General features: G+C 69.2%; 204 protein-coding genes and 1 other RNA gene (2 of these 205 running past the window's edge). 126 read left to right on the plus strand and 79 right to left on the minus strand.

Translation table 11 applies throughout. The features are described 5' to 3' along the window. The 4 genes from JRI60_RS12135 to JRI60_RS12150 all read left to right on the plus strand — a co-directional run. A protein-coding gene (locus tag JRI60_RS12135) for a translocation/assembly module TamB domain-containing protein (protein WP_204226012.1) crosses the window boundary here: on the plus strand, positions 1 to 928 show its 3' portion. The gene continues 2993 nt to the left of window position 1, outside the view; 928 of the gene's 3921 nt are visible here — the last part of the coding sequence; its start codon lies beyond the left edge, outside the window; its stop codon occupies positions 926 to 928. Positions 929 to 945: 17 nt separating this feature from the next. Continuing rightward, positions 946 to 4056, plus strand: a complete 3111-nt coding sequence (locus JRI60_RS12140) for a POTRA domain-containing protein (protein ID WP_239470470.1) — start codon at positions 946 to 948, stop codon at positions 4054 to 4056. A 21-nt stretch (positions 4057 to 4077) separates the two neighbouring features. Then, the gene (locus JRI60_RS12145) at positions 4078 to 4677 is read left to right on the plus strand and encodes an MBL fold metallo-hydrolase (RefSeq protein WP_204226013.1); all 600 of its coding nucleotides are present in this window, start codon (positions 4078 to 4080) and stop codon (positions 4675 to 4677) included. Between the two features lie 156 nt (positions 4678 to 4833). Then, a complete protein-coding gene (locus tag JRI60_RS12150) occupies positions 4834 to 6057 on the plus strand; it encodes a sialidase family protein (protein WP_204226014.1) in 1224 nt (407 codons plus the stop codon). Positions 6058 to 6073: 16 nt separating this feature from the next. Here JRI60_RS12150 and JRI60_RS12155 read toward each other — a convergent pair whose 3' ends face one another. After that, on the minus strand, positions 6074 to 6415 hold the full coding sequence (locus JRI60_RS12155; RefSeq protein ID WP_204226015.1) for a hypothetical protein: 342 nt from the start codon (positions 6413 to 6415) through the stop codon (positions 6074 to 6076). Between the two features lie 325 nt (positions 6416 to 6740). Between JRI60_RS12155 and JRI60_RS53250 the strand changes: the two genes are divergently transcribed. Then, a complete protein-coding gene (locus tag JRI60_RS53250) occupies positions 6741 to 7340 on the plus strand; it encodes a LysM peptidoglycan-binding domain-containing protein (protein ID WP_239470471.1) in 600 nt (199 codons plus the stop codon). A gap of 78 nt (positions 7341 to 7418) precedes the next feature. Here JRI60_RS53250 and JRI60_RS12170 read toward each other — a convergent pair whose 3' ends face one another. Next, positions 7419 to 8525, minus strand: a complete 1107-nt coding sequence (locus tag JRI60_RS12170; RefSeq protein ID WP_239470472.1) for a glycerophosphodiester phosphodiesterase — start codon at positions 8523 to 8525, stop codon at positions 7419 to 7421. 282 nt (positions 8526 to 8807) lie between these two features. Between JRI60_RS12170 and JRI60_RS12175 the strand changes: the two genes are divergently transcribed. After that, on the plus strand, positions 8808 to 10181 hold the full coding sequence (locus JRI60_RS12175) for an alpha-amylase family glycosyl hydrolase (protein ID WP_204226016.1): 1374 nt from the start codon (positions 8808 to 8810) through the stop codon (positions 10179 to 10181). 253 nt (positions 10182 to 10434) lie between these two features. Beyond that, a complete protein-coding gene (locus JRI60_RS12180) occupies positions 10435 to 11496 on the plus strand; it encodes a glycoside hydrolase family 5 protein (protein ID WP_239470473.1) in 1062 nt (353 codons plus the stop codon). 21 nt (positions 11497 to 11517) lie between these two features. Here the strand turns inward: JRI60_RS12180 and JRI60_RS12185 are convergent, their stop codons facing one another. After that, positions 11518 to 12918, minus strand: coding sequence for an amidohydrolase family protein (locus JRI60_RS12185; protein WP_204226017.1), 1401 nt, complete (start codon positions 12916 to 12918; stop codon positions 11518 to 11520). Positions 12919 to 12986: 68 nt separating this feature from the next. On the opposite strand from JRI60_RS12185, the gene JRI60_RS12190 reads away from it, so the two are divergent. The 3 genes from JRI60_RS12190 to JRI60_RS12200 are packed head-to-tail and all read left to right on the plus strand — an operon-like array spanning position 12987 to position 17425. Beyond that, positions 12987 to 14324 (plus strand): lysophospholipid acyltransferase family protein, encoded by a 1338-nt coding sequence (locus JRI60_RS12190; RefSeq protein WP_204226018.1) that lies wholly within the window; start codon positions 12987 to 12989, stop codon positions 14322 to 14324. 30 nt (positions 14325 to 14354) lie between these two features. After that, positions 14355 to 16613 carry a hypothetical protein gene (locus JRI60_RS12195; RefSeq protein WP_204226019.1) on the plus strand — a complete coding sequence of 753 codons (2259 nt, stop codon included), beginning with the start codon at positions 14355 to 14357 and terminating at the stop codon, positions 16611 to 16613. Beyond that, a complete protein-coding gene (locus tag JRI60_RS12200; RefSeq protein ID WP_204226020.1) occupies positions 16613 to 17425 on the plus strand; it encodes an arylamine N-acetyltransferase family protein in 813 nt (270 codons plus the stop codon). The genes JRI60_RS12195 and JRI60_RS12200 overlap by 1 nt, the downstream gene beginning before the upstream one ends. A 26-nt stretch (positions 17426 to 17451) precedes the next feature. On the opposite strand, the gene JRI60_RS12205 is transcribed toward JRI60_RS12200, so the two are convergent. The 11 genes from JRI60_RS12205 to JRI60_RS12255 all read right to left on the minus strand — a co-directional run bounded on the left by JRI60_RS12205 (position 17452) and on the right by JRI60_RS12255 (position 28379). Then, positions 17452 to 18522 (minus strand): NADH:flavin oxidoreductase/NADH oxidase, encoded by a 1071-nt coding sequence (locus JRI60_RS12205; protein WP_204226021.1) that lies wholly within the window; start codon positions 18520 to 18522, stop codon positions 17452 to 17454. Between the two features lie 125 nt (positions 18523 to 18647). After that, a complete protein-coding gene (locus tag JRI60_RS12210; RefSeq protein WP_204226022.1) occupies positions 18648 to 19907 on the minus strand; it encodes a spinster family MFS transporter in 1260 nt (419 codons plus the stop codon). Next, positions 19904 to 20833, minus strand: a complete 930-nt coding sequence (locus tag JRI60_RS12215; RefSeq protein ID WP_204226023.1) for a Ppx/GppA phosphatase family protein — start codon at positions 20831 to 20833, stop codon at positions 19904 to 19906. The genes JRI60_RS12210 and JRI60_RS12215 overlap by 4 nt, the downstream gene beginning before the upstream one ends. 68 nt (positions 20834 to 20901) lie before the next feature. Continuing rightward, a complete protein-coding gene (locus JRI60_RS12220; RefSeq protein WP_239470474.1) occupies positions 20902 to 22665 on the minus strand; it encodes an ATP-binding protein in 1764 nt (587 codons plus the stop codon). Between the two features lie 261 nt (positions 22666 to 22926). Then, complete coding sequence (locus JRI60_RS12225; protein ID WP_204226025.1) at positions 22927 to 24111, minus strand: aminotransferase class V-fold PLP-dependent enzyme; 1185 nt, start codon at positions 24109 to 24111, stop codon at positions 22927 to 22929. Between the two features lie 69 nt (positions 24112 to 24180). Next, positions 24181 to 24522, minus strand: a complete 342-nt coding sequence (locus JRI60_RS12230) for a hypothetical protein (RefSeq protein ID WP_204226026.1) — start codon at positions 24520 to 24522, stop codon at positions 24181 to 24183. A 141-nt stretch (positions 24523 to 24663) separates the two neighbouring features. Continuing rightward, positions 24664 to 25005, minus strand: coding sequence for a hypothetical protein (locus JRI60_RS12235; protein ID WP_204226027.1), 342 nt, complete (start codon positions 25003 to 25005; stop codon positions 24664 to 24666). Positions 25006 to 25140: 135 nt separating this feature from the next. Then, complete coding sequence (gene tolB / locus JRI60_RS12240) at positions 25141 to 26427, minus strand: Tol-Pal system beta propeller repeat protein TolB (protein ID WP_204226028.1); 1287 nt, start codon at positions 26425 to 26427, stop codon at positions 25141 to 25143. Then, positions 26424 to 27200 (minus strand): energy transducer TonB, encoded by a 777-nt coding sequence (locus tag JRI60_RS12245; RefSeq protein ID WP_204226029.1) that lies wholly within the window; start codon positions 27198 to 27200, stop codon positions 26424 to 26426. Before JRI60_RS12245 ends, tolB begins: the two co-directional genes overlap by 4 nt. A 3-nt stretch (positions 27201 to 27203) precedes the next feature. Beyond that, entirely contained in the window at positions 27204 to 27659 is a 456-nt protein-coding gene (gene tolR, locus JRI60_RS12250) for a protein TolR (RefSeq protein ID WP_204226030.1), read from the minus strand. Between the two features lie 12 nt (positions 27660 to 27671). Then, positions 27672 to 28379 carry a MotA/TolQ/ExbB proton channel family protein gene (locus JRI60_RS12255; RefSeq protein WP_204228912.1) on the minus strand — a complete coding sequence of 236 codons (708 nt, stop codon included), beginning with the start codon at positions 28377 to 28379 and terminating at the stop codon, positions 27672 to 27674. Between the two features lie 183 nt (positions 28380 to 28562). Between JRI60_RS12255 and JRI60_RS12260 the strand changes: the two genes are divergently transcribed. After that, a complete protein-coding gene (locus JRI60_RS12260; RefSeq protein WP_204226031.1) occupies positions 28563 to 29615 on the plus strand; it encodes a hypothetical protein in 1053 nt (350 codons plus the stop codon). Positions 29616 to 29725: 110 nt separating this feature from the next. Beyond that, positions 29726 to 30544, plus strand: coding sequence for a glutamate racemase (murI, locus tag JRI60_RS12265; protein WP_204226032.1), 819 nt, complete (start codon positions 29726 to 29728; stop codon positions 30542 to 30544). A 43-nt stretch (positions 30545 to 30587) separates the two neighbouring features. Here the strand turns inward: murI and carF are convergent, their stop codons facing one another. After that, positions 30588 to 31439 carry a plasmanylethanolamine desaturase gene (gene carF, locus JRI60_RS12270; protein ID WP_204226033.1) on the minus strand — a complete coding sequence of 284 codons (852 nt, stop codon included), beginning with the start codon at positions 31437 to 31439 and terminating at the stop codon, positions 30588 to 30590. A gap of 215 nt (positions 31440 to 31654) precedes the next feature. Between carF and JRI60_RS12275 the strand changes: the two genes are divergently transcribed. The 10 genes from JRI60_RS12275 to JRI60_RS12320 all read left to right on the plus strand — a co-directional run bounded on the left by JRI60_RS12275 (position 31655) and on the right by JRI60_RS12320 (position 41551). Further along, positions 31655 to 32218 (plus strand): hypothetical protein, encoded by a 564-nt coding sequence (locus JRI60_RS12275; protein WP_204226034.1) that lies wholly within the window; start codon positions 31655 to 31657, stop codon positions 32216 to 32218. A gap of 63 nt (positions 32219 to 32281) precedes the next feature. Beyond that, entirely contained in the window at positions 32282 to 32977 is a 696-nt protein-coding gene (ftsE, locus tag JRI60_RS12280; protein ID WP_204228913.1) for a cell division ATP-binding protein FtsE, read from the plus strand. Continuing rightward, entirely contained in the window at positions 32974 to 33876 is a 903-nt protein-coding gene (locus tag JRI60_RS12285; protein ID WP_204226035.1) for a cell division protein FtsX, read from the plus strand. The genes ftsE and JRI60_RS12285 overlap by 4 nt, the downstream gene beginning before the upstream one ends. Further along, entirely contained in the window at positions 33873 to 35009 is a 1137-nt protein-coding gene (locus tag JRI60_RS12290; RefSeq protein ID WP_204226036.1) for a murein hydrolase activator EnvC family protein, read from the plus strand. Before JRI60_RS12285 ends, JRI60_RS12290 begins: the two co-directional genes overlap by 4 nt. 243 nt (positions 35010 to 35252) lie before the next feature. After that, entirely contained in the window at positions 35253 to 36302 is a 1050-nt protein-coding gene (locus JRI60_RS12295) for an oxidoreductase (RefSeq protein WP_204226037.1), read from the plus strand. A 112-nt stretch (positions 36303 to 36414) separates the two neighbouring features. Then, on the plus strand, positions 36415 to 37275 hold the full coding sequence (locus JRI60_RS12300; protein WP_204226038.1) for an alpha/beta fold hydrolase: 861 nt from the start codon (positions 36415 to 36417) through the stop codon (positions 37273 to 37275). A gap of 38 nt (positions 37276 to 37313) precedes the next feature. Beyond that, positions 37314 to 38669, plus strand: coding sequence for a S41 family peptidase (locus JRI60_RS12305; RefSeq protein ID WP_204226039.1), 1356 nt, complete (start codon positions 37314 to 37316; stop codon positions 38667 to 38669). A 95-nt stretch (positions 38670 to 38764) separates the two neighbouring features. After that, positions 38765 to 39721, plus strand: coding sequence for a LysR family transcriptional regulator (locus JRI60_RS12310; protein WP_239470475.1), 957 nt, complete (start codon positions 38765 to 38767; stop codon positions 39719 to 39721). A gap of 138 nt (positions 39722 to 39859) precedes the next feature. Beyond that, positions 39860 to 40186 carry a thioredoxin gene (trxA, locus tag JRI60_RS12315; protein ID WP_204226040.1) on the plus strand — a complete coding sequence of 109 codons (327 nt, stop codon included), beginning with the start codon at positions 39860 to 39862 and terminating at the stop codon, positions 40184 to 40186. Positions 40187 to 40234: 48 nt separating this feature from the next. Beyond that, a complete protein-coding gene (locus JRI60_RS12320) occupies positions 40235 to 41551 on the plus strand; it encodes a M24 family metallopeptidase (RefSeq protein ID WP_204226041.1) in 1317 nt (438 codons plus the stop codon). An 18-nt stretch (positions 41552 to 41569) separates the two neighbouring features. On the opposite strand, the gene JRI60_RS12325 is transcribed toward JRI60_RS12320, so the two are convergent. Continuing rightward, positions 41570 to 42358 (minus strand): glutaminyl-peptide cyclotransferase, encoded by a 789-nt coding sequence (locus JRI60_RS12325; RefSeq protein ID WP_239470476.1) that lies wholly within the window; start codon positions 42356 to 42358, stop codon positions 41570 to 41572. A gap of 119 nt (positions 42359 to 42477) precedes the next feature. Here JRI60_RS12325 and JRI60_RS12330 point away from each other — a divergent pair, with 119 nt between their 5' ends. Next, a complete protein-coding gene (locus JRI60_RS12330) occupies positions 42478 to 43197 on the plus strand; it encodes a hypothetical protein (RefSeq protein ID WP_204226042.1) in 720 nt (239 codons plus the stop codon). A 3-nt stretch (positions 43198 to 43200) separates the two neighbouring features. Here the strand turns inward: JRI60_RS12330 and JRI60_RS12335 are convergent, their stop codons facing one another. The 4 genes from JRI60_RS12335 to JRI60_RS12350 all read right to left on the minus strand — a co-directional run bounded on the left by JRI60_RS12335 (position 43201) and on the right by JRI60_RS12350 (position 47857). Next, a complete protein-coding gene (locus tag JRI60_RS12335) occupies positions 43201 to 44139 on the minus strand; it encodes an L-lactate dehydrogenase (protein WP_239470477.1) in 939 nt (312 codons plus the stop codon). A gap of 168 nt (positions 44140 to 44307) precedes the next feature. Next, positions 44308 to 45513: a threonine--tRNA ligase gene (gene thrS / locus JRI60_RS12340; protein ID WP_204226044.1), complete on the minus strand. Its 1206-nt coding sequence runs from the start codon at positions 45511 to 45513 to the stop codon at positions 44308 to 44310. Between the two features lie 284 nt (positions 45514 to 45797). Continuing rightward, on the minus strand, positions 45798 to 46349 hold the full coding sequence (locus JRI60_RS12345) for an ankyrin repeat domain-containing protein (RefSeq protein ID WP_204226045.1): 552 nt from the start codon (positions 46347 to 46349) through the stop codon (positions 45798 to 45800). A 35-nt stretch (positions 46350 to 46384) separates the two neighbouring features. After that, on the minus strand, positions 46385 to 47857 hold the full coding sequence (locus JRI60_RS12350; RefSeq protein WP_204226046.1) for a catalase: 1473 nt from the start codon (positions 47855 to 47857) through the stop codon (positions 46385 to 46387). Between the two features lie 127 nt (positions 47858 to 47984). On the opposite strand from JRI60_RS12350, the gene JRI60_RS12355 reads away from it, so the two are divergent. Further along, positions 47985 to 48914, plus strand: a complete 930-nt coding sequence (locus JRI60_RS12355; RefSeq protein WP_204226047.1) for a LysR substrate-binding domain-containing protein — start codon at positions 47985 to 47987, stop codon at positions 48912 to 48914. Between the two features lie 2 nt (positions 48915 to 48916). On the opposite strand, the gene gspC is transcribed toward JRI60_RS12355, so the two are convergent. Further along, positions 48917 to 49798, minus strand: a complete 882-nt coding sequence (gene gspC / locus JRI60_RS12360) for a type II secretion system protein GspC (protein ID WP_204226048.1) — start codon at positions 49796 to 49798, stop codon at positions 48917 to 48919. A 190-nt stretch (positions 49799 to 49988) separates the two neighbouring features. On the opposite strand from gspC, the gene JRI60_RS12365 reads away from it, so the two are divergent. The 3 genes from JRI60_RS12365 (at position 49989) to JRI60_RS12375 (ending at position 53874) form a co-directional block, all read left to right on the plus strand. Further along, positions 49989 to 50837 (plus strand): MBL fold metallo-hydrolase, encoded by an 849-nt coding sequence (locus JRI60_RS12365; protein WP_204226049.1) that lies wholly within the window; start codon positions 49989 to 49991, stop codon positions 50835 to 50837. A gap of 262 nt (positions 50838 to 51099) precedes the next feature. After that, positions 51100 to 52074: a D-alanine--D-alanine ligase gene (locus JRI60_RS12370; protein WP_204226050.1), complete on the plus strand. Its 975-nt coding sequence runs from the start codon at positions 51100 to 51102 to the stop codon at positions 52072 to 52074. A 282-nt stretch (positions 52075 to 52356) separates the two neighbouring features. After that, positions 52357 to 53874 (plus strand): cellulose synthase family protein, encoded by a 1518-nt coding sequence (locus JRI60_RS12375; protein ID WP_204226051.1) that lies wholly within the window; start codon positions 52357 to 52359, stop codon positions 53872 to 53874. Positions 53875 to 53878: 4 nt separating this feature from the next. On the opposite strand, the gene JRI60_RS12380 is transcribed toward JRI60_RS12375, so the two are convergent. Further along, positions 53879 to 54403, minus strand: coding sequence for a hypothetical protein (locus JRI60_RS12380; RefSeq protein WP_204226052.1), 525 nt, complete (start codon positions 54401 to 54403; stop codon positions 53879 to 53881). Between the two features lie 83 nt (positions 54404 to 54486). Between JRI60_RS12380 and JRI60_RS12385 the strand changes: the two genes are divergently transcribed. Then, positions 54487 to 55452, plus strand: a complete 966-nt coding sequence (locus tag JRI60_RS12385; RefSeq protein ID WP_204226053.1) for a PEGA domain-containing protein — start codon at positions 54487 to 54489, stop codon at positions 55450 to 55452. Positions 55453 to 55462: 10 nt separating this feature from the next. On the opposite strand, the gene JRI60_RS12390 is transcribed toward JRI60_RS12385, so the two are convergent. Next, entirely contained in the window at positions 55463 to 56047 is a 585-nt protein-coding gene (locus JRI60_RS12390; protein ID WP_204226054.1) for a hypothetical protein, read from the minus strand. An 18-nt stretch (positions 56048 to 56065) separates the two neighbouring features. Here JRI60_RS12390 and JRI60_RS12395 point away from each other — a divergent pair, with 18 nt between their 5' ends. Continuing rightward, complete coding sequence (locus JRI60_RS12395) at positions 56066 to 57832, plus strand: M1 family aminopeptidase (protein WP_204226055.1); 1767 nt, start codon at positions 56066 to 56068, stop codon at positions 57830 to 57832. Positions 57833 to 57838: 6 nt separating this feature from the next. Here JRI60_RS12395 and ftsY read toward each other — a convergent pair whose 3' ends face one another. Next, positions 57839 to 59419 carry a signal recognition particle-docking protein FtsY gene (gene ftsY / locus JRI60_RS12400; protein WP_204226056.1) on the minus strand — a complete coding sequence of 527 codons (1581 nt, stop codon included), beginning with the start codon at positions 59417 to 59419 and terminating at the stop codon, positions 57839 to 57841. A gap of 165 nt (positions 59420 to 59584) precedes the next feature. Here ftsY and JRI60_RS12405 point away from each other — a divergent pair, with 165 nt between their 5' ends. Further along, a complete protein-coding gene (locus tag JRI60_RS12405; RefSeq protein WP_204226057.1) occupies positions 59585 to 60142 on the plus strand; it encodes a hypothetical protein in 558 nt (185 codons plus the stop codon). Positions 60143 to 60156: 14 nt separating this feature from the next. Here the strand turns inward: JRI60_RS12405 and rnpB are convergent. The 3 genes from rnpB to JRI60_RS12420 form a co-directional block, all read right to left on the minus strand. Next, positions 60157 to 60548, minus strand: an RNA gene (gene rnpB / locus JRI60_RS12410) — RNase P RNA component class A. 59 nt (positions 60549 to 60607) lie between these two features. Continuing rightward, a complete protein-coding gene (locus tag JRI60_RS12415; protein ID WP_204226058.1) occupies positions 60608 to 61216 on the minus strand; it encodes a ribonuclease HI family protein in 609 nt (202 codons plus the stop codon). An 11-nt stretch (positions 61217 to 61227) separates the two neighbouring features. Next, positions 61228 to 61953, minus strand: a complete 726-nt coding sequence (locus JRI60_RS12420; RefSeq protein ID WP_204226059.1) for a zinc ribbon domain-containing protein — start codon at positions 61951 to 61953, stop codon at positions 61228 to 61230. Between the two features lie 160 nt (positions 61954 to 62113). On the opposite strand from JRI60_RS12420, the gene JRI60_RS12425 reads away from it, so the two are divergent. Together JRI60_RS12425 and JRI60_RS12430 are read left to right on the plus strand one after the other, a co-directional pair. Then, positions 62114 to 62938, plus strand: coding sequence for a carboxypeptidase regulatory-like domain-containing protein (locus JRI60_RS12425; RefSeq protein ID WP_204226060.1), 825 nt, complete (start codon positions 62114 to 62116; stop codon positions 62936 to 62938). 107 nt (positions 62939 to 63045) lie between these two features. After that, positions 63046 to 63210 (plus strand): hypothetical protein, encoded by a 165-nt coding sequence (locus JRI60_RS12430; RefSeq protein ID WP_204226061.1) that lies wholly within the window; start codon positions 63046 to 63048, stop codon positions 63208 to 63210. Positions 63211 to 63259: 49 nt separating this feature from the next. Here the strand turns inward: JRI60_RS12430 and JRI60_RS12435 are convergent, their stop codons facing one another. Further along, on the minus strand, positions 63260 to 63550 hold the full coding sequence (locus JRI60_RS12435; protein ID WP_204226062.1) for an FYDLN acid domain-containing protein: 291 nt from the start codon (positions 63548 to 63550) through the stop codon (positions 63260 to 63262). Positions 63551 to 63694: 144 nt separating this feature from the next. Here JRI60_RS12435 and JRI60_RS12440 point away from each other — a divergent pair, with 144 nt between their 5' ends. Both JRI60_RS12440 and JRI60_RS12445 read left to right on the plus strand, forming a co-directional pair. Beyond that, complete coding sequence (locus tag JRI60_RS12440) at positions 63695 to 65374, plus strand: AgmX/PglI C-terminal domain-containing protein (protein WP_204226063.1); 1680 nt, start codon at positions 63695 to 63697, stop codon at positions 65372 to 65374. Positions 65375 to 65393: 19 nt separating this feature from the next. Then, positions 65394 to 66587 (plus strand): MFS transporter, encoded by a 1194-nt coding sequence (locus JRI60_RS12445; protein ID WP_204226064.1) that lies wholly within the window; start codon positions 65394 to 65396, stop codon positions 66585 to 66587. 19 nt (positions 66588 to 66606) lie between these two features. Here the strand turns inward: JRI60_RS12445 and JRI60_RS12450 are convergent, their stop codons facing one another. After that, the gene (locus tag JRI60_RS12450; protein ID WP_204226065.1) at positions 66607 to 67455 is read right to left on the minus strand and encodes an AraC family transcriptional regulator; all 849 of its coding nucleotides are present in this window, start codon (positions 67453 to 67455) and stop codon (positions 66607 to 66609) included. 167 nt (positions 67456 to 67622) lie between these two features. Here JRI60_RS12450 and JRI60_RS12455 point away from each other — a divergent pair, with 167 nt between their 5' ends. Both JRI60_RS12455 and JRI60_RS12460 read left to right on the plus strand, forming a co-directional pair. Next, positions 67623 to 68384 carry an SDR family oxidoreductase gene (locus tag JRI60_RS12455; RefSeq protein WP_204226066.1) on the plus strand — a complete coding sequence of 254 codons (762 nt, stop codon included), beginning with the start codon at positions 67623 to 67625 and terminating at the stop codon, positions 68382 to 68384. Positions 68385 to 68410: 26 nt separating this feature from the next. After that, the gene (locus JRI60_RS12460; RefSeq protein ID WP_204226067.1) at positions 68411 to 69289 is read left to right on the plus strand and encodes an NAD(P)-dependent oxidoreductase; all 879 of its coding nucleotides are present in this window, start codon (positions 68411 to 68413) and stop codon (positions 69287 to 69289) included. A 196-nt stretch (positions 69290 to 69485) separates the two neighbouring features. On the opposite strand, the gene JRI60_RS12465 is transcribed toward JRI60_RS12460, so the two are convergent. Genes JRI60_RS12465 through JRI60_RS12475 form a run of 3 tightly spaced genes read right to left on the minus strand, consistent with a single transcriptional unit; the run spans position 69486 to position 72310 of the window. Further along, complete coding sequence (locus JRI60_RS12465; protein ID WP_204226068.1) at positions 69486 to 69725, minus strand: DUF3006 domain-containing protein; 240 nt, start codon at positions 69723 to 69725, stop codon at positions 69486 to 69488. Between the two features lie 18 nt (positions 69726 to 69743). Then, the gene (locus JRI60_RS12470) at positions 69744 to 71102 is read right to left on the minus strand and encodes a ComEC/Rec2 family competence protein (RefSeq protein ID WP_204226069.1); all 1359 of its coding nucleotides are present in this window, start codon (positions 71100 to 71102) and stop codon (positions 69744 to 69746) included. Next, positions 71099 to 72310, minus strand: a complete 1212-nt coding sequence (locus tag JRI60_RS12475; RefSeq protein WP_204226070.1) for a ComEC/Rec2 family competence protein — start codon at positions 72308 to 72310, stop codon at positions 71099 to 71101. Before JRI60_RS12475 ends, JRI60_RS12470 begins: the two co-directional genes overlap by 4 nt. Before the next feature lie 103 nt (positions 72311 to 72413). On the opposite strand from JRI60_RS12475, the gene deoC reads away from it, so the two are divergent. The 4 genes from deoC to JRI60_RS12495 all read left to right on the plus strand — a co-directional run bounded on the left by deoC (position 72414) and on the right by JRI60_RS12495 (position 76129). Continuing rightward, positions 72414 to 73226 (plus strand): deoxyribose-phosphate aldolase, encoded by an 813-nt coding sequence (gene deoC / locus JRI60_RS12480; protein WP_204226071.1) that lies wholly within the window; start codon positions 72414 to 72416, stop codon positions 73224 to 73226. Between the two features lie 20 nt (positions 73227 to 73246). Further along, positions 73247 to 73639, plus strand: a complete 393-nt coding sequence (locus tag JRI60_RS12485; RefSeq protein ID WP_204226072.1) for a TraR/DksA family transcriptional regulator — start codon at positions 73247 to 73249, stop codon at positions 73637 to 73639. 85 nt (positions 73640 to 73724) lie between these two features. Further along, complete coding sequence (locus JRI60_RS12490; protein WP_204226073.1) at positions 73725 to 75461, plus strand: phospho-sugar mutase; 1737 nt, start codon at positions 73725 to 73727, stop codon at positions 75459 to 75461. Next, positions 75458 to 76129: a hypothetical protein gene (locus JRI60_RS12495; protein ID WP_204226074.1), complete on the plus strand. Its 672-nt coding sequence runs from the start codon at positions 75458 to 75460 to the stop codon at positions 76127 to 76129. Before JRI60_RS12490 ends, JRI60_RS12495 begins: the two co-directional genes overlap by 4 nt. A gap of 24 nt (positions 76130 to 76153) precedes the next feature. On the opposite strand, the gene JRI60_RS12500 is transcribed toward JRI60_RS12495, so the two are convergent. The 4 genes from JRI60_RS12500 to JRI60_RS12515 form a co-directional block, all read right to left on the minus strand. After that, a complete protein-coding gene (locus tag JRI60_RS12500; protein ID WP_204226075.1) occupies positions 76154 to 76750 on the minus strand; it encodes a sensor histidine kinase in 597 nt (198 codons plus the stop codon). 373 nt (positions 76751 to 77123) lie between these two features. Further along, positions 77124 to 78053 carry an ABC transporter permease gene (locus JRI60_RS12505; protein ID WP_204226076.1) on the minus strand — a complete coding sequence of 310 codons (930 nt, stop codon included), beginning with the start codon at positions 78051 to 78053 and terminating at the stop codon, positions 77124 to 77126. Further along, positions 78046 to 79179 carry an ABC transporter permease gene (locus JRI60_RS12510; RefSeq protein WP_204226077.1) on the minus strand — a complete coding sequence of 378 codons (1134 nt, stop codon included), beginning with the start codon at positions 79177 to 79179 and terminating at the stop codon, positions 78046 to 78048. The genes JRI60_RS12505 and JRI60_RS12510 overlap by 8 nt, the downstream gene beginning before the upstream one ends. Next, positions 79172 to 80626: an ABC transporter ATP-binding protein gene (locus JRI60_RS12515; protein ID WP_239470781.1), complete on the minus strand. Its 1455-nt coding sequence runs from the start codon at positions 80624 to 80626 to the stop codon at positions 79172 to 79174. Before JRI60_RS12515 ends, JRI60_RS12510 begins: the two co-directional genes overlap by 8 nt. Before the next feature lie 159 nt (positions 80627 to 80785). Here JRI60_RS12515 and JRI60_RS12520 point away from each other — a divergent pair, with 159 nt between their 5' ends. The 4 genes from JRI60_RS12520 to JRI60_RS12535 are packed head-to-tail and all read left to right on the plus strand — an operon-like array spanning position 80786 to position 83728. Further along, positions 80786 to 82090, plus strand: a complete 1305-nt coding sequence (locus tag JRI60_RS12520; RefSeq protein WP_204226078.1) for a thymidine phosphorylase — start codon at positions 80786 to 80788, stop codon at positions 82088 to 82090. A 14-nt stretch (positions 82091 to 82104) separates the two neighbouring features. Beyond that, complete coding sequence (locus tag JRI60_RS12525; RefSeq protein WP_204226079.1) at positions 82105 to 82950, plus strand: purine-nucleoside phosphorylase; 846 nt, start codon at positions 82105 to 82107, stop codon at positions 82948 to 82950. After that, positions 82947 to 83327, plus strand: coding sequence for a PilZ domain-containing protein (locus JRI60_RS12530; protein ID WP_204226080.1), 381 nt, complete (start codon positions 82947 to 82949; stop codon positions 83325 to 83327). Before JRI60_RS12525 ends, JRI60_RS12530 begins: the two co-directional genes overlap by 4 nt. After that, on the plus strand, positions 83324 to 83728 hold the full coding sequence (locus JRI60_RS12535; protein ID WP_204226081.1) for a cytidine deaminase: 405 nt from the start codon (positions 83324 to 83326) through the stop codon (positions 83726 to 83728). Before JRI60_RS12530 ends, JRI60_RS12535 begins: the two co-directional genes overlap by 4 nt. Positions 83729 to 83768: 40 nt before the next feature. Here JRI60_RS12535 and JRI60_RS12540 read toward each other — a convergent pair whose 3' ends face one another. Both JRI60_RS12540 and JRI60_RS12545 read right to left on the minus strand, forming a co-directional pair. Continuing rightward, entirely contained in the window at positions 83769 to 84803 is a 1035-nt protein-coding gene (locus tag JRI60_RS12540) for an aldo/keto reductase (protein WP_204226082.1), read from the minus strand. Positions 84804 to 84925: 122 nt separating this feature from the next. Then, positions 84926 to 86533 carry a carbohydrate-binding module family 20 domain-containing protein gene (locus tag JRI60_RS12545; RefSeq protein ID WP_204226083.1) on the minus strand — a complete coding sequence of 536 codons (1608 nt, stop codon included), beginning with the start codon at positions 86531 to 86533 and terminating at the stop codon, positions 84926 to 84928. Between the two features lie 187 nt (positions 86534 to 86720). Between JRI60_RS12545 and JRI60_RS12550 the strand changes: the two genes are divergently transcribed. The 7 genes from JRI60_RS12550 to JRI60_RS12580 all read left to right on the plus strand — a co-directional run bounded on the left by JRI60_RS12550 (position 86721) and on the right by JRI60_RS12580 (position 93315). Then, positions 86721 to 88052: a 5'-deoxyadenosine deaminase gene (locus JRI60_RS12550; protein WP_204226084.1), complete on the plus strand. Its 1332-nt coding sequence runs from the start codon at positions 86721 to 86723 to the stop codon at positions 88050 to 88052. Positions 88053 to 88238: 186 nt separating this feature from the next. Next, positions 88239 to 88973 carry a PspA/IM30 family protein gene (locus tag JRI60_RS12555; RefSeq protein WP_204226085.1) on the plus strand — a complete coding sequence of 245 codons (735 nt, stop codon included), beginning with the start codon at positions 88239 to 88241 and terminating at the stop codon, positions 88971 to 88973. A 27-nt stretch (positions 88974 to 89000) separates the two neighbouring features. Beyond that, on the plus strand, positions 89001 to 90188 hold the full coding sequence (locus JRI60_RS12560) for an ABC transporter substrate-binding protein (protein ID WP_204226086.1): 1188 nt from the start codon (positions 89001 to 89003) through the stop codon (positions 90186 to 90188). Positions 90189 to 90227: 39 nt separating this feature from the next. Next, on the plus strand, positions 90228 to 91037 hold the full coding sequence (locus tag JRI60_RS12565) for a hypothetical protein (RefSeq protein WP_204226087.1): 810 nt from the start codon (positions 90228 to 90230) through the stop codon (positions 91035 to 91037). 135 nt (positions 91038 to 91172) lie between these two features. Further along, a complete protein-coding gene (locus tag JRI60_RS12570; RefSeq protein WP_204226088.1) occupies positions 91173 to 91601 on the plus strand; it encodes a hypothetical protein in 429 nt (142 codons plus the stop codon). A 1-nt stretch (position 91602) separates the two neighbouring features. After that, positions 91603 to 92193 (plus strand): hypothetical protein, encoded by a 591-nt coding sequence (locus JRI60_RS12575; protein ID WP_204226089.1) that lies wholly within the window; start codon positions 91603 to 91605, stop codon positions 92191 to 92193. A 63-nt stretch (positions 92194 to 92256) separates the two neighbouring features. Next, positions 92257 to 93315 carry a YkgJ family cysteine cluster protein gene (locus JRI60_RS12580; protein ID WP_204226090.1) on the plus strand — a complete coding sequence of 353 codons (1059 nt, stop codon included), beginning with the start codon at positions 92257 to 92259 and terminating at the stop codon, positions 93313 to 93315. Positions 93316 to 93434: 119 nt separating this feature from the next. Here JRI60_RS12580 and JRI60_RS12585 read toward each other — a convergent pair whose 3' ends face one another. After that, on the minus strand, positions 93435 to 94538 hold the full coding sequence (locus JRI60_RS12585; RefSeq protein ID WP_239470478.1) for an alpha/beta hydrolase: 1104 nt from the start codon (positions 94536 to 94538) through the stop codon (positions 93435 to 93437). Positions 94539 to 94718: 180 nt separating this feature from the next. On the opposite strand from JRI60_RS12585, the gene JRI60_RS12590 reads away from it, so the two are divergent. The 8 genes from JRI60_RS12590 to JRI60_RS12625 all read left to right on the plus strand — a co-directional run bounded on the left by JRI60_RS12590 (position 94719) and on the right by JRI60_RS12625 (position 106287). Then, on the plus strand, positions 94719 to 96329 hold the full coding sequence (locus JRI60_RS12590) for a hypothetical protein (RefSeq protein ID WP_204226091.1): 1611 nt from the start codon (positions 94719 to 94721) through the stop codon (positions 96327 to 96329). Continuing rightward, positions 96326 to 97021: an ABC transporter ATP-binding protein gene (locus JRI60_RS12595; RefSeq protein ID WP_204226092.1), complete on the plus strand. Its 696-nt coding sequence runs from the start codon at positions 96326 to 96328 to the stop codon at positions 97019 to 97021. Before JRI60_RS12590 ends, JRI60_RS12595 begins: the two co-directional genes overlap by 4 nt. Then, complete coding sequence (locus JRI60_RS12600) at positions 97018 to 98301, plus strand: ABC transporter permease (RefSeq protein WP_204226093.1); 1284 nt, start codon at positions 97018 to 97020, stop codon at positions 98299 to 98301. The genes JRI60_RS12595 and JRI60_RS12600 overlap by 4 nt, the downstream gene beginning before the upstream one ends. Further along, a complete protein-coding gene (locus tag JRI60_RS12605) occupies positions 98298 to 99089 on the plus strand; it encodes a hypothetical protein (RefSeq protein WP_204226094.1) in 792 nt (263 codons plus the stop codon). The genes JRI60_RS12600 and JRI60_RS12605 overlap by 4 nt, the downstream gene beginning before the upstream one ends. Positions 99090 to 99202: 113 nt before the next feature. Next, positions 99203 to 101692 (plus strand): serine/threonine protein kinase, encoded by a 2490-nt coding sequence (locus tag JRI60_RS12610; protein WP_204226095.1) that lies wholly within the window; start codon positions 99203 to 99205, stop codon positions 101690 to 101692. Between the two features lie 75 nt (positions 101693 to 101767). Beyond that, entirely contained in the window at positions 101768 to 103522 is a 1755-nt protein-coding gene (locus JRI60_RS12615; RefSeq protein WP_204226096.1) for an ATP-binding protein, read from the plus strand. 210 nt (positions 103523 to 103732) lie between these two features. Next, positions 103733 to 105208: an ATPase domain-containing protein gene (locus JRI60_RS12620; protein ID WP_204226097.1), complete on the plus strand. Its 1476-nt coding sequence runs from the start codon at positions 103733 to 103735 to the stop codon at positions 105206 to 105208. Continuing rightward, the gene (locus JRI60_RS12625) at positions 105205 to 106287 is read left to right on the plus strand and encodes an ATP-binding response regulator (protein ID WP_204226098.1); all 1083 of its coding nucleotides are present in this window, start codon (positions 105205 to 105207) and stop codon (positions 106285 to 106287) included. Before JRI60_RS12620 ends, JRI60_RS12625 begins: the two co-directional genes overlap by 4 nt. Positions 106288 to 106297: 10 nt before the next feature. Here the strand turns inward: JRI60_RS12625 and JRI60_RS12630 are convergent, their stop codons facing one another. Continuing rightward, on the minus strand, positions 106298 to 107395 hold the full coding sequence (locus tag JRI60_RS12630; protein WP_204226099.1) for a sterol desaturase family protein: 1098 nt from the start codon (positions 107393 to 107395) through the stop codon (positions 106298 to 106300). A gap of 165 nt (positions 107396 to 107560) precedes the next feature. On the opposite strand from JRI60_RS12630, the gene JRI60_RS12635 reads away from it, so the two are divergent. The 3 genes from JRI60_RS12635 to JRI60_RS12645 all read left to right on the plus strand — a co-directional run bounded on the left by JRI60_RS12635 (position 107561) and on the right by JRI60_RS12645 (position 112001). Next, positions 107561 to 108622, plus strand: a complete 1062-nt coding sequence (locus JRI60_RS12635; RefSeq protein WP_204226100.1) for a Kelch repeat-containing protein — start codon at positions 107561 to 107563, stop codon at positions 108620 to 108622. A gap of 131 nt (positions 108623 to 108753) precedes the next feature. After that, positions 108754 to 110646, plus strand: coding sequence for an ATP-binding protein (locus JRI60_RS12640; protein ID WP_204226101.1), 1893 nt, complete (start codon positions 108754 to 108756; stop codon positions 110644 to 110646). Continuing rightward, positions 110643 to 112001 (plus strand): TAXI family TRAP transporter solute-binding subunit, encoded by a 1359-nt coding sequence (locus tag JRI60_RS12645; protein ID WP_204226102.1) that lies wholly within the window; start codon positions 110643 to 110645, stop codon positions 111999 to 112001. Before JRI60_RS12640 ends, JRI60_RS12645 begins: the two co-directional genes overlap by 4 nt. Before the next feature lie 18 nt (positions 112002 to 112019). On the opposite strand, the gene JRI60_RS12650 is transcribed toward JRI60_RS12645, so the two are convergent. The 3 genes from JRI60_RS12650 to JRI60_RS12660 form a co-directional block, all read right to left on the minus strand. Beyond that, complete coding sequence (locus JRI60_RS12650; protein WP_204226103.1) at positions 112020 to 113954, minus strand: LysM peptidoglycan-binding domain-containing protein; 1935 nt, start codon at positions 113952 to 113954, stop codon at positions 112020 to 112022. 152 nt (positions 113955 to 114106) lie between these two features. Continuing rightward, positions 114107 to 115621: a multiheme c-type cytochrome gene (locus tag JRI60_RS12655; protein ID WP_204226104.1), complete on the minus strand. Its 1515-nt coding sequence runs from the start codon at positions 115619 to 115621 to the stop codon at positions 114107 to 114109. 4 nt (positions 115622 to 115625) lie between these two features. After that, positions 115626 to 116009 carry a response regulator gene (locus JRI60_RS12660; protein ID WP_203402501.1) on the minus strand — a complete coding sequence of 128 codons (384 nt, stop codon included), beginning with the start codon at positions 116007 to 116009 and terminating at the stop codon, positions 115626 to 115628. 180 nt (positions 116010 to 116189) lie between these two features. Between JRI60_RS12660 and JRI60_RS12665 the strand changes: the two genes are divergently transcribed. The 6 genes from JRI60_RS12665 to JRI60_RS12690 all read left to right on the plus strand — a co-directional run bounded on the left by JRI60_RS12665 (position 116190) and on the right by JRI60_RS12690 (position 121700). Then, positions 116190 to 117821 carry a mechanosensitive ion channel family protein gene (locus JRI60_RS12665; protein WP_204226105.1) on the plus strand — a complete coding sequence of 544 codons (1632 nt, stop codon included), beginning with the start codon at positions 116190 to 116192 and terminating at the stop codon, positions 117819 to 117821. Positions 117822 to 117992: 171 nt separating this feature from the next. Beyond that, on the plus strand, positions 117993 to 118748 hold the full coding sequence (locus JRI60_RS12670) for a ZIP family metal transporter (RefSeq protein WP_204226106.1): 756 nt from the start codon (positions 117993 to 117995) through the stop codon (positions 118746 to 118748). Positions 118749 to 118890: 142 nt separating this feature from the next. After that, positions 118891 to 119295: a CBS domain-containing protein gene (locus JRI60_RS12675; protein ID WP_204226107.1), complete on the plus strand. Its 405-nt coding sequence runs from the start codon at positions 118891 to 118893 to the stop codon at positions 119293 to 119295. Between the two features lie 99 nt (positions 119296 to 119394). Next, positions 119395 to 120177, plus strand: coding sequence for a class I SAM-dependent methyltransferase (locus JRI60_RS12680; RefSeq protein ID WP_204226108.1), 783 nt, complete (start codon positions 119395 to 119397; stop codon positions 120175 to 120177). Between the two features lie 5 nt (positions 120178 to 120182). Further along, positions 120183 to 120908 (plus strand): DNA alkylation repair protein, encoded by a 726-nt coding sequence (locus tag JRI60_RS12685; RefSeq protein ID WP_204226109.1) that lies wholly within the window; start codon positions 120183 to 120185, stop codon positions 120906 to 120908. A gap of 57 nt (positions 120909 to 120965) precedes the next feature. After that, positions 120966 to 121700, plus strand: coding sequence for an alpha/beta fold hydrolase (locus JRI60_RS12690; RefSeq protein WP_204226110.1), 735 nt, complete (start codon positions 120966 to 120968; stop codon positions 121698 to 121700). Positions 121701 to 121783: 83 nt separating this feature from the next. Here JRI60_RS12690 and JRI60_RS12695 read toward each other — a convergent pair whose 3' ends face one another. From JRI60_RS12695 to JRI60_RS12710, 4 genes are all read right to left on the minus strand, one after another. Further along, positions 121784 to 122566 carry a nucleotidyltransferase domain-containing protein gene (locus JRI60_RS12695; RefSeq protein ID WP_204226111.1) on the minus strand — a complete coding sequence of 261 codons (783 nt, stop codon included), beginning with the start codon at positions 122564 to 122566 and terminating at the stop codon, positions 121784 to 121786. Further along, complete coding sequence (locus JRI60_RS12700) at positions 122563 to 123867, minus strand: DNA polymerase beta superfamily protein (protein ID WP_204226112.1); 1305 nt, start codon at positions 123865 to 123867, stop codon at positions 122563 to 122565. The genes JRI60_RS12695 and JRI60_RS12700 overlap by 4 nt, the downstream gene beginning before the upstream one ends. Before the next feature lie 69 nt (positions 123868 to 123936). Continuing rightward, positions 123937 to 124368, minus strand: coding sequence for a hypothetical protein (locus tag JRI60_RS12705; protein WP_204226113.1), 432 nt, complete (start codon positions 124366 to 124368; stop codon positions 123937 to 123939). Positions 124369 to 124666: 298 nt separating this feature from the next. Beyond that, a protein-coding gene (locus JRI60_RS12710) for an IS5 family transposase (RefSeq protein ID WP_430384330.1) occupies positions 124667 to 125484 on the minus strand; the annotation gives its coding sequence in 2 pieces (ribosomal slippage) (positions 124667 to 125142 and positions 125142 to 125484; 819 coding nt in all). 142 nt (positions 125485 to 125626) lie between these two features. Here JRI60_RS12710 and JRI60_RS12715 point away from each other — a divergent pair. From JRI60_RS12715 to JRI60_RS12730, 4 genes are all read left to right on the plus strand, one after another. Next, positions 125627 to 126562, plus strand: coding sequence for a DUF2381 family protein (locus tag JRI60_RS12715; RefSeq protein WP_239470479.1), 936 nt, complete (start codon positions 125627 to 125629; stop codon positions 126560 to 126562). A gap of 11 nt (positions 126563 to 126573) precedes the next feature. After that, positions 126574 to 127065, plus strand: coding sequence for a serine/threonine protein kinase (locus JRI60_RS12720; protein WP_204226115.1), 492 nt, complete (start codon positions 126574 to 126576; stop codon positions 127063 to 127065). Between the two features lie 397 nt (positions 127066 to 127462). Then, positions 127463 to 129115: a SitA5 family polymorphic toxin gene (gene sitA5, locus JRI60_RS53255; RefSeq protein WP_430384379.1), complete on the plus strand. Its 1653-nt coding sequence runs from the start codon at positions 127463 to 127465 to the stop codon at positions 129113 to 129115. Between the two features lie 11 nt (positions 129116 to 129126). Beyond that, the gene (locus JRI60_RS12730; protein WP_204226116.1) at positions 129127 to 129780 is read left to right on the plus strand and encodes a pentapeptide repeat-containing protein; all 654 of its coding nucleotides are present in this window, start codon (positions 129127 to 129129) and stop codon (positions 129778 to 129780) included. A 34-nt stretch (positions 129781 to 129814) separates the two neighbouring features. On the opposite strand, the gene JRI60_RS12735 is transcribed toward JRI60_RS12730, so the two are convergent. Continuing rightward, positions 129815 to 130516: an alpha/beta fold hydrolase gene (locus tag JRI60_RS12735; protein WP_343213403.1), complete on the minus strand. Its 702-nt coding sequence runs from the start codon at positions 130514 to 130516 to the stop codon at positions 129815 to 129817. Between the two features lie 386 nt (positions 130517 to 130902). On the opposite strand from JRI60_RS12735, the gene JRI60_RS12740 reads away from it, so the two are divergent. The 10 genes from JRI60_RS12740 to JRI60_RS12785 all read left to right on the plus strand — a co-directional run bounded on the left by JRI60_RS12740 (position 130903) and on the right by JRI60_RS12785 (position 143806). Continuing rightward, positions 130903 to 131892 carry an AAA family ATPase gene (locus JRI60_RS12740; protein WP_204226118.1) on the plus strand — a complete coding sequence of 330 codons (990 nt, stop codon included), beginning with the start codon at positions 130903 to 130905 and terminating at the stop codon, positions 131890 to 131892. A gap of 33 nt (positions 131893 to 131925) precedes the next feature. Further along, positions 131926 to 132807 (plus strand): DUF58 domain-containing protein, encoded by an 882-nt coding sequence (locus JRI60_RS12745; RefSeq protein WP_204226119.1) that lies wholly within the window; start codon positions 131926 to 131928, stop codon positions 132805 to 132807. Continuing rightward, positions 132804 to 133814, plus strand: coding sequence for a hypothetical protein (locus JRI60_RS12750; RefSeq protein WP_204226120.1), 1011 nt, complete (start codon positions 132804 to 132806; stop codon positions 133812 to 133814). The genes JRI60_RS12745 and JRI60_RS12750 overlap by 4 nt, the downstream gene beginning before the upstream one ends. After that, a complete protein-coding gene (locus JRI60_RS12755; protein ID WP_204226121.1) occupies positions 133789 to 134799 on the plus strand; it encodes a vWA domain-containing protein in 1011 nt (336 codons plus the stop codon). Before JRI60_RS12750 ends, JRI60_RS12755 begins: the two co-directional genes overlap by 26 nt. Further along, complete coding sequence (locus JRI60_RS12760; protein ID WP_430384380.1) at positions 134796 to 135854, plus strand: VWA domain-containing protein; 1059 nt, start codon at positions 134796 to 134798, stop codon at positions 135852 to 135854. The genes JRI60_RS12755 and JRI60_RS12760 overlap by 4 nt, the downstream gene beginning before the upstream one ends. An 11-nt stretch (positions 135855 to 135865) precedes the next feature. Continuing rightward, positions 135866 to 136876 carry a tetratricopeptide repeat protein gene (locus JRI60_RS12765; RefSeq protein WP_204228920.1) on the plus strand — a complete coding sequence of 337 codons (1011 nt, stop codon included), beginning with the start codon at positions 135866 to 135868 and terminating at the stop codon, positions 136874 to 136876. Further along, a complete protein-coding gene (locus JRI60_RS12770; protein WP_204226122.1) occupies positions 136860 to 138755 on the plus strand; it encodes a BatD family protein in 1896 nt (631 codons plus the stop codon). Before JRI60_RS12765 ends, JRI60_RS12770 begins: the two co-directional genes overlap by 17 nt. Continuing rightward, positions 138752 to 139501 (plus strand): SH3 domain-containing protein, encoded by a 750-nt coding sequence (locus tag JRI60_RS12775; protein WP_204226123.1) that lies wholly within the window; start codon positions 138752 to 138754, stop codon positions 139499 to 139501. The genes JRI60_RS12770 and JRI60_RS12775 overlap by 4 nt, the downstream gene beginning before the upstream one ends. Further along, on the plus strand, positions 139498 to 140190 hold the full coding sequence (locus JRI60_RS12780) for an ABC transporter ATP-binding protein (RefSeq protein WP_239470481.1): 693 nt from the start codon (positions 139498 to 139500) through the stop codon (positions 140188 to 140190). Before JRI60_RS12775 ends, JRI60_RS12780 begins: the two co-directional genes overlap by 4 nt. 547 nt (positions 140191 to 140737) lie before the next feature. After that, positions 140738 to 143806 (plus strand): poly(A) polymerase, encoded by a 3069-nt coding sequence (locus JRI60_RS12785; protein WP_204226124.1) that lies wholly within the window; start codon positions 140738 to 140740, stop codon positions 143804 to 143806. Here the strand turns inward: JRI60_RS12785 and JRI60_RS12790 are convergent, their stop codons facing one another. Further along, complete coding sequence (locus JRI60_RS12790) at positions 143807 to 144640, minus strand: hypothetical protein (protein ID WP_204226125.1); 834 nt, start codon at positions 144638 to 144640, stop codon at positions 143807 to 143809. 244 nt (positions 144641 to 144884) lie between these two features. Continuing rightward, complete coding sequence (gene fliB / locus JRI60_RS12795) at positions 144885 to 146186, minus strand: flagellin lysine-N-methylase (RefSeq protein WP_204226126.1); 1302 nt, start codon at positions 146184 to 146186, stop codon at positions 144885 to 144887. 79 nt (positions 146187 to 146265) lie between these two features. Here fliB and JRI60_RS12800 point away from each other — a divergent pair, with 79 nt between their 5' ends. Together JRI60_RS12800 and JRI60_RS12805 are read left to right on the plus strand one after the other, a co-directional pair. Beyond that, positions 146266 to 147504, plus strand: coding sequence for an amylo-alpha-1,6-glucosidase (locus JRI60_RS12800; protein WP_204226127.1), 1239 nt, complete (start codon positions 146266 to 146268; stop codon positions 147502 to 147504). Beyond that, positions 147501 to 148448, plus strand: coding sequence for a carbohydrate kinase family protein (locus JRI60_RS12805; protein ID WP_204226128.1), 948 nt, complete (start codon positions 147501 to 147503; stop codon positions 148446 to 148448). The genes JRI60_RS12800 and JRI60_RS12805 overlap by 4 nt, the downstream gene beginning before the upstream one ends. Positions 148449 to 148452: 4 nt before the next feature. Here the strand turns inward: JRI60_RS12805 and JRI60_RS12810 are convergent, their stop codons facing one another. Next, complete coding sequence (locus tag JRI60_RS12810; protein WP_204226129.1) at positions 148453 to 150165, minus strand: S8 family serine peptidase; 1713 nt, start codon at positions 150163 to 150165, stop codon at positions 148453 to 148455. A gap of 252 nt (positions 150166 to 150417) precedes the next feature. Here JRI60_RS12810 and JRI60_RS12815 point away from each other — a divergent pair, with 252 nt between their 5' ends. Continuing rightward, entirely contained in the window at positions 150418 to 150867 is a 450-nt protein-coding gene (locus JRI60_RS12815; protein WP_204226130.1) for an inorganic diphosphatase, read from the plus strand. Here the strand turns inward: JRI60_RS12815 and JRI60_RS12820 are convergent. Further along, entirely contained in the window at positions 150848 to 152527 is a 1680-nt protein-coding gene (locus tag JRI60_RS12820; RefSeq protein WP_204226131.1) for a DUF885 domain-containing protein, read from the minus strand. The two genes, JRI60_RS12815 and JRI60_RS12820, sit on opposite strands and share 20 nt — an antisense overlap. 214 nt (positions 152528 to 152741) lie before the next feature. On the opposite strand from JRI60_RS12820, the gene JRI60_RS12825 reads away from it, so the two are divergent. Genes JRI60_RS12825 through JRI60_RS12840 form a run of 4 tightly spaced genes read left to right on the plus strand, consistent with a single transcriptional unit; the run spans position 152742 to position 157249 of the window. Then, entirely contained in the window at positions 152742 to 154613 is a 1872-nt protein-coding gene (locus tag JRI60_RS12825) for a serine/threonine protein kinase (RefSeq protein ID WP_239470482.1), read from the plus strand. 2 nt (positions 154614 to 154615) lie between these two features. Further along, positions 154616 to 155617 (plus strand): tetratricopeptide repeat protein, encoded by a 1002-nt coding sequence (locus JRI60_RS12830; RefSeq protein WP_204226132.1) that lies wholly within the window; start codon positions 154616 to 154618, stop codon positions 155615 to 155617. A gap of 55 nt (positions 155618 to 155672) precedes the next feature. Next, positions 155673 to 155993: a hypothetical protein gene (locus JRI60_RS12835; protein ID WP_204226133.1), complete on the plus strand. Its 321-nt coding sequence runs from the start codon at positions 155673 to 155675 to the stop codon at positions 155991 to 155993. 17 nt (positions 155994 to 156010) lie between these two features. Then, complete coding sequence (locus JRI60_RS12840; RefSeq protein WP_204226134.1) at positions 156011 to 157249, plus strand: substrate-binding domain-containing protein; 1239 nt, start codon at positions 156011 to 156013, stop codon at positions 157247 to 157249. Between the two features lie 55 nt (positions 157250 to 157304). Here the strand turns inward: JRI60_RS12840 and JRI60_RS12845 are convergent, their stop codons facing one another. From JRI60_RS12845 to JRI60_RS12860, 4 genes are read right to left on the minus strand one after another with little or no spacing between them, the layout of a single operon-like run. Beyond that, positions 157305 to 157811, minus strand: a complete 507-nt coding sequence (locus JRI60_RS12845) for a cupin domain-containing protein (RefSeq protein WP_204226135.1) — start codon at positions 157809 to 157811, stop codon at positions 157305 to 157307. 25 nt (positions 157812 to 157836) lie between these two features. Then, positions 157837 to 158568, minus strand: a complete 732-nt coding sequence (locus JRI60_RS12850; RefSeq protein ID WP_204226136.1) for a hypothetical protein — start codon at positions 158566 to 158568, stop codon at positions 157837 to 157839. Then, entirely contained in the window at positions 158565 to 159095 is a 531-nt protein-coding gene (locus JRI60_RS12855) for a hypothetical protein (protein ID WP_204226137.1), read from the minus strand. Before JRI60_RS12855 ends, JRI60_RS12850 begins: the two co-directional genes overlap by 4 nt. Then, the gene (locus JRI60_RS12860) at positions 159092 to 160213 is read right to left on the minus strand and encodes a hypothetical protein (RefSeq protein WP_204226138.1); all 1122 of its coding nucleotides are present in this window, start codon (positions 160211 to 160213) and stop codon (positions 159092 to 159094) included. Before JRI60_RS12860 ends, JRI60_RS12855 begins: the two co-directional genes overlap by 4 nt. A 120-nt stretch (positions 160214 to 160333) precedes the next feature. On the opposite strand from JRI60_RS12860, the gene JRI60_RS12865 reads away from it, so the two are divergent. Beyond that, positions 160334 to 162898, plus strand: coding sequence for an ABC transporter permease (locus JRI60_RS12865; protein ID WP_204226139.1), 2565 nt, complete (start codon positions 160334 to 160336; stop codon positions 162896 to 162898). 5 nt (positions 162899 to 162903) lie between these two features. Then, entirely contained in the window at positions 162904 to 163293 is a 390-nt protein-coding gene (locus JRI60_RS12870; RefSeq protein WP_204226140.1) for a response regulator, read from the plus strand. A gap of 36 nt (positions 163294 to 163329) precedes the next feature. Here the strand turns inward: JRI60_RS12870 and JRI60_RS12875 are convergent, their stop codons facing one another. Further along, positions 163330 to 163656, minus strand: a complete 327-nt coding sequence (locus tag JRI60_RS12875; RefSeq protein WP_204226141.1) for a PilZ domain-containing protein — start codon at positions 163654 to 163656, stop codon at positions 163330 to 163332. A 237-nt stretch (positions 163657 to 163893) separates the two neighbouring features. Here JRI60_RS12875 and JRI60_RS12880 point away from each other — a divergent pair, with 237 nt between their 5' ends. From JRI60_RS12880 to sctV, 11 genes are all read left to right on the plus strand, one after another. Beyond that, entirely contained in the window at positions 163894 to 164370 is a 477-nt protein-coding gene (locus JRI60_RS12880; protein WP_204226142.1) for a hypothetical protein, read from the plus strand. A 9-nt stretch (positions 164371 to 164379) separates the two neighbouring features. Next, a complete protein-coding gene (locus tag JRI60_RS12885; RefSeq protein ID WP_204226143.1) occupies positions 164380 to 164877 on the plus strand; it encodes an ATP-dependent helicase HrpB in 498 nt (165 codons plus the stop codon). A 10-nt stretch (positions 164878 to 164887) separates the two neighbouring features. Beyond that, positions 164888 to 165682, plus strand: a complete 795-nt coding sequence (locus JRI60_RS12890; protein WP_204226144.1) for a flagellar M-ring protein FliF — start codon at positions 164888 to 164890, stop codon at positions 165680 to 165682. A gap of 19 nt (positions 165683 to 165701) precedes the next feature. After that, entirely contained in the window at positions 165702 to 166226 is a 525-nt protein-coding gene (locus JRI60_RS12895) for a hypothetical protein (RefSeq protein WP_204226145.1), read from the plus strand. A 114-nt stretch (positions 166227 to 166340) separates the two neighbouring features. After that, positions 166341 to 167495 carry a FliM/FliN family flagellar motor switch protein gene (locus JRI60_RS12900; protein ID WP_239470483.1) on the plus strand — a complete coding sequence of 385 codons (1155 nt, stop codon included), beginning with the start codon at positions 166341 to 166343 and terminating at the stop codon, positions 167493 to 167495. Between the two features lie 8 nt (positions 167496 to 167503). Further along, positions 167504 to 167908, plus strand: a complete 405-nt coding sequence (locus JRI60_RS12905) for a flagellar biosynthetic protein FliO (protein ID WP_204226146.1) — start codon at positions 167504 to 167506, stop codon at positions 167906 to 167908. Continuing rightward, positions 167905 to 168630, plus strand: a complete 726-nt coding sequence (gene sctR, locus JRI60_RS12910) for a type III secretion system export apparatus subunit SctR (protein WP_204226147.1) — start codon at positions 167905 to 167907, stop codon at positions 168628 to 168630. Before JRI60_RS12905 ends, sctR begins: the two co-directional genes overlap by 4 nt. 4 nt (positions 168631 to 168634) lie before the next feature. Beyond that, a complete protein-coding gene (locus tag JRI60_RS12915; RefSeq protein ID WP_204226148.1) occupies positions 168635 to 168904 on the plus strand; it encodes a flagellar biosynthetic protein FliQ in 270 nt (89 codons plus the stop codon). Further along, positions 168901 to 169695 (plus strand): EscT/YscT/HrcT family type III secretion system export apparatus protein, encoded by a 795-nt coding sequence (locus tag JRI60_RS12920; protein WP_204226149.1) that lies wholly within the window; start codon positions 168901 to 168903, stop codon positions 169693 to 169695. Before JRI60_RS12915 ends, JRI60_RS12920 begins: the two co-directional genes overlap by 4 nt. Then, positions 169692 to 170738 carry an EscU/YscU/HrcU family type III secretion system export apparatus switch protein gene (locus tag JRI60_RS12925; protein ID WP_204226150.1) on the plus strand — a complete coding sequence of 349 codons (1047 nt, stop codon included), beginning with the start codon at positions 169692 to 169694 and terminating at the stop codon, positions 170736 to 170738. Before JRI60_RS12920 ends, JRI60_RS12925 begins: the two co-directional genes overlap by 4 nt. Next, a complete protein-coding gene (gene sctV / locus JRI60_RS12930; protein ID WP_204226151.1) occupies positions 170735 to 172822 on the plus strand; it encodes a type III secretion system export apparatus subunit SctV in 2088 nt (695 codons plus the stop codon). The genes JRI60_RS12925 and sctV overlap by 4 nt, the downstream gene beginning before the upstream one ends. A 7-nt stretch (positions 172823 to 172829) precedes the next feature. Here the strand turns inward: sctV and JRI60_RS12935 are convergent, their stop codons facing one another. From JRI60_RS12935 to ligA, 6 genes are all read right to left on the minus strand, one after another. Continuing rightward, a complete protein-coding gene (locus JRI60_RS12935) occupies positions 172830 to 173171 on the minus strand; it encodes an HU family DNA-binding protein (protein ID WP_204226152.1) in 342 nt (113 codons plus the stop codon). Positions 173172 to 173295: 124 nt separating this feature from the next. Then, positions 173296 to 174708, minus strand: coding sequence for a YhjD/YihY/BrkB family envelope integrity protein (locus tag JRI60_RS12940; RefSeq protein WP_204226153.1), 1413 nt, complete (start codon positions 174706 to 174708; stop codon positions 173296 to 173298). Between the two features lie 126 nt (positions 174709 to 174834). Beyond that, entirely contained in the window at positions 174835 to 177483 is a 2649-nt protein-coding gene (locus JRI60_RS12945; RefSeq protein ID WP_204226154.1) for an Rne/Rng family ribonuclease, read from the minus strand. 581 nt (positions 177484 to 178064) lie between these two features. After that, positions 178065 to 178511, minus strand: coding sequence for a DUF3052 family protein (locus JRI60_RS12950; protein ID WP_204226155.1), 447 nt, complete (start codon positions 178509 to 178511; stop codon positions 178065 to 178067). Beyond that, positions 178508 to 178792, minus strand: a complete 285-nt coding sequence (locus JRI60_RS12955; RefSeq protein WP_204226156.1) for an acylphosphatase — start codon at positions 178790 to 178792, stop codon at positions 178508 to 178510. The genes JRI60_RS12950 and JRI60_RS12955 overlap by 4 nt, the downstream gene beginning before the upstream one ends. Positions 178793 to 178803: 11 nt before the next feature. Further along, positions 178804 to 180831, minus strand: coding sequence for an NAD-dependent DNA ligase LigA (ligA, locus tag JRI60_RS12960; RefSeq protein ID WP_204226157.1), 2028 nt, complete (start codon positions 180829 to 180831; stop codon positions 178804 to 178806). Between the two features lie 311 nt (positions 180832 to 181142). Between ligA and rho the strand changes: the two genes are divergently transcribed. Further along, the gene (gene rho, locus JRI60_RS12965) at positions 181143 to 182768 is read left to right on the plus strand and encodes a transcription termination factor Rho (protein WP_204226158.1); all 1626 of its coding nucleotides are present in this window, start codon (positions 181143 to 181145) and stop codon (positions 182766 to 182768) included. Between the two features lie 11 nt (positions 182769 to 182779). Beyond that, a complete protein-coding gene (locus tag JRI60_RS12970) occupies positions 182780 to 183094 on the plus strand; it encodes a hypothetical protein (protein ID WP_204226159.1) in 315 nt (104 codons plus the stop codon). 100 nt (positions 183095 to 183194) lie between these two features. Here JRI60_RS12970 and JRI60_RS12975 read toward each other — a convergent pair whose 3' ends face one another. The 3 genes from JRI60_RS12975 to JRI60_RS12985 are packed head-to-tail and all read right to left on the minus strand — an operon-like array spanning position 183195 to position 185638. Further along, positions 183195 to 184385 (minus strand): AI-2E family transporter, encoded by a 1191-nt coding sequence (locus tag JRI60_RS12975; protein WP_204226160.1) that lies wholly within the window; start codon positions 184383 to 184385, stop codon positions 183195 to 183197. Between the two features lie 31 nt (positions 184386 to 184416). Next, positions 184417 to 184875 carry a hypothetical protein gene (locus JRI60_RS12980; RefSeq protein WP_204226161.1) on the minus strand — a complete coding sequence of 153 codons (459 nt, stop codon included), beginning with the start codon at positions 184873 to 184875 and terminating at the stop codon, positions 184417 to 184419. Between the two features lie 25 nt (positions 184876 to 184900). Further along, positions 184901 to 185638, minus strand: coding sequence for a glutamine amidotransferase (locus JRI60_RS12985; RefSeq protein ID WP_204226162.1), 738 nt, complete (start codon positions 185636 to 185638; stop codon positions 184901 to 184903). A gap of 81 nt (positions 185639 to 185719) precedes the next feature. Here JRI60_RS12985 and JRI60_RS12990 point away from each other — a divergent pair, with 81 nt between their 5' ends. The 3 genes from JRI60_RS12990 to JRI60_RS13000 all read left to right on the plus strand — a co-directional run bounded on the left by JRI60_RS12990 (position 185720) and on the right by JRI60_RS13000 (position 188670). After that, on the plus strand, positions 185720 to 185905 hold the full coding sequence (locus JRI60_RS12990) for a hypothetical protein (protein WP_204226163.1): 186 nt from the start codon (positions 185720 to 185722) through the stop codon (positions 185903 to 185905). A 55-nt stretch (positions 185906 to 185960) separates the two neighbouring features. Further along, complete coding sequence (locus JRI60_RS12995; RefSeq protein ID WP_204226164.1) at positions 185961 to 187418, plus strand: glutamine synthetase family protein; 1458 nt, start codon at positions 185961 to 185963, stop codon at positions 187416 to 187418. A 67-nt stretch (positions 187419 to 187485) separates the two neighbouring features. Further along, positions 187486 to 188670, plus strand: a complete 1185-nt coding sequence (locus tag JRI60_RS13000) for an iron-containing alcohol dehydrogenase (RefSeq protein WP_204226165.1) — start codon at positions 187486 to 187488, stop codon at positions 188668 to 188670. A 62-nt stretch (positions 188671 to 188732) separates the two neighbouring features. Here JRI60_RS13000 and JRI60_RS13005 read toward each other — a convergent pair whose 3' ends face one another. The 5 genes from JRI60_RS13005 to JRI60_RS13025 all read right to left on the minus strand — a co-directional run bounded on the left by JRI60_RS13005 (position 188733) and on the right by JRI60_RS13025 (position 193898). Next, complete coding sequence (locus JRI60_RS13005) at positions 188733 to 189386, minus strand: hypothetical protein (protein ID WP_204226166.1); 654 nt, start codon at positions 189384 to 189386, stop codon at positions 188733 to 188735. Between the two features lie 131 nt (positions 189387 to 189517). Continuing rightward, positions 189518 to 191353 carry an ArnT family glycosyltransferase gene (locus tag JRI60_RS13010; RefSeq protein ID WP_204226167.1) on the minus strand — a complete coding sequence of 612 codons (1836 nt, stop codon included), beginning with the start codon at positions 191351 to 191353 and terminating at the stop codon, positions 189518 to 189520. Then, a complete protein-coding gene (locus JRI60_RS13015) occupies positions 191350 to 192312 on the minus strand; it encodes a hypothetical protein (RefSeq protein ID WP_204226168.1) in 963 nt (320 codons plus the stop codon). Before JRI60_RS13015 ends, JRI60_RS13010 begins: the two co-directional genes overlap by 4 nt. Continuing rightward, positions 192299 to 192811: a hypothetical protein gene (locus tag JRI60_RS13020; RefSeq protein WP_204226169.1), complete on the minus strand. Its 513-nt coding sequence runs from the start codon at positions 192809 to 192811 to the stop codon at positions 192299 to 192301. Before JRI60_RS13020 ends, JRI60_RS13015 begins: the two co-directional genes overlap by 14 nt. A gap of 43 nt (positions 192812 to 192854) precedes the next feature. After that, on the minus strand, positions 192855 to 193898 hold the full coding sequence (locus JRI60_RS13025; protein ID WP_204226170.1) for a CarD family transcriptional regulator: 1044 nt from the start codon (positions 193896 to 193898) through the stop codon (positions 192855 to 192857). A gap of 250 nt (positions 193899 to 194148) precedes the next feature. On the opposite strand from JRI60_RS13025, the gene JRI60_RS13030 reads away from it, so the two are divergent. Next, on the plus strand, positions 194149 to 194964 hold the full coding sequence (locus JRI60_RS13030) for a hypothetical protein (protein ID WP_204226171.1): 816 nt from the start codon (positions 194149 to 194151) through the stop codon (positions 194962 to 194964). 2 nt (positions 194965 to 194966) lie between these two features. On the opposite strand, the gene JRI60_RS13035 is transcribed toward JRI60_RS13030, so the two are convergent. Both JRI60_RS13035 and JRI60_RS13040 read right to left on the minus strand, forming a co-directional pair. After that, the gene (locus JRI60_RS13035; protein ID WP_204226172.1) at positions 194967 to 195698 is read right to left on the minus strand and encodes a hypothetical protein; all 732 of its coding nucleotides are present in this window, start codon (positions 195696 to 195698) and stop codon (positions 194967 to 194969) included. Positions 195699 to 195843: 145 nt separating this feature from the next. Further along, a complete protein-coding gene (locus JRI60_RS13040) occupies positions 195844 to 196188 on the minus strand; it encodes a hypothetical protein (RefSeq protein WP_204226173.1) in 345 nt (114 codons plus the stop codon). 150 nt (positions 196189 to 196338) lie between these two features. Here JRI60_RS13040 and JRI60_RS13045 point away from each other — a divergent pair, with 150 nt between their 5' ends. Then, on the plus strand, positions 196339 to 198144 hold the full coding sequence (locus JRI60_RS13045; protein WP_204226174.1) for an acyl-CoA dehydrogenase family protein: 1806 nt from the start codon (positions 196339 to 196341) through the stop codon (positions 198142 to 198144). Between the two features lie 69 nt (positions 198145 to 198213). On the opposite strand, the gene JRI60_RS13050 is transcribed toward JRI60_RS13045, so the two are convergent. Together JRI60_RS13050 and JRI60_RS13055 are read right to left on the minus strand one after the other, a co-directional pair. Next, positions 198214 to 198936: a PilZ domain-containing protein gene (locus tag JRI60_RS13050; protein WP_204226175.1), complete on the minus strand. Its 723-nt coding sequence runs from the start codon at positions 198934 to 198936 to the stop codon at positions 198214 to 198216. Positions 198937 to 199044: 108 nt separating this feature from the next. Further along, entirely contained in the window at positions 199045 to 199656 is a 612-nt protein-coding gene (locus JRI60_RS13055; RefSeq protein WP_204226176.1) for a hypothetical protein, read from the minus strand. Positions 199657 to 200003: 347 nt separating this feature from the next. On the opposite strand from JRI60_RS13055, the gene mraZ reads away from it, so the two are divergent. The 17 genes from mraZ to JRI60_RS13140 all read left to right on the plus strand — a co-directional run bounded on the left by mraZ (position 200004) and on the right by JRI60_RS13140 (position 220212). Beyond that, entirely contained in the window at positions 200004 to 200456 is a 453-nt protein-coding gene (mraZ, locus tag JRI60_RS13060; RefSeq protein WP_204226177.1) for a division/cell wall cluster transcriptional repressor MraZ, read from the plus strand. A gap of 63 nt (positions 200457 to 200519) precedes the next feature. Then, positions 200520 to 200897 (plus strand): STAS domain-containing protein, encoded by a 378-nt coding sequence (locus JRI60_RS13065; RefSeq protein WP_204226178.1) that lies wholly within the window; start codon positions 200520 to 200522, stop codon positions 200895 to 200897. Positions 200898 to 200909: 12 nt separating this feature from the next. Then, positions 200910 to 201818: a 16S rRNA (cytosine(1402)-N(4))-methyltransferase RsmH gene (gene rsmH / locus JRI60_RS13070; RefSeq protein WP_204226179.1), complete on the plus strand. Its 909-nt coding sequence runs from the start codon at positions 200910 to 200912 to the stop codon at positions 201816 to 201818. Beyond that, positions 201815 to 202225, plus strand: coding sequence for a cell division protein FtsL (ftsL, locus tag JRI60_RS13075; RefSeq protein WP_204226180.1), 411 nt, complete (start codon positions 201815 to 201817; stop codon positions 202223 to 202225). Before rsmH ends, ftsL begins: the two co-directional genes overlap by 4 nt. Before the next feature lie 11 nt (positions 202226 to 202236). Further along, the gene (locus tag JRI60_RS13080) at positions 202237 to 204249 is read left to right on the plus strand and encodes a penicillin-binding protein (RefSeq protein ID WP_204226181.1); all 2013 of its coding nucleotides are present in this window, start codon (positions 202237 to 202239) and stop codon (positions 204247 to 204249) included. 52 nt (positions 204250 to 204301) lie between these two features. After that, a complete protein-coding gene (locus tag JRI60_RS13085) occupies positions 204302 to 205819 on the plus strand; it encodes a UDP-N-acetylmuramoyl-L-alanyl-D-glutamate--2,6-diaminopimelate ligase (RefSeq protein WP_204226182.1) in 1518 nt (505 codons plus the stop codon). Positions 205820 to 205842: 23 nt separating this feature from the next. Then, a complete protein-coding gene (locus tag JRI60_RS13090; RefSeq protein WP_204226183.1) occupies positions 205843 to 207243 on the plus strand; it encodes a UDP-N-acetylmuramoyl-tripeptide--D-alanyl-D-alanine ligase in 1401 nt (466 codons plus the stop codon). Continuing rightward, positions 207244 to 208425, plus strand: coding sequence for a phospho-N-acetylmuramoyl-pentapeptide-transferase (mraY, locus tag JRI60_RS13095; protein ID WP_204226184.1), 1182 nt, complete (start codon positions 207244 to 207246; stop codon positions 208423 to 208425). A gap of 20 nt (positions 208426 to 208445) precedes the next feature. Continuing rightward, positions 208446 to 209822 carry a UDP-N-acetylmuramoyl-L-alanine--D-glutamate ligase gene (gene murD / locus JRI60_RS13100; RefSeq protein ID WP_204226185.1) on the plus strand — a complete coding sequence of 459 codons (1377 nt, stop codon included), beginning with the start codon at positions 208446 to 208448 and terminating at the stop codon, positions 209820 to 209822. 4 nt (positions 209823 to 209826) lie between these two features. Then, positions 209827 to 210996, plus strand: coding sequence for a putative lipid II flippase FtsW (gene ftsW / locus JRI60_RS13105; protein WP_204226186.1), 1170 nt, complete (start codon positions 209827 to 209829; stop codon positions 210994 to 210996). Then, on the plus strand, positions 210993 to 212213 hold the full coding sequence (murG, locus tag JRI60_RS13110) for an undecaprenyldiphospho-muramoylpentapeptide beta-N-acetylglucosaminyltransferase (RefSeq protein ID WP_204226187.1): 1221 nt from the start codon (positions 210993 to 210995) through the stop codon (positions 212211 to 212213). The genes ftsW and murG overlap by 4 nt, the downstream gene beginning before the upstream one ends. 15 nt (positions 212214 to 212228) lie before the next feature. Further along, positions 212229 to 213659, plus strand: a complete 1431-nt coding sequence (murC, locus tag JRI60_RS13115) for a UDP-N-acetylmuramate--L-alanine ligase (protein ID WP_204226188.1) — start codon at positions 212229 to 212231, stop codon at positions 213657 to 213659. A gap of 3 nt (positions 213660 to 213662) precedes the next feature. Next, entirely contained in the window at positions 213663 to 214595 is a 933-nt protein-coding gene (gene murB / locus JRI60_RS13120) for a UDP-N-acetylmuramate dehydrogenase (RefSeq protein ID WP_204226189.1), read from the plus strand. Beyond that, positions 214592 to 215536, plus strand: a complete 945-nt coding sequence (locus JRI60_RS13125; RefSeq protein WP_204226190.1) for a D-alanine--D-alanine ligase — start codon at positions 214592 to 214594, stop codon at positions 215534 to 215536. Before murB ends, JRI60_RS13125 begins: the two co-directional genes overlap by 4 nt. A gap of 131 nt (positions 215537 to 215667) precedes the next feature. Continuing rightward, positions 215668 to 216522, plus strand: coding sequence for a cell division protein FtsQ/DivIB (locus JRI60_RS13130; RefSeq protein ID WP_204226191.1), 855 nt, complete (start codon positions 215668 to 215670; stop codon positions 216520 to 216522). A 45-nt stretch (positions 216523 to 216567) separates the two neighbouring features. After that, positions 216568 to 217800 carry a cell division protein FtsA gene (gene ftsA, locus JRI60_RS13135; RefSeq protein WP_204226192.1) on the plus strand — a complete coding sequence of 411 codons (1233 nt, stop codon included), beginning with the start codon at positions 216568 to 216570 and terminating at the stop codon, positions 217798 to 217800. 153 nt (positions 217801 to 217953) lie between these two features. After that, entirely contained in the window at positions 217954 to 220212 is a 2259-nt protein-coding gene (locus tag JRI60_RS13140) for a hypothetical protein (RefSeq protein WP_204226193.1), read from the plus strand. Positions 220213 to 220450: 238 nt separating this feature from the next. Here JRI60_RS13140 and JRI60_RS13145 read toward each other — a convergent pair whose 3' ends face one another. The 4 genes from JRI60_RS13145 to sitA5 (JRI60_RS13160) form a co-directional block, all read right to left on the minus strand. Further along, positions 220451 to 221392 (minus strand): DUF2381 family protein, encoded by a 942-nt coding sequence (locus tag JRI60_RS13145; RefSeq protein WP_204226194.1) that lies wholly within the window; start codon positions 221390 to 221392, stop codon positions 220451 to 220453. Between the two features lie 108 nt (positions 221393 to 221500). Continuing rightward, the gene (locus JRI60_RS13150) at positions 221501 to 223273 is read right to left on the minus strand and encodes a serine/threonine protein kinase (protein ID WP_204226195.1); all 1773 of its coding nucleotides are present in this window, start codon (positions 223271 to 223273) and stop codon (positions 221501 to 221503) included. A 143-nt stretch (positions 223274 to 223416) separates the two neighbouring features. Beyond that, a complete protein-coding gene (locus JRI60_RS13155; RefSeq protein ID WP_204226196.1) occupies positions 223417 to 224043 on the minus strand; it encodes a hypothetical protein in 627 nt (208 codons plus the stop codon). 11 nt (positions 224044 to 224054) lie between these two features. After that, positions 224055 to 225463 carry the 3' portion of a SitA5 family polymorphic toxin gene (sitA5, locus tag JRI60_RS13160; protein ID WP_204226197.1) on the minus strand. The gene runs 265 nt beyond the window's last position, so the window shows 1409 of its 1674 coding nt (coding positions 266-1674); its start codon lies beyond the right edge, outside the window — the gene reads right to left on this strand; the stop codon is at positions 224055 to 224057.

A 225463-nucleotide genomic window follows, 5' to 3' on the forward strand; every position in this document is an offset into this window, starting at 1 on the left:
CTTCAACACCACCGGGCAGCTGTGGCTCACCGGCCACCCGGACGCGTTGCGGCTGGGCGGCGCGCTGGACATCCGCAACCTGCGCTACCGCCGGGGCCTGGAGCTGGACGACATCCTCAAGCGCCTCTCCCGGCGCACCGTGCTGCCCACGCCCGCGGAGAAGCCCCGCGAGTACCTCACCCTCGACATCGGCGTGCACCTGGGCGACGTGCGCGTGGACAACAACCTGGCCCGCGCGCGGCTCATCGGCTCTCTACGGGTCACCGGGACCAACGCGCGCCTGGGGGTGCTCGGCACGGTGGAGACGGCCGAGAGCAGCCAGGCCTTCTTCCGCAACAACCAGTTCACCGTCACCCGCGGGCAGATCGAGTTCCAGGACCGCTACGGCATCGACCCCGTCTTCGACCTGCGCGCCCAGTCCCAGGTGCGCGAGTACCAGGTCAAACTGCATGCCTTCGGACGCCCGGCCGCTCCCCAGGTGCTCCTCACCTCGGAGCCGGCGCTGCCCGAGGGCGACCTGGTGTCGCTCCTCACGCTGGGTCTGACGAGCACGGACAAGGAGACCGCGGCCTCTGCCAGCGCGGGTCTGGCCGCCGAGGCCTTCTTCAACATGTCCGGGTTGGACCGGCAGGTCCAGCGCTTCATCCCCAACAATCCGGTCCTCAAGGACCTGTCCCTGCAGATCTCCACCACCTACAACGACGCCACGCAACAAGCGGAGCCGACCGCTCGGTTGGAGTCGAAGTTCCTCACGGAGCGGCTTAAGATTGGATTGACGCAACCCGTCAGCGGACGCGGGACTCGGGCGCGTGCCGAGTACCATTTCGACAACCGCCTCTCCTTGCAGGGCCAGTGGGACAACGAGCACAGCGAGACCGCATTGGGCAATCCTGGGATCGAGCTCAAACTGAGCTGGGAGTCCCAGTAGCGCTCGCGCTCGCCCTGTTGCTGGCGGGTGCGGCCCTGGCCCAGCCTCCGGACAAGCGGGTGGAGCCGGCCAGGGCCGTCGAGGCGCCGGAGCTCGCGGTGCGGCCGGAGGCCTCGCCGCCGGTGGCCCCCACGGTGGAAGCGGTGGAGCTGCACCTGCCCGCGGGAGTGGATCCGGCGGGGCTGGTCGAGCTGGTGGCGGTCCGCAAGGGGCAGGCGCTGTCGGCCCGTGCCGTGCGGCGCTCGGTGGAGCGGCTGTGGATCAGCGGGCGCTTCGCCGACATCGTGGTGCGCGCGGTGGACGTGCCCGGCGGGGTGCGCGTGGTGTTCGAGCTCACGCCCATGCAGCCCATCCTCCAGCTCGCGGTGGAGGGCAACGTCGTCCTGAGCGATCAGGCGCTGCTGGGGGTGCTGCGGACGAAGGGCATCGAGAAGGGCCGGCGGCTCGACGAGGACGCGCTCCGGGAGGCCCTCAAGGGCCTGGAGGAGGAGTACCAGAGCCAGGGCTACAACAAGGCGCGCATCCAGCTCACGCGCGAGGCGGTGCCCGGAGGCGTGTCGCTGGTGTTCACCCTCTTCGAGGGGACGCCCACGCGGGTGGCCTCCGTCACGGTGACGGGGAGCCCCGGGCTGCCGCTGTCCGAGCTGCTCTCCACGCTGGGGCTGCGGGTGGGCGGCGTGCTGGACAGCGGAGGCCTGAGGTCCGGACTGGAGCGGCTGCGGACGCTGCTGCGCGAGCGGGGCTACTGGCGCGCCAGCGTGGGAGTGCCCGTGCTCCAGGAGGAGGGCGAGGTGGCGACGGTGCTGGTGCCCATCTCCGCGGGGCCTCGCTTCCGCTTCCACTTCCACGGCAACCACCGCTTCCCGGACACGGTGCTGGCGCGCATGCTCGCCTATGACGGCTCGGAGCCGCTGGACGCGGCGACGGTGGCCCGGCTGGCGCGGCAGCTCGAGTCCTTCTACCGCTACCGGGGCTTCAACGACGTGCACGTGGAGACGCGCGAGGTGCACCGCCCGGACGGCGAGCGGGCCGTGCTCTCCTTCGACATCGAGGAGGGCCACCCGCTGCGCGTGCGGCAGGTGCGGTTCCGCGGCAACACGGTGCTCTCCAGCGAGACGCTGCGCGAGATGCTGGCCGAGCGCATCCGCGCCAACACGCCCCAGCCCGAGGGGCAGCCGCTCCAGGTGGAGGAGCCGGGGCCACCGGGGTTGCGCGGCCGTCCCCCGAAGCCGCCCGAGTGGGTGAGCAATCCCGCCACCGTCTTCGTCGAGGAGGCCTGGCGGGACGCCGCGGAGTCGATGACGGAGGCGTACCGCGAGCGGGGCTTCCTGGCGGCGCGGGTGAGCTTCACCCGGCTGCGGGTGAACGTGGAGCGGCGCACGGCGGTGGCCGTGTTCGACGTGGACGAGGGCACGCAGCGGCGCGTGGCCGAGGTGCGCATCGAGGGAGGGCCCCAGGGCTTCGACGGCCAGCGGCTGGTGCCGGTGAAGCGGGGCGAGCCGCTGAGCCTGGAGGCGGTGGAGCGCGGGCGGCAGGCGCTCGCCACGGAGCTGGGACGCGAGGGGTACCTCTTCGCCCGGGTGGACGCGGATCCAAAACCCGCGGGCGAGGGCATGGACATCGTCTACAAGCTGGAGCCGGGGCCTCGGGTGACGGTGGGCCGCATCCTCATCCGAGGAGCGGAGCGCACCAACGAGGAGGTGGTGCGGGCCACGGTGCGCCTCGAGGAGGACGAGGTGCTCAATCCGGAGAAGCTCTTCGAGAGCCAGCGCCGGCTCGCGCTCCTCAACATCTTCCGGCAGGTGACGGTGCGGCTGGAGAAGCCGGACGTGCCGGAGGCCAGCAAGGACGTGGTGGTGGAGGTGCGCGAGCGCCCGCGCCTGGAGGGCGAGGTCGCGGGTGGGTACTTCCTGTCGGAAGGTCCGCGCCTGGTGCTGGACCTGGCTCGGCCCAACGTGGACGGACGAGGCCTCAACCTGTCGGCCCGGTTGAAGCTCAACTACACGGGGTGGAGCGCCCAGGGGGTGGACAAGGCCAGCCTGGATCGGGCCCGGTGCACGGCGGCGCCGGAGGAGTGCCGGACGCCCGGTGTCTACGATTGGGTGAGCGACTTCGGCGGGCGCGCCGTGCTGTCGGCGGTGCAGCCTCGGCTCTACGGCCTGCAACCCCTGGAGGTGGGCGCGCGGTTGGATCTGATCGGCGAGCGCGTGCACCGGCCCTCGTACCTGTCCACCCGAGCCGCGGCGGTGACGGGCCTGGACTGGACGGTGACGCGCTGGCTGAGCTTCGGACTGCAGTACGAGCTGGAGGGCAACCTGCTGGAGGCGGGAGATCGGCCCCTCACGGCACCGAGCCGCGCGGACCAGGAGCGGCTGCGTTTCCCCTACGGCTTCTTCATCCTGAACACGGTGCGCTCGTCGGCCGCGGTGGACCTGCGGGATGATCCGGCCAATCCGCACAAGGGCCTGCTGGTGTCCACCAGCGCCGAGTGGATGCGGGCGCTGAGCGCGAAGCCGACCACCATCACGGGCGAGCCGCAGACACCCCTGCCCATCAACGGGCTGAAGATCTCTGGGAACGTGAGCGTGTACGCGCCGCTGACGTCGAGGGCGGTGCTGGCGCTGTCGGTGAGGGGCGGCACGGTGGTACCGCTGGAGGACAACGCACAGGTCATCGGCTCCAAGCGCTTCTTCCTGGGAGGCTCCTCGAGCCTGAGAGGCTTCCGGGAGGACGGAATCCTCGGGGAGGATCGCCGCACGGAGTTGAGGAATCAGGTGGCGGACTGCCGCTCGCTCGTCCATCCGGCGGGGTGCAACACGGATCTGCTGACCATCCTCGCGGGCCAGGCGCCCACGAGCGAGGGAGGAGAGCTGTTCACGCTGGCGAAGGGGGAGCTGAGGATTCCGGTGGTGTCCTCGTTCGACGTGGGCTTCTTCCTGGAGGCGGGTAATCTCTGGCTGGACCGGAAGAAGTACGAATTCCTGTCGTTGCGCTACTCGACGGGGGCGGGGATGCGCTACCAGACGCCGGTGGGCCCGTTGGCGTTCGACGTGGGCGTCAACCTGGATCCGGACGAAACGCTCAACGAGCCGGTGGTGCAGTTCCATTTCAGCATCGGAGCTTTCTAGAAGTGGGGCAGGCTCGGGCCCATGAAAGCCCTGCACCGGAAAGATCTCCACAGCTGGTCCCAGTTCAACGAGGCGCGCAACCTGGACTTCCACAGCGTGGCCTGGGTGCGCCCGGAGGGGAACGTGGTCTTCGACCCGCTCCCGCTGTCCGCGCACGATGCCGAGCACCTGCGTTCGCTGGGCGGAGTGGCCTGGGTGGTGATCACCAACTCGGAGCACGTGAGGGCCACGCGCGAGCTGGTGGCCGCCTTCGGTGCGAAGGTAGCGGGTCCTCGAGCGGAGGCGGACACCTTTCCCCTGAGGTGCGAGCGGTGGCTCGCGGAGGGCGAGCAGCTGGTCCCCGGGTTGGTGACGCTGGAGCTGCACGGCTCCAAGACCCCCGGTGAGCTGGCCTTCATCCTGGAGGACACGACGCTGGTGACGGGGGATCTCATCCGGGGCCACCAGGGAGGCCGGCTCAACCTCCTTCCGGAGGCGAAGCTGAAGGACGCGGCCCAGGCGCGTGCGTCGGTTCGAGGCCTGCTCGCCTGGCCGCGTATCGACGCGGTCCTGGTGGGGGATGGCTGGCCGGTCTTCCGGGGAGGGCGAGCGGCCCTGGAGGAACTGCTGGAGGGACGCTGACGCCGGGTGTCCAGTCGAAGTCAGAGGGCATGGTCCTCCGTTCAATTCAGCCTGACGGCGCGAGTAGCGAAGTTGACGCTTGTCGGAAGCGCGCGGGCGGGGGGATGGGCAATGGGGGCTTTCGGGTGGCTTCGAGGCGCGGTGGCGGGAGCATGGGTGCTGCTCTCACCCCAGGCCGGGCTTGCTCGCGATGGGTTCGGCGCCGCCGGGAACATGAGCGAGCACCGGGCCCACTCGCGTGAACCCGCGGTGGAGATATCGGGGGAGCACGTCTTCGCCGCCTGGATCGACATGCGGACGGGGTACGGGGACGTCTATTTCCGGAAGAGCGCGGATCGGGGTCTCACCTACGGTCAGGCCCAGAACCTGAGCAACAGTCACGCACGCGCCTCGGAGGTGCATGTGACCAAGGCCCAGGCGAACGTCTACGTCGTCTGGGTCGAGGACGGCATCCGCCTCCGGACGAGCCACGACTTCGGGGTGACCTTCGGCCCCATCCAGGTGCTGAGCGAGAGCGGGAGGTCGCCCCGCATCGTCGCGGCGGGCGGGAACGTCTACGTGGCCTGGAGCCGCTCCGAGAAGGAGGGGGAGCTGCTCTTCCGGGCCAGCCACGATTTCGGGGACTCCTTCGATGCGGCCCTGGTGCTCAGCGAGCAATCGAGCGGCGGTGACCTGGATCTCGGAGCGCAGGGAGCCAACGTCCATGCCGTCTGGGACGATGGCTCGCATGTGTACTTCCGCCGGAGCACGGATGAGGGGCGCTCGTTCGTGCCCGTGCAGGTGCTCGATGAGGGGGCGGAGGCCTCCGAGGACTCGCGGCTCGTGACGGACGCGCGTGGCGTGTACGTCGTCTGGCGGGAAGGCAGCGGTTGCGGCAGCGAGATCGTCTTCCGCCGGAGCATCACGGGCGGCGCCAGCTTCGAGCCGATCCTGAACCTCAGTCGGAGTCCCGTGGCCTCATTGGATCCGCTGATCGACGTGCACGACGAAGCCGTCTTCATCCTCTGGAAGGAGGAGCGGGCGGGTCAGTCGGACATCTTCCTCGCGCGGAGCTCGGATGGAGGCGTCACCTTCGGCGTTCCGTGGAACGTGAGCGAGACCCCGGGCAAGTCGTCGCAGTACGCGATCTCCTCCTCTGGCGACTTCATCCGCATCGTCTGGCGCGAGAAGACCGGGAGCGGGGGGGAGATCTTCTACCGCTCCAGCGCCAACCGGGGGGCGAGCTTCGGAGAGGTCCTGAACCTGAGTCAGTCCCCCGGAAAATCCACCTCGCCCGTCATCATCGCCTCGGGCCGGGGTGCCGAGGTGCAGATCCTCTGGGAGGAGGACTTCCCCGGCAACCGGGAGATCTTCCACCGCCGAGGAGTGCCGGAGCCCTGAGCGTCCAGCGCGGGCACTACCCCGCGAGCCACTGGGTGCCGAGCAGGAGCGAGCAGATGAGGGCGATGCCGACGGTGACGGGCGGCATCAGCCCGAAGCACCCGCCCAGGAGCGTGGTGAGGGCGAGGCCGCGCAGGGCCTGGCTGTTACCGCTCTCGGACCAGTCGCCCACCGAGACGAAGAGCGCGGCGAAGACGATACAGGCGTGCACCAGCCCGAACAGTCCGAGCCGTACGGGGTCACCGGCGCGATCGGTCATGAGCGCGATGAGGAAGGCCGCCGATGCCACGGTCGCGGCGCAGAAGACGAGGACGTACACCCAGGGGTTACGGACCACTCGGCTCGGGTTCGGAGACATGGCTCCGCGGGATGCAATCGCGCGTCCAGCGCGCCAACCGGGGGAGATTCCAAGGACCGTGAGGGAAGGCTGTGCACGCCATTGCACGAGTGCCGCGAAGCGGATGTTGCACCACCCCGGGGTGGTGACAGCAGTCACCAGGGGGGAACAGCAGTCACCAGCGGCAACTGGCGCGAAGTGATGACGGCGGTCATCGGGAAGAGGCTGGAGCCGGGACGGAGACGAGTGGAATCAAGGACTTCCGGATGCAGGTGGGAGGGGGCGGTGTCTGGCACACCTTCTGCTCTATCCCCGTGCACGGCACTTACATCCGAGGGAACCGCACATGGGCAGCTACAGCATCAAGTCCGGGGACACGTTGAGCAAGATCGCGCAGCGCTACAACACCAACGTCGACTCGTTGATGAAGGCGAACTCGCAGATCAAGGATGCCAACGTCATCCTCGCTGGAGCGAAGCTCAACATCCCGGGCAGCAAGGACGAGTTCATTCCGTCGCCCACCGGGAGCAAGAACGCCGCGTCGACGAAGGGCACCCAGGGCAGCGCGTCCGTGGGCGATGTGCCCCCGGGGCAGGTGGGTGACTGGATCAAGCAGGCCACGGAGAAGCTGCGCGCGGCGGGCGTGCCGGCGGACAAGATGAACGCGAAGGACATCGCCACCATCATCCAGCGCGAGTCCAGCGGTGACCCGAACGCCATCAACCTCTGGGACGACAACGCCAAGAAGGGCACGCCGTCCATTGGCCTGATGCAGACCATCCAGCCGACGTTCGACGCCTACAAGCTGCCCGGCCACGACAACATCCGCAACCCGGTGGACAACATCATCGCGGCCGTGCGGTACGCGGTGGATCGCTACGGCTCGGTGTCCAACGTGCCCGGCGTCAAGTCGCTCAACGAGGGCGCGGCCTACGTCGGCTACTGACCGGCCGATGCCGCGGACCCTTCGGAGCAGGGGCTCCCACGCGAGCGGCGCGTGGGAGCCCAGCCCGGCCGTGACGGCTCAGCGCTTGTACGTGTCCACCGCCTGACGGCCCACCGCGGGATCGTCGGTGAAGAAGCCATCGATGCCGGCATCGAGATACGCCTGGATCTCCTTGATGGAGCCGGCCGGATTGCGCGTGCTGTCCGGACCCTCCGTCTTGAGCGGCGAGGGCAGGAAGGCATTCTCCGGGCGGAAGGTGTACGGGAACACCACCAGGCCCGCCGCGTGCGCGTTGCTCACGAGCGTGCTCGGCTGCTGGAAGGCGCCGGTGCTGTCCACGTTGATGATGCTCAGCTTGTAGGGCCCGACGCCGTTGGCGTAGGTGGCGATCTCCTTCATGCCGGCCTCGGTCATCAGATCGGCGTAGGTGCGCGGGTCGCCCGCCTTGACGAAGTCGTAGGGCTTCCTCGTCGCCTCCTCCATCAGCTGCACCAGCTTCCAGTTCGGCTGCGAGCCGCCGAGCTTCTCGCGGAGGTACTTCAGGTTCGCCACCTCGAAGGACTGGATGTAGACGGTGGCCTTGCTCGTGGTGAACTCGTCCGCCTTCAGCGCGGTGACCAGTCGATCCTCCAGCGCAAGACCAATGGACTGGAAGTAGGTCGGGTGCTTGGTCTCCGGGTAGATGTGGATCGTGCGACCGGTCTGGGCCGACAGCTCCTTGGCCAGGGCGATCACCTCGGCCAGCGTGGGGATCTCGTACTGATCGTTGTACTGCGTGTTACCGGGACGGGACGCGGGGATCCGCTCACGCGCACGCAGCTCCTTGAGCTCGGCCAGCGTGAAGTCCTCGGTGAACCAGCCGGTGAGCTGCACGCCGTCGATCGTCTTGGTGACCTTGCGGTCCGCGTACTTCGCGAGCGTCGACACGTTGGTGGTGCCGGAGATCTCGTTCTCGTGACGGGCCACGAGCACGCCGTCCTTCGTGGACACGAGATCCGGCTCGATGATGTCCGCACCGTCCTCGACCGCCTTGCGGTAGGCCGCCAGCGTGTGCTCGGGCCGCAGCGCGCTGGCGCCGCGATGACCGACCACGAGCGCCTTGGTGGCGGGGTTGGGGGTGGGGGTGGGCTCTTCCTCCTCACAGCCCGTCATGGCGAGGGCGCAGGCCGCCGCGAGCGGCAGCACGGAGGACAGACGAAGGGCTCGGCGGAAGGAGGAGCGAGGCGAACGGGAAGAGGTCGGGTACAGGAGAGTCTCCTTGTGGGGGGACGCATGCGTCCTGGGGCGCGGCAGGTAGCACTTAGCAGATGGCGGAACGGTGAAAGTTGGGGAAACACGGCGTCAACCGGCGCTGGAGGCGACTTGACACCTTGTCTGGCGTTCGCCTTCTCGCCCGCCCCTGTCCCGGGCATGGGGCACATCGGGCAAGCTTGAGACCCGGACCCGGAGTGCACATCCGTTCGGACCATGCACGGTCCTCTCGAGTCTTCTCCGCCCGCCTGGGTGCGCGACGCGATCTTCTACCACGTGTACCCGATGGGGGCCTGTGGCGCGCCCGCCACCAATGACTTCCGGAGCGCGCCCGTGGCCCGGCTCGATCGGCTCCTGCCGTGGCTCGACTCCTGGAAGGCCCTGGGCGTCACCGCCGTCTACCTGGGCCCCGTCTTCGAGTCCTCCTCGCATGGCTACGACACCGCGGACTACTTCCGGGTGGACCGGCGCCTGGGGGAGGAGGGCACCCTCGTCCACCTGGTGGACGAGCTGCATGCCCGGGGAATGCGGGTGGTGCTCGATGCCGTCTTCAACCACGTGGGCCGGGCCTTCTGGGCGTTCCAGGACCTGCGGGAGAAGGGACCGTCCTCGGCATACAAGGCGTGGTTCTCGGGCCTGCGCTTCGACGCACGCAACCGCTTCGGGGACCCCTTCGTGTACGAGGGCTGGCACGGGGTGGAGGACCTGGTGAAGCTGAACCTGCGCGAGGAGGCGGTCCGCCGACACCTCTTCGACGCCGTGGCCTTCTGGGTGGAGCGCTTTGAGATCGACGGTCTCCGCCTCGATGCCGCGGACGCCATGGACCCTGTGTTCTTCGATGCCCTCGCCACCTTCTGCGGGGGGCTGCCTCGGGAGCTCTGGCTGATGGGCGAGGTCATCCATGGCGACTACCGCGAGTGGGCCCGGCCCGGGAGGCTGCACTCCACCACGGACTACTCGCTGTGGAAGGCGCTGTGGTCGAGTCACAACGACAAGAACTACTTCGAGCTGGCCCACGCCTTGAAACGGCAGGTCGGTCCGAGCGGGATGTACGAACACCTGACGCTCTACACCTTCGCGGACAACCACGACGTGAACCGGGCGGCGAGCCTGCTGAAGGAGTCCCACCACCTCCCGCTGCTCTACCTGCTGCTCTTCACGCTCCCCGGCGTGCCGTCCCTCTACTACGGCGGTGAATGGGGGCAGACCGGACGCAAGGAGGGAGGCGATGACCGGCCGCTCCGGCCGGCCCTGCCCGAACCGCCAGGCCCGGCGAGCCCCCTGCGCGAGACGCTCACCCGTCTCATCACGCTGCGGCACCAGCAGGAGCTGCTGCGTCGCGGGAGCTACCGCGAGCTGGTGGTCCGCTCCGAGCAACTGGCCTTCGCGCGGGTGGACGCGCGCGAGTCTCTCGTGGTGGCGGTGAACGCCGCTTCGGCACCCGCGGAGATGGATGTGCCCATGACCGGGGCACCGGATGGCGAGTGGACCGACCTGCTGGAACCCGGGCGCCGGTTCCCGCTGCGCGGCGGGCGCCTCCTGCTCGGGGCATTGCCCCCGGCGTGGGGCCGGGTGTTGCGCCGGGCGTGAGCCCACCGGGAGCGGCAGTCGGCTTCATCTCCAGACAGTGGCCCCTACAGGAGTCCCGCTCGCACATCCCGGAGCGGGACTCCTGTCTTCTCGCACTCAAAGAAAGACATTCCATGGACAGGCGTTGATGGTTCTGGCTGCCCATGTTAGGGATCAGGACATCCCCAGGGGGGCGTGGGTCTTCCGTAACGATTCGGTGGACGTGTCTGTCATTCCGCTGGAGGACAAAGTGAAAAGGAATTCGTTTCTGGGTTTGTCGACGGAGCTGGCGTGGCTGCGGGGGCTGTGCGTGGCGGCGCTGCTGAGTGGGTGTGGTGCCCCGGAGGTCAACGTCGAGCCGGATGGGCACACGGAGACGGACAACCAGGGGCCCCAGACCCCGGGGAACGAGGAGCGGCCATCGGGGAACGACGAGGTCGATGTGGCTTCGCCCGTGGGTCTACACGGTCAGCTCAAGATCGTGGGCAACCAGCTCCAGGATCAATACGGAGCACAGGTCCAGCTCAAGGGCATGAGCCTCTTCTGGAGCCAGTGGGGCGGCGCCTTCTACAACGCGTCCGCCGTCAACTCACTGGCGGATGGCTGGAAGGTCTCCGTCGTCCGCGCCGCCATGGGGGTGGAGAACGGGGGTTATCTCACCAACCCGGCGGCGGAGAAGGCAAGGGTAAAGACTGTCGTCGACGCGGCCATCGCCAAGGGCATCTATGTGATCATCGACTGGCATGATCACAACGCCACCCAGCACACCCAGCAGTCCAAGGCTTTCTTCACGGAGATGGCCAGGCTCTACGGGAACAAGCCCAACGTCATCTTCGAGATCTTCAACGAGCCGGACGGCGAGTCCTGGAGCGAGGTGAAGACCTACGCCCTGGAGATCATCGGCGCCATCCGCGCCACGGGTGCGAACAACGTGGTGGTGGTGGGCACGCCGACCTGGTCGCAGGACGTGAACGTGGCCGCCGATAGCCCGATCACCCAGTATTCCAACGTGGCCTACACCCTTCACTTCTACGCGGGCACGCACAAGCAGTCCCTGCGCGACAAGGCCACGTATGCCCTGTCCAAGGGCATTGCCCTGTTCGTGACCGAGTTCGGCACCTGCGATGCGTCTGGGAATGGAGGGCTCGACCTCGCCGAGTCCCAGCGCTGGATGGATTTCCTGAACAACAACAAGCTGAGCTGGGCCAACTGGTCGCTCTTCGACAAGCCCGAGACCGCCTCGGCGCTCGTCCCGGGGTCGAGCACCACGGGCCCCTGGCCGGACTCGGCGTTGACCCAGTCGGGCGCCTTCGTGAAGCAGAAGCTGCTTCAGTAGCGTGGCACTCCCGAGGAGGCTCTACTCGGGAGTCACCCGCCCGCGCACCTGGACGCCTCGCCGCCAGACGGCGTGGATGCTCCGGGTGTTGCGGATGTCCTGGAGCGGATCGGAATCCAGCACCACCAGGTCCGCCACCATCCCCGGTGAGATTGCTCCCTGGTCCTTCAATCCCAACAGCGCGGCCGAGTCGCGCGTCGCCACGCGCAGGGCCTGGGCCGGTGTCAGGCCGGCCTGGGTCATCAGCTCGAGCTCGCGGTGCTCGGCGAAGCCGGGAATGCGCTGGGGCAGGGCGCCCGAGTCGGTGCCGAAGCCGAGCTTCACGCCCGCCTGGTGCAGGGCGCGCAGGTTCTCCAGATTGAGCGCCACCGCCTTCCGCGCGTTCGCCGCGCCCGGGCTGGCGAGTGTCTCGCGCCGCCACTGGGGTGAATCGAAACGCTGTTGCAGGGCCGGACTCACCGCGGCGCGGAAGAAGGGCTCGTCCATCCAGGCGGGGTGCTCGGCGTAGATGTAGTTCGCCTCGTCCAGGTTGATGGTGGGGATGTACCAGACACCCCGCGCCTTCATGGCCTGGATGAAGGCGTCGTCCACCGGCCGATCTCGCACCCCGTGGGCGATCACATCGATTCCCGCCTCGACCAATGCCTTGGCGTCTTCCAGGTCGTGGATGTGTGCGGCGGCCCGCAGGCCGTGGCGATGGGCCTCGTCGATCGCCGCGCGGTAGACCTCGGGGCTCAGCTTGGGCAGCCCGCCACTCATGCTGTCGACCCAGAGCTTCACCATGTCGACGCCTCGCGCGGCCATGTCACGCACCGCCTCGCGCGCGGCCTCGGCCGTTTCGGGACGCGCGACCTGGTCGTCCTCGAGGCCCATGCCTCGCGCCGGTGGCGCGCCCATCGGAGCGCCAATGCCGGGTCCGGCTCCATGGAGATCCGCGCCGCCGGTGTTGCGGATCATCTCCCGCCGCAGCGTGTAGAACAGGGGCGGGTTCAGGCCCAGCGAGTTGATGGTCGTCACCCCGTACTCGGCATACCGGGCCAACTGCCGGGAGATGTTCTCTCGGGTGTAGAAGCTCCGTCCCGTCTCCACGCCCGAGACGTTGCCGACGTGGGAGTGAGCGGAGATCAGCCCCGGGATGATCGTCCTGCCGGAGTAGTCGATCACCTGCGCGTTGGCTGGAACCTGAAGCGAGCCACGAGGCCCCACGGCACGAATGCGCTCGCCTTCGAGCACCACCGTTGCCGGGCCACTCAGGGCCTCGCCGTCGAAGACACGGGCACCCTCCAGGACGACCACGGGGGGAGGCGTGGCCGGGGCCGGGGCATGGGCACAGCCAACGACCGTGTGGAGGACGAGCACCGCGAGGGCACCCACCCGGATGGAGAGGCGAAGGGGTAGCGAAGAGGCGTCCGGTCGAACCATGCGGCCAGGATGTCCGCCTCGCACTCCTCGTGCAATGCGGGAGTCCTCGTCCGGTGTACACTGCGCGCGTGTTCTACAGCATCGTGCGTGCGGTCGTGGCCCTGGCGCTTCGGCTCTTCTACCGGGTGAAGGTGAACGCCCCTTCGGCCGAGCCCGAGGGCCCGGTCATGTTCGTGGGCAACCACCCCAATGGCCTCATCGACCCGGCGCTGGTCTTCATCCTCACGCGCCGTCACGTGACGTTCCTGGCCAAGGAGCCGCTCTTCCGGCTGCCCGTCATCGGCTGGCTGCTGAAGGGCCTGGGCGCACTGCCGGTGTATCGCAAGCAGGATGACCCCTCGCAGATGGGGAAGAACGAGGGGACGTTGGATGCCGCGCGCGGGGCGCTGGTGCAGGGGCGGGCCATCACCCTGTTCCCCGAGGGGAAGAGTCACTCGGAGCCCTCGCTGGCGGAGCTGAAGACGGGGGCGGCGCGCATCGCGCTCGGGGCGGCGAAGCAGGGGGCGCCGGTGCGCATCGTGCCGGTGGGCCTCACGTACGCGGACAAGCACGTGTTCCACAGTGAGGTGCTCATCGAGATGGGCACGCCCATCGAGGTGCGGGACTTCCTCCCGGCGGACGCGGCGGGAGAGGTGGAGTCGGTGCGCAAGCTCACCGAGCGCATCGCCGGGGGGCTGAAGTCCGTCACGCTCAACCTGGAGCGGTGGGAGGATCTGCCGCTCATCCAGCTGTCCGAGCAGCTCTATGCGTTCCGGCAGAAGGAGAAGGTGGACCCCGAGCGGCTGAAGCACTGGGCGCGGGGGCTTCAGATCTTCCGCGCCGAGCAACCCGAGCGCTTCGAGTGGATGCGCGGGGTGCTGATGTCCTTCCAGAGGCGGTTGGCCCTGGTGCGGGGAGACCCCACGGACCTGACGCTGGAGTACCGGACGGGACCGGTGGCGCGTTTCGCGCTGAAGAACCTGGCGCTGCTCGTGTTCGGGCTGCCGCTGTTCCTCACGGGGCTCGTGCTGTTCTACGTGCCGTACCTGCTGCCGAGGTGGGCGAGCCGGAAGGCAGAGTTGGACGTGCAGGCCACGGCGAAGTTCCTCACGGCGCTGGTGACGTCGCTGACGTGGTGGGCGGTGCTGACGGTGGGGGCGTGGCTGTGGCGCGGGCCGGCGCTGGGCGTGCCGGTGCTGCTGGGGGTGCCGCCGCTGGCGCTCTTCACCCTGTACTTCTCCGAGCGGTGGCAGGTGGTGCTGCGGGACGTGTCCGTGTTCTTCACGCTGGGGAGCCGGGTGCGGTTGAAGGCCCTGCTGCTCAACGAGGGGGAGCGCCTGGCGACCGAGGTGGAGCAACTGGCCGGGGAGTACCGGCCGCGTCTGGAGCAGCCCGTTGCGCCATTAGCTATGGTAGCAGGGCGGTGAGCCCTCGCCCTGGCGGGCACCGACCGCGACATGGACCCCGGCAACGACAAGTGGCCTGACTCGCTCCAGGCGCTCTACGAGCAGGTGGCTGGCGCCCTCCCCGAGGCGGTGCTGACCTCGCGTCCCCAGTGGGCGGAGCGGCTCGCCGAGTGGGTGCGCGCGGCCTCGCTGGACGAGCGCGAGACGGCGCAGGCGGCCGCCTGGTCCCGGTTGGACTCGGGCTCCCGGTCCCCCGGCGAGCTGCTGTTCCTGCTGGCCCACTGTGGCGAGCTGCTGTGGCCCTACTCGGAGCCGCCGAAGGAGCTGCTCCAGCGGTTGATCTCCCGGCAGGAGCAGCTCGTCCAGGCGCTCAAGGGCGGGGGCCAGGAAGAGGCCGTCGAGCCGCTCGTGCGCGAGGTGGATGCCGAGCTGTCCAAGGTCCTGACGCGCTATTTGAAGCGTCACCCCGAGGGGCTGGTGGACCTCGTGAGGGGCGTGCGCTGCACGTTCGACGGCAGGGTGCTGCGGTTCAACGAGACGGTGGAGCTGGACCTGAAGGTCCTCCTCGGCTCGGAGAGGCGCGCCATCGGGAGGCTCGACCAGCTGCGGGCGCTGCTGCCGCACCTGCGCGAGGGCCGCGACAAGCTGGTGGGGTTCATCCGGGAGCGGGCGGCGAAGATGCCCTGGCGCGAGTGCCGCGACCTGCTGGAGGAGAAGCTCTTCCAGCTGGTGGCCTCGCCCGAGGGGCGGAGTGAGCTGCGCGGCTTCCTGGGGTGCTACGCGAACGGGCGGCGCGAGACGCGCTGGTGCACGAGGGCGAGCCTGCTGCTCGCGGGGAATCTGGAAGGGGAAGGACCGCTGGCGGTGACCGAGAGCCTCTGTGAGCTGCTGGCGTACTTCGAGGCCCCCGTGGACGGCGTGCGAGGCGCGCTGCAGGCGCTGGTCGCCAGCATGCACGAGGACAAGGACCTGGAGCGGCACCGGCTGGTGGCGGACAAGTGCTGGGAGCGCGTGGAGCCCAAGGGCGAGCCGGGCCTGGCGCTCGTGCTGCTGTGGTTGGAGGAGAGCTTCTTCCGGGTGGCGCTGCGGCAGGGGGCGGCGGATGCCTTCGAGCGGCGGAACCGGGCCCGCGAGCGGGTGGGCGTGCTGCCGGTGGCGGAGACGCTGTACTGGCTGGCGGAGGAGTGCGCGGACCTGTGGCCGCGCGTGGGGTCGGAGCGCCGGCCTGGAGCGGACGAGCTGGCGGCCTGGCGGCAGGAGGTGACCCGGCGGCTCGCGAGGAAGCCGGTGCTGCGCAAGGCGGCGATCGAGTTCTTCCTGTGGTGCGCGCCGGACACGGCGGCCGCCGAGGCGGAGCTGGTGACGCTGTCGCTGGTGAAGACCTCCACGGATCGGCGGGTGCTGCGCCGTCTGGGCGAGCACCCTTCCACGCGCGTGCGGTTCCGTGTGCGAGCCATCAACGCCTGGCTCGCGGCCGGGCCTGAGGCGGCACCCGACCCGGAGACGCCCGCGACGCTGACGGGAGCCCTGCGGCACCTGAGGGCGGCGGGGACGGTGGGTCTTGGCGGGGGCCGGACGTGGCTGCGGGACAGGGACCTGGAGGAGCTGCTGCTGGGCGCGTTCAGCCGGGTGGAGCGGGACTTCTCCGCGCGCTACCCGGAGCACTTCCGGGAGGACGAAGCGCAGCTGGTCACGAGGCTGCTCGAGGACCTGAAGCGCGAGTTGGAGAGCATCCGCTCGGACCTGTCGATCCTGCTCTCGCAGGGGCAGCCGGTGCCTCTGGAGCTGGACCTCCAGTACCGGAGGACGCGGGAGCCCGTGGAGGGAGAGCCGGCACCGGAGAACCCGAGACCGGCTGGAGTGGAGCTGGCCTTCGTGCTGAAGGTGGAGGTCGACTCCTTCCTCACGACGAAGCGGGCAGTGCTGGTGCACACGAGGAAGCTGGAGCAGCGAGGGGCGGGGCAGTGGGCGCCGAACATCCGGCTCGCGCGGGAGCAGGTGGACGAGCTGCTCGGACAGAGCGAGTCCTCGTTCTGCCTGTTCCTGGTGCCGCCCTCGCTGCGAGCCGAGTGCTGGATGGTGCCCGCGCGGCTGGTGCGGGGCCTGATGGAAGCGCAGGACTCGCTCTCGACCGTGTCACGGGAAGGTGTCCAGCGGGTGGCGCGCTCCCTGGCGCAGTGGATGACCTACGATCTGCTGGGACTGTGGACCGGAGACGACCGGCCCGCCATGATGGAGCGCGCGGAGGGGCGCTCGGAGCGAGGCCCGGACTTCGTCGTGGAGGTCTCCATCCGCAAAGGGGGGCGGTAATGGACATCGGTCTGTATCTTCAGCGGTTGGGGTACGAGGGGCCTCTGACGCCCACGCGGGAGACCTTGCGCGGGCTGCAGGTCAGGCACCTCGAGTCCGTTCCTTTCGAGAACCTCGATATATGGAGCCAACGTCCCATCGTCCTCGACGAAGCGGCCTTCTTCGACAAGGTCGTCCGGGGCCGTCGCGGCGGGTTCTGCTTCGAGCTGAATGGCCTGTTCGCGGTTCTCCTGCGCGCGCTCGGCTTCCAGGTGACGTACCTGTCCGGGCGGGTGTCTCAGGACGGGCGCCAGTGCTCCGGTCCCGAGTTCGATCACCTCGTCCTGGAGATCGCCCTGGACGATGGGCCGTGGCTCGTGGACGTGGGCTTCGGTGATGGCTTCGCGGAGCCGCTGCCCATCGCGCCCGGGCAGTGGACTTCGGGTGGACGGATATTCCGTCTGGAACTGAGCGGGGGCCTTTGGACGCTCTCCAGGGAAGAGCCGGACGGGACGTGGAAGCTCCTCTATGCGTTCTCACGCGTGCCGAGGCGGTTGGAGCAGTTCTCGGAGATGTGCCGGTACCACCAGACCTCGCCCGACTCGTTCTTCCTCAAGAACCGCATCTGCTCGCGCATGACCCCCACGGGGCGGGTGACCCTGATCGGAGATCGGCTCCTCTTCACGGAGGCGGGACAGCGCGTGGATCGGACACTCGACACGCACGAGCAAGTCGAGCAGGTCCTGCTCGAACATTTCGGAATTCCTCGCGGGTCCCTTGCTTCACCCAACGGGCCGCCAGGTCTCCCAGGTGGTCTTCAGTCCGCCCGTTGAGTCCCGTGCTCGCCGATGCGCGCGCCTCAATCCTGGGCGCGCTCGTACTGCGGCGGCCAGGGCACCTTCGCGTGGAGCTCGCGCGCCGCATGCAGGGGCCAGTACGGGTCGCGCAGCAGCTCGCGCGCGAGGATGACCAGGTCCGCCTGCTCCGTGCGCACGATGTGGTCCGCCTGGAGCGCGGCGCGGATGAAGCCCACGGCGCCCGTGGCGATGCCGGCCTCCTTGCGGATGCGCTCGGCGAAGGGCGTCTGATAGCCCGGCCCGGCGGGAATCTTCACCCCGGGCACCAGGGCTCCCGAGGAGCAGTCGATGAGATCCGCGCCGTCCTGCTTCAGCAGCTTCGCGAGCGCCACGGACTCATCGAGGTTCCACCCACCTTCGGCCCAGTCCGTGGCGGAGATGCGCACGAAGAGGGGCAGATCCTCGGGCCAGCGCTTGCGCACCGCCTGTACCACCTCGCGGGTGAGCCGCACGCGGTTCTCGAACGAGCCGCCGTAGCGGTCGGTGCGCTGATTGGACAGGGGCGAGAGGAACTCGTGCAGCAGGTAGCCGTGCGCGGCGTGGATCTCCACCTGGCGGAAGCCCGCGGCCCGCGCGCGCTCGGCGGAGTCGACGAAGGCGCGGACCACGCGCTGGATGCCCGCTTCGTCGAGCGCCTCCGGCACCGTGTGCTCCGGGTCGAACGGGATGGGGCTCGGCCCGACGGGCTTCCATCCGTTCTTCTCGGTGGGGGCGATGGGCGCACCGCCCTCCCAGGGAGGTGCCGTGGACGCCTTGCGCCCCGCGTGCGCCAGCTGGATGCCGGCCACGGACCCGTGCTGGTGGATGAACCGGGTGATCCGCGCGAGCGGCGCGATGTGCTCGTCCTTCCAGAGCCCCAGGTCCTGCGGCGAGATGCGGCCGATGGCCTCGACCGCCGTGGCCTCGAAGATGATCAGCCCGGCGCCTCCGACGGCCCGGGTGCCCAGGTGGACGAAGTGCCAGTCGTTGGCGAAGCCGTCTTCGCTCGAGTACTGGCACATTGGTGAGACGACGATGCGGTTCTTCAGGGTCAACCCGCGCAGTTTCAGCGGGGTGAACAGCACACTGGCCATGGAGTCTCCAGCAGGTCGATGTCGGGCCGGGATGACCCGGCTCGGGCCTCGACATACCGGGATGCCCGGTCCATGTCCTGGTCTCTCTCTCGTTCCGTATCGCCGGAGACACCCGGCGCGGAGGCTCACGCCGTGACGTGCTTGAACAGCTTGCCCGCCATCAGGAGGGCGAGTCCGCCCAGCAGCACCGGGATGGCATTGAGCTCGATGGCGAAGCCCAGGCTGGACAGGTCGGCCAGCTTGCCGATGGCGGTGGGCGAGATGGCGTCACCCAGCATGTGGATGAACAGCACGTTCAGCCCCATGGCGAAGGCGCGGAAGGCCGGCGGCACGCCGTTGACGATGGCCGCGTTGATGGGGCCGCTGTTGAGGAAGATGAGGAACTGCGCCAGGAAGATGATGGCGAACATCGGCCCGAGCGCGTGCACCTTCACCGCCAGGAACATGAGCGGCGCGGCGAGCAGCAGCCCCACCCCCGACATGCGCAGGCCACCGCCGTGCATCCGCCGGTCCATCTTGTCGCCCAGCCAGCCGCCCGCGATCGTCCCGAGCAGGCCCGCCAGGGCGGTGACGGCGCCGGAGAGGAAGCCCGCCTTGTCCGCGGCCAGCCCGCGCTCGTTGACGAGGAAGGAGGGCAGCCAGAACGCGAGCCCTCCAATGGCGAACGTCATCAGCGTGTAGCCCGTCGTGGTCCACCAGAAGGGGGCGTTGCGCGCCAGCCCCTGGAGCCCCACGAGGAAGGGCAGCTTCGCCTGGGCCTCGGGCCCATCCATGGCCCCGCGCTCGGGCTCGGGCATGAAGAACGCCATCGCGCCCAGCACCAGTCCCGGCGCGCCGCCCACGAAGAAGGCCATGTGCCACGAGTAGGCCTCGCTCAGCCACCCGCCCAGCCCGTAGCCCGCGGCGGCTCCCACGGGGATGGCGATGTAGAAGAGGGACAGCACCCGCGTGCGCTGCTCGCGCGGGAAGAGGTCGGAGATGATGGACGGGGCCACCGCGCCGTACCCCGCCTCGCCGATGCCCACGCAGGCCCGCGCCACCATCAGCATGCCGAAGGTGGTCGCCAGCCCCGAGGCCCCCGTCGCCAGGCTCCACAGCACCACGCCCGCGGCCACCAGCCACCGCCGCTGGATGCGGTCTCCCAGGAACCCGCCCAGCGGAGAGGCCAGCATGAACACGATGATGAAGAAGCTGCCCAGCATTCCCGACTGCGTGTTGTTGAGCTGGAAGTCCTTCTGGATGTACGGCAGGGCCACCGTGACGATGTACCGGTCGAGGTAGTTGACCAGGTTGATGAGCGAGAGGATGAGCAGCGCGTAGTAACCCGAGCGCGCGGCGGTGGGGGCGGAGGAGTTGGGCGTGGCCACGGCGGAGGAGGTGCTCATGAACGGGTGGCTCCGAAGCGGTGCGCCAGCAGGCCCCAGCGCAGGCCTCGATCGCTCACGAGGCAGCGCTCGAGCCCGAGCGCACGCACGCCCTCGAGCAGGATGAGGGCTCCGGCGGGAATCACGTCCGCGCGCTTGGGCTGGAGGCCGGGCAGGGCCTGGCGCTCGGCCAGGGGCATCCGGCACAGCTTGTCCGCGAGGGCCTCCAGCTCGGCGCGCGAAAGGGTGCCGCCGTGCACGCGCGCGGAGTCATACGGGTCGATGGCGTGCTGGAGGGTGAAGAGCGTCGTCACCGTGCCGGCGATGCCCACCATTTGTGCGCCCGGAGGGCAGGGGGGCAGCGCGGAGAACGTCTCGCGCAGGTGCGACTCCACGCGGGCCCGGTCCTCGGCGGACAGCGGGTCCGTGCGCACGTAGCGCTCGGTCATGCGCACCGAGCCCACGTCGAAGCTGTGCCGGAAGGCCACGCGGCCCTGCGCGTCACCGTAGATGAACTCGGTGGAGCCTCCGCCGATGTCCACCACCACCAGCGGCCCGGCCGCGTCGCGCCCGAAGTCCGCGTACGCCGAGGTGAAGGACAGCTGCGCCTCCAGCTCGCCGGAGATGATGTCCACCGTCACCCCGGCGCGGTCCCTGGCCGCCGAGAGGAACTCGGCGCCGTTCTCCGCGTCGCGCGCCGCGCTGGTGGCGGACACGGCGATGGCCTCCGCGCCCAGGCGCCGCGCCTGGCTGGCGAAGTCGGACAGCACCTGGAGTGTGGTCTCCATGCCCTCGGGCGACAGGCGGCGGCTCTTGTCCACGCCGCGGCCCAGACGGGTGATCTCCGCGCGCTCCTCCACCGCTTGGAAGCGGCCATCGGGCAGGCGGTCGGCGACGAGCAGGAGGACCGAGTTGGTCCCCACGTCGATGGTGGCGTAACGAGGCATCCGCCGAGTCTACCCAGCGCGGCGGCGCCTCCAAAGCTTCCGCCAGCCGCTGGGACTCCGGGTACGGGTCACGGCCCCTTCATGGGCAACTCCAGGGTGAACGTGGCCCCCTGGCCCGGACCCGGGCTGGTGCAGGTGAGCCGGCCCTTCATCTCCGTGGCGGTCAGGGCGCTCATGTGCAGCCCGAAGCCGTGGCCGGTCTTCTTGGTGGTGAAGCCCAGGGTGAACATGCGCGGGAGGTGCTCCGGAGCGATGCCCTGGCCGTTGTCCGCCACCTGGATGAGCAGGTTCTTGCCCTCGGGCGAGGGCTGGACGCGGATGGTGAGTCGCTTGTCCCGCTGCTCGCTCTCGAGCAGCGCGTGGCGGGCGTTGCTCAGCAGGTTGACGAGGATCTGCAGCAGCTTGTGCCGGTCGACGAGGATGGGAGCGAGCTGGGCATAGTCGCGCTCGATGGCGATGCCCAGCCGCTCGAAGGAGATGGCGTGCAGGCGCAGCGCCTCGTCGATGAGCTGGGGAATGGAGAGCTGCTCCTGGCTCCCGGCGACGCGCGCGTGCTTCTGCTGCATGCCGATGATGGACTTGATGTGCTCGACGCTCTGGCTCAAGGCGCGCACTTCCTGGCTCATGGCGTCGCGCTCCTCCTGCAACTGCTGGGACAGGGCGAAGAGGTAGGCGGGCAGCTTCTGCCCCTGGGGATCGGTGGTGAGGAAAGTGCCCAGCTCCGTGGTGTGCTCGCGCATCAGGCTGGTGGCCCTGGCCAGGCCGGCGACGTGCGACTTGCGCAACGTGTCGGCCAGCACTCCGGTGGAGACGTTGATGCTGTTGAGGGTGTTGCCCACGTTGTGGAGCACCCCGGTGGCGATCTCCGCCATGCCCGCCTGACGGGAGACATCCATCAGGGTGCGGTGCATCTCGCCCATGCGCGACTCGGCTTCCTTCCGGGCGGTGATGTCGCGGGAGACGATCGTCACGCCGGTGATCCGTCCACCCGCGCCGCGGATGGGGCTGAGGCGGATGTCCAATACGTAGTGCCCGGCGCCCGCCTCGTACTCCTCTTCGAACCTCATGCGCTGACCGGAAAAGGCCTGGACGATGCGCTGCTCCCAGAGCCGGATGTTCTCCGGCGTCATGGGGATGGGCAGGGGCTGTCCCAGGACGAGCTCCTGGCCGTAGCGCTTGCGGTACATCTCCCGCAGGGCCGGGTTGGCGGTGAGCAGCCGCCCCTGCAGATCGATCGAGGACAGCATGTCGTCGGTGCTCTCGAAGACGCTGGACAGCTTGCCTTCATTGTCGCGCAGCTCATCGAGCGTGCGCTCGAGCCTCTCCTGGGCCTCGTCCCTCTCGGTGCCGTTGAACGAGCTCAGCGCCCAGGCGCCCAGCAGGGCGAAGGAAGCGAAGAGGTGCATCGGCCAGTAGAACGGGTCCGGTGGCGAGACGCCCCCGCGGCTGACTTCCACATGGTGGAGCGGACGGAGGATCCCCAGTCCCAGGATGAGGAGGAGGGTGATGAACAGCCCTCGGCGAGGCCCGAGCAGGTACACCGAGAGCGCGGCCAGCATCATGTGCACGGCGTGCGTGCTGGCATAGGTCGTGCCGTCGAGGCTGAAGGCGCCGGCGATGAACGCCACCGACATGCCCAGGCACAGGAGCGTCGCGGGTGTTGTCAGAGAGGTGGCCCTGCGTGTCAGCGCCAGTGTTCCCAGATAGAGCAGCAGCGCCACCGAGCCAACGGAGGCGCTGGTCACCGAATGGGGGGCCGCCAGCAGGAACAGCAGGGTGAACGGGGCCATGATGCAGGCCGCTGCCATCATCACCCGGGAACGGGCGTGCACCAGGGGGGAGGTCCGCAGTTCCTCCGAGAGGAACGAGTCCAGTCGTGCCGCCAGCCACGAGGACAGCCCGCTGCGTACCCCACCACGCTTCTCGGGAGCGGCTCCTCCGGGAGCGCCCCGCGTTGCATCAGGGATGGGGTCTCTCGCCATGTGGGGTGACCGCGCTCGCCAGGGGACGTTTGAGTGACAATCTTATCCCCCTGGGACCCTTGTGTTCCAATGGCACCCGGGCGCGGATGTGCGGCCCGAATCAGTGTCCGGTCAGCGCAGCAGCGTCACCAGGGCTTCGGCCAGCCGCTGGTACTCCGCCCGCGAGTTGTAGAGCTGGGCGGACACGCGCACGTGACGGTGGGGGGGCCGGGGCCAGGGGGTGATGGGCACCTCGATGCCGTGCTCGAAGAGGAGCCGGTCCTGGAGCGGATCCAACCCGAGCGCCGAGGGCTTTTCCGGGAAGCCGTCGGGCAGGGCCACGGTGGCCATGGCGCCGACCAGCTCCTCGGGGCAGTGGGGGGCCACCCCGAGCCGCTGGCACAAGAAGGCGCGTGCCTCCAGCACCTTGGCCCGGTTGAAGGCCATCACCTCGGGCCAGCCGCCGGGTAGCATGCCGCCCATTACCTCCAGTGCCTTGGGTACGCAGAGGAAGGGGGTGGGGTCGTCCGTGCCGAGCCAGTCGAAGTCGAGGCGGAACCGCGAGCGGTCCTCGCGCCGCGAGTTGTACCCGTGGCTGATGACGACGGGGCGGATGCCCGGCTGGAGATCTCTCCGCACGTAGAGGAAGGCGGCCCCCTTGGGCGCGCACAGCCACTTGTGGCAGTTGCCCGTGTAGTACGCGACGCCCAGCTGGCGCAGGGAGAGGGGCACCTGCCCGGGCCCGTGGGCTCCGTCCACGAGCGTCTCCACGCCCCGCTCGCGCAGCGCGCGGATGAGCTCGGCGATGGGGAGCACCAGGGCCGTCTGGCTGGTGATGTGGTCGATGAGCAGCAGCCGGGTGCGCGCGGTGACGTGGGAGAGCACCGTGTCCACCACCGCCTGGGCCGAGCGCACGGGCCAGGGCAGCTTCGCCACCACCACCTTCACGCCCCAGCGGCTGGCCACGAAGTCGAGCGCGTTCCTGGAGGCGTTGTACTCGTGGTCCGTGGTGAGCAGCTCGTCACCCGGGTCGAAGCGCAGCGACTTCAGCACGGTGTTGACGCCCGTGGTGGCGTTGTTGACGAAGGCCAGGTCGTCCGGGTCCGCGTCCAGGAAGCTCCCGAGCGCCGCGCGCGCCGCGTCGGACAGCGCCTCGAGCTCCCGGTGGAGGAAGCGCACCGGCTCGGCCTCCATGCGGGCTCGCAGCCGGGACTGCTCCTCCAGCACCGCCGTGGGGCAGGCACCGAAGGAGCCGTGGTTGAGGAAGGTCACCTCGGGATCGAGCGACCAGTGGGTGCGGAAGGGGGACGCGTCCATGGTGGGCGCAATGTAGACCCTCACCCCAGCCCTCTCCCAGAGGGAGAGGGAGGGGCTTCCGCGTCCTTGCTACTTCAGGGTGGCCAGTGGCTCGGACTGGACGCAGGCCGGAATGCTGGTGCAATTCCCGGCTCCGCGGCTCCAGCAGTCCTTACTTGTCGAACACTGCGAGCAGTCCACGGTGCAGAAGCCAGATACCGGGCCGATTCCGCTTCCCTGCTCCGACTTCTGCTCCGCGGAGGACTCCCGCGCTTCGTTCTGGGGTTCCTCCGCGACGCTGGCGGCGCGGCAGACGTTGGCCGGGGTTGCCTCGCGCTCACCGTCCGCCGCGGATGCGGCGGCCGGGAGCCACGCGGCAACCAATGCCATGGCGGACATACAGGAGACCACGAGCCTCGACGTCATCTTCATGCCGACTCCTTCGCTGATGTGAAAGGGGGCGCAGCATGTTCGACGTTAGTTCAGGGCAAACCGCCGGAGCCAGCACGGTTTCCCCGATACCCTCACCCCAGCCCTCTCCCAGAGGGAGAGGGAGGGACTTCCGCGTCCTCGCTACTTCAGGGTGGCCAGCGGCTCGGACTGGACGCAGAGCGGAATGCTGGTGCAATTCCCGGCTCCGCGGCTCCAGCAGTCCTGGTTCGTCGAGCAACGCGAACAGTCCAGGTAGCAGTAGCCGGCCAGCAGGCCACTTCCGCTTCCCTGCTCCGTGCTTTGCTCGGCACGGGACTCCCGCGCTTCGTTCTGGGTGCCTTCCTCGACGTTGGCGACGCTGCAGACGTTGGCCGGGGTTGCATCGCGCTCACCGTCCGCCGCGGATGCGGCGGCCGGGAGCCACGCGGCAACGAATGCCATGGCGGACACGCAGGAGACCACGATCCTCGACGTCATCTTCATGCCGACTCCTTCGCTGACTGGTGAAAGGGGGCGCAGCATGTTCGACGTTAGTGCAGGGTAAACCGTCGGAGCCAGCACGGTTTCCGAATACCCTCACCCCAGCCCTCTCCCAGGGGGAGAGGGTGGGTGTTTGGCTCAGCGGCCCCAGTCGGGCGTGGTGAGCACCGACTTGTCCTGTCCGGGCAGCGCCACCTGGTTGTTGCCGTCCAGCGTCATCACGAACAGCCTCGACCCTCCGTTTCGCGTGGAGGTGAAGAGGACGAGGCGCCCGTTCGGCGAGAAGCTCGGCTCCTCGTTGTTCGCCTGGTCCTGCGTGAGGCGGGTGATCTTCCCGTTCTCCACGTTGACCGTGAAGAGATCGAACGCGTTGCGCTCGTCGCGCGCCGTGAAGGCGATCAGATCTCCCCGCGGCGACCAGTCCGGCGTCTGGTTGTAGTTGCCTTGGAAGGTGAGCCGCCTCACGCCCGAGCCGTCCGCGTTCATCACGTACACCTGCGGCGAGCCGCCCCGGTTGGACACGAAGGCCAGCCGCTTGCCGTCCGGTGACCACGCCGGGCTGGTGTTGATGCCGAAGCGCGTGTCGGTGAGCTGCTTCGCGTTGTCCCCATCCGCCTCGGCCACCCAGATCTGCGCGCTCTCCCCATCCGCCAGCGCGTAGGCGATGCGCTTGCCGTCCGGCGAGAAGGCGATGCCCGTGGCCATCTGCCCCTCGGACGTCTTGATGCGCACCGTGTCGCCGTCCGGCTTCTGGATGTACAGGTCCGGCTTGCCCTGCTGGTACGAGGTGTAGCCCACCGACCCATCTGGCCCGAGCGTCGGCAGCAGGTTGATGCCTCCGCGCGTCACCTGCTTCGCGTTGCGGCCATCCCAGTCCGCCACCCAGACGTCCCGGTTCGCTCCGCTCTTGCGCACGTAGGTGATGCGCGAGAGGAATGGGCTCGGCTCGCGCGTGTAGTGGCGGTAGATGGCGTCCGCGACCTTGTGGGCCAGCAGACTCGGCTGCGCGGCGGGCGCGCTCTGGGCCGTCTTGAACTCCTCGCGGCCGCTGCCCACGTTGAACACGCGCGCCTCGGCCTTCAGCTCGCCGCCGTCCTGGGCCAGCGAGTACTTCACCAGCGACTCGGCGCCCACGTCCGCCCAGCGCGAGAAGTTGATGCTGCCCGCCACCATGCCCTCCTTCGGGTCCGCCAGGAAGCTGGCCCGGTCCAGTACCTGGAAGAGGCCGGAGGCGCGCAGGTCGTACATGAGCGCCTCGTCCACGTCCTGGGCGGGCCCCTTGCCCGTCTCGCCCTGCACCAGCGGCTGGGTGACGGCCAGGGGCAGGGGCCGGAAGTTGGCGCCGGAGATCTGAATGACGGGCGCCTGGGCAAGGGCCGCGAGCGGCAGGAGGACGAGCGAGAGGAGAAGGGCTTTCGCGTTCACGGGCTGAACTCCAGGTTGATGCCGTTCTTCTGCAGCGAGTCCCGCAGATGGTCGGGAGGAGGGGAGAAGGGAGAGGCCTTCTTCACCGCGGCCACCACGGCCGAGTCGAAGAGGCTGTTGCCACTGGCCTTGGCCAGCCGGACCTCGATGACCTCGCCGGTGCGGCTCAGGCGCATGAAGACCGCGGCCCTCAGGCGCATGCGCTCGTCCTCGGGGATGGTGTCCGCCACGTTGTAGTTGCGGGTCACCTGCGAGGAGAGCAGGCCGTAATAGCGCTCGCCCTCGGCGGTGGCGGAGTCGCCGTTCGGGTCGCCATCCTCGGCGCCCTCCGGATCCTCTTCCTGCTTCGAGGGCTTGGCGAGCTTGTCGAAGGCGCCGAAGAGCCGGTTGCGTCGGTCCTCGCCCTGGGTCTCGCCCTTCTGGGGCGCGGGCTTGGGGGCGGGCTCCGGCTTCATCCCGGGTACGGGCACGGCCACCTTGGCCGGCTCGGGCGCGGCGGGCGTGGGCGGGGCGGGGGACTCCACCTTCTTGGGTGGGGGCGGACGCGGCTGCTCCTTGCGGGGCAGCAGCTTCTCGTCACGCGGCTTGCCCAGGCGCACCAGCGTGGCGCGGATGGGCTTCTGGTCCAGCTGCACCCGGGGGCCCGAGAAGAAGGTGGCGTACAGCCCCACGGCCAGCAGCACCAACCCATGGGCCACGAGCGACACGACGATGAAGTGTCCCAGGCGAGAGCGCCTCGGGACGAGCAGGCTGTACTGATTGGCCGGGTGCATGGGCTAGCGCCGCGCCTCCTTCTTGCCCTTGTTGGACGTCCGTCCCCCGGCCGCGGGGTCCGTGATCATCCCCACGTTGGTGATGCCGGCGCGCTGCGCGGCGGCCATGACGTCCACCACCACGCCGTAGGGCACGTCCCGGTCCGCGTGCAGGTACAGCTCCTTGTCCGCCTGCGCCTTGGCGTTGCTGGCCAGCTTCTTCTCCAGCTCGTCCACCGGCACCTCGGCCTCGCCGATGTAGATGCGCCGCTGGGCGTCGATGGACAGCACCAGCTTCTTCTCGGCGGCCTCCACCGGGGCGGCCTTGGCCTCCGGCAGGTTCACCTTGACGCCCTGCTGGATGAGGGGCGCCGTCACCATGAAGATGATGAGCAGCACCAGCATCACGTCCACCATGGGCGTGACGTTGATCTCGCTCATGGTGACGCGGCCACCTCCGCGATTGGAGCCCATGCCCATGGCGTGCGTCTCCTAGCGGAAGAAGTGCCGCTTGATGATGTTGAGGAAGTCCGCGGAGAAGTTGGCCATCTCCGTGTCGAACACCTTGATGCGGCTGATGAACGAGTTGTAGGCGACCACCGCGGGGATGGCCGCGAACAGGCCCGCCGCCGTGGCGAAGAGCGCGTTGCCCACCGGCGCCGCCACCGTCGCCAGCGTGGCGTTGCCCTGCTCGGCGATGGAGTTGAAGGCGTTCAGGATGCCGATGACCGTGCCGAACAGGCCCACGAACGGGGACGCCGCGCCCACCGTGCCCAGGAAGGACACCCGGGCCTCCAGGTCGGTGAGCTGGGTGGTGGACGCCCGGTTGAGCGCCCGCTCCACGTTCTCGATACCGCCGAGCCGCTCGGCCATCGCTCCCTCGGCGCCTTCCTTGGTCTGGGCCAGCTTGCTCAGCTCCTCGTAGCCGGCGCAGAACACCTTGGAGAGGGGCGAGCCATCCAGCTTCTGGGCGTCCTGGTAGATGGCCTCCAGCCGGGAGGACTTCCAGAAGGTGTCCAGGAAGGCGAGGGACTGGGTCCGGGCGCGCGACAGCTGGGTGTGCTTGAGTGCGATGAGCGCCCAGGACGCCACCGAGACGACCATCAGCAGGCCCAGCACGCCCAGCTCCAGGAAGGAGGCGTCACGGAGGATCTGCAGGTAGTTCATGGCGCCGAGCGCCAGGGGGAAACGGGGCATCAACATGGGGGTCTGGCCGTAACACCTGGGTGGGGGGTGGTCAAACAAACCCGGAGGGGGCGGGGGGGTTGTCTGGCTGCTGACGCAGAGGATTGAATAATTCCCGAGAGAGGGCGTCCGAGGGTCTGTGTGACGGGCCGCATGCCTGTCCCCCCTACCCCGAACCCACCCTCTCGAGGGCTTCCCATGAACGCCAGACTCCTCGCGGCATTCCTCTGTCTCACCATGGCCAGCACGGGCTGCATCATCGTCGACCATGACGATGACACCTGCTGCAACGTCCCCAACGGCCAGCCGGGTGACGTCACCTTCCTGTGGACCTTCGCCAGCGAGGGCGCGGGCCGGTGCGCGGATACGCCGGACGTCAGGAGGATCCGCATCTCCATCCCCGGCGAGACGCTCCTCAACGGCGGCATCTACGCCTGCAACACCGCGGGAGTGGACGGCATCGTCCTGCACGACTTCGTGCCCGGCAACTACAGCTACACCCTCGAGGCCCTCAGCTACACCGACCAGGTCCTCTACCGGTCCGGTGGCACCTTCTCGGTGAACGGGGACGTGCGGGTGAGCACCACCCTCACGCCGAACGGCAGCCCGGGCTCCTTCGCGTACATCTCCTGGTCCTTCGAGGGCAACACCTCCAGCCCGAACCCCTCCTGCTACCAGGCCGGCGTGACGCACGTGGATGCGCGCATCGACAACGGCGAGTGGGCGCGCTTCTCGTGCGCCGAAGGGACGGGCAGCGCGCAGGTCCAGTCGCCCTTCCTGGCGCCCGGCCAGCACACCATCGAGCTCGTCGGCGTGCGTGTCACCAGCGCGGGTGAGGAGCCCTTCTACCACCGCACGAGCACGCTGACGACGCAGGCCGGCAGCCCCATCTCGGTCTCGTACGGCCTCAACGCGGTGGGTGGCCTGTCGCTGCGCTGGGAGCTCATCGACGGCTCCATCTCCAAGACCTGCGCCCAGTCGGGCGTCACGCAGGTGACGATCCACCTCTACGACGAGACGCGGAAGCAGTACGTCTACGGTGACGCCGGTGACGTGCACCCCTGCAACGGCGCCCCCATCATCTACAACTTCCTGCGGCCCGGGTACTACACGGTCATCATGGATGGCACGGGTCCGGGGGGCGTCTTCTACACCAACCGGTACAACAGCCCTCCCTCGCGCCCGGTGACGGCCTTCGTGCAGGAGACGGAAGGCGACGCCTACACCCTCTTCCTGCCGCGTCGGAACTAGTCTTCGGGCAGCTCGCCTGCCTTCCGGAGGGCCGGGGCATCCGCCTCGGCCCTCCTTGCTTTTCGGGCGGGCACCTGGCGTTGGCATCAAACGTGATAGGGAGGCCGGGTATGCGGCAGAACAGCCACGGTCCCATCGGGGTCTTCGATTCGGGCGTCGGAGGGCTCACCGTCCTCAAGGCGCTGATGTCCCACCTCCCACATGAGAGCACGTTGTATCTGGGTGACACCGCGCGGGTGCCCTACGGCACGAAGTCCGGCGAGGTGGTGACGCGCTACTCGCTGAAGAACGCGGGTTTCCTGCTGGAGCGCGGCATCAAGCTGCTGGTGGTGGCGTGCAACACGGCCTCGGCGGTGGCGCTGCCGGCGCTGTCGGCGGCGCTGCCGGTACCGGTGGTGGGGGTGATTGCCCCGGGTGCGAGGGCGGCGCTGCGGCGCACGCGCGGGGGCGGGGTGGGCGTCATCGGGACGCCGGGCACCATCCGCTCCGGGGCCTACCAGCGCGAGCTGGAGGCAGCGGCGGGGTCCGAGGGGGTGAGGGTGAAGGCCAGGGCCTGCCCGCTCTTCGTGCCGCTGGCGGAGGAGGGGTGGCTGGGGGGCGACGTGCCCCGGCTGGTGGCGCGCGAGTACCTGGCGGACTTCGCCCGGAGCGGGGTGGACACCCTGGTGCTGGGCTGCACCCACTACCCGCTGCTCAAGGACGTCATCGCCGAGGCCGTGGGGCCACAGGTGTCGCTGGTGGACTCGGCCGAGGCCACCGCCGAGATGGTGGCGGCGCTGCTCGAGGAGCAGGGGCTGCTGGCGGCGGCGGGGGATCCGCCCGTGCACCATTACTTCGTCACGGACGTGCCGGAGCGCTTCGTGGAGGTAGGGGCGCGCTTCCTGGGACGTCCCATCCACTCCGCAGAGCAGGTGGACCTGTCCTTCTGAAGAAGGGGGGCTCGACAGGCGGGCCCCCCGAATCCGCCGCGCGTCAGGACGGCCGCGCGGAAGACACCGGCTTGGGCTCCTCGGCCGTGGTGGCCTCGAGGAGCTCCTTGGCGGCCTGGACGACCGGGGGCTCGGCGCTGGCGGTGGCCTCGAAGAGCTCCAGGGCCGCCTCCGTGCCGATGTCGTCCTTGCGGGGGATGAGACCCGTGGCCCAGGTGATGAGGCGCTCCATGGCGGGGAAGAAGCCGATCATCGCCAGCGGCTTGTTCATCCAGCCCACGGTGATGCAGTAGTACTTGTTGTAGGGCGCCGTGTGGTGGATCTGGTGGTGGGCCGGCGGCAGGATGAGGTGCACGCGCTGCAGGAAGCCGATGAGCGCGGGCGGCTCGTCCATGTGCGACCACTTGTGGAACTGGTTGGTCGCCATCACCCAGAAGATCATCGCCCCGAGGAAGGTGGAGACGAACACCCAGCCCGGGCTGGAGTGGGGGAGCACCACCGCGAGGATGGCCACGGGGATGGAGACCAGGCAGTTGTTGCCGTTGGTCTCCGCGAAGTCGTGGCGGGTGATGGCCTTCTCGTCCACGTGGTGCTCACGGAAGGGCCGGATGAAGGCCTTGCCCAGCACCGGCATCTCGGTGGAGCCCCAGGTGTCGCCCATCCAATGGACGACGCCCGAGACGAAGTCGGCCGCCAGGTAGCCCAGCAGCACGGCGCAGAGCACCAGCCAGGGGCCCGTGTGGGCGCCGCTCCACAGCCGCCAGACGAGAGCGGACTCCAGGCCCACGAAGGTGACGATGCTGGCGATGTCCATGGCTCGGATGGCGGGCGAGTAGCCCTGGGCCAACGCCTTGGCGTCCTGCTGGCGCAGCTGGTTCTTGAGCTCGTTCTTCATCGTCGATTCCCGTCGCGGTTGGTTGGCTCCGGCGGCTGCCTTTCCCCCCGGTGGCGCGCGCAGTGTACCCGCAGTGGGATTTTCGACGAAGTCATCTGGTGGACCATCCAGGTGCCCGGCCTTCCAGCTGGGCGGCCAGCAGGCATTCAGTCAGGTCCGGCTGACGCGTTCCTTGTCTCGCCCATCCCCCGCTGGTACGTTCCGCGCACTCGGGCATGGCGAAAACCTTCGAAAAAGCCGTCACAGGCTTCAACCACAACATCAAGTACAAGGGGAAGGTCTACCACGTCCAGACCGAGGACTCGGGCGTCAACAACCCCCACATCATCACCCATTTGTTCGTGGGCGGTAACATCCTCGCGTCGAAGAAGACGTCGTACGCCGACATCCTCAACGCGGAGAACCTCGCCGAGGTCGTGCGTGAGTTGATGGAGGAGCAGCACAAGGAGATGCTGCGCAATCTCATCAACGGCGTGTACGACGGCTTCGACACGACGGGGGTACGCCACTACCAGCCGGGCCAGCTCGGCTCGGCCGAGGACGCCGCCGCCACGCGGATGCAGCCGGGCCAGGTGCCGCCGGTCAGCAAGCCCGCCGCCCCCGTCGTGCCTCCCGCCGCCTACGTCCCTCCGGAGATCGCCGCCGCGCGCGCCCTGAAGGTCGCGCCGAAGATCAACGAGGTGGGGGTGGAGACGCTCTTCGGAGAGGATCTCATCTCCGAGAAGAGCCTGGACGAGGTCATCCTCAGCTACCTGGCGGGCGAGGACAACAACCAGTAGTCCCGGACTTCGGTGGCCGTGCGTTTGCCCTCCGTGAGTCCGGGGGACATGATCGCCCCGCCGATGATCCAGATGTTCCACGTCTACAAGGCGTATCCCGGGGACCCACCGGTCCTCTCGGACATCAACCTCCACGTGCAGAAGGGCGAGTTCGTCTTCCTCACCGGGCCCTCGGGCGCGGGGAAGACGACGCTGATGAAGCTCATCTTCTGCGCGGAGAAAGCCACCAAGGGGCAGGTGCTCGTGGGCGGGCGCAACATCGCGCGCATCCGCGAGTCCGCCATCCCCTACCTGCGGCGCAACATCGGCGTGGTGTTCCAGGACTTCAAGCTCCTGCCGCACCGGACGGTGGCCGACAACGTGGCCTTCGCCCTGGACGTGCTGGGCGTGCCCCGGGCCCAGGCGCGCGAGCGCGTGGAGCGGATGCTCAAGCTGGTGGGCCTGCGGCACAAGGCGGACTCCATGCCGCTGAAGCTCTCCGGTGGTGAGCAGCAGCGCGTGGTCATCGCCCGGGCGCTCGTGAACGATCCCACCATCCTCCTGGCCGACGAGCCCACGGGCAACCTGGATCCGGCGCTCACGCTGGAGATCATGGACCTGCTGATGGACGTGAACGTGCGGGGCACCACGGTGATGGTGGCCACGCACGACACGAGCCTCATCACCCGCTACCAGAAGCGCACGCTGCGGCTGGAGGGGGGCTTCATCGTGTCGGACGAGGACGGTGTGAAGGCCGCCCGGAGGATGGCGGCGGGATGAGCGCGCTGGCGAAGGCGGCCTACTTCTGGCGCTCGGCGGCCTCGGGCCTGCGGCACGCGCCGTTCGTCCACTTCATCGCGGTCATCACCATCGCCATCGCCCTCTTCTCCGCGGGGCTGGCCCAGGCCCTGGGGCGGATGGTGGAGGGGCTCATCGGCTCGCTGGGTGGCGAGGTGCAGGTGACGGTGTACCTGTCCCCCGAGCTGGACGAGGAGGGGGCCACGGTGCTGCGCGAGCGCATGGAGGCCACCAGTGGAGGCCGGGCCACGCTGGTTCCGCCCCAGGCCGCGCTCGAGCGGCTGAGCCGTGAGCTGGGCGACCTGGGCGAGGCGCTGGCGCAGATGCCGGAGAACCCGCTGCCGCCCTCGCTGGAGCTGGAGGTTCCCCAGGAGCGGCGCACCCCTGGGGCGCTGAAGGCGCTGGCGCAGGAGCTGCGCACGCTGCCCGGCGTCACCGGCGTGGACTACGGCGAGGAGGCGGTGGAGCGGCTCTCGGCCATCTCGAAGGCGCTGCGCTATGGCGGGTGGGTGGCCTTCGCGGTGGTGCTGCTGGCCACGGTGGTCATCGTGTCCGCGACGCTGCAGCTCGCCATCTACGCGCGGCGCGGGGAGATCGAAATCCAGAAGCTGGTGGGCGCGACGGATCGCTTCGTCAAGGCGCCCTTCCTCATCGAGGGCCTGCTGCAGGGGCTGCTCGGGGCCATGGTGGCGCTGGCGGGACTGCTCACCTTCGACCGGCTGGTGGGACCGGGGCTGGCCTCGCTCTTCTCCTTCCTGGTGGGGTCCGGCGGCATGGTGGCGCTGCTGGAGCCGCGCACGGCGCTGGAGCTGCTGGCGGCCGGCTGTGGACTGGGACTGGGTGGCAGCTTCATCGCGGTGGGGCGCTTCCTGCGCGTATGAGCCGGCTCGTCCTCCTCTCGCTGCTGCTGTGGGGTGCGGCGGCCCTCGCGCAGGACGAGTCGGCCGCGGCGGACGAGGAGTCCCAGAGGGGAGCGGTGCGCGAGAAGCTGGCCACGCAGCGGGCGGCGCTCGCGCTCATCGAGTCCCGCAAGGTGTCCGCGCTGGACGTGTTGGAGATGGTGGAGCAGCGGGCGGCCACCAGCTCGCAGCGGGTGAAGACGCTGGAGCGGGACGTGGCCGTCTTCCGCAGGCGGCTGGCCGTGGCCGAGCACGAGGACGCGGTGACGCAGGAGATGCTGCGCGCGCAGATGCGCCGGCTCTCTCCCCGGCTGTGGGGGATGTACCGGCTGATGCGGCGCCGGCCGCTGGAGGTGCTGCTGAGCGCGAAGGACTTCTCCGCCATGGTGTGGCGCTCGCGCGCGCTGCGGGCGACGCTGGAGGAGGACCTGAAGCTGCTGCGCACGGTGCAGCGGGTGGCGCGGTTGAGGCGGCAGGCGGCGGCCGAGCTGCGCCGGTTGCAGGGCTCGCTGGACGTGCGGCTGGGCTTCCTCCGGGAGCAGGCGGCGCTGGCGAGGGCGCAGCAGGAGGCGCTGGAGGAGGTGGTGGGCGCCATCAAGGGCGAGGCCGAGCTGGCGCGGCGCATGGTGCGCGAGCTGGAGCTGGCGGACGCGGACCTGACCCGCGTCATCCAGGAGATGAACGAGGGGCCGGCCGCCTCCGGCTTCGGGGCACTCAAGGGCAAGCTGCCGTTTCCCACTCCGGGCACCATCGAGGTGGGCTTCGGCAAGGTGGTGAACCCGCGCTTCAACACCGTCACCGTGCAGAAGGGCGTGGACATCCGCGCCGCCTCGGGGACGCCCGTGAAGGCGGTGGCCGAGGGCACTGTGGCCTACGCGGGGTGGATGCGTGGCTATGGCAACCTGCTCATCCTGGACCATGGCGGTGGCTACCACTCGCTGATGGCGCACCTGGGCACGGTGGTCCCGCAGGTGGGGGCCCGGGTGGTCGCGGGCGACGTGGTGGGCGAGGTGGGGGATACGGGCTCCCTCAAGGGCGCCTACCTCTATTTCGAGATCCGCCGGGCCGGACAGGCCGTGGATCCCGCCCCCTGGCTGTCCTCGGCGCGCCAGTGAAGTGACCACGAAGTCATTGGACGGATTCCGAGGACCCGTGTGTGTCCCCTCTCCCTCTGGGAGAGGGCTAGGGTGAGGGTCTTCCGCCTGGATCGTGTGGCTGCGTGGATGCCACGATGTAAGTCGGGGCGAGGAAAACGCGGGTGAAGACCCTCACCCCCCGCCCTCTCCCAGAGGGAGAGGGAGCATGCGCAACACGACTATCTCCACGAACTTCGTGGACTCTCCACTAGAACGAGGCGCATGACCGCGACTTCCACTCGTTCCCCCATCCGGGCGGGGCTGATCGGCTACGGCCTGTCCGGTGCGCAGTTCCACGCGCCGCTGCTCGCCGCGGAGCCCGCCTTCACCCTGGCCGCCGTCGCCTCCCGCCGAGTCCAGGAGGTGACTCGCGACTGGCCCGGCGTGCGCGTGCTCTCCCAGGACGAGCTGCTGGCGGACCCGGCGCTGGAGCTGATCATCATCGCCTCGCCCAACGACACGCACGGGGCGCTGGCGGAGCGGGCACTCCTGGCGGGCAAGCACGTGGTGGTGGAGAAGCCCTTCACGTTGGACTCGGCCGAGGCCCTGCGCCTGGACGCGCTGGCCCGCGAGCGCGGCCTGTGTCTGACCGTCTTCCACAACCGGCGTTGGGATGGCGACTTCCTGACCGTGCGCCAGTTGATGGAGCAGGGACGCCTCGGCCGGTTGTTCAGCTTCGAGAGCCACTTCGATCGTTTCCGGCCCCAGGTGAAGCAGCGCTGGAAGGAGGATGACGTCCCCGGTGGCGGCACGCTGTGGGACCTGGGTGCCCACCTGATCGATCAGACCCTGCAGCTGTTCGGCCTGCCCGAGTCCGTCAGCGCCGACCTCGGCCGGCAGCGCTCGGGAGCGCGGGCCACGGACTGGTTCCACCTGGTGCTGCGCTATGGCGAGCTGCGCGTCCTGCTGCACTCGGGCTCGGTGGTGCACGACCCCTGGCCGCGCTTCGTGTTGCAGGGCGAGGCGGACGCCTGGAGCAAGTACGGGCTCGACCCGCAGGAGGAGCAGCTCAAGGCGGGGCTGAGGCCGGGCTCGGCGGGGTGGGGCCTCGAACCGGCGGAGCGGTACGGCCGGCTGGGTCGCGGGGGAACCGTGCCCACCCTCCCGGGCGATTACGGACACTTCTACCGTCAGCTGGCCCGGGCCATCGCTGGCGAGGGGCCGGTGCCGGTCACGGCGGAGAGCGCGGGCCAGGTCATTCGGGTCATCGAGGCGGCGGTGCGCAGCGACGTGGAGGGGCGGCGCATCACGCTCGGGGGCTCGCCGGGGTAGGGGGCGCCCTCCGTTCACGATTCGCCAGGGGAGCTGTCCTGGACCCGGCGCCCTGGCGGGTGGGCGAGCATTGGATGATGCGGTGCGGCATGAGGGCGGTTAGTTTCCGCCCGTGGATCTCATCTCAGGACTACAGGAAGTCACCCGGCGCATGCTGGTGGCGCGCGGAGTTCGGTCGGACATGGTGGAAGTGGGCGGACAGCGCCTCCACCACTACGAGCTGAAGGGGAGCGGCAAGGGGCCGACGATCGTCCTGGTGCACGGGCTGGGCGGGACGGCCAACGGCTTCGCGCGCGTCTTCTTCGGACTGGCGAAGCGCTTCGAGCGGGTGCTGGCGGTGGACCTGCCGGGGCACGGCTTCTCGCCGGAGTACTGCCTGGGGCCCACGTGCGTGCGAGGACAGTACGGCATGCTGGTGGAGTACCTCCGGAAGGTGGTGGGGGGGCCGTCGTTCGTGGTGGGCAACTCGCTGGGCGGGGCCATGTCGGTGCAGCTGGCGGCGGAGCACCCGGAGCTGGTGCGCGCGCTGGGGCTGGTGGCGCCAGCGGGAGCGGACGTGGGCCACGAGCTCATCCGCGAGGTGCTGGAGTCCATGGACGTGCGCACCGCCGAGCAGTCGCGCGCGCTCACCAAGCGGCTCTTCCACCGCCCGCCGTGGGTGATGATGCTGTTCGCGGACATGCTGCGCGGCATCTACTCCACACCCGCGGTGCGGGCCCTGAGCGCGGACGCGCTGGCCACGGGCGAGTACCTCAAACCCGAGGTGCTCAAGGGGCTCCCCATGCCCGTGCTGTTCGTGTGGGGTGGGAGTGAGAAATTGCTGCCCCACCAAAGCCTGGATTTCTTCCGCTCGCACCTGCCGGCGCACGCGAGGGTCCGGGTGGTGGAGCGTTTCGGCCACATTCCGCAAGTGGAGCGGCCAGACGAGCTGGTGTCGGAGCTGATCCAGTTCGCCGACGCCACGGGGCTGTAGAGGGTCCGAGCGCGGGCCGGGTGCTAGAGTCCTGGCCCATGCGCTCCCTGCACTCCTGGCGCGCGGCGCTCGCCGCGGGCCTGCTGTTCCTGGCTCCCGCGGCGCGGGCCGAAGGACGCGAGTCCTCCACCGACTCCACCAATACCGCCACGTACGAGCAGCTCGAGGTGTTCGCCCGGGTGCTCTCGTACGTGGAGAACAACTACGTGGAGCCGGTGGACGGCAAGAAGCTGATGCACGGGGCCATCCGGGGGATGCTGGAGACGTTGGATCCGCACACCCTGTACATGCCGCCCGAGGTCTTCAAGGAGATGAAGATCGACACCTCGGGCGAGTTCGGAGGGTTGGGCATCGACGTGGCGCGCAAGGGAGACGCCATCGTGGTGGTGGCGCCGATCGACGACGCGCCGGCGGCGCGCGCGGGAATCCGGGCGGGGGATGAGCTCGTCGCGATCGACGGCGAGAGCACGCAGGGGATGGACCTGGCGGACGTGCTGCAGCGGATGAGGGGCCCGGCGGGGAAGCGGGTGTTGATGACGATCATGCGCGAGGGCTTCAGCGCGCCGCGCGAGCTGGCCATCATCCGGGACCACGTGCGCATCATCTCGGTGGAGGGGGCGCTGTACGGGGGCATCGCGCACCTGAAGGTGAAGAACTTCCAGGACCGCACGGCGCAGTACCTGCGCAAGGAGCTGGAGCGGCTGCGAGGGCTGAACGGGGGCAAGCCGTTGCGTGGGGTGGTGTTGGACCTGCGCAACAACCCGGGAGGGCTGCTGGACCAGGCGGTGGCGGTGAGCGACCTGTGGCTGCCGGGGAACCTGACGATCGTGAGCACGCGGGGGCGCAACGGGGCGGGAGGGAGCGAGGAGCGGAGCAAGGATCGGGACACGGAGCCGAACTATCCGCTGGTGGTGCTGGTGAACGCGGGGAGCGCGTCGGCGTCGGAGATCGTGGCGGGGGCGTTGCAGGACCACGGACGCGCGACGATCCTGGGCACGCAGACCTTCGGGAAGGGGAGCGTGCAGACGGTGATCGAGCTGGAGGATGGCTCGGGGCTGAAGCTGACGATCGCGCGCTACTACACGCCGAAGGGGCGGAGCATCCAGGAGAAGGGAATCACCCCGGACTACCAGGTGCCGGAGAAGCCGGGAGGGAAGGGGGAGAAGGACCAGCCGAGGGAAAAGGACCTGGAGAGGCACTTCAAGGCGGAGCCGGCGGTGGTGAGCGAGCCCGTGGGGACACCGAAGCCGAAGGGGCTGCCCGAGATGAAGGAGTGGGACGTGGCGACGAAACTGGCGGACCACCAGTTGAAGATGGCGCTGACGTACCTGAACGGGTTGGCGAACAGCGGAGCACAGGCACCCGCGAAGGCGAGCAGCACCGAGACCCGCTGATTCCCCCATCTCCCCTCTCCCTCTGGGAGAGGGACGGGGTGAGGGTATGCACATCCCAGGTTGAACCCGTGAAGAACCCATAGGTCCCGCTCTCCGTGTCCCCAACGCCCCCACTACTCGATGACATGCTCGTGTTCGCCGAGGTGGTGAGTGCGGGAGGCATCACCGCGGCAGCCACGAGACTGGGGCTGCGCAAGTCCACGGTGAGCCGGCGCCTCTCAGCGCTGGAGGAGCGCCTGGGCACGAGGCTGCTGGAGCGCAACACGAGACGACTGAGACTCACCGAATCAGGGCGCGAGTACCACGCGCACTGTGCGCGGCTCGTGGCCGAGGCGCGCGAGGTGAACCGGGCGTTGAGCGACTCACGAGGCACGCCGAGGGGCACGCTGCGAGTGGCCACGTTCTCGCTGTTGGGCGAGCTGCTCGCGCCGGTCATCGCGGAGTTCCTGCTGCGGCATCCACAGGTTCGCGTGGAAGTCTCACTGGCGCAGGCGCACGTGGACCTGGTGGCCGAGGAGTACGACCTGTCGCTGCGCACCGGGCCGCTCACGGACTCATCCCTGGTGGCGCGTCGGCTGGGTCACGTGCGTACCGGCTACTACGCGAGCCCGGCCTACCTCAGCCGGAGGGGCACCCCCCGGTCGCCGGACGAGCTCGCGGAGCACGAGTGCGTGCTGGTGGCGGAGCCGGGCACGGACGAGGTGTGGTTCTTCTCGGGCCCGCGCGGAGCGAGGACGGTGCCAGTGCACGGCCGGTTGCAGGTGCCCAGCGTGCGCGCGGGCCACGCGGCGGCACGTGCGGGGCTCGGCCTGGTGCGCCTGCCCACCGTGCTCGTCGCGGACGACGTGCGTGCCGGCGTACTCATCCCCGTGCTGGAGGAGGTGTCTCCGCCGGGCCTGCCCATCTTCGCGGTCTTTCCCAGCAGCAGGCAGCTTCCCCCCAAGGTGCGAGCCTTCCTGGAGATGCTCGCCCAGCGCAGCGCCGCGCTGCCCTGGGAGGAGAACGCGGTGCCTCCAGCGGCGCCAGGGCGCACCGAGCGGCGCAGCCGCTGAATGGGGCTCTTCGCGGAACAATCCATTGCGTCCCGGGCTCTCGTCCGCCCGAGGTGCCGCCGTTAAGTCTTGCCATGTGAGGTCGGGCGGCGGCCATGGAGGCCGCTCCCCCGCGCTCCAGGAGACGAGGAGAACACCATGGCAAAGGACATCATCCACTTGAATGACTCGGACTTCCGCCGCGAGGTGCTGGAGGCGGAGGAGCCGGTGCTGGTCGACTTCACGGCGGGCTGGTGCGCACCGTGCCGGGCCATCTCACCGACGGTGGATGCGCTCGCCTCCGAGTACAAGGGGCGCGTGAAGGTGGCGAAGCTCGACATCGATGACAACCAGGCGACGGCGCAGCAGTACGGCATCCGCTCGGTGCCCACCCTGCTCTTCTTCAAGCAGGGCAAGGTGGTGGGGCAGATTGTCGGGGCGGTGCCGCGAGCGCGCCTGGAGAACGCGTTCCAACAGGTGCTCTGAGCTGTGGGAGGATGGGGGCCTCTTTCTTCCACTGAGGCCCCCATCCTGATGCGCCGTGCCCTGCTGTCGGCCCTCCTTCTTCTGACGACCCTTCCCGCGAACGCCGCCGAGCCACCGCCGCAACGGGCCTGGCCACGAATCCGCAAGGCCCGCATCCAGCAGTTGCTCCCGGCCGCGATGGAGCGGGCGCAGGTGGACGCCTGGGTGGTGCTGTGCCGGGAGAACGCCAATGATCCACTGGCCGCGCACATCGGCTGTGAGAACGCGGGCTCCCCGGCCGCGTTCCTCTTCCTGAAGCAGAAGGAGGGGGTGCGCTCCATCGCGCTGTCTCCCTCGGGAGAGGCCCGGGCGCTCCAGGACGTGGGCACCCACGACGAGGTGATCTCCCTGGAGCGGGGCGTGGAACTCTACACCCGGGTCGCGGCGCGGCTGTCCGAGGCGAAGCCGCGGCGCATCGCGGTGAACTCCTCGCGCAAGTTGGCGGTGGCGGACGGGCTGTCGGCCACGCAGCGTGAGCGGCTGGTGGAGGCACTGCCCGCCGCGCTGCGCGGCCGCCTCATTTCGTCCGAGGAGCTCGTCTTCGAGTGGCTGTCGGTGAAGCTGCCCGAGGAGGTGGAGATCATGCGCCGGGCCGCCGCGCTGACGGCCTCGCTCCAGGATGAGGCCTACCGCACGGTGGTGCCGGGGAAGACGCGGGACTCGGACGTGGCGCGCTTCCTCAAGAAGCGCATGGCGGAGCTGGGCGTGGGGGACGGCTGGCAGCCGGACCAGAACCCCAACGTGAACTCCGGCCCGGACCGGGGCCACTCGCACGCCACGGACCGGGTCATCCAACCGGGCGACTTCATCCAGACGGACTTCGGCATCCAGGTGGAGGGCATGTGGGTGACGGACATCCAGCGCTTCGCCTACGTGCTCGCTCCGGGCGAGACGCGGCCTCCGAAGGAGGCCCTGGAGAAGTGGGAGAAGTCCAAGAAGGGGAGCCGGGTAGCGCTCGCGGCGCTGAAGCCGGGAGTGCGTGGCTACGACGTGGACAAGGCCCAGCGGGACTGGATGCGCGAGGTGGGCTCGGAGCCGGTGCCCTGGGGGACGGGACACCCGGTGGGCTACTGGGCGCACGACGTGGGCCCGGCGCTCTCGGGGGCGCAGACGGGCAAGCCGCCCGAGGGGTGGGCCACGAGGACCATCCGTCCCGGGCAGGTCTTCGCCTTCGATGGCTTCTTCGCCTGGAAGCTCGCGACTCCCGGCGAGACGAAGACGCTCTCCGTCGAGGAGATGGCGGTGGTGACGGAGAAGGGCGCGGAGTACCTCATCCCGCCGCAGGAGGAGCTCCTCCTCATCGCCTCGCCGGCCCCGGCCAGGTAGGCCGAGCGCCGAGGCGGACTACCGGGGCACGACGCGAATCTGGAACAACTTCGGCCAGCGCTTCCCGGTGACGAGGAGCCGGTCGTTGGCCGCGTCGTAGGCGATGCCGTTCAGCACGTCCTCGTTTCCGCTCTGGTCCTCCGGCCGGAGGAGCCCCGTGAGGTCGATCCACCCGGTCACGTGTCCCGTGGCCGGGTCGATCCGGGCGATGACGTCGCGCTTCCACACGTTCGCGTAGACCTCGCCGTTCACGTATTCCAGCTCATTGAGTTGCCAGACCTCGGCACTCCCGTCGGTGACCGTGACGGTGCGCCGCACCTGGAACGTGGCGGGGTCGAGGAAGCGCAGTGTGCTGGTGCCGTCGCTCAGGATGAGGGAGCTGCCGTCGTCGGTGAGCCCCCAGCCATCGGTGGAGTAGCTGAACCGCCCCACCTCCTGGAACGTCTCGGCGTCGTAGATGAAGCCCACGTGCGACTGCCAGGTGAGCTGGTAGAGCCTGCCGCCGAGGAGCGCGAGCCCCTCACCGAAATGCTCCCACGCCAGCGCGTGGCCCCGCAGGACGCGCCCCGTCTCGAGCTCCACCTCGCGGACCTCGGACTCTCCATGGATGCCCGTGCTCTCGTACAGTCGGCCCTCCCGGTAGACGAGCCCCTGTGTGAAGGCCTCGGGGTCGTGTGGCCAGCTGTGAACGACCTGGAACCCGGAGGTCGGCGCGTGCCTCGAGGTGATGCGCTCGCCACTGCAGGCCAGAGCGGTGAGCGGGAGGAGAAAGCAGAGTCGCGCGAGCACGGTGGGTCGGGTCGTCACGAGGAGGGGCTCCTGGAGGAGGAGGGTTGATTAACACCCGCTCGCGCCCGGTCGCGAGGGGGCGCTGTCAGGTCCAGGCCGCTCGTTCGTCCCTCGCGGCGGACCAGCGGGGAGCCTGCATGCGTGAGGACATGTTCAAGGTCATCGTCGAGCGGCCTCGGATGCGAATTCCGAAGCGGAATGGGAGCCACTACCCGCGAGGCCGTTTGAAGAGGACCCGGGGCGATCTCGAGGAAGCCCCGAAGCGCGAGGCGATGGGGCGTGGCTACGCCTACAAGTGCTTCAACGAGAACCTGGCTCCGCTCCGGCGTTTCCTTCACTCGCGCGTTGGCCGTCCGTGGAATGACGTGTATTCGGAGATCTGCGCGCACGTCTCCCTCGACAGCGCCATCAAGAAGCACATCCTCGAGCATCTCGAGGACTTCGTGGTGCGGCAGGTCCAGGAGATCGACGGCAGGATCTACAAGGTGGGACCCTACGGCAGACCGATCGAGCTCGAGTCGGGCTCCAGATGGGACCGCCTGTACGTCTGCCCGCGTACGGGGCTGCTCCGGGCCTACGAGCGCGAGCCCTGGGAAGCGAAGTTCCCGGGCCGTGCGCTCGACGAGTGGCACGACGTCCGGAAGATCGACGGCGGCTGGTGCCTCGTGCGGTTCGCCCCCGTGCCGTCCTCCTTCGAGGAGCGGCAATCCGCGTATGACGTCGTCCTGAGGAAACACGTCTACCGCGCGACTGGCCGGAATGGGGCGCTCAAGACCACCTGGGGGCGACAGGATCGCTACGCCTGCATGATGCGCCGGCTCGGTGAGCGGGAGTACCAGCGCCTGCTGGGCGGGTGAGCTTCAGAACCCCAGGGTGCGGATGGCGTTGCGGATGGTATCCGCGCTCCGGCGCAGGCTCTCCCGCTCCGACTCGTTCATGGGGATCTCCAGCGTCGTCTCCACGCCCGAGCGGTTGACGATGCTCGGCACGCTCATGCACACGTCGCTGATGCCGAGGTACCCGTCCAACCGGGAGCTCACGGAGAGCACCCGCTGCTCGTCGTACAGCACCGCCTCCAATATCTGCGCGGTGGCCAGCCCGATGGCGTAGTTGGTGGCGCCCTTGCCTCGGATGATCTGGTACGCGGCATTGCGCACGTTGTCGAAGATGTGGGTGCGGTCCTGCTCCGTCAGCTTCGCGTGTCCCGGGGCCGTCCACTGGAGCAGCGGCACGCCGCCCACCGTGGCCGAGCTCCACAGCGGAAGCTCGGAATCCCCGTGCTCGCCGGCGATGAAGGCATGCACGTTCTGCACCGCCACGTTCAGGTGGCGCGCGAGCAGGAAGCGGAAGCGCGAGGAGTCCAGCACGGTGCCGCTGCCGAAGACCCGCTTCGACGGCAGGCCGCTCAGCTTCTGCACCACGTACGTCAGCACATCCACCGGGTTGGTCACCACGAGCAGCAGCGCGTTGGGGGCCACGGTCAGCAGCTTCGGCACGAGCGTGCGGCACAGCTCCACGTTCGCGCCCGCCAGCTCCATCCGGGTCTGACCGGGCTTCTGCTTGGCCCCCGCGGTGATGACCACCACGTCGGCTCCCGCGCACACGCCGATGTCGTCCGACCCCTCCAGCGTGGCCATGGGCACGAATTGGAGCCCATGGTTCAGGTCCAGCACCTCCGCGTTCACCTTGTCCCGGCTGATGTCGTAGAGGGCGATCTGCTTGGCCACGCCCCGGATCATGCTGGCATAGGCGATGGTGGCCCCCACCGCGCCGGCCCCGACGATTGCGATCTTGCTCACACGCTCAGGCATAGGCGGCGCAGCCAACCACACCCGCACGTCGGGGCTCCAGACTCATTCGCGTTCCCGTCAAGCCGCGAACGTGGTGGACGAGGAGGGGGACCACGGTGGAGGCGCCGTGACACGCCCGACACGACACGGGCGCCTGGGCGCCTCCACCGTTTCCACTCACGCAGCGGCCGCCGGCCGGCACTCGGCGACGAGCGCCGCCACCGCCTCGTCCCAGGGCAGATCGCGCTGCTCCCCGTCCCGCCGCCGCAGCCGGACGGCGTTCTTCTCCACCTCGCGGTTGCCCACCACCACCAGCCACGGCGCACCGGCCTGGTGCGAGTCGACGATCTTCCGTGACAGCGACTCCCCGCGGGCATCCACGCTCGCGCGGCAGCCCACCTCGCGCAGCTTCGCGGCGAAGCGCTCGGCGTAGCCCGCGGCCGCTTCACCCACGGACGCCACGATGACCTGCTCCGGCGCGAGCCACGCGGGCAGGGCGCCCCCGTGGTGCTCCAGCAGCATGCCCATGAAGCGCTCCAGGCTCCCGAGGATCGCGCGGTGGAGCATCATCGGCCGGCGCTTCTGTCCCGAGGCGTCCACGTAGTGGAGGTCGAACCGCTCCGGCAGCACCAGGTCCAGCTGGATCGTCCCGCACTGCCAGCTGCGGCCGAGCCGGTCCTTCAGGACGAACTCCAGCTTGGGCGCGTAGAAGGCTCCCTGGCCGGGCTGCATGACGCACTCGAGCCCCGCCTGTTTCGCGGACTCGAGCAGGAGCGACTCCGCGACGTCCCACATCTCGTCGCTTCCGGCGCGCTGGGCGGGACGGCTGGAGAAGGCCACCTCCACGTCCTCGAAGCCGAAGTCGGCGTAGAAGGCGTGGAGCGAGCGGCAGAAGCGGGAGACCTCCTCGCGCATCTGCTCCTCGGCACAGAAGACGTGGCCATCATCCTGCGTGAACTGGCGCAGGCGGAACAGGCCGTGGAGCGCTCCTCCGGGCTCGTTGCGGTGCACGAGCCCGAACTCGCCCAGCTTCACGGGCAGGTCGCGGTAGCTGGGGGACATGCGTTGGACGAGCTGGATGTGGCCCGGGCAGTTCACCGGCTTGACCGCCGAGTGCCGCCCTCCGTCCTCGACGAGCAGGAACATGTTCTCGCGGAAGTTGTCCCAGTGGCCGCTGCGCTCCCAGATGGGCTGGGCGAGGATTTGCGGCGTCCTCACCTCGAGGAAGCCATCGCGTTGCATCTGCTGCCGGACGCGGTTCTCGATGAGGCGGTACAGCAGGTAGCCGCGCGGGTGCCAGAAGACCATGCCGGGCGCCTCCTCCTGCAGGTGGAAGAGGTCCAGGCGCTGGCCGAGGGAACGATGATCGTGTGCTTCGAGCATTTCAGACTCCGAATCGGGAAAAGAGGCCTTCCGGTCGGAGCACTGAGCGCTTGCACGGACGCCCCGGCCGGACAGGCGGGGCAGGGAACCGTGCGTTCGTCAGCTCATCACGCGCGCACGAATCCACTCCCGCCGAAGAGAGTGGCGGTGGTGGTCGTGGTGGTGATGGCGGAAACGAAGCTCACGTCAAGCAAGGTGCGTGCGCGCGCATTTTTTGTCAAGCCGGGTTCCGGCGACTGTCCGGCCGCCGTGCGGTGTGCGCGGCGGCCGGTGTGAGGCTTTTGTCAGGAGGCCCGCTGCTCGCGCGTCCCTCGCAACTTCTCGAGCCGTTCCGCGGTGCCACGGGCCCCCATGGCCCGGGCGTAATCGAGCGCCGTGCGCCCGTCGGTATCCTTGCGCTCCGGCTCCGCGCCATACGCGACCAGCAGCTCGAGCACGTCCTTGCGGTCGAACATCGCCGCGAACATGAGGGCCGTCTTGCCGTCCGGCCCCGTGCCGTCGACGCGAGTGCCATGGTCCAGCAGGAGCCGCGCGATGGCGAGGTTGCCCTTGAAGGCGGCACCGGCCAGCGGCGTCTGCCCGCGATCGTTGAGCCGCTCCGAGTCGGCCCCGTGCTTCAGGAGCACACGGGTGGTCTCCTCGTGGCCGAGGTAGCTCGAGAGCATCAGCAGGGTGTCGCCCCGCTCGTTGGTGAGGTTGGCGGGCAGCCCCGCTTCGAGGAGCCTCCCCAGGTGGGCCGTCTCCCCGGCCCTCGCGTGCTGGAAGGCCGTGCGCGCCAGCTCCAACACCTCGTTGTCCGTCACCATCGGTTGCGAATCAGGGGTCTGTGCCTTCATGGGAAAGTCCTCGAGAGTGGGGAAGGGGAGTGGACTCAGCGCGAGCGGCGGCGCTCGTGGACGGCCTTCGCGATGCGCGAGCCGTACTCCTCGTCGGCGTTGCGGAAGTGGGCGATGCTGCGCGCGATGATGTCCTCGCGGCTCACCTGCGAGAGGCTGCCCGCGATGTTCGTCACCAGCCGCTCGCGCTCCGCCTCGCTCATCACCCGGTACAGGGCACCGGCCTGCACGAAGTCGTTGTCCTCGGCGTGCCGCACGGAGACGTAGGTGCCGGTGGCTCCACTGAGGGACACACCGAGGCCCGTGTCCTCGTTCGTCTGCGCGGGGCCGTCGAAGCTGTTCGGCTCGTAGTTCCTGCTGCGCCCGCCGTTGCCGTCGAAGCTCATGGCGCCGTCACGGCCGTAGTTGCGCGCGCCGCCCGCCACGCCCCTGGGCGAGTTCACCGGCAGCCGGGTGTGGTTGATGCCGAGCCGGTAACGGTGCGCGTCGCCGTAGGCGAAGAGGCGCGCCTGGAGCATGCGGTCCGGCGAGGGGCCGATGCCCGGCACGAAGTTGGACGGGTCGAGCGCCGCCTGCTCCACGTCGGCGAAGTAGTTGTCCGGGGCCCGGTTGAGCACCAGCTGGCCCACCTCGATGAGGGGGTAGTCCTTGTAGGGCCACACCTTGGTGAGGTCGAAGGGGTTGAAGCGGTAGGTGGGGGCGTCGGCCTCCGGCATGACCTGCACCTTGAGCGTCCACGAGGGGAAGTCGCCGCGCTCGAGCGCCGCGTAGAGGTCGCGCTGGTGGTACTGCGGATCCCTCCCGCCGATGGTCGCGGCCTCCTCGGAGGAGAGCGTGCGGATGCCCTGGTTCGTCTTGAAGTGGAACTTCACCCAGAAGCGCTCGCCCTGGGCGTTCACCCACTGGAAGGTGTGCGAGCCGAAGCCATCCATGTGCCGCAGCGTCGCGGGGATGCCGCGGTCACCGAAGAGCCAGGTGAACTGGTGCGTGGCCTCGGGCGAGTGCGAGAAGAAGTCCCACTGGTTGTCGGGCTCCTGGCAGTTGGTGAACGGGTCGTACTTCTGCGAGTGGATGAAGTCCGGGAACTTGATGCCGTCGCGCAGGAAGAAGACGGGGGTGTTGTTGCCCACCAGGTCCCAGTTGCCGTCCTCGGTGTAGAAGCGGACCGCGAAGCCGCGCGGGTCGCGAGCGGTGTCGGGGGCACCCTTGGAGCCGGCCACGGTGGAGAAGCGCAGGAAGGCCTCGGTGCGCTTGCCCTTGGCGTTGAAGAGCTTCATGCGCGTGAAGCGCGAGATGTCGGGGTTGGTCACCTCGAAGTAGCCGTAGGCGCCCGAGCCCACCGCGTGCACCACGCGCTCCGGGATGCGCTCGCGGTTGAAGCGGGCGAGCTTCTCCAGCAGGTGGTGGTCCTGCAGCAGCACCGGCCCCGTGGCTCCGGCGGTCTGCGAGTGCTGGTTGTTGGCGACGGGGGCGCCGGCCTCGGTGGTCAGATGGGGACGGTTGGACACGCGAGCTCTCTCCTGGGGTGGCGTCACTGCGTTCGTGACAGGGAGAAAAGTAGAGAGCTCGCGCTGAGTTGCCCAAGACATCGTTCCGATGGGATTGATAGGCTGGGGCTATCGGTTCTCCAGACCCATGCCCTCCATCAACGACATCTCCCTGAGGCAGTTGGAGTATGTGGTCGCCGTCGCCGACCTGCTCGGTTTCCGGCGGGCGGCCGAGCACTGTCACGTCTCCCAGCCCGCCTTGAGTGCGCAGATCCAGCAGCTCGAGGACGTGTTGGGGGTGAAGCTCTTCGAGCGGGACAAGCGCCGGGTGATGCTGACCGCGGCCGGGGAGGACCTGGTGGCGAGAGCGCGCCGGGTGCTCACCGAGGCCGGAGACATCCTGTCCGCGGCGGCCCGTTTGTCCGACCCCTTCGCGGGCAGTCTGCACCTGGGCGTCATTCCCACCATCGCGCCCTATGTGTTGCCCGAGGTGGTGCCCGCCCTGACGAAGCAGTACCCCCGGCTCCAGCTCCGGCTGCGCGAGGAGAAGACGGAGCTGCTCGTGAAGGCGCTGGGAGAGGGGCGGCTGGACGCGGCGTTGCTGGCGCTCGAAGCCGACCTGGGTGACCTGGAGCACGCCGTCATCGCGGAGGATCCGTTCGTCGTCGCCGCACCCCCGGGGCACGCGCTGGCGAAGAAGAAGCAGGTGCAGCTCCGGGACCTGGACGAGGAGGATGTGCTCCTGCTGGAGGACGGCCACTGCTTCCGGGGACAGGCGCTCGCCCTGTGCACGCGGGTGGGGGCTCGCGAGGTGGACTTCCGCGCCACCAGCCTCACCACGCTGGCGCAGATGGTGATGTCGGGGGACAGCGGCATCACGCTGCTGCCCTCGCTCTCGGTGCCCATCGAGAACCGGCTGGGCCAGCTCGTGGTGCGTCCCTTCTCGGACCCGGTGCCGAGCCGCACCCTCGTCCTCGTCTGGAGGCCGGGCTACCCCCGGGCCGATGCGCTCCGGGAGCTCGCGGGCACGCTCCGTTCCGTGTGGCCCGGGCTCAAGAGTCCGGCGAAGCGCTCCTGACCCTAACGCATCGAGTAGGTGTAGCGGATGGGTTGTCCGTTGCGTTCCACTTCCAGCTCGATGCGCGAGGCATCGCGCAGTTGGTTGAAGGCCTCGAGTCCCTGCTCCACGCCCTCGAGTGAGAGCCCGTTGATGCGCCGCAGCGTGTCCCCGTTCTGGAGGCCCAGCCGGACGTAGAGCGAGCCGGGCCGGATGGAGAACATCTTGAATCCTTGCGGCTTGCCGTCCCTGAATACGGGGGCGATGCGCGCTTGCATCAGCACGTCGCTGGGGTTGGCGAGCAGGGTGTCCACCTCCTGGCGTGACAGCTCGTAGACCTGTGGGCCCACCTGCCGGATGTCAATGCCGGACGCCGCGTCCGCCTGGGCCGGAGGACTGGAGACACGCGGTTCCTTGCTCTCGGCGCCCTTTCCGGAGCCGGCGCCGATGTACTCCAGCCGCCCCGCGTTCAGGATGAGCACCCGCGTGCGCTCGATGGCGATCACCTCCGCTCCGAGGACCTCCCCGCCCGTCCACACCGAGCGCGTGCGGCGCGCGGGTCCCTCGTACACGGACGCGAGCGAGATGGCCGGAGGGGATGCCGTCATCGTTCCCAGCAGCTTCAGCTCCAGCACGGTCGGCACGGGCTCGTCTCCCGGGCCCGCGGAGATGACCTGCTCGCGCAGCTTGTCTGGCAGGCCTGTGTACCGGGCGAGCGACGCCAGGGCGAGCGGGGTGGGCATCTCCTCCTTCTTCGGCGGGGCTGGTGCCTTCTGCTCGAAGGAGGGGAATGGCAGGAGCCATGCCTCCACCACCGTGTTCACGGCGTGCGCGGCCGTCAGGCCCAGGCAGGCCGCGCAGAGCAGGGTGAGTGCGCGGAACGAGGGGCGGACGAGGGTGGACATCGGATGCCTCCTGTGAGGTGTCGTGGATGTCCGCTTCCCTGAGCAAGGCCGGGACCAACGGCCGCTCCATGGGTCTCTTCAGAGGGAAGGCGGGCTCTGTCCACCGCTTGGACCGCGCCCATGGCACGACAAGCTGTCAGATGTGTCTCGCGAGGCGTGACAGCGCGTCCCCATCCGCTAGCCTCTCCGGATGCTCACCGAGGTCAGCGCGGGTCCCTATACGGTTCGAGGCATTTCGGTCGGAGGCGTCTACACCTCGCTCCAGGTGCCGGAGCTCGGCGTGGTGCTCGATGCCGGTGTCCCCATCCGCTCCTTCGCCGGGACGGATCGCATCTTCTTGAGCCATGGTCACTCCGACCACGCCAGCGCGCTCGGCTCGTTGCTCGGCATCCGCACCCTCATCGGCAAGGCGCCTCCTCAGGTGTTCCTGCCCGCGGAGATCGAAGCCCCCGTTCGCGAGGCCCTCGCCGTCCAGGGCCGGCTTCATCGCACCGAGACCCACGTCGAGACGGTCCCGATGCGCCCGGGTGATACGCACCACCTGGGTCATGGGCTGTGGGTGCGCGCTTTTCGCACGCACCACACCGTGCCCTCCCTCTGCTACCAGTTCCTCCGCCGCGTCTCGAAGCTCAGGCCCGAGCACCAGTCCCTTCCTCCCCAGGAGATCGCTCGCAGGCGCAAGGCGGGTGAGGACCTCTTCGATGAGGTCGATCATCTTGAGCTGGCCTATGCCACCGATACGCTCTCGCGTGTGCTGGAGACCGCTCCCTCCCTGCTCGACAGCCGCGTGCTGATTCTCGAGTGCACCTTCATCGACTCGAAGCGCACCGTCCAGGATGCTCAGGAGCGCTCTCACATCCATCTCGATGAGATCTTCGCGCGGGCAGAGCTCTTCCAGAACGAGGCCCTGGTGTTGATGCACTTCAGTCAGGCCTATTCCCCCGAGGAGGTGCACTCCACCCTCCAGGCCCGTGTCCCCGAGCGGCTTCGCGACCGGCTCCGTGTCTTCGCTCCTGCTTCGGGTCGCTGGTTCGGGTGACGGGGTGGGGAATACCGGCGTGAATACCCTCACCCCGTCCCTCTCCCAGAGGGAGAGGGGTTGGGGGCGCGGCGCGGCCACAGGGCCACGGCGTGGTTTGGTGGACACGCTCGCTCCGTGTGGGCCCACACGCTCCTTGTCTCGATGTGCTGGAATGACGGGGCTCTGGCGTCGGCCGGTGGGCAGGATTCCACCTCGACTGCATCTCCCCGGGTTGGCATCGCGTGTGCTCTAGCCCCCTGACAAGGAGGAATCCAAAGTCATGGGCAAGCGCGTCGGTGTTCTGATGGGCGGTTGGGGTGAGGAGCGGGAGATTTCGTTGAAGACCGGTGAGGCCGTGGTGGCGGCCCTCGAGTCCCGGGGCCACTCGGTCAGCCGCATCTTCGCCGGCCCCGGCCTGGACCGCGCCCTTCGTTCCGCCGAGCTCGATGTCGCCTTCCTCGCCCTCCACGGCCGCATGGGTGAGGACGGCAAGGTGCAGGGTCTGCTGGAGCTGATGGGCCTGCCCTATACGGGCTCGGGCGTGCTCGCCTCCGCGCTCGCCATGAACAAGCCCATGGCCAAGAAGCTCTTCCGGCTCCACAACCTCCCCACGCCCCAGGGCTACCGCGTGGGCCGCGCCGATGCCTCGCGCGCCCTCGAGCTCCACGGCGACCTGGGTTTTCCCTGCGTGGTGAAGCCCGCTTGCGGCGGCTCGTCGGTGGGCCTCTCCGTGGTGCGTCAGCCCGAGGCGCTCGCCTCCGCCGTGGCCCTGGCCTGCCGCTTCGGTGGCGAGGCCCTCGTGGAGCGCATGGCTCGCGGCCGCGAGGTGACGGTCGGCATCCTCGATGAGGAGGTGCTCGGCACCTGCGAGATCGCCACCCCGCGCGAGGGCTTCGATTACGACGCCAAGTACAAGGGCGGCTCGCGCTACTTCCTCCCCGCGCGCCTGTCTCCCACTCGCCTGGCCAACGTGGAGTCCCTCGCGCTCGCCGCCTACCGCGCCCTGGGCTGCCGCGGCTACGGCCGGGTGGATCTCATCTGCTCGGAGGATGAGAACGACGTCATCCTCGAGGTGAACACCCTCCCGGGTCTCACCCCCGTCAGCCTGCTGCCGAAAATCGCCGCCGAGCGCGGACTCGACTTCCCCGCGCTGGTGGAGCGCATCCTCGTTCTCGCTTCCCGAGACGAGGTGGACGTGGCCGAGGCTCCCCTCCAGGTCCCCGCGCCCGCCGTGGTCCAGCGCGTGGCCGGCTGAGGCGCGAAGGCGTGAAAGGCGTTGAGAGGTCGCGGGGTTGCGTGCCCCGCCAGGCTCCACTGCACGTCCCGGTCCGGGTATCTATTTGACAGTCACTTGACGCGTCCCTATTGTCCGGCGCTCGTTACTGCCCGGAATAGACAAAACCTTGTTATTCCGGGCACATACGAGGCGGGGGGGCTCCGCTGAACCGGATGCGGCGGTCGGCGAGGGTCGGTCTTTCATCTCCGCCGAGCAGGGTAAAGACCGCGGCGACTTCATCCGCGGTAGGGGCCAGGTCAGATGACCACCGTCGAAATCCTTTTCTTGGGCGTGTATTTCAGCGTCCTCTGTGTGCTGGCGGTCTACGGATCGCACCGCTACCGGATGGCGTTCCTGTACTACCGCCACAAGTTCAAGCTGCCCACGCCCAAGGGCGTGCTGCCGGCGCTGCCGCGGGTCACCATCCAGCTGCCCATCTTCAACGAGATGTACGTGGTCGAGCGCCTGGTGGAGTCGGTGTGCCGCATCGACTACCCGCGCGAGCTGCTGGAGATCCAGGTCCTGGATGACTCCACGGACGAGACGTGCGGAATCGCCCGCGCGTGCGTGGAGCGCCACCGGCAGCAGGGCCACGACATCGTCTACATCCACCGCCAGAACCGCCAGGGCTTCAAGGCGGGCGCGCTGGAGAACGGCCTGCTGACGGCCAAGGGCGAGTTCGTCGCGGTGTTCGACGCGGACTTCGTGCCCAGCCCCGACTTCCTGCTGCGCACGGTGCCCTTCTTCGCCGACTCCAAGGTGGGCATGGTGCAGGTGCGCTGGGGCCACCTCAACCGCGAGTTCTCCATCCTCACCCAGGCCCAGAGCATCTTCCTCGACGGCCACTTCATCATCGAGCACACCGCGCGCAACCGCTCGGGCTGCTTCTTCAACTTCAACGGCACGGCCGGCATCTGGCGGCGCGTCACCATCTCCGACGCGGGCGGCTGGCAGCACGACACGCTCACCGAGGACCTGGACCTGAGCTACCGCGCCCAGGTGAAGGGCTGGCAGTTCATCTTCCTGCCCGAGGTCATCTCCCCGGCCGAGGTGCCCGTGGAGATGAACGCCTTCAAGAGCCAGCAGCACCGCTGGGCCAAGGGCTCCATCCAGACGGCGCGCAAGCTGCTGCCGATGATTCTCAAGAGCGACCTGCCCTTCGCCGTCAAGCGCGAGGCCTTCTTCCACCTCACCAACAACATGGCCTACCTGTTGATGGTGGTGCTCAGCGCCCTCATGCCGCTGTCCATGGTGGTGCGCTTCCAGCACGGCCTCTACGGCACGCTCTTCCTGGACCTGCCCTTCTTCCTGAGCGCCACCGCCAGCGTCTGCGCCTTCTACGTGGCCGCCCAGCGCGAGCGCGGTGCCAAGGGCTGGGAGCGCTTCAAGTACCTGCCCTTCCTGATGAGCCTGGGCATCGGTCTGGCCATCAACAACGCCCGCGCGGTGCTCGAGGCCCTGCTGGGCCAGCAGTCCGGCTTCACCCGCACCCCGAAGACCGGCGCCGAGGGCAAGAAGGTCGCCGCCGTGAAGAAGAGCTACCGCGGTGACAAGACGCTCATGCCCATCATCGAGCTGTCCTTCGCGCTCTACTTCGCCGGCGCCCTGTGGTTCGCCATCGAGAAGCGCATCTACACCTCGGTGCCCTTCATCATGCTGTTCCTGGGGGGCTTCCTGTACGTGGGCATGTCCAGCCTCCTGCAGGGCCGTCTGAAGTTCAGCGAGTCCGCTCCCGCCCCCGTGAAGGTGGCCGAGGAGCAGACCCGCCGCGCCGCCTAGGCGCTCAGCCCGCGTCGGACGCGCCCGCGTCCGGCGCTCCCCTCACCAGCCGTTGTTCCTTCCACTGGGGATTGGGGCCCGTGGGCGCCGGGCGGCAGTTCTCGTCGATCGACGTCGCCGCCACCGAGCGCAGGGTCAGGCCTTTGTCGTCGCAGGCCGTCGCCTCGGTGGGGAAGCGCACCGGGCACGCTGTGCCCGAGGGGGTGAACGTCGTCGACCGGGTCTCCCCCACGAAGCCGTCCGGCGTGCGTTGCAGCACGATGTTCACCGTCGTCCCCGCGTCCCCCGGCCCCTCCAGGCCCTCGCGTGCGCGCGCCACCCCCAGCGTCAGCGTGCCGCCGTCGTCCTCGCCGAAGTAGAGGAACGCGGGGTTCTCCGCGTGGTGGTACTCGCCCGTCTGGTTCTTCTCGCACCCTGGGGGCACATGTATGGGCGCGGGGGTGTTGGGGAGGGAGGGGGTCCGGGCCGGACAGGCCGTGAGGGTGGCGGCGAGGCCACCGGCTGCGATCCAGGCAATCTTTCGTGACATGGGAGGCGATCTTCCCCCAATGGGCTCCCCGGGTGGACTCCTGTTTGACCCATCCCCCGCGACTCTTTAACCTTTGGACCCTCATGGTCCTGCGTCGCGCCTTCCTGATCGCGTTGGTCCTCAGCTTCGCCGCCCCTCCTGCCTTCGCGCAGGACTTGAGCGATGATCTCGCTCCATTGGCGCCCCTCCAGCCCTCGAAGGGCAAGGGCAAGGCCAAGAAGACCCGGCCGCCCAAGGCCACGAAGGCCCCGAAGAAGGGCGCGAAGTCGCAGCCGGTCGCGGAACCGGCGCCGGCTCCCGTCCAGGACTCGGAGATCCTCGCGCCCCTCATCCGCAAGACCGAGCTGGCCGTGAAGATGACCGGCGTCGTCCGGGGCGCGCGCCTGTTCATCGACGACAAGGAGATTGGCTCCATTCCCAAGGGTCCCATCGAGGTGACCCCCGGCGAGCACACCGTCGCCGTGCGCCGCGGCGGCTACCGCGACTTCTCCCGCCGTGTCACCGCCAAGGAGGGCGAGCTCACCGAGGTGAGCGTGATGCTCGAGGCCGTGACGGGCTTCGTCTCCGTGAAGGCGGACGTCGAGGGCGCCCGCGTCCTCATCGACGGCGAGGACAAGGGCGCGGCGCCGCTCGAGGGCGTCATGCTCTCGGCGGGCTCGCATGAGATCGTCGTCCAGCGCGACGGCTACCGCCCCGAGACGCAGCGCATCGCCGTGCGCGCCGGCAAGGAGTACAACGTCGACGTCAACCTGCGTCCGCTCGTCGCCGCCGACGAGCCGCGCAACCCGGTCCTCACGCCGGGCCCCACCGAGACCTCGCCGCTCACCCAGGAGGTGCCGGAGGTCTCCACCGACACGCCGCTCACCAAGCGCTGGTACTTCTGGGCCGGCGTGGGCGCCGTGGTCATCGGCGCCACCGTGGGCACCCTGGTCGCCACTCAGCCCAAGCCGCTGGATCCGAACACGGTCTGCCTCCCCGCGGCCTCTTGCGACGCCGTCATCAACGGTCCCTCCGGTGCCAGTGCCGGCGGAGGCCTGGTGCGGTTCTGAGCCGCCGGGGTCACTGGCCCCGCAGGTCGTCTTCCTGGCGCGCGCCTCCGGGTTCGAGCACCAGGAAGACATCCGTCACCCGGCCCACGCCCGAGTAGTCCAGCACCGTCGCGCGCACCTGGAAGGGCCCGCTCTCCGGCAGCTGGGTGGTGAGGTCCACCTGGCCCGGCTCGAAGTGGAAGGAGCGGGGGCCCACGCTGTCCACCACCTCGCGGCCCATGTGCACGTTCTCGGTGAAGCCCACCGCGCTCCGGTTGAGCACCTTGCCCGAGGCATCCACCACCTCGAGGAGGATGAAGTTGTCCACCTCGAAGCCCTTGGTGCCCTCCGCGTCGCCGTAGAGCCGGGCCCGCGCCCCGGACAGTTGCAGCACGGGGGTCTCCCCGGTGGCCACGACCCGAGGCGTCCGCTCGAAGTCGCGCGTGTCGATCTCCACGTCCTCGCGCTTCACAGTGAGCGCGGAAGTTTCCCGCTCCTCCGTCTCCTTCAGCAGCGGGTAGGGCCGGGACGGCCCCGAGGGTGGGGGCGCGAGCTGCTTCACGCAGGACAGCGAGGCGGCGGCCACGGTGGCAAGGGCGAGCGTTCGAAGGGTCATCGCCAGTAACATACCCCCATGCTCGCTTCCCTGCGCCGCTGGCCGCTGCTCGCCCTGCTGCTCGTTCCCGGGGTCGCTCCCGCCGGAGACTTCGTCCCCCCCGAGGTGCAGTTCTCCCTGCAGCACCTCCGGTCCGAGGAGAAGGCCCGCGCCGCGCAGGCGCTCGGGCCCCTGGAGGAGTTGCCGCGCTACCAGGTGCAGCTGGAGTTGGATCCGCTGAAGCGGCGGGTGACGGGCCACCTGCGGGTGGAGCTGCGCGTGCGCAACCGCCCCATGGAGGGCGTCTACCTGCGCGTCACGCCCAACGCCTTCGACCCCCGGGTGACGCTCTCGGAGGTGAAGGCGAACGGGCAGCCCGCGAAGCCCCGGCACCTCGAGGACAACAGCCTCTACCACGTGCCGCTGGCCACTCCCGTCGCCCCGGGCGGCTCGGTGGTGGTGGAGCTCGACCTGGAGGCCCAGGTGCCTCGCGCGAGCCCCAGCGCCAACTCGCTGCTGGGCGCGCTCGGCGCCTCGGGTGGGGAAGGGGACTATGGCGCCTTCTCCGCGGCGGATGACTTCATGAGCCTGGTGGGCGTGGTGCCGCTGGTGCCCCCCCAGGACGCGAGTGGTGAGCCCTGGACCGGGCCCTCGGGCGTCGGCGACCTGGCGCTGTACGACCCCTCGAACGTGCTCGCCAACGTCATCGTCCCGGCGGGCTGGAAGGTGCACGTCACGGGCGTCCCCATGGGCGAGGTGCCCCAGCGCGACGGCCGCGTGCGCTTCAGCTTCGCCGCGGGCGCGGTGCGCGACTTCCCCGTGTTCGCCTCGCGCGGCTACCAGAGCCTCACCACGACGGTGAAGGGCGTCACCGTGGAGAGCCACTTCGCCACCCGCGACGCCGCGGTGGGCAAGCGCGTGCTGCAGTACGCCACGGACTCCCTCACGGAGATGGAGCGGCGCCTGGGGCCCCTGCCGTTCAAGTACTTCCGCGTGGTGGAGGCCCCGCTGTCGGGCGGCGCCGGAGGCATGGAGTTCCCCGGCCTCGTCACCGTGGGCACGTCGCTCTACCGCGGCGTGGCGGATCCCAACAGCGCCCTCGAGGGCATGCCGGGCATGGAGCAGATGCAGCAGCTCCTCCAGGCCATGGGCGGGGACACCGCGCCGCTCGCGCAGCTCGGCAAGACGCTGGAGCGCACGCTCGAGTTCACCGTGGCCCACGAGGTGGCGCACCAGTACTTCGCGGGGCTGGTGGGCTCGGACCCCATCCACTCGCCGGTGGTGGACGAGTCGCTCGCCCAGTACACGGCGCTGCTCTACATGGAGTGGAAGTACGGGCGCGAGCTGGCCGAGCAGATGCGGCAGGAGGCGCTCGTCTCGGCCTACCACATGCTCCGGCTCTCGGGCGGCAAGGACGCCCCGGCGGACCGGCCCACCTTCGACTTCCAGGACTCGCTGCAGTACGGAGCGATCGTGTACGGCAAGGCGCCACTGCTGCACCACGCCTCGCGCAAGCTCATCGGGGACGAGGCCTTCTTCAAGGGCCTGCGCTCCTACGTGGACACCTACCGCTTCAAGTGGACGTGCACCGACTGCCTCACCCGGGAGCTGGCCAAGGCGAGCCCTCCGCACGCCAAGGAGCTCGAGCGCCTGCGCGTGCGCTGGTGGAAGGAGACCCACGGCGACGAGGATCTCGGCAAGCCCAACATGGGCGCCCTGCTGGGCGCCGGGGCGGATGGCAAGGCGTTGGATCCGGAGACGCAGAAGCTCATGGAGGAGCTGCTGCCGGGCCTGCTGGGCGAGTAGGCCCGCCTAGTCGAACAGCGCCTGGACGAACTCGCGGGGCTCGAAGCGGCGCAGGTCGGCGACCTTCTCGCCGACGCCCACCCACACCACGGGGAGCTTCAGCTCGTCGCAGATGCCGATGATGACGCCGCCCTTGGCGGTGCCATCCAGCTTCGTGAGCGCGATGGCGGTGACGCCCACCGCCTCGTGGAACTGCTTGGCCTGCTGGATGGCGTTCTGCCCGTTGGTGGAGTCCAGCACCAGCAGCACCTCGTGGGGAGCCCCGGGAAGCGCTTTGTCGATGACGCGCTTCACCTTCTTGAGCTCGTCCATCAGGTTCACCTTGGTGTGGAGCCGGCCCGCCGTGTCCGCGATGACCACGTCGGCGCCCGAGTCCTTCGCCTTCTTGATGGCCTCGAAGATGACCGAGCTGGGGTCGGCGCCCTCGGCGCCCTTCACCAGCTCCGCCTTGGCGCGGTCCGCCCAGACGTCGAGCTGCTCGGTGGCGGCGGCGCGGAAGGTGTCGCCCGCGGCCAGCACCACCTTCTTGCCCTGGCTGGTGAGTTTCGCCGCCAGCTTGCCGATGGTGGTCGTCTTGCCCGCGCCGTTGACGCCCACCACCATCACCACGTGCGGCGGGCCTCCGCCCTCCAGCGTGCGCGGCACCGGCAGGTCCACGATGCGCGTCACCTCCTCGCGGATGAGTCCCTTGATGCGGTCGGCGTCGCTCAGCTCGTTGCGCTTGAGCTTGTCGCGCGCCACCTCCACCAGGCTGGACGCGGTGCGCACGCCGATGTCCGCGGTGAAGAGGATCTCCTCCATCTCCGCCAGGATGGACTCGTCCACCTTGCGGTTCGAGCCGAAGAGGCCGTTGAGCCGCGCCATGAAGCCCTGGCTGCGCGTCTTGTCCAGGCCCTGCGCCAGCGTCCGGCCGGCCTCGGCTTCGACCTTGGCGCGCGCCGCCGCCTCCTCGGCGCGACGGGCCTCCTCGGCGGCCGCCGCCTCGCGGGCTTTCTGCTCGGCCACGAGGCGCTCGGCCTCCTCGCGCTCGCGCTTGCGCCGCTCCCTCGCCTCGTCCTCGGCGGCCTTCTTCGCGCGGTACTCGGCGCGCTTCTCCTCCTCCTCGCGCTCCTTGAGGGCTCGGGCCTCGGCCTCCAGCCGGGCGCGCTCGGTGGCGTCCGTGGCCGTCTTCGCGGCGCGGGTGGCCTCCTCGCGCTGGCGGGCGAGCGACTCGGCGCGGGCGTGGATCTCCTCCGCCTCACGGCGCCTGGCGAGCTCCGCCTCGGTGGGCGGCAGCTCCACGCGCAGCTCGGGCCGTTCCTCGGGGAGGGCGGGCTTCTCCTTCGTGGGAGGGACGGCCGGCGGCTTGCCGGGCAGCTCGGGGCGGCGCTTGAAGAAGAGCTTGCGCGCCGCGGCCACCATCAACGCCGCGAGCAGCACCAGCGCGGTGACGCCGATGATCTGCCCATAGGGGCCACCGGCCTCGGGGGCCGACGGAGGCGTGCCCGTCTCCGGTACCCCGGGCTGCGTCGGCTGCTGGGGCGGAGGCGTGGGCTGCGGCGAGGGCGCCTGCGCGAGGACGAAGGGGAGGGCGGTGGGCGTCTTCATGGCGCGCACCGCATACATCAAGATGCCTCCGGGCGTCCCACCCATCTTCAGAGCGACGCCACGCCGCGAACACGTCGCGGCGGGAGCAGGATGGCGGCCTGGCGTCCCCGAGGGGCCACGGGCCGGTGGATGCCGTGCCAGGAAGCCGGTAGAACCGGGGACGCCATGCGCCGGTCCACGCTCCTCGCCCTCCTCGTCCCCGCGTCCCTCCTCAGCGCCTGCATCGTCGAGGCGCCCGGTGGTTCCAATCCCAATGAGCGGCGCCAGGCCGTCGTGACCCAGGTGCCTCCGCTCTCGGTCAAGAACGGCGCCAACTTCGAGGACAAGGTGGAACTGGTGGGCGCCACCGTGCAGCCGGGCCGCATCGCTCCCGGCGATGCCGCCCGCGTCACCGTCTACTTCAAGGTGCTCAAGCCCCTGGAGGAGGACTACCTGATCTTCGTCCACGTCGAGGACGCCGAGGGCCGTATGGAGCGCCTCAACGCCGACCACAAGCCGGCCGGGGGTCTCTACCCCACCACGCAATGGAAGCCCGGCGAGACGGTGAAGGACGAGTTCAGCATCCTGCTCCCGTCCGGAGCCTCCTCCCGCGCCCTCAACCTGTGGATGGGCTTCTGGCACCCGGAGACGGACGCGCGCCTGCAGCTCAAGAACCCGGACGCGGTGCGCAATGACGGGCGCAGCCGCATCCTGCTCGTGCAGGTGCCCGTGGAGCAGCGGTAGGCACAGGGAAAAAAAACCGGAGTGGCCCTGTAAGCCGAGTCCTGTCCCCACCCCTTTCGGGATGAGCGGTGAACATTCATCTAGGGCCCTGGTTGCCCAGGGGCCTCATCAGCGAGCAACCCGAACGCATGGGGCGGGCAACCCCTGTCCCCTTTCGGGGACGCGCTCCTATTGGCTCTTGCTCCAGGTGGGGTTTGCCGTGCCGCCCGAGTCACCCCGGGCGCGGTGCGCTCTTACCGCACCGTTTCACCCTTACCGGCCCCTCGCGGAACCGGCGGTTTGTTTTCTGTGGCACTTTCCTGCGAGTCGCCTCGACTGGCCGTTAGCCAGCACCCTGCCCTGTGGAGCTCGGACTTTCCTCCCGTCACCCGTTCCTGCAGTGACCAGCGTTCACCCGGACCACTCCGGCCCATGCCTCATACAACGGACGGGGGGCCGAGGTCACTCCGGACGAAGCGCCGGGGTTCACATCCGCTCATCGATGGCCCGGTTGCTCATCTCGTCGGCCGCCTTGTTCTTCTCGCGCGGCACATGGACGAGCTTCACCCGGGGGAATTCCTTGAGCAGCCCGGCCGCTTCCTCGTAGAGCGGGCGGAGGGTGGGGCTCTTCACCTGGTAGCGCCCCTGGAGCTGGCGGATGAGCAGCTCGCTGTCGGCCAGGACCTCGAGCTCCTGCACGCCCAGGCTCCGGGCATGCTTCAGGCCCAGCAGCAGCCCCATGTACTCGGCGTAGTTGTTCGTCTGGATGCCGAGGAACTTGCCGAGCCGGGCCACCACCCGTCCCTCGGCGTCCATCAGCACCGCGCCGGCACCCGCGGGTCCAGGGTTGCCCCGAGCCGCCCCGTCCGAGAAGAGCCGCATGCGCGCGGGCGTCTCCGCGTGTCTCGCGGGTTCTTCGGCGGGAGGGGGCGCGGGGACCGGCTTGGGCGTGGCGGGGGCGAGCCGCTCGGCGGCGCTCTCCAGCAGACGCCCCACGTCCTCACGGGTGAGGCCCGGGAAGGCCCGCACCGTCCCCGTGAGCGGCTCCTCACGCGCGATGTGGCGGAGGATGTCGACGAGGTTCGGCGGGGCCATGTCTCGCGGGACTACTTCGCCGCCGGTGTTTCGAGCGCCTCGACGGCGTAGATGATGCGGTTGCAGGACGGGCACACGTCCGTCCCCAACGACACGCGCAGCTGGTTGTAGAGCTGCGGCGGCACGTTCATGTTGCAGCCCTGGCAGGTGCCGGCCACCACGCCCACCATCGCCGGCAGCTTCTTCTTGCGCACCGTCTCGTAGCGGCGCAGCAGGGTGGCGTCCACGGCGGCGGCCACCTGGGTGCGCTTGCCCTCCAGTGCCTTCACCTGGCCCTCGGCCTGGCTCTGCTTGCCCCTCAGCTCCGTCATCCGGCTGGTGAGCTGCTCCTGGCGCGTGGCGAACTCCGCCTCCTTCGCCTTCACCGCCTCGCGCGCCGCCGCGAGCGTCTTGGACATCTCCACCAGCTCGTCGGACATCGTCTGGTTGGCCTTCTTGGCGATGTCGATCTCCCGGGCCAGGGCGGAGTACTCGCGGGTGGAGCGCTGCTCGGCCAGCCGCGCCTCCCACTTCTTCACCTTGTCCTTCTCGTCCGCCATGTTCTGCTCGAGCGCCGTCTTCTGCCGCTCGATGTCGGCCACCCGGTTGCGTTCCGCCTCGATGGCGCTGCGCGCGGCACCCAGGTCCCGCTCCAGTTCCGCCAACTGCCGGGGATGCACGTCCGCGGCCTTCCGGAGCGAGGCGACCTCGAGGTCCACCTTCTGCAGCTCCGCCAGCGCCTTCAGTTTCTCCCGCAAATTCGCTGCCTCCAATGGGGGCCCTACCGCGGAGCCCGCGCCCTTCTACCAACAAGGATTTGCACGGTCCAACGTCCAAATGGGCCCAGTGTCATCCCTCGCAATGCGGACGGGCAGGCGAAGTTTGAAATACCGCCACGGTCCAAGTTAGACGGGCACCGTGCGCCGTACCGTCCTCCTCCCGCTCGTCCTCTCGCTCCTCGCCCTGCCTCCGGGCTGCCAGCAGGTCGCCTGTACGCCCACCACCTCCCAGGTACCCAGCGGCGCCTCGAGCGCCCGCCCGTCCCCCGCTCCTCCTGGCATCATCGAGGGGCGCATCCTCCTGTCCGGCCCCCTGCCGGCACTCGCACCCCTGCCCACCAGCCCGTCCGTCGCCGCCCTCTGTGGGACGACGATGCCAGACCGATCCCTCGTCGTGGACCCGCACGGCGCCCTGTCCTACGTCGTGGTGGCGCTCGCCGATGGCACCGTGGGGCCGGAGCCGGACCCCGACGCCCCGCCAGCCCTCCTGGACCAGAGACGGTGCGCCTTCGAGCCGCCGGTGCTCGCCGCCCGCGCGGGCACCTCGCTGGAGGTGCGCAACCGGGATGCCCTCCTGCACAACGTCAACGTCCTGGCCGGCTCGCAGCAGCCCATCCTCAACGTGGCCCTGCCCCTCGAGGGCTCCCGTGTGCGCCGGCCGTTGCCCACCGCGCCCGGCATCCTCCAGGTGCGGTGCGACCTCCACCCGTGGATGAGCGCCGCCGTGCGCACCTTCGAGCACCCCTGGTTCACCACCACCGACGCCTCCGGCCACTTCCGCCTGGAGGTGCCCGCGGGGACCCACTCCGTCATCCTCTGGCACCCCCGCCTGCCGGGGGTCTCCCGCACCGTGTCCGTGCGCGCCGGGCAGGCCGTCCGCCTGGATTACACCTGGGCCGTGGGGGAGGTGCGCGGCCTGTCCGCCCCAGACGCCTCTTCCCTCCTGGAGGCCCGTCAGCCCTGAGGCCGGGTCTCGTTCTCTCACCCCGAAAGTGGGAGCCTGGATGAAAAGTTGCGGTCTGGGTGGAAAATTTGCTACAGGTTGTGCCCATGGAAAGAGGGGGACGACCCATGCAGCCGAAGAAGCGACCCAGCACGCGGGGAGGGATGAGCCCCCCGGCGTTGGACAAGGGCCAGGGCCCCCGGCGTCCGGTGGGCATGCAGGCCATGGGCACGCTGGGCTACGAGCAACTGCGCCGCGCGCTCCTGCTGCTGGGCGGAGCGGCGGGTCGCTGAAAGCGCCGAGGGGGCGCCGCCGTCCGGCGGAGCCCCCTGGGTTCGGGGTTCAGATCTCCTCGTCCTCCTCGCCGGGGATCTCGGCCTCCTCCTCGCTGAACTCGCCCAGCTCCTCGTCGGCTTCCTCGGCCTCGGCCTCGGCTTCGGGCTCGATGGGCTCGATGACCTTGGGAATGGAGGACAGGCGGCTGCGCCGTCCCTCGGAGGGTGGCTTGAGCGCCGGGCTCTCCCGCTGATCCGCGCCGCACTTCGGGCACAGGGGGTCCGGCTTCTTCATATCGTAGAACTTCGTGGAGCACTTGAAGCAGACGTACTTTGTCCCGAGGTCCTTCGCGGGCATGCGCCACCTTCTGTGTCAAGAGGGTAGGGGGAGGCGGCTCTTAGTTGGGCCGGCAGGCGGAGTCAACCCGATGGTTTGCACTCCATCGCCAGGGCGCTAGCATTCCGGCCGCTCGCCTTGTGTGCGCGCGCGGGAACAGCCCCCTTGAACTTCTCCTGCAACAAGTGTCAGCGGCGGTACTCCATCACGGACGACAAGGTCCGAGGAAAGACCGTCAAGGTCCGCTGTAAGAACTGCCAGAACGTCATCTCGGTGGAGGGCCCGCCCGCGGAGGCGGAGGAGAGCACGCGCGTCGTGTCCCTGGCGGACGTGGAGCGTCTGCGGGAGCAGGATCGCTCGCTCGCCCAGGAGGAGGCCGCGGCCTCCTCGGCCGTCGTGTCCTCCGCGCCCGCCGGGGTGTCCTGGGAGGACGAGCCCACGCGGACCATGCCCCTGCGCGACACCCGCTCGCCCTGGTTCGTGATGGTGAAGAGCAAGCAGGAGGGTCCGCTCGACGAGGGGGCCCTGCACGAGCTGGTGGCCGCGGGCTCCATCTCCGCGCGCAGCTACTTCTGGCAGCAGGGCATGCCGGACTGGAAGCGGGGCCAGGACATCCCCGAGCTGGCCGACCTCTTCGCGCCCGCGGCCCCGCCGCCCGCGCCTCCGCCCGCTCCGGCGCGCCCCCTGCCGCCCCCGGTGATGGTGGCGGAGCCCGAGGCGATACCGGAGCAATCCGCCACCTCGTGGCAGCCCGAGCCGCCCGCGCCCTCGCAGACGACGTGGCAGCCCAAGCCCGAGCCCCGCTCGGCGCGCAAGGCCGCCCCCGCGCCCCAGGAGGAGGACTCCACCCCGTGGATGCCCGAGCCCGAGCCCGGTGCCGAGCCGGCCTCCGCGGGTGGCAACGACGCCAACGCGGCGCCCCTGGGTGAGCTGTTCTCCGACCTGGACCTGCCCCAGTCCGAGCAGCAGGACGAGGCGGGCCTGGAGGGGATGGGCGGGTTCGAGGGAGGGCGGCAGGAGGATCCGCTCGCCTCGCTGGGCAAGGAGCCGGAGAAGCCGCGCGCGAAGGCGGAGAACACCCAGTACTTCGTGAAGAAGGCGGGGGTGGACCGGCGCAACCCGCCCTGGAAGATCGCCCTCTTCGTCTTCCTGCTGCTGGCGGTGCCGGTGGGCCTGCTGTACGCGCTGACCGAGCTGCAGGTGGTGCCCCTGCGCGTCACCCGCGTGGACGCGCGGGGCAACGCGGTGGAGCAGCCCGTGTCCGTCTTCTCGGCCGAGGGCATGGGCGAGCTGAGGGACCTCATGCTCGGCCGCACCAAACCGCCTCCGCCGCCTCCTCCGGCGCCCGCGCCCGCGCAGAAGCCCGAGCCCAAGGCGGCGCGTCCCAGCGAGCCGAAGCCGGAGGAGCCCCAGGAAGAGGCCGCCGTCCAGCCCGACGGTGAGGAGCTGAAGGACGTGGCCGCCCTCTACGCCGAGGGTGAGAAGAAGGACGTGGCCCCCGAGGTGCGCGAGGACACCGAGGTGGCCGCCGCGGACTCGTCCGAGCAGGGCGGCCCGCCCCAGGAGGAGATCGCCCGCGTGGTGGCGCAGTCGCAGTCCGCCTTCAAGTCCTGCATCGAGCAGGCGCTGCGCAAGAACCCGCGGCTGCGCGACGGCAAGCTGCTGCTCACCGCCACGGTGAGCAAGTCCGGCACGGTGAAGAAGGTGTCGTTCGACCGCAAGGACATCGACGGCTCGCCCATGGGCGACTGCATCAAGGTCCGGGCCAGGCGCATGGTGTTCCCCGCCTTCGCGGGAGATGACGTCGAGGTCGAGATTCCGCTCGTCCTCACGAAGTCCATGTAGCCGCGCGAGGAGGCTGGACGTGGACGCCGCGCCTCCTCGTCCGGGCCGCCTGCCGCGCACCGTGGTGGTGCTCGGCGTGGTGAGCCTGCTCACGGACGTCAGCAGCGACATGATCTTCCCGCTGCTGCCGGCCTTCCTCGCCGCGAGGTTGCCGGCGGCGCCCCTGCTGCTCGGGACGATGGAGGGGCTGGCGGACCTGGTCTCCTCCCTCCTCAAGTACCAGTCCGGGGTGTGGGCGGACCGGGCCCGGCGCCTCAAGCCCCTGGTGTTGTTCGGCTATGGCCTGTCCAGCCTGATGCGCCCGTTGATGGCCTTCGTCACCGCACCCTGGCACCCCATCGCCATTCGCGCGTTGGACCGGGTGGGCAAGGGCGTGCGCTCCAGCCCGCGTGACGCGCTCATCGCCAACTCCGTGGACGTGGGCTCGCGCGGCCGGGCCTTTGGTTTCCACCGGGGCATGGACCACGCGGGCGCCGCCGTGGGTTCACTCGCCGCCCTGTTGCTGGTGGCCGTGGGCCTGCGCGTGGAGCAGGTGTTCTTCGTCGCGGCGGTGCCGGGGCTGCTCGGGGTGCTGGCCCTGCTGCTCGTGCGCGAGCCCGAGCGCCCGGTCCTCCACGCATCGGCCCCGGGCGCCACCCGCGCGCTCGCCCCGGTGCCCCGGCGGCTCGCGTACTACCTCGTGCCCGTCACCCTCTTCGGCGTGGCCAACTCGACGGATGCCTTCCTCCTGCTGAAGCTGACCGAGGAGGGCGCGAAGCCCGAGTTCCTGCCCCTGGCGTGGCTGCTGCTTCAGGCGGTGAAGTCGGCCGTGTCCTTCCCAGCGGGCCGGCTCGCGGATCGGCTCGGGGCCTCGAGGCTCGTGCTCACGGGCTGGTCCCTCTATGCGCTGAGCTACCTGGCGCTGGCATGGGCCCGGGGGGTGACGCTCACGATGAGCGTCATTGCCATCTACGGGCTGTACCACGCGATGGCGGAGGGGGCGGAGAAGTCGCTGCTCACCGCGCTGGTTCCGGCGGAGGCCCGGGGGCGCGCCTTCGGCCTGTACAACGGCCTGTCCGGGGGCGCATCGCTCGCCGCGGGGCTGCTCTTCGGCGCGCTGTGGACGAAGCTGGGGAGCACCACCGCCTTCGTCACCGCGGGGGCGCTCGCCGGGCTGAGCGCGGTGCTGCTCGTGGTGCTGCTGCCGCGCGCGCGTCCTCCCGAGATGGCCTGAGCACACGCACCGCTGAGGCTCACCGTGAGCCGCGCACGACCTCCGTGGGCGTCACCCCGAGCACGCGCCGCATGCACCGCGCCAGGTGGCTCTGGTGCGAGAAGCCTGCTTCGAGCGCTACCTCCCCCACGGACAGCCCGCCCCGTTGCAGCAGCGTCCTGGCGCGCTCCACCCGGCGCTGCACGACGTACTCGTGCACCGGCAGCCCCGTCGAGCGCTTGAACAGCGTCTTCAGGTGCGACGCGCTGACACCGGCGACCACGGCCAGCCGGGCCAGGGAGAGGTTCTGGTCCAGGTGGTCCTCGATGTACTCCGTCACGCGGCGCAGCTGCGGCTTCGACAGCCCGCGCCCGTGCCCGAGCGGCGCCGGGTAGTGGCCCAGCAGGTGGACCGACAGCGCCAGGCCCAGGCTCTCCGCGTAGAGCAGCCCGCCCGGATGGCCGGCTCGGCGGTCCGCTTCGAGCGCCCAGGCGATGTGCTCGATCTGCGGGTCCCTGAACTGGTGCCGAGGCTCCAGCCCCGCGCGGTCGGGGTCCAGCCCCATGTCCTCCGCGGCGCGCCTCAGGAGTGACGGGGAGAGCCGCACGACGACCGCGGCGCTCGCATCCTCGTGCTCCCATGAGTCCGAGGCGCCGGCCGGGATGAGGTCCACGTCCCCATGCGTGTAGACGAAGCGGTGCAAGTGGCACGCTCCCCGGACGGGCGGACCGGCGTGGACCTTGAGGCGGTGGTCGGGCAGCGACTCCAGCGTCATCAACCCGGGCGCGGCCGTCTGGAGGTCCACCCGCAGACCGATCCGGGGACGTGGCACGCCGCCGGGTGATGTGAAGGTGCCGCTGAAGTCCACCGCCTGCTTCTGCCTGTCCATGCCTGCTCCTCCACACCCGTGGCCACCCCCGCCACGCCGCCCGCCCGGAACATAGCGCCGGGAGCCCGTCTTCGCCGCCGTCCGAACGTGCTCTCCGCGCGTCCGAACGTGTGCGACCGCGAGGGGTCCTCCTCCCTATTCATTGCCGCGTCACCAAGGAGAAGTCCATGGGCAGGTACGCAGGCAAGAAGGCAGTCGTCACTGGCGGGACGATGGGAATGGGACTGGCCACCGTGAAGGCGCTCCTCGACGGCGGCGCCGAGGTGCTCCTCACGGGAAGGAATGAGAAGAACCTCGAGGTGGCGCGGCGCGAGCTCGGGCCCCGGGCGCACGTGGTGCGCTCGGACACGGCGAGCCTGGCCGACATCGACGCGCTGGCCCGGACGGTGGAGGAGAAGCTGGGCCGAGTGGATTTCGTGTTCATCAACGCCGGCTTCGCGCGGCTGGACCTGTTCGAGCACGTCACCGAGGCCGTGTACGACCAGACGTTCGACATCAACACCAAGGGCGCCTATTTCACGGCGCAGCGGCTGGCTCCGCTCGTCCGGGAGGGCGGCTCGTTCGTCTTCACCACCTCCGTCGCCAACGTGACGGGTGTGCCCGGCATGAGCGTCTACTCGGGCTCCAAGGCGGCGCTCCGGTCGTTCGCCCAGGGGCTCGCCGCGGAGTTGCTGCCAAAGGGCATCCGGGTGAACGCGGTGAGCCCCGGCTTCATCAAGACGCCGACGATGGGCGTGGATGGCGCGTCCCCGGAGGCGCTGGCGGCCTTCGAGAAGGAGGGGAATGAGACCACGCCCATGCGGCGCATCGGCACGCCCGAGGAGGTGGCCCGCGCGGCGCTGTTCCTCGCCTTCGAGGCGACCTTCACCACGGGGGCGGAGTTGCCCGTGGATGGAGGGCTCACCCAGGTCGCCCGGCCGCATCCGTAGGACTTCACATCATGAGGAGCGACAAAATGAAGAAGCCAGCCATCGCGGTGCTGGGCGTGGGGCGCATGGGCGCCGCGCTCGTGAGTGCCTTTCTGAAGCAGGGGTACGGTGTCGACATCTGGAATCGCACGCGGGCGAAGTGCGAGCCCCTGGCCGCCCAGGGGGCCCGTATCGCGGCGACGGTGCGGGACGCGGTGGCGGCCGCGGACATCGTCGTGGTGAACGTGAATGACTACGGCACGAGCGACGGGCTGCTCCGGCCGGACGAGGTGACGCGGGCGCTGCGCGGGAAGCTGCTGGTGCAACTGACGTCCGGCTCACCGGACCAGGCGCGGGAGCAGGCCGCGTGGGCCCGGCAGCACGACGTCCGGTACCTGGATGGGGCCATCATGGCGACGCCGAACCTCATCGGGCAGCCGGGGTGCACCGTGTTGTACTCGGGCCCCGCCGAACTGTTCGAGCTGTGCAAGCCCGTGCTCCTCGCGCTCGGAGGCAATGCTCAGTACGTGGGCAGCGACGTGGGGCGGGCCTCCGCGCTGGACAGCGCGCTGCTCGTCTACATGTGGGGCGCGCTGTTCGGTACGCTCCAGGGCGTGGCCGTCTGTGAGGCGGAGCAGGTGCCGCTGGAGACCTTCGTGGGGTACGTGAAGGCCCTCACCCCCGTGGTGGAAGGCGCGGTGACGGATGTGCTGACGCGTGTGCAGCAGGGTCGCTTCGGCAGCGATGCGACGACGCTCGCGACGCTCGAAATCCACCACGGGGCGTTGCGGCACCTGCTGGAGCTGTGCAGGGAGCGCGGCCTGCACCGCGAGGTGCCGGAGGCCTTCGACCGGCTCTTCCAGAAGGCCGTCCAGGCGGGACACGGGCAGGACGACTTCGCCGTGCTGACCCGGTTCATGCGCTGAGCGGGCACGGCGTGGGTAGGTCGCTGGCGCGGTGAGAGCCTCCGTGGGGCAGAGCGCCGTGTTGCGTGACACGGCGCCCTGCCAGGGACATCAATGGCTCAGGATGAGGGGTTCATCCGGCAGCGGAGGGGGCGTCCCAGCGGGCAAGGTGGGGATGTAGGCCCAGTCGTCCCGCAGCACCCACCGAGGCCCCGGGCTACAGGTCGAAATTCCCGGGCGGTGGCGTCTTCTTCTTCATGGCGCGCTCGCGGGCCCGGCGCACCTGGGCGCGCAGGCGCTCGGTGGCGGCCGGGTCCACCTTCAGCGTGTCCAGGTCCAACACATCGCCCTCACGGGCCTCGGGCGGCAGCTCCTCGCGCGGGCGCGTCACCTCTCGCCCGTCCACGATGAGCACGGCGAGCTCGTCCTCGAATCGGTCCACGGTGGCCTTGGGCATGGCGCGGGGAGTCCCTCCTCAGGGCTTGCAGTCCCTGGCTGGCTCGTAGTGCTGGGCGATGGCCTCGTCCCGGTTGGGGAAGGAGATGAGATTCTTCTCCTTGATGCGTTTGGCGGAGCGGCATTCCGGCAGGTGGAAGAGCTTGCTGTTGCGGCTGGCGACGTACTGGGTCTTCCCGCTCCTCTTCATCGGGGCGGGGCGCTCGTTCCGGACCACCTTCGGGGCCGGCGTGGGCCCATCGTCCAGGCTGATGTCCACGTTGCCCTGGCTCCTGGCGGGCGCCACGGCCGTGCGCGACGCCTCGGCCTCCTTGCCCTTCGTCACCGCCGCGGGAAGGGCGACCTGCCCCGACGTGGGCTTCAGGGCCGCCAGTGCGGGCTGCGTGGCCGGCGCGGAGTCGCCGAGCCCCGCGAAGACCTCGCTGGTGCCCGCCGGCGTGCCCGCGGGATGCCGTTGCGTGGTGAGGGTGAAGCGCTGGCCGTCGCTGATGGCGTGCACCTCTCCATCCCGGTCGGTGCGGAAGACGCGGATCTTCTGCACCACCATGCGATCCAACACCGCCTTCGCCGGATTGCCCCGTGGGTTCACCCCCGAGGAGATGATGGCCGCTCCGGGGTGCACCGCGTCGAGGAAGGGCGCGCTGGAGGCCGCGCCGTCGCCATGGGCCCCCACCTTCAGCAGCGTGGCGCGCAGCGGGGCCTTGCGCTCGAGCAGGTGGCTCTCGGTCCGCTCCCGTGCATCGCCGGTCAGCAGCACGGCGGTGTCCTTGTAGGTGAGCCGCAGGACGATGGAGTTGAGCTCCTGGGCGGAGTCCCCCACGAGCAGCGGCTCGGTGGGCGCGCGCGGCCAGAGGACGGTCAGCTCCGTGTCACCCCCGAGTGGCAGGCGCAGGGGCTCGTCGGCCGAGGACGGGGAGGGCGAGAAGACCTCCACCCCGTTGCCCGCGAGCGAGGTGAGCAGTGCGTCGTAGTTCGAGAGGGTGTTGGGCAACTGGGGCTCGAGCAGCTTGCGCGCCCCCACCGCGCCCACGGCCGCCGCCAGCCCGCTGTAGTGGTCCGGGTGCGGATGGGTGAGGACGACCAGGTCCAGCTTGTCGGTGAGCAGCTCGGGCAGCCGGTTGGCCAGGTGCGTGCCGGCGGTGGCGGGGCCGGCGTCGACGAGCACCGTGCGCCCGGTGGGCGAGACGATGAGGGTGGCGTCTCCCTGGCCCACGTCGAAAAAGTAGACGTGCAGCTTCCCGTCGGCGGGCCTGCCGAAGTAGCGCCGGGCCAGGGTGGGCGAGGGCTTCTGTCCGTCGGCGGGGGCGGGCTGCTGCTCGCAGGCGCTCGCGAGCAGCACTCCGAGCAGGACGGCCAGGGTACGGACGTGTCGGCTCATGGGTCGCAATCCTCGGCGGCGCGGCGCTCACGCAGGGCTTCTTCCCGGGTCGGGTACACCGTGCGCTCCTTCGTCTTCGCGCGTTTGAGCGTGGAGCAGTCCTCGCGGTGGAACACCTTGCTGCCCTTGAGGCTCACGTAGCCCGGTCCCGAGCCCCGGGCCGAGGCCGCGACCGTGGTCGTGCCGCCCTCCGGGAGCGTGCCCCGGGCGGGGACCACCTTGGGGGCCACCCTGTTCGCGCGCGAGGCACCCGTGGGCATGGGGCCGGTGGCGACGGGGCCCTCCACCCGGCCGGTGACGACGGTGGGCGAGGCCTTCCCCTTGCTCGGGGTGAGGGTGACGGTGGCGCCGTTGCTCACCGCGACCACCTCGCCCTGGAGGTCCGTGCGGAAGATGTGCGCGCCCACGGCGCCGAGCCGCTGGAGGGCCTCGTCCGTGGGATGCCCGTAGTCGTTGCCCGCGCCGCAGGAGATGATGGCCGCCTGGGGCTTCACCGCCGCGAGGAAGGGCGCGGTGGACGAGTAGCGTCCTCCGTGGTGCGCCACCTTCATCACCGTGGAGGTGAAGTCGATGGGCTTGCCCAGCAGGTGCTCCTCCGTCTCCGGCTCCGCGTCTCCCACGAAGAGGAACGCCGTCTTCCCGTACGTCAGCTTGGCGACGATGGAGTTGGCGTTGACGTCCGAGCGCGTGCGGGTGAGGAACGCCTCCTGCGGCATGCGCGGCGAGAGGATGGTGAGCGTCACGCCCTCGCCCAGGCCGATGGTGAGGAGCGTCTCGGGCGCGCTGGGGTTGGGCGTGGGCGTCATCACCTGGCCCACCTTCCTGCCCACCACGTCCAGCAGCTTGCGGTAGGCCTCGCTCGGGTGGTCGAAGCCCGGGTCCATGTAGCGCCTGGCGCCCACCGCCTGGATGACCTTGGCCAGGCCTCCCAGGTGGTCCAGGTGGGGGTGGGTGAGGATGACCATGTCCAGCGGCCCCGGGACGAGCTCGCGCACGCGGGCCACCAGCCTGTCGTCGGACTCGGGCGTGCCGCCGTCGATGAGGACCGTCTTTCCGGTGGGCGAGACGATGAGCGTCGAGTCCCCCTGGCCCACGTCGAAGAAGTAGACGGTGAGGGACCCGGGTCGAGGCGCGGAGGTGGTGGCCGCCAGGCCCGGCAGGGCGCCGAGCAGGACGACGAGAGCGAGGAGGAGCCTCACGAAGGCCATGGTGGGCGGGACTCTACCCCATGGGGAGGACATCCGTTGCGTGACCTGCACGTGGCCGTCTCGGTGCTTCCCGAGCGGCTCGGACTGGGTTAGACCGCGCCCCATGGCCGAGGCTCAAGACATCCAGCGTCTCGTCGAGGAGATCGCCGACCACGTCCGCCGCAACCCGCCAGCTTCCCAGGCGGGCAGGCAGGGGCAGGGGGCTCCATCCGTCCGCACCGCCCGCGTCGCGCCCGAGTCCATCCGGAGCAACGCCGACCTGGCGCCGTACATCGACCACACGCTCCTCAAGCCCGAGGCCACCCGCGAGGACGTGGCCCGGGTGGCGCGCGAGGCGGCGGAGCACGGCTTCGCCACGGTGTGCGTGAACTCGTCCCACGTGGCCACGGTGGCGGGCATCCTGGCCGGCTCGCGCTCGGTGCCCATCGCCGTGGTGGGCTTCCCCCTGGGCGCGGCCCTCTCGAGCGCCAAGGCCTTCGAGGCCCGCGAGGCCATCGCCGCCGGGGCCCGGGAAATCGACATGGTCGTCCACGTCGGCGCGCTCAAGGCCCGCGACTACACGCTCGTGCTGGAGGACATCTCCCAGGTGGTGGAGGCCAGCCGGCCCTATCCGGTGAAGGTCATCCTCGAGACGAGCCTGCTCTCACGGGACGAGAAGATCGCCGCCTGTGTGTTGTCCAAGGCGGCGGGCGCGGCGTTCGTGAAGACGTCCACGGGCTTTGGCTCCGGTGGGGCCACCGTGGAGGACGTGGCGCTCATGCGCCAGGTGGTGGGCGAGGACGTGGGGGTGAAGGCCTCCGGCGGCATCCGTTCGGCGGAGGACGCCCTGAAGATGATTCAGGCGGGGGCCAACCGCCTGGGAGCCTCGGCGTCCGTGGCCATCGTGTCGGGCGAGAGGTCCACCGCGAAGTACTAGCCACCGGGTGGAGAGGGCTCGTGACCGAGGCACAGCGCGAGAAGTTCAAGCAGAAGCTGCTGGCGCTCCACGCGGAGCTGACGGGCAAGGCGCCAGCGAAGATCGAACCCAACCGCACGGACGAGTCGCGCGTGGGCGGGGACGAGGACGAGCAGCCGCTCAACGAGATGATGCAGGCCATCGCCTCCAGCCGGAACCGGAACATGGACGGCGTGCTGCAGCGCGTGGTGAAGGCGCTGGGCAAGCTGCGCGATGAGCCGGACTCCTTCGGCGAGTGCGAGGAGTGCGGCGACGCGATTCTCCCCGGCCGCCTGGAGGCCATGCCCTACGCGGAGTTCTGCGTGAACTGCCAGGGTCAGAAGGATGCTCCCAAGGGGGGTCCTACCCGACGCAAGCTCACCGATTACACCTGAGACCACGCCGGGTCTGACCATCGCTGAACAGACGGGGAAGGCGGCACACGGCACCACGCGTGACCGGCCTTATGGAGGGGTGCACATGGACGTGACGGGATTGAAGGAGAAGGCGGAGGCGTGGCTGCGGGCGGACCCGGACCCGGCCACCGTGGAGGAGCTGCGGGGCGTGCTCGCGCGCGGCGACTGGGCGGACATGGCGGACCGCTTCGCGGGCGACCTGGAGTTCGGCACCGCGGGCCTGCGCGGCGTGATGGGCGCGGGGCCCAACCGGATGAACCGCGCGGTGGTGCGGCGCACCACGGCGGGCTTGGCGCGCTACCTCAAGGCCACCGTCCCGGACGTCACCACCCGGGGCGTGGTGGTGGGCCGCGATGGCCGCCGGCTGAGCGCCGAGCTCGCCGAGGACACCGCCTGCGTGCTCGCCGCCGAGGGCATCCCCGCGCACGTCTTCCCCCAGCTGGCGCCCACGCCCCTCACCGCCTTCGCCTGCCTGCACCTCAACGCCGCGGCGGCGGTGATGGTGACGGCCAGCCACAACCCGCCCGAGTACAACGGCTACAAGGTGTACTGGGGCAACGGCGCTCAAATCATCCCGCCCCATGACAGGGGCATCGCCTCGTTCATCTCGAAGGTGGAGCCCGCCAACCAGGTGGAGCTGCTGTCCCCCGCGGAGGCGCACGCGCGCGGGCTGTGGAGCGACGTGCCGGACTCGCTGGGCGACGCGTACCTGGACGCCATCCTCAAGCTGCGCGTGCATGGGCGCGGCTCGGACTCGCTCTCCATCGTCTACACCGCCATGCATGGCGTGGGCGGCGTGTGGATGGAGCGGGCCATGAAGCGGGCGGGCTTCTCCCACTTCCACGTGGTGGCCGAGCAGCAGCAGCCGGACGGGGCCTTCCCCACCGTGCGCTTCCCCAACCCCGAGGAGCCTGGGGCCATGGACCTGTCCACGGCCACCGCCGAGCGGGTGAAGGCGCAGCTGGTGCTGGCCAACGACCCGGACGCGGACCGGCTGGCGGCGATGGTGCGCGACGGGGCGGGGAAGCTGCGCATGCTCACCGGCAACGAGGTGGGCGTGCTGCTGGGCCACTACGTGCTGGTGCAGGGGCCCACGCGGCGGGGCAAGCCCCACGTCATCACCACCATCGTGTCCTCGACGCAGCTCGGGGCCATCGCCCAGGAGCTGGGCGTCGCGTACGACGAGGTGCTCACCGGCTTCAAGTGGATCGCCAACCGGGCCCTGGAGCGCGAGAAGGCCGAGGGCACGCAGTTCGTCTTCGGCTACGAGGAGGCGCTCGGCTACACGGTGGGCACCGTGACGCGGGACAAGGACGGCATCGGCGCGGCGCTGGTGTTCGCGGACCTGGCCGCCTGGTGCGAGTCGCGCGGGACGACGGTGCTCGGCTACCTGGAGGAGATTCAACGCCGCTTCGGCCTGTACGTGAGCGCGCAGCGCAACTTCACCTTCCCGGGCGCCGAGGGTGCGCAGGTCATCTCGCGCATCATGGAGGGCTTCCGCCGCTCGCCGCCCACGCGCGTGGGGGAACTGCCGGTGAGGAGCGTGCTGGACTACAAGAAGGGCGAGAAGCTGCCTCCGTCCAATGTGCTCGCCTTCGAGCTGGAGGGCGGCGGCCGGGTGACGGCGCGTCCGTCCGGGACGGAGCCGAAGATCAAATACTACTTCGAGCTGAAGGAGACCTTGGGCTCCGGCGAGCCGGTGGAAGCCGCGCGCGCCCGGGGAGAGGCCCGGCTCCGACAGTTCATCGACGCCTTCATCGCGCTGGCGCGCGAGCGGGGGCAGCCGGAGGTGGGTGCGTGAAACGCGGTATTTCGATGGGTGTGTTGTTGGGCCTGCTGTGCGTCTCGAGCGTCGCGATGGCGCAGGAGGGCGTGTCGTACGGCCGGGGCCAGGGCTGGTCCGTGCTGTCGGGCCAGACGTTGGGCAATGGCACCGCGCTGGTGGGCCAGGTGGGCTGGCCGGGCCTGTCTCTGGGCCTGCTGCACGGGGCCACGAACAAGTTCGACATCGGCGGCAAGCTCAGCTTCAACTACGGCCGCGAGGGCATCGTCACCAGCGTGGTGCCGGGGCTGAAGCTGCAGGCCTGGCTGCGGCTGATGCTGCTGGAGTCGTCGCGGGTGAACCTGGGCCTGAGCTTCGCCCCCGGGCCCTTCTTCTACTTCTACGAGCGCTACACCGACGTGGGGCTGTCGCTGCCCATCGCCCTCACCGTGGGCATCCCCGTGGGCAGCGCGCTCATGCTCAACGTGGGCCTGGATGTTCCCTTCTACGTCATCTTCGGCTCGGGGGGCGGCCCCGTCTTCCCCATCCTCGTGGGCGGCGGGTTGGAGTACTTCGTCGACCGCAACCTCGCCGTTACCTTCAACGTGCGGATGGGACCGTCCATCTTCCCCTACGACGACTTCCGCTACCGGGGCCGGGCGCGCTTCACCATGGAGGCGATGTTCGGCATCGCCTACCGGCTGTAGCCGCCACCACGGGGCCCGCGAGCGCTACCAGCTCGCGGTGCCCTGGTCCGGCAGCTCCACCGTGACGGTGGTGCTCGTCAGCCCCACGCTCTTCACCTTGAAGCCTCCGCCCAGGGTCTCCACCAGCTCGCGCGCCATCTTCAGGCCCGCCTGGGGTGCCTCCCGCGCGAGGGCGGTCGCCTCGGCCTCCGGCAGCTCGCGTGCCGGGTAGTGCACGCGGAAGGTGGGGCCGTAGTCCCCGAAGTCGTCCTGCGGCTCCACCGTCAGCCGGACGGCGCGGATGCTGTCCCCTCCGCTCCGGCGCGCATCCACCGCGTCGGCGATGAGGTGGAGCAGCACCTGCTCCAGCCGCTGCCGGCTCACCCGCGCGAACACCGGCTCCGCCGGCAGCTCCAACTGCACCTCGCGGGTCTCCACGTGCCCGGTGGCCTGGAGCAGCGCCACCGCGTGCCGCGTCAGCGCGCAGACATCCAGGTGCTGCACGTCGGTGCCGTCCAGGGCGCCCGCCGCGCTGAGATGACCGCGGCCCTCGCCGTTCGTCGCCATCATCCGCCGCGGCCCATAGGCCATCGCCACCGCGCTCATCGCGTCACCTCGTGTCTCGTGTGTGTCTGATTTCACGTCGGGCCCCCCTCCCTCGTCCCAGGACGCCGACCTCTCTCCTCCGTCCCCCGTCCCCACCACCCTCGCGTCCAGCGCCAGTCGCTGAGCCGAGGACCCTTCACGAGCCCCTCGGCTTCGCCGCGTACCCACCCCCCTGGCGTGCCACATAGTTCATGCGATGCGCATGCCGTCTGGGTGGCCTTCACGCCTCGTATGTCCGGCGGGAGACGGTGGGCTCCTTTTTGCTGGAAATTCACGAACTTGGGGCGTCACCCGTTGAAACGCCCGCCGCACCCGTCCTCTGCCTCGGACGCGAGGGTGGGTCGGAGGCAACTCGCAGTCTCGGGTGACCCGGGTCCAGGGAGACCCGGGCCGTGGCTGGGCGCACCGGTCAGCGGGATTCCTGCTCGTAGGGGGTGCCGAGGGCGGCGGGGGCGTGGGTGCGCTGGCCCTGGAAGGCGAGCAGCACCAGCGTGAGCAGGTAGGGCAGGGCGAGGAGGAAGCCCTGGGGCACCACCTCGGCGAGGCCCGGGGCGCTGGAGGCCAGGCCGATGCGCAGCGCGTTGCCGGCGGCGAAGAAGAGCGAGGCGAAGAAGGCGCCCAGGGGCGTCCACCGGCCGAACACCGTGGCGGCCAGGGCCATGAAGCCGAGGCCGGCCGGGGTGTGCTGCTCGAAGCGGTCCAGCACGGCGGTGGAGAGGGCGGCCCCGCCCAGCCCGGCGAGCATGCCGCCGCCCACCACGGCCAACCAGCGCAGCCCCGGCACGGACAGGCCGAGGGTGGCCACCGCGTGGGGCTTGTCGCCCACGGCGCGCAGCCGCAGGCCTAGCGGCGTGCGGTACAGCATCAGGTGGAAGGCGAAGGGCAGCGTCAGGGCGATCCACGTGAGGGCCGAGTGGCCGGAGAAGGCGCGCAGCAGGGGCACGTGGGACAGGAAGGACAGGTGCCAGCGGGTGAGCTGTTGGATGGGGGGCGTGCCGTTGGGCCCGTAGAGGGCCTCGAGGAGGTAGGTGCCGCCCGCGAGCGCCACGAGGTTGAGGGCCATGCCGGACACCACCTGGTCCGAGCGCCAGCGGATGCTCAGGTAGCCGTGCACGGCGGCCATGGCGCCACCAGCGAGCATGCCCACCAGCACGCCCAGGGGGGTGGGGACGGTGATGGCCGCCACGGCCGCGCAGAAGGCGCCCGCGCGCATCATCCCCTCCACGCCCACGTTCACCACGCCGGAGCGCTCGGAGAGCGTGGCTCCCAGGGCGCCGAAGAGGAGCGCGGGGAAGTACTCCAGCGTGGAGGCCAGAAGGGCTTCCAGGATTTCAAGCACGGGGCACCTCCGGGCTCGGCTCCGGCTGTTTGTTGGGAGCCGTGGGCACCACCCGTCGGCGTAGCAGGGCGAGCCACACCATCCGGCCCGCGACGAAGAGCAGGGCCAGGCCCTGGATGAGCTCGGGGTAGCTCTTGTGCACGCCCAGCAGCTGCATGCGCGTGCCGCCCGCGCGCAGCACTCCGAAGAAGAGGGCGGACAGCGCCACGCCCAGCGGGTGGTTGCCGCCGATGAGCGAGATGGCGATGCCGTCGAAGCCGTACGGGGCGCCCAGGGAGCCCGGGTAGCGGAACTCGGTGCCCAGCACCAGCACCGCGCCGGCCAGGCCCGCGAGCGCTCCCGCCAGGCCCATGGCCTCGAGGGTGCGGCGGGCCACGGGAATCCCCGCGGCCCGGGCCGCCTCGGGGCCCAGGCCCACCGCGCGTGTCTCGAAACCCTGGCGCAGCCGCGCGAGCCACACCCAGATGGCCAGCGCCACCGCCAGCGCCAGCGGGAAGCCCAGGTGCAGGCGCGACATCTCCCCCATCAGCCGGGGCAGCTGCGCGCTGGTGGCGATCTCCGCGGTGCCCGTGGTGGAGAGGTTGGTGCCGGCTCCGGCCCGGAGGGGACCCACCGCCAGCCAGTTGTCCACCAGGCTCACCGCCACCCAGTTGAGCATGATGGTGGAGATGACCTCGTGGACGCCGCGGGTGAGCTTGAGCACCGCGGCGATGAGCGCCCACAGGCCGCCGGCCACGCCGGCCGCGAGCAGCGCCGCCAGGATGTGCAGCGCGGAAGGCAGCGCCAGCTGGGCGCCCACCACCGCCGCCGCGAGCGCGCCCACCAGCATCTGCCCCTGGGCGCCGATGTTGAAGAGGCCCACCTTGAAGGCCACCGCCACGGACAGCCCGGTGAAGAGGAGCAGGGCGGCCTTGATGGTGGCCTCGCCGAGAGGCCGGGTCAGCAGGGTGACGCGGCCCCCGTCGAGGTACGCCGCCCAGTCGCCCAGGCCTCCGCGCAGCATGTGCAGGTAGGCCCCGGTGGCCGTCTCCGCGTCGCGCGTGAGGGCGATGAACACCCAGCACACCGCCAGGGCCAGGAACACGGAGAGGACGGAGGGGAGCACCGCGCGCAGCCGGTCACCCATGGACCACCTCCTGGCCGTTGCCGCCGAGCATGCGCCGGCCGATCTCCCGCTCGTCGAACTCGGGGCGGGTGAAGGTGCCGGTGACGCGCCCCTCGAAGAAGACATAGATGCGGTCGGACAGGGCCAGGACCTCCTCCAGATCCAACGAAACGAGCAGGACACCCGCGCCCCGGTCGCGCGCCTCGCGCAGCTTCGCCTGCACCTGCGCCACCGCGCCGATGTCCAGGCCGCGCGTGGGCTGCACCACCACGAGCAGCTTCGGCGCCGCGTCCAGCTCGCGCGCCACCACCACCTTCTGCTGGTTGCCGCCCGAGAGCGCCTGCAGCGGCACCATCGGGTCCGGCGGCCGCACGTCATAGGCCTTCAGCAGCCCCTGGGTCCGCTCGCGCCGGCCCTCGAAGTCCACCCGGAGCCCCTTGGCGAAGGGCGCCTGGTCCTGTCTCCCCAGGGCCACGTTCTCCTCCACCGTCATGGCCTTCACCACCGCGCGCCACAGCCGGTCCTCGGGCACGTGCCCCACGCCTCGGTGCCGGGCCTCGGCGGGCGTCAGCCCCGTGAGCGGCGCGCCCAACAGGTGGCCTCCGCCCTCGTCCAGGGGGCGCAGGCCCGTGAGCACCTCGGCGAGCTCGCGCTGGCCGTTGCCGTCCACCCCGGCGATGCCCACGATTTCTCCCGCGTGCACCTCCAGGGACACCCCGCGCACCGCCGGCCGCCCGTCGGCCCCTCGCGCCCGGAGGCCCCTGGCCTCCAGCAACTTCTCTCCCTGGGGCGGGTGGTACGTCTGGGCCTCGGCCTGGGGGACGCGCGACTCACCCACCATCAACGCGGCCAGCTCCGCGCAGCTGGTGTTGGCGGCGCGTACCTCGGCCACCAGCTTGCCGCGCCGCATCACGGCGACCCGATCGGCCACGCTCAACACCTCGCGCAGCTTGTGGCTGATGAAGACCACCGTGCGCCCGCCCGCCGCCAGGCCGCGCGCCACCCGGAAGAGGTCGTCCGACTCCTGGGGGGTGAGCACGGCGGTGGGCTCGTCGAGGATGAGCACCTGGGCGCCCCGGTGGAGCGCCTTGACGATCTCCACCTTCTGCTGCGAGCCGACCGTGAGGGTGTCCACCCGGGCGCGGGGATCCAGCTTGAAGCCGAAGCGCTCGCAGGTGGCGGCCACCTCCGCGCAGGCGCGGTCCAGGTCCAACCGTCCCCAGCGCGAGGGCTCGCGGCCGAGCACCACGTTCTCGGCCACCGTCAGGGTGGGGACGAGCATGAAGTGCTGGTGCACCATGCCGATGCCCCGGGCGATGGCGTCCCTGGGGCTGCGCAGACGCACCGGCTGACCATTGGCGAGGATGTCACCGGAGTCGGCCTGATAGAGCCCATAGAGGACGTTCATCAGGGTGGACTTGCCGGCGCCGTTCTCGCCAACCAGGGCGAGCACCTCCCCGGCGGCGATGTCCAGCGACACGTCGTCCAGGGCTGTCACGGCGCCGAAGCGCTTGTGGATGTGCTGGAGGGAGATCAACACAGTCCACCTTTATCAGATGGGAGGTGGGTGACGGCGGGCCTTTCTCCCGGTGCATGTCTGGCCGCCTTCCTGCTATGGCCTGTAGCCGTGAGACCCTACGAGCTCATCAAGGCGAAGCGGGATGGGAAGAAGCTGGCGCCCGAGGACATCCGGGCGTTCATCGAGGCGTACACCTCGGGGGCGGTGCCGGACTACCAGATGTCCGCCCTGTGCATGGCGGTGTTCTTCCGGGGGCTGGACGCGGTGGAGCTGGGCGCCTGGGCGAGGGCGATGCTCGAGTCCGGCGAGGTGGTGGACCTGTCGGACACACCGGGCGTGAAGGTGGACAAGCACTCCACGGGCGGGGTGGGGGACAAGGTGTCCCTGAGCCTGGCGCCGCTGGCGGCGGCCTGCGGGGTGCCGGTGCCGATGATCTCGGGCCGGGGCCTGGGGCACACCGGAGGGACGGTGGACAAGCTGGAGTCCATCCCTGGCTTCCGGATGGACGTGCCGGTGTCCGAGTACCGCCGGTTGGTGCGCGAGGTGGGGTGCTGCCTCATCAGCCAGACGGCCTCCATCGCCCCGGCGGACAAGAAGCTCTACGCGCTGCGGGACGTGACGGCCACGGTGGACTGCATTCCGCTCATCGCCAGCTCCATCATGAGCAAGAAGCTGGCGGAGGGCATCGACGCGCTGGTGCTGGACGTGAAGGTGGGCAGCGGGGCCTTCATGAAGAAGGTGGAGGACGCGCGCACGCTGGCCCGGACGATGATTGGCATTGGCGCGGAGATGGGCCGCAAGGTGACGGCGCTGCTCACGGACATGGATCAGCCGCTGGGCCGCGCGGTGGGCAACGCGCTGGAGGTGGTGGAGGCCGTGGAGATGCTGCGCGGCCGGGCGCCGGAGGACTACACGGAGGTGACGCTGGCGCTCACCGCGGAGATGCTGGTGCTGGGGCGCAAGGCGGCCTCCGTCGACGAGGCGCGTCAAAAGCTGGCGCGGGCCATCCAGGACGGGAGCGCGGTGCGCAAGTTCAAGGAGATCGTCCAGGCGCAGGGGGGAGACCCTCGGGCCATCGACGACTACGGACTCTTGCCGCGGGCGCGCTCCACGGTGGATGTGCTGGCGTCGCAGGGGGGCTTCGTCACGGCCATCGACACGGAGGCGGTGGGCATGGCGGCGGTGGTGCTCGGCGCGGGGCGCCAGCGGGTGGACAGCATCATCGACCCGGCCGTGGGCTTCACCCTGCTGCGCAAGGTGGGCGAGCCCGTGAAGGCGGGGGAGCCGATCGTCCGCATCCACTTCAGCGAGGAGGGACCGGTGAAGGAGGTGAAGGAGCGACTGCTCGCGGCCTATCACTTCGGGCCCCAGGCCCCCGCGTCCCGGCCGCTGGTGGTGGAGCGGTTGGAGTAGGATTCGGAGCGACGATGGGGCTCTACGAACAGGTGCAGGAGACGGTAGGGGCCATCCGAGCGCGGGCCGGGAGCATCGCGCCCAAGGTGGGCATCATCCTCGGCAGCGGGCTGGGCGGCTTCGCCGACGGTCTCGAGGACAAGGTGGTCCTCCCCTACGCGGACCTGCCGCACTTCCCCCACTCGTCGGTGCCGGGCCACGCGGGCCGGCTCGTGCTGGGCCGCGTGCGCGGTGAGCCGGTGGTCGCCATGCAGGGCCGCGTGCACGCCTACGAGGGCTACACCCCGGCCCAGGTCGCCTTCCCCGCGCGGGTGCTGTGCGCGCTCGGCATCCACACGCTGGTGGTGACCAACGCCGCGGGTGGGGTGAACCTGGACTTCAGGCCGGGTGACCTGATGGTCATCACCGACCACCTCAACCTGTCGGGATACAACCCGCTGACCGGGCCCAATGACGATCGGCTCGGGCCCCGCTTCCCGGATATGACCACGGCCTACCCGGCGGTCCTCCAGGCCCAGCTGAGGGAGTCGGGGCGGCGCGTGGGCGTGGAGCTCAAGCGGGGGGTCTACGCCATCCTCGCCGGCCCGGCCTACGAGACGCCGGCCGAGATCCGCATGCTGCGCCACCTGGGCGCGGACGCGGTGGGCATGAGTACCGTGCCCGAGGTCATCGCCGCCAACCACATGGGAGTGCGCGTGGCGGGCGTGAGCTGCATCACCAACCTGGCGGCGGGCATCGGCGGGAAGCCCCTGACGCACGAGGAAGTGGCCGAGACGGCCCACCGGGTGAAGGATCTCTTCACCCGACTCCTCGAGGATTTCCTTCCCACGGTGGCCCGAGCGGGAGCGAGCAAGGCATGAACGAGCAGTCCAATGACAGAATCCGGGTGTCGGATGACGAGCGGCGGGAATCTCCCCGTGTGTCGATGCGCTTCCTCGTGAGGCGGGCGGACACCGCGGACATGTTCGAGTCCCGGGAGGGCAACCTGTCGCTCGGGGGCTTCGCCTGGTTCGGAGCGGCCCTGCCGGTGGGCTCGAAGGTGGAGGTCCGCTTCACGCTGCCCGGCTCCATCGACGAGTTCCTCCTCCGGGGCGAGGTGCTGAACGTGGGGCATGGCTCGAAGGGCTCGTCCGCGCACGCGCGCTTCCTGGAGCTGCCGGTGGAGGCGGAGATGCGCATTGCCCGCTATCTCGATGACCTCGAGCTGGCGGAGTCCAATCCACGAGGTGGCGCATGAGCGCGGAGATTCCCTGGGAGCAGCTGTTCGAGGCGGCGACGAAGGTTCGCGAGCGCGCGCACGCGCCGTACTCCCGGTTTCCGGTGGGGGCGGCGGTTCTCTACGCGGACGGCTCGGTGGTGACGGGCTGCAACGTGGAGAACTCTTCCTATGGGCTCTCCGTGTGCGCCGAGCGTGGCGCGTTGGCGGCCGGAGTGGCGCAGGGGCGCAGCCGGCCGGTGGCGATAGCCATCGTGGTGGACACGCCCACCCCGTGCCCCCCGTGTGGCATGTGCCGGCAGGTGATGCTGGAGTTCGCCCCGAAGGAGCTGCCGGTGCGCAGCCGCAACCTCAAGGGAGACGAGGCGCGCTACTCGCTGGGCGAGCTGCTGCCGCACGCCTTCACGAGCGACTTCCTCTGACGGAGGGGCACCGTGACGTGCGCCCCCCGGCCGGGTCGAGCTACCCCAGCTGACCCTGGGGCGGGAAGCCGTGCTGCTCCCGCCCCTCGTTCCCGTCGAACTGCATCGACGTCTTGAACAGCTCGAAGCGCCCGTCGGCGGCCAGTGGCGCCACCCGGTTGCGCAGGGCCGCCATCTCCTCCTTCGTCATCGGCTTGAAGCCGCGCGCGATGGCCAGGTTCTGCTGGAGCACCTCGGGCGAGTCGATTCCGCTGATGGTGACGGCCACCGGCAGGCTCATCGCGTAGCGGATGGCCTCCTGGGGGGTCACCACGCCCTTCTTCACCGGCTCGGCGTTGCCGCTCAGGCTCTTCATTCCGAGAGGGGCCATCTTCCGCCGGAGGACCTCGGGGAGGACGCGCTGCTCGAAGCTGCGGAAGGTGCCGTCGAACACGTTGAGCGGCATCTGCACCGCGTCGAACGGGAAGCCGTGCCGGAGCATCTCGAGGTGCAGATCCGGGTGCTTGTGCCCGGTGAAGCCCACGAAGCGGACCTTGCCCTGCTTCTTCGCCAGCTCCAGCGCCTCCACCACTCCGCCCTTCTTGAAGTGGAGCTCCGGGTCGTTGGCGTAGACGACCTCGTGGATCTGCCAGAGGTCCAGGTGGTCCGTCTGGAGCCGCCGCAGCGAGTCCTCCAGCTGCTTCATGGCCACGTCCTTGCCACGGCCATGCGTGCAGACCTTGGTCATCAGGAACGCCTTGTCACGCCGGCCTCCCTGGAGGGCCTTGCCCATGATCTCCTCGGAGCGGCCCTTGTTGTAGTCCCAGGCGTTGTCCAGGAAGTTGATGCCCGCGTCGAGCGCCTCCTGGATGATGCGGATGCCGACCTGCTCATCCTTCGGTGCGCCGATGTGAAAGCCGCCGATGCCGAGCGCCGAGACCTTCACGCCCGTCTTTCCGAACGGCCGCATGGGGATGGCATCCGGCGCCGGGGCGGCGCTGCCCTGGTCGGCCTCGGCCTCTCCCGCGACTCCGGCTCCCGCGGCGAGCGCCGCGATACCGGCCAGCTGCAAGAACTCCCTGCGCGACGAATCCATTCTCTCCTCCGGTGATGGGCCGCGGCTCATGCTGGTGCGGCGTGGCGCGGTGCGGCACCCCCTCGAATGCGCCTGTGTCGGGTGGCGTATAGGAGGGGGTGCGCGGAGGAGGCGACGGGGGCTCAGAGCTTGAAGTTGCCGTCGTTGCGCGTGGCGGTGCTGCCACAGGCCGGAGTGGTGAACTCGCGGTTGCCACTGGTGGTGGTCTGGTTGCTCTCCCAGGCCGCCGTGGAACCATTCCACTTCACGTACTTGTACTGGGTGGCGGTGGAGGGCGGCAGCTGCGCCGTGCCGCTCCAGGTGGCGTTGGCGCCGGTGCCCTGGATGGTCAGCTTGAAGCCACTGGCCGGGGTCCAGTTGCCCAGCACGGTCTGGTTGCCCACCACGTAGAGATCCTGCCCGAAGGTGGTGTTGGCGTTGGCGATGCTGAAGGACACCGACACCGTGGTGCACGTCCCACCGCCGGTGCCCCCCTTCGTCCACACCGCGTAGCCGCTTCCGGACGCGGCGAGCGTCCAGCCGGTGCCCGGATTCCAGTCCGTGCCGCCGATCTTCATCGCCGTGTTGCCATTGATGATGGCCGCGTACAGGCCGTTCTCGGCCCGCTGGATGGCCACCGTCGACGTCGAGGTGATGCCCTGCGCCTTGCGCACGTCCATCAGCGCCTTGATGGCCGCCTTGAGGTTCCAGTCATAGATGTGCGGGTAGTACACTGCGGGGATGCCGGGGTGGGTGAGCACGTAGGCATAGCCCTGCATCACCTTGTCGCAGGGCACGGGCCAGTGGCGCTGCCCGACGTTGCAGTTCTCGCTCGGGCCCGTGTCGTGGTTGTCCACGAACGTCACCATCTTCTGCGCCCACCAGCCGATGCCACCCGCCGGCTTGCTCGTGCCGTCCTTCAGCCGTCCGTACTCGTTGTAGGTCAGCGCCTGGTTGAGCAGGCCCTTCGTCGTGAAGTCGAACACGCCGCACGTCCCGCCCGTCCCGTCGATGTAGTTGATCAACAGCTGCCGGTGAGCATCCACGTTGCTGTAGTTGAGGTCGGTCCACACCTCGCCCACGCAGAAGTCCGGCGCCATGGCGTCGTGGTAGAGCTTCGCGTAGCCCGGGGCGTAGCCCTTGGAATAGTCGTAGCGGATGCCGCTGAAGCCCACACCCTTGAGCCGGCTGCTCAGCCAGTTCTTGAGGTCTCCCTGCACCACCGAGTTGCTGTGGTCCAGGTCGCGCGCGGCGCCGTAGCCATCGCCCGAGTCCACGGCCCCCGTGCCCTGGCCCCACTCATCGTTGGACGTCACCGCGTAGCTGCCCCAGCTGGGGTTGGTGAAGTCGGCCCAGTTGGCGGTGCCTACCCGGTGGTTGATGACGACGTCCGCCACGACCTTCACCCCGCTGTTGTTGAAGGCGGTGATGGCGTTCTTCAGGTCGGTCTCGCTGCCATAGCTCGAATTGAGGACGTTGAGCTGCCGGGGCAGATAGCCTTCCTTGGCCGCCGAGTCGCTCGGCGGCGGGAACCACACGTGCGTGAACCCCATGGCTCCCAGGTCCGACGCCTTGCTGGAAAGGACGCCGTACCAGTTCGGGCTCGTGGCGCTGGCGGAGTTCCAGTGGAAGCCCTGCACGAGGATGGCGCTGCTGGCCTGGGCTTGCTGCGTGGCGGCCTGGACCGGCGCCGCCTCCGTGAGCACCGCGGTACACGCCACCGTGACAAGACAGGGTATCAGTCTCTTCATGGGCTCTTCTCCCGGGGTAAAGATTTACTACTGGGTGCGCGTTTTGCTGGGAGAGAACCGGTCTGTCAATTTTTTCAGAAAGTAATTTATTTACAAATATTACGCGCCTGGGGGGAGTGTCGTGTCGGATTCAGGACGAAGCCCCGGGCCGGTGGGGGCGGCGGTCCGTGATAAGACCCGGCGGACCGTGGACCTGCTCCTGACCAACGGCCTGATCGTCACCATGAACCGTGAGCGCGAGGTGCTCGCGGAAGCCGATGTCCTCATCCAGGATGGGCGCATCGCCCGGTTGGGGCGGAACATCCGCACGCGAGGCGCGGGCCTGCGCGTGCTGGACGTCACCGGCAAGGTGGTACTGCCCGGCTTCATCCATGGGCACCTGCACGCCTGCCAGACGCTCTTTCGCAACCGCGCGGACGGGCTGGAACTGCTGGACTGGCTGCGCGAGCGCATCTGGCCCTTCGAGGCCGGGCACGACGCGGACTCGCTGAGGGCCTCGGCGGACCTCACCTTCGCCGAGCTCATCCGCTCGGGGGCCACGGCCGCGCTCGACATGGGCACGGTGCGCCACTACGACACCGTCTTCGAGTCCGCCCGGGACTGCGGCTTCCGGCTCACCGGCGGCAAGGCGATGATGGACGCCTCCGACGTGCCCACCGGCCTGCACGAGTCCACGGAGGCCTCACTGGCGGAGAGCCTGGCGCTGCTGGAGCGCTGGCACGGCACCCACGGAGGCCGGCTGCGCTACGCCTTCGCGCCGCGCTTCGTGCTCTCCTGCACGGAGAAGCTGCTGAAGGAAGTGGCGCGCCTGGCCCGGGAGAAGGGCGTGCGCATCCACACCCACGCCAGCGAGAACCGCACCGAGTGCGACGTGGTGCGCGAGCGGGTGGGCCGCGACAACATCGCGTATTTCCACGAGCTGGGCCTCACGGGCCCGCACGTGACGCTGGCCCACTGCGTGTGGCCCACCGAGGAGGAGCGGGGCCTGCTGCGGGACTCGCGCACGGTGGTGTGTCACTGCCCCGGCTCCAACCTCAAGCTGGCCTCGGGCATCGCCCCGGTGCCCGAGCTGCTGGACGCGGGAGTGACGGTGTGCCTCGGCGCGGACGGCGCGCCCTGCAACAACAACCTGGACATGTTCGTGGAGATGCGGCTGGCGGCGCTGCTGCACAAGCCACGGGTGGGGCCCCGGGGCATGCCTCCGGAGCGCGTGCTGGAGATGGCCACGCTCGGCGGCGCTCGCGCGCTGGGCCTGGAGGCGGAGGTGGGCTCGCTGGAGGAGGGCAAGCGCGCGGACATCACCGTGGTGGACCTCTCCGACCTGCACTCCACTCCGTCCGACCCCCGGGACGTGCTCTCGCCGCTCGTCTACTCCGCCCAGTCCCGCGACGTGGTGCACGTGCTCATCGACGGGAAGCTCGTCCTCAAGGACCGCGTCCTGCTCACCCTGGATGCGGCCTCCGTGGCCTCCAGTGCCCGCCAGCACGCCGGGCGTATCGCCTCCCGGACCCGCCGGTGAGGCCGCGCCCGCCTCGCGGGTAGGGGTCGCTCGCACTCCGAGCGAGCCTGGGAGGGCCCCCCGGGCGTCGGCTGGCAATCACCACCGTTCGCCGAGCGTAGATCCGTGGCATACGCCATACGTGGAAAGACGGTGGGTTGGTGTAAGGTCGTGGGACTCGATTTTGGGAGGAGGTAGTCAGCCGCCATGTGGCATCGATTCAGAAGGGCAATGCGGAGCTTCTTCGGTTTCTTCGTCTCCTCCATCGAGGATCCTGAGCTCATCCTCGAGCAGAACGTGCGTGACCTGAACGATCAGGTCCCGAAGATGAACGAGTCCATCGCCATGGTGCGGGCGAACGTGACGCTGCTGGAGAAGGAGAACGCGAAGTACAACCAGGACATCCGGGAGCTGACGGCCAAGGTGAAGGCGGCCATCCAGGCGGGCCGGGATGACCTGGCGGCGCAGTACGCCACCAAGCTGCAGACGGAGAAGGGGGCGCTGGAGCGCAACGAGCTGCAGCTGGCCACGGCGAAGCAGGCGTACGAGAAGGCGCTGAACCTGAAGAAGGTCTTCATGCGCGAGAAGGAGAAGAAGACGCAGGAGGCGATGAACGCCATCCGCGACGCGCGCCGCGCCCAGTGGCAGTCCAAGGTGGCCGACGCGATGGAGTCCTTCACCGTCGCCGGCATCGACCAGACGCACGACGAGATGCTGCGCAAGGTCCAGGAGAAGGCCGCCGTCAACGAGGCGCGCATGCAGATGGCGCTCGAGTCGGTGGACCACCAGGCCGTGCAGATCGAGGAGGACGCCGAGCGCCTCCAGGCCATGGACCTGGTCAAGCAGATGAAGATGGAGATGGGCCTGGACAGCCCCGCGCCGGTCTCCGAGGTCGGTGGTGGCACCGAGAAGACCATCGGCAAGAAGGTGGAGATCAAGTAGTCCCGTGGGACGGAGGAGGCCGCTCTGATGGCAGTGCAACGCGGACCCGGCCTCACCCCGTTCGTCGGCCTGTGTGTCCTGGCGGTGGGGTACCTGCTGGCCTCGCGGCTGGGGTACCTGGATCGGCTGCAGGCGCGCTTCTTCCCGGCGGCGAAGGAGGCCGTGCGCCTGTCTCCGGGAGACTTCCCCGCGGGAGTGGCGGCACCGGTGGCGGACGTGGCCTCGGTGCCGCTGCGGCCCACGCTCATCGGCTTCACCGCGCGTGGCTCGGCGGCGGCGCTGCTGCTGGCCACCGGAGGGGCCTCGACGCTGGACAACCCCGGGCCTCCGCCGGGCGCGGCGCAGGGCGTGCTGAAGACGGCGTACGCCATGGACGCGCGCGCCGTCGTCTTCCCCACCGAGGAGGAGCTGCGGCAGGCGCTGTCGGTGGGGGCCGAGCACGGTGGCGTGGACATGGCGGCCATCTCGGTGGACCGGCTGGCGGCGTGGATGCCGTCGCTGCGGGACGCGGCGCCACGCACGGTGATGTTGCTGGGGCGCAGCCGGGGGCAGGAGGCGCTGGCGGCGGTGGGAGTGCCGGACCTGGCCTCGCTGCGAGGCAAGCGGCTGGGGGTGTACCCCACGAGCTCCTCGTACTACTTCACGCTGTGGGTGCTGTCGCGCGCGGGCCTGCGCATGGCGGACGTGCGGTGGGTGGACCTGCCCTCCACGCTGGACGCGGGCCGGGCGTTGCGCGAGGGCCGGGCGGACGCGGTGGCGGGGCTGTGGGGCGACGTGGAGCTGGCCGCGCGGGACAGGGGCGGCGCGGTGCTGGCCACCACGGCGGATGCGCCGCACCTGCTGGCCACGGTGCTGGTGACGCGGGGGGACTACGCCGCGCGCTATCCGGACGCGGTGCGCCGGCTGATTCGTGGGCTGCTGGACGCGAGCGGCGCCGTCCTGAAGGACCCGGGGCCCGGCGCGCGGCTGTTGGGCGAGGTGGCGCCCTACCTGGGTGACCCCACCGAGGCCATCCGCAGCGCGCCTCCGGCGACACTGGCGGACAATCGGGCCTTCTTCGGGCTTTCCGGCGAGGCGCCCGTCACCTATGACGAGCTTTTCCAGAGCGCCTCGGCGCTCTATCGAAAGATCAAGCGCACGGCGGCGGTTGTGCCGGCCGAGGACACCCGCGACCTCGGAGCGCTGAAATACGTGTCGGAGGCGCGAGGGCCCTGAGCCCTCTGTCCGCGAGGCGCCTCCCTGGCGAGGACTTCCGTGGCCCGCACTCCGAACTTCCTGAAGGCCGCCTTCCTGATGCCCGCCAACCTGGTGGGACTGCTGACCGCCGGAGCGTCCTCCGCCATGACGGGAGAGCTGCTGCCGTCGCTGGTGGCGCTCGGGGTGGAGGGCGTGTACCTGGGGGTGGCGATCTCCTCGAAGCGCTTCCAGCGCGCGGTGCGCGCGAGCCAGCCGGGAGCGAAGGACGAGGAGGCGGCACGGCAGCAGATGGAGTCGCTGCTGGCGGATCTGGCGCCCTCGCAGCGCGAGCACTACCAGGTGCTGGTGGGGCTGAAGGAGAAGATCCTCGCCAACTACGCGAAGCTGCCCGGCGGGCGGGTGCTGTCGGCGAGCAGCGAGCAGCGGCTGGACACGCTGCTGACGTCATTCCTGCGGCTCATCTCCACGCTGAACCAGTACCGCACGTACCTCAACTCGGCGGAGCGGCAGTCGCTGGAGAAGGAGGTGCGCCTGCTGGAGGCGGAGGTGGCGCAGGAGGCGAATCCACGGCTGAAGGACGTGAAGGAGAAGCGGCTGGACATCCTGAAGCGGAGGCTGGCGCGCTTCGAGCAGGCGAGTGAGAGCCGCGAGGTGGTGAGCCACCAACTGGCGAGCATCGAGGACCTGATGCGGCTGACGCACGAGCAGTCCATCGCCATCCGAGACCCGGAGACCGTCAACCGGCAGCTGGATGCGCTCAGCGCCGAGGCGCACGCCACGGACGAGACGGTGCGCGAGATGGAGCGCTTCCTCGACTTCACCGAGGAGACCTCGGGCCCGCTGCCGCACGGCACGCGCGTGCGGTAGGGGACACCGCGCGACATGGGCCGTTTCAGGGCCTCGGTGACTCTCCGCATACTGGCTTTCGAGGGTTCCGGCTCACGGAGTCACGGAGGCACCATGCATGGGAGGGTCCTGGGGCGATTGCTTCTCGCCGGGGCGATGGCGCTCCTCTTGGATGCGTGCGCGACCGCATCCGGCGGACACATTCCTCCGTCTGCTTTCGAGTTCCACGAGATTGTGTCCAACGAGGGGCCACTGCCAGGTGGGTGGAAGGTGGCTCAGGTCAACATCCTGTTGGCCCGGGTCTCGCGGTACAAACCATTGCAGGCCTGGTGTGATCTCGAAATTGGAATCCCCCTTGAGAACTGGAAGCGCTCCCTGACGGATTCGCTCGCGCAGCGTAAGTCAGCGCAGGCCTCGGATGCGGCGGCTCAACTTGTGCTGCGTGGGAATGAGACGGTTTCCGTTCTTGCCTGCAATCAGTTCAGGGATGAGACGAGGCGTCTGCTGGAGCGGAGCCTCTTTGGTGTCAGGGTGACGAAGTTCCTCACGCTGGGTATCGAACCCAAATCCTTTCCTGAGGATTGAGATGCAAGACGTCATGGATGCGCGGTTCTCAGCAGGTGCACTCGTCGACCTCGTGCACCGGTACTACCCAGCGGGGATTCATGGCGATGATCCGCGACATAGGGAGAGCGAGGAATACCGACGATTGACCGCTGCGCGCCTGTCGGCCCAGACAGATGACTCGGCTTGGAAGGGATTCCGGCAGCGCATTCGCGAGCAACTCCCTGGATGTGTGCAGTGGGAGTTGCCTGGCCTGCTCTACGACCCGAGCCGTCGCGTCCGGGTTTATTTGCCGGACACGCAGAAGTCCGATCGCACGAGGAATGCCATCGTGGTGTTTACGAGCATCCTGGCTCCAGTACATATCCTCCATGCTTCCCAAGAGATGGATTTGGGCGAAGAGGAGACAACTTCCCAGGTGTGGTTCCCTCCGTTTCCACCTGAGTTCCAATCTCTCGAAGCGAAGCTGGATGCGCTCGTGCGTGACTCGTTCGGGACCGTCCGGTTGCCCAATGAGATTCTCTTCACCCCCGTGCCGGACCTCCAGGTCGGCAACACCGACTTCGGAAAGGTGCAACTCCTCCACTGCCTCTTTACCGATAACATCTGGTGACCCTCCTTCCGGCGGTCACTCCTGATAGGCTGCGGGCCTTTCCGTCTCGTCGAAGGGGTCCCGATGCTGCGCCGCTACATGGGAGACAAGCCGAAGCGCGAGTACACCAACTCGTGCACGCCGTGCATGGCCCTCAAGCAGCAGGTGGCCTGCAACGAGCTGTGTTGCCGCCACTTCCTCGTGATGATGGCCCAGGAGGACCTCGACGAGGGACTCCTTCCCCAGCCTCCCTTCCTCGATGTCCTCAAGAAGGCTCCTTCGGGTCACTGCTTCTACTTCGACGAGAAGACCACCGCCTGTGGTGCCTGGGACAAGCGCCCCCTCGTCTGCCGCTCCTATGACTGCCGCGATGATGGTTTTCGCGCGGCCATGGTCCGCGACCATGTCAACCCGCCCGAGGCCCACTTCGTCTCGGAAGAGCCTCGCACCTGCGAGGGCTGCGGGGCCGGGCTCTCGCTGTTGATGGGGTGCGCGGCCTCGTGTGATGGGCGCGCCGTGTGCATCGCGTGCGGCGCGGGTTACTCCGTCGCCTTTCACTATGCGGAGCGGCGCTTCGACATCCGCTATGTCTCGGACCTGGAACCCCGCAGGCAGCGCGAGTACCTCCTTCAATCGTTCCTCTACCGTGCGCGCTGGGCGGAGGCCCTCGCCGTCCTCGACGAGCTGCTCGACCAGACTCCCGACCGGGAGGATCTGCGCCTGGAGCGCGCCGTCGTCCTCGCCGAGCTGGGCAGGCGGGATGAGGCCCGCGGGCTTTTGGAGGCCAGTCCGGTCCTGGAGTCCGCGCTCGAGCTCGCCTGGCTCGATCGCCTCGATGGCCGTCTGGATGAGGCTCGGAGTCGGCTCGAGGCCGTCTTCCCCCGCCTCCCCGAGGGCTCACAGGTTCGCGCCATGACGCAGCTCGGTAAGGTTGCTCGTCAGCAGGGGGACGTCGGCACCGCGGCCCTCTGGTTCGTCAAGGGGTTCTCCCTCCATCGCAAGCACTCCCGGCCGAACGCCGCGCTCAAGGAACTCGTCATGGAACTGTCCCGGGGTGCTCCGCACGAGCGCGCCGCCGTCCAGAGCGCCCTGGCCGGACAGGACGTGGCTCCGGACCTGCGACGGGATGTCCAGGGCGAGTAGGGTTCAACCCTGGGATTCGCCAGACCCTCACCCCGTCCCTCTCCCAGAGGGAGAGGGTTGAACCCCAGGGCTTCGCTACCCTCACCCTTTCCCTCTCCCGAAGGGAGAGGGGTGGGGACTCAGTAGACCGTGCTCTGCCACGGGAACAGGTAGGTCAGCGGGATGTTGAGTCGCGCCGCCCATGAGGCCTCGTTGTGCCCCGCTCCCTGCGCCACGTAGGAGTACAGATCCTTTCCCTGTACGTACCCGTCCGCTACCAGCGCGTCCCTCATCCGCGTCGTCTCCGTCAGGCCGTCGCCGTTCGTCCCCGCGTCGATGTAGATGTTCACCGCTACCTTCGTGGTGGTCGCCTCCACCTGCTGCGTCAGCGCCTGGTTGTTCCACCAGAATGAGCTCGACATCGCCGCCAGCTTCCCGAAGACCGCCGGGTTGCGCCTCCCGATGTAGAACGACACCAGCCCTCCCAGTGACGAGCCGATGAGCGCCGTGTTCGTCTTCGTCGTCAGCGTCCGGTAGTTCTGGTCGATGTACGGCTTCACCGTGTCGAGGATGAAGCGCTCGTACTTGTCCGCGCCCCCTCCGCCATACTGCGGATCGCAGCAGGGCGTGTACTCATAGATGCGGTTCGAGCCACCATTGTAGATGCCCACGATGATGACCTCGTCCATCGAGCCGTTGCCGATGAGCGCGTTGGTCGTCTCGTCCATGCGCCACTCGACGCCGCCAAAGGCGGTGGAGGGATCGAAGAGGTTCTGACCGTCGTGCGCGTACAGCACCGGGTAGCGCTTGAGCGGGTTCTCCGAGTAGCTCGGGGGAAGGTAGATGGCGAGGTGGCGCGTGTTGCCGAGTTGCGGCGAGGAGATGTTGTAGACGTACTGCAGCCGCCCCGAGGCCGCGCCGAAGAAGGGGTAGAGGTCCACCGTGGCACCGGCCTTGATGAGGTAGTTGGCGCCGGTGGACCAGGTCACGTCGTTGACGAGAGGTTTGAGCTCCACGTCGCCCACGGTGTTCGCCCAGGTCAGCGTCCAGATGTTGCCCGTGGTCCAGGTGGCGTTGGTGCCAGTGGTCCAGGACAGGGGGGTCTTGCTGCCTCGTATCGTGATGCGGTTGCCGTAGCCGACGTCGTAGTGGACCCGGACTGTGGTGGCCTCCGCCGCCGTGCCCAGGAGCAACAGCACGAGTGCCGCCAGCAGGCCAGCCCCGCGCGTCATGGATTCGTACATGGTGTGTCGTGCCTCCCTGTGAGAGTCGCCGCCTCCTTGGACTTGCCCGGGCATGGGTCGATCACCCATGCTCCCAGTGCGAATCCCGGTGGGGCAAGGTCAGCCCCTGGACGGGTGGCCGGTGCCCGCCGTACGAATGAATTTGACTCCGGGCCCTGGGCCGTCTGCACTCCCGTTCCTATGCTCCGCCGCGCCTCACCCTGGCTCCTGCTCCTGTTGCTCGTGTTCGCCGGCTGTTCCCGCTGCGGCGAGAAGCAGGGCGCGCTCGGGACGAAGACGAGAGACCCCGCCCGCTTCCTTCCTCGCGGCGCCCAGGCCGCCCTCGTCGTTCCAGATCTCGGCGCTCTCGGCGAAAAGCTCGCCCGCTTCCAGAACCTCAAGCTGGCCAACTTCGTCGCCCAGCTCCAGAACGCCCAGTCCGCCGAGGCCTATGTCTCCAGTGTCATGCGCCAGGTGGGCGTGGACCTGCGTAACCGTCAGGCAATAGAGGCCGCTGGCATCGACCCCGCCCGGGGCGCCGGTGTGGCCCTGCTCAGCGGCGGCCAGGCCTTCTCCGTGCTCGGCGTGAAGGACGAGAAGACCCTCACGGAGACCTTCGCCAAACTCGCTCGCGACCGTCTCGGGGCCTCTCAGCGCGCCGAGCAGAAGAGCCCCGGTGGCACCCTCGTCAGCTTCAGCCGGCCCGGCGCGCAGCAGCCCTCGCTCGGCCTCCTCTTCACCGACGGCTACGCCCTGCTGGGCGCCGGCCCCATGGTGGCCCAGCTCTCCGGCTACGCCACGCTGCCCGCCGACAAGTCGCTCGCGGAGGAGCCCCTCCTCTCCGCCTCCCTCAAGCGGCTCCCCGCCGAGCGCGACTTCTATGCCTTCCTCCCCGGCGGCGTCGGCTTCCTCGTCCCGGCCGGCACCACCCAGTCCGTCACCGTGACGGGCTCGCTCGGCGAGCGCGCGGTGACGCTGCGCATGGACTCGCCCTGGCCGGACACCCAGGCCTCCCTCTCCGCGCTCGTCCCGCAGCAGGCCCCGGAGCTGCTCGGCTATTTGCCGGAGGACAGCTTCCTCGTGGCGCGCTACCGGGGAGACCCCTCGCAGCTCAACGGCATCTGGCCCTACCTCGCCGGCTCCTACGTCACCCGCGCCGTGCAGGAGAGCGGCTTCGACGTCAAGGGCGAGGTGCTCGACAAGTTGAAGCCGGGCCTCGTCGCGGGCGTGGCCCTGGCTCCCACCGTGCAACTCACCGGGGGCATGCCCTCGCTGGACCCTCGGCGCACCAACCCCTTCCGCTACGTGCACCTCGTGGTGGTGGGCGAGGCGAAGGACACCACCAGCTTCCCCGCCACCCTCGAGAAGCTGCCCGCCATCGCCCCTCGCTTCGGCGCCGAGGTGAAGCCCTCGGACCTCGCCGGCCAGCGCGTCTACCTGACCTCCTACCGCCAGGGCGAGGGCGCTCACTTCGCAGCGGTGGGGGACAAGCTGACGCTCGCCGCGCCCCAGTCCCGTCTCGAGGCGGCGCTCACGAAGCTCCAGGGCCCCGCCGGCAACATCCCCGTGGCCGAGGACCTGCGTGGGGTGCTCCAGGGTCCCGTGCTGGGCGCGGTGGTGGACCTGCGGCGCCTCTCCGACGCCGTGAAGGCGCTCCCCTCCGAGGCCTGGGGCATCGGCGGCTTCGCCATCAAGGCGACCACCGTTCGCTGGCTGGACGCCACGGATGACCTACGCGCGGTGACGCTGGGCCTCTCCGAGAAGGAGAAGGCCCTGCAAGCCGAGCTCACCCTCTGGTTGGCACCCCATTGATACGCGCTCGCGACATCGTCAAGCAGTACAGGGATGGGGACGGCACCGAGGTGCGTGTCCTCGATGGCCTCTCACTCGACGTGGCGGACGGTGACTTCGTCGCCGTGGTCGGCCCTTCCGGCAGTGGCAAGTCCACGCTGCTGCACCTGCTGGGCGGCCTGGACGTGCACTACCAGGGCGAGGCGGAGGTGGCCGGTGTGAAGCTGTCCGGCCTGAAGGACAAGGAGCTCGCGCGCTTCCGCAACCAGCACGTGGGCTTCGTCTTCCAGTCCTTCCACCTCATCCCCAACCTGTCCGCGGTGGAGAACGTGCTGATGCCCTCGCACTTCGGCCCGGTGAGCCTCGAGGCCCGCAAGCGCGCCGAGTCCCTGCTCGACCGGGTGGGGCTGCTGGCCAAGAAGGACCGCGCTCCGATACGGCTCTCCGGCGGCGAGCGCCAGCGCGTGGCCATCGCCCGCGCCCTCTTCACCGGGCCCAGGCTCCTCCTCTGTGACGAGCCCACCGGCAACCTCGATGCCGCCACCGGCGCTGGGGTCATCTCGCTCTTCCAGGAGCTGCACCGCGAGGGCCTCACCCTGCTCACCGTCACCCACGAGGAGCGGATGAGTTCGGCGGCCAGGCGCGTGCTGCGCCTCAAGGAGGGCCGGCTCGTCGAGGAGTCCCAGCCGGCGCTCGCGGGAGGTGCGTCATGAGGCTGGCGGCGCTGTCCCAGCTGGTGCGCCAGAGCCTCGTGCGCGAGCGGCGGGGGGCGTTCTTCTCCGCCTTCGGCGTGGCCATGGGCGTGGGGGCGCTCGTCTTCTTCCTGGGTCTGGGTCTGGGGGTGGGCCGCGTCATCCGCGAGCGCGTCTTCCCCGCGGACGCGCGGCTGGTGGACGTGGTGCCTCCGGCCGTGTCGCTCGGCTCGTTCCTCGGGGGCGGCAAGCTGGACACCGTCATGGTGGAGCGCCTCCAGGCGCTGCCCGAAGTGGAGACGCTGTACCGGAAGATGAACGTGCGCGCCCCCGCGGCGAGCCGCTACGACGGTGACTTCTTCGGCCGCAAGCTGCGCATGGGCGTGGATGTCCTCGCTGTGGGGGTGGACCCCGGCCTCGTCGAGGGCGACGTGCGGATGAACAAGTTCGTGGACCCGGGGCCGGGTCAGCCCCTCCCGGGTCTCATCTCCACGCGGCTGTTGGAGATCTACAACAACACCTTCGCCCCGGCCCGCAAGCTGCCGAGGCTCGCGCCGGAGATGCTCGTCGGCTTCACCTTCCCGGTGGACTTCAACCGCTCCTACGTGTCCGCCCCGCTGCCGGGAGCCCCCGTCATCTCCTCCCAGGTGCAGGTGGTGGGCGCCTCCGACCGGGCGCTGCTCGCGGGCGTCACCATTCCCCTGGACGCGGCCATCCGCCTCAATCGCGAGATGGGCCAGGACACGGAGACGTACTCCGGCGTCACCCTGGTGGCCTCCAGCCCCGGTGCCGTGCCGGGCCTCGTGGAGGCGGTGAAGGAGATGGGTCTGGAGATCGACGACCAGGAGCGGCGGCTCGCGGAGAACGTGGGCGCGGCGGTGGCCCTCACCACGTCCGCGCTGGCGCTGCTCTCCATCCTCATCTGCGTGCTCGCGGCGGTGAACATCGCCCACGCCCTGAGCGCCTCGGTGCGCGCACGCGCCAAGGAGATTGGTGTCATGCAGGCGGTGGGCGCCTCGCGCTCGGACGTGCGCAACATCGTCCTCGCCGAGGCTGGCGTGGTGGGGCTGGCCGGGGGGCTCCTGGGCACGCTCGCCGCGATCGTCCTTGCACTGGTCGTGGACAGGCTCGCGTCCTCCTACCTCCCACAGTTCCCCTTCAAGCCCGAGAGCTTCTTCTCCTTCCCCTGGCCCGTGGTGGTGGGCGGGGTGGTGCTCGGACTGCTCGCCGCGGTGGCCGGCGCCTGGTTCCCCAGTCACCGCGCCGCCGCCACCGACCCCGCACGCACGCTCGCCGGATGACGCTGCCCAAGACCAAGACGCTCCTCGCCAACGTCGTCTGCCTGCTGGTCCTCGCCTGGCTCTACGGGGGAGACCTGAGCGACGCCCTGCGCGCCCGGAGCGCCGAGGTATCCGCCTTCCTCGCGCTTCCTCCGCTGGTGTGGCCCGCCGTGGTGCTGGCCGTCACGACGGGGGCGCTCGGGGTGGTCGTCTGGGGCGTCCTGCGCGGGCGGGGCGAGGACTTCAAGGGCTACCGGCTGCTGCCCATCGTCCTGGTGGGCGCGCTCTTCCTCGACCTGGTGCTCGTGGAGAGCCAGGTCCCGCTGCGCTCCGAGGACGTGGCCGTCCTGTCGCTGCGCCACCTCCAGGAGCAGGCCCAGGCCCTGAGCAACGGCCGCACCGTGCCCTCGAACCCGGAGGTGCTGCGGCGCCTGGTGGCGGACATGGGCCAGCCGCCCTACCTCGTGCGAGGGGCGCGCGCTCCCTCCTGGTCGCTCCAGGTCCGGTCGAACTGCCAGGGGCCCGTCCGGGAGGCCCCTGGTCTGACCGTGGGGACGTTCATCTACTGCGTGGCGCCCGGGGACGCACATGCCTGGATCACCCTGGTCGGCCTGCCGGCGGGCGAGCGCTTCGGCCTGCCCGCGGTGGTGTCCGAGGACGGTGAGCCGCACGTGGGGATCGTCCAACCCACACCCCCAGAGGAAGGGGAGGAGTCGGAGCCTTTCCGGGAGCCACCGGGGACTCCGGCCGCCGATGTTGCCCCGGAGTCCACAGACGCCGGGGAAGTGGCTCCGGCCCCCAACCCCTGAGAACCACGGGGGGAGCGCCTGGGCGAGGTCCGCCTCCGGAGACGACCCCATGGTTGACCCTATGGAGGGGCGGTCGATAGGCTCGGCCTCCAAACACCGAGCCACGTACGCCCGTGACGACCACTCAACCGAAGCGGCAGCCCATTCCGTTTGGGAAATACCTCCTTCTCGACCGCATCAACATCGGCGGCATGGCGGAGGTGTGGCGCGGAAAGATGTTCGGCGCGGGAGGTTTCGAGCGCCTCGTCGCCATCAAGCGCATCCTCCCGAACATCGCCGAGGACGACGAGTTCATCTCGATGTTCATCGACGAGGCGAAGATCAGCGTCCAGCTGAACCACGCCAACGTCGCGCAGATCTACGAGCTGGGGCAGATCTCCAACAGCTACTTCATCGCGATGGAGTACATCCCCGGCAAGGACATGCGGGCCATCTTCGACCGGTGCCGGAAGAAGGGTGAGCCCGCTCCCGTGCCGCTGGTGGCCTTCGTGGTGGCCAAGATGTGCGAGGGCCTCGACTACGCCCACCGCAAGAAGGACAACCTGGGTCGCGATCTCAACATCGTCCACCGCGACATCTCGCCCCAGAACGTCCTCCTCTCCTTCGAGGGCGAGGTCAAGGTCATCGACTTCGGTATCGCCAAGGCGGCGGGCAAGGCCACCAAGACGCAGGCCGGCATCCTCAAGGGCAAGTTCGGCTACATGAGCCCGGAGCAGATCCGCGGCATGCCGCTGGACCGCCGCTCCGACATCTTCGCCATCGGCGTGTGTCTCTACGAGATGCTCACCGGCGAGCGGCTCTTCGTGGGCGACAGCGACTTCAGCGTGCTGGAGAAGGTGCGCAAGGCCGAGGTGCCGCCGCCCTCCACCTACAACCGGCGCATCCCCGAGGCGCTGGAGAAGATCGTCCTCAAGGCGCTCGCGCGCGACGTGGACGAGCGCTACCAGTACGCCAACGAGCTGGGCGACGACCTGCAGCGCTTCCTCATCACCTCGGAGTCCATCTTCGGCCGCAAGGACCTCATGCAGTACATGAAGTCCACCTTCGCCGAGGACGTGGAGCGCGAGAAGCTGCGGTTGCAGGAGTACGCGGACATCAAGCCCCCCGAGGGGATGATGGCCGCCATCGAGATGGGTTTCAGTGGTGCGTCCTCGGCCCCGCCGCCACAGCCGGTCAGCGCGCCGGTGCCGAGCCAGCCGCCCATGGAGCCGCCCGCGCCCCCCGTTGGCGCCGGAGGCGTGCGCCGCTCTCCCACGCTCGGCGCCCTGCCCAAGCTGACGGCCGCCCCTCCCGCACCGAAGCCCCCGGCACCGGAGGAGGAGTCCGGGGCGACGATGGTGGTGAACAGCTCCGAGTACTTCGAGGACGAGCCGACCACCCAGCCGGGGATGGTGGGTCCCGGACGCACGGTGACGCCGGTGGAGGTGCCTCGCCCGCTCGTCATCGACGAGCAGCCGGCGCAGCGTGTCCCCGGCGCGCGGATGTCGCAGCCGGTGACCGTGACTCCGGCCCCGGCGCGTGCCCCGACGCTCGCGTCCGCCTCCGCGGAGAGCACCACCGTGGCCCGTCAGGGCCGCAACACGATGGATGGGCTGCCGCGCATCGTCCGGCCGGATCCGTCGGCCGACTCCCCGGGCGTGGCCCGGCCCTCGCAGCCGGTTCCCACCGTGCCGGGCCGCCCCTCGTTCGCGCCGCTGCCCGTGCCGCCCGTGGCTCCCAGGGTGGAGCCGCAAGAGGAAGAGGAGGTGGAGGCACCGACCTCTCCGGCCGTCGCGGCCAGACCGCCCCCCGGCTCTCCACGGCCGGCGGATCGGGCCCCGGCTCCCGTCGCGGCCGCGCCCAACCGCCTGCCGCTCATCGCGGGGCTCGGCGCCCTGGTGGTGCTGTTGCTGATCGTGGTGGGCTTCCTCGCGATGAAGCCCGAGCCCAAGAAGGGCTACATCCTGGTGAACCTGCCCGCCGATGCGCGGGACGTCCGGGTGAATGTCAGCGGGCAGGACCTGAACGTGCCCAAGTCCGGGCCCATCCTCCAGGAGGTGCCGGCTGGCCCCGCCCTGGTGTTGGTGAGCGCCGCGGGCTACAAGCCCTTCACCCAGCAGATGGAGATCGCCCCCGGCATGACGCCCACGTCGCTGGAGGTGAAGCTCCAGCGCGAGGTGCAACAGGCGCGCGTGGTGGTCGTCACCCAGCCCTCGGATGCCGAGCTGAAGGTGGACGGCAAGGTGGTGCGTGAGAAGGGCAGCAGCTCGACCTACATCGGCGAGGTGCCGGCGGAGACCGAGGTGGTGGTGTCGGCCAGTGCCCCGGGCTTCAAGTCGATGGACAAGCGCATCAACCTGCCCGCGGGCGACAAGCCCATGGACGTGCAGCTCAAGCTCGAGCCGGAGGGCTACGAGGTGGAGGTGCAGTCCGTGCCCGCCGGGGCCGCCATCTTCGTGGAGGGTCAGGACCTGGGCCGCACGACGCCGGCCAGGGTGCGGCTGCCGACCAGCGTGAAGCAGGTGAGCCTCAAGCTGCGCTGCCACGAGGATGCGAACGTGGCCGTGGCTCCCGCCGTGGGTTCGGTGAAGGAGCGGTTGAAGAAGCAGCGCGGCTGCCGCTGAAGAGGATTCAGACAGGCGCCCGTCCGGTTGGGGCGGGCGCGAGTGCCCCCCCGAGGGGGCTGGAGGGGTGTGTCCGTGACCAAGTCACGCAAGGCCGACCCGGCGGATCCGCTCGCGGAGCTGCCCGGCTGGGCCCGCAAGCTGGCCCAGAAGTACTACACGAAGACCGTCAGCACCTTCCTCCTCTATGGAGCGGTGAGGGACCTGCAGCCCACCACCCAGGAGGACGGCAGCCGGGGCTTCGGCACCCTGCGCACGTTCCTCTCCGATGAGCTGTTCGGCGGGCGCGACCACGTCCTCTTCTATGACCGCTCGTCGGGCATCCGCTCCTCGTCTCCGGAGACGCAGAAGGAGCTGCAGCGGACGATGGCCGGCTACGACGCGCTCTACGGCACGGACTACGCCAAGAGCCTGCCGAGGGATCCGGCCCGGGCGCTGCAGATTCTGGAGAACTTCCTGCGGATGCGCGTGAGCGAGGGCAAGTCGCTGGCGCTCATCATCGACTTCGCCGAGACGCTGGTGCCGGGCGGGGAGATGAGCCACCTGTCCGCCGAGGACCGCTTCGTGCTGGCCACGCTGGATAAGTGGGCGCACGACCCGCAATTCCTCGCGGGGGACATGTCCGTGGTGCTGCTGGCGGAGAACCTGGCGGACATGTCGCAGCGCCTGACGCGCAACCCGTACGTGGCGCCCATCGAGCTGCCCCTGCCCACCGAGGAGGAGCGGCTGGAGTACGTGCGCTACAAGCTGGAGGGCAAGAAGCTGGCGGCGGTGTCGGACGTGCCGCTGGCCGGCCTGGCGAAGATGACGGCGGGCCTGTCGCGCATCAACCTGGACCGCGTCCTCACCGAGGCCCTCGAGCACGGCGTGCGGATCACCTCCGACCTGCTCAAGGAGAAGAAGAAGGAGCTCATCCAGGCCGAGTGCCACGGGCTGCTCGAGTTCATCGAGCCGTCCAACACGCTCGACGCGGTGGCGGGCCACGGCAAGGCCAAGGAGATGCTGCGCAACGCCGCCAACGCGCTGAAGAAGGGCCGCATCGAGGTGATGCCCATGGGCTACCTCGTGAGCGGTCCGGTGGGCACGGGCAAGACGTTCCTGGTGTCCTGCTTCGCCGGGGAGATTGGCATCCCGGTGGTGAAGTTCCTCAACTTCCGCAGCCAGTGGCAGGGCGTCACCGAGGCCAACCTGGAGAAGATCTTCAATCTCCTCAAGGCGCTCTGGCCCGTGGCGGTGATGGTGGACGAGGCGGACACCTTCCTGGGCAACCGGGACTCGGGCGGGGACTCGGGGACGAGCAGCCGCGTGTTCGGCTCCATCGCCTCGTTCATGGGCAACACGGTGTACCGCGGCAAGATTGTCTGGTTCCTGATGACGGCGCGGCCGGACCTGCTGCCCATCGACCTCAAGCGCCAGGGACGCGCCGAGGAGCACCTCGCGCTCTTCTACCCGGAGACGGAAGCGGAGCGGGAGGAGCTCTTCCGGGTGATGCAGAAGAAGACGGGCCTGAAGCTGGACGTACCCTCGGTGAGCGAGCTGATTCCGACGGGGACGCGCCAGCTGAGCGGCGCGGACATGGAGGCGGTGCTGGTGCGCACCCGCTTCCGCGCGCTGGCCCAGGGGCGCGAGCAGGCCACGGTGGAGGATCTCAAGGCCGTCTTCGAGGACTTCGTGCCGCCCAGCTACCCGCTGGAGATCGAGCTGCAGAACCTGGTGGCGGTGCAGGAGTGCACCAGCCGCGAGCTGCTGCCCGAGAGCTTCCGCCGGTTGGACCGCGACCACATCACCCGCCGCGTCCGCGAGCTGAAGCTGCTGCTGGAGCAGGGGTGAGGGGGTTGAAGGGTGGGGGAGCCGCTCCCCCACCTGTTGCTTGGTTGTCCAGGTGACCTTCGGGCTGGTGCTCCTTCGAGTGCTCGCGGAAAGACGCTTTTCCCGTGTTACGGGAGGAGTGCGCGCCACCCATCCAAGGATTTCTTCTCCCCATGAAGGCACGTCTCTGGCAGGGCTCGCGTGGTCACTTCTCAACCGTAGCGAGCACTCATGATGGACGACAGCAACCGGCGGCAGTGCCTGGAGACCGGTATCCCGAGCTTCGATGTGCTGCTGGGCGGCGGTATTCCCCGTCGGCAGACACTCATCGTCGCGGGCAACCCTGGCTGCGGCAAGACGATCCTCTGCAGCCAGGTGGCCTTCCTCGCCGCCGCACGTGGGTTGCCCGTGGTGATCTCCACCGTCACCTCCGAGCCCCACGACAAGCTGGTGGATGCGCTCTCCGGCTTCTCCTTCTTCCGCCGCGAGCTGCTGGGCGAGAAGCTCTTCCTCATGAGCACCTACGCCTCGCTGAAGAAGGGGGCCAAGGAGGCGCGTGACCTGCTGGTGCACACCGTCCGCGAGCGCGGCGCGAAGCTGCTCTTCATCGACGGGCTGCGCGCCATCCGCGACCTGTGGCAGGACGAGGCGAAGCTGCGCGAGTTCCTGTACGAGCTGGGCATCGGGCTGTCCGCGACGGACTGCGTCGGGCTCTTCACCACCGAGTACCCCCTCGAGAAGCTGATGGCGCTGCCGGAAGCGACGACGGTGGATGGCATCGTCTCGCTGTCGGTGAACACGCGGGGCGCGCGCCGCCAGCGCCGGGTGGAGGTGGTCAAGCTGCGCGGCCGGCCCCACCTGCCCGGCGAGCACCTCATGCGCATCGGTACCGAGGGCGTGGAGATCTTCCCTCGCATCGAGACCCAGGTCCCCTCCGAACAGGACTTCGTCCCGAAGCGCCACCGGGCCGGCTTCGGTCTGCCCGAGCTCGACGGGCTGATGGACGGCGGGCTGCCCGTCCAGAGCACCACCCTGCTCGCGGGCAGCATGGGCATTGGCAAGACGCTGCTCGCCGCGCACTTCGCGGCGGAGGGGGCCCGCCGGGGGGAGAAGACGCTCTTCGTCTCCTTCTTCGAGCCTCCCGCCGCATTGCTCGCCCGGGCGAAGCGGATCGGGTTGGACGTGCAGGAGGAGTTGACGAGTGGAGCACTGACATTGGTCCACCAGCCTCCGGCCGAGGTGGAAGCGGATGTCCTCGTCGATCGCATCCTGCGGGAGGTGACGCGTCAGGGAATCCAGCGGCTCGTCATCGACGGACTGACGGAGCTCGAGCTCTCCATCGCGGACCCGGAGCGGCGGCGTACCTTCCTGGCCGCCTTGAGCGTGCATCTCCGGACCGCGGGAGTGACGTCCCTCTTCACCAAGGAGGTGTCGAAGATCGCTGGCACCGAGCTGGATTTCAGCGACACGCCCATCGCGATCCTCGGTGAGAACCTGCTGCTGTTGCGCTACGTGGAGCTGCGCGGGCGCATCCACCGCATCATGTCCATCCTCAAGATGCGCGACAGCAAGTACGACGGGAACCTGCGCGAGTTCGAGATCAACGACGCGGGCATCCGGGTCCTGGCGCCGATGCGCTCGGTCGAGGGTCTGCTGACGGGCCAGGCCCGGCCTGTTGGAGGAAGCGCCGCTGGGGAGTCGAGATGAGCCTCATCCTCATCGCGGAGGATGAAGAGGCCATGCTCGAGATCTTCGCCCAGGTGGTGGAGGACCTGGGTCATCGCGCCCTGCGGGCACACAATGGGGAAGAGGCCCTCCTGCTGGCCCGGACGGAACGGCCGGACCTGGTGGTGAGTGACCACATGATGCCCCGGCGCACGGGCGTGGAGCTGCTCCGGGCGCTGCGTGCCGATGCCCGGCTCGAGACGGTCCCCTTCCTGTTGCTGAGTGCCGCGAACCCCAAGGGCCTGGAAGAGGCCGATGTCTTCCTCTCCAAGCCGGTGGAGCTCGAGACCTTCGAGGAGACCGTGCGGAAGGTGTTGGGCTCGCGTCCCGCCGCCGAGCCTCGCAATGAGGTCGTGCCCGGGGGGTCCCGCGTGGACCGCTCCAGCGGAACCGTGCGCGAGGAGATGCTCAACTGGGTCGCCCATGAGATCAAGACGCCCTTGAGCTCGGCGCGGCTCAACGCCCAACTGCTGCTGCGCAAGCAGGGGAAGAAGAGCACTTCCGATGAGAAGCGGTTCACGGAGACCATCCTCCGCCAGCTGGACCGGATGAATACCCTCGTCACCTCCATCCTCGATGCGGCGCGCCTGTCCGAGGGCAAGCTGGCGCTGCGGCTGGAGCCCGGGGATGTCGCGGCGTTCCTCCAGGAGGTGGTCCAGGAATGGCGCGAGCTCCAACCGCAGGTGGACTTCCTCCTGAAGGGGCCGGAGCAGCGGGTCGAGCTCTCCTTCGATGCCGAGCGCGTGCGCTACATCCTCAACAACCTGATCTCCAACGCGGTGAAGTACGGGGGAGAGGCACGGCGTGTCGAGGTGACGCTCTCCCTCTCACCCGGGCTGGCCATCGTCCAGGTGCGCGATTGGGGCGTCGGCATCGCGGCCTCGGAGTTGCCCAACGTCTTCGACCGGTTCCACCGCGCGGAGGTCGCCGGGGGGCAGGGCCATGGACTGGGCCTGTACATCGCCGGGGCGCTCGCGCGGCTCCACGGGGGCTCGCTCACCGCGCAGTCGACATTGGGTGAGGGTTCCACCTTCAGCCTCCGGCTTCCCCTCTCGCGTTGAGCCCTCGGGGCTACAGCAGCGCCACCACGAATGGCGCCGCCGCGAGCCGCACCGCCTCGACCCACCGCCCCCAGCGCCTGCCCTCCAGCACGCCTCCCAGTCCTCCCATGGAAGCCAGGAACCAGGCCGCGAACGCGAGCCGCGAGGGCAGGGGCAACGACGCGCCCCGGCCCAGGAACAGCACGGTGAGCAGCAGCGTCAGCACGCCCACGATGCCGACGTAGAGCGCCACCCGGCGCGGGATGGGCACGTCGAACCGGGCCCTCCCCGCCACGGGCTCCGAGGCCGGAGCGTCCACGCCCGCCGGGCGCCACTCGGGCGGCATGAACCAGACCTTCAGCTTGTCCAGCGGCCGGGGCGCCTTCCAGGACAGGGCCGCGAGCTCCCGGAAGGGGGTGATGGCGGCCAGCAGCGGGTTGAAGGTGCGGACCTGCTTCACCGTGCCGTAGGTGACCGGCTCCACCTCGGGCTCGAAGGTGCCGAACAGCCTGTCCCAGATGATGAGAATGCCGCCGTGGTTCTTGTCCAGGTAGCGGCCGTTGCAGGCGTGGTGCACGCGGTGGTGCGAGGGCGTGCTGAGCACCCATTCGAGGGGCCCGAGCTTGCCGATGAGCTCGGTGTGCACCCAGAACTGGTAGAGCGTGTTGAGCCCCGCCGCGGTGGCGAACATGACCGGTGAGAAGCCGAGCCACGCCAGCGGCAGGTAGAAGACGCGCGAGAAGAGCGGCTGGATGGGTCCCTGCCGCAGGGCCACGGCCAGGTTGTAGTCCTCGCTCTGGTGGTGGGGGGCATGCGCCGCCCAGGCCAGGTTCATGCGGTGCGAGGCGCGGTGGAACCAGTAGTAGGCGAAGTCGACGCCGAGCATCAGCCCCGTCCAGGCCAGCGCGGAGGAGGGGATGTCGAAGAGCCGGTGCTCGTAGAGGGCCACGTAGGCACCGGCCAGCAGTCCCACGGCCACGACGTTGAAGACCGTCTGGGCGGACCCCAGCGAGAGGTTCGCGAAGACATCCGGGCCTCGGAACACGCGCCGGTTCCGGAGACGCCCGGCCAGCCACTCGATGCCCATCAGGACGAAGAAGAGGGGGATGGAGAGTGTGATGAGGCGCATGGCGGGGTGAACTCTATATGGTGCGGGGGCTGCACTCTTCCAAGCGGAGACATCATGCGCAGAACGAGCCGATTGTCATGGGTGATGGCTGGAGTGGTATCCCTCGTGGGTGGCTGCCAGCCTGGGGAGGAGCCCTCCACCCCTGGAGTCTCATCGTCACTGGCGATGCGGGCGGACGCGGTCCCGGCCTGGGTGGGCAAGTGGACCTCCGACGCGCCCATGAGCACCGCGCGCAAGAGCCACACCGCGACGCTCCTCAACTCCACCGGCTCGGTGCTGGTGGCGGGCGGCAGCGCCACTTCCGGCCTCACCGCGAGCGCGGAGGTGTATGACCCGTACGTGAACAGCTGGTCTCCCACGGGCTCCCTGAATCTGGCACGCGCGAGCCACACGGCGACGCCGCTCGGCTCGGGTCAGGTGCTGGTGGTGGGCGGCCATGCCTCCGGTCTGCCCACGAACGCCACCACGGAGCTGTATGACCCGGCCACCGGCACCTGGAGCTTCACGGGGAGCCTGAACACGCCTCGTGCCTGGCACACCGCGACCCTGCTCGACTCGGGCAAGGTGCTGGTCACGGGCGGCTTCACCTTCACCTCCAACCCTGGCTCCACGAGCGCGGAGCTGTACGACCCGGCCACTGGCACCTGGAGCCCCACGGGCTCCATGATCAAGGCGCGCATGTGGCACACCGCGACGAAGCTCTACTCGGGCGAGGTGCTGGTGATTGCCGGCTTCAACGGCAACGAGGGCGCGCTCGCGAGCGCGGAGCTGTACGACCCGGCCACCGGCACCTGGAGGCTGGTGAGCCCCATGCCGTCGCTTCACTACAAGCACACCGCGACGCGGCTCTACTCGGGCTCGGTGCTGGTGACGGGCGGCACCTCGGGTCCGAGCCCCACCCATCTGGCCGCCATCTACGATCCCTTCAACGACCGGTGGACCAATGCCGTCCCCCTGGGATTTGCCCGCGAGGGCCACCACGCGACCCTGCTCTACTCGGGCCAGGTGCTCATCTCGGGTGGTGACAACGGCGAGGGTCTCACCGTGCCGGAAGCCGAGTTGTATGAGCCGGGCTCGAACTGGTGGCTCTTCGCGGGCTGGCTGCCGGGGAACGGCCCGGGTTCCGCCGAGACGCTGCTGCACACCGGGCAGGTGCTGCTGACGGGAGGCTCGCTCGGCGATGCGCCCCGCGCGTCCGTCTCCCGGTATACGCCACCCTCCTACTGAGACGCGCTGGCGGAGCAGGGGAGACCTGGCTCTCCCTTGCCTGCCCGACCTTTTCTGGAGAGGCTGGAACCCGTTCAGAATGTGACATGGGGTGATCGGGGGCTTCTCCACCGCCGGCCGCTCCTCCCGACATGGCGATTCATTCATCTCCCGCGACAAGCCAGGACATTCCCAGGCCCATCGTGAAGCCCCCGGGGCTCCTGCGCTGGCTGGACTTCTTCCTCTCGGAGTCCCTGCGCGATGTGCCGCCCTCGGACCTCGTCCGCCACCGGGTGCTCGTGGGCTCCGCGTGTTTCATGCTGGCGTTCGCCGTGTTGTACATGGCGTTCTCGCTGTTCTCGCCGCTTCCCACGCTCCCAGGTGTCACCGCGGGCCTGGGGTACGCGGCGACGCTGGTGACCGCGCGCAGGGCCACCACGCGAGATGCTCCGGCGATGCTCCTGTTGGCGACCCTCACGGTCGGCTTCGTGGGAGGCGTCTTCGGCAGCAAGCAGGGCTTCGAAGGGAGTGTGCAGGCCGCGAACATGTTGCTGCCCGCTCTGGCCGTGTACCTGTTGGGGCCGCGCCAGGGGCTGGTCTACACGCTCTTCTACGCCGTGGTCATGACCGGGGTGCACCCGTTCTACCGCACGCAGCTCGGCATCACCCCCGAGCCCTTCTCCCTCACACGCTATTGGGGCCGGCACGTCTTCGCGGGCATCTCCTACGTGGCCGCCTGGGGACTGGGCTCGCTGCATAGCACCACGCGGGAAGCGGCCCACCAATCGCTCGAGCGGATCTTGAAGGAGCTTCGCGGCAGCGAGAGCAAGCTGAGCAGCATCATCGAGAGCACCGATGACCTCGTGGTCTCGCTCGATACCGAGGGGCGCGTGGTGGCCGCCAACTCGGCCATGAAGAGCTTCTACCGGAAGCTGCTCGGCAAGGAGCTCGAGTTGGGGCAGCCGATCCTCCACTACGGGTCGCAGGAGCGGCTCGTGATCTGGAAGGCCCACTTCGACCATGTGCTTCAGGGCCAGCGTCTGCGCGTCGAGGAGACGTTCGAGCTGGAGGGCTCCCCCACCGTGCTGGACTTCAGCCTCCATCCCATCCTGGTCGAGGGCGGCCGGACGGCGGGGGTGACCCTCTTCGGCCACGACATCACCCTCCGCAAGGAGGCCGAGGCCCGGATGGGAGAGATGCACCGCTCCCTGGTGGATGTCTCGCGCCAGGCGGGCATGGCCGAGGTCGCCACCGGTGTGCTCCACAACGTGGGCAACACCCTCAACAGCGTGAACATCTCCACCAGCCTCGTCACCGACCGGCTCCGCAACTCGCGCGTCACCGGCCTGGCCAAGGCCGCCAACCTGTTGCGCGAGCACACCACGGACATCGCCCTCTTCCTCTCCCAGGATCCCCAGGGCCAGAAGCTGCCGGCCTACCTCATCGCGGTGTCCGACCAGCTGACGGAGGAGCGGCAGGCCATGCTCCAGGAGATGAACGCGCTGGGCCTGAGCGTGGAGCACGTCAAGTCCATCGTCAGCATGCAGCAGAAGCACGCGCGTCCCGCGGGCGCGGTGGAGCGGATGGACGTGCCCCAGCTCATCGACGAGGCCCTGCGGCTGCACGCCGTCTCCTTCGAGCGGCTGGCCATCCACATCGTGCGGGACTACGCCGATGTGCCCCCCATCTACGTCGACCGGCACAAGCTGCTGCAGATCCTCATCAACCTGCTGAGCAATGCCCGGCACGCGCTGGTGGACAGCGCGCAACAGGACAAGCGGTTGACCATCCACGTGCGGCGCGCGCCCGAGGGCGGGGGATTGCTCATCGAGATGACGGACAACGGCGTCGGCATCGCCCCGGAGAACCTGGCGCGCCTGTTCTCCCAGGGCTTCACCACCAAGAAGACGGGCCACGGTTTTGGCCTGCACATCAGCGCCCTGGCCGCCACCGAGATGAAAGGCCGGCTCTCCTGCAGCAGCCCCGGCCCGGGGCTGGGGGCCACCTTCACACTCGAACTGCCCATGGGCATGCACACATCATGACGACGGATACGATCAAGGAACAGCTCAGGCGTACGGTGCGGCGCGACCTGTTGCTCACGCTCGCGCCCACGGTGCTCATCATCGCCGCCGCATTCACCGTGACGTTCTACTTCGTCAAGCCCGCGCCACCGAAGAAGCTCGTCGTCGCGACGGCTCAGGACGAGGGGGGCTTCCGTTACTTCGCGCGGAAGTACCAGGAGGTCCTCGCCCGGCACGGCGTCACGTTGGAGATCCGCCCGACGAAGGGCTCGGTCACCAGTGTCGAGCTCCTCTCCGCGGACGACGCGGAGACGGACGTCGCGTTCGTGCAGGGTGGCACGGCGGGCGGGGAGAACGCGGCGCGCATCGTGTCGCTCGGCAGCCTCTCGTACGTGCCACTGTGGGTCTTCTACCGGGGCGAGCCCATCGAGGACGTGCGCGGGCTGAAGGGCAGGCGCATCGCGATCGGGGCGGCCGAGAGTGGGACGCACGCGCTGGCCCGTACGCTCCTGGCGGCCAATGGCGCGGACCAGGCTCCGACGGAGCTGCTGCCGTTGGAGCGCGACCAGGCCATCGAGCAGCTCAAGCAGGGCGGCGTCGACGCGGTGTTCCTCGTCGCCCCCGCGGAGTCACCGCCGATCCAGAAGCTCGCCGCGGCCCCCGGCGTGCGGCTGCTCAGCTTCGCGCGCGCCGATGCCTACGTCCGCAAGTACCCGTACCTGTCGAAGTTGGTGCTGCCACGGGGCGTCTTCAATCTCGCGGCGGACGTTCCGGAGCATGACGTGGTGCTGCTCGCGCCGACCGCGAACCTCCTGGCGCGGGACACGCTGCATCCGGCGCTCGCGTACCTGCTCATGCGCGCCGCGAGTGAGCTCCACGGCAGCGCCGGGTTGCTCGACCGCTCGGGTGAATTCCCCGCGCCGCTCGAGACCGGCTTCCCGCTCAGCGACGAGGCCCGCCGCTACTACCAGGCCGGCGTTCCGTTCCTGCAACGCTACCTGCCTTTCTGGGCCGCGAACCTCGTCGACCGGCTCTGGGTGATGCTCGTGCCGATCATCGCCGTGGTAGTGCCCCTTGGACGGGCCGTGCCGGCGCTGTTCCTGTGGCGGGTCCGCTCCCGCATCTTCCGGTGGTACACGCGCCTGAAGGAGATCGAGCTCCAGCTCGAGGAGAACCCCGGACGGCAGATGCTCGAGGACATGCTGAAGCGGCTCGAGGAGACCGAGCGCGCGGTGAACCGGATTCCCACGCCCCTGTCGTACGCGGAGAATCTCTACTTCTTCCGCGAGCACATCGAGGTGGTCCGCCGTCGGCTCGTCAGGCAGCTCTCGGAGGAAGCCGGAAGCGGCGAGGCCAGGACGCAGGTGACGGGCTGAGGGACTCCCTCCCTTTGGCTACGGCGCCTTCACCACGAGGCGCAGGCCGGTGGGGAGGCGGGTGGTGTCCTTGATGTTGTTCCAGCGCTTGATGTCCTCGACAGTGACCCCGTAGCGCTGGGCGACACTCCAGATGGACTCACCGGCGGCCAGCTCGTGCACGGTGCCGGGGCGGCCCGCGTTGCCGGCCGGGGCCCGCTGGGCGATGACGGTGCCCGCGCGCTCCTCCACCTGCTTGGGGGCGTTGTCCGGATACACGTACAGCACCGAGCCCACCTTCAGCGCCCGCTTGCTGGTGCGCGCCGACAGGTTGTTCCACTTGCGGATGTCCTCCGCGTTCACCTGGAAGCGCTGGGCGATGGCCCACAGGCTGTCACCCGACTGCACGCCGTAGGTGACGCGCTTGCGGCCGTTGATGACCTCCGTCTTGATGGGGCCCGTGGCCACCGGACCGCGAGGCGTGCCCGCCGGCACCTCGTCCTCGGGGCGCAGCACCGTCACGCCGCTGCTGCGCGCCTGCGCCACCTTGCGCGCCAGCGCGCTGTTCTGCCCCGTGCCCTCGCCGCCTCCGCGCCCGTTCGGCACGGGGATGACCAGCTCCGCGTTGAGCCGGAGCGTCTTCACGCTCTTGAGCCGGTTCATCTGCAGGATGGCCTCGGCCGCGCTGCCGTACTTGAGGGCGATCTGCGACAGCGTGTCGCCCTTGCGCACCTTGTGGACGCGGAAGGTGAGCCGCTCCTTGGGCGCGATGCGGGCGAAGTTCTCCGCGAAGCGCTCCGCCGAGCCCTTGGGCAGGCGCAGGGTGTACGGGTTCTTCGCGCTCGCCGGCGGGGTGCACCAGCGCCGCAGCTCGGGGTTGAGCTCCTGCACCTCCTTCACGTCCACGCCGGCCGCCCGGGCGATGACGTCCAGGTCGGTGGCGTCGTTGATCTTCACCTCGTCGAAGGAGAGGGCCGGCTCGTAGGCGAAGTCCTTCTCGTCGAAGCCGAAGGCGGTGGGGTGCTTGGAGATGAGCGCCGCGGCGATGAGCTTGGGCACGTAGTGCCGCGTCTCCAGCGCCAGCCCCTTCTCCTCGGGGGCGGAGATCACCCAGAAGTCCTTGGTGCCCAGGCGCTCCACCATCCTGCGCACCCGGCCGCTGCCCGTGTTGTAGCCCGCCCACGCCAGGTACCAGTGGCCCAGCTCGTTGTAGAGGTCCTTCAGGTAGCGCGCGGCGGCCGTGGTGGCCTTGATGGGATCCCTCCGCTCGTCCACCCAGAAGTCCTGGTGCAGCCCGTACTGGCGGCCGGTGCTGGAGATGAACTGCCAGGGCCCGGAGGCATGCGCCCACGAGTAGGCGTTGGTGGAGAAGCCGCTCTCGATCATCGCCAGGTACACCGTGTCGCGAGGCAGCCCGTTGGCCTCGAGGATGGGCTGCATCACCGGCAGGTAGCGGGTGGAGCGCTCCATCCACTTGCGGAACCACTTGCGGCCCGGGCCCTGGAAGAACTGGATGTACTGGGCCACCAGCGGCTGCATCTCCACGGGGATGTCGTACTTGCCCTGGATGCGCGAGACGTCGAAGCTGGCCACGTCGGTGATGAGGGACAGCTCGGCCTCGGCCTCGTCCTCGCGGAAGGTGGGCTCCTCCAGCGCGTCCAGCATGCGCTGGCGCAGCGGGTTGGCCAGGCCCAGGCGGCGCAGCGACTGGAGCACCTCGGCGTTGGGCCGGGCGCCCGGATCCAACGTGGCGCCTTCCAGGGCCCGCATCTCCTCGAGCTCGGTGGACTCGGGCTCCACCTCCTCCGGGTCCTCCTCGGGCGTGGCCTCGGGCTCCTCGGCGGAGCCCAGCAGCAGTTGCTTGTCCTCGGTGCCGAGCACCCGCATGCCGGGTGGCGGCGGGGGCATCGTCAGCGCGTCCTGGGGAGTCGGGACCGAGGTGAGGACCAGGAGGAGCAGGCTGAAGTGCGGCATGGTCACCTGGGGTTTCGGCTACCGGGAGGGCCGGGCGAGTGGTTTGAAGGTCAAGTATTCGACGCTTGGGGCGAACCTGGAACAAGCGTCCAGACAGCCTATTCTCTCCCTGGATGGTCCCGGCGGGAAGAAACGCACCCCCGTGACGTGTTCTAGGGCTTCGGCTTCACTTCCTGTGGCTGGCCATGGCCGGGGCCGAGGATCCTCGGCACGTAGGTGGCGAAGTCGAAGTGGGGAGAGTTCTCCCGGTTGTGGCAGGTGACGCACACCGCCTGGCCAGGGCGGGCGGTGATGTTGTCGGTGGAGGGGTCCTCCACATGGAGCGAGCCGGGGCCGTGGCAGCTCTCGCAGCCCACGTGCTCGCGGCCGGCCATCTTGTCCAGGCGGCACACGCCACCGGGCTGCTCCCAACCGGTGACGTGGCAGCCGGTGCAGTTGAGGTGGTGCTGCTTGCCCACCTCCTTCAGCGTCTCGATGGCCCGGTGGTGCTTGGAGGCCTCCCACACCGGGAAGGACTCCTTGTGGCAGTCGGCGCAGGCGGCGCTGCCCACGAAGGCGGCCTGGCCCTTCGCGGGGGCGGGGCAGTCCTGGCCGTGGGCCTTCGCCCATTCCAGGTTCATCTTCCCCACGTCCGCGTCATAGGCGTTCACCACCGCCATGGCCTCCGGGCTCGAGGCGAGGGTGGACTCCAGGGGGACGAAGCGCACGGAGAAGGAGTCCGAGTCGCCCGTGGCCGTCACCGGCGTGGTGAGGAGGGCCTGACGGCGCGCCACCAGCTCCTCGCGCTTCTGCTGCTTGAGGCGCTTGAGGTTGGGGTCGATGCCGGGGAGGTTGATCTCCTTGTCCAGCAGCTCCATGCGCCGGTCGATGGAGGCGGCCTCGCGCTCGGTGTCCTCGGCCGTCTTCTGCGGGGTGAAGGGGCCCGGCTTCGCGCCGTAGGCCAGGTCCACGCGCAGCAGCGAGCGGCCCTTGCTCTGCAGTCCGACGACGGGCACCGCGTCACGCGCCAGCCTGTTCTGCTCGCCGTCGAACTCGGAGGCGGTGTGGGTGGCGAGCACCAGGTCCACGCCCGGCTCCGGGGTGGCGGTGGCGCGCTGGGCCTCCTCGAGGGTGCCGTGGAAGAGGCCCACGACGAAGTCGGCGCCCTGGGCGCGCGCCCTGGCGCTGGCCTGCTTCAGTCCGGCCGCGTCCGAGGCGCTCACCACGCCCACCTCGCGCTTGCCGGCGGGCAGCACCTTCACCCCGCCGGGCTCCAGCTCGGGCAGTCCCAGGCCGCGGCGGAAGTCGGCGCCGCGCGTGTCGTCCAGCTCGCCCACCGCGCGCACCGTCAGGCCCATGCGCTTCATGGCCTCGGCGAGCGCCCGGGCCTTGCTCTCCTCCTGGGGCACCTGCTCCGGCTGGAGCGTGGGGGCGCCGAAGAGGCTGTCACCGCCGTCCACGTAGAGGACGGGCAGCGGGCCCTTGCGCGCCTCTTGAATCTGGAAGGCCGCGCGCGCGATGCCGCCGCGCATGTTCTCGCTGCAACCGCAGGGGCCCAGGTAGCCGCGGGTATCGGCGGAGAAGAAGAGGACGGCGCCCGGAGCCTCCGTGCGCGCCGGGGCCGACTCCTTGCGTGTGCATCCCGAGAGCGCCGCCAGCAGGACCAGTCCGGGGAGGAGCCGTCTCACCGCGTCACCAGATGATGCTCTGCACCAGCTCGTCGATCTTCTCGCCCATCTTCTCCAGCCCGTTCACCTTGGAGAGGCTGCCGTCGGCACCGACCTGCTCGGCCAGCTTGCTCAGCTCGTCGTCCGGGAGGCTGGAGAAGAGGATGATGGGGATGTCCTGGGTGCCGTACTCGTTCTTCAACGTCCGGCAGATGTCGGTGCCCTTGGCCTCGGGCATGTGGATGTCGGTGAGGATGAGGTCCGGCTTCCACGTCTGCAGGGTCTTCTCGAACTCCATCAACGTGGAGGTGGCGACGACCTCATAGCCGCGCGCCTCCAGCACGGCCTTCTCCATGGCGAGAGTGATCTCGCTGTCGTCAATGAGCAGGATTTTTCGCTTCTCTTGCACGGCGACCTCTTCCTGGGGGGCCTCTTCTAGCCTACGGATCCCTATGACACCAAGGGTTTCCCGTCCCATTGGAATCCAGGGGAGGGATGTTCCGGCAGGTACCTTGCAGGACGGGCGGGCTGCCGGAACATACACATAGGTGTTGCCGGATGGGTCAGGGAGGCGCAGTAAGAGGCGCCCATGCGTCGCGCTCTGACCGGACTGTGCGTGCTGCTGTCCCTCGTGCTGCTGCCGGAGGCCCAGGCCTTCAACGCCGGGCTGGGGGCTCCCCCGTCCACGGTGGACCGGCAGACACCCTACACCGCCGCCAATGGCTTCTTCACCGCGGCCCAGCGGGGCGACTACCCGCTGGCGGCGCACTACCTGGACCTGGACTACCTCCCCACGTCCGAGCAGAAGAAGGAGGGGGCGCGCCTGGCCTGGCGCCTGCGGCTCATCCTGGACGACAAGCTGGCGCCGGAGGTGCTCGACAACCTGAGCAAGGAGCCGGAGGGAGACCCGGAGGACGGCCGCTTCGAGAAGCTCACCGTCCTCACGGCGGGCAAGAACCGCTACCCCATCCAGTTGTCGCGCGTGACGGTCGACGAAGGTGCGCGGGTGTGGGTGTTCAGCCAGTCGACGGTGAAGGCGATCGACGCCATCTACGACTCGTACGAGCCGGAGGTGCTGGGGGTCCCGGTGCCGACGGTGCTCTTCGAGCGGGTGGTGCTGGGGCTGGAGCCCTGGAGGTGGCTGGGGCTGTTGATGACGGTGGTGCTGGCGGGGCTGCTGGCCATGGTGCTGGAGCGGCTGTCGCTGGCGTTGATGGCGAGGCTGGCGAGCTGGACGCGGGTGACGTGGGATGACGCGTTGGTGCCGGCGGGGCAGGGGCCGCTGAAGCTGCTGTACTTCGCGCTGCTGGGAGCGTTGGGGACGGCGCTGCTGCAACTGCCGCCCACGGCGCAGTTCGTGGCGACGCACCTGGTGACCTCGTTCATCATCGTGGCGGTGGCGTGGTTCCTGCTGCGCTTCCTGCGGGTGACGTCGCAGTTCGTCCAGCAGACGGTGACGAAGGAGCCGAAGGACGCGGCGCGAGCGCGAGGGCTGCACACGCAGCTGGTGGTGCTGCGGAGCGTCTTCGAGGCGGCGACCTACATCATCTCGGCGGCGCTGTTGCTCATGCAGTTCGAGACGGTGCGCAACGTGGGGGTGTCGCTGCTGGCGTCGGCGGGAATCGCGGGCCTCGTCATCGGTCTGGCGGCGCAGAAGTCCATCTCGTCGTTGCTGGCGGGCATCCAGCTGTCCATCACGCAGCCGATCCGGATCGGGGATCAGGTGGTGGTGGAGAACGAGTTCGGCACGGTGGAGGAGATCACCCTGACGTACGTGGTGGTGAAGGTGTGGGACGAGCGGAGGCTGGTGGTGCCCATCTCGCAGTTCCTGGACAAGTCCTTCCAGAACTGGAGCAAGGGGGGGCAGAGCATGCTGGGCCCGGTGCAGCTGCTGGTGGACTTCACCGCGGACATGGAGGCGCTGAGGGCGGAGCTGCGGCGCATCCTGGAGAACGAGGGGAAGGAGCTGTGGGATGGGAGGGTGGGCAACGTGGTGGTGGAGGACGTGCTGGACCGGACGCTGAAGGTGCGGGTGCTGGTGAGCGCTCCTCCGGGGGTCCTGTTCGATCTACGGGCCCTGGTGAGGGAGAAGATGATGGTGTACCTGCGAGCGAGGCCAGAGTGGCTACCGACCACGCGCACCGAGCCGAGGCAGGTGGTGCAGCAGCCGCCGGCGGGGGAGCAAGCCCAGTCGGCCCCCCCCGTCACGCCCCGGGCCTGATCTCCCTCTCCCGCCGGGAGAGGGTCGGGGTGAGGGTCGCTCGGGCCCCGGGTTGAACCCCGAGTATGCCCCCTCTCCCTCTGGGAGAGGGCTGGGGTGAGGGTCTACACCGTCAAGCCAGCGCCACCCCCCTACACTGGAGGGGATTCTGTGCTAGGTGTCGGGCCCCCCATGCCTTTCGCGGTAGCCCTCTCCTCCTATTCGTTGATCATCCTGCTGGGCGCCGTCGTGGGAGCGCTGGCGGTGGTGCTGACGCGGGCGCCGACGAAGCTGGTGACGTTCCTGGCGTTCGCGGCGGGGGTGATGTTCGGGGCGGCGTTCTTCCACATGCTGCCGGAGGCGTACCACGGGGGAGGGTTCTGGGCGTTCGCGCTGGTGCCCGCGGGGTTCGTCTTCCTGATGGTGCTGGAGCGGTACGTGCTGACGCATGCGTGCGAGGAGCCGCCGGAGTGCAAGGAGCACGTGCACGGGCGCACGCTGGGGCTGACGGCGTTCCTGGGGCTGTCGGCGCATACGCTGTTCGACGGCATCGCGCTGGGCTCGGCGGTGAAGGAGGGGGTGGGGCTGATGGCGTTGCTGGCGATCACCTCGCACAAGGTGCCCTCGTCGCTGTCGCTGGCGTCCATCCTCAAGGCGGAGGGGAAGAGCTCGAGGAGCATCCTGGGGCTGTCGGTGGTGTACGGGCTGATGGTGCCGGTGGGGGCGCTGCTGTACATCGCCTTCGACACGGTGCTGCGCTTCGAGGCGCTGGCGCCGAGGGCGCTGGCCTTCTCCGCGGGCACCTTCCTGTACGTGTCGGTGTCGGACCTGCTGCCGCACGTGAACCGGCACGGGAAGGACAACCGGGGGCGCAACCTGGTGGCGCTGGCGGCGGGCCTGCTGCTGATGTTGGCGCTGTCACAGGTGGCGGAGTTCCCCGGACACTGAGCGCACGCTCGCGGTCCAGCGGGGCCAACGGCCATGGTATGAGCGGCCGGAACGAGCAGCGCTGGGCCGCTCGGATGCCCCCACGGGTGCATGGGGCACCGCGAGGGTCCACCCTGTTCGTGGGAACGACAGGGAGGACACCATGCTGACCGTCGAGGAACTGATGACCCGGGACCTGGTCACCCTGAAGGAGGACGACGACATCGTCCGGGGGGATGACCTGCTGGCCGAGTACGACATCCGTCACCTTCCGGTGGTGAAGGACGGGAGGCTGGTGGGGCTGGTGAGCCACCGGGATTTGATTCGAGCACTGGCGCGTCAGGAGCGGGCGCCGGGAGCGCCGCCCCAGCAGGTGCGGGACATCATGACGCGCTCGGTGGAGACGCTGAAGCCGCGGAGTTCGGTGCGCGAGGCCATCCACAAGATGCTCGACCACAAGTTCGGGTGCGTGCCGGTGGTGGAGGATGGAGACCGGCTGGTGGGCATCCTCACGGAGACGGACCTCATCCGGCTCGCCGGGAAGCTGTTGGACCGGGAAGAGCGGTAGGGCGTGAGGGGAGCCGGGGCACGCGAGTGGTCCCCGGCTTGATTTTCAGCGGGCAGGGCCGAGGATGCGCGCCGCCGCGAGGGCGCGGCACCCGGCCCCATGGAACGACGCTCCGACTGGTACGACCACCCCGAGTATTACGAGGCCATCTTTGGAACGGACACCGAGCGGGAGCTGGACTTCCTGCTGGAGGTGAGCCGTCGCTACGGGACGGGAGGCAAGAGGCTGCTCGAGCCCGCGTGCGGAGCGGGCCGGCTGGTGGCGGAGGCCGCGCGCCGGGGCCTGCAGGTGGTGGGCTACGACATCTCCGAGAAGATGCTGGCGCACGCGCGCCAGCGGCTGACTCCGGCCGAGCGCCGGAGGGTGCGGCTCTACCCGTCACGGATGGAGGACTTCTTCCGGCCGGAGCTGGAGGGGCGGGTGGACCTGGCGTTCAACCTGGTGTCCACGTTCCGCTACCTGGACAGCGAGAAGGCGGCGCTGGAGCACCTGGAGGGGACGCGGCGGCTGCTCCATCCCGAGGGCCTGTACGTGCTCGGCTTCCACCTCACGGACTACGAACGGAGGAAGGCGGAGCACGAGCGCTGGGTGGAGAAGCTGGGGAAGGACACGGTGGTGTGCAACACCCACGAGGGGTTGCCGGACCGGCGCCTGAGACGCTCGGCCATGCGCAACCGGCTGCGGATTACCGGGCCGGGGAAGAACCTGCTCATCGAGACGCATTGGTACTTCCGCACGTATGACCTGACACAGGCCCGGCGCCTGTTCCGGAGGGCGGGGCTCCAGGTGCTGGAGGTCTTCGACTTCGACTACCAGGTGGAGGCTCCGCGGAAGCGAGGGGAGATCCGCCTCGACAGCATCTTCGTCCTCCGGCCCGTGTGAGAGACATGTCCCTCGAGACCCTCATCGACGAGCTGGCGCGGGCAGCCGATCCGGAGAAGGCGGCCTTCTTTCCGAGGTTCTTCAAGACGGGCCCGGGGGAGTACGGGGAAGGGGACGTGTTCCTCGGGGTGACGGTGCCGGAGCAGCGGCGCATTGCCCGTCGCCACAAGGACCTCCCCCTGGAGCAGGTGAGCGAGTTGTTGCGGAGCGAGGTGCACGAGCACCGGTTCACCGGCTTCGTCATCCTGGTGGAGCGGTTCGCGAGGGCGGACGAGGCGGGACGAGGGCGCCTCTTCGAGTTCTGCCGGGAGCACCTGTCGAGGATGAACAACTGGGACCTGGTGGACACGGTGGCGCCTCGGCTCATCGGCGAGTACCTGCTCGAGCATCCCGAGCTGAAACCGCTGCTCTACGGCTGGGCGGGCTCGCCGGTGCTGTGGGAGCGACGAATCGCCATCATGTCGACGCTGGCGTTCATCCGCGCGGGGGACTTCACGGACACGCTGAAGCTGGCCGGCGTGCTGCTGCACGACCCGCACGACCTGATGCACAAGGCGGTGGGCTGGATGCTGCGCGAGGTGGGCAACAGGGACCGGACAGCGGAGGAAACCTTCCTCGACCGACATGCGTGGGAGATGCCGAGGACGATGCTGCGCTATGCCATTGAAAAATTCAGTCCAGCGCGGCGTGAACACTACCTGAAAATCCGCTCCGCCCCCCCAGTTGCATGAGAGCCATTTCCAGCGGTTGAATGTCTGTGTTCACGCTTGGTGAACATGGAGGTTCTCATGAGCAAGAGACGTCCGTCGTTGGTGCTCTTCCTTCCCGCTGTCGGTGGTGACTCGACGTTCTGGGAACCGCAGGTGGACGCACTCCGGGGCTCCTACTCACCGTTGCCGATCGATCTGGTGCGGAGCGCGGCGCGGGTGTCGATGGCGGGTTTCGCCGAGGACGCGATGCGGGCCATCCTGGCGACGGGCCATGAGGACGCGCATCTGGTGGGCCAGTCCATGGGAGGAGTGGTGGCGCTCGAGCTGTACCGGCGCTACCCGGATCGGGTGCGCTCGCTGACGCTGGCCAACACGTGGGCCTTCCAGCCGGAGGGTGCGGCGCGCAGCCAATGGGTCGAGGAGCAGCTCGGGAAGATGACGCTGGCCGAGTTCTCGCGGATGAACATGCCGGACCTGTTCGCGCCGGACACGAGGAAGGACATCATCGAGCGAGCCGTGTCGGTGGAGAGCCGGAAGGAGCGGGAGACGTACCTGGCCTGCTGGCGCGAGATGCTCAAGGTGGACCTGCGCCCGATCATCCCGAGGATTCGAGTCCCGGTGTTGCTGGTGGGGGGAGAGAAGGATCGGCTGACGCCGACGCGTCCGTTGCTCACGGGCATGCAGAAGGCGCTGCCCTCAGCGAGACTGGTGGAGCTGCCGGGAGCCTCACACTTCTCGAACCTGGACCGTCCGGAGGCCTTCACGAAGGCCTTGCGAGAGCACCTCGACGAGGCGGAAGACAAGGGCCCGTAAATCCGCGCACGCACACTTCCCCTCTCCCCCTGGGAGAGGGACGGGGTGAGGGTATATCCACCCCGTCCTCCCACCCGTGGGACTCAGAACCGGGAGCGCCGGACCTCGAGCAACCACGCCTCCAGGTCCGCGGTGCGCCCAGGCTCCTCTGGGAGTACGGAGTGCGCATACGCCTCATCGAGCCGTTCGAAGGCACGGCCCACCTGACCGCGCCAGTGCGTGGAGAGCGCATCAGGCAACTCCCCGCGCTCGCCCCGCCGCTTCCAAGCGACGAGCTCGCTGGCCTCACCAAAACCATAGCGGTCCATGAGGGCGGTGAGGTCCGTCTCCACCTCACGAGTCAGCAGGGCATGGGTGCCGGTAAGCGCCGTGCGCAACACATAGAGGAGCTTCTTGGTGGAGCGAAAACCCGTCTTCTCCCACTCGCGCAACTGACTGGTGGCGAAGCCGCGGTAGTGCCGATGAAGTCGACGCGACAGCACCTGACGCACGAGGGGACGTACGGCCTCCAGCTCGGGAGAGCCGCGCAGGGTATGGGTCCCGAGCAGCCGCTCGATGTAGTTGCCATTGCCCTGGAGCACGCCCTGCAGCACGGGGCCGAGCTCGTTGGACGAGTAGTCCACCTCGACGCCGTCGAGCACCTCCAGACGCTCGGCGGGAGTGGGGTTGCGCTGCTCCAACCGGAGCAGCTCCGAGGTGGAGGCGACATGGATGCACTTGAGGTCCAGATCGCTATCGGGCGAGGGAAAACCATACGCGTGAGCGCCCGAGAGGGACACGACGAGGTGCCAGCGGCGGGTGGACTCCTCGTCGAGCACGCGGTTGGCCACACGCAGCTGGTGCTCCGTCATCAGGTGGTCCGTCATGACTGTTCCTCCGTCCATTCGACGGCCGGCGGCGCGGGGGCGTCGCGGCCGAGAGGCCCGGGCTCGCGCATCACCCAGCGGCGCGCGAGCTCCTCGCCCACGCGCCGAAGCAGACGGTCCGCGCGCCCGTAATCGGGGAGCTGCGGCAGCCGGCTGGTGCGGTGGGCCTCCTCCAGCTCGGGAGCGAGGGCCTCGGCGTCGCGCAGCACCTCCTCCAGGGGGACGTGCCCGGCCTTGATGTCGAGCATGCGAGCCTTGTGGTGGCCGGAGACCTCGAAGGTGGGGACACCCTCGCGAAGCCACCCGGTGGCGAGCACCACCAGTCGCAGCAGGTTGTAGGCGTTCTTCGGGCGCAGCTCGCGAGCGCTGGGGGGCCGGCCACCGCCACCGCGGGCGTAGCGGGTGAGGGCGGCGAAGTCGTTGGACTCGATGAGACCCTGGTCCGAGAGCGAGCGGTAGAGCTGCTTGAGGTACGTCTTGGCCGCGAGCAGCCCATCCTCGGGAGTGGGGGCGGAGCGCGGGGAGATGGCGGCGAGCCGTCGGGCCACCTCGTCGAGACTGGGCGCGGGCTCCTCGCACAACCATTCGAGCACCGAGTCACGGTGCTCGGCGAGACGCTGACTGCGCGTGAGCTTGTCGAGCTGGCTCATGGCGTACCGGCCGAAGCTGCCGAAGATGGCTTTGGAGACGAAGGCATCGCGCTCGGCGAGGAGCCACTCGCCGAGCGGGTCCGAGGCGCGGGCGCTGGGGACGAAGAGCATCTCGAGGGTGTTGGGGTCGGCGCGCAGGGCCTGCTCCACGGCCTTGGAGAGCTCCCAGTAGGTGTGACTGCCGTCGGCGCTGACGAGATCCCTCGGCTTGTCGGCGAGGCCGAAGTGCCAGGGGAGGGGGAGGCCGAAGACGCCGCGCAGGTCGACATCGGAGGACTTGTTGGCGAGGCCCCAGGCCTGCGAGCCGACCACGGTCTCCACGACGACGCAGGGGCGGAGGGCATCCCAGGTGGCGGCGCGTCGGAGGGCGAACTGGAGCTGACCCGGCTTGCGAGGCACCAGCTCGTCGCGGGCGTACCAGAGTTCGCCGACGCCGACGACCTGGACGTCGAAGCCGCCGCCACGGGCGCGCACCACGCGGCCCACGACGCCCTGGGGGATGTGCCGGTCACCGGCCACACGCTCCACGCGGGTGGTCACCTCGGTGCCGTGGGGGAGGGGGACGGAGAGCTTGTCGACCTGCTCATAACCCCGGGGGCGGGTGGTTCCCTCGGTGCGGTCCTGCTCGGGAGTCTTGGGTCCGCGGGTCATGGGGGCCTCCGGGTGAGACGGAAAGGATTCCCATGGACGTTACTGGCGCGGGGTCCTGACGGCCATCCGTCAGAAGGTGGCGAGCGATAGCACGGAGCTGCGGCGAGCCACGGCGTCGCGCGCGAAGGTCACCAGGCCCGAGAGGATTTCGCGCAGCTCCTCCGGCTCATGGTGTTCCCGGTCCATGCGCTCCGCCCACGCGTTGGCGAGGCCGGGCACGTTCTCGTCCGTGACCCGGGCGAGCGCCTGGATGAAGGAATCCTTGACGCGCGCGATGATCAACCCGTCCTCGTCCCGGAAGATGAGCGGATCCTCCGAGGTGGACTCGGACGTGATGTCTTCCTTTCCCTGGAGGGCGGCGGAAAGGGCCATGAGCTCCATTTCGATGAGTGGAAACTCGATGTATGTCCAATCCTCAGGGGAGTGTTCCTCGGTGGTGACGATCGATTCGATTGCCTCCGCCTCGTCTTCTCTCGCGATGAACCAGGTCGTGATCTGCATGAAGGGGCTCCGATGCTTTTGTCCGGCACGACCCTATCACCGCATGACCTCTTGAGTAGAACTCTTTATGCTGTCCTCCCAGGACGGCTGCCCCCATGTTCGGGGTCGCGGAGAGGGTGTCAGTCACCCGCTCAGCCCCCGCTTTGTGGGTCGTCAACCGTGTCCATCTGCCGGGATGCCCCCCATCGGCCAGGGAACATCAGCACGGGACGGGGCGTGCTCGGCTGGTCGCCTTCGACCCGTTCTGATAAGAGCTCGTTTCAAAAATGGACCTGAGAGGTCAGGTAACATGCCCTGCCTATTCAGGGCCATTTCGTAAATGGCGCTCAAGCACGCGATAGAGAAGGAGGCAGTGGCCAAGGCGAAGGAGTGCCAGGTGCATCTGTGGGTTCCGCTCTTCGCGAATCCGCAGGCGTTTCATCTGGTGGAACCAGTCCAGGGAGCGCTCCACCACCCAGCGATGGCGTCCCAAACGCTCCTTCGACTCCACGCCTCGGCGGGCGATGCGGGGAACGATGTGGCGCTTCCGTAATCCCCGGCGGGTATCGGCATAATCGTACCCCTTGTCGCCGTGCCCTTTCGCCGGACGCCTGCGTGGCCTGCCTCGTGGCCCCTTGATGGGGAGGATGGCGTCGAGGAGCGGCAGCGCCTCGCGCTTGTCGTGCACGTTGGCGGCCGACAGCAAGGTGGCCAGCGGCAGGCCCCGGCGGTCTACGACCAGGTGGTGCTTGCTGCCCGCCTTTCCTCTGTCCGTTGGATTCGGGCCTGTTTGGGCCCCCCTTTTATCGCCCGTAGGCTGCTGGAGTCGAACGAGGCCCGGCTCCAGTCAATGAGCCCCTTGTGCCCCAACTCGTTCAGCAACACCCGCTGGAGCTTCTCGAAGACTCCTGCTCGGCTCCACTTTCGCAGCCTCCTCCAGCACGTCGCCCCGCTGCACCCGAACACCTCGGCTGGCAGGTCTCTCCAGGCGATGCCCGTCCTGAGCACGAAGATAATGCCCCGCAGGCACGCCCTATCGTCGCGCAATGGACGACCTCTTCTCCCTTTGCGGCGATGTCGTGGCAGCAGCGGCTCCACCCTCGCCCACAGCTCGTCCGGGACCAGTTCGCGCCTCATGCTTGCGAGGATGAGCACCAGGTACGTAGAGGGAAGTCTGGATACCTCTGCGGTTCATTTATGAAACAATCCCAGGGAGGCAGGTCAGATGACCTAGGCTCCCTGGTCCATTTTTGAAACGAGCTCTAAGTTGTGCCGCGCTATGTGGAATCTCCTACTTCGCCGGTCTACTCTACTTCTCGCTCTTGTGGCATCCGTGGCCGGGGCCGGGGTACGCGAGCCCAACGAGCGGAACATCTACCTCTCGGACCATACGAGCCGAGAGGCACCTGACGTGTACGTCGTCGGGGGTATCGTGACCGTCCTCCGCTTGGAGCAGCCCTGCGATTCAGCGCGGACCAAGATGCTGGCCTGGGAAGGTCGCTTCGAGCCTGTGGAGTGTGTCGGGAAACGGGTGCTTATTGAGCCCCTCCGTGATCTCGATCCCGAAGACCGGCTCATGCTGCTGGTGACGCTCGCGGATGGAACGGAACTGCCCTTCACCGTGACATCACGGCAGAAGGCCACCAACGACCGGACGGGCGATCAGCAGGTCAACGTGTTCCGTGACCGCGAGGCCCCGAAAGCGGTGCTTGCGTCCCTGTATGATGCGCTCCAGAGAGAGGGACAGCTCAGGGAGGAAGTCGAGCGTTATCGCAAAGAGGACTCAGTCAATCACTCTCTTGCCGGCCTTCTGGCGAAGGGGGCCACGAAACAGACGCCGTTTCGGGAGCGGTACTCGGCGCTATTCAAGAGCCCCACGGGTGTGGAATTCCATGTCTCCGTGTTGGCCAGCAGGAACCGGGACAAGGCGGCGGTGGTCTTCACTGTGAAGAACAACAGCCCGACCGAGCCTTGGAGTCTGATGGAGGCCCGCTTGAGCACGGGTGATGGGCGAGAGCAAAGACCGTTTGCTCTGCGTGCCTCTCAGGAATACTGGGAGCCGGGTGGGCAAAGTGGGCAGATCGCCGTCGTCCTGGATGCGAGTGCCTTTGACTCGACGACTGGCCCCGACCGGCTTGTTCTGGAACTCTTCCGTCAAGGAGATGGTCTGCGGCAGGCATGGGTTCATCTGGATAAACAACTGCTGCGTTGGTAGATCCCGCCCTCATGGTTCCCGTTCGCTCATTGCTTGCTGCTTCTGTCCTGCTGCTTTGCGTGTCCTCCAGTTGCACGACGACTGGGGGCGTCTCCCTTCGCCCGGACGGAAGCCCCGGACCGGAAGCGTGCCCGGAAAAAGCGCTTGAGGCCATGCATCGCCTTGGTCTGAGCGTTGGGGACGCTTCGAATGTCGAGCTTGATGTGAACCAGACCGACGCCAGCCCCATCACGCTGTACGACGGTCCCGTGGAGAGCATGTTGAACAGCCCGCTGGGGACTCTTCCGGCAGTCACCCGTCTCTATGGACGGGTCTGGACAGGAGGCCCACAGGTCGTCATCCGGTATTACGAGTTGCATCCACCGGACGAAGAGCCGGTTCCGATTTGCGCCGTGGCTCGGCTCGCACGCGGTCAACTCAGAAAGAAACCCGAGTCCAAGCCAGGAACGGCCATTCTCGAATTCTCCAGCGCTGGGCTCTACATCGTGAACTCGTTCCGGTGAACCACCGCGCGCGCTGAGCCGACATGGGAAGTGTCACTGAGCGGAAGGGCAACGCGCTGCGCCTGGTCGACGTCCACAGCTACCGCGCTCAGGGCAGGGTGGCCGTGGAGGTGAAACTGGAGAATCCCGGTACGGCCGCCCTGGACGGCGGTGGGCGCGGTGCTGCGCGGGCCCAAGGGCGAGGTGGTGAAGCCTCTGCCCCTCTGGCAGCCGGAGCCCGTGCCTCCGCGAGAAGTGATGGCCGACGAGCAGGATAAGTGGCGCCGTGTGGTGGTGGCCAACCCTTTACGTCCTCCACTTCTCTCCCTATCCATTGGTTTGACGACCGCACCCGGCTTCCGTGTACTCCCGGAAACAACCCGCGCCAGCCCTCGCGGTTGGCAGCAAGAGGTGCGGCATGTTTCCCCGTCGGAAGAGTCCCCGCTCCGTGGGCCCGCTGCCGCCCCGCTGCTGGATGCTGCCCGTGCTTTTACTGCTCGCGGCATGTGCCACGGGCCACCCGCCGGGCGGCATGCTGATGGGGAGCAGGCGCCCCTTGTCGCGCACGCCCCCAGCGGCACCCAGACAGGCGTCCTTCGCGCAGGCGGGTGTGGGCCTGGAGGGAGCGGTGCGGTACGAGGTGGTGGTGCTGGAGCCGGGCTCGGCGGGCGCCAGCCGAGCCGTGCTGGTGAGCCGGGACGACTTTCTGCGCGCGGTGCGGGACAACGCCCGGAAGACACAGCTTGACGGCAAGAGCCCCCGGGAGGCCGCGCGCGAGTGGCTGAGGGGACAGGTGGAGCAGCACCCGGAATGGGAGCAGAGGAGTGGGACGTGGGTGGCCGAAGTGTACAAGGGCCGCGTGCTGTCGCTGGTGCCCATGGACGAGGACAGCGGCCTGGCGACCGAGGCGAGCGAGGCCCTGCGCCGCCACTACCTGGCGTGGTGCGCCCGGGGCCAGGGAGGTGGCGACTGCCTGCGCCTGCTGGACGACGCGCCCTACCTCAAGGCGGACGACCGGCGGACGCTGGCGCTCGCCTTGTCCTTCGGCTCGGTGCTGGAGGAGACGAAGCAGGCGCTGGGGCGGGAGTTGGACCCGCAGGTGGTGGTGGCCTCGTGCATGTGGACGCTCGGCGCGTACCTGGCGCTCTGGCTGGTGCCCGAGCCGACGACCAAGCTGGTGGCCGCCGGGCTGTCCGTCGTGCTGGTGGCGTGGCTGGGGGTGGAGACGTTGTGGGGGCTGATGGACGGCTGGGCGGCCATGGCGACCCGGGCGCACGATGCCACCACGTTCGGCGAATTGCGCGAGGCAGGCGAGGGCTTCGCCCGGGTGCTGGGCACGGACGCGGCGCGGGCGATGATTCTGGCGGTGGGGGCATTGACGGGGCGCACGCTGGGGGACGTGGCGGCGCGGGTGCGCTCACTGCCGGGCTATGGCATGGCCAATGCGCGCTGGCAGGCGCAGGGTGGGGCGGCGGTGCTGGAGCGGGTGGAAACCCTGGCGGCCCAGGAGGGCGCGCTGGCGCGGGCGGTGGAGACGGTGGCGGCCACCCCGCACGGCCCTCTGGCGGTGGTGATGCTCAAGAAGGGGCGGGGCGGTGGGGCGTCCTCCGGAGGCGGCGCCTCGGGCACCGTCGCCATCCGTCACCGGGGAGGCAACCAGCAGGTGCTCCTGCCCAATGGGCAGAGGTGGCACTTGCCTCCTGGCAAGTCCATCCACGACATCCCGGTCGAGGACGAGGTGGGTGACATGCTCCAGAAGGCGGTGACCGAGGCGGCCCGGCAATGGGGGCCCCACAGGCTCTCTCCGAGGGAGGCCAAGGCCATCGACGACGCCCTCAAGGAAGGCGAGTATTGGCTGGCGCACCTGCTGGAGCGCGAGGCCCGGGGCCGCTTCGTGCATGCTCAGGTGAAAAAGCAATTCGAGGGGATTCTTCGATTCCGTCACGAGGGTGTCGACGTGATTGACCCGAAAAACAATCGTCAGTACGAGATTCTCTCCGGGACGGTGTCGAATCTGGCGCGACATGGCCGGCGCATGGCGGGCGAGTTCTTCCGGATGCTCACCTTCTGAAGGGGACTGACATGGCGTGGCTCGAGAACGTCATTTACAAAAATCAGGAGATCGAAAACGAGCGGTTGGAGCTGACCGACAAGAACTCGCTCTATTACCTCAGCACCAACCTGACGCTGCGCCACTGCACCGTCGTCCTGAAGGTTCCCGCCAGTCGCCTGATCATCAATCAGGCTCGTTTCATTGATTGCACCTTCGAGGTGAAGCAGGAGTTGAAGAACCATCAACAGTGGATAGGTGCGTCCCTGAAGGGGTGCCGGTTCAAGGGGCGGTTGTCAGGGTGCGACTTCGGGCATTGGCCCGAATACGGGAGTGAGCCGGAGTACCAGATGGGCGCCATCGAGGACTGTGACTTCACCGAGGCCCGCTTGGACGAGTGCCGCTTCCACGGGGACAATCCCCGCACCCTCCGGTTTCCCAAGTGGCCCTGCTTCACCCTCCTGGATCCTGTCCGTCGAGCCGACGAGCTCCGCAACCTCAAGTGGCCGGACCGGTTTGGCAGATCGCTGGCATCCCTGTTGGATCAGAGTCCGGAGAAACGAATCAAGCACCCGCGCTCCACGATGGCCTTGAGCTACTACGCTCCCGCGGAGGCCAAGCGGTTGGGCATCACGGAAGAGGCGTTCAAAGCCGCCATCGAGAAGTGCGACTTCATCGTCTACTGATGAGCGCCAGGAAGTAGCTGATCCGTTGACCCACTCAGCGGAACCAGTCCGCAGAGCAAGAACCGTCCATTTGCTCCAGGTGCGGACTGTGCCCGGCCGGCACGCGCACGAGCCTCACATCGGGCATGACCTTCACCGCGGCCTCGGCCAGTGACACGGGCAGCACCGTGTCGTGCTCGCCCCAGAAGAGCAGGGTGGGTTGCTTCACTTCGCCCAACCGCGCGAAGCGGTGGAACACGCCGCCCGTGAGTGGCACCAGCGCGTTGAAGGCACGCGTAGCTTCGGGCCTCCCTCCAGGCATCGTCAGTAGCTCATAGGCCAGCGCCATCAACCGCCGGTTCACCGGCGTGTCCGGCAGCGGTGCGATGCGCCCGAAGAGCTTCGGTCCCAGCACTCGCGCCACCCGCTCCGGGCCCGCGCGGAAGAAGAGGCGCGCATCCAGCCCCATCTCCGGGCCCAGCCCCATCGCGTCCACCAGCGCCAGCCGCTCCACCGGCACGCGGCCCCGCAGCGCCAGCTCCAGTGACACCAGCCCGCCCAGCGAGTGCCCCACCATCGTCACTGGTCCCAGGGCCAGCGTGGACAGCACCTCCTCCACCGGCTCGACGAAGTAGCGCAGCCCGTCCTCGGCTGTCCGCAGCGGCCCTTGGGGCACCGAGGAACATCCGAAGCCCGGCAGGTCCACCGCCAGAACCCGGTGCTCCCGGGCCAGTTCCGGCAGGAGGGGGAACCACATGCTCGCCGCGTTCCCCCGCCCGTGGAGCAGCACCACCGGAGGGCCCTCGCCCCCCTCAATGACCCGCAGGACCCCACCCCCCTGGAGCGGGCACATCCGGGACACCCACCCCGGGCCCAGCTCCCCCAGCAGTTCCGCCTCCACTGGACCCGGCTCACGGGGGGCGACCGGGCCGCCGGCTGCCCGGAGGCGCGGTTCCTCCCCGGCAGAAGGTTGGCGTCCGGCGCCGCGATGTGGTTTGGGGTGTTCCTGCCGGTCCTTCCTGGGACTTTCCGGGGCCATGGAGCCCCGAAATTACTGGAATGTCCGGCGAGATGCGCTGTTGAGCGGCGTACCCCATCCCCCCTAGGCTGCCCGCCTCCTCAGGGACGGTAGAGACGGCACATATGAACACGGACATCCGAGCACTTACCGAGCGCGTCCAACAGGAGAGCAGCTTCGTCGAGCTCCTCAACCAGGAGGCCGGCAAGGTCATCGTCGGCCAGCGCTACATGCTGGAGCGCATCCTCATCGGGCTCCTGTGCAACGGCCACGTCCTCCTCGAGGGCGTCCCCGGCCTGGCCAAGACGCTCACCGTGCGGACCATCGCCGATACGCTCAGCGCCACCTTCATGCGCATCCAGTTCACCCCGGATCTGCTGCCGGCGGACGTGGTGGGCACCACCATCTACAACCAGCAGGCGGGCAACTTCTCCGTCCGCAAGGGCCCCATCTTCGCCAACATCGTGCTCGCGGACGAAATCAACCGCGCCCCGGCCAAGGTGCAGTCCGCCCTCCTGGAGGCCATGGCCGAGCGCCAGGTCACCATCGGCGACCAGTCCTTCCCGCTGCCCTCGCCCTTCCTCGTGCTGGCCACCCAGAACCCCATCGAGCAGGAGGGCACCTACCCCCTGCCCGAGGCCCAGGTGGACCGCTTCATGCTCAAGGTGCGGGTCGGCTACCCCACGCGCGAGGAGGAGAAGGTCATCATGGACCGCATGGGCGGCGGCAAGGTTCCGCAGGCCCAGAGGGTCATCGGGCTGGAGCAGCTCGTGCGCGCCCGCGAGCTCGTCCATCAGATCTACATGGACGAGAAGGTGAAGGACTACATCCTCAACGTGGTCTTCGCCACGCGCGAGCCGGGGCGCTACGGCCTCAAGGACCAGGCGGACTACATCCAGTTCGGCGCGAGCCCGCGCGCCACCATCGCGCTGAGCCAGGCCGCTCGGGCCCACGCCTTCCTGCGCCACCGGGGCTTCGTCACCCCCGAGGACGTCAAGGCCGTGGCCTTCGATGTGCTCCGCCACCGCATCGCCCTCACCTACGAGGCCGAGGCCGAGGAGCTCACCACCGAGAAGCTCATCCAGCGCGTCTTCGACCGCGTCGAAGTTCCCTAACCCGTCGCAGGAGAGAGGCCGAGGGAGCGCGCCGTGCTCGCCAAGGACATCATCCGCCGCATCCGCAAGCTGGAGATCCGCACCCGCAAGGTGGTGTCGGACATGCTCGCGGGCCAGTACCACTCGGTCTTCAAGGGCCGGGGCATGGCCTTCTCCGAGGTGCGGCAGTACCAGCCCGGTGACGAAATCCGCATCATCGACTGGAACGTCACCGCCCGAATGAACGAGGCCTACGTCAAGGTCTTCACTGAGGAGCGCGAGCTCACGGTGATGCTCCTGGTGGACGTGTCGGCCTCCAAGGAGTTCGGCTCTCGCGAGCGCTCCAAGTCGGAGGTCGCCGCCGAGGTGGCCGCTCAAATCGCCTTCAGCGCCATCGCCAACAACGACCGGGTGGGGCTCATCCTCTTCTCGGACCGGGTGGAGAAGGTGGTGCCGCCGCGCAAGGGCCGCTCGCACGTGATGCGGCTGGTGAGCGACATCCTCACCTTCCAGCCCAAGGGCAAGGGGACGGACCTTGCCGCCGGTCTCACCTACCTGAACCGCGTGGCGCGCCGGAAGACGGTGACGTTCCTCATCTCGGACTTCCTCACCCAGGGCTACGAGCAGCCCCTGCGCCTGGTGGGCCGCAAGCACGACCTGGTGCCCGTGGTCATCGCGGATCCGCTGGAGCAGGAGTTCCCCCGGCTGGGGCTCGTGGAGATGGAGGACCCCGAGACGGGCGAGCGCTTCGTGGTGGACACGAGCGATCCGCTCGTTCGAGGTCGCTTCGCCCGCGCCATGCAGGCGCAGCGCGAGGAGCGGCGCAAGCTCTTCAAGAAGTTCGAGCTGGACCACGTGGAGCTCAGCACGGCCGATGATCATGGCATGGCCCTGGTGCGCTTCTTCCGCGCCCGGTCCCGGAGGATGGCGGCATGAGGTGGCTGGCTCTCTCCGCGTTTCTCTTCGTCTCGCCGGCCCTGGCCCAGACCCCGGCCGCTCCCGCTCCGGCCCAGGCCGCGAAGCTGCCGGAGGTGGAGCCCTCGGGCTTCCAGGCCAGCGTGCAGCCCGAGCGGGTGCTCCTGGGCGAGCCCTTCACCTACGAGCTCGTCATCACCCACCCGGCCAACCAGCGCTACGAGCTGGAGCTGCCGCCGGACCTCGGCGACTTCGAGCTGCTGTCCCAGGCTCGCACGCCGCCGCAGGCCGGCAAGGAGCCCGCCGTCACCCTGTTCCGGTTGAAGCTGTCCGCCTTCAACCTGGGCATGGTGACGCTGCCGGAAGTGCCCTTCCTCGTGTCCACGCCGGACGGCCCCAAGCGCTTCGTGGCCCCGGGCCGCACCCTCGAGGTGGGCTCCACCCTGCCCGAGGACGCCGAGTCCAAGGGCGCCGACCTCAAGGACATCCAGCCGCCCACCGAGGTGGCCATCCGCTCCTGGATGCTCCTCTGGGGGCTGCTGGGGGCGCTGGCCGCCGCCGCACTCGCATGGGGGGCGTACCGGCTCTTCCAGAAGTACCGCAACCGCCCCCAGGCCGCCGCGGAGCCGCCCGCGCCACTGGACGTGCGCACCCGCCGGGCGCTCGAGGCACTCAAGGCCGAGAACCTGCACGCCCAGGGCAGGGTGAAGGACTTCTACTTCCGGCTGTCGGAGATCGTCCGAGGCTACCTCGGCGAGCGCTACGGCTTCGATGCCCTCGAGTGCACCAGCTCGGAGCTGATGGCGAAGCTGCGGCGCATACACACCCCCGGCCTGCCCGAGGACGGGCTGCTGCGCTTCGTCTCCGAGTCGGACATGGTGAAGTATGCCCGCGCCGAGTCCTCGCCGGAGTCGTGCGGCGCGGCGTTGGCCTTCGGCTACGAGTTGCTGGACAAGACCTGGCCCCCTCCACCGCCCCCCGGGGCCGCCCCCTCCGTGTCCCATGCTTCCGGACCTCGCGTTCCATAGCCCCGAGTACCTCTGGGGATTGCTGCTCGTGCCGGTGCTGCTGGCCTGGGCCTGGCGTGAGCGGCGCTCCCGTGCCGCGCTGCGCTTCTCCGCGGCGCACGTGCTCGCCCGCCAGGGCCGCGGCCTGCGCACGTACATGCTGCCGATGCTGCCCTTCATGCGCGCCTTCGCGGTGGCCGCCGCCATCGTCGCGCTCGCCCGGCCCCAGTCCCGCGACTCGCGCGTGCGGGACTTGAGCGTCGAGGGCATCGACATCGTCGTCGCGCTCGACCTGTCCACCTCCATGGAGGCCGGCGACTTCCGCCCGCAGAACCGCCTCCACGTGGCCAAGGAGGTGCTCGCCGAGTTCATCTCCAACCGCGTCAACGACCGCATCGGCCTGGTGGTGTTCGCCGGCGCGGCCTACACGCAGGCGCCCCTGACGCTCGACTACGGCGTGCTCAAGGAGGTGCTGCGGCAGTTGCGCACCCGCGTGCTCGAGGACGGCACCGCCATTGGCGACGCGCTCGCCACCGCGCTCAACCGCCTCCGGGACTCCGAGGCCAAGAGTCGCGTGGTGGTGCTCATCACCGACGGTGACAACAACTCCGGCAAGATTTCGCCGCTGGACGCCGCTCACATGGCGAAGTCGCTGAACATCCCCATCTACAGCATCCTCGTGGGCAAGGGCGGCAAGGTGCCCTTCCCGCAGGGCACGGACCTGTTCGGCAACACCGTCTGGCGTGAGACGGAGATTCCCATCAACCCCGAGCTGCTGCAGGACATCGCCGACTCCACCGGCGGCGAGTACTACCGCGCCACGGACCCGGAGGGCCTCAAGCAGGGCCTCCAGAAGGTGCTGGACTCGCTGGAGCGCTCCAAGCTGATGGAGGGCGGGGCCTCGGCCAACTACCGCGAGGACTACCACCCGTACCTGCTGCTGGCCTTCGGACTCGCCGCGCTGGAGCTCTTCCTGCGCGCCACCTTCCTGAGGGTGTTCCCGTGATGCCGACGGACCCCTGGCGCTTCACCATCCTCGGCTACCAGGTGGGGCTCGCCAGGCCCGCCTTCCTCGCGCTGTGCGCGGCGGGCGTGCTGGTGGGCACCCTGGCCCTCGTGTCCGCGCTGCGCCGCCGCGGCCGTGTGAGCGCGCTGCTCAACGAGCGGCTCGTGGACAAGCTGGCCCCCGGCATCTCTCGCTGGCGCCCGGCGGTGCAGGGCGGCTTCTACGGGCTGGGGCTGCTCCTCTTCGGGCTGGCGCTGGCCCAGCCCCAATGCGGCACCAAGAGCGAGCTGACGAAGCGGCGCGGCATCGACGTGGTGGTGGCGCTGGACGCCTCCAAGTCCATGCTCGCGCGCGACGTGCAGCCCAGCCGCCTGGAGCGCGCCAAGCTGGAGCTCACCACGCTGCTCGACGAGCTGAAGGGAGACCGGGTGGGCCTGGTGGCCTTCGCGGGCGATGCCTTCATCCAGTCGCCCCTCACCTCGGACTACTCGGCGGTGAAGCTCTTCCTGCGCGCGGTGGAGCCGGAGCAGATGCCCCAGGGCGGCAGCAACATCGGCGACGCGCTGATGCTGTGCAAGCAGCTGCTGGAGAACGCGGACCGTGGCGCCAAGGAGAAGGTGGTGGTGCTGCTGTCGGACGGCGAGGACCTGGTGGGCGAGGTGAAGGAGGCCGTGGCCGCGCTCAAGGAGGCCAACATCCAGGTGCTCACCGTCGGCGTGGGCTCGGAGCAGGGCGAGCCCATCCCCGTCTACAACCGCCGTGGCGAGTTCGTGGACTACAAGAAGGACTCCAGCGGGGAGACGGTGATTACGCGGATGGACCGTGGGGGCCTCACCACCATCGCGGAGGGCACGGGCGGCGAGTTCTATTACCAGCCTCGCGGCGTGGCGATGGCGCAGGTGCTGGAGCGCATCGAGAAGATGCAGAAGAGCGAGCTGGAGAGCCGCGTCACCGTCCGCTACGACGAGCGCTTCCAGACGTTCGCCCTGCCGGGGCTGGCGCTGCTGGTGATGGGGATGTTGCTGCTGCCGTCCTCGCGCCGGAGGTCGTCGTGAGCAGGGGAGTCATGGGCATGCGCGCGGGAGTCTGGGCGCTCCTGGCGGTGGCGCTGGCGCTGCCGTCCGGGGCGAGGGCCGCGGGGCTGCTGGAGAAGGAGCACCCGCTGATTCAGCAGGGGCGGCAGGCGTATGACGCCGGCCGTTTCGAGGACGCCCTGTCGGCCTTCGAGCAGGCGAAGAAGGAGCGTCCGAACGACCCGGCGGTGGAGTTCAACCGGGGTGACGCGCTGATGAAGCTGGGCCGCTACGACGAGGCGAAGCAGGCCTTCCAGGGCGTGTCGGAGGCCAACGCCAACCAGCCCGAGCTCCGCCAGAAGGCCACCTACAACCTGGGCAACGTCCACGCGATGACGGGCAACACGCGCGAGGCGCTGAAGGCCTACCGCCGCGCGCTCACCATGAACCCGTCGGACGCGCAGGCCCGGCACAACTACGAGGTGCTGCTGAAGAACCTGCCTCCGCCCCAGAAGGGCGGCGCCGACGGTGGCACGGATGGAGGCCAGGACGGCGGGCAGGACGGGGGCCAGGATGGCGGTCGCCCGGACGCGGGCCCGGATGCGGGTCAGCAGGATGGTGGTACGCCCAATGATGGTGGCTCCGACGGTGGCGGTGACGGCGGGATGGATGGGGGCCAGGACGGTGGGCAGGACGGCGGCCCTGGAGACGCGGGTCAGCAGGACGGCGGCGGGGGCGATGGAGGCCAGGGTGACGGCGGCCAGCAGGACGGGGGCACCGACGCGGGCGCGGACGGAGGCCAGGGGGATGCGGGCGCGGACGGAGGCCAGGGCGATGGCGGCCAGGGAGACGGTGGCCAGGGTGAGGACGAGGGCCAGGAGTCGGACGGTGGCACCGAGGGCGAGGCGCAGGAGGTGGGCGACGCGGGTGTCAACCCGGAGGAAATCGATCGCCAGGAGGCCGAGCGCCTGCTGGATGCGATGAAGCAGAACGAGAAGAATCTCCAGCTGTGGCGTTTCCAGCAGAAGAAGCGGCCGAGGAATCCCAATGAGAAGGACTGGTAGCGGCCACGCGGCGCTGGCCGCGATCGCCCTGTTGCTCACGGCGATGCCGGCGTGGGCGGCCATCGAGTTCTACCAGGCGGTGGACCGCAACGAGGTGGGCACGGAAGACGTCTTCCAGCTCACCGTGGTGGTGGTGGATCCGCCCGACAACGCCCAGGTGCAGTTCCCGGCGCCCGGGGACTTCGAGGTGCTGTCGTCCTCGCAGAGCACCCAGCGCTCCATCGAGATGAGCGGGAGCGGTCCGCCTCAAATCCAGACGGTGCGCAAGCACGTGCTGATGATGCGGGCCAACCGGGCGGGCAGCCTCACGATTCCCCCGGCGGTGCTCACCAGCGGGGGCCGTACCTGGCGCACCGAGTCCATCAAGATGACGGTGCGCAAGGGGCACGTGGGGCCTCCGCCCGGACAGGCGTCGCGCCAGCGCCAGCAGTTGCCGGATCCGTTCCGCAACTTCCCGGGCTTCGGCAACATGCCGGACCCGTTCGCGGACGAGGAGGACCAGGAGGATCCGGGGGACTCGACGCGCGAGGACATGCGGATTCCGCGCGGGGACTCGGACCTGTTCCTGCGCGCCACGCTCGACAAGAAGCAGGTGTACGTGGGCGAGCAGGTGACGCTGTCGCTCTACATCTACTCGCGCGTGGACCTGTCCAGCGTGGACGCGGTGACGATGCCCAAGCTGGAGGGCTTCTGGAGCGAGGACGTGGAGAGCCCCACGCAGCTGTCCGGCGAGCAGCGCATCGTCAACGGCGTTCCGTACCGCACCTACCTGCTGCGCCGCCGCGCCATCTTCCCGGTGAAGAGCGGCACCCTCTCCATCACCGCGGCCGAGGCGGACATCACCACCGGCTTCCTCTTCGCCGGCCACCGGGTGCACCGCGTCTCCAACGCGCTGGACGTGGAGGTGAAGCCGCTGCCGCCGGGGGCGCCCAAGGGCATGTCGGGCGCCAACGTGGGCGACTGGAAGCTGTCCCTGGACGTGTCCCAGACGAAGGTGGAGCTGGGCCAGCCGGTGACGGTGAAGATCATCCTCGAGGGCTCGGGCAACGTGAAGAACGTCACCCCGCCCCGGCTGGAGGCACCCGCCGCGCTCAAGGTGTACGAGCCGAAGACGAGCGACAAGGTGGTGCCCAACAAGTGGCGCATCCAGGGCAGCCGGGTGCAGGAGTACCTGGTGATGCCGCAGCGCACGGGCTCCTTCACCCTGCCGGCGCTCGAGTTCCCCTATTTCGATCCGAAGACGGGCCGCTACGCGGTGTCCCGCACCGAGCCGGTGGAGCTCACCGTGGAGCCCGGGGCGGGAGGGGTGGCGTCCGCGCCGGCGGCCTCGCCCACGCAACTGGCGGACGCCGCGTCCGAGCAGAAGAACGTGCTGACGGCGGGAGGCCTGCGCCCGCTGCGCTACCAGGCGCGTTTCGAGGAGCCCGCGGCGGCGGTGTGGCAGCGGCCCTTCTTCGTGCCCGCGGTGCTGACGCCGGTGGGGCTGATGGTGGCCCTGGGCGTGGTGGGGCTGGTGCGCGGCCGGATGTCGCGCGAGGACGAGGGCAGCCGCAACCGGCAGCGGGCCAAGGCCGCGCGCAAGCGGCTGGCCGAGGCGGAGAAGCTGCGCGGTGGCAGCTCCAGCGCCTTCTACGGCGAGGTGGAGAAGGCCGTGCTGAACTTCCTGGAGGCGCGGCTGAAAGTGCCGGTGGGTGGCCTCACCCGGGACGCGCTGGATGCGAAGCTGGCCGAGTCCGGGGTGGACGCGGAGCGCCGCCAGCGCGTGCGCTTCGTGCTGGAGGCGTGTGACGCCGGCCGCTTCGCCCCGGGCGCCGAACCGGCCGCCCGCGAGCGGATTCTCGATGATGCCGCGGCCGTCATGGAGGGCTGGGACAAGTGAGCGCCATCACCGCCATCCTCGTGGCCACGCTGTTGGGGCAGGGGTACTACTCTCCCGAGGAGGCCCAGACCCTCTTCCAGCAGGCCAACGAGGCCTTCTACAAGCAGGACTACGCCGCCGCGCGCGAGGGCTACGAGAAGCTCGTGTCCCGCGGTTTCGGGGGCGCGGACATCCATTACAACCTGGGCACCACGTACCTGGCTCAGGGAGACCTGGGGCGAGCGGTGCTCTCCTTCGAGCGGTCGCACCGGGCTGGCGGAGATGGCCCGGACCTGGATGCGAACTTCGCGCTCGCCCGGGCGCAGCAGCTCGACAAGGTGGTGGGCACCGCGCCCGAGGAGCCCTTCCTGCAGCGCGTGGTGGGCGCCACCAGTGGCAACCTGGTGGCGTGGGCCTTCCTGGGGACGTGGCTGGTGGGCTTCGCCTTCCTGCTCCTCTTCCGTTTCCTTCGCCCTGGCCGGCGCACCTGGGCGGTGGTGTTGGGGGCCGTGTTCCTGGTCGCGTCGTTGCCGTCCGGAGCACTGCTGGCCGCGCACGTCTGGGTGCACGAGACGCTGCACGAGGCCGTGGTCATCGCGCCCACGCTGCGCGCGCGTGAGTTCCCGCGAGACGAGGCCAAGGTGTCCTTCGAGGTGCACCCCGGCCTGAAGGTGCGCGTCATGGAGGAGACGGGACGCTACGTGCGCATCCGCCTGCCCAACGGCCTGGAGGGCTGGGCCGAGCGAGAGGGTGTGGCGGAGATATGATCGAAGCCGTCGACGTGGCGAAGGTGTACCGGCGCGGGCGCATGGAAGTGCGTGCGCTGGCGGGTGTGTCGTTGACGGTGCCTCGAGGGGAGTTCCTCTCGGTGATGGGGCCGTCGGGCTCGGGCAAGAGCACGCTGCTGAACCTGCTGGGCGCGCTGGACGTGGCGGGCTCGGGGTCGCTGAAGATCGACGGGCGCGAGCTGTCGCGGATGAAGGATGACGAGCTGTCCGCCTTCCGCCGCGAGCGGCTGGGCTTCGTGTTCCAGTTCTTCAACCTGATGCCCACGCTGACGGCGCTGGAGAACGTGATGCTGCCGGGCCTGCTGTCGGGCAAGGCGCAGACGGAGCTGCGGCGGCGGGCCGAGGCGCTGCTGGAGACGGTGGGCCTGGGAGGCCGTACGCACCACCGGCCGGACGAGCTGAGTGGTGGAGAGATGCAGCGCGTGGCGGTGGCTCGGGCGTTGCTGGCGGAGCCGGCGGTGCTGCTGGCGGACGAGCCCACGGGGAACCTGGACTCGCGCACGGGGGCCGAGGTGCTGCGGATGCTGCGCGAGGCCACGCGGGAGCGCGGGCTGACGGTGGTGATGGTGACGCACGACCCGAAGGCCGCGGCGGTGGGAGACCGCATCGTGCGCCTGGCGGACGGTCGCATCGTCGGAGACGAGCGGGTCCAGGCGCAGGCTGCCTGAATCCGTGTAGGTCCCCTCTCCCTCTGGGAGAGGGCTAGGGTGAGGGTATTGGTTCCAGTGCCCTCACCCGTGTGACAGCGCACAGGGGCAACCCGAGTGCTCCCCATACCCTCACCCCGTCCCTCTCCCAGGGGGAGAGGGTCTAACCTGATTGGCCACTGTGTAGGTCCCCTCTCCCTCTGGGAGAGGGCTAGTGGAGTGTCCGACAAGTCTTTCAACATAGTCGCGGAGCGAGAACGAGGCGGTCTCCGGGCGCGAGTTCAAGCAACTGGTCCGATGGTCAGACCAGTTCGAGCAGCGCGCGATCGGAAGGTGCCTCTGGGGCGGTTTCTGGCTCGAAGGCGCACTACCTTCGGTATCGTCTCCGCGAGTTGGGTAGGCCGCCGAGCAGCCGGCGTTCTCCTCGATGTGGTGCTGCGCCGATGTCTCTCCCGACTATGTTGAAAAACTTGTCGGACACTCCACTAGGGTGAGGGTCTTCGTCCCACGGTGTTTGTCAGTCCCGGCACGAGCGTGGCGTCTGGTGCGGCTCGCGAGGACCACGCCCATGTCTCAGGACAGATTCCAGACCAGCCGAGAAGTGTACCACCGCATCCGCTGGGACCCCCGGTTCGACGGGCGCGAGTTCGTCATCGGCTTCGACGCACACGGCGAGACCCTGGAGGAAATTCCCTTCGTGGCCTTCGTCCCGGATGGAGAGATTCCCTGGCACCGCGTCTGGTACTTCCGGCGGGGCCACGAAAAGGTGTGGGACCGCCGCGAACGTATCGACCGGCTGCACACCCTCTCCGTCGAACCGCAGCAGGAGCCAGCACCGCCGCCGGCTCCTCCTCCCCCGCCGGCCGAAACGACTCCCCGTTTCACTTCGCTGCCGTTCTACCGCTACGACACGCGAGCCAAGGCCTGGGTCGAGGCCAAAGGGACGACCGGAGGCCTCGAAGCCCTTCCTTCTCCGGCGGAGCTCACGGTCGCGACGTTCAACGTCTTGTACGACCTGTACGACCCGGAGTTGCTCGATACGGGTCGGCGGACCTCCGCGGCGATCTCCCTGCTGCGCTCGGTCGATGCGGACATCATCGCCCTGCAGGAAGTCACCGAGTCCTTCCTCCGTGTATTGCTCGAGAAGCAGTGGGTTCGTGAGCACTACTTCCTTTCGGAGGGACCGTCCGCCGCCACCGTTCAGCCCTACGGACAGCTCCTCCTCTCCCGCTTCCCGTTCGCTTCGCTGAGCCAGTGCGTCTTCTCCCGTGACAAGCGCATCATCGCGGGCGAGCTCGCGCTCCCGGACGGAGCGCTCTGGGTGGCCACGCCGCACCTGACGAGCAATCGCGCTCCATCAGGCGGCGCTGCTCGAGCCGCGCAGGTCCGGACGCTCATCGACTGGGTACGGTCGCTCGGGAACGAGCAGGGTGGGGTGCCCGATGTCCTGCTGGTGGGGGACTTCAACTTCGGCGACGACGCGCCCGAGGCCCAGGACTTCGAGAAAGCCGGTTTCGTCGATGCCTGGACGGCGCTGCGGCCGGGCGACGCGGGGTTCACGTTCGATCCTTCCCGCAACACGTTGGCCGCGCTCACGACCACCTCCGGCCAACGCCAGCGCTACGACCGGGTACTCGTGCGTTCGGCATCCGGTCGGCTCGTCCCGCGCGAGGTGAGCCTCTTCGCCGAGGCGCCGCTCTCGGGCCCACCAGCTCCCGGAGGGGATGCGCTCTTCGCATCGGACCACTTCGGCTTGAGCTGTATGTTGAGTCGTGGCACCGCGTCTGTCCGGGCACCCCGGGCGCTCACGGCACCGCCCGTCCACCAGGCGGCGGTGGTGCTCATCCCCCCCGAGGACGCGTGGGCCCCCATCCAATCCCTGCGCGCGGTGCATGACTCACAGTACGAGCGCTGGATGCCGCACGTGACGCTCCTCTACCCATTCGTACCGGAGGAGTACTTCGGCGAGGCGGAGGCGCTCATCGCGGAGGCGCTCCGGGACATCGAGCCCTTCGAGGTGACGCTCTCCGGCTTCGGGCACTTCGAGCACCGCGCCAGCGTGACGGCCTGGCTCCGCCCGGAGGACCGGCCACACGGCGCGCTGAAGGCGCTCCAATCCGCGCTCGAGGTGGCGCTTCCCCACTGCGACGAGCAGGGCCGTAAGTCCGAACGGGGTTTCACACCGCACCTGAGCGTCGGGCAGCTCCCTCGCGCGGCGGCCTCCGACACCCGGCGCACATTGGCCGCATGGGAGAAGGAATGGCGCCCGCTCCGGTTCGAGGTGCGCGAGGTGTGTCTCATCAGCCGGCGTGGGGATGAGCCCTTCGAGGTGCGTCGTCGCGTGCCGCTCGGCGGGGGCAGACGCCCCGTGGGGGACTCGCTCCGGGAGGCGTTATCGGCTCGCGGCGAGGATTCATCCGACGAGGTTCGTCGAGCGCGCCAGTCGGCGGTGGCCAGGCTCGAGTCCCTGTGCACCCGGCTCGGGACGGAGCTCCACCCGTATGGCTCATATCTGCTCGGCACGGACAATGCCGGGAGCGACGTGGACGCGGTGGCGATCGGGCCCGCGAGCCTGTCTCGCGAGGACTTCGCGCATGCGCTGGCCTCACTGCTGGCCGAGCAGGGCGGAGCCACGAGCGCGCGCTTCGTGGCCGATGCCGCCATCCCCATGGTGAAGCTGGTGCTCGACGGCGTGCACTTCGACGTGTCGTACGCGCGCCGGCCCGAGGGCGTGGAGCCCTGCCCTCCCGCGGAGTTGCTGGAGCTGCATGGCGCGCAGCTGGACACCGCGAGCTTCCGCTCGGTCAACGGCTGGACCGACACGCGGGCGCTGCTCGACTGTGTGGAGCGGGAAGGGGCGGGACCCGAGCGCTTCCGCACGGTGCTGCGCGCCGTGAAGGCCTGGGCCAAGGCTCGCGGCGTGTACTCGCACGCGCTGGGCTATCTGGGCGGATTGTCGTGGGCGGTGCTGGTGGCCTGGGCGTGCACGCGCGCGCCCCGTGAGGCCTCTCGTTCCGACAGTGGGCTGCTCGCCCATTTCTTCGAGACGTTCGCCTCCTGGCCGTGGCCCCGCCCCGTGACGCTCACTCCCGAGACGGCGCGCTACCAGCTCGGCAACCTGCGGGACATCATGCCGGTGGTCGCGCCCACGCTGCCGCCGCGCAACTCCGCTCGCAACGTGTCGCGCTCGACGCTCCGGGTGCTGGGCGACGAGCTGGCCCGGGCTCGCGACGTGGTCCGGCGGGCACGTACCGCGGACTCGATGGCGGCCTGGGACGCGCTGTTCGAGCCGGCGGACCTCGACGGGGAGATGCCCATACGCCTGGTGGTCTCCGTCGAGGCGCCTTCATCCGAGGCGCGCGAGGCGGCCGCGGGTTGGGTGCTCGGACACCTCACGGCACTGGTGTACCGGATGGAGTCCGACCGCAGGCTCTTCGCCCGGCCCTTCCCGAACGCGCGGCCCGAAGGCCCCTTCGTCATCGGCCTCTCCTCGAGAGGTCTTGATGGCGCCGAGGCCCTCTCCGCACGCCCTGGAAGCGCGCTCGCGCGGACGGTGGAGGATTTCCGCGCGTCCTTCCAGGAGTGGAGCCACCGCCCGCCCGGTGCGTCGCTCTCCGTCGAGCTCGCCCCGCGTTGACTATTCCCGGGGCTGCACGGCCGCCGCGATGTTGGCCTGTCCGATGCCCCGGATCAGGTTCTCGGGCTGCTCGGCGTCCGAGGCCAGCACGCGGAACACGACGTGACGGGTCTCGGTGGACTCGACGGGCAGCGGGATGATGGCGCGGAGGGTCCCGGGCGCATCCGCGCTGCCACCGGGCAGGATGGACTCCGCCTGCAGGGGCTTCCACGCGATGGCCTTGTCGAGGGGATCCCACATCAGATCATCGAGCGCGATCGGCTGGTCGAGGACAGCCCAGTCGAGCCGGCCGATGCGGATGGGCGTCGGGAGGGTATTGGTGAGGCGCACCTCCACGAAACGCTGGTCGTTGAGGATGACCGAGCCCCAATCATGTCCCACGGGAGTAATCCGGCCGATCACGCGGCCATCCCGCGTCCAGTAGAAAGGCGGGAGATCGGTCTTGCTGCCCACCGTCATTCCCGCGATGGGTTTGTCGCCGCACCACCCCACGTGCGTGAACTCCCCGGGATTCACGTAGATGCCCGAGGCGCTGTAGTCCACCGACCACGTGCCATTGGCGTTCTGCTGGTAGCTCGTGGGCAGCCCGAAATGCCCGCCCGTGTAGAAGTTGTAGACCTTCGTCGGGCCGCTGAGGGTGAAGTGCAGATCGTTGGCGGCCGTGCGCGTGGCGTTCGTGACGTCGACGTTGTAGCAGTATGCGGGGTCCACGGGAGGCCGTGGCAGGGGCGGAAGGTTCTGGCCGGGGGCCGGTGCGGCCGCGTGAGCCACGACGCCCGTGGCGACGGCGGCGAAAGCCAGGATGGATATGGCCTTGAGGGGGGATCCGCGCATGTTCATGCTCCTCGCATCGCCATGAAAGTAATTCATTGGCGTGAATTCATTGTCTTGCGATAGGGAGAAGAAATCAAGACGCGCTCGTGTCTGGGTTTTTGTGGCCTCGGAGGCAACAGGATGTCTGTCTTTTGTGGCCCTGGAGGCAACCCGGGGCGGCTCCCACATGTTCGGCATCGAGGACGAGCGCGGCCGGGGATGACGCAGTGTCTGTCGTCACCGACGGACGCCGCGCTCCCGCCGCTCAGAACGCCGCGAAGACGAGTACCTTGCCCAGTGTCTCCGCGCTTCGTCCCTCGCCCGCGAGTCCCTCGGCGAGCGTGAGGAAGCCCGGTGCTTGTTCCACGTGCTTCGCCAGGAGCTGGAAGGTCTCTACCGCCGCCCCGTCCAGTTGCTCCTGGGACCCGGCGGTGGGGGAGGGGGTGAGGCAGAGCTCAGCCACCCGGAGATGGCCCACGAGCGTCAGCCGGAGCAGTCCCACCCGCAGCGCCAGGCGGAACACGTACTCGAGCAGGCTTGGCGTGTCGGTGAAGGGGGCCCGCCAGAGTTGGTGAAGGGTGTAGTTGTGGAAGTAGAGCCGCGCCCGCTCGCCGTGCAGCGCTTCCAGGCGGTGCCACCGCTCGGCGTAGGTGCGCCAGGCCGCGTCCAGATCCGCCGGGCTGTCGTCGTCGAGCCGGAGGGACTCCAGCACGCCACGCACCAGGGTGGTGAACCGTTCTCCACGGCCGGTTGCCATCCGCGCCTTCAGCACCGAGGTGAACAGGCCCACGCATGGGCCACCGGGGAGGCTCAGTCCGCCGAAGTCCTGGTGCACGGCTTCCAGTACCTCCGGGGACTCGAAGCGCTGGAGCTCCTCGCTCAACCGTGCCTCGCTCTCGGCGCGGGCCTCACCCTGGAAGGACTCCGTTCCTCGGAAATAGAAGTCGTCCAGTCCGTGGGCCAGCTGCCCCAGCATCGCGAGCCGCGAGGCCAGTGGATACTCGCGCCGGTGCACCAGCCGCAGCAGCGCCGCGCGCACCGTCTCCGCGTGGAAGGTGTACGCGTCCTCCCCGTCCACCCGGACGTCCCTCGCCGCCTCCGGCCGGGGGACGTACTGTGACAGAGCGAGGGCGGGCTCCGGCTCCACCGCGTCCTCTTCCAGCAGGCACTGGCGCGCCACCTCTGGACAGGCGAGCGTCCCCGAGATCTCCACCCGCTCGCCCCACCTCGTGACGACACGCGGGAAGTTGGCGCAGATGTCCGGCAGCACGGCCTCCCCGTGGCGGCGCTGGAGGGCACAGAGCCGCTCCGTGTCCAGGAAGGGGCAGTGCCCGTCCGGACGCATCTGGATGAAGGCTCGCTCCGAGAGAGGCCCGCCGGGATTCGTGAGGAGGTGCTGGTGCAGGTGCGCCGCGTCTTCCGGGCTGTTCGCCACCGCCTCCTGCATCTTGCGCAGATGTGCCTCGCCCACCGGCACCTTGAGCCCCGTGCAGCAGGTGTCCTCACAGCGCTCCGCGATGCAGCGGAAACGCGTCATGTAGCGCAGCAGGGTGGGCTCGGTGGACATGGAGTGTCCGGAGTCTACCCTCACTCGGAGCCAACCCGGCTTCTGGCCCGGCGGGTCGGCTACTCTTCCCGCGGCTCCCATGGACGACATCGCCTATACCCGCGCCAGGAACCTGCTGTCGGACTCCGTCACCGAGGACGGTTTCCTGGCCAGCCTCACGCCCACCACCAACTACCGGCGCATCTGGGCCCGGGATGGAATCGTCTGCGGCCTCGCCGGTCTGCTGGCCGGAGAGGCCCGTCTGGCCGAGGCACTGAAACACACCCTCGAGACCCTCGCCGCCCACCAGTCTCCTCTGGGGCACATTCCCTCCAACGTCCACGAGGAGGCCGGCACGCGCCGGGTGAGCTTTGGCGGCCTCGCGGGCCGGGTGGACACGGTGCCGTGGTTCATCATTGGCGTGTGCCAGTACGCCCACTTCACGGGAGACGGCTCCTTCTCCCGTGCCCTGCTGCCCGCGTTGCGCAAGGGGTTGCAGCTCCTCCAGGCCTGGGAGTTCAACGAGCGAGGTCTGGTGTACGTGCCCCAGTCCGGTGACTGGGCCGACGAGTACATCCTCCATGGCTACGTGCTCTACGATCAGGTGCTGCGGCTCTGGGCCCTGCGCTGCTTCGCGGACCACTTCGAGGAGCCAGCCGTGGCCGAGCAGGCCGCCCGGCTCACCCGGCTCATCCAGACCAACTACTGGCCCGTGCCGGAGGCTTCACGAGATGCGGTGTACCACCCCAGGGCGTACGACCTGGCCCTGGAAGGGCAGGGGCCGAGGTCCTACTGGCTGAGTGCCCTGACACCGGGCGGCTACGATACGAAGTTCGATCTGCTGGCCAACGCGTTGTGTGTGCTGCTGCGGCTGGGCGAGGCCGGGCAGGACGCTCGGCTGTCCGCGCATGCGCGGCGACTCGCGGAGCCGCCCACGGGACTGTTGCCCTCGTTCTGGCCGAGCATCCTTCCGGGCGAGGAGGGCTGGAGCGCGCTCCAGGCCAACTGCCGCTATGGCTTCCGGAACACCCCGGGCGAGTTCCACAACGGTGGCATCTGGCCGGTGTGGAACGGCTGGTGGGGCGCGGCGCTGTGCGTCCTGGGCGAGCGGGAGCGGGCCCGGGAACTGCTGTCGTCCATCCACCGGCTCAACCAGCTGGATGCCGAGGGCTCCGAGTGGGGCTTCTATGAGAACTTCCATGCGCGGACGGGCCAGCCGCTGGGGACGCGCGTCTGCACCTGGAGCTCCGCCGGGGCCGTGTTGCTGCACCACTTCCTGGAGGGGAAGTCCCTCTACTTCGGTGAGGCGTCCTCCTGCCCACCCGGTCCGCGATCATGAGCACAGAGGATGGGGACGAGGTGTACGGCCTGGTTGCCGCCGGTGAGCTGCTGGTGGATCTCATCAGTCAGGAGTCGGCCGGGAATCTCGGGCAGGCACGCACCTTCGAGCGCTTCCAGGGGGGCAGTCCCTCCAACCTGGCCGCCAACATGGCGCGTCTGGGTCAGCGGGTCGCCGTGGTGTCCTGCGTGGGCAACGACTCCCTGGGCACGTATCTGCGGGAGCAGGTGGCCGCCACGGGCGCCGACACCCGCTACATCGCCATCGATTCCGTGGCGCCCACCAGTCTGGTGGTGGTGTCCCGCTCCGAGGGCACGCCCGATTTCGTCGCCTACCGGGGGGCCGATGCTCAGCTCCAACCCCACCATCTCCCCCAGGAGCTGTTGCGGCGATGTGCCGTGCTCCACACCACCTGCTTCGCCCTGAGCCGCGAGCCGGCGCGCTCCTCCCTCCTGGATGCGGCCCGTGGAACGGTGGAGGCCGGGGGCCAGGTGAGCCTCGACGTGAACTACGCCCCCCGCATCTGGCCCGATCGGCACGAGGCGCTCGAGGTGGTGTCCGCCTGGTGCTCGCGACGGGCGCTGGTGAAGGCCAGCGGGGATGACGTGGAGCGGCTCTTCGGAACGGGCGCGCTCACGCCGGAGCGGGCCCTCGATGCCTTCCACGAGATGGGGGCCTCCCTGGTCTGTCTGACGCTCGGAAAGGAGGGCAGCCTGATCTCCACGCGGTGCGGCGAGACGCCCATTCGCCTCCCGAGCAGGCCCGTCCAGGTCGTCGACGCCACGGGGGCCGGCGATGCGTACTGGGCCGGCTTCCTGACCGCGTGGTTGCGCGGTCATCCTCCGGAACTGTGCGGGAAGGCGGGCGGAAACCTCGCGGCTCTCAAGCTCGAGCGGCTCGGACCCCTGCCGGCGAGCCTCCCCGAGTCGGTCTTGTTCGGATAGCCGGTCACGGGCGCTTCTGGAGCGCGTCGAGCGCCGCCTTCGCCTGCACCAGCCCGTGGCCGGACTGCGGGTCGTGGCCCTGCTCACCCAGGTCCTTCGCCGTCTCCTCCAACAGCGAGCGCACCTCGGAGGCCTTCAGTGTCGGGCGCGCGCTCCACACGAGCGCCGCCACACCCGACACGTGCGGAGCGGCCATCGAGGTGCCCGGGAAATAGGCGTAGTCCACGCCCCTCAGGTTCACGTGCGTCTCCCGGCCCAGGTGCTTGAGCACGGACGCGCGCGACTCCCGGCCCACCGCCAGCGTCGGCACCCACTTCTTCCCCGGCCCGTCCAGGGCCAGCTGCCAGCTCAGTCCCTCGGACTCGTCCGCGCCGAAGATGATGGCCCGCGCCCCCTGTCGGATCACGCTCTGCGCGATGCGCGAGGCCGAGCTGGTCCCGGTGAGCCGCACGTAGGCCACGAAGCCATCGCACGTGCCTCCCTTGCACCCCTGGCCCTCGCCCACGCCGCAGTCGATGAGCTTGCCCGTGTACTCCCCCGCTGGCGCGAAGAAGAGTGAGCGCGAGGTGAACGGCTGCCCCTCCGCGTCGAGCTGCGCCACCGTCGCCCCCTGGAGGGTGACGGAAGAGAGCACTTCCACTCCGGGTGCCACCAGGCTCAGCCCCTCGCCCCCGTTGGAGAAGGCGGCCACCGCCTCCTGTGCGTCCACCGCGCCCACGGCCAGCACCGAGGGGAAGGCCGCCGGATAGCTGAGCGGCGCCTGGTAGCCCGGGCTGCTGTCGTTCCCCGAGGCCGCGACGATGAGCATCCCCGCGTCGCTCGCGGCCTGGAAGGCCTCCTGCGCCGTGCGTCCCATGTTCGCTGGCGAGCCGAGCGACAGCGAGGCGATGCGCGCCCCCTGTTGCTGGCACCACTCGAGTGCCAGCAGCACGTTGCTGACGGAGGCTCGCTCCTGCACGTTGAGCACCCGGGCGATCAGCAACTCCGCGCCCGGGGCCACGCCCACCATGCCGCTCGGGCTCGTGTTCGGGTACGTCGCGCCTCCCGAGGACAGCTGGGCCGCGATGATGCCCGCCACGTGCGTGCCGTGGCCGATGCCCCGCACGCCGTCCGTCTCGTCGCTCGGGTCCTCGTCGTCGTCCACGAAGTCGTGGCCGGCCGCGTAGGGAATGCTCAGCTCGGGGTGCCGCCGGTCGATGCCGCTGTCGATGATGCACACGCGGATGCCCGCGCCGACCGGTGCTCCCGTGTCGAGCACGCCGTCCTCGTTGGCGTCCCAGACCTTCGGCGCCTGCACCATGCGCACCGCATCGGTGTACTCCTCCACCGAGCCAGCCGACATGGGCGTGCCGAGCGCCCGCAGCTCCCCATCCGGCTCGATGCGCTCCACGTCTGGATCCGCGGCGAGCCGGGCGCGCTCCTCGTCCGTCAGGCGCGCGGCCACCGCCGGGACGGAGCGGTACTGCGCCTTCACCTGTCCGCCCAGCCGCTGGACCGCGGCGGCGCTCACCCGGCCGCCCTGGCGGTAGCGCACGATGAAGGCCTCGCGGCCGTCGCCGGACTCAGGCGTGGACCGGGGCGAGACCGGCGCTGGCTCGGGGAGGGCGCCCGCGGCCACATCCGAGCACGCCGCCTGTCGCTGCTCCGAGATGTCGTTTTCCGGGTTCGAACACGCCGTCAGGACCATGAGCCCGAGAAGACCCCACCGCCGCCCCATCGCCGACCTCCTTGGCCGCATCGGGAGGAGGTGGGACGCCGCACCCGTGGAGACCAGGGGCGGTCAAAGCTTCCAATTCCACGGAAGTACCCGGGTACACAGTGTCCGCGCCGAGTGTGGAGCACTCTCCAACGTGAGCGTCCCCTCGTGGACGGTTGGCGCTCGCACGGGCCTGGAGCCCGGCGGGACCGGGGCTCGCCGCTCCGTCGGCCGCGGGACGAGCAAGGAGCCTCTTCATGCTACACAGCCCGGGTGCCCGATTCCTCCCTTCCTCCGGAGCTCCCGCGCGAGCCCGAAGTCCTGATCGAATCCCCTCGCTGGTCCGTGGTGAAGCGGCGCGCGGACGGGAGCGTCGACTTCATCTCCCCGCTGCCGTGCCCCTACAACTACGGGTGCATTCCCGGGCTGGGCTCTGGGGATGGAGATCCGCTCGACGTGGTGGTGCTCGGTCCTCGCCTGCGCCGGGGCGAGCGCCTGCGCGTGCCGGTGGTGGGGGTGATTGGCTTCCTCGACGCGGGGGAGGCCGACCCCAAGGTCATCTGCAGCACCCGGCCGCTGCGCCCGGTGGACAGGGCGGGCCTGGAGACCTTCTTCCGCACCTATGCCCTCTTCAAGCGGGGGCTGCACCGGGTGCGCGGCAGGCGGGGAGGGGACACGCGCTTCCTGGGGTGGCTCGCCGAGTTCACGGCGCGGCCAGCATGAAGCGCCGCAGGAGCGCGGGCGGCACCGGGCCGAACGAGAAGAGCTCGTCGTGGAAGGCGGCCTCGTCGAAGCGGCTCCCGCGCTCGCGCCGGCAGTCCTCCGCCAACCGTTCGAACTCGAGCGCGCCGAGCAGGTAGGTGATGGCCTGCATGGGGATGCGCTTGTAGCGGAGCACCTCGCGCCGCGCGTTGGGTTCCGGCATGCAGGCATGGTGCATGAGGTAGCGCACCGCCTCCTCCTCGTTCATGCGCCGGGTGTGGAGGCCGACGTCCACCACCACGCGCACCGCGCGCAGGGCCCGGGCCACGAGCGCCGTGAGTGACTCGGGGGCGGTGTAGAAGCCCTCGCGCCGCATCCGCTCCTCGGCGTAGGTGGCGTAGCCCTCGATGTTGAGCATGGGGCCGAAGTTGCCGCGTGCCATGGCCACATGGTCCGTCACCAGGAGGAAGCGGACCGGGGCGGGGTGTTGGGAGAAGCCACGCTGCCAGGCGAGGCTCTGCAGGAAGTGGCCCGGGATGCCCTCGTGCACCGCCAGCAGCGCGGCCCAGACGGTGGGGTGCGCGAACGCCATGGGCGCCAGCACGAACCAGCCCACCTTGCGCGGATCCAACAGGGGCGCGGGCCAGTTGGTGCCTCGGACGTCCACCATGCCCGGGGGCATCGCCTTCAGGCCCAGCCGGCAGCCCGCGGGCACGTCGAACATCTCCCGCTCGTGGATGAAGCGCTCGGCGCGCTCGATGAGCCCCCGGTAGAGCGGGATGACGTCCTCGTCCCGCGCGGGGTTCTCCGTCTCCAACTGCGTGAGCAGCGCCCGGGCCTCGGCCAGGGTGGAGAGGGGCGCGCCGAGCTGGCCGGCGAGCTGGACGATGGAGGCCTGGGTCCGCGCCAGCACGTCCTCGGCCTGACGCACCAGCTCCTCGGGGGTGGAGGTGAGCCCGAAGGTGTTCCGCAGCCGCCACTGGTACTCGTCAGCACCGAGCACGACGCTCGCGCGCGCGTGGGGCAACACGCGCTCGAGGAGGAACCGATGGTGGATGGCGAAGGCCTCCCGGGCCTCCCAGGCCGCCTGCTGGAGCGCCCGGGCCTCGGCCTGGGAGAGCGTCACCGGGTGCGCTTCGGGCAGGGCCGGGAGGTGCTCGAAGTACCGCACGATGACGGGGAGCTGGTCGTCCGCGAAGTCCTGGACGACGTACACGTCGGGCGTCTCGCCCGTGGCGAGTCCCTCGGCGAGCAGTTGCTCCTGTTGCCGGAGGAAGGTGGGGATGCGCGCGGCCCGGCTGGCGATGGCCGCCCAGTCCTCGGCCGTCTCCGCCTGGCCGATCTGGTACTGCAGCATGGTGTGCGGATAGGTCGACAGCTCGATGTTCCGCCAGTGGCCGTGCAGCTCCTCGTGGGTGTGGACGTGGAACCGGGTGACGCCGAGCATCGCCAGCCGGTCGAGCTGCGCGTCCGCCGGGAGCGCCTCGGGTGGCAGGCGCTCGAGCTGGTCGAGCACGTCGCGATGGAGGGCGTACTCGTCCCCCAGCGCGGACTCGGAGAGGTCCTTCAGCCGGTCGTCCAGGTGGTGGAGCCCGAGGGTGGTGGCCTCCTCGGGCTGTGTCTGAAGATAACGCTCGAAGAACGAGGCGCGGAGCCGGACGAAGGCATCGAGGGTCGTCATTCTCTCCCCTGGGTCGTGATGAATCCGTGACATCCCGCCGTGTGACGAAAACGTGACATGGATTGCGTGACGAGAATGTGACATCGCTCATGTCACGGAATCGTGACTGGCTTCATCACTGTTCCGGTCAAGTCAATACATTGTGTCTGGGTCATCTCGACAGAGTGACGAAAACAGGTTATTCGCACGTCAATTATTGACGCCGAGGTAACAGGTGCCAGACGCCCAAGACAGTGTTTCGAACAGCCCGCGGCTGGGCCGGTACGAGCTGCTGGGAGAGCTTGGGCATGGTGGAATGGCCAAGGTCTACCGGGCGCGCGTGGCGGGACCCATGGGGTTCGAGAAGACCCTGGTGGTGAAGCAGATCCTCCCCCACCTGTCCGATGAGCCCCAGTTCATCGAGATGTTCCTGTCCGAGGCCCGGCTCGCCGCCCAGCTCAATCATCCCAACATCGTCCAGATCTTCGACTTCGGCGAGGCGGACGGCGCGTACTTCCTGGCCATGGAGTACATCGATGGCCCGAACCTCCGCGCGCTGATGCGCAGGGCCCATGCGGTGGGCCGGCCGCTGCCGCTGCCCCACTGCGCCAAGCTCGTCTCCGCCATCTGCGAGGGGCTCACCTACGCGCACGAGTTCGCCGACCCCTTCTCCGGCGAGCCGCTGGGTCTGGTGCACCGAGACGTCAGCCCCGACAACATCCTCCTGGCGCGCACGGGCGCCGTGAAGATCGTGGACTTCGGCATCGCCAAGGCGACCAACCAGGTGCACCAGACGCGGGTCGGCACGCTCAAGGGGAAGGTGCCCTACATGGCGCCCGAGCAGCTCCGGAACGAGCCGCTCGACCTGCGCATCGACATCTACGCGCTGGGGGTCGTGCTGTACGAGCTGGTGGCGGGGCGCAAGCCCTTCGAGGCCAGCAGCGAGGTCGCGTTGATGAACGCGATCCTCCATGAGCCCTTCACGCCCGTGTCCGTCAGGCGCGCCGACGTGCCCGAGCCCCTGTTGCACATCATCGAGCGGGCGCTGGCCAAGGATCGCGAGGCGCGCTACTCGAGCTGCCGGGAGATGCAGGCGGACCTGGAGCGGTTCCTGCTCGGCTGCGGGCAGCCGGTGAGCGCCTTCCAGCTCGCGGAGCTCATCTCCCAGCTCTCGATGCCCTCCGGGATGTCGGCGCCGCTCGGCACGCCTGGGCCCGGCAGTGGCAGCAAGCCGCGCCGGAGCCTGGCGGGGGTCGTGCCCTCGCTGCCGACGAGGCCTCCGCCGCCTCCTCCCGAGGACTCCCAGCCCGTGTCACGCTCCCTGGTGCTCGAGGTGGATCCTCCCACCGAGGCGCATATCGTCTCCGAGGCGCGGGTCCCCCCCCAGCGGCGCTGGGTGCTGCCCGCCGTGGGGGCGGCCCTGCTGCTGGTGATCGGAGGCGTGGCCCTGGTGTCCGTCTCCCGGCCGCGAGAGCTCGCGTCTCCGGCGGTGTCTCCCCCGTCGGTTGTCGCGGCGGCTCCCACGCCCGCGCCTTCCGCGCCGCTTCCTACTCCCCAGCCTGTGGTCCTGGCCGCCTCGTCCCAGGCCGTGGCCCCTCCCAGTCCCGAGGTGGTCGAGCCTCCCGCTCGCGAGGCGCCACCCGCGGAGGAGATCGAGCTCCACATCGAGGTGGTGCCACGAGGCGCCGTGGTGCAGCTGGACGGAGAGGTGCTGCCGTCCAATCCCTACACGGGCCGCTTCCCCAGGGATGGTGCCGTGCATCAGCTGCGCGTCAGCGCCGCCGGTTTCACGCCGATGGTGAAGGAGCTCCGCTTCGAGAAGGACCTGATGCTGGGTCTCAACCTGCAGCGGCGGAGCGTGGAGGTGCGCCGGGAGCGTGTCTCCAAGGCCCGTGCTCCCGCCCCGGCGCCGCAGTCCACCCCGGCGCCGGCCGACGATGGCTTCTCCGAGCTGCCGTCGAAGCCGGCGGCGGTCTCCGGCAAGGCCAAGCGCGGCCTCGACGCGGACAACCCCTGGAGCGGCGGCGACAAGCGTGGCCTCGATGGCGAGGACCCGTGGAGCGGCGGCGGTCGCAAGCTGGATTCGAACAACCCATGGAAGGAATGACGATGCGTCTGTCCAGGTCCCTCGCGCTCGCGCTCACGCTGGCGCTGTCGGGCGGGAGTGCCGGTGCCGCGGGGCGTACCAGGGGCCCCAGCAAGGCCAACCTCGAGGAAGCCCAGAGCCGCTACCAGCGCGCCAGGGAGCTCTACGAGGAGAACGACTACCAGGCCGCGCTGGTGGAGTTCCAACGTGCCTACGAGCTCGCGCCGAGCTACCGGCTCCTCTACAACATCGCCCAGGTGCAGTATCAGCTCCAGGACTACGCGGGCGCGCTCGGCAGCTTCCAGCGCTACCTCGAGGAGGGTGGAGGAGAGCTGCCCGCCCAGCGCCGCGACGAGGTCCAACGGGAGGTCGACCGGCTCCAGGCGCGCGTGGCCACGGTGCGCATCACCGTCAACAAGCCGGGGGCGGAGATCTCCGTGGATGACGTGCCGGTCGGCACCTCGCCGATGCGCACGCCCCTGCAACTCAACGCGGGCCGGAGGAAGATCTCCGCCTCGCTCCCGGGTGTCACGCCGGTGACGCGCGTGGTGGACGTGGCGGGGCGGGATTCCCTCGACGTGTCCCTGGAGTTCGCCGCTCCCTCGGCGCCAGCTCCGGTCGCGTCCGTCGCGCCCGCCCCGTCCTCGCGTCCCGAGGCCCCTCGGTCCGCCGTGGCCGCTCCGCCCGAGGTCGTCAAGTCCCAGCGGAGCACCCCTTTGGTGCCGTGGATCGCCACCGGTGGGCTGGCGGTGGCCACGGGTGTCACCGCCGTGCTCGCGCTGAATGCCTCGGGTGACCTGAAGACCCAGCGCGACACCTTCGGGGTGAGCCGTGCCCAGCTCGATCAGGCCAGTGGCCGGACGCGCACCCTGGCGCTCACCACGGACGTGCTCGCGGGCGCCACGCTGGTGGCCGCTGGAGTGTCCACCTGGCTGACGTTCCTGCGCGAGCCGGAGCCCGCGTCTTCCGCCGACGTGCAGGTGGGAGTGGGGCCGGGCGGCGTGGGCGTCGCCGGCTCCTTCTAACGCCAGGGCCCTGTTCCGGGCCCTCGGCTTCCCTCCTTCATCACGAGGCATGTGTATGAAACTTCGAACTGACAGCTTGCTGGCGGTGCTGCTGCTGCTGGCGAGCACGACGGGCTGCTCGCTCGTCCTCGATAGCAGTGCCGAGCAGTGCGCCACGGACGAGGACTGTGTCCGGTTCGGCTCCTATCCCGTCTGCCAGGAGGGCCTCTGCGTGCCTTCCGGCCTGGGCCCGCCGGGATGTTTCCGGGGAGAGCCCTCCTCCGAGGAGCAGTACCGCAACCAGTGCACCCTGGCGCAGTGCATTCCCTTCGACAACTGCGCGCGGTTGGGGCTGTGCGACGGCGCCGCCCTGCCTCCGCTCGTTCCCAAGCCCTGACCATGGAGATCCGCAGCATGAGATACGACCTTCGCCGGCGCGCGCCGGGGAGCTGGCTGGGTGTGCTCGCCCTGGCCCTCACGAGCGCCATGGCGCATGCGCAGACCAACACGCCCACCATCAGCTGCGCCGGGCCCAACACCATCTATGTGGCGGGCTCCTCCGCCATCCGTCCGTTCCTCGGGGTGGTGGCGCAGTTGCTCGCCAGGGAGTCGCCTCCCTGGAACATCGTCTACCAGTCCCAGGGCTCGTGCACGGGCGTGAAGGCCATCTTCAGCACGGATCCGAGCGCCCGCGTCATCAAGGACATCCCCGCCAGCGGTACCCGGGCGGCCAACTACGCCATCCTCTTCCGCGCGGACGGCTCGGCGCAGGAGTGCTCCCTGGCGACGGAGGGCAGCGTGGTGGACGTGGGGGTCTCGGACGTCTACGCCTCCACGTGCGACAGCACGGCGCCCGCCAACGTGCAGATCGCCGACTACGAGGGCCCCATCCAGCCGATGACCTTCGTGGTGCCGGCGGCCTCCTCGCAGCGCTCCATCAGCGCCGAGGCGGCCTACCTGGTCTTCGGCACCGGGGGCAACAAGGGGGCGGCCGCTCCCTGGACGGATCAGAACCTGTACTTCGTGCGCAACTCCAGCTCCGGTACGCAGCAGATGATCGCCCGGGCCATCGGCGTGCCCGCCGAGAAGTGGTGGGGCGTGGACCGGGCTAGCAGTGACGGCGTGCGCCGCAACCTGAAGGTCCTCCTGGATGGGAGCACGGCGGAGAAGGCCATCGGCATCATCTCCACGGACATCGCGGACGAGGAGCGCAGCAACCTGCGCATCCTGGCGTTCCAGGGCACCGGCCAGTCCTGCGGCTTCCTGCCGGACTCCACGCCCTTCGCCAAGGACAAGCAGAACGTGCGGGATGGGCACTACCCCATCTGGGGCCCGGTGCACTTCTACACGCGCACCGAGAATGGCCTGCCCAGCGCCGCCGCCGCCGCGCTCGTGAGCCGCTTCGCCGCGGCCCGGCTGGAGAAGGAGCTGCTGGACGTCATCATCCAGAAGCACCTGGTGCCCAAGTGCGCCATGAAGGTGAAGCGCTCGTCGGAGATGGGGCCGCTGAGCCCGTACTCCACCGACTCGCGTTGCGGCTGCTACTTCGATCTGGTGGCCAACGGGGCCAGCTCGTGCAAGGCGTGCAACGGGCCGGCGGACTGTCCGTCATCCGCGCCCGCCTGCAACTACGGCTACTGCGAGGCGCTCTGAGCGGAGTCCGGCGCGGAGGCTCGAAAGGCGGGCCTCCGCGGCGTACCCGCCCGGGTCACTCCTCTTCGATGGGCACGGTGAAGCTCTGCACGGTGTCGACCGGGAAGAAGGAGATGCTGCGGCCGACGCGGACCATGCGCTTGCCGTGACGAGGGAAGTCGGCGACCTCCATCTCCCGCCGCTCGCCGCCGGAGAGGTAGACGAGCTCCTCGGAGAAGGGGTTGCGCAGGTGGTGGCCGACGGACGGCGCGGAGAAGCCGAGGAAGTCGCCCGGGCCCACCTCGTGCTGCTCGTCTCCAATCTCCGCGATGCCCCGGCCGGAGAGCACGTACATCCACTCCTCCTCCAGCTGGTGCGAGTGGTAGACGAAGGACTCCTTGCCGGGCGGGATGCGCAGCAGGTGCACGCCGGTGCGGCGCAGGCCCACGAGCTCGCTCAGCGAGTGACCGCGGATCTCCGAGTTCGGATTGAACGGGTGCTGCTGCGCCTGTTCGGGAAGCTTCGCGCGGTCGGCGGCGCGGGAGAGGGGCGACTTCGGAGCGGCGGGCTTCTTCTCGGACATGGGAGGCTCCAGTGAATGGCGCGGCTCAGCGCCAGTACATGTCGAAGGTCAGCATCACGGGCCCGATGGATTCCACCAGGATGACGCCGGGCCGGTGACGGTAGCCGATGCCGAAGCGCACGTGGCCCTTCTTGTCGAAGAGGTGATCGCGCGCGAACATCACGCTCCACGAGGAGACGTCATCCAGGGCGAGGGTGCCCTCCAGGATGCGATTGCCCAGGACGCTCTCGGCGCGCACGCGCTGGAGGTTGATCAGGGGAGCCTTGGCGGTGAGGAGGAAGGCGCCGCGCGAGTCGTGGCGCACCAGGGTGGTCTCGACGTGCAGCAGGTTGCGGTTGAGCGACGTCCCGTCGGTGTCGAGGGCGAGGTGCTGGTAGCCCGCGCCCAGGTTGAGCTGCAGGTTGTCCGAGAGGGGCACCGTGCCGCGGGCGGCCAGGGGGAAGGCGAGCACGCTCACGCCGAGCAGGCGTCCGGCGGCGAGCCAGTACGCCCCGCCCTCCACGGAGACGCGCAGCTCCGGCCGGTCGAGCACCTGGGCCTTGGCGGAGACGTTGAGGAGCGTGAGCAGGATCGGCGTGAGGTGGCTGGAGACCTGGACGCCCGGCAGGATGCCGCGCGAGTACTGGCCGAAGAAGACGTTCACCTGGGACTCGCCGGGCTCGAGCACGTCCGCGCTCACGTCCAGCAGGGCGTTGCGCGGGGTGGCGGCGAGCACGGGCGAGCACAGCAGCAGCAGGACGAGGGCGGAGGCCTTCATGGTGCCCCTCCGAAGGAGAAGAGCGCGCCGAGGCCCACGGAGACATCCATCCTGCGGGCGGCCCACACCACGTCCACGCCGGTGCGCAGGGTGAGGGGCTCGAGGTGGATGTCCACCGCGGCGCCGCCGGAGATGCCCAGGCGCGTATAGGTGGTGGAGACGCGCGCTCCCGTGCCGCCCAGGGTGGTGTGGAGCAGGGTGAGGGCAGGGCCGGCGGCGAGCACGAAGTCCGTGGTGCGCACGGGGAGGTGGAGCTCCGGGCGCAGGCTGGCGCGGTGGTACTGCGTGGTGGCGCTGGCGACGGTGCCCTCGGAGGCCCAGGCGAAGCGGTAGTCGGCGGACAGCGAGAGGTAGCGCCCCAGGTCGAGGGACACGCGCGGGCCCCCGCTGACGAGGCCCGAGCGCTGGCCACCGGCCTCCTGGCGCAGCAGCAGGGCCACGTCCAGGCCCGCGCGCACGGGGGTGGCGCCGGCCGCCCCGGCCAGCAGCATCACGATGAGGAAGAGGAAGCGGCTCACGGGAGTCATTCGCAGGAGGTGAGGCGGGTGGCCAGTGGCTTCATCCGGGTGCGGAGGACGGTGCACGCGGCACCGCGCTCCTCCGCCGTCAGATGGGTCACCAGCGTGTTGGGGAAGGAGGCGAGGGAGAAGGAGTCCTTCTCGAACTCCAGCTCACGCAACGTGGCGAGCGTGGCATCGAGCAGCCGCGAGCGACCCTCGGGGGTGATGCGGCCCTGGGCGTCCTTGGGCCACAGCTCGTAGACGGCCCGGGCCATGAGGGAGCCGTGGAGGTGCGGGTCGAAGTCCGCTCCTCCCTGGAGCAGTTCCCCCAGGTTCTCCGCGGTGTAGTCACGCGGCTCGGCGAGGTTCCGGTCGACGTCCGCGGTGGCCTGGATGAAGTCCGGATCTCCCGTGGCCACCAGGCCGATCAGGTCCGCCACGCCCTCGTGTATGGAGGACAGATGACGGTGGGCGGCCTCCCAGTCCTTGTCGCCTTCGTGCGGCGCCTCCTTCGCGTCGCCGAACAGCTCCTGGTGGATGACGGCGTGCCCGTACTCGTGCGCCACCACGCCCTCGTTGAGCAGCATGGGCAGGTCGCTGAGCATGAAGGTGGGCACGAGCAGGAAGCACGGCACCAGCGAGACGTAGGCCGCGTTGTCGGTGAATTCGGCGCGGCCATCCCCGGTGAGGATGTTGTCGAAGCGCGGGTAATAGAAGATGTCCAGGCGCTTGAGCGGCACGTGCCCGTGGGCGCGCAGCAGCGAGGCCGTCCTGTCCAGGTTCCGGTACAAGCTGAGTGCGTACAGCGAGTGCAGGTCCCCCGGGACGATGGTGCCGTCCGCCTCGCGCGTGTACTCCAGCGCGAAGGGCGAGCCGCGCACGACGTCGATCTCCCCGCCGAGGCTGAGCTGATTCAGCTCGGCGCCCATGCGGAAGTCCATGTCGCGCCCGCGCAGCTCGCGCAGTGACTCCATGTTGTCCACGGAGTGCCGGCCGAGCGCGTACTGGCCGGTGGCCTCGTCGCGCGCGAAGACGTATGCCGTCACCGTGCCGGAGGTGTCCTCGGGGGCACACGCCAGCGGTCCCAGGCACAGGAGCGCCGAGCCGAGGACGCCCCTCCACTTTCCTCTGAGAGCATCGTGCATCACGGGGCAGCGGCATTAGCACGCTCCTTCGCTCGGGGAGAAGAGGGCCGGCCCGCCTGCCCTGCATCCGAGCGCCCCATCCCCCCGGGGCAGGCGCGGAGCGGTTAAGGTGCGAGGGACATGTTCGCGTTGCTTCGTCTCGTCTCCCTGCGACACATCCTGGGTGCCCCGTTGCGCACCGGCCTCACGGTGCTGGGCGTGGCCGTGGGCGTGGCCACCATGGTGGGCGTGATGTCCATCAACGGCTCGGTGCTGGAGGCCTTCCGCTCCACGGTGGACGCCATCGCTGGGAAGGCGGACCTCACGGTGGCGGGCGCGCAGGTGGGCTTCGACGAGTCCGTGCTGGAGCGGGTGCGGGCGGTGCCCGGAGTGGCACATGCCTCGGGCTCGATGACGACGATCGCCCCGGTGAAGGGCGCTCCGGGCGAGCGCTTCTATGTCATGGGCGTGGACCTGCTGGATGACGGCCACTTCCGCACCTATGAGGGCGTGGACCGGGAGCTCGGCGCGCTGTCGGACGACCTGGAGTTCCTCAACTCGACGGACCGGATGCTCGTCTCGGAGCGCTTCGCGCGCGAGCGCGGGTTGAAGGTGGGGGACTCCTTCCAGCTCATCACCGGGAGCGGACCGCAGGACTTCGTGGTGCACGCGCTGATCCGCGAGGCGGGGCCGGTGAAGGCCTTCGGCGGCTCGGTGGGGGTGATGGACGTGGCGTCGGCGCAGGCGGCTTTCGGGCGCGAGCGGACGCTGGACCGGATCGACGTGGCGGTGGACCCGGCGGTGGGCGTGGACGCGGTGCAGGCGGCGCTGCGAGCGGCCCTGGGCGGCGCCTTCGAGGTGGAGCGCCCGTCGCGCCGGGGCGGCTCGGTGGCCACCATGGTGCGCAGCTTCCAGATGGGGCTGAACCTGGGCTCCGGGGTGGCGCTGCTGGTGGGCGTGTTCCTCGTCTACAACACCATCGCCATCAGCGTGGTGCAGCGGCGCAGGGAGATTGGAACGCTGCGCGCGCTGGGGGCCACGCGCCTGCGCATCCGCGCGCTCTTCACGCTGGAGTCGCTGCTGCTGGGCGGGGTGGGCACGGTGCTGGGATTGCCGCTGGGCGTGCTCGTGGGACGGATCGCCATCGGCTGGGTGTCCAGCGCCATCTCGAGCCTCTACGTGCAGGTGAACGCGAGGGACGTGACGGTGGGCCCGCTGGAGCTGGGGCTGGGCGTGGCGCTCGGGGTGCTGGGCAGTGGCTTCGCGGCGCTGCGCCCGGCGGTGGTGGCGTCGAGCGTGGTGCCGGTGGAGGCACTGCGCCGGGATGCCGCCCAGGGCGCGGAGGTGGGCGGGGCGCGCTCCCTTACCACGGTGCTCGGGGTGGGGTGCCTGCTGCTCGTCTACCCGGTCTCTCTGCTGCCGCCGCCCCTGGAGAACCTGCCCGTGGGGGGCTACCTCTCGGTCTTCCTCGTGCTGATGGGGACCACGCTGCTGGCCCCGTTGGTGCTGCGCGTGCTGTGGCGCGTGTACCAGCGCCCGGGCGAGGCGTTGCTGGGCGTGAGCGGCCGGCTGGCGGCGGACAACTTCGCGCGCGCACCCGGCCGCACGGCGGTGCCGGTGTCCGCGCTGGCCATCGGCGTGGCCATGTCCGTGTGCCTCTCCGGCTTCGTGGGCTCGTTCCAGGCCTCCTCGCACCGGTGGCTGGAGCAGTCGGTGCCGGCGGATCTCTTCCTCACCTCCGCGGCCCGCACCGCTGGCAGCCGCAACCAGCCCATGGCGCCGGACCTGGCGGAGCCGCTCGCGGCACTGCCCGGCGTGGCCCAGGTGGACCTCGTCCGCGTGCTACCCCATGACGTGCTCGGCCTGCGCGCCTACGTCATCTCCCTCATCCCCGAAATCTACGAGCGGTACGGGCGGCCCGAGCTGCTGGAGGGCCGCCTGCCCACGCGCGAGGAGCGGCTGGCCGGGCGGGTCATCATCTCGGAGAACCTCTCGCGCCGACGCGATCTGCACGTGGGGAACACCTTCGAGATGTCCACGCCCACCGGCGCGCGCACGTACACGGTGGGGGCCGTGGCCGTGGACTACACCTCGGACCAGGGCGTCGTCTTCCTGTCCCGCGAGGTGTACCAAGCGCACTTCCAGGACGACCGGGTGGACACCTTCGAGCTGTACCTGGCGGACCCCTCGCGGCTGGACGAGCTGCGCCGCACCATCACCGAACGGTGGGGGGAGCGCCACCAGCTCTACGTGTTGAGCAACGCCGACCTGCGCGAGGAGGCCACCGCGCTGATCGACGATGCCTTCGCCATCTCCTACGCCATGGAGGCGGTGGCGGTGCTGCTGGCGCTGCTGGGGGTGGTGAACACGCTGCTGGCGGCGGTGCTGGACCGGACCCGGGAGATCGGCCTGCTGAGGGCGGTGGGCGCGGCCCGGTCCCACATCGTCCGACTCTTCGTGGGAGAGGCTGCCTTCATCGGCCTGTCAGGTGGACTCATCGGAGCGCTGGCGGGCCTCTGGATGGGCGTCCTCATCACCCAGGTGATTGGCAATCAGGCCACCGGATGGAGCTTTCCGTACATTTTTCCTGTCCGCCTGGCCGTGACGATGGGGATCGCTTCCTCCCTGTGCGCCATCCTGGCCGGGCTGTATCCTGCGCGCCGTGCCGCCACCCTGAATGTGGTAGAGGCGCTCGCATACGAGTGAGTCCCATGGTCGCCAACCCGCAGAAACCCTTCCACATCCTCCTGGTCGAGGACGAGCCCGTCATCCGGGAGCTCGTGCGTTCCATGCTGAGCGACGGGGCCGTGGAAGTGGTGTGTGCGGCCAATGGCGTCGAGGGCCTGAAGCTGGCCAAGAGCCGTCCCTTCCAGCTGGTGCTGATGGACGTGGTGCTGCCGCAGCTGGACGGCATCTCGGTGTGCCGGATGCTCAAGAGCGATCCGACGACGTCGAAGGTGCCCGTCTACATGCTCACCGCCAAGTCCAAGAAGTCGGACATGGAGAGCGCCACGCTGGCGGGAGCGGACGGCTACATCCAGAAGCCCTTCAAGGGCGCGGAGCTGATGGCGCTGGTGGAGCGGCTGCGCAAGACGGCCTGAGGTGAGGCACCGGGGCGAGGCCCCGTGGAGCCCGGCTCAGGGCAGGCGCGGGTGGAGGTAGCGCGCCAGCAGCAGGAAGTGATCCCAGTCCATGTCCTCGAACTCGAGCGCCACGCCCTGCGCCTCGCGGCGGACGATGGTGCACGTGGCGGGCACGTCCCCGATTCCGGGCAGCGGCAGCGTGAGGGTGAGCCGCCGGGTGGTGTCCGGGGGGTGGCCATGCAGGAACAGGCCGGCCATGGACAGGTCACGCGCCTTGACGAGCACGATGCGCTCGCCGAGGTGCACCTTGACCATCCAGTTGGCCTCCACGCGCGGGTGGTAGCGCGCGGGGGGTTTGGCGGGGGTGGTGGATGGCGTCATGAGGGAGCTCCTCGGGGTGCGACAGGGGACTACGAGTGTGGAGCAGCCCCCGGGGGTCGCAACTTTTCGTCCGGGTCCGGAGCCATCCACCCGACCGTCCACGCGCGTGGATGCGCACTCCGCCGCGTGGAGTGTCGGGGGAGGGGGGCTGACGCCAAGTGCCCGAGATGATTCCGCCCGGCGGTTGGCATGCCGGCTGAAAAGCCCCTGGCGCAACCCAAGCGCAGGAGGCTTCACATGGAGAACGGCAATCGAATTGGCTCGCTGTCCATCACCCCGACGGTGGGGCGGCAGACGCCGCAGAACGACTTCGGCACGGTGTTCGCGCGCACGGCGCAGGAGGTGGTGCGGACGGGCGCCGGAGTGGTGGCGTCGCTGGTGCCCGGGGGCCCGGCGGTGAGCGCGGCGGTGTCGAGCATCAGCAGGGTGGTGTCGACGGCGGCGACGGCCCGGGGTGCCTCGGCGATGCCGCTGCCCGGGGGCGCGGGTGGGGCGGGCAGCGCGACGGGCACGGTGGGCACCTCGGGGCAGGGAGAGCAGTGGGACCTGCTCGCGGCCCAGAAGGAGATGCAGGCCGAGGGGATGAAGATGAACCTGGCCTACATGGACCTGCAGAACGACATGCAGAAGGAGAGCCGTGCGCACAACGCCATCTCCAACATCATGAAGGTCCGCCACGACACCGCGAAAGCGGCCATCAACAACATCCGCTAGGGGCGCGCCATGGCCATCGACAAGGTGGGGGCGATTGGCGGGGCGGGAGCGACGCCCGCGCTGGAGCCCTCGGGGAAGGCGCGGTTCGGCGAGGTGCTGGAGGGAGTGAAGGGCCCGGGGAAGCAGCCCGGGCCCCGGGTCGCCAGCGAGGGGGCTCCGCAACTGGCTCCGGCGGACAAGGCCGAGGCAACGCGCGGGACATGCAAGGTGGAGGGCGTGGGGCGGGCGACGGCGGGGACCTCGGAGGTCCAGGCCGGCGGCCGGGTGGACTCGGTGCAGTCGGCGCGTGCGCAGCAGGCGGTGCAGGTGCTGGACCGGGTGGGCGAGGCGCAGAAGCGGTTGGACCACATCCTGGCGCTGGCCGAGTCGGGCAGGTCGTTCTCGCCGACCGAGCTGCTGGCGCTCCAGGCCCACGTGTACCGGGCGAGCCAGGAGCTCGATCTCGCCGGCAAGGTCGTCGAGAAGGCGACCGGCGGCGTCAAGCAGGTGCTGCAGACCCAGGTGTGAGGAGCTCACCATGTTCATCCGACGCTGTCTTTTCGTCCTGCTCCTGTGCGCCACCGGGTGCGGGGAGCGCATCCAGCACGGCCTGGACGAGCGCCAGGCCAACGAGTTGCAGACGGTGCTCGTCGAGCGGGGGCTCGACGCGCGCAAGGTGCCCGAGGCGGGCAAGAAGCCCACGTGGGCCATCGAGGTGGCCGAGGAGCAGTCCTCGGACGCGGTGCGGATCCTCGCGGAGCTGGGGTTGCCGAGGCCCGCGGCGGAGGAGGGCTGTGACGTCTTCGGCGGAGCGGGGCTGGTGCGCTCTCCGGTGGAGGAGCAGCTCTGCCGGGTGCGGGTGATGGAGCGGGACATGGAGAAGACGCTGCAGACGGTGGAGGGGGTGATCCTCGCGCGCGTGCACCTGGTGGTGCCTCCGCCGCCGAGGCCCGGGCAGCAGCCGGTGCCCGCGAAGGCCTCGGCCATGCTGCGCGTGGCACCCGGCTACGCGGACCAGGTGAAGGGCTCGCGGGAGCTGCTGCGGGCGCTCATCGCCGGAGGGGTGGAGGGGCTCGCCCCCGAGTCGGTGTCGCTCATGGTGGACGAGGTGTCCACGCGGGTGGTGGCGCCCACGCCGAGTGGCTCTCCGCTGATGAGGATGCGGATGCTCCTGGCGGCGCTGTCCGTGTTGGTCACGGGGCTGTCCGTGGGGCTGAGCCTGATGACGCTGCGTCTGCGGCACTACCGGGCCAGGGCGGAAGCGAAGCCCGCCGCGCCGCCGGCACCCGCGCGTCCCGTCGTGGCGCCCGGGCCCGCTCGCAAGGTGGCGTGAGCCCGCTGGAGGATGAGCCATGGAGGCGACGCGTATCACCCGGAGCCCTCGGCCCGGTGCGAAGGCGCCGGGAGACCAGCGGACGGTGGTGGTCCGGGCTCCCGTGAAGCCACCGCCCGGACATCCGAAGAGGCCGCCGGGTTCGGAACCCGTGAGGACCCCACCTCCGGTCTCATTGCCCCTGGAGCGGATTGCCCTGGTGGCCCTGGTGTTCGGGCGGGAGCGGGCGGCGGTGCTGCTGGAGGGCTTGACGGAGCCCGAGGCGTCACGGGCGAAGGTCTATTTGGCCGGGTTCGCCGCGCTCTCCTCCGCGAGGAGGCAGGCGCGGGTGGCGGTGGAGTTCGGTGTTCGGCCCGATGCCGCGGCGCGGCTGAGGGCGCTGATGGAGGAAGCGCCAGAAGTGCTGCGGCGGGAGATCTTCCGGAGGTTGCCGCCCTATCACCGCAGCCTCTTTCCGGAGCGCGAGGTGGAACCGCCCGGCGCGGCGGCCACCCCGGCGGTGTGTGCGCTGGCCGAGCGGTTGATCCGCGAAGCCACGCGTTGAGACCCGCCGTCCCGACCCGGGACGCCCCTTGACATCCAACCCCTCGATTTCACGTGCGCGGCCGCTGGCATCGGCCGTGAACAGGAGGGGCTCGTCCGAAGCACGGAGCGAACCATGCGGAATCTTGTTGGAGAGGGCACCCAGTCCACGACGTTGAAGCCGATGCGGCTGCGCCGGCTCGGTACGCGCCGGCTGTCCCGCGCCCACGTGACGTTGAACGAGCGGCCCGAGGCGGTCCGGCTGGCGAGGAAGGCGCTCGAGGGGGTGTGCGAGTCGCTTGGCCAGGAGCTGGGCTGTCCCGTCCGGGTCGAGGCGCGGTTGTTGGAGGCGGTGGTGACGCCAGCGACGGGGTTGGCGCACACGGCGGCCTTCGCCCTGGTGGACCTGTCGGCCACGGGAGGAACGGCGGTGCTGGAGCTGGAGCCGCCGGTGCTCTTCGCGGCGCTGGAGCGCCTGGCGGGGGCGGAGACGAGTTCCGGGCCCATCACGGGCCTGACGCGTCTGGAGGAGGCGTCCTTCGCCTTCCTGGGGTTGTCGGCGCTGTGCGCGTTGCGTGAGCAGCGGGAGCTGCAGCGGCGGTTCGGTCCGCGCCTCACGGGGGTGACGATGAATCGCACGGAGGCGCTGGCGCGCCTCGATGCCCGGCAGCGCCACCTGGGAGTGGAGCTGACGGTGACGGTGGGTCGGACGACCGCGGGAGGGCGGCTGGTGCTCCCCGCGGTGGTGCTCGAGGGCGCGTTGAAGGAACTGCCGATGGAGCGTGACGCGGAGCTCGCGCCCGAGGTGCGAGCGGCCCGTCTGGGCGCGCGCTGTCTCGTGGGCCGTACGTCGCTGCCGCGCGAGGCGCTGGAGTCGCTTGGACAGGGGGACGTCGTCCTTCTCGAGGGACTGCGCCAGGCGGGCACGCACCTGCTGGGTCCCGGGCGGCTGGTCCTGCGCGGCTTCGAGCTGATGGGGGACTTCACCCCCGAGGGTTTCTCACTGAATCGCGCGCATGGGCGCGCACTACTCCAGGAGTCGGACATGGCGGACGTGAACGAGCGGAGCGAGGGAATGCCCCCGCTGCCGGTGGATGTGGAGATCGAGCTGACGCGGCTGCTGTTGCCGATCTCCGAGCTGGCGGGGCTCAAGCCGGGCGCGCTGTTGCCGCTGCGCATCAACGCGAGCGAGCCGGTGCTGCTGCGAGTGGGGGACCGGGTGGTGGCGAGGGCGGAGCTGGTGGACATCGATGGAGAGGTGGGGGCGCGCATCCTCACCCTCATGCCGTGAGTGCTCCCATGAAGACCCTGTTCGACTCCGCGTCTCCGCGGACCAAGATGCTCCTGGCGGCCGGGCTTCTCCTGGGTCTGGCGGCGCTCGCCCCGTTGGGAGGGATGTCGGCGACCTCGGTGGCCCGGGGGCTGCTGGGGGCCATGGCCCTGGTGGGGCTTGGCTGGTGGCTCCTGCACCGTGGCCGGACCGAGTCCCGCTTCGCGCTCTCCGAGCCCATGCGGGTGGTGTCCCGGACGGGGTTGTCCCAGCGCTGTGGACTGGCGCTGGTGGAGGTGGAGGGGTGCCGCTACCTCGTGGCCTACGGGGACTCCTTCGCGGAGATCCGCCGCACGCGTGCTCCCGTGCGCGTGAAGGCCCGGTCGCGCCGGAGCGCGGTGGCTCTCATTCGGGAGAAGGAGACCCTGTCATGAGCCGCACGTTGCTCGTGGTGGGAGTCCTCGCTCCCGGGCTGGCCCTGGCGGCGGAGCCGTCGCTCTCGCGGATGTCCTTCGCCGGCAGCCCGGTGTCGATGATGGGGATGCTGGCGTTGATGTCGCTGCTGCCCTTCGCGGTGCTGATGCTGACCAGCTTCTCGAAGATCGCCGTGGTGCTGTCGCTGGCGCGCTCGGCGATGGGAACGCAGCAGGCGCCGCCGACCATCGTCCTCACGGGGCTCGCCGCGGTGCTGACGGGTCACATCATGGCGCCGGTGATGGAGCGCATGTACGACGTGGGGCAGGCCGTCTACCAGGACGTCGGCACCGGTGCGCAGATGATCAGCGCCGCGGGCAAGGTGACCGAGCCGCTGCGCACTTTCCTGGTGAAGCATGGCAGCGCGGAGGAGCGGGCGCGCTTCCTGGACCTGGCGCGCGAGCTGCGGCCGCCAGAGGAGGCCGACCAGGTCCACGAAGAGGACCTCTTCGTGGTCATCCCGGCTTTCGTCATCACCGAGCTGAAGGAGGCCTTCCAGATCGGCTTCCTCGTCTTCCTCCCGTTCCTGGTGCTGGACATGGTCGTGGCCAATGTCCTGCTCGCGCTCGGGATGCAGTCGCTGTCACCGAGCCAAGTGAGCCTGCCCTTCAAGATCCTCCTCTTCGTCGCCGTGGATGGATGGTCGCTGCTCGCGCGCGGCCTCATCCTCGGTTACCGGTGATGCCATGACCCAGGACGTTCTGCTCTCGCTGGGCCGCGAGGCGCTGCTCTTGATGGTCCTCGCCTCGCTGCCGCCCGTCGGGGCCAGCCTGGTGGTCGGTTTCCTGATGAGTCTCTTCCAGGCCACCACGCAGTTGCAGGAGAGCACCCTCACGGTGGTGCCCAAGCTGTGCGCGGCGGTGCTGGCGCTGGTGGTGGCCGGGCCATGGATTGCCGGCCAGCTCACCCTCTTCGCGCAGCAGGTGCTGCGGGTCATCGCGGAGGTGGGCGGATGAACCTCGAGCTCCTTCACGCCCGGCTGGACCTGCTGGGCCCGAGCGTGGTCGCGGTGGCCTTGTGCTCCGCGCGTCTGCTGCCGGTGGCCTTCCTGTGTCCGCTGTTGGGAGGACAGGCGGCTCCGACGACGGTGAAGCTCGCCTTGGTGCTGAGCCTCGCGCTCTTCCTGCACCATGTGGCGGGAGTGGCCCTGCCCGCGCCAGTGGAGACGCCGCTGCAACTGGCCGCCCTGGCGATGAAGGAGCTCACCTACGGCACGTCCGTGGGTCTGGTGGCGGCGCTGCCCTTCGACGCGGCGCGGATGGGCGGGCGCTTCATCGACCTCTTCCGGGGCACGTCGGCGGAGGCGAGCCTGCCGGTGGCGGGGACGCGCGAGTCGGCCACGGGAGATGCGCTCTACCAGCTCCTCGTCGGACTGGTGGTGACGGGGGGATTCATGCCCGTCGTCGTCTCGGGGCTGGTGCGGGGCTTCGGGTGGGTGCGGCTTGGTACGTACGTGCCCACCGAGGCGGCGGTGATGCACGTGGTGGGGCTGGCTGGGGGGGCGATGGCCACGGGGCTCGCGGTGGGAGCTCCCATCGCCGCGGCGGTGATGGCGGTGGACTGCCTGCTGGGAATGGTGTCGCGCGCCGCGCCCCAGGTGAATCTCCAGGACGTGGGCGCGCCGCTGCGCATCCTCGCGGGAGGGGCGTTGCTGTGGCTCGGACTGGGCATCCTCTGTGAGCGCTTGCTGGCGAGCTTTCTCTCGGTGGACGCCGCGCTGCTCTGGCTCGGGGAGGTGGCGCGGTGAGCGAGAAGACGGAACAACCCTCGGCGAAGCGTCTGCGCGATGCACGCCGCAAGGGACAGATTCCGCGCAGTCGGCTCCTGTCCTCCAGTGTGGTGACCTTCGGAGGGCTGCTCGGCCTGAGCATGTCGGCGCCCATGGGGTTCGCGCGGCTGAAGGAGTGGACGGCCCGGCTGATGCTGCACCAGGAGCCCTCGGGGGCGTGGCAGGAGGCGGGTTGGGTGATGGTGCTCCTGTCTGGGCCCGTGCTCGGCGGGGCGCTGATGGCGTCTCTCGGGGTGTCCGTGGCCACGGTGGGCTTCGAGCTGAACGCGGAGCACGTGATGCCGAAGCTCGAGCGCATCAATCCAGCGGAGGGCTTGAAGAAGCTCTTCAGCGTGAAACCCTTCATCGAGGTGGGCAAGGCCCTGCTCGTGGCGGCGGTGGTGGTGTGGCTCGTCTGGAGCGCGGCCGTGGATGCGGGACCGGACGTGCTCCGCACGGCCTGGCTGGAGGGAACGCGGGGGCTGGAGATCGCCCTGGGCCTGCTCGGGCCGCTCGTCATCCGGCTCGCGTGCATCCTCGTGGTGCTGGGCGTGGGGGACTACGCGCTCGCGCGGCGGCGTCACGTGAAGGACCTGATGATGACGCGCGAGGAGGTGAAGCGGGAGCACAAGGAGAGCGAGGGCGACCCGCACCACAAGAACCAGCGCAAGGCGTTGCACCGTCAGTTGGCCGCGGGAGGCGCGGCACGCGGGGTGCAAAAGGCCAGCGTCGTGGTCGTCAACCCTACGCACATCGCAGTCGCGCTTCGCTACGCCACGGAGGAGTGTGAGGCGCCCTATCTCGTCGCCAAGGGGCGCGAGCAGGACGCTTTCAGGCTGAGGCGCGAGGCCGAACGGCTCGGAATCCCGGTGGTTCGGGACGTGCCGCTGGCCCGCAGCCTCATCCACTACGACATCGGGGAGGAACTCCCCGAGGAACTGTACCAGGCCGCCGCGGCGGTCCTCCGGGTGGCGCAGGAGTCGCAGGACGTGGACGACCGTCCACGGAGGCAGACGTCATGAACCAGTTGGTGAAGCTTCTCATGAGGGCTCGCAAGTCCTCGGACGTGGTACTGGCCGTGGCGATGGCCGCGGTGTTGGGTGCGCTCATCATCCCGTTGCCGCCCTGGCTGCTGGACATGGGGCTGGCCATCAACCTGGCGGCGGCGGTGGCGTTGCTGGTGGCGGCGCTCTATGCCCGGGACGCGCTGAAGGTGACGTCCTTCCCGACGCTGCTGCTGTTCACCACGTTGTTCCGGCTCGCGCTCAACGTGTCGTCCACGCGGCTGGCGCTCGCGGAGGGACACGCGGGAGAGATCATCCAGGCCTTCGGTGAGTTCGTGGTGCGGGGGGACTACGTCGTCGGCGCGGTCATCTTCGCCATCCTCACGCTGGTGCAGTTCCTCGTGGTGGCCAAGGGGGCCGAGCGCGTGGCGGAGGTCTCCGCGCGCTTCACCCTGGACGCGATGCCGGGCAAGCAGATGTCCATCGACGCGGACCTGCGCGCGGGGGCCATCGATCAAGCGCAGGCCCGTCGGCGGCGGCGCGACCTGGAGCGCGAGTCCCAGATGTTCGGCGCCATGGATGGCGCGATGAAGTTCGTGAAGGGAGACGTCATCGCGGGCCTGGTCATCGTCGCGGTGAACCTCTTGGGTGGCATCTGCATCGGCATCCTGCAGAATGGGATGACGCTGGCCGAGGCGGCCTCCACCTACGCACTCATCGCCATCGGTGATGGACTGGTGTCGCAGATTCCCTCGCTGTGCATCGCGGTGGCGGCGGGCCTCGTCGTCACGCGCGTGGCCTCGGAGAAGGAGGAGGACTCGCTCGGCTCGGAGATCGGCTCGCAGCTCTTTGGCGAGGCCAAGGCGCTCTGGGTGGTGGCCGCGCTCTGCGTGGCGCTCGCCGCGATGCCGGGCATGCCGCACCTGACGTTCCTCGGGCTGGGAGCGGCCCTGGGAGGCCTCGCGCATGCCCTCAAGAGCATGAAGGCCGCCGTGACGGAGGAGGAAGCCGCCGCGGCCCGTGTCGAGGGCAAGCCCGAGGCAGGTGCGGCGGCCCAGGGGGGAGCGGGTGCGCCTCCGGAGAGCGCGGTGGCGCCGGTGGGGGTGGCTCCGTTGACGGTGGATCTCGCGCCGGACCTCACCCCGATGGCGCAGGAGCAGGGCGGTGCGTTCGTGCACCAGGTGCTCAATCGGGTGCGAGACGAGGTCTTCTACGAGCTCGGCGTGCGAGTGCCGGGCATCCGGGTGCGGACCGAGGCCGCGTATCTCCCCGCGGGGACCTACCGCATCCTGGTGGATGAGGTGCCCGCCGGAATGGGACAGGTCGTCCCTGGATCGCTCTACGCGGTGGCGCAGCCGGAGGAACTGGCCTTCCTGGAGCTGAAGGCGGAGCCCGCGGTGGACCCTTCCTCCGGCAAGCCCATCAGTCGTGTGCCGGCGGACGGGCGCGCGCGTCTGGAGATGGCGCAGGTTCCGGTTCGGAGCGCCGGGGAGCTCATCGCCGAGCACCTGCGGAGCATCGTCCGTGGCCGCGCGGCGGGGCTCCTGGGCATCCAGGAGGTGCAGGGGCTGCTGGATGGGCTCGAGGCGCAGGCTCCCACGCTGGTGAAGGAGGCGCTCCAGAAGGTCCCGCTGCCGCTGCTCACCGAGGTGCTGCGCAAGCTGGTGGAGGAGCAGGTGAGCATCCGGAACATGCGCGCCATTCTCGAGGCGCTGGTGGCTCCCACCACCGAGGGGGATGCCACGGCCCTGGCCGAGCGCTGCCGCCAGGCGCTGTACCGCTACCTCAGCCACAAGTTCGCCCCGTCAGGGCCGCTCTTCGCCTACCTCGTGGATCCGGAGATCGAGGAGACCCTGCGGGCTGCCGGACCGCGCGGACCGGCACCCTCGCCGGAGCGGGTGGCGGAGATTCTGGAGGGGGTGAAGCGCATCGCCTCGGGCGGGCAGACCGTGCTGCTCACCGCGCCGGATGTCCGGCGCACCCTGCGCAAGCTGTGCGAGGGCGCCTTCCCGGACATCGCGGTGCTCACCTACGGCGAGCTGGACATGAACCTGCAGATTCGCCCGCTGGGACGGCTGTCACCCGCCGCCCTGGGGCGCTGAGCGGAGGCTAGTAGCTGGTGCCGCTGCCGCTCTTGGGGTCGAACGAGATGTCGGACTGCGGGGTCTGCGGGGCCGGGCGGTTGACCCGGTCGCGCAGCTCCTTGCCCGTGCGGAAGAGCAGGCCGCGCTTGGGCTTCACGGGGATGATCTGCCCCGTTTTGGGGTTACGGCCCTGGTAGCCCTGGTAGTTCTTCACGTGGAAGGCGCCCAGCCCGCGGATCTCGATGTTCTCTCCGCGGCAGAGGGCTTCCTTCATGGACTCGAAGATAGTCTCGACCGTCGCCTCGGCCTGCTTCTGGGTCATCCCCTTCTTGGAGACGAGGACGTTGATCAGATCGGACTTCAGCATCGCATGCTCCCGCAAACCGCGTAACCCCTCGGAAACAGGGCGCATGGCCCGTGGTCGAATCCCGGAAAGATAACAGAACGAATCCCGCGTGCAAGCCACGAGGCCCGCCAACCTCCCAGAAACGTTACGGATTTCCGCTTCCCGTCGCCGCCACGGCCTGCTCCGGGGGGGCGGCCGTCGCCACCTCCGCGAGCCCGGGGCGCACCAGGATGGCCAGGTCCAGCCACCGGGTCCGGCGCAGCACGTCCAGGCCGGCCCTGTCCGACTCTCCGAAGAAGGCCTCCAGGGGCTCGAAGCCCGGAGCGCGCGGGGTGTTCCAGGCCTGGGGCTCGACGGGGTTGTAGACGCCGTGGACGGCGAGCGTCAGGTCGGCCAGGGTGAGCTCCGCCGGGGGTCGGGCCGGCAGGATGCCTCCCTTCCGCTGACGCTCGAGGAGTCCCGCCCGCTCCATGTCGTCCACCACCTCGTGGACGAGGGACTCGGCGACCCGGAGGCGGAGGGCCAGGTCCCGGGGCAGGGGCGGTGTTCCTCCGTCGAACCACACCAGCGTGGCTTCCTGGGCCACCCGGGCGGCCACCAGCTCCCGGGCCCGGGGATGGGTGCCAAAGGCCCACAGCGAGTCCCGGTAGGTGGCGTGCTCCACCGCGTACGAGACGCGTCCGCCGGTGAGGATGAGGAGCCAGTCCACGTACAGCCACGCGAGGAACATGGGCAGGGCACCCAGCGAGGCGTAGAGCGGGTTGTGGCGGAAGCTGTACGCGGCCGCCCCCGTGTACACATGCCGCGCCACCCACCAGGCCAGGCCCGCCACCAGCCCGCCCGCAAGCGCCGACCGGAAGCGCAGGTGGGTGTTGGGCGTCACGTAGTAGAGCACGGTGAGCCCGATGACTCCCGTGAGGGGCGACAGGGGCCCGAAGAGCTGTTCGGAGAGGCGCAGGAAGACCGGAGCATGGGTCTCCTGCAGGAAGGAGCGCACCTCGCCCGTTCCCGCGAACGAGATGGCCAGCAGCAGCGGCCCCAGCAGCAGCAGCCCCGCGTAGATGAGCGCGCGCAGCAGCCACGGGCGGTTGTTCTTCACGCCCCAGATTTCATTCAGCGACTCGTCGATGTTGTGCAGCAGCGAGCCCGCCGAGAAGAGCAGTCCGAGGAATCCCGCGCTCCCGATGGCCGTCGTGTGACCCGGTTGCAGGAAGCGCTGGAGAAAGGCCGCTGACTCCTCGCGCACTCCGGGGGCCAGCACCGCGAAGATGATCTCCCGGAGGCGCTGCTGGACGGCCTGCTGGTGGTAGGCCCCCATCAGTGCCACCACCACCGTCAGCAGCGGCACCAGGGAGAAGACGCTGATGTAGGTGAGCGCCGCCGCGCGCAGGCGGATGTTCTCGCCCAGGAAGCCCCGCGCCAGGGAGCGCACCGCCAGCAGCGTGTCCAGGGCGAAGCGCCCCGTGCGGGTCCTCGCCACGGGCTCCCAGGTGCGGCGGGCCCACTGGAACGCGCTGGCGCGCAGTCGCTGCACGGAGAGTGGGGAGAAGGACCGCATCCGGTGGCGTCAGGGTAGCCAATGCCGGGACGGCACGGCAGGGGGGGAGGGTGCTCGAGATCCAATCAGTTGGGTCCGGTACCCTCACCCCGTCCCTCTCCCGGAGGGAGAGGGGAGAGTGGGATCTCAGGTGTTACTGCCCGACCCGTTGCCGTTCCCGTTTCCGGACGGCGTCGAGGGCGTGCTGGCCGCGGCCGGCTGCTCTCCGCCGGACTGCTGGGCCTGGGTCTGCTGCCCCCCGCGTCCCTCCCGCTGCTCGGACCGACGCTGCTGCTCGCCCCGGTTGCGGTCACGGTCGCGGTTGCCGCCACCCCGGTCGCGGTCACGGTCGCGGTTGCCGCCACCCCGGTCGCGGTCACGGTCGCGGTTGCCGCCACCCCGGTCGCGGTCACGGTCGCGGTTGCCGCCACCCCGGTCGCCACGCTCACGGTCACGGTCGCGGCCACCACCGCCCTCGCGGAAGCCACGCTCGCCACCGCCACTCTCGGGCCGGCGCTGCATCGACAGCTCGCCATCTCCCGAGCCCGGTGACGAGGCCACCTTGTGGTCCCCTCCCTGCGCGCTGCGGCCGTAGATGTCGTACTGCTCGCGGTGGTAGTTCTGCTGCGCCTTCACCTGGATGGACTTGTTGTAGCGGTCCATCAGGTGCCGCAGCTCCTGCCGCTCCTCGCCCTGGAGCAGCCGCGCCACCTCGGCGTTGCAGTTGATGACCAGCGTGGGGTCCTTGTAGCCCGGCGCCTCGCGGCGGATCTCCCCGAAGATTTCGTAGGCCACCGTGGTCGCCGTCTTCACGAAGCCCTTGCCGTCGCAGTACGGGCAGTCCTCGTGCAGCACCCGGCCGATGGACTCGCGCACGCGCTTGCGCGTCATCTCCACCAGGCCCAGCTCGGAGATGCGCAGCACGTTCGTCTTCGCCTTGTCCCGGCCCAGCGCCTCCTGCAGCGACTTGAAGACCTTGTCCCGGTTCTGCGGCTTCTCCATGTCGATGAAGTCGCAGATGATGATGCCGCCGATGTTGCGCAGCCGCAGCTGGTAGACGATCTCCTTGGCCGCCTCGACGTTGATCTTGGTGATCGTCTCCTCGAGGCTCTTCTTGCCGACGTAGCGGCCCGAGTTGACGTCGATGGCGGTGAGCGCCTCGGCCTGGTCGATGATGAGGTAGCCGCCGCTCTTGAGCCACACCTTGCGCTGCGTGGCGCGCTGCAGCTCGTGCTCGATCCCGTAGGCGTCGAAGATGGGCTCTTCCGACTCGTGCAGCACCACCCGGTCCTTGAGCGCCGGGTCCTGCGCGTTCACGAAGCCCAGGATGCGCTCGTACTCCTCGCGGTCATCGACGACGAGCTTCTCCACGTCGTGGGCGAAGAGGTCGCGCGTGGCGCGCAGGATGAGGTCCAGGTCCGGGTGCAGCAGGCCGCCGCCGCCGCGCTTCTCGTTGCGGCGCACCACCTGGTTCCACACCTCGATGAGGAAGCGGATGTCGCTCTCGAGCTTCTCCTGCGGCACGTTCTCCGCCACCGTGCGCACGATGAAGCCCGTCCCGGGTGGGCGCAGCCGGTCGACGATCTCCCGCAGGCGCTTGCGCTCCTTCTCGTTGGAGATGCGGCGGCTGATGCCCACGTGGTCCACCGTGGGCATGAACACCAGGTGGCGGCCCGGGATGGAGATGTGCGAGGTGAGGCGCGCGCCCTTGGTGCCGATGGGATCCTTGGAGATCTGGACCACGACCTCCTGGCCCACCTTCAGCAACTCCTCGATCTTCGCCGTCTTGCGCGGCTTGGACTTCTCCTCGTCGCGCTTGCGCTGCTGCTCCTCGCGCTGCTTGCGGCCCTTGTCCTTCTCCCGATCCTTCTCGCGCTCGCGGTCCTTGTCCTTCTGCTCGCGGCGGGCCTCGCGGGCCTCACGGGCGGCCTCGCGGTTCTCGCGAGGGGCGCGGCGCTCACCGGCCGTCTCGGAACGCTGCTGCGGAGCGGCCTGCGCCGGAGCGGGGGCGGCCACGGCACCCGGCTCGTTCTCGGTGACGAGGGCCGGCTCGGGCGGCAGCGCCAGGGCCACCGAGCCGTCGGTGGTGGGCAGACCAGAGGGGGTCTCGGGGGCCGCCTGGGCCGCCACGCTCACGGGCGCGGACTCCACCGGAGCCGTCGTGACCGCGGACAGGCTCACCGGCTCGGGCGGGGCCCCGACGGACACGGGCTCGGCCGACCCGGTCGCCGTGGCGGCGATGGGGGCGGGCTGCTCGGCGGGGGGCTGCGGCGCCTCGGTATGGGACGCGGGCTCCTCGACGCGGGGCGCGGGCTGCGGCTCGGCGTGACGCTCCGGCTCCTCGGCACGCTCCGCGGGCTGCTCGGCGCGTACCTCGGGAGGGGCCGCCACGGGGTCGGGCATCTCGCCACCACCCTTGGCGGCATGCTCGTGCACCTCGGCTTCCACTTCGGCGCCGGCCTCGTGAGCGGCCTCGGCGGCCACGGCCTCGGACTCCTCCGGCACGTCCGGAGCGTCCTCGTCGTGCTCGCCCTCGGTCAGCTCGAACTGGGCGCGCGCGAAGTCCGGGTCGTAGACGACGTCACTGACGTAGAGGAAGGCCGCCTTCTCGAGTCCGATGTCCACGAAGGCCGCCTGCATGCCCGGGAGTACCCGGACGACACGGCCCTTGTAGATGTTACCGACGATTCCCTTGTCCTTCTTACGCTCGAGGTAGAACTCCGCGATGTGACCGCTCTCGACGAGGGCCACGCGGGTCTCCCGGCCCGCCGCGTTGATGACGAGGATGCTGCTCATTGACCAGTCCTGGGCGCGCGCGCGGATGCGTGAGCTCCGGCGGACGGGAGGCGACGGCGTCTCCCGCTTCCGAGCGCGCTGCGAGGGGAGAGGCGGGCCCGGCTCCTCCGCGCGCGTGGACGGAGGACGGCCCGGGTGTCCGGGAGCCGGCTGTGTCCGCGCGGGTGGGGGTTGAGGGGACCACGACCTGCTCCTCCGAGTTCATGTCGCCCCGCATTCTCCGGCACCCTGCCAGGCGGGGACTCACTTCCCAATCGAGCGCTCCGAGGGCCCCTGGCGCTCGTGCCGCCCCGCCTCTTCCTTCCTCACCCGGTCGGTGCCCATCCGCGGGCGCCTTGGGGGGGCGATAGAAGCTCGGTGCAGCCGGCGCGCCCTGGTGTCCCGGGAACGCACCCGTCTCAAAAATCAAGATTCCATGGACCCCAAACGCCCCGCCCCTGGCGGAACGTCCCAAGGTCCGAAAACACCAAAAGGTTTTCACGCCTGATACGACCTGTAAAGGCGAGACATGGAAAATGTCGGCCGGTCGGCAGCTCGGGAACTCCTCCGGACGGAGGGCAGGGGCCCGGGCTCGGGGGGGGTCAGGCCTGGGCGGTCGGCATCCGCTTGCGGTTCTCCGGCTTGTCCAGCCGGCCCCGAGGGCGGCGGACCAGGCGCAGGCCAGTCCAGGTGCTGTCGATGAGGCACAGCTTGTTGTCCACCATGCCGATGTCGAGCGCGGCCTGTCGGATGAAGTCCTCGGAGAGGGACGTCTTGATGCCCTCGCCGCTGGGCCAGCACACCCAGATGCCGCCGGTGAGGGCCATGGCGCGCGACAGGGCGGGCAGGCGCTGGACGAGCTCGTGCGCGTCCTGGGTGAAGAAGAGGATGACGTCCAGGCCCGTCTGGGCGGTGATGAGGAACTCCACGCCATCGGGAAGGGGGTTGAGCCGCTGGACGAAGCCCCGGGGCGGATTGATGACCGAGACCTTGCTGCCCGCCTTGATGCCGAGCATGGCTGGCAGAGAAGCCATCGCGTAGGGGTTCATGAGCTGCGCTCCACGGTGAAGGTGCTGAACTCCCCGCGCGCCTCCGAATCGGCGCGCTCCACGTCCGTCACCCGGGCCTGGGGCGGACCCCGATGACACCAGGTGACGAATGCCTCGAGGGCCTCGGGCGCTCCCTCGACCACTGCCTCGACCGACCCGTCCGAGAGGTTGCGCACCCAACCCGTCAGCCCGAGACGCACGGCCTCGGTGCGGGCGCTCTCCCTGTAGAACACCCCTTGCACCTTTCCTCGAATGCGGAGGCTTGCTCGCCGCCTGTCCATGGTGCCGGCCCCTACCCTCTGGCGTCCGTCTGAAGCAGCTGCAGGAACGCCTGCTCGTCCAGGATTCTTAGCCCGAGTTCCTGGGCCTTCTTCAGCTTGCTGCCAGCTTCCTCACCCGCCACCACAATGTCAGTCTTGCGCGAGACACTTCCAGACACCTTACCGCCCCGGCGCTCGATTTCCTCCTTGGCCTGCTCGCGGCTCATGCCGTTGAGGCCGCCGGTGAGCACCACCGTCTTGCCGGCGAAGGTGCCCGTCTTGACGACGCGGGGCGCGGCGGGGGTGACTCCGGCCTCGAGCAGGGCGTTGATGGCGTCGCGGTTCTGCGGCTCGCGGAAGAAGGCGTGGAGGACCTGGGCCATGGTGGGGCCCACGTCCTTGACGCGGGTGATGTCCTCCAGGCTGGCGTCGTAGAGCTCCCTCACGTTGGGGAAGGACTCGGCGAGCGTCTTGGCGGTGGCCTCGCCCACGTGGCGGATGCCGAGCGCGTAGAGGAAGCGGGGCTGGGTGGTCTGCTTGGAGCGCTCGATGTTGGCCAGCAGGTTGTCGGCGCTCTTCTCGCCCATGCGCTCCAGCTCCAGGAGCCGGCCCTTGGTGAGGTGGTAGAGGTCCGCGAACGTCTTCACCAGCCCCTTCTCCACGAGCTGTCCGGCGAGCTTCTCGCCCAGGCCGTCGATGTCCATGGCGGTGCGCGAGGCGAAGTGGCGCACCTTCTCCACCATCTGCGCGGGGCAGGTGGCGCCGGTGCAGCGGATGATGGTGCCCTCATCGTCCCGTACGGCCGCCGCGTGGCAGACGGGGCACTCGCGGGGGAACTCGAAGGGCTGGGCGCCCTCGGGCCGCTTGGACTCCACCACCTTCACAATCTCGGGGATGACGTCACCGGCGCGGCGGATGAAGACGGTGTCGCCCTTGCGCACGTCCTTGCGGCGCAGCTCGTCCTCGTTGTGCAGGGTGGCGCGGCTGACGGTGACGCCTCCCACCTTCACCGGCTTGAGGTGCGCCACCGGCGTGAGCGCGCCCGTGCGGCCCACGTACACCTGGATGTCCTCGACGAGCGTGGCCTCCTCCTCGGGGGGGAACTTGTAGGCCACGGCCCAGCGGGGGCTCTTGGAGATCTGCCCCAGGCGCTGGCGCAGGTCCTCCTCGTCCACCTTCACCACCATGCCGTCCACCTCGAAGGGCAGGGCATGGCGGCCCTCGACGGACTTGCCGTACTGCTCGCGCACCCCCTCCACGCTCTCCACGCGCACGTACCGGTTCACCGGCAGCCCGAGCGACTTGAGGTACTCGAGCTTCTCCGTGTGCGAGCGGAAGGCGGGCACGCCCTCGCCGGGCACGCACTCGTACAGGTAGAGGGAGAGCGGGCGCGTGGCGGTGATGCGCGGATCCAACTGCCGCAGGCTGCCGGCGGCGGCGTTGCGGGGGTTGGCGAAGAGCGGCTCGCCCTCCTGCTCCCGCGAGTCGTTGAGCTTCTTGAAGTCCTTCTTGGAGATGAAGACCTCGCCGCGCACCTCGAGGCCCCCGGGCACCTTCACCCCGTCCTGGGGCAGCAGCTCCATGGGAAGGCTGCGGATGGTGCGCAGGTTGGCGCTGACGTCCTCGCCCTCGGTGCCGTCGCCGCGGGTGGCGCCCCGGACGAAGCGCCCGTGCTCGTAGTGCAGGGTGACGGCCAGGCCGTCGAGCTTGGGCTCGCACACGTAGGCGACCTGCGCCAGCCCCGTCTGGCGGCGGATCCGCTCGTCGAAATCGGAAAGCTCTTCGTGGTTGAAGACGTTGGCCAACGAGAGCATCGGAGCGCGGTGGACCACCTTCTCGAACTTCTCGGCCGGGGCACCCCCCACCCGTTGGGTCGGCGAGTCCGGGGTGATGAGGTCGGGGTGGCGGGCCTCCAACTCCTGCAGCTCCCGTATCAGCCGGTCATATTCCGCGTCGCTGACCTCCGGAGAATCGAGCACGTAGTAGCGGTGGTTGTGGTGGGCGAGCTCGCGGCGGAGCTGCTCGGCTCGGGTGGCGTCGGCGGTCTTCGAGGAGTTCACGGATGAAGGCTCGGCGGATGAACTGAAATAATTCGAGGCGTCGGCTGCCTGACTGGGCAGGAAGCGAGGATGCCTTGACAGCTCCGGAGGTGGTCAATAACCTCTTGCAGCGGCTCATGAGGGTTGTTGTCACACCTCAGGCGCCATCTCTTCCCTGTACATGGTTCCACCACCCGTGAGGTCCCGGCAAGAAGGGATCCAGGGTGACCCGCCGAGGGCGTTTCGCGCTTCGCGTACCTCACGGACATCTTTCACGACATTCCCGTGCGCGCCCCACATGCCAGGGCGCCCGCCCGTAGCCCCCCAAGCACATGGCCAAAGCCCGTTCCCCCAAAGAGAAGGTCCTGGACACCGCAGTCATCGAGGCCGAAGAAGAGAAGCCCAAGCGTCGCACGACGCGGGCCAAGGCCGCGGACCGGGACGACACCGAAAAGCCCTCGCGCCGCCGGACGGCCGCCCGTCGAGAGGAGGACACCGAGCCCGAGGCTCCCTCGGAGTCCGTCTCCGAGACGCCGCGCCCGGTGCTGACGCCGATTCCCTCCCACCCTGTGAGAGACGAGGAGTACCAGGAGGTCCGCGCCCACGCGACGCACGAGGAGCCCGCCGCGCAGCCGGCGGCCCCCGAGCCGGCCGAGGCGCCCGTGGTCACCGAGGTGACGCGCGACGGCGCTCCCATGCAGGTCATCAAGCTCAATGACCTGAAGCGGATGAAGATCACCGACCTGGCGAAGATGGCCCACGACTTCAACATCGAGGGTTATCAGGGTCTCAAAAAGCAGGATCTCATCTTCGCGCTGCTGTCGGGCATCGCGGACAAGAAGTTCGAGGTGCACGCGGAAGGCGTGATGGAGCTGCTGAGCGACGGCTTCGGCTTCCTGCGCAGCTCGGACAGCGACTACCAGCCGAGCCCGGACGACATCTACGTGTCGCCGTCGCAGGTGCGCCGCTTCAACCTGCGGCCGGGCGACACGGTGACGGGGCCCATCCGCCAGCCGCGCGAGGGCGAGCGCTTCTTCGCGCTGCAGAAGGTGGACAAGGTCAACTTCGCCGACCCGCTGTCCGAGGCGGCGCGCGAGCGCATCCTCTTCGACAACCTCACGCCGCTCTACCCCACGCGCAAGCTGAAGCTGGAGCACGAGGGGTCGGAGATGACGACGCGCATCATCGACCTGTTCTGCCCCATCGGCCTGGGCCAGCGCTGCCTCATCGTGGCGCCGCCGAAGGCCGGTAAGACGGTGCTGCTGCAGAACATCGCGCACGCCATCTCGAAGAACCACCCGGACGTCTACCTCATCGTGCTGCTCGTGGACGAGCGCCCCGAGGAAGTGACGGACATGGAGCGCAACGTGCGCGGCGAGGTGGTGAGCTCCACCTTCGACGAGCCCGCCACGCGCCACGTGCAGGTGGCGGAGATGGTCATCGACAAGGCCAAGCGCCTGGTCGAGCAGAAGTACGACGTGTGCATCCTCCTGGACTCCATCACCCGTCTGGCGCGCGCCTACAACACGGTGGTGCCGGCCTCGGGCAAGATTCTCTCCGGTGGTGTGGACGCCAACGCGCTGCACAAGCCCAAGCGCTTCTTCGGCGCCGCGCGCAACATCGAGGAGGGCGGCAGCCTCACCATCATCGGCACCGCGCTCATCGACACCGGCAGCCGCATGGACGAGGTCATCTTCGAGGAGTTCAAGGGCACCGGTAACTCGGAGATCGTCCTGGACCGCAAGCTGATGGAGAAGCGCATCTTCCCGACGCTGGACATCAACAAGTCCGGTACGCGTAAGGAGGAGCTGCTGCTGAGCCCGTCGGACCTCATCCGCACCACGGCGCTTCGTCAGGTACTGCACCCGTTCACGCCGATCGACGCGATGGAATTCGTGCTCAAGCATATGCGTCCGACCGCTTCGAACGCCGAATTCCTCGGCTCGATGAACCGGTAAGGAGTCGACATATGCACCGCACCCGCTCTGTTCCACTCGCCGCCCTCGTGTTGGGAGCGGTGCTCGGATGGGCCGCCGGGTGCGGCCCGGTGGAGGGGGACTTCGGTGTTGCTCCGGAGCCCCTGTCCAACCGCGTCTGCTACAACGACTCGGACTGCACGGGGAACGCGTGCTGTGGCGAGGGGACGAACCCCACCCACGTGCAGGACGGGCCGAACTGCTCCAACGTGCGGTGCAGTGGGACGTGCCCGGTGAACGGAATCGAGTGCGGGCGCTGCCTCGTCATCTGCCGGGACTCGCGCTGCGAGGCGGCCTGCAGCGGGTGAGTCCGCATCGTTTCCTACTCTTCCCGAACGTGGGCCCCGGGTCAGACCCTCTCCCCTTGGGAGAGGGGACACACACGGATGCAACCCGTGTGGCTCAGGACTACTTGGACGTCTCGACCTTCTCGAGCTGCACCTCGGCCAGGGTGGGCTGGGCCTTGAGGCGGGCGTAATCGAAGCAGGCCACCACCAGGGAGGCCACGGGCACCGCGAAGAGCGCGCCCACCAGTCCGAACATCTTCTCCCCGGCGATCAGGCTGAAGGCCACGATGACCGGGTGGATGCGCGCCGCCGAGCCCATGATCTTCGGGTTGAGGAAGTACGCCTCCAGCGCGTGAATCCCGATGATCCACAGCAGGATGGCGAACCCCTTCTGGAAGCCGTCCGCCAGCGCGATGAGCACGATGGGCACCGAGCTGAGGATCGTCCCGAAGATGGGGATGAGGCTGAAGACCGTGGCCACCGTGGCCAGCAGGAAGGCGAACTTCACGCCGAACAGCAGCAGCCCCACGAAGGTGAGCACGCCATTGACCAGGCAGATGGTCACCTGTCCGCGCACCACACCGGACAGCGAGCGATCGATGCGCTCCAGCAGCAGCTTCGCGTCGGTGCCGTACTCGGCCGGCACGAGGCTGAGGAAGTAGCGGACGATGGCCTGCGCATCGATGGAGAAGAACGCCGCCACCATCAGGATGAAGAACATCATGAACACGCCGGCCACCACCGACGTGATGATGTTGCGCGACACGGTGACGATGTCGCCCAGGTGCTCGCGCGTCAGGGCCGTCAGGCTCGCGGCCACGTCCTGGATGACCTGCTCCAGGTTCAGTGAGAAGCCGGTGGAGGGCACGCCGGTGCGGATGTCCTCGGGCGTGGCGATGGCCACGGGAATCCCATTGGCGCGCAGCCAGTCCTCGGCGCGGTCGGCGAGCACGTGGACGCGCTCGGGGGTGAGCGAGTTGATGAAGGCCACTCCATCCCGGCTGATGCGGGCCAGCTCGCGGTAGAGCTGCGGCACCATGGCGATGAAGAAGAGGTACAACGCCAGGAAGAAGAGCGCGTAGATGAGCAGGATGCCCACCCAGCGCGGGATGTAGTGCCCACGTACCTTCACCTGGGTGATGCGTGTCACCAGCGGGTGCACCAGGTACGCGATGAGGGCGGCGCTCGCGAAGGGCAGCAGCACCGAGTGGAAGAGCGCCAGGATGAGGGCGACGGTCAGCCACAGCCCCGCGAGGATGTAGAGGCGCTTGCGGCGTTCCGCTGGAACGTTGAGCTCGTGAGGCTGCAGCATGCGCGGCTTATCGCAGAGGGACCGTCCGGGCTCAAGCGGAGGGCGTCTGAACCAGCCGCAGGCGAGCCTCCAGGCGGTCGAGGCACTGCTGCATGAGCCGGCGGTTCACCCGGCCCTCCGTGGCCTCTCCCAGGCCGAGCATCTGGTCGACGATCCACCGGTTCAGGAAGAGCAGGGTGAGACGGTCCGTCGGAGCCAGCCCCCGCGCCAGGTAGCGCTTGTTGCGCATGTAGTCGTCGTAGGCCTCGTGCTCCCGGGCCAGCTCCCAGCGCGACAGCCGCAGGGCCTCCTCGTAGACGGCCGGGGCGGGGCGCGGGGGCGGCTCGGTGAAGAGGGACGCGAACTGGCCGCCCACCTCCAGATCGATTTCCTGCACCGGCGGCGGCCACTGCCCCAGGTCCTTCGCGAGCAGCTTCGCCACCTCCTCCAGCAGGTGGTCGATGAGGGGGATGGGCTTCGTCTCGAAGAGGTAGTCCCAGCGCGAGGCCATGCCTCTACCTACTTCAGCCCCGCCCTCAGGTGAACCGCTCGACGAAGTTGCGCAGGATGCGCTGCCCGGCGGGCGAGGGAGCGAGCCCCGCCAGCAACCGGGGTACCCGCTCCCCGCGTCCATGGCCCCGGGCCGTTGCTTCGACCTCCAACTTCTCCGCGCGGGCCAGGATCAGGGCTCGCATGGCGGCCGGGTGGACCTCGGGGTGGAACTGTACCCCGCGGATGAGGGGCCCGAAGGCGAGCGCCTGCACCGCGGTGTTCATGTTGCCCGCCAGCACGGTCGCCCCGGTGGGGGCCTCCTCGACGATGTCCTCGTGGGTGGCCTGGACCGTGAAGCGCTCGGGCAACCCGTCGAAGAGTGGATCCTCGCGTCCCTCCTCGCTCAAGGAGACCTCCACGGTGCCAATCTCCCGGCCGTGGTGGTTGCGCACCACGCGCGCCCCGTGGGCGTACGCGAGCAACTGGTGCCCGAAGCACACCCCGAGCACCGGCACGCCGTGGGCCGCCGCACCCAGCATGAACTCCGCGGCGCGCTCCATCCACGGCTCCGGCTGCGTCACCGAGGCGGGCGAGCCGGTCATCATCACCGCATCGTAGCCCGTGGCACTGTCCGGCAACCGGGCGCCCCGGTGCACGTGGAGGATGTCGAACCGGCAGCCTCCGGGAGCGAGCGACTCGACGAACCAGTGCTCATAGTCACCTACGCCGAGTCTCACGGAGTGGGCCGCATCACCCGCTTTCAACAGGAGAACGTTCTTCATCGTGCCTCTTGGTGGGTTGGGTTGCCGCGTTGGATGCCGCTCCCTAGCTTCGGCTGCCGCTTGCTGTTCCGAGGTGTCTTCATGTCCGACGCTTGCACGCTCCCTCCCCAGCTTCCGCTGCTCAAGCTGCGCATTGAGGGCCCGCATGTGGACCCCAGCAAGACGCCTCGCGAGGCGATCCTCGGCGGTGACTTGTCGCATCACATCCTGGAGGAGGGCTCTCTCCAGGTGAAGGCCGTGTGGATGAAGTTGCCCTCCGAAGTGTGAGGGGAAAGGTCCGGGCGCGCACATGGGCGTCGGGCGAAGGAGGAGGAGGAGGCCAATGGCGAACCGTTCCAAGGCGAAGGTCATCACCCTGCCGCAGCCAGCCGGGAGGCGTGCGCGCTCGAAGGACAAGGGCGACACGGTCAGGCACCTGCGCGAGCCCTCGGGCACGGACCTGTTGCACAAGTGGTTCGAGGAGAAGGGCGTCAAGCAGGTGAAGATCGGCGCGGTGGACGTGGACGGCGTCTGGCGCGGCAAGTACGTATCGATGGACAAGTTCTTCTCCGCGTGCAAGAGCGGGCTGGGCTTCTGTGACGTGGTGTTCGGCTGGGACATCACGGACGAGCTGCTCGACAACACGCGGGTGACGGGCTGGCACACCGGCTACCCGGATGGGCACGCCAAGGTGGACCTGTCCACCGGCCGCATCATCCCGTGGGAGCCGGACACCGCGGCCTTCCTGCTGGACTTCATCAACCCGGACGGCACGCCCTTCGAGCCGAGCCCCCGGCAGCTCTTGCAGAAGATCGGCCAGCGCGCGCGCGACATGGGCTTCATGCCGAGGTTCGGCGCCGAGTACGAGTTCTTCATCTTCAAGGAGACGCCCCAGTCGCTGAAGGAGAAGGGCTACGAGCGCCTGACGCCGCTGACGCCGGGCATGTTCGGCTACTCGTGGCTGCGCACGTCGCTCAACGCGCCGCTGGTGCACGCCATCATCGACGGGTGCCGCGACTTCGGCGTGGAGCTGGAGGGCTTCCACACCGAGACGGGCCCGGGTGTCTTCGAGGCCGCCATCCGCTACGACGACCTGGAGAAGGCCGCGGACAAGGCGGCGCTCTTCAAGACGGTGGTGAAGGAGATCTGCGCGCGCCACGGGCTCACGGCCTGCTTCATGGCGAAGGTGGATCCGAAGCTGCCGGGGTGCTCGGGGCACATGCACCAGTCGCTGTGGACGTTGAGGAGCGACGAGAACGCCTTCCACGACGCCGAGTCGGCCGATGGCATGAGCACGACGATGCGGCACTACATCGGCGGGGTGATGGAGCTGATGCCGGAGCTCACGGCGCTCTACTGGCCCACGGTGAACAGCTACAAGCGCAGCGTGGAGAACACGTGGGCGCCGGTGACGGCGACGTGGGGCCGGGAGAACCGGACCACGGCGGTGCGGGTCATCGGGGACAGCCCCAAGTCGATGCGGCTCGAGTACCGCCAGACGGGCGCGGACATGAACGCGTACATCGGCATGGCGGCGAGCCTCGCGGCGGGTCTGTGGGGCATCGAGAACGAGGTGACGCCCCCCGAGCCGTGCGCCGGCAACGGGTACTCGGTGGATGCGCCGCGGCTGCCGCGCTCGCTGCGGGAGGCGGTGACGCTGCTCAAGGGGTCGAAGCGGGCGAGGCAGATCCTGGGCGAGGAGTTCGTGGACCACTTCGTGCGCACGCGCGAGTGGGAGGCGCGCCAGTACGAGCGAGCCGTCACGAACTGGGAGCTCGAGCGCTACATGGAGCTGATCTGAGCAAGCCCCCTCTCCCCCTGGGAGAGGGCTGGGGTGAGGGTCTTCATTTGTTGTCACGGGAGTACCGATGAAACCGTTCGACATGCCGAGCGAGCCGCGCATCACCGAGCTGTCCTGGCCCACGAAGATCGTCCTCGGGGCGGGAGCGCTGCAGCGGCTGCCCGCGCAGGTGGCGAGGCTGAACATGAAGCGTCCGCTGGTGGTGACGGACGCGGGCGTGGTGAAGGCGGGGCTCGCGCAGCGGCTGTACGAGGTGCTGAAGGCGGCCGGAGTGGGCTTCACGGTCTTCGACCAGGTGAAGCCCGACCCCACCGAGCGCGATGCCTTCGCGGGGCTGGAGATGTACAAGGCGGGCCGGTGCGACGGCATCATCGCGATTGGCGGAGGCAGCCCGCTGGACGCGGCGAAGCTGGTGCAGGTGCTCACCACGCACGAGCCGCCGCTGTCGCGCTACGACGACGCGACGGGCGGTGACCAGTACGTGCTGGACAACATGCCGCCGCTCATCGCCATCCCCACCACGGCGGGCACGGGCTCGGAGGTGAGCCGCTCGGGCGTGGCGACGCTCTCGGACACGGGGCGCAAGACGGTCATCTTCAGCCCGTTCCTCATGCCGAAGGCGGCCATCTGCGACCCCGAGCTCACGCTGGGGCTGCCGCCGGGGCCCACCGCGGCCACGGGCATGGACGCCTTCACGCACTGCCTGGAGGCGTACCTGTCCAACGGCTTCCACCCGCTGGCGGACGCGGTGGCCATCGACGGCATCGGCCGCGTGGCGCGCTCGCTGCCCCGGGCCGTGGAGGAGGGGAGCAACCTGGTGGCCCGCACCGACATGATGGTGGCGGCCATGGAGGGCGCCATGGCCTTCCAGAAGGGGCTCGGGGCCTGCCACTCGCTGGCCCATGCGCTCACGCCCATCTCCGGCGTGCACCACGGTCTGGCCAACGCCATCGTCCTGCCCGTGGTGATGGAGTTCAACCGCCCCGTCAGCACCGCGCGGCTGGCGCGCGTCGCCCAGGCCATGGGGGATACGTCGAACTCGCGGGAGGAAGTGCTCGCGGGTAATGCCATCGAGCGGGTGCGCAAGCTGAACGCCACCATCGGCATTCCCTCGCGCCTGCGCGACGTGGGCGTGCAGGAGAAGGACCTGGTGCGCATCGCCGAGAAGTCCTTCGTGGATGCCTCGCACCGCGGCAACCCGCGCCCGTGCACCCTGGAGGACCTGCTCGGCATGTTGCGCGAGTCGTTCTAACGGGCTCGGATACCCTCACCCCGACCCTCTCCCGAAGGGAGAGGGAAGGGGGGCGGACACGGTCACTTCATGGTGTCCGTGGCTGTCGCCGTGCCGCTGCCTCCACCGTTCGGCGGCGGCGTCAGCTTCGAGCTTTCATTCGGCGGCGGCGGCGCCGTGTTCTGCGTCGGCTCCTCCACCTCGGCCTCCTCGGTCTGGCTCTCCTCGGGCTGGTTGCCCTCGGTGGGGATGTCCGTCGTGCCCACCACCGCGCCCGTCACCGGCTCTCCTCCCGGCTTCGGCGTGAACTCGAGCATCTCCACCGTCACCGAGCCCGGCAGCCGGAAGTCCATCGCCGAGACGCGCTGCTTGTCGCGCAGGTCGTACAGCTGCTGCGCCACCGAGCCCGCCTGGATGCGCTGGTCCGAGAAGAAGATGTACGCACGGATCTTCCCCTCCTCCACCGGAATGCGGAAGCTCGAGTTGTAGATGCGCTTGCCGGTATCGCATTTGATGGACCGGTTCTCGCGCGTCATCGTCAGCTGACGGATGACACCCTTCTCCGACACCGTGAACAGCATGCAGTACGGGTGCTGTCCCTCCTTGGGAATGAACTCCACCGTGGAGCCCCCCAAGGCCTTGATCTCCGCGCGCGTGGGAATCGCTGGTTTCTGCTCGTTCTGGCAGCCCACCCCACCCAGCGCGACCATCGTCACGGCCCACATCCACCGAGTCATGTGTCCCTCCTCGAGACGTCAACCACGGTCGTGACCCGAGCCTAGCCCGGATACCCCGGGCTCCGCCCCTGGGGGCATCCCGCCGTCTCCGCCTGAACAGTCCGTTCCGTCTTGGCGCACCGCGCCATGACTCAGCGTCGCCGCTGGTAGACGACCACCTGAGGCGTCTCGTCCAGGTACAGCCCCGTGGCCGGTGTCTTCGTCCCGTAGGACTGCCACACCTGGAACTCGTGCTCGCGGAACTCCTGGTGGTACTGGTACGCCGCGACGTCCGAGTCGAACGGGCCACCCGGCTGCAAGTCGCCTCGCAGCATCCCGTTGCGCTGGTAGTCGCGGAACGACAGGCCGTTCACCTCGTGCAGGAACACGCGCCCGTTGCGCGGCGCGTGCTCGTTGATCCACGGCAGCACCGCCGTCACGTTGCTCGACCAGAACTGGCGCTGCATCCCCAGCGACGCCGCCCCCGGCACGCCGCCCGCCAGCTCCGAGTAGAAGCTCGTGCCGTAGGGGAACACGCGCACCAGCGCGAGGAGAGCCGGCAGCATCAACAGCGCGAAGACGGGGGCCGCCACCGCCGCCAGGGACAGCCCCGGCCAGCGCGCGCGCAGCCGCTCCACGAGCGCCTCGCAGCCCCGCGTCACCGCCACGCCCGCCAGGATTCCCAGGAAGGGCATCGCCGGCAGCCAGTGCTTCACCCCTCCGAAGTGCGGCACGTTGGGGTGGCTGATGATGAGGATGGAGGCCACCGCCTGGAATCCAATGAGCCCCTCGGCCAGGGACGGCACGCGCACCAGGGCCCGCGTGCGCTCGAAGAGGCTCAGCACCGCGCGCCCCACGAGCGCCAGCCAGCCCGTCACCATGGGCACGAAGAGGCTGGTGGGCACGGTGAGCGCCGTCTTCACCAGCACGTAGTCCAGGGGGAAGGGCGGCTCGCGCAGCAGCTTCCCCAGGTAGAACCAGGCGTAGTGGTTGTGCGTGGCGTGGAAGTTCAGGTACCAGGCCGCCCGCTCCACCGGCTCGTGCCAGAGGTAGGGCCAGTGCAGGTAGAAGGCCGCCGGCCCGCACACCACCATGGTGGCCATCGGCAGCAGGGCGAGCGCCGTGGGCGCGCTCACCTCGTTCAGCTTGTGCATCATCCCCAGGCTGCCCACCGCCAGCACGACGAAGAGCAGCGTGTGCGGGCTGAGCAGGAAGAACTTCCGCTGGAAGCCCACCGGCCCCAGGCTCACCCACAGCAACCCGTACAGCACCACCACGGCGGCGACGAGGCCCAGGACACGCAGCAGGCCGGTGCGCGCGGCGGGCTGGCCCTCGCTGGCCGTCCACGCACGCCACAGCGCGAAGGGCCCGAGGAAGAAGGGGAGGAAGAGCGCGTTGTGCTTGGTGCACAGCGCCAGGCCGAAGAAGACGCCGCACAGCACGCCCCAGCGCCTGTCCTCCAGCGCCCGCCAGAAGGCGTAGACGACCAGCAGCCACATGGCCGCCACCGGCATGTCGAAGCAGGCCAGCTCCGCGTTGAAGTACTGGCGCGGCACGAGCAGGAAGGAGAGGGCGGCGAAGAGGCCCGCGGTGCGTCCATACACCGCGCTGCCCAGCAGGAAGGTGAGGGCCGGCACCAGCGCCGCCATGGCGAAGGCAGGCAGCCGGAAGGCCGCCGCCGAGCGCATCCACCCCAGCGTCTCGTGGAAGAGCAGGTGCGACAGCCCGAAGAGCACCTTCATCAGCACCGGGTGCTCGTGGTTGTAGTCCCAGGCGCGGACGATGGCGCTGTCGGTGAGCGCTCGCGCCGGCTCGCGGAAGAGCTGCTGGAACCAGCGCGCGTAGCTCTCTCCCGCGTAGAAGTAGACGCTCTCGTCGCGCGTGAAGCCCACCGCGGCCTCGGTGGCCCACAGCGCCACGAAGGCCAGCACCCACAGCCCCAGCGCCAGCCAGCGCTCGTCCCGCGTCGCCGCCCGGCCCGCCGTCATGTGCCCTCCCTGGAGACGACGGCTCCGTCCCCGAGCGCGAAGACGTCCAGGCACACCTGCCGCGTGTCCGCGTTGTCCGCCTGCACCCAGACCTTCACCGTGCGAGGCTCGCCCGGCGGCAGCGCGCGAGAGGCCTTCTGCACGCCCTCCAGGCCCGGTGGCTGGGCCACCTGCACCAGCGACTCGTGGCTGGCCGCGTCCTCCACGCCGTAGTGCGTGGTCCTCAGGTGCGGCGCGCGCTGCACGGCGTACTCGAAGATGATGCCGCCCTCGAGCCGCAGCTCCGTGCCTCCGGGCACCCCGTCGAACTCGGCCACCAGCCGCTGCTTCCCGCCGGGGGCGTGCATCCACAGGCAGTGGCGCGGCTCGTAGAAGATTTCATGCCACTCGGGGGCCACGTAGAGGTGCGGAGGCCCGGGGCAGCGGTGCACGCGCCCGTCGAAGGGACAGTCGACGCGCGAGCCCTCCGGCGACTCCAGGTAGACGCGGGCCTTCGCGTACGCCTCCGAGGCCACGAAGCGCCGGGGCCGGTAGCGGCCGTTCTCGTACAGCGTCAGCTCCAGGTTGCCCGTGCGGCGCGGAGCCCCCACGGCGGTGCGTCCGGGCAGGAAGGCGGCGCGGAAGTCCGCGACCTCGGCCCGAGGCAGCTCCGGCTGGCCCAGCACCCAGACGCGAGGGTGCGCGCTCAGGTCGTCCTTGTCCGAGCCGAGGTAGCCGTACACCGGCAGCTCCGGCGGCAGGTAGAGCCGGGCCCTCTCGGTCCACCAGGGGAAGAGGAGCACCGCGTCGCCGGGGCGGGCCTCGGCGCGCAGCTGGTCCGCCACGGCGCGGTAGTCCGCCTCCGAGGGAAGCCGGCCGGGCAGACGGAGCTGGAAGACGAGGCAGGCGAGCGCGACGAGCAGCAGTCCCCCCAGCTCCACCAGGGGGAGGGCGCGCCGGATGGAGTCAGGACTTCGCAAGGCGGAGCTTCTGCTCGCTCTTCTCGCGGCAGAAGGTGCAGAAGTTGGCCTCACCCTGGGAGAAGGACGGCGTCCAGGGTGGATACATCGAGCAGCGCGGATCCAGGCAGTGGTGCAGGCCCCAGAGGTGGCCGAGCTGCTGCAGCGCGTTGCGGGCCACGGGCTTGAAGGACGTCTCGAGGTCCTTGTACCCGTGGGTGCTGATGATGGCCCGGCCCTTGTTGTAGATGGCGTAGCCCGGGGTGGGGGCCTTGCCGGAGGCCAGCTCGCGCTCCTTGAGCTTGCGCGAGGTGATGAAGAGGACCTTGTCGTCCTCGTAGGCCCGTACGCCCTTCATCTCCGCGAGCAGCTTCTCCGCATCCAGGGGCTCGGACATGCCCGCGGGCACCTCCAGCTGGCCGGAGTGCTCGCTGCCCACGCCGAACGCCGTATAGAGGGTCTGGCAGAGCTTCGCGATCTGCTTTTCGTCGAAGGAGTCCAGCGTCACGACGCGAATCACGGGGCGTCACCTCGAAGGGGGGACCACGGAGTCCCTGGGGGTGTCACTCATCGGCCTCGATGTCCTCATCGAGGTCGGAATCCAACTCGCTCTCCTCTGCCTCCTCGGGAGCCTTCGCCTTGGGCGGACGGCCGCGCTTCTTGGGCGCGGCGGCCTCGGCACCCTCGGGCTTGGGCTTGGGCGGACGGCCGCGCTTCTTGGGCGCGGCGGCCTCGGCACCCTCGGGCTTGGGCTTGGGCGGACGGCCGCGCTTCTTGGGCGCGGCGGCGGCAGCGGCCTCGGCGCCCTCGGGCTTGGGCTTGGGCGGACGGCCCCGCTTGCGCTTGGGTGCCTCCTCGCCCTCGGCTCCACCCTCGGCGGGAAGCGCCGCGGCCTTCTTCCGGGCCTTGGGCTCGCCCTCCTCGCCCTCCTCTTCGCCCGCCTCCTCGGAGGACTCCTCCTCCTCGGCGGGGGCCTCCTCCTCGTCCGGAGGCAGGTCCAGCTCGCTGTCGAGCCCGAGCAGGTCGGCATCCAGCCCGAGCTCCTCGTCGCCCTCCTCGCGCGTCTTGAACTCGGCGGCGGTGCGCTTGGGGCGCTCGCGGCCGGGCGGGAAGAGCACGAGGTCGATGGAGTCCTCGGCGTTGCAGTCGCTGGTGTTGAGCGCGGCGGCGATTTCAGAGACGAGCAGGTGGCGCGCGTTGTCGTACAGCTCGCGCTCCTTGGCGGGCAGCGGGCGCAGCTCGCTGAGCACCTGTAGTCCCTTGACCACCTCGGCCAGCCCCACCAGGCCACCCTGGGTCATACGGTCCAGGTTGGTCCGGGCGCGCTGCTTCCAGTCCAGGTCGGCCTTGTCACTGTCGGAGCGCAGGAACTCGAAGACCTGGGTGACGTCATCAGGTCCGGCGATCTTGCGCACACCGATGGTGAGCACCTTGGCCTGGGGGACCATGACGACGGCCCCATCTTCTTCGCGGCGCATGGTGACGAAGGTGAGCTTCTGCCCAGCCACCTCCTTCACATCGATGGCCGAGACGCGGCAGACGCCCTGGTTGGGGTAGACCACCCGGTCGCCAACCGCGAGCTGGAGTGACGCGGAGCCTTCTGGCATGTCCCCCTCGAGAATGCGAGAGCAGTAAAGGGTCGTAGCATCAAGCTACACAGGATGCCACGACTTACCTGAGGCGGTTGTCCGTTCTCCAGAGGTTCGTGCATCCAGCCGAGCGCATGTCCCGGGGCCAGCAGGGGAGGGGAGGGCGGATTTCCGCTACAGGACGTCACGGGTCCGTAGCGCCAGGGGCCTCCGGAGCAGGGGTCGCGGCTATCATCGCGCCCCGGGTGGAGAAGGACACGCCATGCGCATGAAGCGGATACTGTTGACGGGATGGCTCTGGCTGCTGGCGGTGGGCTGCAAGGAGGAGAAGCCGGCCGAGCCGCTCTCGTCGCTCGTGCCCGCGCCGCTGCCGAGGGTGGGCGCGCAGACCCAGGGGGAGAAGACGCGTGAGGCGCTCTTCGAGGTGACCCCGGCCGAGGTCCACGGCGAGCCCGTGCCGGACAAGGCGCTGCGGGTGGAGCTGGCGGGAGAGGTGGTGCGGCTCGGAGCGGAGCGCTTCACGCCCTCGCGGCCCGAGGAGCAGGCCCGGTTGCGCGAGCGCGTGAAGGAGCAGGTGGTGCTGGTGGTGCCCGACGCGGACACGTTCCTCGCGCAGACGTCCGAGCTGTTCGCCACCCTGCGCGATTCCGCGCGCGAGGTGTGGCTGCTCCACCCGGAAGCCCCGGTCGCCTACGGGTTGGTGCTGCGCGACGAGCAGGGCTTCCAGGCGTGGCTGGCCGAGGTCGCCCCCGGCAAGCTGCGCATCATCCAGCGCCAGGACGGCTTCGAGCTGACCACCAGCGTGGGGAAGCTGCCCGGCCCCGATGCCAATGGCCCTTCCGTCCCCGTACGCGGCGGGAAGCAGGACATCGCCACGCTGCGCAAGGGGCTCGGGAAGCTGAAGGGGCGCTTCACCACCTCCGAGGACATCTGCCTGGTGCCGTCCTTCGGCACGGAGGTGGCCCAGGCCGCGCGGGCGCTCAGCGGTGTGTACGCGGCGCCCGGCGAGCCCTTCTTCGAGACGCTGTGCTTCGTCTACCCGACGCCCCGGGCTCCCGTGGCCGGGGCTCCGGCGGGACAGTAGGGCTACTCGACGACGACGGTCACCTCGACCCTCTTCCAGAGCTCGGCCGTGCAGGAAATGAAGCCCTCGCACGCCTCCACTCCAGCGCTGCCCTGGCCGTACACGCTCACGACGTAGCGGCCGGGCCGCATCTGGGGAAGGGTGTAACGGATGTGGTTGCCCTCCACCTGGGTGGGGTTGCCCTCCACCTGGAGGTCCTCGCGCGACCCCGAGGCCTGACCGGGGCCCGCCACCTCCAGGGAGACATCCACCTTGGAGAGCCGGTCGGTCGCGGGCAGCCACTCGATGTCGATGACCGCTCCCGCGTGAACCGTGGCCTGCTCCTGGCCATTCACCCGGATGCGCCGCTCGGCGCGGAGCTCCTGGAAGACAGCGCGCTTGCTCGAGTGGCCATCCGACAGGACGATCTCGGTGCGCGCTTCGCTCGCCGGACGCAGCGGGCCCTTGAACGAGGGCTTCCGGCAATAGAAGGCGCCATCGAAGCTCAGGACCGATTCTCCCCGCTCCTCGAGGGAGAAGGTGTCTCCGTTGACGGTGAAGCGGGTGTCCTCGGGGATGCGGTAGCAGGGGGAGTCCCGGTCCCAGTCGAATCCGAAAGAGAACGAGTCGTGGTCACTGACCGAGCTGACCTGCGTGTAGAGCGTCGGACCCGGGATGTCCTTCAGGTCCCGGTCGAGGGTAGCGGGTCCGCAGGCCGTGGTGAGGATCGCGAAGAGAGGGACGAGCTTTTTCATGTGCGAGCCCCTAAGCACGCGCCGCGCCAATCCCTCGGAACAGGGGTTTACGCGGCGCGTCGTGCAGGGGGGTGCACAGGGACGGCACACGAGGGACGCACGATGCACAGCGTGTGTCCCTCGCTTCATGAGACGAGAGGGGGACTCAGTCCTGGTTGACGCAGACGGAGTTGGCGTTGCCCTTGAATCCGCCCACGCAGCGGTAGCCACTGCGGCAGTCCGCCTGCGTCTCGCACTTGAGGAAGCAGGCCGACACGTCGTTGGAGGCTCCCTCGCTCACGCAGGTGCTGCCCGAGGGACAGGTGTCGTCCTTGCCGGGCACGCAGCTCTGGGAGCAGTAGCCCCCAGGGGTGTAGTCCTTGTTGGTGATGCAGAAGCCCATGTCCCCACAGTCGACATCCGTGGTGCAGGCATCGCCCACCGTCGAGCCACAGCCCACGAGTCCCAGTCCCAGCAGCACCGCTCCCAGTACGTTCCAGCGCAGCTTCATGGTGTCACTTCCTCCGGAGTCCGAATCAACCACGGTTGAGAAGGGGCGGGCCTGTCGCTACTACCGCCCTGATGCACCGCGCCATATCTTGCCCGGCGCGGTGGCACAACTGCCTCCCGAGCGGGGAGGCAACCTCCTGGAGGATTCCGAATGGCCGCAGTGCTCGAGCAGGCTCGTCCCGGTGAGGTTCCCGTCGGTGGCGCCTTCCTCTTCAGTGACGTGGGCTCCGTTCGCATCATCACGCCCGAGCTGTTCAGCGAAGAGCAGCGTCTCTACCTGAAGACGGCGCTCCAGTTCTCCCAGGAGCAGGTGCTCCCGCAGGCGGACAAGATCGAGGCCAAGGACAACGCGCTGCTGCGCGACCTGCTGCGCCGCGCTGGCGAGCTCGGTCTGTTGATGATCGACATTCCCGAGGCCTATGGCGGCCTGGGCCTGGACAAGACCACCTCGCTGCTCATCGCCGAGGCCATGAGCCTCAATGGCTCGTGGTCCGTGTCCTTCGGCGCGCACACGGGCATCGGTACGCTGCCCATCGTCTGGTTCGGCGACGACGCCCAGAAGCGCAAGTACCTGCCGAGGCTGGCCACCGGCGAGCTCATCGCGGCCTATGCGCTCACCGAGCAGGGCAGTGGCTCGGACGCGCTGGGGGCCAAGACGAAGGCCGTGCTGTCCCCGGACGGCAAGGAGTGGATCCTCAACGGTTCGAAGCTCTACATCACCAACGCGGCCTTCGCGGACGTGTTCGTGGTGTTCGCCAAGGTGGACGGCGACAAGTTCACCGGCTTCATCGTGGAGCGCGGCACGCCCGGCTTCACCGTGGGGCCCGAGGAGCACAAGATGGGCATCCGCGGCTCCTCCACGTGCCCCCTCTACTTCGAGGACGCGCGCCTTCCCCGGGAGAACCTGCTCGGGGAGGTGGGCAAGGGGCACAAGATCGCCTTCAACATCCTCAACTATGGCCGGCTCAAGCTGGGCGCGGGGGTGATCGGCTCCATGAAGCTGAACCTGCGCAACGCGCTGCTCTTCGCGCAGGAGCGCAAGCAGTTCAAGACGCCCATCGCGAGCTTCCCGCTCATCCGCGAGAAGCTGGCGCGGATGACCACGCTCATCTACGCGGTGGAGAGCATGACCTACCGCACGGCGGGCCTGGTGGACGCGGCGCTCGCCGGGGCGGACAAGACGGCCGCGGACTACGAGGCGCGCCTCATCGCGGCCATCGAGGAGTACGCCATCGAGTCCTCCATCATGAAGGTGTACGGCTCGGAGGCGCTCGGGTACCTGGTGGATGACGCGGTGCAGATCCACGGTGGCGCGGGCTACATCGAGGAGTACCCGGTGGAGCGGGCCTACCGGGACGCGCGCATCAACCGCATCTTCGAGGGCACCAACGAGATCAACCGGATGCTCATCGCGGGCATGCTGCTCAAGCGCACGCTGAAGGGCACGCTGCCGCTCTTCGAGGTGGCGCAGGCGGTGGACGAGGACCTGGTGTCGGGGCGGCTGCCGAAGGCGCGGGTGCGGGACGAGCTGGCGGCGGAGGAGCAGGCGGCGGAGAACCTCAAGAGGCTGGCCATCTACACGCTGAAGGTGGCGGCCGAGGCGTTCGGTCCGAATATCGAGGAGCAGCAGGTGGTGCTGGCGACGGTGGCGGACATCGTGATGGACGCGTACGCGCTGGACTCGATGGTGACGCGCACGCGCCAGGCGGAGGTGGATGGGAAGCTCGACGCGGCGCGGGTGGCGATGACGCGGCAGTACAGCACCGAGGCCAACGCCCGCTCCTACGATCGAGCCCGCATCGCGCTGTGCGCCGCCGCGAAGGGGGACGCGCTGAAGGAGCACCTGAAGAAGGTGGCGCCGCTGGAGCTCTTCACGCCGTACGATCCGGTGGAGCTGCGCGAGACGGTGCTCAAGTCCGTGGAAAAGGCCACCGGCTACCCGCTCTCCGCGGTGTAACCCCCCTCCCTCTCCCTCTGGGAGAGGGTCGGGGTGAGGGTATACAGCCCCGTGTCCGTTACCCTCGGCTCACGGCATCTTCATCACCGCATCCATGCCGAAGCAGATGCGGGCGCGCCAGGGAGGCGGAGGCATGGACTCGAGGGAGAGCAGCTTCTCCAGCCGCTCGACCGTGTCCGGGCGCAGGGTGCCGAAGGTAACGCCGAAGGTGGGAAGCACCTCGGGGCCACCGGCGGAGGTCCAGGCGATCTCCCCGTGCAGCATGAGGGTGCCCAGGGTCAGCTCCATCTCCAGGAGGAAGGGCATGCCGACCTTCACCGAGGTGGGCAGGGCGGGGGCCTCCACCTCGAGCCCCACGCCGCCGCGCGACAGGTCGCGCACGAAGAAGGGGGGAGCGAAGGGGGTCTCCTCCTCCATGGCGGGCAGGTGCAGGGGGATGCGCGGGTAGCGGCGCAGCTTCTCGAAGGCCTGCATGTCGAAGACGCGCTGCAGCACCGCGTCCAGCCCGCCCCGGTCCTGGCCCGGGTCGTACTTCACGGTGATCATGTACCGCTCGCCGGGCTGGGGCGTCACGCGCACCACCTCGCCCACCACCTCCACCGGCGTGGTCACCCCGGGGTTGTGCATCTCGAACACGAAGCGCGTGCCCACCGGCAGGCTCTTGCGTGTCTGCAGCGTCACGCCTCCCCGGCCGATGCTGCGGGTGTACTCACTCAGCAGGGCCTCGGGCTTCTTGTAGGCCACCTTGAGGCGGACCTCGCCGAGGGCTTGTTTCGTCGCGGTCTGGCTCATGGGTACTTCTCCCCTGGAAGGGCTGGGTCCCTGATCATAGGACAAAAACGAGGCCGGGCCTCCAAAGTGGAAGTCCCGGCCTCGGGAAGACGACAGCACGCAGAGCGACTAGGCCTGCGGCAGCTCACCCGCGATGAGGGTGAGGGTCTCGTTGCTGTAGGTGTAGCTGCCTTCCGAGGTCTTGATGGTGCCGTCGGTCACGATCTTCACGCTGCCCGAGTGCAGCGAGGAGGCGGTGAGGTCCATGGTCAGCTTCACGTCCGCGTCGACGAAGTCGGAGACGTCGCCCTCGATGGTCAGCTTGCCCTTGAGGGTGGTGATGAAAGAGAAGCTGGCGCTGCCGTTGCCCACCTGCGAGGCGAACTGGAGCGTGGTCACCATGGTGCCGTTGTACTCGTTCTTCCCGTCCTCGCTGCAGGCGTCGTAGGTGACGCTGTACTTGAGGCTGCCGACCGGACCGGGATTGCTCAGGTCCAGCGTCAGGCCCGCCGTGCCGCCCTCGGAGCACTTGGCGGTGATGGTGATGTTGGTGGCACCGCTGGCCAGCGCCTGGTCCAGCAGCCGCTGCTCGGTCTTGCCGTCACGTCCCAGCGGCTTCGAGGCCTGGTACGCGGCCTGGGCGGCGCCCTCCTTGCCACCCCCCAGCTTCGCACCACCACCACAGGCCGCCAGGCCCGCCGCCATCGCGGAGACAACCATCAGACGAGAGAAGCGCGTCATGCGTGTACCTCTTCCTTACCTTGGGAGGGCCCTTGGGCCGCTCCGTTGGGAGTGCCTCGCCCACCGGCCAGGGCTCGAGGCGTGAGCGACCCCCCTCCGGGGTGCTCAACGGGCGGCAGTAATGCAGAGCCGCTCCTCCGGGGTCAATTCCGCGCTCTCCGCTCCACTTCTTCCCACTTCTTGAGTGCGCCCCCGTCTTTCCCCCGGACGACACGGGGTTGTACGCGCCTGTTGCATTTCTTGACCGGGTAGGGGGCCGCGCGTATTTTCCGCCGCCCAAAGTGGATCGGAGTGGGAAGGGGTGGCGTAATGTGGATCGGCCGGGCTGACAGGGTGGACCTCTCCGCGTGTTCCGAGGCGTCTATGAGCACCAGATCGACGCGAAGGGGCGAACGAGCCTCCCGGCCAAGCTGCGCGAGACGCTCGTGGGCGGGTACGACGAGCGCCTCATCATCACGACGGCGTTGGACCCCTGCCTGCACGCCTATCCGGTGCGGGAGTGGGAGCAGCTCGAGGCGGCACTCGCCAAGCGCAACCCGATGGAGCCAGGGGTGAAGACGCTCATGCGGCTCTACGTGGCCAGCGCCCAGGAGTGCCCGCTGGACAAGCTGGGGCGCGTGCTGATTCCGCCGTCGCTGCGCGCCCACGCGGGGTTGGACAAGGACGTGGTGTGGGCGGGGATGGTGAAGGTGATTGAGCTGTGGAGCCGCGAGGGCTGGGCCAGGGCCCAGGAGGAGGCGCGCAAGGAAGCCTCCAGCGCGGACGTCATGCGCGTGCTCACGGAGCTGCGCTCGCTGTAGCTGGCTGTAGCGCGCTGTAGCCAAAATCTGGACGGGACGTGGAAATCCCGGGAAGGTGGCGACATGAACCAGGCAGCCGAGTCACAGGGCATTCGCGCGGTCTCCAGCGGGCGCGTGGAGACCCTCATGCTCGAGGGGGAGCTTCTGGAGAAGGACCTCGCCCAGGTCTGCGAGGAGCTCGTGCGCCGCATGCAGCGGGGGCTTCGCAACGTGGTGCTGGACTTCAGCGAGGTGGACCACCTGGACTACCGCGGCGTGCCGGCCCTGGTGGCTCGCGCCGAGGCCTTCCGCAAGGCGGGCGGGGACATCAAGCTGGCGGGGCTCTCGCCCTACCTGGCCGCCATCCTGCGCGCCGCGGGGGCTCATGACGTCTTCGAGCTCTACCCCCATATGAACGATGCCCGGGCCGCCTTCGCCATGGCGCGGGCTCCCTTCGTCTGATGCGGGCGTCCCTTGGCTGACTTCAGCCACCAGACCGTCCTCCTCCAGGAGACGGTGGATGTCCTTCGACCGGGAGCGGGGAAGGTGATCATCGACGGCACACTGGGTGGGGGTGGTCACACCGAGGCGCTCCTCGCCCGGGGTGCGACCGTCCTCGGGGTGGACAGGGATCCGGTGGCGCTCGGCGCCGCCCGCGCCCGGCTCGCCGGCTACCCGGGCTTCAGCACCCGCCAGGGCAACTTCGGGGACCTGCTGGACGTGGCCGCGGACGTGCTGCCGGTGGACGGGGTGCTGGTGGACCTGGGCGTGTCCTCGCCCCAGCTGGACGTGGCCGAGCGCGGTTTCTCCTTCCAGAAGGACGGGCCGCTGGACATGCGCATGGGCGACACGGGCCGCACCGCCGCCGAGCTCATCGCCGAGGAGGACGAGGCGGAGCTGCGCCGCATCCTCGAGGAGTACGGCGAGGAGCCCTTCGCCAGGGCAATTGCCCGCGAGCTCAAGCGCACCCCGCCCGTGCGCACCCTGGAGGCCGCCGAGGTCGTCAAGCGCGCCGTGCCTCGCAAGGCCTGGCCCAACAAAATCCACGTGGCCACCCGCACCTTCCAGGCGCTGCGCATGGCGGTGAACCAGGAGCTGGAGTCCCTGGAGTCGCTGCTGGCCGCGCTGCCCCGGCTGCTGAAGGTGGGGGGCCGCGCCGCCGTCATCTCGTTCCACTCGCTCGAGGACCGGAAGGTGAAGGAGACCTTCCGGGAGCTGGTGGGCACCTGCAAGTGCCCGCCCGGGCTTCCGGTGTGCGTGTGCAAGGGCCAGGGAGACTTCGCCCTGGTGACGCGCAAGGCCATCGCCCCCTCGGACGAGGAGATTTCCGCCAACCCCCGTGCCCGCAGCGCGCACCTGCGCGTGGTGGAGAAGGTACGATGAACCACAGCAAGCCCAGCTCTCGTGTCGGTGGGAGTGGCGTGTCGGTCGCCAGTGTGCTGCTGCACCTGCTGCCCGCGGTGCTCCTCTTCGCCCTCTTCGCCGGCGTGGGCATCCTCCACGTCACGAGCCGCGTGCTGGTGGTGGACATGGGCTACCGCCTCTCCAAGGCCGAGTCCGAGGAGCGCGCCCTCACCCGGGAGAACGACCGGCTGAAGCTGGAGCTCGCCACGCTGAAGAACCCGGCGCGGCTGGAGAAGCTGGCTCGTGAGAAGCTGGGCATGGCCATGCCCGCGGGCCCGCTCGTCATCGCCCTGCAGCCGGAGCTGCCGGGCAACAAGCGTCCCGCCCGTGTGGAGGCCCGCGAGGCCCGCACCGTGCGCGTGGCGGAACGCGGCTCGTCGCACTGAGGGGACTCGTCGTGAGGGACTTCAAGACGGCGCGGGCTCCGGAGCCCACCACCAACGGGAAGTGGCTGCGGCTGCGCGTGCAGCTGCTCGCCTTCTTCTTCGTCGGCCTGCTGCTGGCCGCCCTCGGCCGCGCCGTGTTCCTCCAGGTGTACGAGCGCGACAAGCTGCGCGGGCTCGCCCAGGACCAGTACGTCCGTCAGATTGAAATCCCCGCCCGCCGCGGTGACATCTTCGACCGCCGCGGTACGCCCTTCGCCCAGAGCGTGGAGGTGGACTCCATCTGGGTGGACCCCTCCATGCTGCCGGACGTGAAGCAGGCCTCGCGCTCGCTGGCGAAGGTGCTCAAGCTGGACGTGGAGGACCTGCACGCCCGGCTCTCGAGGGCCAGGCGCTTCGCCTGGGTGAAGCGCCAGGTGACGCCCCGCGAGGTGGAGGCGGTGAAGGCCCTGGGTCTCCCCGGCTTCGGCTTCACCAAGGAGCCCCGGCGCTTCTACCCGCAGAAGGAGCTGGGTGCGCACGTCATGGGCATGGTGGGGCTCGACGGCCATGGCCTCGAGGGCCTGGAGCTGGCCTTCGAGGACGAGCTGTCCGGGCAGAACTCGCGCCTGTCCGGCTTCCGTGACGCCAAGGGCCGCAAGCTGCTCGTCACCGGCGCCCCGGACACCCTGGAGCGGCAGGGCGCCTCCGTCACCCTCACCCTCGACCGGCACCTCCAGTACGTCTCCGAGAAGGCCCTGTCCCGCGCCGTGGAGGAGTCCAAGGGCGTGGCGGGCATGGCCGTCGTGTTGGAGCCGAAGACGGGCGAAATCCTGGCCATCGCCAACCACCCGCGCTTCAACCCCAACACCCCGGGCCAGGAGGCCCGCGCCCACATCCGCAACCGCGCCGCGCTCGACGCCTTCGAGCCCGGCTCGACCATGAAGGCCTTCGTCGTCGCCGCCGCGCTGGAGCAGAAGGCCATCAAGCCCGACGACACCTTCTTCTGCGAGAACGGCGCCTGGGACATCGGCAAGCACACCATCCACGACACCCACGAGTACGGCTGGCTCACCCCGCAGCGCGTGCTCCAGGTGTCCTCCAACATCTGCGCGGCCAAGATTGCCCAGCAGCTGGGGCGCGAGCGGCTGGTTAAGGCCTACCATGACTTCGGCTTCGGCGAGCGCACCGGGCTGGCGCTGCCCGGCGAGGCCCGTGGCTCCATTCCCTTCCCCAAGGCGGAGGTGTCACTGGCCACCCAGTCCTTCGGCCAGGGCATGACGAGCACCGCCGTGCAGCTGGCCTCCGCCTGGGGCGCCCTGGCCAACGGGGGCCTCCTGATGCGGCCCTATCTCGTGTCCAAGGTGGTGGACCCGGACGGGGTGGTGCTGCTGGAGAACCGGCCCACCGAGGTGCGCCAGGTCGTCTCCACCGCCACCGCCCGGAAGGTCGTCTCCATGCTCGAGAGCGTGGTGACCAAGGAGGGGACCGCCCCCAGGGCCGCCATGGAGGACTACCGGGTGGCCGGCAAGACGGGCACCGCCCAGAAGGCGGATCTGGTGGCCCGGGGGTACTCCGACAAGCGGCTCGCCTCCTTCGTGGGCGTGGTGCCGGCCGAGAATCCCCGCGTCGTCATTCTCGTGATTGTGGACGAGCCGAAGACGGACGTGTACGGGGGACTCGTGGCCGCCCCCGCATTCAAGGAAATCGCTACCGCCGCCATGGCTCACCTGGCCGTCCCACCCTCCCGTGAGGTGCCGCTGCCGCCCACCGCCCTGCCGGTGGCGGCCGCCCAGCTCCCTCCCGCGAAGGTGGCGCCGGCCCGGCCCATGGTGGAGGAAGCAATCACCGAGAACGTGGAGCCGGGCTCCATCCGCGTTCCGGATGTCGTGGGTCAGGCAGGGCGCGAGGCGGTGACGAAGCTGCTCTCCTCGGCCCTGGAGCCACATTTGTTGGGTAGTGGACGCGTAGTCTCGCAGAGTCCCGCCGCCGGTTCGCTGGTGGAGAAGGGTGCGCGGGTGACGCTCGAGCTGGCAGCGCGGCAATGAGGCCGCCCCTGAGCTCGGCCTCGCGCTTGCGGCAGCATGTGAAGGGGAAACGATGAAGCTGACGGATGTCCTCGCAGGGTGTGGTGCCGAGCAGACCTCGGGGGGCAGGACCTCGGTCGACGTGACGGGGGTATCGCAGGACTCGCGCAAGGTGAAGCCGGGCGACCTCTTCGTCGCCGTGCCGGGCTCGAAGGAAGATGGTGCCCAGTTCGTGGGCGAGGCTGTCTCCCGCGGCGCCGTGGCGGTGGTGTCGGAGAAGCCGGTGTCCTCGCAGGTGCCCTTCTTCAAGGTGTCCAACGCCCGCAAGGCCCTGGCCCTCATCGCGGCCAACTTCTACGGCCGCCCCGCCGACCAGCTGACCCTGTTGGCGGTCACGGGCACCAACGGCAAGACGACCACCACCTATCTGCTCGAGGCGATGGCCACCGCGGCCTACTCCTCCACGGGCGTCATTGGCACGCTGGGCTACAAGGTGGGCGGCCAGTTCCATGCCACCGCGCACACCACGCCGGATCCGCTGGAGCTGCACCGCATCCTGCGCGAGATGGCGGACGCGGGCGTGGAGACGGTGGTGATGGAGGTGTCCAGCCACGCGCTGATGCAGGAGCGCGTGCACGGCATCACCTTCAAGGCGGCCGCCTTCACCAACCTGACGCGCGACCACCTCGACTACCACAAGGACATGGAGGAGTACTTCCAGGCCAAGCGCAAGCTGTTCCTGGAGAACCTCTCCCAGGGCGGCGTGGCCGTGGTGAATGGCGACGACACCTACGCCATCCGCATCTACAACGAGCTGCGCGGCCAGAAGCGCATGGCGTGGAAGTTCAGCCGCCAGGGCAACGGGGAGATCTCCTCCGCGGACGTGTCCTTCTCCCTGCAGGGCATCAAGGGCGTGCTGAAGACGCCCGCGGGCGACATCCCGGTGAAGAGCCGGCTGCTGGGGCCGCACAACCTGGAGAACATCCTGGCGGCGGCGGGCTTGGCGCTGGGCGCGGGCTTCGCGCGGCGCAAGGACGTGCAGCTGGGCATCGAGCGCATGGGCGGCGTGCCCGGCCGCATGGAGCGGGTGGAGAACCACGGTCCCGCCCAGGCGCCCTCGGTGTTCGTGGACTACGCGCACACGGATGACGCCCTCAAGCGCGCGCTGGAGGCGGCGCGGGCCATGGCCAAGGGCCGCGTCATCGTGGTGTTCGGCTGCGGTGGCGAGCGCGACGCGGGCAAGCGTCCGCTCATGGGCTCGGCGGCCGCGGAGAACGCGGACCTCGCGGTGGTGACGAGCGACAACCCGCGCACGGAGGATCCGGAGGAGATCATCTCGCAGGTGACCCCGGGCCTGGAGAAGGGCGGCCTGCGGCGCATCTCCGCCGGCAAGGCGAAGAGCGGTGAGAAGGGCTACCTCGTGGACGCGGACCGCAAGGCCGCCATCGAGACGGCGATCTCCCTGGCCAAGGAGGACGACGTGGTCCTCATCGCTGGCAAGGGGCACGAGACGTACCAGATCGTCGGTACCGAGAAGCGCGCCTTCGACGACCGCGAAGTCGCGGCCCGGGCGCTCGCCATCCGCACCTGAGCACGGGGAACCGCTGAGCCTCTATGGCCGCACGATTCACGGACGAGCAGGTGGTGCAGGCGACCGGGGCCACCCGTCGCGGCGCAAGGCCCGCGGCGGAGTATCCGGCCGTCTGCACCGATACGCGGGCCCTGGTGCCCGGGTGTCTCTTCGTGGCGCTGCAGGGCGAGCGCTTCGATGCCCATGACTTCCTCGCGCAGGCCGCCAGTGGTGGCGCGGCCGGCGCGGTGGTCAAGAAGGGCAGGGCGCTCCCCCAGCTCCCCGAGGGCCTCGCCCTCTACGAGGTGGAGGACACCCTGGCGGCGCTCGGTGCCCTGGGGCATGCGCACCGCGAGCGCTTCCGGATTCCGGTGGGCGCCGTGGGTGGCTCCAACGGGAAGACGACCACCAAGGAGATGGTGGGCGCCATCCTCGCCACGCGCGGCCCCGCGCTGAAGACGGAGGGCAACCTCAACAACGAGGTGGGGGTGCCCCTCACGCTCTTCCGCCTGGAGCCCTCGCACGTGGCGGCGGTCATCGAGACGGGGATGAACCAGCCCGGCGAAATCACCCGGCTCACCCGGGTGGTCCGGCCGGACGCGGGCATCATCACCGTGGTGCAGCCCGAGCACCTGGAGGGCCTGGGCAGCATCGAGGGCGTGGCCGAGGCCGAGGGCGAGATGTTCCGTGAGCTCCCGCCCGAGGCCGTGGCCGTGGTGAACGTGGACGACCCGCTCATTCCCGGGCAGGCCGCGCGCAGCCGGGCGAAGAAGCTGTCCTTCGGCCGGGCCGCGAACGCGGACGTGCGGCTCGCGAGTGTCACCCCGCGCGGCCGCGAGGGGCTGTCCCTCACCATCCAGTACAAGGGGAAGGACTGGCCGGTGAAGCTGTCCTTCATCGGCGAGCACAACGCGCTCAACGCCACGGGCGCCTTCGCGCTGTCGGTGGCGCTCGGCTACTCCCCCGAGGAGTGCGTGAAGGGACTGGAGGCGGCGCGGCCGTACGCACGCCGGCTCAACGTGGTGGATGGCCTGCACGGCACCACCGTCATCGACGATTGCTACAACGCCAACCCCGCCTCCATGGGCGCGGCGCTGGACACGCTGCGCTCACTGATGCAGCCCGGTGGCCGGGCGGTGGCGGTGCTCGGCGACATGCTGGAGCTGGGGCCCGGCGAGCTGGAGGAGCACACCAAACTGGGTGCGCTCGCGGCGAGCAAGGCGCAGCTGGTGGCGTTCTTCGGGCCGCGCTCCATCAAGGGGCACGAGGCGGCGGGCCTGGGCGGAAACGCGGCGCACTTCACCGAGGTCGAGCCCCTGTTGGCGTGGCTCCTGCCGCAGCTGAAGGCGGGGGACGTGGTGTTGGTCAAGGCGAGCCGTGGCATGAGGCTCGAGCGGGTGGTGGCGGGCCTCACCGGCGCCGCCTCTGCTGGAGGGGGCCACTAGGTGCTGCTCCTCATCTACGAGTGGATTCAGGGCACGGAAGCGGCGCGGTTCCTGAACTTCCTGCGCTACCCCACCTTCCGCATCGTCGCTGCGGCGGTGGCCTCGCTGCTGCTGGGCATGTTCGTCGGCCCGAGGCTCATCGCGCGGCTGCGCCTCAAGCAGCACGGGCAGAGCAACGTGCGCGAGGACACGCCGGACACGCACCAGAAGAAGAAGGGCACGCCCACCATGGGTGGCGCGCTCATCCTCATGTGCATCGCGGCCGGCACCTTCGTCTTCGCGGACCTGAAGAGCCGCGCGGTGTGGGCGGCGCTGCTGCTCACCCTGGGCTACGGCTTCATCGGCTTCCTGGATGACTGGCTGAAGCTGTCCAAGCGCAACTCCAAGGGGCTGGCCGGCCGGTACAAGATGGTTCTGCAGACGGTCTTCTACTTGGTGGCCGTCTTCGGGCTGATGTGCTCGTGGACGGGGCCGGATGGGGCCTTCACCGGGCCGAACCTGCTCATCGACACGAAGCTGACGCTGCCCTTCGTGCCCACGCGCCACTTCAACCCGGACTTCGGCTGGTTCTACGTGGTGTTCGGCTGGGTGGTGGTGGTGGGCACGTCCAACGCCGTCAACATCACCGACGGTCTGGACGGCCTGGCCATCATGCCGACCATCATCGCGGCCACCACCTTCACCATCCTCTGCTACGTGGCGGGCTCGCTGACGCGCATCGCCGACGTGGAGACGGTCAATGGCGTCGCGCAGGTGGTGGGCGTGCCCCTGTGGCGCTACCTGGGTGTCCCCGAGGTGCCCGGTGGTGCCGAGCTATCCGTCTTCTGTGCCAGCATCGTGGGCGCGGGCATCTCCTTCCTCTGGTTCAACGCCTACCCGGCCTCCGTCTTCATGGGCGACATCGGCTCGCTCGCGCTGGGGGGCGCGCTCGGTGGGCTGGCGGTGCTGTCCAAGAACGAGGTGGTCTCCGCCATCATCCACGGCGTCTTCTTCGCTGAAATCCTCAGCGTGATGATCCAGGTGACGTCCTTCAAGCTCACCGGCAAGCGCGTCTTCAAGATGGCGCCCGTGCACCACCACTTCGAGCTCAAGGGCATGGCCGAGCCGAAGATCATCGTCCGCTTCTGGATCGTCGCCATCCTCTGTTCGGGTGTGGCGCTCCTGTCACTCAAGCTGCGCTAGGTAGAGGGGGGGAGGCGCGCATGACGCCCGACCTGAAGGACCGCGATGTCGTGGTGTATGGGCTCGCCAAGAGCGGGTTGGCCGCCATCCGCCTCTTGCAGGCGAAGGGCGCGCGGGTGACGGCGCTGGACGCGCGCACCGAGGAGGCCCTGGGCGACACGGCACGCGACCTCAAGGCGCGCGGCGTGACGCTCGTCACCGGCCCCACGCCGCCGGGGCTGCTGGAGTCGAAGCAGCTGGTGGTGGTGAGCCCGGGCGTGCCGCTGGCTCTGCCCGACCTCCAGAAGGCGCGCGCCGCGGGGGTGCCCATCTGGGGCGAGGTGGAGCTGGCCTGGCGCTACCTCTCGCACGTGCCGCTCATCGGCATCACCGGCACCAACGGCAAGAGCACCACCACGGCACTCACCGGCGAGCTCTTCCTGAAGGGCGGGCGGCGCACCTTCGTGGGCGGCAACCTCGGGCGGCCGTTCGCCGAGGCGGCCCTCACCCCCGGAGACTGGGACGCGCTGGTGGTGGAGCTCTCCAGCTTCCAGCTCGAGGGCATCGACACGCTGCGGCCCCGGGGCTCCACCATCCTCAACCTCACGCCGGACCACATCGACCGGTACGAGAGCCACGCGGCCTACGGCGCGGCCAAGGCCCGCATCTTCCGCAACCAGGCGCAGGGCGACTTCGTGGTGGTGAACGCGGAGGACGCGGACGTGATGCGGCTGGCCGAGGCCGCGAAGGTGCCCGTCTACGGCTTCAGCCTCACCGGGCGCCCCGTGGCCTTGAGCCCCACGCTGGCCGGCCTGGCGGTGGCGAGGCCCGGGGGCTTCCGCTTCGAGGGAGTGGGGGAGAAGGGCGAGTCCTTCACCCTCACCAACCGCGCGCTGCGTGGGGGCCACAACGCGCAGAACGCCATGGCGGCGGCGCTGCTGGCGCGGCTGGCGGGCGTGCCGCACGAGGCGGTGCAGGCGGGCCTCGACAGCTACCCCGGCCTGCCGCACCGGCTGGAGAGCGTGCGCGTGCTGGACGGCGTGGAGTGGGTGAACGACTCCAAGGCCACCAACGTGGACTCGGTGCTGGTGGCCCTGCGCGCCTTCGAGAAGGACGTGCTCCTCATCGCCGGGGGCAAGGGCAAGGGCGCTCCCTACAAGCCCATGGTCGACGAGGGCCGCGGCAAGGTGAAGGGCGTGCTCACCATCGGCCAGGACGCCGACACCCTCGCCCAGGCCTACGAGGGGGCGGCCCCGGTGTACGCCTGCGGGACGCTCGCGGAAGCTGTACGGCGGGCCAAGGCCCTGGCAAGATCCGGTGACACTGTACTTTTGTCACCTGCATGTGCCTCGTACGATCAGTTCCAGAACTTCGAGCACCGGGGCGACACGTTCAAACGCCTCGTCGGGGAGCTCTGAATCCATGAAGGCCACCGCTCCCTCCTCCACCGCCCCGGTGCGGTTCGATGCGCTGTTGCTGTGCGCGGTCCTGTCGCTCGTCTCGCTCGGCCTGGTGATGGTGTACTCGGCCAGCGCCGTCATGGCGCAGGACAAGCGGGGTGACAGCCTCTACTTCCTCAACCGGCAGCTGCTGGCGGCGGGGATGGGCGTGGTGGCGATGGCGGTGGGGATGAAGGTGGGCTGGCGCCGGCTGGCGCGGCTCGCCTACCCGCTGCTGCTGGTGACGCTGGTGCTGCTGGTGGCGGTGCTGATTCCGGGCATCGGCTCCTCGGCGGGCGGCGCGCGGCGGTGGATCCGCCTGCCGGGCTTCGGCCTCCAGCCGGCCGAGGTGGCCAAGTTCGCCTGGGTCGTCTACCTGTCCTACTCGCTGGCCAAGAAGCGCGAGAAGGTGGCCAGCTTCTCCGTGGGCTTCCTCCCGCACCTGCTGCTGTGCGGCCTGCTGGTGGGCCTTTGTATGTTGCAGCCGGACTTCGGCAGCTCGGTGCTGCTGGTGTTCCTGCTGTTCGCGCTGCTGTTCGCCGCGGGCACGAAGCTGAGCTACCTGGTGGGCTCGGTGCTGCTGGCGCTGCCGCTGGCCTACGCCGCCGTCGCCAGCAGCCCCTACCGCATGAAGCGCGTGCTGGCCTTCCTGGACCCCTGGGCCCACCGGCACGACATCGGCTACCAGGTGGCCGAGTCCCTCATGTCCATCGGCTCGGGCGGCCTCACGGGGCTGGGCCTGGGGGATGGTCGGCAGAAGCTCTTCTTCCTCCCCGAGGCCCACACGGACTTCATCTTCGCCATCATCGGCGAGGAGCTGGGCCTCATCGGGGTGGTGCTGCTGGTGTCGCTCTACGCCATCGTCATCTGGCGGGGCATCCGCGCGAGCCTCGCCGCGCCGGAGACATTCGGCACGTACCTGGGTCTGGGGCTCACCTCCATCATCGCGTTCCAGGCCACGGTGAACATGTGCGTGGCGATGGGGCTGTTGCCCACTAAAGGACTGACGCTTCCCTTCGTGTCCTACGGAGGCACCTCATTGGTGGTGCTCATGGGTTCGGCCGGTGTATTGCTCTCGCTGAGTGCCAGCGCGGAACCCGCTGGCAACCGGACCCTGCGCTCCGGCGGTGACATGAGGGAGGTGGCGGCGTGAAGGTGCTCATCGCGGGAGGCGGTACGGGTGGTCATCTCTACCCCGGCATCGCCCTGGCCGAGGAGGTGGTGACGCGCCACCACGCCAACCAGGTGGTGTTCGTGGGCACCGAGCGCGGCCTGGAGGCGAGGGTGGTTCCCCGCGAGGGCTACCCGCTGGAGACCATCCGGGCGCAGGGCCTCAAGGGCAAGGGGCTGGTGGGGCTCATCAAGGGCCTGCTCGCGCTGCCCATGGCCTTCATCGAGTCCTTCCGCATCCTCCAGCGCCACAAGCCGGACGTGGTGGTGGGCGTGGGGGGCTACGCCAGCGGGCCGGTGGTGCTCGCGGCGGCCATCCTGGGCATCCCCACCGCGGTGCAGGAGCAGAATGCCCTGCCGGGGCTCACCAACAAGGTGCTCGGCAGGTTCGTGCGCGTCGTCTTCACCGCCTTCGAGGAGGCGGGCTCCTTCTTCCCCTCGCAGAAGGTGCAGCTCGTCGGCAACCCCATCCGTCGCACGCTGATGGAGAACTTCCTGCGCTCGCGCGTGGCGCACGAGAAGTTCGCCCTGCTCGTCTTCGGCGGCAGCCTCGGGGCGCGCGGCATCAACCAGCGGATGATCGACGCGCTGGACTACCTTCAAGACCTCAAGGACCAGCTCCACATCATCCACCAGACGGGGAAGAACGACCTCGAGACGGTGCGCAAGGGCTACGCGGACAAGGGCTTCGAGGCCCAGGCCCAGGTGGTGGAGTACATCGAGGACATGTCCAGCGCGTACGCCAAGGCGGAGCTCGTCGTGTGCCGGGCGGGCGCCACCACGCTGTCCGAGCTGACGGTGGCCAAGAAGGCCAGCATCCTCATTCCCTTCCCCTTCGCCACGGACAACCACCAGGAAGTGAATGCCCAGTCGCTGGTGAAGGCCGGCGCGGCGCTCATGTTCCGCGAGTCGGAGCTGACGGGGGAGAAGCTGGCCGCGGAGATCCGCCGCCTCAAGGAGGACCCGGAGAAGCGCCGCCAGATGGAGAAGAAGGCCGGCCTGCTGGGGCGTCCCGAGGCCTCCAAGGAACTGGCGGACGTGCTCGTGGACCTGATGGTGAAGACGTATGGCCCCTCGGGCCGGGCCGAGGCCCGCGGCGAGGACCCCAACCCGAAGAAGCCCTCCAAGAAGCCCGAGGGTGGCGACAAGCCCCCGAGCGGCGGCGAGAAGCCGGCGGGTGGCAACGAGAAGCAGGCCTGAGGAGACAATACACCCGTGACGACCCAACGCCCCGCTCGGCCCGCGAGCCTCTTCAAGACGCGTCATGCCGCGCACGTGCACTTCGTGGGCATCGGCGGCATCGGCATGAGCGGCATCGCCGAGGTGCTGCTCAACCAGGGCTACCGGGTGTCCGGCTCGGACCTGAAGGCCAGTGAGATTACGCGCCGCCTGGAGCGCCTGGGCGCCACCATCTTCGAGGGCCATCGGGCGGAGAACCTCGTCCACGCGGACGTGGTGGTCATCTCCTCGGCGGTGCGCAAGGACAACCCCGAGGTCGTCACCGCGCGCCAGCGGAAGATTCCCGTCATCCCCCGCGCGGAGATGCTCGCGGAGCTGATGCGGCTCAAGTACGCCGTCGCCGTCGCGGGCAGCCACGGCAAGACGACCACCACCTCCATGGTGGCCACCGTGCTGTCCGCCGCGGGGTTGGATCCCACGGCCGTGGTGGGCGGCAAGGTGAACGTGCTCGACTCCAACGCCAAGCTGGGCAAGAGCGAGCTGATGGTGGTGGAGGCCGACGAGAGCGACGGCAGCTTCCTGCACCTGCACCCGTCCATCTCCGTGGTCACCAACATCGACCCGGAGCACATGGACCACTACGGCACGCTGGACAACCTGAAGGACGCCTTCACGGCCTTCTGCAACCGCGTGCCCTTCTACGGCCTCAACGTGCTGTGCCTGGACAACCCCAACGTCCAGTCGCTGCTGCCGCACATCGAGAAGCGCTTCGTCACCTACGGCAGCTCGCACATGGCGGACTACCGGCTGGAGGGCGTGCGGCTGGAGGGCTTCACCACCCGCTTCGAGGCCTTCCGGCGCGACGAGCCGCTCGGTGAGTTCCGCGTGCGCATGGTGGGCGCGCACAACGCCCTCAACGCCCTGGCCGTCATCGCCGTGGCCGAGGAGATGGACATTCCGCTGGACGTGGTGCGCAGCTCGCTGGCCGAGTTCGGCGGCGTGCAGCGGCGCTTCACCGTGCGCGGCGAGGTGGCCGGCGTCACCGTGGTGGACGACTACGGGCACCACCCCACCGAGGTGCAGGCCACGCTGGCGGGCGCCCGGCGCGCCTTCGGCAAGCGGCTGGTGGTGGCCTTCCAGCCCCACCGCTACACGCGCACCCATGACTTGATGAAGGAGTTCGCCACCTCCTTCAACGACGCGGACGTCGTCTTCGTCACCAGCGTCTACGCCGCGGGCGAGGAGCGCATCCCCGGAGCCACGGGCGACGCGCTGGCCGAGGCCGTCCGCGCCCACGGCCACCGCGACGTCACCTTCGTGGAGAAGCGCACCGACATCGCGAAGACGCTGCTGCCCCGGCTGCACGAGGGCGACATCGTCCTCACCCTGGGCGCCGGCGACATCACCCAGGTGGGGCCGGAGCTCGTCGAGCTCCTCAAGCAACGCGGCGTGGCGAAGGGCGACTAGGGCATGGTGGCCGTCTTCTCATCGTCCCTGTCCGAGCGGGTGGGGCGTCTGTCCGGCTGTGAGGTGACGGCGAACGCGCCGCTCGCGCCGCTCACGAGCGTGCGCGTGGGAGGCCCCGCCGAGGCGCTCGTCCGCCCGCGCTCCGCGGACGCGCTGGTGGCCCTGCTGCGCCTCGTGCGCGAGGAGGGCGTGCCCCTCACGGTGCTCGGCGGCGGTGCCAACACCCTGGTGGGCGACGGAGGGATTCCGGGCGTCACCGTGAAGCTGCCGGGGGACCTGTTCCCCGAGCTGGCCGACGTGGGCGCGGAGGAGGGGAGGCTCACCCTCGGCGCGGGCGCGGCCATCGTCCGGCTGTGCAACCAGATGCGCTCGCACGGGCTGGTGGGCGCCGAGTTCCTCGCGGGCATCCCCGGCACCCTGGGGGGCGCGGTCACCATGAACGCGGGCACCAAGAACGGCGAGTGCTTCCGCGTGGTGGAGGCGGTGGAGGTGGCCACCGCGGACGGGATCGGCTGGCTCGCCAGGGAGCGGATTCCCCACCGCTACCGGCACTCGGAGCTGCCCCCGGGCGCCGTGGTGACGCGGGTGCGCTTCCTCCTGCGCAAGGGCGACCTCGAGGCCTCCAAGAAGGCCATGGACGAGGACCTCGCCTACCGCAAGCGCTCGCAGCCGCTGAGCCAGCCGAACTTCGGCAGCGTCTTCACCAATCCGCCGGGCGACTTCGCCGGGCGGCTCATCGAGAGCGTGAACCTCAAGGGCCACGTCATCGGTCGCGCGCAGGTGTCCACCCTGCACGCCAACTGGATCGTCAACCTGGGCGGTGCCACCGCCCACGACGTCCTCTCGCTCCTCACCCTGATGCAGTCGCGGGTGCGCGAGGAGCGGGGCGTCGAGCTCCAACCCGAAGTCAAGCGTGTAGGGGTCTTCCAGCCATGAGCGGCTTCACCCAGGACGAGCTGAAGCGGAAGAAGGTGGGAGTGTTGCTCGGGGGCCTGTCCTCCGAGCGCGAGGTGTCCCTGCGCACCGGCGCCGCCGTGGCCAAGGCCCTGCGGGGGCTCGGCTACGACGTGGTGGAGATCGACGTGGGCAAGGACCTGCCCGCGCGCCTGGCGGCGGAGAAGGTGGAGGTGGCCTTCATCGCCCTCCACGGCCGCTACGGCGAGGACGGCTCCGTCCAGGGTCTGCTCGAGTGCATGTTCATCCCCTACACGGGCAGCGGCGTGCTGGCCTCGTCCCTGGGCATGGACAAGGTCTTCGCCAAGCAGGTCTTCATCGCCCACGGCATCCCCACGCCGCCCTACCGCGCCTTCACGAGCGCGGAGGAGGCCCGGGCCGCCGTGGACTCGCTGCCCTTCGGCCTCCCGGCCGTCGTCAAGCCCTCGCGCGAGGGCAGCAGCGTGGGCGTCCACATCTGCAAGACGCGCGAGGAGTACCTCGCCGCCGTGGAGGCCGCCTCCAAGCTGGCCGGTACGATTCTGGTGGAGCAGTACATCAAGGGCCGCGAGGTGCAGGGCGGCGTCCTGGACGACGAGGCCCTGGGCGTCATCGAGGTGGTGGCCGCGCGCGAGTTCTACGACTACGAGGCCAAGTACAAGTCCGGTGGAACGACGAAGTACCTCTTCCCCGCCCCCCTGCCGCCGGATCAGTATGAGCGCGTGAACCAGGTCTGCCTTGCAGCCCATAAAGCGCTCGGGTGCAGTGGAGGCTCCCGCTCGGACGTCATCTTGACGCCCTCGGGCGAGGTCTTCCTGTTGGAGATCAACACGTTGCCGGGAATGACCGAGACCAGCCTGCTGCCGAAGATCGCGGCGGGCCGGGGCATCGACTTCCCCGCCCTCTGCGAGCGACTGCTCCAAGGGGCCAGTCTCAAGGCCTGAGAGGGACCGTTTCCCCATCCGAAGTGGGAGGAGGACCCGGTCCCCTGTGGAGCCGGGAGCTACAGCCACGTGTCTGTAGCGAAAAACTGGCGTGGAGATCCAACCGCGCGCAGCATGCGCCGACGCACACCATGGCTTTCGGTAAGTCCAAGAACCGTCGTCGTCAGGACACCGCCCAGCAGAAGGAGGCGGTGAAGGGGGCCGTGCGCACGCATGGCCCCGGCCTGCTCAAGGCCATCCTACTGACGGGTCTGACAGTGGCCCTGGTCTGGGGCGGAATCGAGCTGCGGCGCTGGGCGCTCAGCTCGCCGACTTTTCTGTTGAAGGAGACGACCTTCAGCGGGCTGCAGCGGGCCAGGCCGGCCGAGCTGCTCAAGCTGTCGGGGCTGACGGTGGGGCAGAACCTGTGGACGCTGGACGTGGGGGCGCTGGAGCGCACCATGTCCGCCCACCCCTGGGTGCGCACGGTGGAGGTGCGGCGCCACTTCCCCTCGAGCGTGTCGGTGGAGGTGACCGAGCACGTGCCGGCGGCGCTGGCGGTGCTGGGAGACCTGTACCTGGTGAACGAGGAGGGCGAGCCCTTCAAGCGGCTGCAGCCCGGGGACACGTTGGACCTGCCGCTGGTGACGGGAGTGGACCGCGAGGGGTACCTGGGGGACGAGGGGCGCACGCGCGAGCAGATCCGCCGGGCGCTGGCGGTGGCGGAGGCCTACGCGGCGACGCAACCGGCGAAGCGCGAGCGGCTGAGCGAGGTGCGGGTGTCGCCCGAGGGGATGGTGCTGGTGACGGCGGATGGGTTGGAGGTGCGGATGGGGGAGGGGGAGACGGACGCCAAGCTGGAGCGGCTGTCGCGGGTGCGCGGGGAGCTGCGTGCTCGCGGGCTGTCGGCGCAGGTCATCCACCTGGACAACCGGGCGAGGCCCGGCTGGGTGGCGGTGAAGCTTTCGAGCCCCGTGTCCGAGAGGAGCGGGGCCTCGGCGCAGTAAGGTACGCGCCCCTTTCACGAGAGTGGGGGGCCTGGGAGGGTTGTCATGGCGAAGCAGAAGTCCGGGGAGATCATCGTCGGCCTCGACATCGGCACGACGAAGATCTGCGCCATCGTCGGGGAGCTGACCGACAATGGGATCGACATCATCGGCATCGGGACGCATCCCTCGAAGGGCCTGCGCAAGGGCGTGGTGGTCAACATCGAGGCGACGGTGTCCTCCATCCGCCGGGCGGTGGAGGAGGCCGAGCTGATGGCCGGGGCGGAGATCTCCCACGTGTACACGGGCATCGCCGGTGGACACATCAAGGGCTTCAACTCGCAGGGGATTGTGGCGGTGAAGGACAAGGAGGTGCGCGAGGCGGACATCGCGCGTGTCATCGACGCGGCGAAGGCGGTGGCGATTCCGCTGGACCGCGAGGTGATTCACGTCCTGCCGCAGGAGTTCATCATCGACGACCAGGGCGGCATCAAGGAGCCGCTGGGGATGGCGGGGGTGCGCCTGGAGGCGAAGGTGCACATCGTGACGGGGGCGGTGTCGAGCGCGCAGAACATCGTGAAGTGCGCCAACCGCACGGGCCTGAACGTGGCGGATATTGTCCTGCAGCCGCTGGCGTCGGCCGAGGCGGTGCTGGGCGAGGACGAGAAGGAGCTGGGCGTGTGCCTGGTGGACATCGGCGGAGGGACGACGGACATCGCCATCTTCTCGGGCGGGTCGATCGTGCACACGGCGGTGATTGCGCTGGGCGGCAACAACCTGACGAGCGACATCGCGATTGGCCTGCGCACCCCGGCGCACGAGGCCGAGCGCATCAAGCAGAAGTTCGGCTGCGCGCTGGCGTCGATGGTGAACAAGGACGAGACCATCGAGGTGCCGAGCGTGGGCGGCCGGCAGCCGCGGGTGTTGGGGCGGCAGATTCTGTGTGAGATCCTGGAGCCGCGGGTGGAGGAGATCTTCCAGCTGGTGCACCGGGAGATCCAGAAGTGCGGTTACGAGGACCTGCTGGCCTCGGGGGTGGTGATTACCGGTGGCTCGACGCTGCTGGCGGGGATGCCGGAGCTGGCCGAGGAAGTGATCGGGCTGCCGGTGCGCCGGGGCATGCCGAGGGGCATTGGAGGGCTGGTGGACGTGGTGAAGAGCCCCATGTACGCGACGGGCGTGGGCCTGGTGGTGTACGGGGCGAAGCACCTGGACCGGCGGATGTTCCGCATCCGCGAGGAGAACGTCTACAAGAAGGTCAAGGGCCGCATGCGCGAGTGGCTTGAGGAGATCTTCTAGGCAGTTCCGTCAGTTTTTGCAGTGACCCACCGGGGCCGCGTTCCTCCCAGAGCGGCCCCGGTTTTTTTCGTGGGAGCGCATCGTCAGGTGTGCTCTGGCATAGAGAAGTGGTGTGGTGAATCGACTAGTGCTGTAGGCAAAGGGGAGAATCGCGTGAGTTCTGACAGCACAACAGATTGGGACGTACTTGAGCGCCAAGTCCGGACCTTGGCGTCTTTTATTTGGAATCGGCCGGCAGATAGAGAACTGGTTGCCGGAGTTGCATTGGATTGCGTGCTCAAGGTTGAGCCAGATTATTGGGTTTGTGTCGAGGTCACGAAGTCAAAAACTCTCCAGAAGCTGAGGGAAGATCTCGCTAAGTTTGGTATCGTCAGACCGGCCCTTCATGCGAAAGGCATAGCCCTCAAGTCTTTGTTTGTCACGGAATCAGATCCGTCAAACGACTTGAAGGAATCCGCAAAGGCGCTTTTTGTAGAAGCACTTTCGCGTGAGGAATTCTCAAAGAAGTTTTTCGATTTTGCTTCTTACAGGTTTGTTCGTACGGATAAACCGTTTGGTAGTGCCGTACGGCCTGATTCTGGCCAGAATGATGCCAGTACTTATGTGCCGGTTCGATATCGATCCCAAAATGGCACCGAACTGGGAATCGACGATCTAGTGTCTCGCGTAGCCACCGGCCGCAAGGTGGTGCTTGTAGGCCAGTTCGGCACAGGAAAGAGCCGCTGCGTCAAAGAAGTTTTCTCGCGCATTGCAGAGTTTGCTGCCGGATCGCTGCAGTACCCGATTGCTGTCAATCTTAGGGACAACTGGGGTGTGCGGCGAGGGCATGAGATTATCCGACGCCACTTCGATGACCTTGGCTTATCGGAGTTTGCTGACCCGATAATTAGGGTGCTGGATAGAACTAGTGTGGTTCTCCTGTTGGACGGCTTCGATGAAATGGCGTCGCAGTCCTGGAGCGATGATCAAGCGCAAATCCGCAAGTTGCGGTCAGATGCTCTCGCTGGCGTTCGAGATTTGCTTGGGCGTACCAAAGGCGGAGCACTTATAACGGGAAGAGAACACTATTTTAACAGTAACGAGGAGATGATGTCTGCGTTGGGGTTGAATGCATCCAGTGCAGACATTGTGTTCTGTCGAAGTGAATTTACTGATGACGAGATGAAGGCGTTTCTCGGGGATGCAGCGAATGACATTCGCTTCCCAGAGTGGTTGCCCAAGCGCCCGCTTTTGTGTCAGACGATTGCGTCTTTCCCGCGAGACGAATTGCGATCGATTTTCGGCGACGTCGATGGTGATGCTGAATTGTGGGACAGATTGATGAACGCAATCTGTTCTCGCGAAGCTCGGATTAACCCTGTTCTTGATGCTGAAAAGATCCGCGAAATACTTAGACTGATTGCGCGAGCGACACGGAGTAAGTCTCATGATGTAGGGCCGGTTTCGATTTCCGAGATAAACGATGCTTTTGAAGAAGTGACAGGTACGCCACCGGTTGACGAGAGTGCGGTTATCCTTCAGCGTCTTCCAGGTTTGGGGCGGACGAGTTACGAATCGTCAGACCGGGAGTTCATTGATAAATACATTCTGGACGGCCTGCGCGGGATTGATGTGGTTCGTTGTCTGGACGAGCAATCGCGCGGGATTGAGAGGGAGTCTTGGTCCAATCCTCTCCAGACGCTGGGGCAGCGAATCGTTGCTTCCGACATTCAGGGAAGCGAGAACGATCTGGAGCGAATGCACTCGTTTCTTAGACTGGCGAAACGCTGTGCACAGGCTTCCAATCGAGTTCTTGCTGGCGATATCGCTGCAAGCATTCTTCGAGCGAATGATTCCCTTGAAGAGGTAGATTACGGGGGATTTTCGCTTGAAGGAGCTTTCATCGGCGCGCTGGATTTTTCATCAGTCCTGCCTGTGAATCTGTTTATATCTGATAGTGTCATTGAGGAAATTGTCCTCCCGGCGGCTCAGCCTAAGGGAACGCGAATCAGAAAATGCCAGATTGGCATGGTGCGCAAAGTTTCCTCCGTGGAGGGCATGCCAAATTGGATCGAGGACTCTTCGGCGGAGAAATTTGAGTCGATTAGTACGGTTTCCAAAATCAAGGAAGCAGAGCTAACACCGAAGCAGAAGGTGCTGGTAGCAATTGTTAAGAAGACGTTCTTGCAAAAAGGATCTGCCCGAAAGGAGGAGGCATTGGTGCGTGGTTTGGGGCGGGTAGTGGATTCTGGTGAAGTTTCGAAGATCCTAAATATGTTGGTTCGAGAGCAGGTGTTGGAGCGGGTTCGTGGCGATGAAGGCGCTCTGTACGTCCCTGTTCGCTCGCAAACGAGTCGGATGAAGAAAATGCTTTCAGAGCTATCTTTGTCTGCCGACCAGGTTTGGAAGTACGTTTCAGAAACGAAGAAGTAATTCATAAAATGTCTGCGAAGTTGCTCGGCAAGTAGAGCCTCTTGGTAGATGCGCGAGTGATGCGCTGCCAGCAGGAATTGACTAGATGCTGGCGCTTAGAGAGTGTTGAACTGGAGCGAGCAGGCACTGCGATGCGACTACAAGCGGGTTCAGAAACGGTGCCGCTCGGTGATGCAGTAGGCAAAACCTGTGTCTTCGCCATCTCACATGATGGAGGATTTCATGGATTGGAATTGGCTTACGGGAACGTCACGCCATCGAAGAGCTCGGGCATAGTGCTGCCATCCTGACTCCACAGTTTCAGGGTGAAGGTGCCGCGCGCCTGTCGCTCCGTTGCCTCCAACTCCACCACGATGCGGCCCTTCTCACCCGGAGCAATGAGATGCAGCGGCCACACGCCGAGCACCTTCAGCTCCACGTGCTTGGGCCCCAACAGCACCGCACCGGCGGGCCTCCAGGGCGTCTCGTCGTTGTTCTTCAACTCTAATTCCACGGCCAGCCGCACGACCTTCTGCCCTCCCTCCGTGCGCTCGGTGTCGGAGCGGTAGCTGCGCGCCCAGGTTGGAGTCAGGGTGTTGCCCGGACGCGCGGTGGCGTCTAAGTCGAGTGTCTTGACGGCGACACCCGTCTTGCCCAGTCCCTCGGCGATGAGGCCCGTGAGCCCTGCCTGCCCAGCGCACTCCGCCTGGAGGCGTGCCTTTTCCTCCTGGCATTGCCGGGCCTCCGCTCGTGCCTGCTGCTCGCCCTCCTGGTAGGAGGCGAGCGTGCGCGGTTGGCGCGTCACTTCCACCTGGCCTTCGGCCTGGGTGGGGTGCACCACCAGCCAGAAGGTGACGCTCGCGGGGGCCGCACCGTCTTGAAAATAGACTGTCACTGGCACGCGTTCCCTATCCTCCAGCGCCTTCGTGGGGACGAGTATGAGGGCCGTCTCTCCTTGCAGCACCACGCGGAACCGCTCTGGCCCGGCCAGTTCCACGCGCGCCAGCTTCGAGTCGAAGAGCAGGTTGGTGGACAGTCCCGGGTGGATGCACACCGTGAGTCGTTTGTCGGCGGCGTCTGTGGTGAGCTCAATGTGGCGCACGCCCGTCTCACAGGTGGGGAGCGGGGATTGTACGGTGGTGTCGGCGGGCACGGCGAACAGGACCCATCCCACGAGGGCGGTGGAAGACAGGGCGAACACGGAGCGGGAACCCCCAGAGGACGTGGAGGAGACTGGAAACGTGGTCCTCTACCACACTTCCCACGCGGTAGTGTAGGGCGGCTCCTGGCGCCGTGTCGCTGGCTGTCCCTAGTCGAAGTGGTCCACCACTCGCACCTCCGCGAGGGGGCCGACCAGCATGTTCCCCGGCTCGCTGCCGGGCTGAATGGGAGTGCCGGGTCCGTCGAAGTAGTACAGGTCCATGCAGACCCGATACGTCTCCCCGCCAGGCGTGCGTGCCTCGGTGAAGCGGCCGTACACCTTCTTCTCTCCGAAGTGGAGCCGCCCGGAGAGGCGGGTTCCGTCCGGTAGCGCGAGCTGGCCGGTGGAAGTCCTCCAGTGGCCAGGGATGATGACCGGGGTGTCTTCGCGCACTTGGACGGGCCTGCCCCGCACGTCGGACCACTCGACGGACGTCCTTTCTCCAATGCGCAGGCCCAGCGTCTCGGTCATTGTCCTCACGGCGCCCGCCGGGCACTCCTGGGGTGGAGGCTCCGAGCGGACGGGTGGCACCTGCTGCTGCGCGCTGAGGCAGGCCTGCAGGGCGGCTCCCGTCAAGCCCAGACACACGTTGCGCGCGGCGGCCTGCGTGAGCTTGGGCTGCGTGTCCCGTTGGGGGCCGGTTGTCTTCTGCTGCTTCTTCACGGGGGCTGCGTCCTTTCCGGACGCCGCGGGCGAGGCGGCGGCCGCGAGGGGTGGCTCCACAGGCGGCGGAGTCGCGGCCCGAGCAGACTCCGGCGGCGACTCCGGGGGCGCCACTTCCTGGCCAGCGCTGGCCTTCCGCGTTGGCTGCTCGGCGGGCGACGTGATGGGTGATGGGAGGGTGGCCACCTCGCGCCCGCCCCTCCACTGCCCCACCAGCCACCCGCCGCCCAGCACCAGCCCCACCCCCATGCTCGCCCAGGCCGTCGCACGGAGCACTCGCGTCCGCCTCCTGCCGGCCACTTTCACTCCGCCGTGCAGTGGCACCTTCCAGGACTCGTCCGCCTGGGTCCTCAGCGCCTCCAATGCCGCGCACAGCTCCACGGCACCCGGGTAGCGCGCCTCGGGCGTCTTCTCCAGAAGCCGCAGACACACTTCTTCCACCGCCCGGGGTACGCGCGGGTTGACGAGGTGCGGCGGCAGCGGCGCCTGGTGCAGCACGGCCTCCACGTCCACGCCCGCGCGCTCGCCTGGCAGGAAGGGGTCTCTCCCCGTCAGCAGCCGGTAGAAGACGACTCCCAGCGCGTACAGGTCGTCTCCCACTCCGGCCCGGTAGTGCGCGCCCGGCACGCCCTTGTTCTCCCGGCCGAAGCGCCACGCCTCGGGGCTGCGGTACAGCGGCGTGTCCGGGGGAAACAGTCCCGCGGTAATGGTGGGCGCCCCGGCGTAGTAGCTCACCCCGAAGTCCACCAGCACCGCCTGCCCGTCACCGCGGCGCACCAGGATGTTGGCTTCCTTCACGTCCCGGTGCACCACCTTGGCCGCGTGTACCACCGCCAGGGCCCGTGCCACCTCCAGCACCCTGTCCACCACCTGGCCTGTGTCCACGGCGTGCTCTCGTGCCCAGACGTCCAGCGTCACCCCGTCCACCAGTTCCAGCTTCAGGTAGACGAAGCGGGGGTCCTTGGCGGGCCAGCTGCCCGCGCCCAGCACCCGCGCCAGGTTGGGGTGGTGCAGGTGCAGGCGCGAGCCGATGAGGGCCTCGCGCCAGGCTCTCTCCTCGCCTCTCTCCACCGGCACCATCTTGAGGGCGGCGCGGCGTCCCTGGGGGCTACGCACCTGGTACACGGTGCCGAAGCCGCCCGCGCCCAGCACGGCCTCCACCACGTCACCCGCGATGAGTGTGCCGGGCGGCAGTGGCGGCATGTCGAACGCATTCATGGCGCCCTCGCGCCAGAGGTATCAGGAACAGGGGAATGCAGATGTGGGGTCATGGGCCTACCTCCCAGGACCTCAACTTAGCAGGTTCTGCGCCAGGAGCGCCTCTCCTGAAACATGAGGGGATGGCTCAGGGCGCCGCCCCGTCAGAAGACGATGCAGTCGAACTTCTCGATGACGGCCCGGATCTCTTCGGGTGTGGCCTTGAGTCGCTCCGCCAGGATAGGGGCGTAGTAGGTCAGTGCCTTGGTAGGAGTCGGATGAGTGTGGAGGTCGTCCACGATGACGGCACCGACCATGCCGGGCCACTTGACCCTGCGCAGTTCGGGAGCTCGCGCAATGGGGTCCAGGATCGTGAAGCAGGGCCACTTGGGAAAGCGAAGGGTGGCAGGGTCGGAGCCCATGATGCGGCAGGCATCCAGGCGGGCCTCGGTGAAGTCGCAGTCCTCGATGGCCCCGTACTCCGCACCCGTCGAGTAGCTGGGCCAGTGCCCAAAATCGCACCCCGTCAGGCGCCCCTTGAATCGGCACCCCTTCAGTGTTGCGAACACCCACTGCTGGTGATTCTTCAACTCCTGCTTCACTTCGAAGGCGCAGTCGATGAACCGGGTTCCTTGATCGAAGATCAGATTTCTGCCGGAGACCTTCAGGACCAGCGTGCAATTCTTGAAAGTGACATTGGAACCAAGGAAATAGAGCGACCCCTTATCGGTCAGCTCCAGCCGCTCGTTTTCGATTTCCCGGTCCTCATAGAAGACCTTGTTGTAGAGCATCCGCCACCCTCTCAAAAGGTGAGCATCCGGAAGAACTCGCCCGCCATGCGCCGGCCATGCCGCGCCAGATTCGACTCCGTGCCGGAGAGAATCTCGTACTTGAAGCCCCCAGGAACTTCCACATCGACTCCCTTGCTCCGGCTGAAGTTGTAGAGGTGCTTGAACTGGCGGGAGACCTGATCTTCGACCCAGCGCCCGCGGGCTTCGCGCTCGAGCAGCCGTGCCAGCCAGTACTCGCCGTTCTCCTGTGCCTTCCCAATGGCTCGCTTCTCGGCGCCGGAGAGCTTGTCGGGCCCCCACTTGTTGGCGGCCTGGGTGACGGCCTCCTGGAGCATGTCGCCTACCTTGTCCTCGGCGGGAATATCCGCAACGGACTTGCCGCGAGGCACGTGCCAGCGCTGGCCGTCGCTGAGCTCCACCTGCCAGTTGCCGCCCCGGTGGCGAATGGCGGTTCGAGCGGAGCGGCCCCCTGGGGCCTGTCCCGCCCCACTGCCCGTCCCCTTCTTGAGCATCACCACGGCCAGGGGGCCCTGCGGTGAGGTGGCTACCGTTTCCGCCGCCGCCACGGCCCTGGCCAGGGCCCCCTCCGTCGCGAGCGCCGCCCCCACGGCCTCCGCGTGCGCCATGACAGCGGCGCCGCCCTGGGCCTCGAACTGCGCTCCCGCGAGGTTGAAGCCCGGCAGTGACTTCAACCGCGTCAGCACCTGCCCCAGCGTGTGCCCGCTGAGCGCGGCCACCGCGAGAATCATGGCCCGCGCCGCGTCCTCGCCCAGCACCTTGCCGAATTGCTCGCCCGCCGCGCGCAGCTCGTCGAAGGTGGTGGCCTCGTGGGCCGCATGGGCCAGGCGGGCCCAGCCGTCCATGAGGCCGTACACCGTTTGGAGGCCCAGGTAGCCCATGAGAATGACAGTGAGGCTCGCGGCCAGGAATTTCGTCGTGGGCTCTGGCACCAACCACATCGTGCAGTAGAGGGCGACCGTCCAGACGACCATGGAGACGAGCGCCTGCACGCTGAGCAGCTCCCGGCTCAGGGCCGCGCGTGTCTCGTCGAGCACGGTGCCGAAGGCCAGTGCCAGGGCGAACGTGCGCCGGTCATCCGTGCGGAGGTAGGGCCCGTCGTCCAGCAGGCCCAGGCAGTCGCCTCCTCCGCGCGGCTCGCACCAGCGGAGATAGCTTTGCTTGAGGGCTCCATCCGCCTCGGGGGTGAGGGACACCGGGCCCTGCTGGCGCTCGGGCACCAGAGTGTAGCCCCGTCCCCGGTACATCTCCAGGTTCCAGTCTCCCGTGCTCGCCACCGTCTCCACCTCCTGCGGCGGCTGGCGCGAGAGGCGCAGCAGCTCGAGGGCGGCTGCACGTGGACGGAGGTGTCCCAGCCGCACGTGCTGGGCGAGCCATTGGAAGGCCCGCTGGAAGTCGGGCC

Origin of the sequence: Archangium violaceum (assembly GCF_016887565.1) — a bacterium.
Classification (GTDB): Bacteria; Myxococcota; Myxococcia; order Myxococcales; family Myxococcaceae; genus Archangium; species Archangium violaceum_B.

Bases quoted from the DNA above. Each gene is read 5' to 3' on its own strand.
- JRI60_RS12145 (WP_204226013.1), top strand. From the start codon at position 4,078: ATGAAAGCCCTGCACCGGAAAGATCTCCACAGCTGGTCCCAGTTCAAC.
- JRI60_RS12155 (WP_204226015.1), bottom strand. From the start codon at position 6,415: ATGTCTCCGAACCCGAGCCGAGTGGTCCGTAACCCCTGGGTGTACGTC.
- JRI60_RS53250 (WP_239470471.1), top strand. From the start codon at position 6,741: ATGGGCAGCTACAGCATCAAGTCCGGGGACACGTTGAGCAAGATCGCG.
- JRI60_RS12175 (WP_204226016.1), top strand. From the start codon at position 8,808: ATGCACGGTCCTCTCGAGTCTTCTCCGCCCGCCTGGGTGCGCGACGCG.
- JRI60_RS12185 (WP_204226017.1), bottom strand. From the start codon at position 12,918: ATGGTTCGACCGGACGCCTCTTCGCTACCCCTTCGCCTCTCCATCCGG.
- JRI60_RS12195 (WP_204226019.1), top strand. From the start codon at position 14,355: ATGGACCCCGGCAACGACAAGTGGCCTGACTCGCTCCAGGCGCTCTAC.
- JRI60_RS12200 (WP_204226020.1), top strand. From the start codon at position 16,613: ATGGACATCGGTCTGTATCTTCAGCGGTTGGGGTACGAGGGGCCTCTG.
- JRI60_RS12205 (WP_204226021.1), bottom strand. From the start codon at position 18,522: ATGGCCAGTGTGCTGTTCACCCCGCTGAAACTGCGCGGGTTGACCCTG.
- JRI60_RS12210 (WP_204226022.1), bottom strand. From the start codon at position 19,907: ATGAGCACCTCCTCCGCCGTGGCCACGCCCAACTCCTCCGCCCCCACC.
- JRI60_RS12215 (WP_204226023.1), bottom strand. From the start codon at position 20,833: ATGCCTCGTTACGCCACCATCGACGTGGGGACCAACTCGGTCCTCCTG.
- JRI60_RS12225 (WP_204226025.1), bottom strand. From the start codon at position 24,111: ATGGACGCGTCCCCCTTCCGCACCCACTGGTCGCTCGATCCCGAGGTG.
- JRI60_RS12230 (WP_204226026.1), bottom strand. From the start codon at position 24,522: ATGAAGATGACGTCGAGGCTCGTGGTCTCCTGTATGTCCGCCATGGCA.
- JRI60_RS12235 (WP_204226027.1), bottom strand. From the start codon at position 25,005: ATGAAGATGACGTCGAGGATCGTGGTCTCCTGCGTGTCCGCCATGGCA.
- JRI60_RS12245 (WP_204226029.1), bottom strand. From the start codon at position 27,200: ATGCACCCGGCCAATCAGTACAGCCTGCTCGTCCCGAGGCGCTCTCGC.
- tolR (WP_204226030.1), bottom strand. From the start codon at position 27,659: ATGGGCATGGGCTCCAATCGCGGAGGTGGCCGCGTCACCATGAGCGAG.
- JRI60_RS12260 (WP_204226031.1), top strand. From the start codon at position 28,563: ATGAACGCCAGACTCCTCGCGGCATTCCTCTGTCTCACCATGGCCAGC.
- murI (WP_204226032.1), top strand. From the start codon at position 29,726: ATGCGGCAGAACAGCCACGGTCCCATCGGGGTCTTCGATTCGGGCGTC.
- carF (WP_204226033.1), bottom strand. From the start codon at position 31,439: ATGAAGAACGAGCTCAAGAACCAGCTGCGCCAGCAGGACGCCAAGGCG.
- JRI60_RS12275 (WP_204226034.1), top strand. From the start codon at position 31,655: ATGGCGAAAACCTTCGAAAAAGCCGTCACAGGCTTCAACCACAACATC.
- ftsE (WP_204228913.1), top strand. From the start codon at position 32,282: ATGATCCAGATGTTCCACGTCTACAAGGCGTATCCCGGGGACCCACCG.
- JRI60_RS12285 (WP_204226035.1), top strand. From the start codon at position 32,974: ATGAGCGCGCTGGCGAAGGCGGCCTACTTCTGGCGCTCGGCGGCCTCG.
- JRI60_RS12290 (WP_204226036.1), top strand. From the start codon at position 33,873: ATGAGCCGGCTCGTCCTCCTCTCGCTGCTGCTGTGGGGTGCGGCGGCC.
- JRI60_RS12295 (WP_204226037.1), top strand. From the start codon at position 35,253: ATGACCGCGACTTCCACTCGTTCCCCCATCCGGGCGGGGCTGATCGGC.
- JRI60_RS12305 (WP_204226039.1), top strand. From the start codon at position 37,314: ATGCGCTCCCTGCACTCCTGGCGCGCGGCGCTCGCCGCGGGCCTGCTG.
- trxA (WP_204226040.1), top strand. From the start codon at position 39,860: ATGGCAAAGGACATCATCCACTTGAATGACTCGGACTTCCGCCGCGAG.
- JRI60_RS12320 (WP_204226041.1), top strand. From the start codon at position 40,235: ATGCGCCGTGCCCTGCTGTCGGCCCTCCTTCTTCTGACGACCCTTCCC.
- JRI60_RS12330 (WP_204226042.1), top strand. From the start codon at position 42,478: ATGCGTGAGGACATGTTCAAGGTCATCGTCGAGCGGCCTCGGATGCGA.
- thrS (WP_204226044.1), bottom strand. From the start codon at position 45,513: ATGCTCGAAGCACACGATCATCGTTCCCTCGGCCAGCGCCTGGACCTC.
- JRI60_RS12345 (WP_204226045.1), bottom strand. From the start codon at position 46,349: ATGAAGGCACAGACCCCTGATTCGCAACCGATGGTGACGGACAACGAG.
- JRI60_RS12355 (WP_204226047.1), top strand. From the start codon at position 47,985: ATGCCCTCCATCAACGACATCTCCCTGAGGCAGTTGGAGTATGTGGTC.
- gspC (WP_204226048.1), bottom strand. From the start codon at position 49,798: ATGTCCACCCTCGTCCGCCCCTCGTTCCGCGCACTCACCCTGCTCTGC.
- JRI60_RS12365 (WP_204226049.1), top strand. From the start codon at position 49,989: ATGCTCACCGAGGTCAGCGCGGGTCCCTATACGGTTCGAGGCATTTCG.
- JRI60_RS12370 (WP_204226050.1), top strand. From the start codon at position 51,100: ATGGGCAAGCGCGTCGGTGTTCTGATGGGCGGTTGGGGTGAGGAGCGG.
- JRI60_RS12375 (WP_204226051.1), top strand. From the start codon at position 52,357: ATGACCACCGTCGAAATCCTTTTCTTGGGCGTGTATTTCAGCGTCCTC.
- JRI60_RS12380 (WP_204226052.1), bottom strand. From the start codon at position 54,403: ATGTCACGAAAGATTGCCTGGATCGCAGCCGGTGGCCTCGCCGCCACC.
- JRI60_RS12385 (WP_204226053.1), top strand. From the start codon at position 54,487: ATGGTCCTGCGTCGCGCCTTCCTGATCGCGTTGGTCCTCAGCTTCGCC.
- JRI60_RS12390 (WP_204226054.1), bottom strand. From the start codon at position 56,047: ATGACCCTTCGAACGCTCGCCCTTGCCACCGTGGCCGCCGCCTCGCTG.
- JRI60_RS12395 (WP_204226055.1), top strand. From the start codon at position 56,066: ATGCTCGCTTCCCTGCGCCGCTGGCCGCTGCTCGCCCTGCTGCTCGTT.
- ftsY (WP_204226056.1), bottom strand. From the start codon at position 59,419: ATGAAGACGCCCACCGCCCTCCCCTTCGTCCTCGCGCAGGCGCCCTCG.
- JRI60_RS12405 (WP_204226057.1), top strand. From the start codon at position 59,585: ATGCGCCGGTCCACGCTCCTCGCCCTCCTCGTCCCCGCGTCCCTCCTC.
- JRI60_RS12415 (WP_204226058.1), bottom strand. From the start codon at position 61,216: ATGGCCCCGCCGAACCTCGTCGACATCCTCCGCCACATCGCGCGTGAG.
- JRI60_RS12430 (WP_204226061.1), top strand. From the start codon at position 63,046: ATGCAGCCGAAGAAGCGACCCAGCACGCGGGGAGGGATGAGCCCCCCG.
- JRI60_RS12435 (WP_204226062.1), bottom strand. From the start codon at position 63,550: ATGCCCGCGAAGGACCTCGGGACAAAGTACGTCTGCTTCAAGTGCTCC.
- JRI60_RS12450 (WP_204226065.1), bottom strand. From the start codon at position 67,455: ATGGACAGGCAGAAGCAGGCGGTGGACTTCAGCGGCACCTTCACATCA.
- JRI60_RS12455 (WP_204226066.1), top strand. From the start codon at position 67,623: ATGGGCAGGTACGCAGGCAAGAAGGCAGTCGTCACTGGCGGGACGATG.
- JRI60_RS12460 (WP_204226067.1), top strand. From the start codon at position 68,411: ATGAAGAAGCCAGCCATCGCGGTGCTGGGCGTGGGGCGCATGGGCGCC.
- JRI60_RS12465 (WP_204226068.1), bottom strand. From the start codon at position 69,725: ATGCCCAAGGCCACCGTGGACCGATTCGAGGACGAGCTCGCCGTGCTC.
- JRI60_RS12470 (WP_204226069.1), bottom strand. From the start codon at position 71,102: ATGAGCCGACACGTCCGTACCCTGGCCGTCCTGCTCGGAGTGCTGCTC.
- JRI60_RS12475 (WP_204226070.1), bottom strand. From the start codon at position 72,310: ATGGCCTTCGTGAGGCTCCTCCTCGCTCTCGTCGTCCTGCTCGGCGCC.
- deoC (WP_204226071.1), top strand. From the start codon at position 72,414: ATGGCCGAGGCTCAAGACATCCAGCGTCTCGTCGAGGAGATCGCCGAC.
- JRI60_RS12490 (WP_204226073.1), top strand. From the start codon at position 73,725: ATGGACGTGACGGGATTGAAGGAGAAGGCGGAGGCGTGGCTGCGGGCG.
- JRI60_RS12510 (WP_204226077.1), bottom strand. From the start codon at position 79,179: ATGGGTGACCGGCTGCGCGCGGTGCTCCCCTCCGTCCTCTCCGTGTTC.
- JRI60_RS12525 (WP_204226079.1), top strand. From the start codon at position 82,105: ATGGGGCTCTACGAACAGGTGCAGGAGACGGTAGGGGCCATCCGAGCG.
- JRI60_RS12530 (WP_204226080.1), top strand. From the start codon at position 82,947: ATGAACGAGCAGTCCAATGACAGAATCCGGGTGTCGGATGACGAGCGG.
- JRI60_RS12535 (WP_204226081.1), top strand. From the start codon at position 83,324: ATGAGCGCGGAGATTCCCTGGGAGCAGCTGTTCGAGGCGGCGACGAAG.
- JRI60_RS12540 (WP_204226082.1), bottom strand. From the start codon at position 84,803: ATGGATTCGTCGCGCAGGGAGTTCTTGCAGCTGGCCGGTATCGCGGCG.
- JRI60_RS12545 (WP_204226083.1), bottom strand. From the start codon at position 86,533: ATGAAGAGACTGATACCCTGTCTTGTCACGGTGGCGTGTACCGCGGTG.
- JRI60_RS12555 (WP_204226085.1), top strand. From the start codon at position 88,239: ATGTGGCATCGATTCAGAAGGGCAATGCGGAGCTTCTTCGGTTTCTTC.
- JRI60_RS12560 (WP_204226086.1), top strand. From the start codon at position 89,001: ATGGCAGTGCAACGCGGACCCGGCCTCACCCCGTTCGTCGGCCTGTGT.
- JRI60_RS12570 (WP_204226088.1), top strand. From the start codon at position 91,173: ATGGCGCTCCTCTTGGATGCGTGCGCGACCGCATCCGGCGGACACATT.
- JRI60_RS12575 (WP_204226089.1), top strand. From the start codon at position 91,603: ATGCAAGACGTCATGGATGCGCGGTTCTCAGCAGGTGCACTCGTCGAC.
- JRI60_RS12580 (WP_204226090.1), top strand. From the start codon at position 92,257: ATGCTGCGCCGCTACATGGGAGACAAGCCGAAGCGCGAGTACACCAAC.
- JRI60_RS12585 (WP_239470478.1), bottom strand. From the start codon at position 94,538: ATGTACGAATCCATGACGCGCGGGGCTGGCCTGCTGGCGGCACTCGTG.
- JRI60_RS12590 (WP_204226091.1), top strand. From the start codon at position 94,719: ATGCTCCGCCGCGCCTCACCCTGGCTCCTGCTCCTGTTGCTCGTGTTC.
- JRI60_RS12600 (WP_204226093.1), top strand. From the start codon at position 97,018: ATGAGGCTGGCGGCGCTGTCCCAGCTGGTGCGCCAGAGCCTCGTGCGC.
- JRI60_RS12605 (WP_204226094.1), top strand. From the start codon at position 98,298: ATGACGCTGCCCAAGACCAAGACGCTCCTCGCCAACGTCGTCTGCCTG.
- JRI60_RS12620 (WP_204226097.1), top strand. From the start codon at position 103,733: ATGATGGACGACAGCAACCGGCGGCAGTGCCTGGAGACCGGTATCCCG.
- JRI60_RS12625 (WP_204226098.1), top strand. From the start codon at position 105,205: ATGAGCCTCATCCTCATCGCGGAGGATGAAGAGGCCATGCTCGAGATC.
- JRI60_RS12630 (WP_204226099.1), bottom strand. From the start codon at position 107,395: ATGCGCCTCATCACACTCTCCATCCCCCTCTTCTTCGTCCTGATGGGC.
- JRI60_RS12635 (WP_204226100.1), top strand. From the start codon at position 107,561: ATGCGGGCGGACGCGGTCCCGGCCTGGGTGGGCAAGTGGACCTCCGAC.
- JRI60_RS12640 (WP_204226101.1), top strand. From the start codon at position 108,754: ATGGCGATTCATTCATCTCCCGCGACAAGCCAGGACATTCCCAGGCCC.
- JRI60_RS12645 (WP_204226102.1), top strand. From the start codon at position 110,643: ATGACGACGGATACGATCAAGGAACAGCTCAGGCGTACGGTGCGGCGC.
- JRI60_RS12650 (WP_204226103.1), bottom strand. From the start codon at position 113,954: ATGCCGCACTTCAGCCTGCTCCTCCTGGTCCTCACCTCGGTCCCGACT.
- JRI60_RS12665 (WP_204226105.1), top strand. From the start codon at position 116,190: ATGCGTCGCGCTCTGACCGGACTGTGCGTGCTGCTGTCCCTCGTGCTG.
- JRI60_RS12670 (WP_204226106.1), top strand. From the start codon at position 117,993: ATGCCTTTCGCGGTAGCCCTCTCCTCCTATTCGTTGATCATCCTGCTG.
- JRI60_RS12675 (WP_204226107.1), top strand. From the start codon at position 118,891: ATGCTGACCGTCGAGGAACTGATGACCCGGGACCTGGTCACCCTGAAG.
- JRI60_RS12680 (WP_204226108.1), top strand. From the start codon at position 119,395: ATGGAACGACGCTCCGACTGGTACGACCACCCCGAGTATTACGAGGCC.
- JRI60_RS12685 (WP_204226109.1), top strand. From the start codon at position 120,183: ATGTCCCTCGAGACCCTCATCGACGAGCTGGCGCGGGCAGCCGATCCG.
- JRI60_RS12690 (WP_204226110.1), top strand. From the start codon at position 120,966: ATGAGCAAGAGACGTCCGTCGTTGGTGCTCTTCCTTCCCGCTGTCGGT.
- JRI60_RS12695 (WP_204226111.1), bottom strand. From the start codon at position 122,566: ATGACGGACCACCTGATGACGGAGCACCAGCTGCGTGTGGCCAACCGC.
- JRI60_RS12700 (WP_204226112.1), bottom strand. From the start codon at position 123,867: ATGACCCGCGGACCCAAGACTCCCGAGCAGGACCGCACCGAGGGAACC.
- JRI60_RS12705 (WP_204226113.1), bottom strand. From the start codon at position 124,368: ATGCAGATCACGACCTGGTTCATCGCGAGAGAAGACGAGGCGGAGGCA.
- JRI60_RS12715 (WP_239470479.1), top strand. From the start codon at position 125,627: ATGTGGAATCTCCTACTTCGCCGGTCTACTCTACTTCTCGCTCTTGTG.
- JRI60_RS12720 (WP_204226115.1), top strand. From the start codon at position 126,574: ATGGTTCCCGTTCGCTCATTGCTTGCTGCTTCTGTCCTGCTGCTTTGC.
- sitA5 (WP_430384379.1), top strand. From the start codon at position 127,463: ATGTTTCCCCGTCGGAAGAGTCCCCGCTCCGTGGGCCCGCTGCCGCCC.
- JRI60_RS12730 (WP_204226116.1), top strand. From the start codon at position 129,127: ATGGCGTGGCTCGAGAACGTCATTTACAAAAATCAGGAGATCGAAAAC.
- JRI60_RS12735 (WP_343213403.1), bottom strand. From the start codon at position 130,516: ATGTGGTTCCCCCTCCTGCCGGAACTGGCCCGGGAGCACCGGGTTCTG.
- JRI60_RS12740 (WP_204226118.1), top strand. From the start codon at position 130,903: ATGAACACGGACATCCGAGCACTTACCGAGCGCGTCCAACAGGAGAGC.
- JRI60_RS12750 (WP_204226120.1), top strand. From the start codon at position 132,804: ATGAGGTGGCTGGCTCTCTCCGCGTTTCTCTTCGTCTCGCCGGCCCTG.
- JRI60_RS12755 (WP_204226121.1), top strand. From the start codon at position 133,789: ATGCTTCCGGACCTCGCGTTCCATAGCCCCGAGTACCTCTGGGGATTG.
- JRI60_RS12765 (WP_204228920.1), top strand. From the start codon at position 135,866: ATGGGCATGCGCGCGGGAGTCTGGGCGCTCCTGGCGGTGGCGCTGGCG.
- JRI60_RS12770 (WP_204226122.1), top strand. From the start codon at position 136,860: ATGAGAAGGACTGGTAGCGGCCACGCGGCGCTGGCCGCGATCGCCCTG.
- JRI60_RS12780 (WP_239470481.1), top strand. From the start codon at position 139,498: ATGATCGAAGCCGTCGACGTGGCGAAGGTGTACCGGCGCGGGCGCATG.
- JRI60_RS12785 (WP_204226124.1), top strand. From the start codon at position 140,738: ATGTCTCAGGACAGATTCCAGACCAGCCGAGAAGTGTACCACCGCATC.
- JRI60_RS12790 (WP_204226125.1), bottom strand. From the start codon at position 144,640: ATGCGCGGATCCCCCCTCAAGGCCATATCCATCCTGGCTTTCGCCGCC.
- fliB (WP_204226126.1), bottom strand. From the start codon at position 146,186: ATGTCCACCGAGCCCACCCTGCTGCGCTACATGACGCGTTTCCGCTGC.
- JRI60_RS12800 (WP_204226127.1), top strand. From the start codon at position 146,266: ATGGACGACATCGCCTATACCCGCGCCAGGAACCTGCTGTCGGACTCC.
- JRI60_RS12805 (WP_204226128.1), top strand. From the start codon at position 147,501: ATGAGCACAGAGGATGGGGACGAGGTGTACGGCCTGGTTGCCGCCGGT.
- JRI60_RS12810 (WP_204226129.1), bottom strand. From the start codon at position 150,165: ATGGGGCGGCGGTGGGGTCTTCTCGGGCTCATGGTCCTGACGGCGTGT.
- JRI60_RS12820 (WP_204226131.1), bottom strand. From the start codon at position 152,527: ATGACGACCCTCGATGCCTTCGTCCGGCTCCGCGCCTCGTTCTTCGAG.
- JRI60_RS12830 (WP_204226132.1), top strand. From the start codon at position 154,616: ATGCGTCTGTCCAGGTCCCTCGCGCTCGCGCTCACGCTGGCGCTGTCG.
- JRI60_RS12835 (WP_204226133.1), top strand. From the start codon at position 155,673: ATGAAACTTCGAACTGACAGCTTGCTGGCGGTGCTGCTGCTGCTGGCG.
- JRI60_RS12840 (WP_204226134.1), top strand. From the start codon at position 156,011: ATGAGATACGACCTTCGCCGGCGCGCGCCGGGGAGCTGGCTGGGTGTG.
- JRI60_RS12845 (WP_204226135.1), bottom strand. From the start codon at position 157,811: ATGTCCGAGAAGAAGCCCGCCGCTCCGAAGTCGCCCCTCTCCCGCGCC.
- JRI60_RS12850 (WP_204226136.1), bottom strand. From the start codon at position 158,568: ATGAAGGCCTCCGCCCTCGTCCTGCTGCTGCTGTGCTCGCCCGTGCTC.
- JRI60_RS12855 (WP_204226137.1), bottom strand. From the start codon at position 159,095: ATGACTCCCGTGAGCCGCTTCCTCTTCCTCATCGTGATGCTGCTGGCC.
- JRI60_RS12860 (WP_204226138.1), bottom strand. From the start codon at position 160,213: ATGCACGATGCTCTCAGAGGAAAGTGGAGGGGCGTCCTCGGCTCGGCG.
- JRI60_RS12865 (WP_204226139.1), top strand. From the start codon at position 160,334: ATGTTCGCGTTGCTTCGTCTCGTCTCCCTGCGACACATCCTGGGTGCC.
- JRI60_RS12870 (WP_204226140.1), top strand. From the start codon at position 162,904: ATGGTCGCCAACCCGCAGAAACCCTTCCACATCCTCCTGGTCGAGGAC.
- JRI60_RS12875 (WP_204226141.1), bottom strand. From the start codon at position 163,656: ATGACGCCATCCACCACCCCCGCCAAACCCCCCGCGCGCTACCACCCG.
- JRI60_RS12880 (WP_204226142.1), top strand. From the start codon at position 163,894: ATGGAGAACGGCAATCGAATTGGCTCGCTGTCCATCACCCCGACGGTG.
- JRI60_RS12885 (WP_204226143.1), top strand. From the start codon at position 164,380: ATGGCCATCGACAAGGTGGGGGCGATTGGCGGGGCGGGAGCGACGCCC.
- JRI60_RS12890 (WP_204226144.1), top strand. From the start codon at position 164,888: ATGTTCATCCGACGCTGTCTTTTCGTCCTGCTCCTGTGCGCCACCGGG.
- JRI60_RS12895 (WP_204226145.1), top strand. From the start codon at position 165,702: ATGGAGGCGACGCGTATCACCCGGAGCCCTCGGCCCGGTGCGAAGGCG.
- JRI60_RS12900 (WP_239470483.1), top strand. From the start codon at position 166,341: ATGCGGAATCTTGTTGGAGAGGGCACCCAGTCCACGACGTTGAAGCCG.
- JRI60_RS12905 (WP_204226146.1), top strand. From the start codon at position 167,504: ATGAAGACCCTGTTCGACTCCGCGTCTCCGCGGACCAAGATGCTCCTG.
- sctR (WP_204226147.1), top strand. From the start codon at position 167,905: ATGAGCCGCACGTTGCTCGTGGTGGGAGTCCTCGCTCCCGGGCTGGCC.
- JRI60_RS12915 (WP_204226148.1), top strand. From the start codon at position 168,635: ATGACCCAGGACGTTCTGCTCTCGCTGGGCCGCGAGGCGCTGCTCTTG.
- JRI60_RS12920 (WP_204226149.1), top strand. From the start codon at position 168,901: ATGAACCTCGAGCTCCTTCACGCCCGGCTGGACCTGCTGGGCCCGAGC.
- sctV (WP_204226151.1), top strand. From the start codon at position 170,735: ATGAACCAGTTGGTGAAGCTTCTCATGAGGGCTCGCAAGTCCTCGGAC.
- JRI60_RS12935 (WP_204226152.1), bottom strand. From the start codon at position 173,171: ATGCTGAAGTCCGATCTGATCAACGTCCTCGTCTCCAAGAAGGGGATG.
- JRI60_RS12940 (WP_204226153.1), bottom strand. From the start codon at position 174,708: ATGCGGTCCTTCTCCCCACTCTCCGTGCAGCGACTGCGCGCCAGCGCG.
- JRI60_RS12945 (WP_204226154.1), bottom strand. From the start codon at position 177,483: ATGAGCAGCATCCTCGTCATCAACGCGGCGGGCCGGGAGACCCGCGTG.
- JRI60_RS12950 (WP_204226155.1), bottom strand. From the start codon at position 178,511: ATGAACCCCTACGCGATGGCTTCTCTGCCAGCCATGCTCGGCATCAAG.
- JRI60_RS12955 (WP_204226156.1), bottom strand. From the start codon at position 178,792: ATGGACAGGCGGCGAGCAAGCCTCCGCATTCGAGGAAAGGTGCAAGGG.
- rho (WP_204226158.1), top strand. From the start codon at position 181,143: ATGGCCAAAGCCCGTTCCCCCAAAGAGAAGGTCCTGGACACCGCAGTC.
- JRI60_RS12970 (WP_204226159.1), top strand. From the start codon at position 182,780: ATGCACCGCACCCGCTCTGTTCCACTCGCCGCCCTCGTGTTGGGAGCG.
- JRI60_RS12975 (WP_204226160.1), bottom strand. From the start codon at position 184,385: ATGCTGCAGCCTCACGAGCTCAACGTTCCAGCGGAACGCCGCAAGCGC.
- JRI60_RS12980 (WP_204226161.1), bottom strand. From the start codon at position 184,875: ATGGCCTCGCGCTGGGACTACCTCTTCGAGACGAAGCCCATCCCCCTC.
- JRI60_RS12985 (WP_204226162.1), bottom strand. From the start codon at position 185,638: ATGAAGAACGTTCTCCTGTTGAAAGCGGGTGATGCGGCCCACTCCGTG.
- JRI60_RS12990 (WP_204226163.1), top strand. From the start codon at position 185,720: ATGTCCGACGCTTGCACGCTCCCTCCCCAGCTTCCGCTGCTCAAGCTG.
- JRI60_RS12995 (WP_204226164.1), top strand. From the start codon at position 185,961: ATGGCGAACCGTTCCAAGGCGAAGGTCATCACCCTGCCGCAGCCAGCC.
- JRI60_RS13000 (WP_204226165.1), top strand. From the start codon at position 187,486: ATGAAACCGTTCGACATGCCGAGCGAGCCGCGCATCACCGAGCTGTCC.
- JRI60_RS13005 (WP_204226166.1), bottom strand. From the start codon at position 189,386: ATGACTCGGTGGATGTGGGCCGTGACGATGGTCGCGCTGGGTGGGGTG.
- JRI60_RS13010 (WP_204226167.1), bottom strand. From the start codon at position 191,353: ATGACGGCGGGCCGGGCGGCGACGCGGGACGAGCGCTGGCTGGCGCTG.
- JRI60_RS13025 (WP_204226170.1), bottom strand. From the start codon at position 193,898: ATGCCAGAAGGCTCCGCGTCACTCCAGCTCGCGGTTGGCGACCGGGTG.
- JRI60_RS13030 (WP_204226171.1), top strand. From the start codon at position 194,149: ATGAAGCGGATACTGTTGACGGGATGGCTCTGGCTGCTGGCGGTGGGC.
- JRI60_RS13035 (WP_204226172.1), bottom strand. From the start codon at position 195,698: ATGAAAAAGCTCGTCCCTCTCTTCGCGATCCTCACCACGGCCTGCGGA.
- JRI60_RS13040 (WP_204226173.1), bottom strand. From the start codon at position 196,188: ATGAAGCTGCGCTGGAACGTACTGGGAGCGGTGCTGCTGGGACTGGGA.
- JRI60_RS13045 (WP_204226174.1), top strand. From the start codon at position 196,339: ATGGCCGCAGTGCTCGAGCAGGCTCGTCCCGGTGAGGTTCCCGTCGGT.
- JRI60_RS13050 (WP_204226175.1), bottom strand. From the start codon at position 198,936: ATGAGCCAGACCGCGACGAAACAAGCCCTCGGCGAGGTCCGCCTCAAG.
- JRI60_RS13055 (WP_204226176.1), bottom strand. From the start codon at position 199,656: ATGACGCGCTTCTCTCGTCTGATGGTTGTCTCCGCGATGGCGGCGGGC.
- JRI60_RS13065 (WP_204226178.1), top strand. From the start codon at position 200,520: ATGAACCAGGCAGCCGAGTCACAGGGCATTCGCGCGGTCTCCAGCGGG.
- ftsL (WP_204226180.1), top strand. From the start codon at position 201,815: ATGAACCACAGCAAGCCCAGCTCTCGTGTCGGTGGGAGTGGCGTGTCG.
- JRI60_RS13085 (WP_204226182.1), top strand. From the start codon at position 204,302: ATGAAGCTGACGGATGTCCTCGCAGGGTGTGGTGCCGAGCAGACCTCG.
- JRI60_RS13090 (WP_204226183.1), top strand. From the start codon at position 205,843: ATGGCCGCACGATTCACGGACGAGCAGGTGGTGCAGGCGACCGGGGCC.
- murD (WP_204226185.1), top strand. From the start codon at position 208,446: ATGACGCCCGACCTGAAGGACCGCGATGTCGTGGTGTATGGGCTCGCC.
- ftsW (WP_204226186.1), top strand. From the start codon at position 209,827: ATGAAGGCCACCGCTCCCTCCTCCACCGCCCCGGTGCGGTTCGATGCG.
- murB (WP_204226189.1), top strand. From the start codon at position 213,663: ATGGTGGCCGTCTTCTCATCGTCCCTGTCCGAGCGGGTGGGGCGTCTG.
- JRI60_RS13125 (WP_204226190.1), top strand. From the start codon at position 214,592: ATGAGCGGCTTCACCCAGGACGAGCTGAAGCGGAAGAAGGTGGGAGTG.
- JRI60_RS13130 (WP_204226191.1), top strand. From the start codon at position 215,668: ATGGCTTTCGGTAAGTCCAAGAACCGTCGTCGTCAGGACACCGCCCAG.
- ftsA (WP_204226192.1), top strand. From the start codon at position 216,568: ATGGCGAAGCAGAAGTCCGGGGAGATCATCGTCGGCCTCGACATCGGC.
- JRI60_RS13150 (WP_204226195.1), bottom strand. From the start codon at position 223,273: ATGAATGCGTTCGACATGCCGCCACTGCCGCCCGGCACACTCATCGCG.
- JRI60_RS13155 (WP_204226196.1), bottom strand. From the start codon at position 224,043: ATGCTCTACAACAAGGTCTTCTATGAGGACCGGGAAATCGAAAACGAG.